Below are 168,246 nucleotides of genomic sequence, written 5' to 3'. Positions count from 1 at the left end.
TTGGCGTTACAGACGACCACTGGGTCACCGTCGGTTTCGCTGGCTGTTTCCCACGTATCGGCGACCGGTTCGTCAGCGGCGGCGTCCCGCGACCGCGGCCCAGCAGCCCGGCTCCCGCTGCAACGTCGGCGGTCCTGTTGGTGAGACGAACGACCAGTCGGCCGGCGAAAGCGGGGCGACCCAGCCACAGGGGCCCAGTACGTTGCGGCGGCCGACTGAGAGCGGGCCACGCTCCGGGGCGGGGAGCGACGCCGTTTCGGGGTCGTGCTCGACGACAGCGTCCGCATCGGCTGTCGGTACTGTCCCCGCTTCCAGTTCGTCGATGAGGTCACGGACGGTCGCCGGTGACGGGTCGCTGTAGAAGGCTGTCCGTCCGCTACGTGTAACCATCACTAGCGGTGTGGCTGCTGTGATGCCCGTTGGCCCTGTCCTGACGACCGGTGTCGAGTCCGCCGTCGTCCGCGCCGCGGCGAGGACCCGGTCCCCGTTCTGTGACCGGCCGTCCGTCGACACCCGGACGGCGGTCGAATGAGCGAGGGCCGTGGTTTCCCGTGTCATACTCTGTGCCTCGTGTTGAACGATTAAAAACCCCAGCCGAGCGGTCCCGGGACCACTGGTTGCAGTGGCGTCATCGACCCACACAACATATCACTTGCTTACACAATAATGGGACAGCGCTGGCCGAGTCGTTCCGCTGAAACAATGAGGCAGCGGGACGTTACCCCCGATTGAAATCATGAACCCACGGTTCGAGGAAGTCAAGACGGAGGCGTCAGCCGCGATAACCGAGGCCGACCTGCGCTCGGTGTACACCGGCATTATCCACGAGGACGGCCGCCACGAGTACTATTTCGGTAACGACACCGAGGAGGCGGCCGAACTCCGCGAGGCAGCGGCCATACAGGTCGGAATGTTGCTTCGCGTCCTTGCGGACCGCTCGGACAGTAGCGTCGACGAACTGACGACGCTCGCCGCAGAGCGAGCAGAACAGATGGAGTTGCGATAAGATACGGAACGGCCGCGCTCGCTACTCGGTGGTCGCGATAGCTTCGATTTCGACCGCTGCACCTTTCGGGACCGCACCAACGCCGACGGCGCTCCGCGCCGGTGGCTCCGATTCGAAAAACTCGCTGTAGGCCTCGTTGAACGAGTCGAAGTCGTCGATGTCGTCGAGATAGACGGTTGTCTTGAGTACGTCGTCCAGCGAGAGGTCTTCTGACTCCAGAATCGCCGCGACATTGTGAAGGCACTGCCGCGTCTGGTCGGCGACTGGCTCGCCGTCGAGGAGTTCGCCGTCTGTCGTTAGCGGGAGCTGTCCGGCGGTGATGAGGAGGTCGCCGTTCGACGTTGCCTGACTGTACGCGCCGACCGCGGCCGGTGCTTCGTCGGTACTGACTACGCGCTTCATATCCGGCCGTACCTGCCCCCATCTCATAAACCCCTGCTGTGACGGGGGACACTCACACAATGTTCTCGAAAGCCAACCAGTTGTGTCCAGTCACTGATTGATGACGACAATCGCTATCAGCGCCAGACCGATGCCGGCGGCTTTCGTCAACGTCATGGACTCCCCGAAGGCGATAACGCCGATGACTGCGGCAGTGATGAAGTACATCCCACCGATGGTGGACACGATCGACGTGGGCCCCACAGTCACGCCGACGAACGTCGAGACCACGCCGACGGCCGCCGCGACGCCCGCCGCGCCGGCAAACATCATCCCCCGGTTCGTGACGACGAACGATGCGTCTGAGACAACGACGTATATCCCGGTGACGACCGTTGCAGCGGCGTAGGACACGAACGCCGCGGTCTCCGGGTCCATTGTACTTGACGCGACGTTGCCAAACGCTATCCAGAACCCCCAGGCTATCATCGTTCCCAGTCCGAACAGGACGGCGGCGTTCATCTGTCCGCCCTCCAGATGAGTCGGCTCCAACTCTCTCTAAGCGTCCTTGGCGAACGGCGACACCCATGCTCGTGCAATCGACGCATTGATTTGGTCGTATGTGGCCCGCTGACTTGAGTTCGGTGCCCGCTCGCCGCGTGTTTTTTATATTGACTCCGACAAAAGTATGCTAATGGCTAACGTCCCAGAAGACTCGTCGGACCGGACGCTGGAGGACGTGTTCTATCCGGCTGACAGAGTCCCGTTCGTCGAGTGGGACGAGCTATCCGGCGCAAAACCGACGGTCGTCCTGACCGGGACGGTCGCGCTGCTGGCGTTCGTGACCGGCCTTTCGAATCTGAGTCAGGCGTCGCTTGCACTTAATGGCCCGCTGACCGCCGTCGTCGACCTTCCGCTACCGTTCGTCAGGTTCGGTGGGGTGTTGTTCGCGTTCGTCCTCGGCATCGTGACGGTCGGGCTCCAGCGGCGCAAACAACTCGCGTGGCGCGTGGCGGCCGTCGTGCTTCTCGGTTTGGTAGTACTGCCGCTTACCACGTTTCAGCCAACTGATATCCCGTTGTTGTTGCTGACGCTGGTCACGTACCCGCTGCTGGTCCGCAACCGTCACCGGTTCGACCAGTCTCTTGACCTCTCGCCGATTCAGATCGCATCGCTGTCGGCGATTTTTGGCGTCGTTCTCTACGGGACCGTGGGTGCCTACGGGCTGCGAGGCCAGTTCCTCGAACTCGACAGTTGGGGCGACGCCGTGTACTACGTCGTCGTCACAATCGCGACGGTTGGTTACGGCGATATCACACCTGTGACAGCGGAAGCACGGTGGTTCTCGCTCTCTATCATCCTGTTCGGAACCGGCGCGTTCACCGTCGCCGTAGGCGCGCTCATTGGCCCCGCTATCGAATCCAGAATGGCGACAGCGTTCGGAGTCATGACAGCATCAGAACTCACACTTCTCGAGGACCACATCGTGGTTCTTGGGTACGGAGACGTTACGGCATCGCTGCTTGAGGAACTGGGAGACGAGACGGAGGTTGTGGTTGTTACCCCCGATGAGGAGACGGTCGCGTCGCTGCAGGGCGAGGGCGTGAATCTGCTCACCGGTGATCCCACCGATGAGGATGTCCTCAGGGACGCACGCGTCGGGACCGCAAGCGGTGTTGTGGTGGGGAGTAACGACGATGCCCGCGACGTGCTTGCGGTCATCGCGACGAAGAACGTCAATCCTGACATCCGCACAGTCGCAGCGGCGACTGCCGAGAAACACGTCGAGAAGTTCCGCGCGGTCGGGGCGGACGAAGTTATCAACCCCCGTTCTATCGGCGGACGGCTTCTGGGAAAGTCGGTGCTGGGCCGTGAGTCGAGCGAACCACTACTGGACGGAATCGTTGCGGATGACGGGGAGAGCGGAGACACCACAGAGTAACGGTCCCGACGCTCGCCAGCGACGGTGTCGACCGGCTTGCATCGCGCTGTGGGATAGTAATATATGTATTCGATACTGAATATCGACGCATGGCCACCTCGGACGCCAGTGGCATTTCGGAGATCGTCGGCCGGCTACTGGTGCCACTGTGTGCCGCATCCGGGGCGCTCGTGCTCGCGGGGTTCTTCTTTCCGACGCTCGTCGGCGAAGCCGTGACCGGCCCGGCGTGGCTGACTATCGCGCTCGTGTTTTTCAGCTCGGGACTCTGTTACATAGCGCTCCTTCCCTACTCCGAAGACGCCACCGCGCCGGCCGCGGCCGATGTCCTGCTCCGTGTCCGCCGGACCAGTATCAGGCGGGCGGTCCGGGAGTTCCTCACACAGCACGAGCCAGCCATCCTCGCGTTCCCGGTGCTCGTGTTCGCTGCGTTCTTCGGGCTCCAGATCGCATTCCCCACACGGACGACGGATGCTGTCGACACCGCTGCTGCCACAGTCCTTCGCGGCGGCGGCCCACTGTTTCTCGCCGCCGTCTTCCTCTCGGTCTGTTACTGCCTGTTTCTGTTGCTTGGGCCCTGGGGTGAGATCAAACTCGGCGGTCCCGAGACGGAGCCCAGCTACACCTATCCGACGTATTTCACGCTCGTGTTCACCGCCGGCATCGCGGCCGGGCTGGTGTTCTGGGGCCCCACTGAGGCCCTGTTTCACTACGACCAGCCACCGCCGTACATCGGGGCAGCAGCCGGGTCGCCGGGCGCCGTCAACGGCGCGCTTGTGTACACCCTCTTTCACTGGGGCGTCTCGGCCTGGAGCGCCTACGCTGTCATCGGCGTCCCGATAGCGTACTTCGCGTTCACGCGGGGCGCTCCGCTCCGGGTCTCGACAGTGCTGGCCCCCTTGCTCGGTGTCGATGAGCTCAATTCGGCCTGGGCCACACTGGTCGATACGCTGGCCGTCTTTGCCACTATCGGGGGCATCGCCACCTCGGTCGCACTCGTGAGCGAGCAGTTCCTCGCCGGGATCAATTACCAGTGGGACGTGGCGGCCGGTGAAGTCGGACCGGTCCTGTTCGTCGGCGGATTGACGCTGATATTCGTGGTCTCCAGCGCGACCGGGATTCACCGCGGCATCCGTCGCATCGCCGGTCTCAACGTCGTCCTGTTCGGACTGTTCGCGCTCCTCATCGTTGCCGTCGGTCCGCGGTCGTTCATCCTCCAGCGCGGGACGCAGGCACTCGGGACCTACGTGGTGGCGTTCGTGCCGTTGAGTCTCCACACGGGCGGGCAGTGGGTCGCGGCGTGGACCGTCTGGAACTGGTCGTGGTGGTTTTCGTGGGCACCCTTCGCAGGGCTGTTCATCGCCGCACTCTCCCGCGGTCGCCGGGTCAGAACCGTCGTGTTCACGAGCGTCGTCGCGACCTCGACAGCGACGATGGTCTGGTTCCTGCTGCTCGGTGGCACGTCGCTGTTCATCCAGCAGACGGGTCGGGCCGATATCCTCGCCGCTATCGCACAACGCGGTGGTTCGGAAGCCATTGCCGGGTTCCCGCTGTTCGCGTCGTTGCCGCTTGGACAGCTCCTGATGTTCCTGTTTCTCGCACTCATCATCGTGTTCATGGCCACATCGGCGGACACCTCGACGCTCGTCGTTTCAGTGCTGGCGACGCGACGGGGGATGGCACCGTCGGCGACGCATATCGTCTTCTGGGGCGTTTTTCAGGGTGCGGTCGCCGTCTCGGTGTTGCTTCTCGGGGGCGCTGAGACGCTACAGGCGCTGGCCGTTCTGACCGGCGGCCCGTTCGCCGTGATATCGCTCGTGGCGGTCGGTGGGCTGACCGTGACATGGTATCGGGACGAACAGGACCACACATCCCTCGTCAGACGTGCGGTCAGGAAACTGCCGGACATTCAGACGCATCACGATGTGGACCCACCAGAAAAGAAATAAACCGCGGGCGCTGCGGTTTCAGGCCTCGGCGATTCCGGTACAGAAGTTCTCGACGATCTGTTTCCCGGCGTCAGTGAGGATGCTCTCCGGATGGAACTGGACGCCGATGTGTGGTTTCTCGGCGTGCTGGACGCCCATCACGACGCCCTGCTCGTCGTTGGTGTAGGCCGTCTCCTCCAGCTCGTCCGGGAGCGCTGCCGCCTCAACGGCCAGCGAGTGATACCGCCCGACCTCGAACGGGTCGTTGATCCCGTCGTATAGCCTCGTTCCATCGTGGCGGACCTCCGAGGGCTTCCCGTGGACCACGCTCGGCGCGTGGCCGACAGGAGTCCCGTGGGCCGCACAGAGCGCCTGGTGGCCCAGACAGACGCCAAGCGCCGGGTACTCTGTCTCGGCGAACACGTCGATGGACACGCCGGCCTCTGCGGGCGTCCCGGGCCCCGGCGAGACGACGATGCCGTCCGGGTCGAGTTCGTGGATGCCCTCAACATCGATAGCGTCGTTCCGGCGGACCGTGACATCGTCGAACTCGCCGACGTACTGGACCAGATTGTAGGCGAAGGAATCGTAGTTGTCGATAATGAGTATCATCGCATCCCCTCCATCGGTTCGGTCTCGGATTCGACGGCGAACGACCCCTGTTCGCCGAGCGCCTCGTCGACGGCAGTAACGAGCGCCCGGGCCTTGTCCAGTGTCTCCCTGTACTCCGCCTCTGGAACGGAGTCGTGTACGATGCCGCTCCCGACGCGGAGGCGGTACTCGCCGTCGTAGTGAACCAGCGTCCTGATCGTGATGTTCAGCGTCGCTCGATCGTCGAAACCAAACATCCCGATACTGCCGGTGTAGGGCCCTCGTCGGGTCCGCTCCACCTCGTCGATAATCTCCATCGTCCGCGGCTTCGGCGCGCCGGTGATGGTTCCGCCGGGGAACACGGCTGCGACCGCGTCGGCAATGCTCACGTCGTCGCGTAATTCCCCTTCGATGAGAGACACGAGGTGCATCACCTCGGAATACCGGTCGACGCGGCGGTACTCGGCGACGTCGACGGACCCATACTCGCTGACCTTGCCGAGGTCATTGCGTTCGAGGTCGACCAGCATGGCGTGTTCAGCCCGCTCCTTCTCGTCGCTACAGAGGTCTGCCTCAAGGTCCTCGTCTTCGGACGGCGTCGCGCCTCGCGGGCGCGTCCCGGCAATCGGCTCCGTGAGCAACTGGTCGCCATCGACGTCCAGCAACAGTTCCGGGCTGGCGCTGACAAGGTCGACGCCGGGGAACTCAAGCAGGGCTGAGTACGGAGCCGGATTCACCCGACGGACGGCGTCGAAGGTGTCGACTGGGTGGACGGCCGCCGGGGCGGTCAGCCGGTGTGAGACGTTTGTCTGGAACGTGTCGCCGTCCCTGACGTACTGTTTTATTTGCCGGACGCGGTCGGCGAAAGCTGCTTCGCCGCACTCGCTCTCGAACGTGGCCTGACTCGCAGCGGTTGGCTGGGACTGGACGTGTTTCTCGCCGTGGATGGCGTCCTGTGCTAGCTCTCGGGCCATCGTCCGGCCACGCTCGAATGCCGATTCAGCCGACCCGTCGACGGTGGGACAGGCCGTTACATGTATCTCGACGTCGCCGTCGTGTGGCTCCTCCCACGCGGCGATGCAGTCGAACACGCCAAACTGAAGCCGTGGGAGGCCATCCGAAACGGTAGTCTCTGGGATGTCTTCCAGTTCCCGTGCCACGTCGTAGGAAAGCCAGCCGAACGCGCCACACGGGTACGGAACCGTACAGTCGCCGCGCTCTAGGTGTTCGCGGTCGAGTAGCTCGTCGATGGTCTCGATACTCGGACTCCCGCCGTCCTGTGCGGGCGTCGCGCTCGCAGAGACTTCGATTTGCTCGACCGGATCGACGCCGAAGTACCCCCAGCCGGATTGCCCGCCGGTCGTCTCGAGGTAGAAGCCGTCTGTGTTCCCGTCCCGGGCGCGGCGATACGCCTCGAACGGGTCAGGGACTGTGACGCACGCTTCGACCGGCACGCGAGCGCCGTCCGCTGCCGTCCTCGCGGTTTCGATGAACGATTCTCTGTCGGTGCTGAACCGAATCTCAGTCATAGTGCAGTTGCTCCCGGATGAGAGGGCGATGCCTCCCGGTATGGTTGTGTAGACCAACCACGGGTTCGGACAAAAACCTTCGGTACCTCGCCCCTTTACCCGAAATACTGTCGAATTGTCGACCGCTTGTGGTTGCACGCTGGACGAATAGCCGATGTCACTTCAAAGGCTGGATTATTCCCCATCGCCGACTATTCCGGCGGGGGTTGAGACGAGTATCGAACGCTTGCCCAGCCCCGACAGCCGACCGTCCAGCAGCGGTTCCCACTCCGGACGCCTGACCGGGGACTCCCGGGCCGATAGCGAACACAGCAATAATGACTACAATAATCGACGGCAACGAAATCGGCGACCAGATCACAGCGGGCGTCGCGGCGTGCACGGACACACTCGTCAGCGAGGGTGTCACACCAGGGCTGGCGACGGTGTTGATGAGCGACGACGGCGCGAGTGAAACGTACGTCTCGATGAAACAACAGGCCTGTGAGGAGATCGGAATCGAGGGATTCCATTACGAAATTAGCGCGGACGAACCGGCTGAGACGCTGTTTTCGGCCATCGACGAACTGAACGCGGACCCGGACGTCCACGGCATCCTCGTCCAGATGCCGGTCCCCGACCACGTTCCCAAGCGCGACGTCTTGGAGCGGATCGATCCAATGAAAGACGTCGACGGGTTCCATCCCGAAAACGTCGGCCGGCTCGTCGCCGGCAATGCTCGATACAAGCCCTGTACGCCCCACGGAATACAGAAGATACTGGCCGAAACTGGTGTGGAGACGGAGGGGAAAGACGCCGTTGTCGTCGGTCGCTCGGACATCGTCGGCAAGCCGATGGCGAACCTGCTCATTCAGTACGGGCCGGGCGGAAACGCGACAACGACCGTGTGCCACTCCCGAACTGACGACCTGGCCGAAAAGACTCGCAACGCCGACATCGTGATCGCCGCCGCCGGGGTTCCGGAAATGATAGACGGATCGATGCTCTCGGCGGGTACGACAGTTATTGATGTGGGCATCAACCGGGTTGATGCTGACACGGAGAAGGGGTACGAACTCGTCGGGGACGTGGACTTCGAGAGCGCCAAAGCGAAGGCAGACGCCATCACGCCGGTCCCGGGCGGCGTCGGCCCGCTCACCATCGCGATGCTGATGTACAACACCGTGAAAGCCGCCAGCCTGCAGTCCGGCGTCGATATTTCACTCCCGTAGGATGGGCGCGCTGGCAGTCCGCCGGGCTACCTGCGTGGATTGCTACACGGTTTCGACTTCGCCACATTCCGGGCACGTAATCAGGAGTTCACCGGCCGGATTCTGTCCCTCTTCGATGACGTTGTGGCCGCTAGCACACTGTTCGTGCATATACACCTCGTGGCTGTCGTGCTCACGCAGCCAGATGTGGCCCTCCTCCGGTGGGGAGACGATGCCGTGACAGAAGTAGCACTCGCCGTTCATACAGACTCGATGACAAGCCAGTATCAAATAGCTACCTCTCAGTGTGGGATGCTGCTCGTTTTCAATTCTACAGCGTCAGCGAGAACACAACATATAGCGGAAAAGACAACTATTGTTTCAAAACTAAGATGGTTCAGCCCAACCATCCGATATGGACTACTGTTACACGGGCGACACACACGAGAAACTCTTCGCGGCGTACCGGGCCGATGAAGAGCCGTTCCCGACCCAGACGCAGATGGAGTTCCCGCGGCGGGAACACCGACGGCCGGAAGTCGACATCCTCAAGCGACTGTTCTTCCCGACCTGCTGGAACGCCGCTGAACTGGTCCGGGACGAACTCGCCGTGCTGGACCGTCTCGACACCCTTGGTGGCCTCTTCTTTGCCGGTATCAGACCGTACGCCGGATCTGACCCCGCCGAGACAGTCGACGCCGTCATCGATCAGCTCCCAGCGGTTCGCGCGCGACTCAAAAAAGACGTCGAGGCCGCGTTCAAAGGCGATCCGGCGGCGAAGACGTACATGGAGATAATCCGGTCCTATCCGGGCTTCATGGCGATACTCGTACAGCGGGTCGCACACACACTCTACGAGGCCGGGGCCTCCGAGTACGCTCGCGAACTCACCGAATACGCCAAGACTGAGACCGGTATCGACATCCACCCCGGCGCTGAAATCGGCGACTACTTCTTCATCGACCATGGAACCGGTGTCGTCATCGGTGAAACCACGACCGTCGGCGAGTGGGTACGCCTCTATCAGGACGTAACGCTCGGCGCGCTCCACTTCGAGGCCGACGAGAGCGACGAACACAGACTGAAAAAGGGGTACAAACGACACCCCGACATCGGCGACCACGTCGTCATCGGCGCGGGCACGAAAGTTCTGGGCGCTATCACCGTCGGCGACCACGTCAGCATCGGGGCGAACTCCTGGGTCACCGACGACGTTCCGGACGAGACGAAAGTGTACGTCACTGACCACCCGACACAGGAACGGAAACGAACCAAATAACACTGCGACGGTACCGCACGGTTTCTGAAACCGCAAAACTACACTACTCGTCGGACAAACGGGCCTGACTGGTGTCACCGGCCCGGAAATCGCTCACACTGCTGTTGTCAGTTCAGCCGCGAGAAGTATTTCGGCTCTTATAGGTTAAGATAACAACTGTACCAGCATTAGTTTCTGTTTCAATCTCTACCGCCGTGGTCCTCTAGTCGTCACCGGGAACGAACTCGGCGACGCCGCTCAGATTTCGTGACCAGACGCCCTCATTTAGGTCGAGTCCGTCGTTCCACTTCCCGACGACGGTCGAAACCGCGAGGTCGCCGGTGACGTTGTTCATCGTTGCAATCCGCCCGAGGATCGGGTCGACGCCAGCGACGAACCCGACGACCTCCAGTGGGAGGCCGACCTGTGTGAGAATCACGGTGAGCATGACGATGCCCGCTCCCGGAACGCCGGCGGTTCCGATGCTGATGAGGACGGCCACTATCAAGACGAAGACCTGTTCAGTGAGCACCAGTGGCTGTCCGACGACGTTCGCGGCGAACATCACGGTGACTGCCTGCCGGATGGCGGCCCCGTCCATGTTCGCCGTCGCACCGACTGGGAGGGTGAACGAATACACCCGCTCGGCGATCTGCAGGTCTTCGTCCGCATTGCGCATCGTGACAGGGAGCGTTCCGCTCGAGGACCGAGTCGCGAACGCGGTCACCATCGCGTCTTTCGCCCCGCTGAGGAACGCAATCGGCGACACGTCGGCAACCACGCCCATCAAGAGAACGAGATAGGTGAAGCCGATGTGAATGACGATTGCGATAGTGACTGCCAACACGAGTTCGCCCAGTGAGGAGAACAGGCCGATCCCTTCAGTGCCGATTCCGGACGCCATCAGCGCGAACACGCCGAGCACACCGAATTCGAGGACTCCCCGAACGATGACAAACATCGCTTCAGCACCAACCTCAAACGCTTCGAACACCGAATCGACGCTATCCGCGAGCGCGTCTTGCTGGGAGCGGACGTACGTCAGCGCGATTCCGAATACGATGACGAAGAAAACCGTCGCCAGCAGATTCCCCTCCGCGAGCGCCGCGACCGGATTGTTCGGCACGATTCCGAGAACGACATCCAGCAACGACGGCGGTGCTTTCGATTGCGCTTCACCGCCGCCGAATTCGAGGCCACGGCCCGGCTGAAGCACGTTCGCAACCGCAAGGCCAATGATGCCTGCGAGGGTCGTCGTCAGGGCGTAGAGCCCGACTGTCGCACCGCCGATCCTCCCAAGCTTCGCGGGGGAGAGCTGTCGAATCCCGGTCAGCAGTGTGAAGACGATGATCGGGATGACCAGCATATTGAGCAGCCGAAGGAAGAGGTCGCCCACTGGTCTGACCACGGCCATCTGCTCCCCGAACGCGATACCGGCACCTGCACCCAGCATGAAGGCGACGAAGATACGCCAGATGAGTGGGATAGATCGATACCGGCTCCATAGCGTGTGAATGGGTTGTATCATAGTATACAGCAACGGGTAGTCTTATAAAAACCCGTCAGCCCCGCCAGTATGTGCACGCGGCTATGATGCGGGCTTCGCTTACAAGATCCCGTTTGCAGACGGATTTGTCGGTACATAACAAGTCCTGTCGCCGATCCACTGAAAAGATAACAAAATAGCGGCTGTAGTCCGCTTGTTTTCAGAAACCCGAGGCCGCTGTCACTCCTGCCTGACGGTCATTATTGCCGTTTCCAGCTTCGCTGTTTATTTTCTCGAACCCATCAGGGTGGCCCACTCAGTGACTGCCTTCGGACTCTTTTCAAGCAGTGACTGCCTGCGACCCCTGATCCTATTCAGTCCGCTGGGGGACTGGTTTTCGGTTCGACGACCCGACGCAGTTCCGCTCGCAACGTCGCCCACTTCGCTGCGATGAATCCCATGAGGATGCACGCGAACCCACCAACGGTCGCGAGTGTGACCTGCTGGTCAAGCACGAGCCAGCCGGCGAGCGCGGCGAACAGCGGAATCACGTACTCGATGAAGCTCATCTCGATAGGACCCAGCTGGTCAAGTAGCCGGAAGTACAGCAGGAAACCGCCGATACCGGCGACGACGGCCAAATACAGTAGCGCCGCAAACGCGGACAGCGTCCACGATGCGTCTGCAAACGACTGTCCGGGGAGCGCGAGCACGGTGACATGGAGGACAACGGCCCCGATAGCCATCAACCACGCCTGTGTGGCCAGAAACGACATCGACGGACTGGTGTCGTGCGTGACGACGGCCGGGATAGCAAACGCCAGCGCCGACGCGAACACGAGCGCGATCCCGATAGTGCTGCTGAGGAGATTCGCCGGGTCGGGGTCAGCGATGACGATGACGCCGACGAACCCGAGTACTACGCCGACACCGGTATTCGCGGTGAACGTGTCATCGCTGGACGCGAGCTTCGTCAGCGCGGGCGTCACGACGGGGACGAGACCGAGCAGGACGGCGGCGACAGCCCCGGTGACGTACTGCTGCCCGGTGAACAAGAATACGTGGTGGACTCCGATCATAAGCGCACCGCCGACGACGACGTACACGTAGTCATCGCGCGTTTGCGGTCGTTCTAGCGACCCTGTAACGGCTAACGCGGCGAACAGGAGGACGGAGGCGATGTCGAAGCGGGCGGCGGCGAACGGTACCGGCGGCAGGTCGGCGAGGCCGACGTCTGTCGCCATGAAGGCAGTACCCCAGATTGCAGCCAGGAGGAGAAAGCAACCGGTCGTTCGATAGCGACTCATTCAGTTGTCGGTCACCTCCCGACGGTAAAAGGGCCGTCGAAGCCCGTTGCAAATTGCTAGATGTTGCCACTGCGCCAGCGAACACTTGACGCAGAGCTGACGGCTACATCGGATCTGCTGGGTAATACCGGCCGGAGTCAGTACGTTACTTCGACAGTGGGCCAACTCTCACACCGAACGCTACGTCTCTTTGAGGACGGGTGTCTGGATATACTCTCTACTATCTGAACGAGGAAAAGATGGTTTTGAAAGCATATATTGTAAAGATACTGGGACAATATACTCACTTGGAAATATACACCCTCATTTGGAGATTACGAGGCTAAATTCTCGGGATGAGGTTTTGAACCTCTCGTATGTCCGCACTCTCTACGATTGTATCCGCTTCGTCGATTGCTGTCTCGGGAATGCGTTCGTCCGGGTCGAACAACACCGCGGTATCTGCCTTGACGAACCCCTCCGTATCAGTGTGTGAATCGCCGATATAGGTGATTGACGAAGGGTTCTGCTTGATTCGGATCTCTCTCAGTAGTTCTCCTTTCTGGTCGGGCCCGACACCGACATCGATACCCGAAATCCGGCCATCTTCGAACCGAAGCCAGTTTCCGCGAACGAACGCTGGCTCGTACTGCTCGAACTGCGTCGCGAGGTTTGCAACGCCGGCGCTGAGAATGCCGAATCGGATATCCGTATGCTGGAGGTGGTCGAGGAGGTCGACGGCACCCGCTTTCGGCTTGACGGCCCGGGTCGCACGGGTGATATCTGCTCTGGTGATATCGTTCGCACGCCACACGTCGACCGCGCCTCGACACCACTCCGCGAACGTAATCTGACCGGCCTCGAACCGCTCCATCAGTGTATCGGCCGCGGGTGTCGTTCCGTAGAGTGTGTGCAACAGCTCGAACCCACCCCGCTGTCGAGTGAGTGTCCCATCGAGGTCGAACACTACTAGATGCGACATACTACCGTTCCGCGATAACTTCTATCTCGACGTCGATGTCCACTGGTAGTTTAACTACCTCCACAGCGCTGCGAGCGGGATAGGGGGGTGACATGAGCTCACCGTACACTTCGTTCACCTCGTCGTAGTACCGCATATCCTTCACGAAAACCGTCGCTTTCACCACATCGTCGAGTGAAGCGTCACCGGCATCCAGAACAGCAGCTACGTTCCGGAGTGTGCGCCGAGTCTGTTCGGCGGGCGTGCCCTGGATTACCTCGCCGGTATCCGGGTCGACCGGTCCCTGACCGGAAACGTAAATGCGGTCACCGCTAGCGATTCCTTGCGAGTACGGGCCGATACTATCGGGGGCGTCGTCAGTTGTTAGTTCTTCCATGGGTCGTGAGTCAATTGGTTGTCGGCTGGTCGTCTGCGTCGTAGACTTCGTTGATGAACGATGTCGGCAGGCTCGTCGTCAATCCGCCGTCGAGCACCAGATTCTCACCGGTAACGAAACTCGACAGGTCGGAGGCAAGGAACAGGGTCGTATCTGCGACTTCCCGCGGTGTGCCGAACCGACCGAGTGGGTACTGGTCGAGCCAGCGCTCCCGTGCGCTCGTCTCACCGGTCCGTTCCTCCGTGTTTTCCATCTCTGCCCGCCTGTTCGCTGTTTCGATGGTCGCCGCCGAAATAACGTTCGAGCGGACCCCGTGTTGCCCGTAGTGGGCGGCGATGTTTCGGGAGAGCGCCAGGAGTCCGCTTTTCGCCTCGGAGTAGCCGGAGAGCCCGATACCGAACAGGCCGTTGACTGAGCCCATATGGATTATCGACCCACCGCCAGCGGCGACCATCGCTGGCAGTACCTCTTTGCTCAGGAGGAACTGGCTTTTCAGGTTCAGGTCGACCATCGATTCGAAGGTCTCCTCGTCACACCGGTGCAACAGATTGGCGGACTCGTCTGCGCCGCCAGCGTTGTTCACGAGCACCCGAATGTCCCCGAACTCCTCGATGGTCGTGTCGACGAGGTCCTGTACCGCCGCCCGGTCTGTGACGTCACATTCGACCGGAACAACGCGGCCATCGTGTGTGTCGGTCAACTCCGTCGCAACCGCTTCGACGTCCTCGTAAGTGCGCGAGCAGACGACGACGTCGCCACCCGCTTCGGCGAACCGGGCCGCGATCTCGCGCCCGATACCTCGCGACGCTCCAGTCACAATGGCTGGCCGGTCCGCTAATGATAACTCTACCATGACACCGACACCCACGTAAGCTGCCCTCTTGAAAGTTGCTCTCCGCCGCTCATGTGATTCGATACTCCTCGACGGTGTCCACGTCGATACTGATGCCCAGGCCGGGTCCCTCCGGGGCGGGGAGGCAGCCGTCGCTGACTTCGAACGGAGCCTCGATGACGTCTGCCTCCCAGCCGTAGTACGTCGAATCCGGGGGCAACGAAAAGCCCGGGATGCCGGTGAACGCGTGGAGGATCGCCGCGGTTCGAATCCCCAGATCGAACGCACAGTGGTGCGTAAAGGGAACACCGGCGTCTTCGAGGATGGCGGCCTGCTGTCGAATACCACTGATGCCGCCGGCCGGAGTCAGGTCGATAACGCCGACGTCCATCGCGCCGGCTTCGACGAGCGATTGCAGATTATGCGAGATGTACGTATCCTCGTTCGGCGCGATAGGCTGGCGGAGTCGTTGCCGGAGTCGGGCAAGCGACCTGTGTGAGTCGACTCGAATCGGCTGCTCCATGTACTGCAGGTAGATTCCAGCGTCTTCGAGCATCGCGCCGACCCGAACTGCCTGGTCGAGCGTCCAGCCCTGGTTCGGGTCGAGCCGGAACTCTAGCTGGCCGTCGACTTCATCGTGCATCGCTTTGATTCGCTCGACGTCCTGTCGCCAGTCCCGACCCGCCTTCGTTTTGAGGACAGTGAAGCCGGCTTCGAGCGCTTCTCGGGCCTTGATACGGGACTCCTCGGGCGAGAGGATACCAAGACAGAACGCAACGGGGACAGCCGTCGGTGCAGTACTGTTGCCATCGACTGTTTGCCGGTGTTGCTGAGTGCCCTGTGTCGGTGCCGTCCACCCGCCGAGAAGTTCGTATACCGGTCTGTCGAGGGCTTTGCCGACGATGTCCCAGCAGGCTGTTTCGACCGCCGCAAAGAACATATCTACGTTCGTGTACTCGACGAACACCTGTCGTCGGAGCCGCTCGATTTCGAACGGCGACTGGCCCTCGATCATCGGGCCAACGCCGTCTTCGATAATGGATTCAGTGGCCGCCGGTGACAGGAAGACGCGCATCTCTCCCCAACCGCTAATCCCCTCATCTGTGTCGACACGGACGAGCACGCGTTCCATCGAGTGTAGTTTCCCGTGATTTGTCACGTACGGCCCGATACCGAGATGTTCATCCAAGTCGGCCAACGGTACATCTACAGTGACCGCTGACACGCCGGTTATCTCCATGCATCCCTGTCGTTCGGGAACCGATATCAAAGTACCGCTTGCCCCTATCCGCGCACCGCGTCGACGGCGGTTCCGACCCACTCCAGTGACTGCTCCGGAAGCAGTCCGTAATTATAGAACGAGAGCCGCGGCACTCCCTTCGAGTTGAGGGTCTGTACGATATCGACAACGGTCGCCTCGTCGTGGATGGCTGGATGGCCCGGCAGGAGCCCGACGTGGAGTGGCACGTCATCGACAACTGTCTCGACGGCGTCGTATGCCTCTATGACCGCTTCGCTCGTCGACTCGTAAGCCGGAAGGCAGTAGTAATCGACATGGTTCGAGAGTGCCTGCAGGTCGGCCCCGACGACCCACTCGCGGCCGGGCTCCGGTGCGCCGACGTAGTAGCCAAGCGGCGTCGTTCCAGCGGCGTCAGCCAGTCTGGCGTACAGTGACGACAGCGTCCGTTCGCGGACATCGACGTATGCGGCGACGGTCTCGTGCTCCGCGAGCCAGCCTTCCGGCGAACGGTCGTGTGCCACGTCCCCGGCGACGATATCGTCCAGCGCGCCGGCTACCGTCTCGCGTGCCCGTTCAGCATCGACGCCCGCGGCCTTCGCATTCTCGCGACAGTGCGGACAGAAGCACAGCCCGAACAGGAACTCTCCGAGTACCCCTAACCGTGCGTGAATCTTCTGATGATGCCATCCAAAGCCCGTTCCGTAGAAGTAATCGAACGTTTCCAGTTCGATACGGGCAAACGTATCGCGGGCCGCCAGATCCGAGACCAGCGCCGAGAGATACGTCTGGACCGCGGGCTGGGAGGGACACAGGCCGAAGATCAGGTCGTCACCGTGTGCCGATTCCAGCGTGTATTCGGGGTTGGCCATCCCGAGCCGGGAGTTGTGGCAGCCGACTGTCCAGGAATTGAGCGTCAGGTCAGACAAACCGGCGGCGGCGTCTGCGACCCAGTCGCTGTCCATCTTCTCGTACGGAACTGGTTCGAGGTCGCCGTACTCCGGACCGGGCTCGAAATACGAACTCGCGCGGGCAAACAGCGTCCGTCGCTCCGGACTGTGCGGCGTGAACGCCTGCACAGTGTGATAGTTCGTCGCGAGGTTCAGCTCGTCGATGCCGATGTCACGCAGTCGCCGTTCCACCTCCGCTGGCCCTTCGTCCAGAAGGTCCCACGGGTACGCCCACATCGCGAATTCCATACGCGACCAACTATCGCGGCGATAATAAAAGTAGAGGCAGCTACTCTTTGACCGCGCCAGCCGTCATCCCTGCGACGATATACTCCTCCAAGAAGGCGAACAAAATCAAGAGTGGGATAATGCCGATAACAGACACAGTGAGCATCATCCGCCAGTCGGTCTGCAGCGCGCCGACCATCGAGAAGACCCCGCGCGGGATGTTGTACTTCGCACTGTCAGTGAGGAAGGTGAGCACGAACAGCAGCCGGTTCCAGGCGTAGAGGAAGGTGTAGGTGACACTGGCGACCAGCGCTGGCTTCGTGAGCGGGAGTACAATCTTCGTGAGGATTTGCAGTTGGCTCGCCCCGTCGATACGCGCAGATTCTTCGAGCGCGACGGGTATCGTCTTGAAATACCCGTACAGCATCCAGACGTTGAACGGGAGCGTGAACGCCGCCGCCGGGACGATCACAGCGAGATAGGTGTTGAACAGCCCCATCTGGGTGATAACGTCGAAGAGGCCGACGATCAACACGACCGGTGCGAACATCTGGACGACCAGCACGGAGAGGAGGAAGGTCCGTTTCCCCACGAAGTCGTTCCGAGCACACGAGTACGCGGCCGGTATCGCTAACAGGAGCGTCAACACGACCGTCCCAACTGAGATGATGAAGCTGTTCCCGACCCAGAGCAACACGTCGGTCTGTGTCCAGACCTGCAGATACGCCTGGATGCTGGGGTCGCTGGGAACCAGCGTTGCCGGCGCAGCGAATATCTCCGACTCTGGCTTGAGAGTGCTTGAGAACATCGCGTAGAACGGCAACATCATGAGCCCGAGCAGTCCGATCAGCACGCCGTAGAGCCGGACTTTGCGGAGATTGCTCCGGTCGTGGCCTGCCATCGTCATAGCTCGTCACCCCCTCGCGTGTAGATGCGCAGGTAGATGATAGCGAAGACAAACAGGAACAGGAACCCGATGACGCTGTAGGCAGCTCCGCGCCCGAGGTTCCCGTTCTGGAGCCCCACCTGATAGATGTGGATGACGAGCGTCGCCGTCGAACTGATCGGGCCGCCGCCGGTCATCGTCCAGATGACGTCGAAACTGACGAACGTCCATATCGTCGACAGTAGCGTGGCAATCAGGACGACGCTCTTCAGCTGTGGGAGCGTGATGTACCGGAACTGATGCCACTTCTCGGCACCGTCGATGGCGGCTGCCTCGTACAGTTCCTGTGGTATCGACTGCAGGCCCGCGAGGAAGATAATCGCCATGAACGGTGTCCCAATCCAGATGTCGGCTACGACGACGCCGAGCCACGCAAGACTCGGGTTTCCGAGGATACCGATACCCTGTTCGATGATGCCGAGTTTCAGCAAAATCGCGTTGAGGTAGCCAAACTGTGGGTGTTCTATCCAGCGGAACACGACCGCTGAGATAGCGTAGGGAATCCCCCAGGGAATGAGAAACGCCGTGCGGAAGAACTTCCGACCGCGAATGTCGCCCTTGAGGTGAACGGCTATCAGCAGTCCCAGCAGTGTCTTGCCTGCGACGCCAACGACGACCCAGCGACCGGTCTGCCAGAGCAGGCGGTAGAAGATGTCGCTGTTGAATATCTCGACGTAGTGCTGGAGTCCGACGAACGTCTCAATGTTCGAGTCGGCCGGTGACTGGTACAGTGACAGCCGAAACGTCTCGATGATAGGGTAGCCAACGACGGCCAGCAGGAACACGGCCGCGGGGGCGATGAGAAGGTACGCCCGGCTGTTGCGCTGGACGTACGCCAACCCTTGTTCAAGACGCGAGTCGTCGGACGCCTCGGTGTATTCCTCTGCCAGACTCATCCCTGTCTGTCACTCCATAGCATCTTCGAGGTCACTCTGGGCATCGTTGAGCGCTTTCTGCGGTGACTTCCGGTCCGCCAGTGCCTCCTGAATGGCCTGGACCATCCGGTCGTTGAACTCGCTGAAGTTACCGAGCTTTGGCCGGGCACGAGCGTATTGCCCCGCCTCGACGAACGGTCCCCAGTTGTCTGAATCCGAGAAGTACGAGCGCTCACCGACGGCTTCGACGACAGGAAGGAACCCTTTCTGCTTCGAGTACTGGAACCGCCGCTCCTCGTCGAAGTAGAACCGGATCAGGTCCCGGGCGAGGTCCTTGTGTTCGCTCTGACTCAAGATAGCGAGCGTGTCGATAGTGAACAGGCTGTACCGGCCCTCAGGGCCACGCGGCACCTGCACGATGCCGTAGTCGAAGTCGACATCACCGTTTTCCTTTGCGGCGGTGATGTTGAGTCCCGTGTAGACGTGCCCGATAACCATCCCGAGGTCACCGTTCTCGAACAGCTGCCGGATGTCCTGCCGAGTCGAGGAGAGCGGCGAGGACTGTGTGACATTGTGTTCGAGGTGGAGGTCAGTGTACAACGAGAGGGCATCGACAGCACCACTTGAGTTTACGACTGGCATCCCTTCGTCGTCGACGAGGTCCGCGCCGTGTGACCAGTGGTAGTGGTAGTACTGCGACCCGGTCTCGATTGCGTCGGCCCCTGCAAGCCCCAGTGCAGGTACGCTCGCATCACTGTCGCGGATTTGCGTAGCGGCATCCAGCATATCCTGCCACGAATCGAGCGACGGGTCTTCGGGGTCGAGCCCCGCCGTCTCGAAGACGTCTTTGTTGTAGTAGAGGCACTTGTTCGAGGCGGCCCACGGCACGCCGTAGTGGGAGCCGTTGTACATCGTTCCCTCGGCCACGCCATCATAGAACTGCTCGCCGAACTCCCCGTCCATCATGTCGTCGAGTGGTTCGAGCGCGTCTTTGCCCACGAGCTGGGGTATCCAGCGCGCCGGCCACCGACTGACGTCGGGCGCTTCGCCGCCGTCGACACGGTTGTTCACGGTTTGTCGCGCGTTGTCCCACGTGACGCTAGTAAACTCCACGTCGACGTCGTGTTCGTCCTCGAAAGCCGCGTTGTTCTCCTCGAAGAACTGCTTGATGTTGTCTCCGACGCCCATCGTGAGGAACTGCACACTTCGCGTGCTGCCGTCGCCGCCGTCACCGCCGCTCTCACTGTCGCCGTCACCACCACTCCCACCGTCGCCGCTACACCCAGCGATGGCGATGGCGCCGCCTGCGCCGAGTGCCTGCAGGAGCCGTCGGCGGTCGATACTGTCCTCGACAGACCTGTCGTTGTTATCGGGCTGCATCATTAATGTCACCTATTTCCATGTACATAATTCTTTGTGTTGCGTGGCTCATTGGTCAGGAATTGTGTTCGTGAATCGCGGTCATGAGGGCAGCGAGTTCGTCACCGATGACCGAGCGGATTCGTTCACCCGTCTCCGCAGTCGCCTGCTTCGGCGTCCCGATGGCACCGGACGTGGAATACTCGTCGAACGAACGATAGACGGCGACGTTGCCACCGTCGAGCAAGTCTTGCCCGCCCCATCTGTAGTGTTCGTCCATCGGTTCGCCGTCGCGGACTGCTGGGTCGCCCACGAGGTCCGGTCGGAGCGCAAGCATGAGTGACGTCTCGAACTCGCCGCCGTGGGCCATCCCCCCCGTCTCCGTCGTTCGGAGTTCCTCGATTCGATCCGACGCCAGGTGGAAGTACGTCGTTCCGAGTACTTCCGCATCGGTGTCGACGCCCACGGTACTCACGACGGCGTCGATGAGCGAACTGTTCCCGCCGTGGCCATTGACGAACAGCACCGCGTCGAATCCGTTCTGGATGCCAGCGTGTGCGATATCCTCAAGCGTTGCTCGTAAGTGTGCGAATTCGAGCGACAGGGTCCCACCGAACGACAGATGGTGTGGCGAGAACCCGCTCCATATCGGCGGCGTCACGACGACAGGCACGTCGTCCAGACGCTCGACAGCAGTGTCGACCATCGCCTCGACCAGGAGTGTGTCGGTGACGACCGGGAGGTGGTTCCCGTGCTGTTCGACGCTTCCGACGGGAATAACGAGAACAGAGCCCGACTGTTCGCCGACACCTCGGATCTGACTCGCCGTCATTCCAGCCCACTCGCTCTCTTTCCGACCGATAGTATCGTACAACATGTTACGCTGATTCTGTCCGCTGTAGCTGGTTCAGTTCCACTCGCTCGCCGTCGGGACCGAACAGATGCATATCTTCCGTATGAAATCCTAACGCGATTTCGTCGCCCCGTTCCGGGCGGTACTCGCTATCGACTCGGGCTACGACTTCTTTCGACCCGTCTGCTGTCTCCAGATAGAGGAAATTGTCCGAACCCATGGGTTCTACGACGTCCACGACCGTATCGATGTACGACCCGGCGTCCTCGGCGACGAAATCCTCCGGACGGACGCCTAGCGTGTACTCCCCATCCGGAATATCGACGTTGAGCGTAAACTCCACACCTGCTGAGTGGACCGCCGTACGTCCACCGCTATTTGTCACGCTCACCTCGAAGAAGTTCATCGATGGTGACCCGATGAACCCCGCGACAAATTTGTTGTTGGGCTCGTCGTAGCAGCGCTCCGGCGGCGCAACCTGTTGGAGCTCACCCTGATTGAGAATCACGATCCGGTCCGCCATCGTCATCGCTTCCGTCTGATCGTGCGTGACGTAAATCGTCGTCACGTCAAGCTCTTCCTGAATCCGCTGGATCTCCGTACGCATCTGGGTCCGAAGCTTCGCATCGAGATTCGACAGCGGCTCGTCCATCAGAAACACCTCTGGGTCGCGGACGATAGCCCGCCCAAGCGCGACGCGCTGTTGCTGGCCACCCGAGAGTTGCTTCGGTAGGTCGTCCATGAGATCCGAAATCTCCAGTAGCTCGGCGGCCTCGGTTACCCGTTGCTCGATCTGATCATCGTACTCGCCTGACAGCCGAAGCCCGAAGGACATGTTATCGCGCACGGTCATGTGTGGGTACAGCGCGTAGCTCTGGAACACCATCGCAATGTTCCGGTCCTGTGGACGAACGTCGTTGACTACGTCCCCGCCGATAGCAATCTCACCGTCGGTGACTGTTTCGAGGCCGGCGATCATCCGAAGTGTGGTTGACTTGCCACACCCGGATGGTCCGACAACGACGACAAACTCTCCATCCTCGACGGCCAGAGATAGGTCCTCAACCGCAAGGACGTTGTCGTCGTATACCTTGCTGACGTTTGATAGTGTAACTTCGCTCATACCGAGTAGAAGAAGCATCGCAATCATCATTAATAAATGTTGGTAGTACCGGCACAGTCAGGCAGACCGATCACATCGAAACCGGCAGCGCCTTGCGGAGCAACGCCCGGTATGACTGCGTAGCCGGCGGTTCTGAACCGAGGCCCAAACGTCACACCCGTACGTACGACCTCATTCCGTGATACAGAAGACGGAGCAGAGAACTACTACTTCGCGGAAAATGGGATCTCAGAGCGGTTCCAATTCCTTTCAACCAGATTGAAAGCCACTTGTTGCGCTCGTGTGGAACAGACGAATGTCACAAAGCGACGTTAGAGTAACTGTAACTGCTGAATTAGGGACTGGATCTTACGTCCCACATGCTCGTGTGGTATGTTGTCACCCTTCGCGAGTGACAAGGCCGAGGAAAATAACATCCGTACTCATGTTAGAATAGACAACATCGGTGGATAGTACCACTTTCCAACGTGATTGGAAACATTTTGGCTCTCGGCGGAATCTATTTCACTCTGCAAAAAAAAAGCGCATCCATGGCCTCGCAAAACAACAAAACGATCAGTGCGGTTGAGACAACGCTGGATATTCTCGCCGCGCTCGAAAAACGTGAACCGGTCGGTCTTTCCGATCTCGCGTCTCATCTGGATATACCCACAAGCACTGTGTTTATTCACCTCAACACACTCGTCCAGCGTGACTACGTCGTCAAGGAATCCGGGCAGTATCGCCGGTCTTTCCGCTTTCTGGAGCTGGGGGGCAGCGTTCGGCAGAGACTAGACATCGGTCGACTGCTTCGCAATAAAGTTGAGGAACTCAGCAGAGAGACCGGTGAGATTGCTGGTGCCGGCATCGAAGAGAACGGCCAGCGGGTCATCCTCTACAGGAGTTCAGGCGGAAAGGCTGCGGGCGACGAAATCCCTATCGGGAATCACACCGAGATGCACTGGACATCGCTGGGCAAAGTTATTCTGGCGCATCTTCCGGTCGAAAAACGAAACGAAATCGTTGCCGACCATGGACTTCCGAAAGGGACTGATAACACGCTGTCATCCCGGTCCGATCTCGAAGCGGCCCTCAAGCGAGTCCGTGACCAGGGCTACGCGATAGACGACGAGGAGCATCTCAGGGGCGTTCGCGGTGTCGCCGTGCCGATATTCAACGACGAACAGGAGGTCATGGTCTCCCTCGGTATCACTGGGCCCAGAGATAGATTCACCTCTAGGTATATGGCAAATCTGTTAGAGATACTTCGATATACGAAAAACGAAATCGAAGTTCGAAGTCAGTACTACGAATACAGTACTATAGACGGATAGACGGGTGGCCGACGTTGAAAGACGTCGACCGCCCGGAGCCGGACCCGGATGGCGTCGTCGCTCAGGTCAATTCCTGCGGAGTCTGCCGGAGCGACTGGCAGGGCTGGGTCGGTAACTGGGACTGGTTCGACTACATATACAGACCACTGCCGCCCGCATCGCTCCCGTTACTCTCGAACTGGGCGGGAAGTCGCCGCTCGTTGTCTTTCCCGATGCGGACGTGGAAACGGCAGTCGACGCGGCCACGGCAGGCGTCTACTACAGCACCGGTGAGACCTGTGACGCATTGTCGCGGGCCATCGTCCACGAAGACATCCACGACGAGTTCGTCGACCGACTGATGACCCGGGCTGAATCGTTCACGCTTGGTGACCCCGCCTTGACTTGCCCGATGAAACACACTGTTCTGATTTGATAGCCAATCCTGGAGGCTCGATACAAATACTGAATTACGTATCACCTCTTGCGAGTATAAACATATCCAGCACAGTTCTTCTGAATATGCCCCGAACGAATACTGGGTTCAGACTGGTAGTTTGTATAACCGAAAAGATAGAACGAAAATTGGGAAATACCAGACCATACCTCTATGCTTGTACCTATACTATGGGTGAGTGTCTATATATCCGATTGCTTTCCTGCTTCTGTTTGGGTGTCGTGCCACGGGTTCCACGCTCGTGCTACGCCGCACTCGGCAACCACTCTGTTGTATCATCCGCTTCAGGCCCCATGGTTTCAATACGCTCTGTTATCTCATTCGGAAACAGTGACTCTCAGTCGCCACCGCACCTCACCAAGCAGTTTTTTCGGTGTTGTTCGGGAACTGCTCGCCAGACGCTCGCCACTCGAACTGACTGAGCTTCTCACTTCTATAGTAACAATTGAAACGATGTACACACTGATCGCACTGCCGCCGTGCGATCAGGTGTGCATTGATTTTCAATGGCTACTATAGCTCCGGCGCCGACTACGACAGTACGATGACCGAACGCTCATCCCCGCCAGAATGACACCACAGGCTACTGATTCCGATATTTCGGACACCGCTGCTGAGACACCTGTTCAAACAGCCGACTCGACGTGGTGGCTTGTAGCGGGTGCAAGCCTCATCTCGTTGGGACTGGCTGCCTACGAGATCGTCCCTGCAAGCGTGACACCACTCATTCAGGAGTCACTACAGGTCGGGCCGACAGCCGCCGGCCTCCTGGTCGGGGTCATGTTCGGCACCGCTGTCGTCGTCAGTCTCCCTGTCGGGGCTGTGCTGGACCGGACCGATTCGAGGACCGCGATGGCACTTGCGGTGGGCACGTTAGTCATCGCCGGGACGTGGGGCTGGCTAGCCGGTCGGCGTGGCCAGTACCAATCAATCCTCGCGTCGCGTGCACTGGGAGGAGCTGCGTATGTCATCGTCTGGAACGCCGGTATCGACATGGTGAGCCGGGCCGTCGACGGCTCCAACCGTGCGACAGCAGTCGGCATCTTCACTGCCAGTGGGCCGGTCGGCTTCGCACTCGGACAGGGAACGGGGCCGCTCATCGCCCAGCGGTTCGGCTGGCCGGCTGTCTTTCTGGCATTCATTGGCCCCGCCCTCGCGGGCTTGGCCGTCTTCTGGCCGGCGAGCCGCGGGCACGGCGGGAGCCGCGGCGATGCCCCGTCCCTGCAGGAATTCGGGGCAGTGCTCCGGAGCCGGAACGTCTGGCTCGTCGGTGTCCTCGGCTTCCTCGGCTACGCGCTGTACCTGTTCGTGAATAGCTGGGGCTCGTCGTACCTCACGCAAGGACTGGACTTCTCCCTGGCCGTAAGCGGACTCGTCGTTGCCGTGTTCCCCGCCGTTGGTGTGGTCTCTCGAATCAGCGGCGGGCTCATCTCGGACCGGGTCTTCAACGGCAGACGGCGACCGGTCGTGTTGTCGTCCTTCGGCCTTGCTGCGCCGCTTCTCCTCGGGTTTACGCAGTTTCGCTCGTTGCCACTGCTTGTTGCCGTCCTCCTGCTGATCGGGTTTGCGGTCCAACTGACGCTTGGCCTCTCGTTTACGTATGTTCGAGAGCTCGTTGATCCGCCCGTCGCTGCGACGGCGGTCGCGTTCCAGACCAGTATCGGCCTGGCAGGGGCATTTGTTGCACCGATCGCTGGTGGAGCCGTAGTAAACAGCGTCGGATTTGAGCCGGCGTTTTTTATTGGCTGGCACGGTTGCTGTCGCCGGTATCATCGTCGCCTGGCAGGCCCCAGAACCGGAACGCCAGTAGGGTAGTACGGACGCAGTTCAGACTATGGCGACGGAATGCTGAGCCCAGATTCGCACCGTCTTCGGACAAACTGATTTGATGATGGTCTGTATATTGCGAACGAATGCCAGCCGAATCGTTCACACTCGCGGCCGCGCAGGTAGAGCCAGTCTACCACGACAAGGAGGGAACGCTGGACAAGACATGCCGGTATATCGAGCAGGCGGGACGGGACGGTGCAGACATCGTGGTCTTCCCGGAGACGTACTTCCCGGGGTACCCATACTGGCGAGGTAGCGTCTCTATCTCCAGATGGACCGACCTGATGGTGGACCTCCAGAAGAACAGTCTCCACGTCGACGACGAGGCTATCGAGGTACTCGGTGAGGCAGTCGCGGAGGCGGACCTCACACTCGTGCTGGGCACGAACGAAGTCAGTGACCGGCAGGGAAGCGAGACGCTCTACAATTCGCTGTTTTACTTCGACAGTACGGGGGAGCTGATGGGTCGACACCGGAAACTGATGCCGACCCACGAGGAGCGAGCCATCTGGGGCCGGGGCGACCCATCCAGCCTGGCCACGTATGAGACGGATGTCGGTTGGCTCGGCGGTCTCATCTGCTACGAGAACCACATGACGCTCTCGAAAGCGGCGCTGACCGCAATGGGCGAGGAGATACACGCCGCCGTCTGGCCCGGCTTCTGGGAACAACACGGTCATCCAGGGGACAAGACTCGAGCGGAGACGAGCGAGGCCGTGGATACCTGTGATATCTATCCCGCCATGCGGGAGTACGCCTTCGAAACCCAGTCGTTCGTCGCTGCGTGCTCGGCGTACATGAGCGACGCTGTTCCAGACGGTTTCTCTGAGGACGAACTCGGGTTCAACGTCGCCGCGGGCGGGAGTATGCTCATCAACCCGGCGGGGATTGTCAAGGCTGGTCCGCTGGTCGGTGAGGAGGGGCTCCTGACTGCCGAGTTCCAGGACGACGAACGGCGGGCGACAAAGGCGTACTTCGATGCGATGGGTCACTACACCCGCTGGGACGCAGTGAGCCTGTCTATCAACGACGAAACGTTGGCGCCCTCACAGCCGCGAGAACCAAGCAAAAATCCGGTCGCCGGAACCAGTTCACTCTCGGCAGCACAGGCACAAGCGGTCGCCGACGAGTACGACGTTCCTGTCGAGGCTGTCGAAGCTGTCGCCGATAAACTGACCGACTGACCACGATTAGTTATAGTAGCCATTGAAAATCAATGCACACCTGATTGCACGGCGGCAGTGCGATCAGTGTGTACATCGTTTCAATTGTTACTATAGGTACCCTCAAATAAACCACACATGCTACGCGGCTGAGTTACTTATTGTAACTGTCCGGAATCAGCACGACGCCGTGGAAGTCGAAGAGGTCGGAAACAGCCGCCTCGATACGACCGAAGTTCGGCGGTAGCGCGACTGCCGGTAGATAGAAATCGACGTTTGAGAACTCGCTATCCGCGGTGGATTGGTTTTGTGGTTCACTCATGTCAATACAATATACTGGGTACAGCCTTCTAAGCTCATTGTAGGATAATTACGGGTATTTATTACGCACAATTATAAACGATTGTTAATACACATTCCGATAGAGACGTGTGCTACTCGCCGAATTGGCTGGTTCAATGACACATGTCTTCTGAGTTGTTTCTCGTTACTTCGTCGCTTAGACTGCGTCCGGAGACTCGTTCTCATTGGTGAAAACACAGTCTCGCTAACACGATCGGGGCCATTTGGGACGGCAGTCAGCTTTTTATTTTTGCCCTCGTGTGTGCACCTGTGCATGTAAACATTGACGTGGAGACCCCGCGTACATACAGCAGTTCACAGATGATGCCACTCCGTTGTCGAACTGGTATTCGTCTTTGACGCTTCGATTGTAATCTCCGTACCTAAAATGTCAATAACGACGAAAATACACATTGAACACGAACGCCTCGCTCTGGTTCCAACGTTACAGAACCTCGAAGACATAGCGATACGTGTCATCACACAGGGGAATACCGATCCGGGCTCCACTGTGTTTCCGTTCCTCATCGAGTATCGTGACAGAGACCGACTCGAAGAGATGCTCGATGCCGATCCGACAGTCCAGAGCTACGAACTCGTCGACTGGACCGACCAGACCGGCATATACTACATCGAACACACCCCCGAAACGAAACTCATCAGCTCAGTCGTCACGGATGTCAACGGATTTCTCGTCCATACCGAAACGAAGGGCAACGGATGGCTCGTCCGACTCCTCCTCCCCGACCGAGAGGCACTCAACACGATCTGGGAGTATGCCAACGAGAACGACATCTCGCTCGATATCATCGAAATCTACGGAAACACGGACACCGGCGGCGAATCGTCGTACGGCTTGACCGATGAGCAGCGGACCGCGCTGACAACCGCCTACGAAAACGGTTATTTCGGAGAACCCAGGGATATCTCCTTGAACGAAGTCGCAGACGAAATCGGATTGTCCTCGACAGCGATGAGCGGCCGTCTCCGGCGGGGTATGCGGAACCTCATTGCAGCAACAATAATCGACAGAAAGGAGTGAGTCCACAGTTCCGCCACTGGGAGCGCTCGGAAGGCGTTCCAATCGTTTTACCGATTTAAACCAACTCTCGTGACATCGAATCGCATTTGAAACTGTATCCTGGTGTATGTGCACACAAATATCGAAAATAGAGTCATTGATGCAGATACTGGACCTATCTAACCGTGGTGTTTACTCGGATCGCCCGCTCGAATCCTTTTGACGGTAGACCGGTCGCAATGCTTTCGCGTCTTTGTTGTATCCCAACCACACGCTCAACGCTGTTGCGGCGAAGACAAGATACACGGGGAACAAGAGAACAAGTGCGTATCCAGCAAACACCGGTGTCAGGACGTCTAGCCAGTACAGTGTCGCAATCCCGGCGAGTCCACCGACCGCGCTCGCGATAATTCCCAGGCGAAACGCCTGAGCAGCGGCGGGACCGGGCGACAGGTGAATCGTATCCATACGGCGTTTTATATGGCTGGTACCTCATAAGTCGCGCGCGAGATACGCTATCAAGGTCCGGGCTAGCATTGGTGTGGCGACATCCCACTGGTTCAGATCCAAACGGCAGGATTCCAGTTCCAGAATACGACTTGCTGTCACTTGAAACAATGTCCGTATAGTAGCCATTGAAAATCAATGCACACCTGATCGCACGGCGGCAGTGCGATCAGTGTGTACATCGTTTCAATTGTTACTATAGCTCGGGCAGCGGATTTGATGCGTCGGTTTCGAGCGGTGGCCTCGCTCGTCGGTGGGACGGACTTATTACCAGCAGCCCGACAAAGAGGTACGTATGAAACTCTCGCTGATCGCCGCTGTTGCGACTAACGGCGTGATCGGTGCCGGCGGCGACATTCCGTGGCAGTATCCCGAGGATCTGATACATTTCAAACAGACGACTATCGGTCATCCGGTGATTATGGGCCGGCGTACCTTTGAGAGCATCCGCCGTGATCTCGACGGCCCACTCCCGGAGCGATTGAACATTGTTCTGACTACGACGCCGCGTCACCTTCCTGACAGTGTCACGGCTGTCACCTCGACGACGGCGGCGTTGACCGAAGCGGCCAACAGCGGCGCATCTACGACGTATGTCATTGGCGGCGCTACTGTGTACGAGCAGTTTCTCCCAAAGGCCGACGAGCTAATCCTCACCGAACTAACGGCAGCGTTCGACGGCGATACGGTCTTCCCGACCGTCGACTGGTCGCGCTGGTCCGAGACGGAACGAACGATACACAGCGACTTCGACATCGTCAAATACACCCGAGTCAGCAGTGACCCGGACTGATATCTGCCGAACAGTCACACCAACCGCTCGGTCGTGTTCCGTGCCGGTCGTTTCGTACTACAGCTACCAGTTTCAGCCGAGTAGCGAGATACCAGATACTGTTGAATATTCATGTTCTGGGGCTGTTAAACAACGGTTTTGAGTGTCGAAATTGCCCGCAAAGTCCCTCCCGCATATAAAACCCAGAAGCAAGTAACAATATCCTTTATTAGTATTTCACATCTTCTTTCATAGGCATGACCGGTAACGAGGAACATCCTAACCATCCCAGTGTCGACCAGTCAGATCGGACTGTCCCCCGTAACCTCCGCCAGACTGGTGACCCCAACATCGAGATGTTGGTGTCAACGCGCGTTCGAAAGTCCCCGTTCTTCCACAAGTCGTTCAACGAGGAGGGTGCCTGGCGGGCAACTGTCTACAACCGCCTCTATCACCCGCGCGGTCTCATCGAGCCCGAGGACGGCGGCGTGATGAAGGAGTACGACGCACTGACTAACACCGTCACCCTCTGGGACGTCGCCGTAGAGCGACAGATTCGGGTCAAAGGGCCCGACGCCGAGGCGCTGACGAACTACGTCGTCACCCGCGACGTGACAGGTATGGACGCCATGGACGGAAAGTACGTCATCCTCTGTAACGAGGACGGCGGCGTCCTGAACGACCCCGTTCTCCTGCGCCCCGAGGAAGACGAGTTCTGGTTCTCTATCTCGGACTCGACGCTGATGCAGTGGCTGCAGGGCGTCAACGTCGACAACGACTTCGACGTCGAAATCGATGAGATCGATGTGGCTCCGATGCAGATCCAGGGCCCGAGGGCGCTCGACGTGATGGTCGACGTCGTCGGCGACAAGGTCAAAGACGTCCCGTACTACGGCCTGATGGACGCCGAAATCAACGGCTGTGATGTGTTGATCAGCCAGACCGGCTTCTCGGGTGAGAAAGGCTTCGAGGTCTACGTCAAAGACGCGATGGAAAACGCCGAACAGGTCTGGGACCCCGTCATGGAGTCCGTCAAAGACCACGACGGTCGCCAGATCGCACCGGGACACCACCGCCGGATCGCCGCCGGTATCATGTCCTGGGGCCAGGACCTCGACCACGAGACCTCGCCGTTCCAGGTCAACCTGGGCTACCACGTTCCCGACGACAAGGAGGCCGACTACATCGGCAAAGAGGTCCTCGAAGAGCAGAAAGACCAGATCGAGAACGGCAACTACCCGTTCGAGCACAAGCTCATCGGCCTGAAGATCGCTGGCGAGCCGATCCGTGACTACGCCCCCGACTTCTGGCTCATCTCCGACCCGGACACGGGCGAAGAGTGTGGCTACCTCACCTCGCCGTGGTGGAACCCGGATCTCGAAACCAACATCGGGATGGGATTCGTCCCGGCCGAGAAGATTCAGGAAGTCACCGACACGCCGCTCAACGACGAGATCTACGACGAGGAACTTGATCTGGAGTTCCAGGTCCATCTCCCCGACGAGTACGCCGACGAGCCCGGTGAGCCGGTGTTCGCGACCGCCGCGAAAGTGCCGTTCAAGGAGTCTGTCAACCCGAGCGCCCGTGAGCAGGCGAAGCTCACGCCCGGAAAGAGGCCGAAAGCGACGACTAATCCCCACTCCGTCTGTCCCAGCAGTCCGCACACCCACCTGTCGTCCGCCGCTATTTTACCTCCCGACTGCCGCGCCCGGTTTTCACTGATACCGTTGTAGCCCTCCGACCTCTCTCCTGCAGTTCCGCGGCCGTATAGATGCTACCCGGAAAATCTCACTTCATGTTTCTTGCTGGACTGCGTCGGGGATACGCTGGCCACGGCATGACACGCTGGCAGTCTCTGCCAGCGAGACGGTCGAAAACAGGTACTTGTAGCTGGGTGGCCCGAGGACGGACAGTAAGTAGATCGGTTTCAGGAGTCGAGACGGTTGTGCCGCCATTTTTCCGTATCAGGCGTCTGATTGAACGTGTAGATGTGGACGCCGCGGATGTTGTACTCGTCGTCTCCGACGTAGGGCGCGAGGCCGTCGATGAGTTCGTCGGGTTCGTAGGTCCCGCGGGAGCCGACCAGTTGCTTGACGAACCCGAGAATGCCCGTCGTCTTCCTGAGGAACTTGATCGAATCACCGACACCGACCTTTTGAGAGATTTGCATCAGGCGCTGGTAGTTCATCACGCCCGGGATACCGACTTCGACCGGGAGTTCGATACCGCGAGCACGGATGCCCTCGACCCACTCTAGCACTGCATCTGGATCGTAACAGAGCTGGGTGACGATGTATGTCGCGTACGGCGCTTTCTGTGCCATCGACTCCGCCAGCGTCTCGTCGTCGATGAAGTCGTGGCCCTCGGGGTAGCCCGTGATTCCGACTTCCTCGAAGGAGTATTCGGTCTCTGCGAGCGCTTCGAGCAGGCCGTGCGCCGACTCGTACTCACCGGCCGGTTCCTCGCGGTCACCTCCTGGGACGAAGATGTCCGTGATGCCTGCCTGCTCAAGTCGCTCTGCAATCGCTTCGAGTTGCTCCTGGTCTTCCACATACCGGGCCGCGATGTGTGGCACGACATCGTACCCCATTTCGGCAGCTTCCTCCGTCTTTTCGACGGTTTTCTCGATGCCGAGTTGTGGTGAGGTCGTGATTGCGATAGTCGCATTGTCGGGGAGGTGGGTAATCTCCTCGTCGAAGCTCTCGAACGGCATCAGTTCGAACCGGGCGCTCGTCAGCAACGTCCGGACACCCTGACTGTCTGAGACAGCGCGTGTTCCGAGGGCCATGAGTTGCCAGAGATAAGGCGCACCCGTACTTTTCTCTGTGGGTGGGGCATCGAACCCATTTATAAGAAATCGCTTCTATCACGCGCTATGAGGCGCACACTGCCGGATCCGACTGGCCACAGTCCCGTAGGAGACAGCGTGGTCCGGTTCGTCCGCGAGCCGGCACAGGACGAGATCTAACAGATTGAGTTCCGCCAGCAGGTCCCGGGTCTGGCCACGGTCGAGACTCAGGCATCGCTGTACCTCGTACACCGTGTCGGAATCGACGACCGCGTCCGCGACGTCTTGCAGCTGGACATCAGCTGGGAGTCCAATCCCGTCGGTGACCAGTTGCTCGTCTGGAAGTTCCCCGACCGAACTCTCGGAACCAACTGACTCGGCCGAAACGGGTTCGGCCACACTGACCTGTCCGCCCCCGGCATCGACTTCACCCTGGCTCGCGCCGTTGTCAGACTGCCCTGATTCGGCCGCTTCTTCTTCCTCGTCGCTGGAGGTGTTGTACGTGTTCGGGACGTGGATGTCCGCTTCTATCATGTACCGGCGGACCGTCTCGGAGGAGACATCCATCTGTATCTGCTCGGCGATCTCCCTGAAGTTGTCACACTCGTCGTACAGTGCTTGCAGGTAGTCGGTGTCCTCGTACGGTGGGACGGAGTCGTCGCGGACGGCGGCGAACGGGCCGTATTCAGAGTTGTTCTCGCGATCAGACTCAGGAGCCGCTGTAGCCGCGCCGTCCGACTGTGGGCTTTCCCGTGAACCGTCACCTCCCTCACTGACAGACTCTGAATCCGAGATATCCGAACCGTCGAGCGCGTCAATGTTACTCTCGACGGCATCGGCCGAACGCGCTACGGTGCCTGTTGCTGAATCGCTATCGACAGCTGGCTCCGGCCCACAGTCGACGCTGGCTGCCTCGTCTGGCGCGCCCATGGCATCAATTGTCAGCTCTACCGTCAGGAGCAAGCCGTCGTCAGTAACCGTCGCCGAGGCATCACCTATCGACAGTGAGGTCCCAGCGGTCGACGGAAGTTCAGTGGCCGACGGTGAGAACGTGACTTCGAGGTCACCACTGTCGGTTAGATTCGCCGTCTCCGGGCTGAGACCTTCGTCAGCGCCGCCGCCGGAACGCAGCGAGACCGGCATCGCCACCGTCACATCGAGGACTGCATCACCGGTGTCGGCCGGCAATGCTTCGACGGTCTCGATGGACCGACCGCGGGATTCGTACGCATCGATGACCTCCGCGAGCGCCGTGAATGCGGTGTGAAGTCCCATGTCATTGAGTGACTATGACACGTTATGCTGTAGAGATAGGTGTGGAATACCGAACCCATTTATAAACTTCCCCAAAACTACGGCTAGCAACACACGTCTGAAACAGTGCCCGCAGGCGGCTCCTCGGATACGTCTCGGTTATCGCGGTGTCGCGATGCCTGCGAGGCGTTCCCCTTTCACGACGACAGACTCCCTGGCAAGCGAGAATATCACTCCTCGTTCTGTCGCTGAGACGACCTGTTGTTGCTCGAACGAGGAGGGTTCGTAGACAGCCCCCAGTCGCTCCCCGGCGTCGACAGTGTCACCGACGGCGATGTCCGGCCGACATTCGAACAATCCCGATTCCGACGCGGTGACCGGCTCCGCGTCGTTTCGAAGCACCGTCTGCCCGGCATGGGGCTCCGGCTCTGCCGGGAGGACTGCCCGCTCGCGCAGGAGATTCTGTATCCCGTCGACACCAGCCGCAACCGCGTCCTGTGCTATCCGGCGACTGTTCGATAGCTCCGCCGTGATAACCGGAATGCCGGCTGCCGCAGCCGCAGCGCGGAACGTCCCGCCAGAGCCGTCGTCGCCGGTGTCCTCGGACTCGTCGGTGATTCTGTAGGAAGTACCGAACGCTTCGGCGAGGCGCTCGGCGGCCGGGTCGCCCGCCCGGCATCTGACGTGTTCCAGCATATCTGCCGTGCCGGTGTGGAGATCGACCGCGGCGTCCGCGTCTTTCACGAGTTCCCACAGCCGAGCGGCAAACTGTTCCTGTAGGCTTCCGGACTCGTCTCCCGGCCACACGCGGTTCAGGTTCGGGTTCATCACGTCGTACTCGCCGGGGGTCATGTACGACCGGTGATCGAACGCGAGCTGGTTCACGACTGGGATGACAAGTACTGTCCCGGCGATAGCCGCGTCGGTCAGGCGGTCGTGCAGTCGCCGTAACGCGGCTGGGCCGTTGAGTTCGATGCCGTGTTGCGCCGCCTGAATATACACTGTCGGCCCGGGGCTGCCGACGTACCGGTGGACAGTCACGGACACGGCTCGTCCTGACGGGAGTCTCCCGAGCCGTCGGTCAGTCGTCGTGTGCGTGACGGCGGTGTAGTCCATATCGATGCCCGGCGGCGCGCAGGCAAAAGCGCTGGGAGTAGGAGCGTCGCTGGGCCACACGGAGCGGTGCTGTGATACTCCTTCGGAACAGAACCACTGACCGGTAGAGCGGCTGTCGCCGGTGTGAAACCCCGTATCATAAAAATCACAGAGGGCTGTTAACATATAACTTGACAGTACAATAGCGTGTTGGACACTGCTCGGAGTTTCTGACCGGAAGCGACAATCACCACAGGGGACCCAAATCTATTAACAATGGTACTCCTGTTATTCTGAAACACTACGTGATAATGCGATGTCAGTTTGCAAAGGAGGTGGACCAGGCGGTAACTATATTGCCACGCCATAGCACGTTCTACCCAGAGTCATGGAGCCTACCGATAGCCTGCCGACCCAGGCCGATACCGTCATCGTCGGTGCCGGAATCGTCGGCTGCAACATCGCCTACCAGCTGACAGCGCTCGGCCGTGAGGACGTGGTCGTAGTCGACCAGGGGCCGATGCCAACCACTGGTGGATCATCCACCCACGCTCCCGGAATCATGTTCCAGACCGCGGAGCCGAAAGTCCTCAGCCAGTTTGCGGACTACAGCCGTCGGCTGTACTCGGACCTCGAGGGCGCGGATGGGCAGCAGGCCTACAACGAAACAGGCGGCATCGAAGTCGCGCGCAGCGAGGAACGCATGGACTTCCTCCAGCGTCGCGTCGAATACGCCAAGGCCTGGGGCATCGAGGACCCGCAGTTGCTCTCGCCCGAAGAAGTCACCGAGCACCTCCCGCTGGTCGACGCCGACCAGATCAAGGGCGGCTACTACTCCCCGACGGACGGGCAGGTCTCGGGCGTCGTCGCGTGTGACGCACTGGCCAGGGAAGCGATGGACGGGGGCGCGAAGTTCGTGCCGCACACGCGCACCGAGGACGTCGAAACAGCGGACGGCGAGGTCCAGGCCGTCGTCACGGAGAACGGTAGTATCGAGTGTAACGAGGTCGTCGTCGCGACGAACATCTGGGCCCGTCAACTCGGCGAGAAACTCGACGTGCACCTGCCGGTGACGCCGGTCGAACACCAGTACACGATGACGGAGTCCCTCGACGAACTGGCCGACAGCGCGGTCGACATCACGGACCACCCGCTGTTCGAGAACTACGAGAACGTCTCCGGGGAGAAGGCAAAACGGCTCCTCGTGGGTCCGGACCGGCCGATTCTCCGCGACCAGGACAACGCGATGTACTACCGGAACCACGGGGACTCCTACGGTATCGGCTCGTACAACCACGAGCCAATCGTGCCCGATCCACAGGACCTCGGCGGCAACGACCCCGACGGCGAGCAGGGCTCGGTCCACGAGTTCACGGACTACCACATGGACAACGCGACACATCCGGACCGGCCGGACAAGGCCCCGCGACAGGCCAGCGACGAGCTGTTGCCCGCGACGGCCGGCAAGGAACTCGAACACAAGTACAACGGCATGTTCGCGGAGTCGCCCAACGGCCTCCCTGTGATGGGGCCCGTCCAGGAGTACGACGGCCTCTGGACGGCGGCGGCCATCTGGGTCACCCACGCCGGCGGTGCCGGCAAAGCGCTCGCCGAGTGGATGGAACACGGCGTCCCGCGCCTCCCTGACGGCCCGATTGACCTCGCCCACTGCGACGTGAACCGCTTCGACGAGCACGAGGGCAGTTGGGACTTCGCTCGGGACATCGGCGGCGAGGAGTACCGCATCGTCTACAACATCATGCACCCCAAGTGGGTCTGGACCGACAAACAGCGGGACATCCGTCGGACCCCGATGTACCACACCCACAAGAAGTACGACGCCGAACTGTGGGCCGAGGCCGGCTGGGAGGAACCCCACTGGTTCGACTCAAATGCCGACCTCCTGGCGGAGTACGGTGACCAGATCCCCGACCGCGAGGGCTGGGAAGCGAAGTACTGGTCACCCATCGAAGGCGCCGAGGCGCTGAACGTCCGGGAGAACGTCGGGCTCCACGACATGACATCGTTCAACAAGATGGAGGTCATCGGGAGCGACGCCGGCGAGTTCGTCCAGTACCTCTGTACGAACGACATGGACATCGACGTGGGCGACGTGAAGTACACGCTGATGTGTAACGAGGGCGGCGGCGTCCGGGCGGACATCACGGTCACGCGAACCGACGAGGACCGCTACCTCCTACTGACGACGGGTCGCGAAGTCGGGAACAACCATGTCGCGTGGGTGCGCGAGCAGTCCCCCGACGACGTGGTCGTCAACGACGTGACCTCCAGCCTGGCGGCGATGGTCTGTACCGGCCCGAACGCCCGGAAGGTCCTCTCGAAGATCACCGACGTCGACCTCTCCGACGACGCCTTCCCGTTCTTCACGAGCCAGCAGTTCTTCATCAAGAACATTCCCGTGACTGCGCTCCGCGTCTCGTACGCGGGCGAGCTCGGCTGGGAGCTCTACACGCCCTCGGAGTACGGCGAACGCCTCTGGGAGCACATCATGGAGGCCGGCGAGGAGTACGGCATCCGCCCGTACGGCAACGGCGCGCTGAATTCGCTGCGAATCGAGAAAGGCTTCCGCCTCTGGGGGAAGGACCTCCACACGGAGCACAACCCGTACGAGGCCGGCCTCGGGTGGGCCGTCGACCTCGAAACCGACTTCATCGGCAAGGAGGCCGTCGCCGCGGCCGCCGACGGCGACAACATCGACCACAAGGTCGCGTGCCTGACGCTCGACGACGAGGATGCCGTCGTGCTGGACAACAAGCCAGTCCTCGACGGCGACGAGACTGTCGGCTATCTCCACAGCGCCGAGTACGGTTACACCGAAGGGGCCTGCGTCGCGTACACGTACCTGCCGCCCGAGTACGCCGAACCCGGGACCAGCGTCGAAATCCTCTACGAGGGAGAGCGGTACGACGCGACTGTGCGTGAGGAACCGCTGGTCTGAGAGCGGTCTGTGACCAGCCGCTGGTTCTATCGGGATTGTAACACGCTGTGGTTCAGTCCCGCACTGCGGTTTCTTCTCGCTACCTACTGATACCCGACGGCTCGACACTGGTCGAAATACCTCTCTGTGACTCCTCTACCCGACGTTCTCTTTTTGCGTGGGTTCCGGCCACCGGTGTATTTAAGAATATGACAGAGACAGTCACAAACGAGATACATGAGCACAGAGACTCCCCCGTCTCGGGCGGATACTGTTGTTATCGGTGCCGGGGCCGTCGGGTGTAGCGTCGCGTATCACCTGACGGAACTCGGCGCGGAGGATGTCACGGTTATCGATCAGGGGCCGCTCCCTGTCACCGGCGGCTCGTCGGTACACGCCCCCGGGATTATGTTCCAGACGTCGCCGTCGAAGATACAGACGAAGACAGCCTACTACACCAGTCGGCTCCTCTCCGATGCTGGCGTCTACGACGAGGTCGGTGGCATCGAAGTGGCCCGGAGCGAGGAGCGCATGGACTTCCTCCGTCGGCGCGTCGAGTGGGCGACTTCCTATGGGCTGCCGGAACCGCAGTTGCTCTCGCCCGAGGAAGTCACCGAGCACCTTCCGATGGTCGACGAGGACGAAATCCTCGGTGGCTACTACTCGCCGACTGATGGACGCGTCGACGGCATCGGCGCGCTCCAGTGGTATATGGAAAACTCTTCGGCGTCGTTCTACGGGAACACGGAGGTCACCGATCTGGATGTTTCGGGGGGCGAAATCAACGCTGTCGAGACCGCACAGGGCCGCATCGACTGCGAGCGAGCCGTTATTGCGACGAACAACTGGGGCTACCAGACCGGCCAGCTGGCTGGGCTCGACCTCCCGATTGCGCCAGTGGAGCACCAGTACGTCGTCACCGAACCGATGGACGAACTCGCCGACGCCGAATCCTCGGTCGGCGACAACACGACCGGGCTGGACGTGCCGGGCGACCGCTCTATCGCTGAGTACATGAGCGAAGGGCCACACCAGCCAGTCGGCCGCGACCAGGACCACTCGCTGTACTTCCGGACCCACGGCGACGCGCTCGGGATGGGCTCGTACAACCACGAGACGCTCTCGGTCGACCCCGAGGCGATGGGGAAGAACTCCGAGGAACACCAAGCGTCAGTTAGAGGGTTCACGAAGGAGCATTGGGAGACACCGACCCACCGCGGCCGAGACAAGTCGGCAAAGCAGGCCTTCGACGAACTGCTGCCGGCGACACAGGACGTGGAATACGAGGCCACCGAGAACGGTATCTTCGTATTCACGCCCGACGGGATGCCGGCCGTCGGCGAGACGGCGCAGGTCGACGGCCTCTGGACCGGACTGGCTATCTGGTGGACCCACTCCGGGGGCTACGGCCGCATCCTTGCCGAGTGGATGGAAAACGGCGTTCCCAGACTGCCGTCCGGCCCGGTCGACACCGGCGGCATCCACGTCCGACGGTTCGAGCCGCACGCGGGCGAGAAAGACTACTTCGTCGACCGCGGGGCCAAGCGCTACGAGCAGGTGTACAGCATCGTCGAGCCGCGGTGGCAGCCCGACGACCACCGGGGACTCCGGACGAGTCCGTTCTACCACCAACAAAAAGAACTCGGCGCGGAGTTCTACCAGAGCGGCGGCTGGGAGACGCCACAGTGGTACGAGTCGAACGCCGACTTGGTCGAAAGATACGAGGACCGGATTCCCGATCAGAACGGCTGGCAGGGCATCAACCGCTCGAAAATCGAGGCTGCGGAGCATCTCCACGCCCGCGACAAGGTGTCGATGTTCGACATGACGACGTTCAGCTCGATTATGGTCGAAGGCGAGGGGAGCCAGGCGTTCCTCCAGCGGGTCTGTAGTAACGATATGGATATCAACACCGGGCAGGTCCGCTACTCGCTGCTGTTGAACGAGGGCGGCGGTATTCTCGCGGATATCACTGTTGTCAGACTCGATGACGAGGCGTTCATGGTGACGACCGGTGGCGGGAACTCGCCCGGCATCCACGGCGGCCATCTGGAAGACGAAGCGCCCGAGACGGTGTCAGTCCACGTCGAGGAAGGCGCGAAATCCACAATCGGTCTCTGGGGGCCGAACGCGCGGCTCCTCCTCCAGCGGTGTACCGACACGGACGTGACCAACGGTGGCTTCCCGTACTTCAGCGCCAAGCAAATGTACGTTGGCGACGTGCCAGTCATCGGGCTGCGAGTCTCGTACGTGGGTGAACTCGGCTGGGAGCTGTGGGCACCGACGGAGTACGGCCAGCGCCTCTGGGAGACGCTGGCAGAGGCCGGACAGGACCTCGGCGTCCGACCGATGGGCGGCGGGGCGCTCAGTTCCATGCGATTAGAGAAAGGCTACCGCCTCTGGGGGACGGACATCGACACGGACTCGAACCCCTTCGAGGCCGGTCTGCCCTTCGCCGTCGATATGGATACAGAGTTCATCGGCAAGGAAGCCTTAGAGGCCGCACGCGACAGGGGCATCGACAGCAAAATCACGCCACTCACGCTCGACGACTCGACAGATATCATGCTGAGTGGGCGGCCAGTGACGAAAGACGGTGACGCAATCGGCTATGTGCAGGCTGGGAACTACGGCTACAGTATCGGTGAATCCATCGCGTACACGTACGTCCCAACTGAATACGCCGAGTCGGGCACGTCGGTCCAGATACAGTGTGAGGGTGAGACCTACGACGCAACGGTGCGTGATGAGCCGCTGTTCGACCCAACCCGAGAGCGCATCATCAAATGACAGGACAGCGCACTGACCCACCAACTTTGACATAAGGCCCGGGACGATACGAACACATGACACAAACCGAATCGGACACCCTGCCCGTCACATACGCGGACATCGAACGAGCCCGCGAACGGCTGGACGACGACACGGTTGTAAAGAAAACGCCGGTTGAACGGAGCACGTCCCTCGGTGGGTTCGTCGACGCGGAGGTACATCTGAAGATGGAGCACCTCCAGTGGACAGGGTCGTTCAAGACCAGAGGCGCGTACAACAAAATCTCTCAGGATGTCGCCGATGGCGTGGAGTCGTTTGTCGCCGCTAGCGCCGGCAACCACGCACAGGGCGTTGCCCTCGCCGCGACGAAATGCGGGGCAGAGTCGACGATTTTTATGCCGGTGAACGCGCCACAGGCCAAGATAGACGCCACCAGAGGCTACGGCGGGAGCGTCGAACTGGTGGGTAACGACTTTCAGGAGACGATGTCTCACGCCAAAGCCGTCGTCGAGGAGACCGACGCCGAGTTCGTTCACGCCTACGACGACCTTGACATAATCGCTGGCCAGGGGACCCTCGGTACCGAAATGTACCATGACTGCCCGGACGTTGACACGGTCGTCGTTCCTATCGGGGGCGGTGGGCTCATCAGCGGCGTCTCGACCGCAATCAAACACCTCTCGCCCGAGACGCGCGTCGTCGGTGTCCAGGCGACCGGCGCGGAGACGGTGCACGAAAGTCTCGACAAGGGGATTCCGGTCGTGCTCGACGAGGTTGACACAATCGCTGACGGCATCGCCACAGGCGGCATCTCGGAGACGACGCTCGACATCATCGAGGCGAACGTCGACGAGGTCGTCACTGTTTCGGACACCGACATCGCACAGGCGATTCTCCTGTTGATGGAACGGGCCAAACAGGTCGTAGAAGGTGCCGGGGCCGCCTCCGTGGCTGCCGTACTGAGTGACAGCCTCGACGTGTCGGGTGAAACGGTGATGCCGCTGCTCTGTGGCGGGAACCTCGACATGACACAAATGCGTGAGGTTCTCATCCATGCGCTCACGGAGCGCCAGCAGCTCCTTCAGCTTCGGGTTCGCATCGACGACCAGCCGGGTGTGATGGAGGAGATCTCGGGGGTCATCGCCCGGCAGGGAGCTAACATCCACGACGTTCGCCACGAGCGGTCCGTCGAGAACCTCGAAATCGGGGAGGCGTACCTCGTCTTCAACGTCGAGACGAGCGGTGCCGAGCATGCACAGACCATCATTACGGCGATACGCGACGCGGGCTACCCCGTCGACAACGTCGCACGGAAGGCCCAAAACGGCGCACTGTGAGCCGGAATCGGCATTCAGATCGACGGATCGACGCCACGAGCGGGGAAACCTATAACAGGTGTGTGGGGGAATTACACATGAGTCAGGCACCATGTACGACCACATACTCGTCCCGTATGACGGCAGTGATGAGGCCCGGAGAGGGGCAGAACACGGCATCGAACTCGCCGCTGCACTCGGCGCGACAGTCCATGCATTGTACGTCATTGACCTGCCGGGCACGCCGCGTGCGCTTGCGCTCAGAGATGACGAAGAGGAGATGCGCGAGGAGTATCGAAACTACGGGGAAGAGGTTCTGGCGAATCTCGGGAACGTCGCCCAAGAGCACGGCGTCGATTACAAGACGCATTTCAAAACCGGCGCACCCAGCGAGGAAATCGTCGAGTTCGCTGAAAACGAAGACATGGACGCGATTGTCCTGGGCTCGGCGTTCCGTGGAAAGCTCGGGAACCTGCTCGGTGGGACAACCGATAAAGTGGTCCGGACGTCGAGCATTCCAGTCATCAGTCAGCGGATGAGTGTCAACGACATTTGACACCAGCTACGCGTCTATCAGTCGCGTCTCACGTATGTAGATCACCAGGCTGGCGCTGAGGAAACTGAATCCTGCGAGTCGGAAGTCGCCGACTGTCATCCCGACGAGGCCGACGCCCATCAGCAGTGCTGCCACCGCGGCTGCCCCTGTTGCCAGAAGTCGTGCCATACTGATGCTAAGTGGGAGTCCGAAATAAATACGCACCCATCAAGCGGTGAGACAATCGAAGACTCGTCGACAGCCAGCAAACCTCAATGTACTAGATAGGAGAAATGTCTGCCGAGTCACAGCCGTACAGTGCTTCAGTCCGTGATATATTGGTGTCTAAGGTGAAGTTTTATTACAGTTGCATCAGTGCATAAGTATGAGACTGTGTAGCACACAAAACACGCCGACAATAGCCCTGCGGGCACGTCGTGTCCGCCCGAGCGAGTACAGTAAGACAAACAGGATGCGACTGCTGTAGGCGCGCTACGCCGGGATGTCGTTACCATGACGGTGGCAACGGACTACGACAGAGGACGACCGCGACTACGACAATGAGACACCACAGACCAGTACCGCGTTCGAGAGGGGTAACGTATGGCAAACAGTGACGACCAAACCGGGGAAATGTCTGACGGGCTTCAGGTCGAGTTGTTCCATCCGGAGTCCGACCGCGAACCCGGTGATACGAACATTCAGGCGGCTGGATTCGACATCCATCCGGTGGTATTCCCGGTGGCGCTGGTGATCATTGCGCTGTTCATCGCAGTGACGATACTGCTCGGTGACACCGCAGCCTCGGCGTACACATGGCTGTTCAATACCATCGGGGACACTTTCGGCTGGTTCTACCTGCTGGCGGTGAACGTGTTCATCATCACACTGCTTTACTTCGCGTTCAGCAAGTACGGCAATATCAGAATCGGCGGCGTCGAGGCCGAAAAGGAGTTCAGCGACTTCTCCTGGATGGCGATGCTGTTCAGCGCCGGCATGGGTATCGGCCTCATGTTCTTCAGCGTCTCGGAACCGCTGTACTACTTCCAGAACCCCCCGAGCTTCTTCGGGGCCGAAGCGGGGACCGGCGCAGCGGCGTCCGCCGCGATGGCGCAGACGTTCTTCCACTGGGGCTTTCACCCGTGGGCGGTGTACGGCCTAGTGGGACTCGGCCTCGCGTTCTTCTCGTTTAACCGGGGACTCCCACTCACCTTCCGGTCGATATTCTGGCCCCTGCTGGGCGAGCGGATTTACGGCTGGCCGGGCCACATCATCGACCTCGTGACGGTGTTCGCGACGCTGTTCGGGCTGTCAACCTCACTGGGACTCGGTGTTGCACAGGTCAACACGGGGCTCTCCTACGTGGGCGGCGACATGCTCGGTGCGGTGAGTGTCCCGACAGGGACCTGGCCGCAAGTCGCGCTCATCGCCGGGATCACGCTCATCGCGACCCTCTCGGTCGCAGCGGGGCTCGACGGCGGTGTCAAGCGGCTGAGTACGCTGAACCTCTACCTGATGTTCGCACTACTCGGGTTCCTCGTCATCGTGGGTCCGACGGTGTACATCTTCGGGACGTGGGCAGAGGGCCTCGGCGCGTACTTCGGAAACATTCTGGCGCTCGGGTTCTTTACCGGGACGCTCAACGAAGCGGCGAACGGGACCCCCACCGCCTGGACCGTGTTCTACTGGGGCTGGTGGATCGCGTGGTCGCCGTTCGTCGGGATGTTCATCGCGCGCATTTCGAAGGGTCGGTCCGTCCGGGAGTTTGTACTGGGCGTGCTGTTCCTTCCATCGATGTTCTCGACGCTCTGGCTCTCGGTGTTCGGCGGCAGCGCGATGTTCAACTCCCTGCTGGGGAACGGACAGGCGCTGGCGACGTACAACGAGGTCGGCCAGACCGTCGCGATGTTCGCCCTGCTGGAGCAGTTCCCGCTTGGCGTGGTCAGTGGACTGATCGCGACGCTGCTGGTCATCACGTTCTTCGTCACGTCGTCTGACTCCGGGTCACTGGTCATCGACCATCTGACTTCGGGCGGAAAGCACGACGTGCCGCGAACACAGCGGATATTCTGGGCCCTTACCGAGGGCCTTGTCGCGTCCATCCTGCTCATCGGTGGCGGTCTGACGGCGCTCCAGACGGCCGCAATCACCACAGGACTCCCGTTCGCGTTCATCCTGTGTCTGATGTGCTATACAGTGTATCTGGGGCTCGACAACGAGTACCAGATACTCGAATCGGAAGAGTTCGCAGAAACGATTCAGGACCTCTCTGAACGGGATGATGTCGACGTCGTGACCGCCGGCGACGAAATGGTGACAGATATCTCCGACCCGGGAGACGACACGGCGACGGGTACCGACTGAAACCTCTCGTTTTGGCGTTTTCCGACGCGACCGGTAGTGTCAGATGCTATAGCCAACAGCGGCCGAAACCGTTCACGCTACCGGCCGCCCAGTTCTGTTTCGACCGTCCGTTCAGAGTGTATCCAAATCCGGGCAGAGCCGCCGATTCCGAACGCGGCGATGGCGAGGCTGGACACGATACTGCCGGCGGGTGAAAGCAGAACCCACGAGACAGCGCTGAGAAACGCTCCGATGAGGAGCCCGTATGTTGGTCGGCGGCTGCCAAAGATATCAGTGAGGAGTGTGCCGACCACGAGAAAGCCGAAGCTTGTGAGTACCAGGACGAACGCACTACTGATGAGAATCGCGACACGGACGAATACCCCGCCAGCGACGCTGAGGCGGGCTAGCGTTGTTGCCCCGTAGAGGCCGACGATACCGACGATCACGTACCCAGCGATGCCGTAGAGGACGGCCGTCGCCGGGCTGTCCGAAATCGCGTCAATCGACTCGTTGACGTAGTTCCGCCGCAGCCGGAGCACCAATGCGCCGGCCACGAGCACGAGAACGAACGAGACGAGCCCGCGGAGCGGTCTGGACAGTTCGGTGCCAACGCCGGGCATCAACTGTCCCACGACGGGATTCACAACAGTTGCCGCCAGTCCCGGGACGGTCGGCGCAACACCGACAGCCGCGTCAACACTCATATGCCACATACCGCGGGTCGCCGTGAAAACCTATCGACCGCTCACCATCGGGTCAGCGTTCGTACTGCCCGGAAATTTAAGCCGTCAGAATACATACCATGTCACAGTGTCTGGATGGCTCGCAGCTCTGCTCTCGAAGCTTGTCTGGGTCGGCAAGCGGGTGGCCGCGCCACTCCAGCAGAGTGACGGGCCGAACAAGTTCAGGCTGTCGAGCATGGACACGGCAACGACGACGTACGACGGTGACATTGGGTGGGCGAGACGGCCGCCAGCGACGGTCGAATGTCCGCGATGCGAGTCGGAAATCTTCCAGCACAACGCGCGTGACAGCATCGACTGTCCGCGGTGTGTCGGCGAATACAGCCACGACGAGTTCGCCGACCTGCAGCTCCTGTATCTCACCTGCCCGGTCTGTCGGAGCCGGATGGAGCACGGGCAACGCCACCCCGAGCGGTTCGACATCCCCGAGTGGGCGACCTGCACGGACTGTCGGTACCACTGGGAGTTCGAACACTCCTACGACCGCAGTACTGATTGAGACGATGGGTACACTGATCACTGCTGCCGTTTGGCCGGTATGCGTTGCTTCGAAACGGCTACGAGATCAAAAGCAGGGTGATGCCCAGTTCCAACACGCGAGTGGGATTCTGCCGTCAGTAATACTTCCAGTCGTCCTCACGGCTCCCTTGCACGACGCCGTCGTCCTCCTCACTGTCCGCCTCTTCTCGCTCATCGGGCCAGCGGATACCGTCTCCGATGAGGCTCTTGTACGCGAAGGCACCCAGACCGACGAGCATCAGCAGAAGGACGACGGTGCCAGCGATTGCTGCCACCTGCCCGACGGATTCGAGCAGGCCCGAACCGAGCTGAACTGGAAACTGTAGCATACATACTGTTCGGGCTGCACAGGTATCACTGTTGTCGCATCTGAGACGGTCGCGACGCCGTCGCTGAGACCGTCTTGAGCACGGCGTTGTTCTCGGAGACGTCGTGGACCCTGACTGCGTCAGCCCCACGTTCGGCGGCCAGCGCTGTCGTGGCCAGAGTCGGTGGCAGCCTGTCCGCACCGGCGTCGCTCATGTCGGCAAACATCGACTTCCGGGAGTGCCCGACCAGCACCGGACAGCCGAGCGCGTGGAACTCGTGGAGTCGGTCGACGAGTTCGAACGATTCGGCGGCGTTCTTCCCGAAACCACAGCCGGGGTCGACGATAATCTGCTCGCGGTCGATGCCGGCTTGCTCGGCGAGCAGGATCTGTTCTGTGAGGTCTCGAAGCACGTCGTCGACGACGTCGTCGTAGGTCACAGTTCGACCTGGGTCCACTGGCGCGGACAGGCTATGCATCAGGATGACGGACGCGTCGTGGTCGGCAACCACGAACCGCATCTCGGGGTCCGACAGTCCCGACACGTCGTTGACGATGTCGGCACCCGCGTCCAACGCCGCGTCAGCGACGGCGGCTTTTCGGGTATCGACGGAGACAGTCGCATCGAGCGAGGACACGGCCTCGATAACGGGCACTACGCGGTCGATTTCCGTTTCGACGGACACCGGATCTGCGCCGGGCCGCGTGCTTTCGCCGCCGATGTCGATGATATCCGCCCCGGACTCGATCATCTGTTCCGCGTGACTGACCGCGAGGTCGCGGCGGTTGTACTCGCCGCCGTCGTAGAAACTGTCCGGCGTGACGTTGAGAATACCCATCACGGCCGCCTCTTCCCTGTCGAACGGCGGCGGGAACGACCTGTCAGACAGCGTGCCTTCGAGTTGCGTGGCGAGCCGACCGAGCCCCAGCCCTGTCGAAGCCAGTCTGTCAGTGAGCTGTTGAAACTGTCGCGGCGTTCCCGACAGCGTCGTGTCGACGAGCTTCTCAGGCATCCCGACAGTCGAACAAGTACAGGTACCGCCACAGTCCTCGAGCTCCTGTTTTAGGACTCCCGCCTGGTCGCGCCGCAACGTGACCGAAAGCATCTGCTGGTGGATTTCTGGTTCACTTCCGGCTTTAGCAGTCTCTCCCGTCGACGCCTGCTGGAGGTTGTCCCCGGGAACGACCAGCCGGCTCCAGCGGTCCCGAGCTTCGGCGACTGCGTAGAGCGATCCTGCGACGAGCACGAAGTCGTCCGCGTCGGCCGCCGCTATCGCCCGTTCGGTGGCTTCCGGAACGGACTCGACTCGCTGGACCTGGGCTGCCTGGCCCTCGAACGCCGCAGCGAGCGACTCCGTACTCGCGGCTCGGTCCACCTTCGGTCGCGCGGCAAACGCTGTCTCGACGGCCGGAAGCGTCGCGATCATCTGCTCGTACTCTTTGTCTTCCATCGCGGCGAAGACCACATGGAGGTCGTCGTAGTCGTATCGCTCGATGAGTGTCGCCAGCGTCGCCATCGCGCCGGGGTTGTGGGAGCCATCGAGGACGACCATCGGGTCGGTCGACCGGACCTCGAACCGCCCCGGCAGCGTCGCGGCCCGCAGCCCCTCGGATATGGTTTCCGTGTCCACGTCGGTGAGTTGTCGGGCCAGCGTCGCGGCGACGCCGGCGTTTTCGGCCTGGTGCTGACCGAGCAGTTTGAGGTTCGATTCGAGCGCCCAGTCCGGCCCCGTGAGGGAGATGCGGTTCTCGACGGCCGAGCGCATCCCGTTCTCCACCGCAGTGACGTCGGCCGCCTCGCCGCCGACGGTGATGGTGTCGGTAATCCCCTCGATTGCATCGAGGGCAGCGCCGGTCGTTCCGGTCACGAGCGGGGCGTCTCCGGGCGCGACCTGTGCTTTGTCCAGAGCGATCTCCTCGATTGTGTCGCCGAGCAGATCGGTGTGTTCTAAACTGATACTGGTGACGGCGCTTGCGACGGGATCGACCGCGCTCGTGGCGTCGTACCGGCCGCCGATACCGACTTCCAGAACTGCCACATCGACGTCTTCGACATCGAAATGATAGAGCGCAAGCGCGGTGAGTACCTCGAAATGCGTCGGCTTGTCGTCCTCGGCGGCCAGGCGGTCGATACATGGCTCGATCTGTTCGACGAACTCCGTCACCCGCTCTTTGGGTATCCGGCCGCCGTTGACCGTGACTTGCTCCCGAAAGCCGTTCAATCCCGGCGAAGTGAACAGGCCGACGTCCAGCCCGGCGGCTCTGAGCACGCTCTCGGTCATCTGGGCGGTGCTTCCCTTTCCGTTCGACCCGGCGATCTGCACGCTGTCGAAACTGTTGTCCGGGTCACCGAGATGTGCGAGCATCCGCGCCGTCGTATCGGTCCCCAACTTGGGCCGACGGCGTTGTAGCGACTGCAGGTAGTCCGCCGACTCGTGGTACTCCATACCATAATTGGGCGGCGGCGGCCTGATTAATTTATCGCCAGAGGGTTCTGCGTCGATAGCACGTAACGAGGTGGAGCACCCTCTTCAGGCCGAAACCCACGAGAAACTCCTCAATGGCGGCCCGGAAACCGTGATCGAGTCATTTCGTAGATCCCGACGTCGCTGCCGCTGCCGTCCGGACTGCTGCTGGGCCACGGAACCAATCTCGTAAGCCGAGATACATGATGTGGCTTACGCGGTCCGTAACGGCGTCTCGAACACATCCTATCCCGATAGTATCAGGTTCACTAACATTATTACGACGGTGTAGGGAAGGGCTAGTCGAGATGTCTTCACAGGATGAGCAATCCGCGACCGAAGAGACACAGGAGCCGATTCCTACGGACTACGATATCGCCCAGTCGACCGAGATGGAACCGATCTGGGAACTGGTAGAGCCGTGGGGACTCGGCCTCGACGACCTCCAGTACTTCGGCGAATACACCGCGAAAGTCAAACAACACGCCATCGAGCGCCTCCGTGAACAGGCCGAGGACAAGGAGCAGAACCTCGTCCTGGTAACCGGGATGACCCCGACGCCGAAAGGCGAGGGGAAGACGGTAACGACCGTCGGCCTCGGACAGACGCTCAACCACGTCGGCGAGGAAGCGATGATCGCCATCCGGGAACCGTCGCTTGGCCCGGTGTTCGGCGTCAAAGGCGGCGCAGCAGGCGGCGGCCGGTCGCAGGTCCTTCCGATGGAGGACATCAACCTCCACTTCACCGGCGACCTCCACGCGCTCACCTCCGCACACAACCTCATCGCCGCGATGCTCGACGCGAAGATCTCGCAGGGTGACGACCTGAACATCGACATCAACAACGTCTCCTGGCCGCGCGCTATCGACATGAACGACCGCGCGCTCCGGGAGACCGTCGTCGGCCTCGGCGGGAAAACCGGTGGGACGCCACGGGAGGACAGCTTCCTCCTTACCGCCGCCTCAGAACTGATGGCTGTGCTGTGCCTGGCGAGTGACCTGGGCGACCTCAAAGAGCGAGTCAGTCGCATCATCGTCGCCTACGACGAGGACGGCGACCCGGTCACGGTCGAAGATATCGAAGCGACCGGCCCAGCAACCATGCTACTCCGGGACGCGATCAAGCCGAACGTCGTCCAGACCATCGAGGGGACGCCGGCGCTGGTCCACGGAGGGCCGTTCGCGAACATCGCCCACGGGACGAACTCGCTCGTCGCCGACAAGACTGCCTTCGGCATGGGCGACTACCTCGTCACCGAGGCTGGTTTCGGCTCCGACCTCGGGGCCGAGAAGTTCATGGACGTGGTCTGTCGCAAGGGCGATATGACGCCGAACGCCGTCGTGCTGGTGGCGTCGGTCCGCGCGCTCAAATACCACGGCCTCGACCAGTGGCCGGTCGACTACGACGAAATCGACGAGGCCGGCGTCGAAGCCGTCGAAGCGGGCTTCTCGAACCTCGACAAGCACGCGACGAACCTCCAGAAGTTCGGCGTCCCGGTCGTCGTCTCCGTCAACCGCTTCCCGGACGACACCGACGAGGAGATTCAGGCCATCTTGGACCACTGCCGTGAGGACCTCGGGGTCAGAGCGGCTGAGTCGAACGTGTTCTCCGACGGCAGCGAGGGCGGCGTCGACCTCGCGGAGAACGTCATCGAGGCAACCGAGGAGAGCAACGAGGAGGACTTCCGGATGCTGTACGACGACGAGGACAGCATCAAGGAGAAGATCCACACCGTCGCGACCGAGATTTACGGCGCTGACGACGTGAAATACACCGGCGGCGCGCTCGACGACATCGAGCAGATGAACGAGCTCGATTTCGACGACTACCCGGTCGTCATGTCCAAGACGTTCCACTCGCTGAGCGACGACGCGAGCCAGAAGGGCGCGCCGGAGGGCTGGGAACTCGAAATCAGCGAAGTGTACCCGTCTGCCGGAGCTGGCTTCCTGGTCGCTCTCACGGCCGACGCGCTCACGATGCCTGGCCTGCCGGCCCGACCGGCTGCCGCCGACATGGACATCGACGAAGACGGTAACATTTCGGGGCTGTTCTGACGAACCGGCCTCGCGTCCCAGCTCCTGTGGCTCGTCCGCTCGATTTTTAACGGATGCCGCTCGGCGTTCGACGAGGTGACGACGCTCACCGCTCCGCGTTTGCGACCGCTTCGTCGAGCGCCGCTTTGCCGGCCGCTTCTGCCTCGTCTGCCCGCTGTTTCATCGCTGCCACGAATGATTCGTCGTCGATCATGTCGAGATTGGCCCGGACAGTCGCGACGGACGCCTGTAGCGCCGCCGCCGCGAGCAGCGCCCCGACGGCCGCGTCCGGGACAGCGACCGGCGTCCCCTTCGCAGTCACCGTGCGGGCGTGCTCAACGACGTCGAGACAGACCTCGGCCGTCTCCAGTGGCACTTCCGTCGAACGTTTCGAAGCCGCCTGCATCCGGGCGTCGTCCCCGGACTCGATTGCGGCCCCGACCGCGTCGACCGTGGCTGCGTCCTCGTCGGCGAGGGCAAGCAGCCGTTCTCGCCGGTCGGCCAGCGTGTCACCAACCTCGCTTAGTTCATCAGCCGCTGCCTCGGACCCGTCTGTGCCGACAGTGTGGATACAGACCATCTCACAGAGCGCCGCGCCCATCGCGCCGCCGACGGCCGCGACCGCACCGCCGCTCGGGGTCACCTGGTCCGACGCGACGTCGTCGAGAAACTCACTGATAGGCTGGTCCGCGAACGTCATCTGTCGGGCTCAACCCCAGTCGGCTCTGGTGATTGACTGTCCATACCACGGCACTCTCGCCCCACTCGCCTAATGATTTCCCTGAAGGTATTCGCCCTCCGCGTGGGCCGTTCCGTCACAAAGGCTATGACCGGACTCTGTCAAGACGCTGTATGGCGTCTTCGTTCGAAATCGTCCAGCCAGCGACGGTACCGACAGAGCAGTTCAACACCTGTGAGACAGAGGTCCGGAAGCTCACGGACCCGCTCGGCTGTACGGAGATGCGGGTGAATCAGGTCATCGTCGAACCGGGATCGGTGACGACACCGCACACGCACGACGGCCAGGAGGAGGTGTTCGTCGCGACGACCGGCGGCCAGATAGTCATCGAGGGTGACGTCCACGATGTCCCCGAGGGCGGGGTCGTCCGCGTCCACCCGGACACGGTCCGGAATCTCTGTAACCATACTGAAGAGACGCACGTCTGGCTCGCTTTCGGCGCGCCGCCCGTGGGAACTGTCGAGAACTTCGGGGACTACGTCGTCAAAGAATGAGCCGAGGCGGCCAGCCCGTCAACCAAGTCCGCACACGGAACGGCTGCCCGTCTCAGCCCCCGTCTCCCAGCGCGTCGTTCAGCTCCGGCACGACCTCGTGGAGGTCGCCGACGACGGCGTAGTCGGCCTTCTGCATGATGGCCGCCTCCGGGTCGGTGTTGATAGCCAGGATGTTGTCCGCACCCTTACAGCCCACCATGTGCTGCACCGCACCGCTGATACCGCAGGCGACGTAGAGGTCCGGGCTGATCTTCGTGCCCGTCTGTCCGATCTGGTCGTCGTGGGGCCGCCAGCCCTCGTTGACGGCGGCCCGCGACGCGCCGACGGTTCCGCCGAGGCTATCCGCCAGCGTCTCCAGTTTGTCGTAGTCCTCCGGACCGCCGACGCCGCGCCCGCCGCCGACGACGACGCGGGCCTCGCCGAGCGACACACCGGTCTCGTCGGACTCCTCGACTCGGTCGACACTGACCCGGAACGCGCTCTCGTCGAGCGACGGCTCGAACGGCTGGACCGTCGACTCAACTGTCTCTGTCGCCGTCTCCGGCGAAAACTCGTGTTCCGCCGCAGTCACCAGTTTCGTGTCACTGTCAAGGCGTGTGTGTTCGACGAGGCTACCACCCCATCGCTGGCGCGACAGTTCGTACACGTCGCCGGCCTCGACGTCGAGACAGTTGGCCGCCATCGGCAGGTCGCGCCTGGCACCGACGTGGGCTAGCACCTCCTGTCCGCGGTCAGTCCCCGGGGCGACGACTGCGTCCGGGTCCGTGGCGTCGAGCAACTGCGCGATACTCTCCGCCCAGGCCTCGGGTGCGTACGTGTCAAGCCGCTCGTCACCGACGTGGTGGAGCGTCTCTACGCCGTAGTCACCGAGTTTCTCCCCGAGCGCCGCCGATTCTGCGCCGAACGCGACGGCTTCGAGCGCCGCGTCGGTCGCCGTCGCCAGTTCACGGGCCAGCGTGAGCGCCTCCAGCGAGGGCTCTTCGGGACTTCCGCCCGCATGTTCGACGAGGCTCAGTATCACAGTCAGATCACCTCCAGGTCGTCGCGGAGCAGGTCGACGACTGCGGGTACGGCGTCCGATCCATCGCCGAGCACCTCGGCCGAGCCCTCCGTGCTCTCCGGCGCTTCCAACCGGACTTTCTCGATACCCCCGTCGAACTCGCTGGCGACTGGGTCCTGCCGCCCGATCGACTGTTTGCGCGCCTGCATCTTGGCGCGCATCGAGGCGTAGCGGGGCGTGTTGAGCCCCTCCCTCACGCCGACGGCCGCTGGCAGGTCGAGTTCGTACACCTCGGTCCCACCAGTCACGTCGCGCTCGGCGACGGCCGTCCCGTCCTCAATCGTCAGGTCTGACACGCCCGCGACGAACGGCACGTCCAGCCGCTCGGCGACGCGAACCCCGACCTGGTGGTTCGCCACGTCGGCCGATTCGTTCCCGAACAGGAGGAGGTCGAACTCCGGATCGGTGCCGGCGTCGCCGCTGAGGGCGTCCGCGAGCGCGGCCGCCGTTTCGCGAGGCCGCCACTCCTCCCCGTCGGTTTCCAGCAGCGTCGCCTCGCCGGCCGTCATCGCGAGCCCGGTCCGGAGCTGTTCGTCGGCGTCCACCGATCCGAGCGACATCACGGTGGCCGTCCCGTCGTGGTCGTCGGCCACCTGAATGGCCTCCTCGACGGCGCACTCCTCGTGGGGCGATATCGTGAACCCCAGATGGCTCGTGTCTATCTCCTGTTCGTCGTCGGTCAGTGTGAGCTTCGCGCCGGTGTCCGGCACGCGTTTGATGCAGGCTACGGTGTCCATGTCGTGTCTCCGTCGTTCGATTGCAGTCGGTTCACTGGCTGTGCTAGCTCCTGATGCGCTCGTTCTCCGGGTTGAACAGGGGCCGGCTCCCGACGACCTCGACGGTCACCGGATACTGCTGGCCCATGTACTCGACCTGGAGGCTCTGCCCTTCCTCGGCGTGGGACTGCGGGAGGTACGCCATGAGGAGGTGCTTGCCAACGCTCGGGCCGGTCCCGGCGCTGGTGACGTACGACCGACGACCCTCGTCGTCGACCAGAACGTCCCCGTTCTCATCGAGGACCGGTTCGTTCCCGAGCATGAAGCGGCGCTCGCCGCCCTCTGGCGCGTGGTCGTCAACGGACAGCGTACATAGCGTGGCCGTATTCTCCTCGTCGATAGCCTCTGCGTAGGCTTCCTTCCCGATGAAATCGGCGTCCTTGACACCGTGGAAGGTCAGCCCCGCTTCCGCCGGGTTGTACTCCAGTTCGAGTTCGTGCCCGAACAGCCGGTACCCCTTCTCCAGGCGGCCGGTCGTCCCGTAGACGCCCATGCCGGCCGGCCGGACATTGTGGTCCTGGCCGGCCTCCCAGAGCACGTCCCAGAGCCGGCGGCCCTGACCCATCGGAGCGTAGATCTCCCAGCCCTGCTCGCCGATGTAGGAGAGCCGCATCGCCCACGCGTCTACCTCGCCGACCGTGATTTCCTGTGCCGTGTACGGCTCGAACGCGTCGTGGGACATGTCTTCTTCGGTGACGCCCTCCACCATATCCCGGGCGTTCGGTCCCCAGACGCCCAGCGTGCACAGCGACTCGGAGCGGTCGATCATCGTCACGTCGGCGTCGTCCGGGATGTGGCCGCCGAACCAGGCCCGGTCGGACCCGCCCGCCGCGCCGCCGGTGACGACTCGGTAGTGCTTGGGGCCGAGTCGGGCGATTGTCAGGTCCGAAACGAAGCCGCCGTTTTCGGCGAGAATCGGCGTGTACACGGTCTTGCCGACGTCGACGTCGATGCGGCCCACGGCCATCTGTTCGAGGTAGTCGACGACGTCCGACCCGCGGAAATCGAAGATGCTGAAGCCCATATCGCCGATCATCGAGACGTGCTCGCGGGTGTGGAGATGTTCCGCGAGGATAATCGGCGACCACCACCGCGAATCCCACTCGTTGGGCCGCTGGAACTCGGCGAGCTCGTCCTCGTACCGGCCCAGTAGATCGCTGTTCGATTCGTACCACTGCGGCCGTTCCCAGCCCGCGGCCTCGAAGAACTCCGCGTCGAGGCCGGCCTGCTTCTCGTAGAACGGGCTCGTCCGGAGTTCCCGCGCCGACTGGTACTGTTCGGCCGGGTGGACGATGTCGTATATCTTCTGGAACCCTTCGCTGGCCCGGTCCTTGACGAACGAGCGGGAGGTCCCGTACTCGTAGAACCGGTTCACGTCGGCCCCGTGGAGGTCGATGTCCGACCAGCCACGCGTCATCCACTGGGCAACCGCCTCGCCGATGGCCGGGGCTTCTTTGATCCAGATTGCGGCACAGACCAGAGCCCGTCGACGTCCTGCAGTGGGCCCAGAAGCGGTGCACCGTCTGGCGTCTGCGAAAGTAGGCCGTCGATTTCGTGGCGGATGCCGGCCTCGGGGTCGTCGAGGAGTTCCGGGACGATCTCCAGCGCGTCGGCCATCGACTGCTCGAAGGCGTCGTCGGTCAGCGGCGGCTGGGTCGGCGAGAGCGGCGCTTCGTCGATGGACGGGATGTCCTCGACGTCCCAGAGTATCGGCCGGTGTTGATACGACCCGACTTCGAGGTCGTTCCCGTGCTGGCGCTCGTACATCTGGGTGTCCATGTCGCGGACGACCGGGAACGAGATTTCGCCCTCGTAATCCTCGAAGAAGGAGATCGGACCGACGCTGACCATCTGGTGCGCCGCCGGTGTCAGCGGAATATCGACGCCGGCCATCTCGGCGAGCTTCGGGCTCCAGAGCCCGGCCGCGATGACCACATCGTCGGCCGTGATGGTCCCGCGGTCGGTCTCGACCGCTTCTATCGACCCGTCTTCGACGTGAAGGTCGAGCACTTCGGTGTTGGGCGAGACGTACAGGCCACCCTCGGTGTACTCGTCCGCCCGCGCTCGCATCACTTCACCGGCCCGGAGCGGGTCACACGTCCCGGCGCCGGTGCTGTAAAACCCTGCCTTGACGAGGTCAGTGTTGACGTAGGGTACGAGCGCTTCGACTTCCTCGGGGGTCAACAGCTCCGCCGGTTCGCCCCACGCCTTCGCTGACTGGATTCGGCGTTTCAGTTCCTCGACCCGTGCCTCGGTGCGTGCCACTTCGATACCGCCGCTGTTGGTGAACGTGTCCATGTCCCGGTACTGCTCGATACTCCGTCGGGTGAGGTGGGTCATCTCCTTCGAGTGTTCCACCGGCATCAGGAAGTTCGAGGCGTGACCCGTCGAGCCACCGGGGTCGGGTAAGGGCCCCTTGTCCAGAATCGCGATGTCTTCTCGCCCCATCCGGGCGAGATGGTACGCGAGACTGTTTCCGACGATACCGCCACCGATGAGTACTGTCTTCGCCGCTGACGGCAGCGAGTTCGAACTCATCGCGGTCTCACCCGTATGCTGGCGGACCGAACTGTACTCTCGCCGCTCGTGGTGATAGCTCTCAACATCATCCGTTTTGAGCGTGGCCCCTTTCCGGAAAGAAGCAAGGACCACAGTTCTGCGGCGATTTATATACCACTGGGACGAAGACCGCCGGAAATCGTTCGTTGTTCAGGGAGTCAGCAGCTACAAACCCCTGTTTCTGTTCGGTAGTCGCGTCGACGGGGCCACGCTGACGTTTCAGAGTCGGAGGGACGGGCAGAATACTCATTCTGTAAAAAAACCAATGGTATGAGTTTTGTGCCGTCCGTTGGAATGGTTCCGACGCGCTCTCTGGTCGTCGTCTCGGTCTCCGGATCGAAGGTACGCATGACCGGTTTCGACCCGGCCTGAGAGTCCTCCGTCAGTTGGGTCGCAGTATCGTATTGATGTGCAGGCTCCTGTTCCCGGGAATCCATTACAGCCAAACGGGATGACGTGACGTACCACGCCGCTGTCCTCACTACCCCGTGCTCGAATGACAACGGTAAAGTCATGATTTCACGCCAAAAGAGATCACCGACTGTTACTGTCGTGTATTATACCCGCTGAGTAATACCAAGAGAGCAGGCCGAAGGCATTGCCTGAACCTTGAGAGTCCGCTCTGTCACCGGTCTCCCGACATCACTCGCGCTGATAGCGGTGGGTGCTGCTTCGGTCCCGATTTCTATAGGGCGGTGCAGTTCAGGAATAGCGACAGCCCATTCGATGTCGGGCTGGCCGTCCACGGGGCCGAGAATAACAATCGTACCAACATTAGCTCACAGAGCCTATCAGTATCAGAGGGATGTTGTGAAGAAGGAACTACATAACAGTGTGGCGGCGCGTGGTCGACGATCGCCGAAGCAGTTGTGGCGCTGTTGTCGTGCCGTTTCAGTCGGCCTGCAGCGCCCGGACTGTTTGGTGCGTCGCTGCCGACACTGAACGGGCGAGTGCCGTCGCGTGCCAGTAGTCCGCAACGCTTCTATCGAGCGTAGTGGCCGATATCTCCCCCTGATGATGTGTTAACTCACGGTCAGCGGCCATGGCCTTGTGGCCGGCGTCAACGAGTACCGTCCGGACCAGTTCCGGCTGTGAACTCGATTCGAGGGCCGCGGTGAGTGCATCGTACGCGGTCTGCCTGATGTCGCGAACCGCTGTCCCATCTGATGGCCGAGCGAGTTCGTCCGCCTCCCGACGTGACTGAATGCGGTCAAGCGCTCGGAACCGGGCGATCTGGCTGTTCGCATCGACAACAGCGCTCGCGGGTCCGACGGCATCAGTGAGGCGGCTGAGACCGCTCTCCACCTCCCAGCGGAGTTCGTCCACAACCATCTGTCCCGGAGATCGCTCGTCAGCGGCCGTTTCCGGCGGCAGGTCCGCCTGCCTGTCGCGGATGTCCACAAGCAGTGTTTCTGCTGCATCTGTCAGCGTCGGCCTGACTGTCCCAGCATCGGATGGAAGCGAAGCAGCGAACCGCGCCCGCAGGTGGCGAGCGTCGTCGAGATACGCCTGTGCCGACTCGGCCGTCTCACCCCATTCGGCGACCGACAGTAACTCCGACTCTTCTCTGGGTAGGACGTCCATGTCACTGGCCCGCTCCAGTCCCGTCTCGATACGGGCGTGGACTAGCGCCGCGCGCACCGGGTCAATCCCGACGTATTCGTGCTCCTGCCGGGTTTCGTGGGCCGCAGACACGGTCCTTTCGTGCTCGTTTCGGAGCGGAGCAGCGGTACGGCCACTCTCGACAACACTCCACCCCGCAGCGGCGTAGCGGGCGTTTTCGCGAGCGCGACGCAACGACCGGAGCGCCATCAACCCGGTTCGGGCCGTCCGCGCATCGTCGAGGCCGTCTGAGGCGTCACTGGCGGCATCTGTCAGGTGCTGTCGGATGTGACCGTTCGGGATTTCTTCGGGGCCCAACGGTGTGGGAAGCGTCGCTAGCAGCGAGCGTATCCGCTCCCTCGCGGCGTCGAAATGCTCCGCTGTGATGTCGACCGGGATCGAAGGAGAGACAGGGGATTCTCGCTCTTCGTCGCGCGGGACATCGGGCAGATTGTAGGCATCGATAGTTGCCTCGCGTTCCCCACCCAGACTGTCGATACTGCTACAACCAGCGATAGCACTGGCCCCAACCAGGGCGAGCACACCACGGCGGGTCATCCGACCGGACTCCCCGCCCGTCGCGGACGTGTCGTCGGTCATGCCTGCTCACCACCAGTCTGGGTTCGGCGGTCGCTATCCGGGGCTGACCCGCCCCCGCCCTCGCCCTCGGCATCGACTCGCTGGCTGTCACAGGCGCTCCCACCGATGGAGGAGGAGTAACTGGAGATGTCGTCGGCGTTGACTGTATCGGGAATCCGGATGAACCACACCGCGTACACCTTGTTGCCTGCTGTGCACGGTTCGTCGTAGGGGCGACTCACTCGGCCGTAGTCGGTCGAGACGCTGTTCGTCGTCCAGCTGACCTGACAGAGCGTTAGTCGAAAGCACTCCTCGACCATCACGTTCTGGACGTAGACGGTTTCCGTGTCGAAGTCAGTCTCGTCGAGGAAGGTTTCGACCAGCGAACTGTCCACGTCTCCGGCGACGGCGAGCCGGTCCGCTTTAGATTCCGTATCGATAATCTTGGACTCCAATCGATGGGAATGCTGGCTTTCGGTTGGCCGACCGTCTCCATCGTCGAGCCAGACAGGCTGCCGGTCGGCGTCAACGCGTGTGACAACTGCCGCCGGGTCGGACTCCATGCCAGCTCTCGGAGCGGTCGAGCCATCGTTTTCGGAAGCGGTGCGTGTTGATTCGTCGCTGCCCTCGAACATTCCACTACAGCCGGCCAGCATCGTCGCTAGCCCGCATGCGCTGTGGAGGAGGGTACGTCGAGTGGAGGGGACCATCGTGTAATTTCCCGCTTGTAATGTCAGATATAAAATTCTCGTGGTAGATGGACGTTACCGAGAGCGTACCAGACATCCCGAAGAATAGATCGAGGAGCGACTTTCTATCGTATTCGGTACTTGTATATCCGCGAATTCAGGCCTTATGTAACTCTATTCGACTCTATTGGCTTATATTATACACATCCGCGGTCAAATACATCCCTGTGAGTGGTGTCCTCTCGAACCAAGAAGTATGGCTGCTAAGTGGTGGAGAGACGCAGATATCGCAACAAAACGGCTAAACCGGATCGACGCGTTCTGGCGATAATGGGGTCAGCGCAGTCGAAAGTCGCACAGTTGATCGAAACGTATGGACTGACGTCGATGGGAACGGAACTGGAGCACGCGTGGCTCGGGAAGAATAGGGAACGGCAGAGTCTCCGTGACCTCGCTGATCGGTTCAATCAAGCGCTGCTTGTGGCTGCAATCCGCAATTCGGGCATGGACGTCATCGACGGCGAACCGGCGAACTTCTATCGACTCTTGACGGACGACGACGTCAGTGCGGGCAAACGGATCGAAGCGCGGAACCGACTCGAACGGGCAGGCATCGACGTCGATACGCTGGAAAGCCAGTTCGTCACGTATCAGGCGATTCGGTACTATCTCACAGAGGTTCGTGATGTGAGCTACGAGCCTGAATCCGAAACTGAACAGGTCGAGCAGGAACGCGGGACAATAGACCGCCTCCGCAGCCGCGTCGAGACAATCGTCCGGGACACGGTCGACCGACTGAACACCGCTGACAAACTCACTGTCGGCGAGTACCGAGTGTTCGTGAGCATCGATATTCGCTGTCAGGACTGCGGGACACGCTACGGCATCAGTGACCTTCTCGACCGCGGCGGCTGTGACTGTGAGTGACCGCTCAATAGATTCGGTCTTTGGGGGGACCACAACAGGATCAGATATCCGTAATCCGGTTGTAACTATCCGGAAGCGCCTGCGCGTCCTCGGGGAGCAACGCGACGACGAGATAGGCGGGGTACTCCGCGAAGTACTCGACTAGGGAGGCGATGCGCTCCGCATCGATGGCTTCCAGTGAGTCAAGCAGCATGAACGGGACGTCCTCGTACACGTCGTGGACGAGGTAGCCGGCGAGTGCGAACACGAGCCCGGTCACTTCCCGCTCACTCTCGCTCAGATGGCCGACAGTGTCTTCGTAGACAGTTCCACCGTCGGTACTCCTGACGACGTGGAGCGTGAACGTCGATCCAGTGACGCTGTCGTCGCTGTTATGGACCGGGTCATCGGGCGTGTCGGTCCGTTCGAGCCAGATCCGTTCGATGTTGCCGTAGCCGAGAATATCGAGCAGGTCGTCCATCTTCTCGTTGAACTGGTCGGTCGCCTCGGCTTCGAGGCGGTCGATACGTGACCGGAGGTCGATCAGCTCGTCAACCACGTCTTCCCGTTGGGCAGCCAGTTCGTCGTTTCGGCGGATGTCCGACTCGATGTCGGCGATCTCCTCGCGTACCTCGTCTCGTTCGGATTCGAGCCGGTCCAGTTCCAGCTCCAGTTCGTTCGCTTTCGTATGGAGTTCGAGCACTTCGTCGAACTCTTCGGTTCGGAGCGAGGTGACCCGCTCCTCGAGTTCCTCGACGCGGGCGGAGAGGTTGTTGCGTCGCTCTCGGAGGTCGACAACAGTCGTCTGCCGGCGCTCGATTTCGGCGTCGACCTCCTCAATCGTGGCGGTGAGTTCTCGCGCTCGCGTGCGCGTCTCCGCAATTTCGTCACGTCGGTCGGTCAGTTCGTCGAGTTCATCGTCGATATCGTCGATCTCCGTGACCGTCTCCTGAAGGTGGTCACGCATACTCTGGAGCGTCGACTCGATACGGTCCGGTTTCACTCGCGAGCCACAGGTCCAGCAGGTCGTCTTTGACCCCTTATACAGCTGGTCCGTGATGTCACCCACACTTTCTGGCTTTGCGTCGATAGCGTCGGTTATCTCCCGGTGCTCGCCGGACAGCAGTTCCTCGTTGAACCCGACGACGTTCTGCAGTCGGGTGGTGTACTCTGAGAGCTCTCGTTTGCGCTCTCGAAGCCGGTCGATGTCCGATTCGAGCGCTTCGAGTCGCTCGTCCGGCGATTCCGGAAGCCCGGATCGTTCGACCGCGAGGCTCCCTCGCTCGTCGCGCAGTGCCGCGATACTCTCCTGTTCTGACTGGATATCGTTTCGCACACGTTTCAGTTCGGATCGAGTCGCCTGGAGTTCATCGAGGGCCGTTTCGAGTTCGTCCCTGTTTTCCTGGGTCGTCTGGAAATCCACGTCCCGCTCGTCGATTCGGTCCTCCACGCGCTGGAGTTTGTCTCTGGTCTCAGTGATCTCGTCGCGCAGAGTTGCCTGTTGCCGTTCGAGATCGGGGAGGTCACGCTTGAGCGACGCGATACGATCGAGTTCCGCATCGATCTCTTCCTTGCGCTGTTCGGCCGCACGTATCTGTCGGTGGATCGACGCCACGTCGACGGGCCGCATAATGATCTCGCGAAGGTCCTCACCCCGCTCGACGGCTCGTCTGGCCTCGTTGTCTTCGAGCAGGAACGCGAACAGATCCGCAACCGTCGGGTCAGTGAGCAGGCCGAGGCCCGACCCGGTAACCCCGTTGTCCGTTCTGGTCAGTGTTTGGGTGTACGTCTCCTCCCCCAGTGAGAGTTCGACGTGCCCCTGGTCGGCGTCACCTTTGATGCTCGCCCACTCGCTCCCGTGAGCGGACATCACCGCCTGTAGAAACGATGTCCGATTAGTCGCGTTCCGGCCTCGGAGCACAGTCACCCCTGGTGGGACCTCGACTGTCGTCTCGTCGATCCCCCCGATTTTTTCGACGGTGAACGTAGCCACCTCCCCAGATACCGAGAGTGAACCCATATTTCGGTGTGTGCGAGTGACGGATATAAGCACTATGGCGCGTGTGGCACCACACATTCCGATTTCTATCCCAGTAGTTGCCTGCGGCTAACAAGCATATGTCTGTTATTCCAACGGATTCGCGGATCTAGTTCCGTGCAGAAACAATCGCCTAAATCCAGATAGCAAACAATTTCGGTAAATAACACTCTCAAACGTGTACCTTTATATTACACAATGGGCGTAGCTGTCGGTGTCGTTGACCATGACAGATCAAGACCGGGCCGAGAGTGCGCTTCGCGCCCACGTAACCTCCGTCAAGGAGGACCTGATGACGGGCGTATCGTTCATGATCCCCTTCGTGACTATCGGGGGTATCTTCCTCGCCGTCGCGTACGCGATAGGGGACACACAGACAGTGTTCGAGAACACCGGCTCGGCAGGCTGGTTCCTAGCACAGGTCGGTACTGCCGGGCTGACGATTATGGTTCCGATTCTCGGCGGATACATCGCGTATGCCATCGCCGACCGTCCGGGACTCGCCCCGGGATTCCTGCTGGCATACATTCTCCAGCAAGGGAACGTCGTCGCCGAAGCGGCGACAGTAATCGGTATCTCCGGCGGCGAAGCCGGTGCCGGCTATCTCGGCGCAATCGTCGCTGGGCTGCTGGCCGGGTACGTCGCGCGTTTCTTCAAGAACCTCGACGTCCCCGAGTTCATCCAGCCGATGATGCCGGTACTGCTGATCCCTGTCGCGACAATGGCGGTTCTAACGCCCATCATGCTGTTCGTGCTGGGCGTCCCTGTCGCACTCGCCAACGAAGCCCTGACCTCTTTCCTGCAGTCGATGCAGGGCGGCCAGGCTATCGTCGTCGGCCTCATCCTCGGCGGGATGATGGCCTTCGACATGGGTGGTCCCGTTAACAAGGTCGCTTACGTGTTCGCGACTGGGCTCATCACGGAGGAGATCTACGCACCGATGGCCGCGGTGATGATCGGCGGGATGGTTCCGCCGATCGGCCTCGCGCTCTCAAACTTTATTGCACCGCACAAGTACGCGGCCGAGATGTACGAGAACGGAAAAAGCGGTGTCGTGCTCGGCCTGTCGTTCATCACCGAGGGCGCGATTCCGTACGCAGCCGCGGACCCGCTGCGCGTCATCCCGGCTATTGTGGCCGGTAGCGCTGTCGGCGGCGCGACCTCGATGGCCCTCGGCGTCACGATGCCCGCACCCCACGGCGGTATCTTCGTGGTCCTGCTTTCGAACCAGCCACTCGCATTCCTGGGCAGCATCCTTCTGGGCTCACTCGTGACGGCCGTCGTCGCGACGGTGATCAAACCGGACTTCGAAGACCGTATCGACGCCGGGGCGGAGACGAGCACCACGCAACCGACGGACGACTAACTACGGAGACTACAATGACAGACGCAATCGCAGCGGACGACATCGAAGAACTGATTCCGGCCAGCCACATTTCGCTGTCCGAGCCACCAGCCGAAAAGGAAGCGTGTATCGAGTTCTTGCTCGACCTACTAGTCGACGGCGGCAAGGTCGAGGACCGCGACCGCGCACTCGACGCGCTGCTGGAACGCGAATCGGAGACCACTACGGGCGTCGGCATGGGGATCGGGATTCCACACGCGAAGACTGACGCTGTGAACCGCCCGTCACTGGCATTTGCTCACTCCGAAGAAGGCGTCGACTTCGGCTCGATGGACGGCGAGCCGGCGACGCTCATCTTCATGATTCTCGTCCCGGAGGCCGGCGGCGAGGAGCACCTCAACATTCTCAGTTCCCTCTCGCGGGCCCTGATGCATGAGGACGTTCGGGACCGACTCCACGAGGCAGAGGACGAGACGACCGTTCAGGACGCACTCCGGGAGGCAATCGCATGACGGTCGTGCGCACTGTGACGATTGTTCCGGAGGCTGGCCTGCACGCTCGGCCGGCGTCGGCGTTCGTCCAGGCGGTCAACGACCACGAGGCCGAGGTCTCGGCCGGTCGTCCGGACGGTGACCTCGTCCAGGCGGCGAGTATGATCGCAGTCACCAGCCTCGGCGTCGGACAGGACGACGACATCAAACTGGTCGCCGACGGGCCGGATGCAGAAGCAGTGCTCAACGAACTGGAGCGGATACTGACAACGCCAGAGGCGGAACTGGACACTGACGATGGCTGAACGCACGCTTCACGGTACCGGTGCGACGCCGCGCTCCGGCGTCGGGTCGGTTGTCTGGTACGGCCGAGACATCTCGCTCCTGGACCCGGACGGCGTGGAAGTCGATCCCGAGACTGAAATCGAGCGGTTCGCCGACGCCGTCGACACCGCCCGCACCGAACTGGAGTCCGAGCGCGAGGCGACTGCCGAACGCGTCGGCGAAGACGAGGCCGCGGTGTTCGACGCGCACATCCAGTTCCTCGAAGACCCGACTATCGAGGACGGCGTCGAGACGATGGTCAGCGAGGGGCTTCCCGCACCGAACGCCGTTGACGCCGCCTTCGGCGAGCACATCGAGCAGTTCGAGGGAATGGACGGGCGGATGGCCGAGCGCGCGGACGACCTCCGAGACGTCCGTGACCGACTCCTTCGTCTGCTGACCGACGGCGAACGGGTCGATCTCGGTGACCTACCAGAGGGAAGCGTCGTCCTCGCCGAGCGGCTGACCCCCAGCGACACGGCGCAACTTGACCCGGAACGTGTCGCTGGGTTTGCCACGGTCACTGGTGGCCGAACGTCCCACGCGGCTATTTTCGCCCGCTCGCTGGCCCTGCCGGCCGTCGTCGGTGTCGGCGACGCTCTCGAATCCGTCGAGGGGGAGGAAGAGGTCGTGATCGACGGCGACAGCGGCAAGGTGGTAGTCAGCCCCGACGACACCGAGCGAGCGGCCGCAGCAAGCGACTCGGGAGCCGCTGTCGTCGATGAGTCCGTCGAGACAACCGACGGGAGACACGTCGAGGTTGCAGCGAACGTTGGCCGACCGGCGGAACTGGACTCCGCAGCAGAACGGGGAGCTGACGGCGTCGGCCTCTACCGGACCGAGTTCCTCTTTCTCGACCGGGAGACGCCGCCGTCGGAGGACGAACAGTACGAGGCCGTCCGCGAGGCGCTCGATACGTTCCCGGACGGGCGCGTTGTCGTCCGCACGCTGGATATCGGGGGCGACAAGCGCATCCCGTACCTGGACCTGCCGGAAGAAGAAAACCCATTCCTGGGAGAGCGAGGAATCCGGCGCTCGCTCAACCCCGATTCGGACCTGTTCGCCACGCAACTCCGTGCGCTCCTGCGCGCTGGGGCGGATGGGGCTGGGGACCTCGCCATCATGTTCCCGCTGGTCGCCACTATCGAGGAACTCGAGGCTGCACTAGACACGCTGGACGCAGCGGCGGCCGAGGTTGGAGGCCACGACGCTGACGCTGTTGCTCCCGAAGTCGGCGTTATGATTGAAACGCCGAGCGCCGCCTTCATGGCGGACGAACTCGCCGCGCGGGTGGATTTCCTCTCTATCGGGACGAACGACCTCACGCAGTACGTGATGGCCGCCGACCGGGAGAACGAGCGCGTCGATGACCTGCACGACCCGACGCATCCGGGCGTCCTGCGCGCGATCCATCGGACAGTTACCGCAGCTCACGCCGAAGACGCCTGGGTCGGGATGTGCGGTGAGATGGCCGGCGACCCCGCTCTGACGGAACTGCTCGTCGGTCTCGGCCTCGACGAACTCAGCATGAGCGCCGTGACGATTCCGGAGGTCAAGACGGCCGTCAGCGAAACCGAGTACAGTGCCGCGAGCGAGCGCGGGGACCGCGCCCGACTCGCCGCAACGCGAAGCGAAGTCCACACCACAGTAGACACATGAAACTCGTCGCAGTCACCTCCTGTCCGACTGGTATCGCACACAGTCAGATGGCAGCCGAGAACCTCGAACAGACAGCGGAAGAGCACGGTCACGATATCAAGGTCGAAGTCCAGGGCGCGATGGGCGCGGAGAACGAACTCTCCGATGCTGACATCGAAGCCGCTGACGCCGCTATCATCGCCGCAGACACGTCGGTCAGTCAGGACCGATTCAGTAGCGTCCCGCTAATCGACGGCACCGTCAAGGACGCCGTCAACGACGCCGAGGGGATGATCGCCGATGCCATCGAGGCCGCCGACGGCGACGCGCCGGCCACTGGGAGCGAAGAAGGGTCCGAGTCCGCAGATACTGGGTCTGATCAGCAGCGCCGCCGTGGCGGTGACCGTTCGAAGAGCCTCGTAGCCCGACTGAAGCGTCTGCTTAGTTGATACGGAGTTAGATCGCTCCGACGTAGGTGACTTCTCGCCCACCCCCTACGATTGAACCATTCGCTTAGCCACGAAACCAAATGGAAAGCGGGCGGTCCAGTTTCGAGTCCAGGATTATATATCCTCTGAAGTCACCGAAACCGACCGTATCAGGAGGCTAGCGGTTGTAGCTCGCTGGCGGTTATTCCTCACCATCGCCCGAGGAGCCAGATATATCGCTACCGCTGGCTCCCGGGGCGAGAAGATACCCCAAAGCTGTTGTCCCCGATTCGGGACCGGACCGTAGTTCCACTGTCTGTCGCTCCTGGGTGACGCCAAACTCGGGGAAGTATTGGGTTGTAGTGGTGCGAACGTCGCTGGTACCCAGCGGGTAGACACTCAGCAAGGGCGGATTATCGTCGGTGGCTGCCCGGTGGGACGCACGTATTGGTCCAGACTCGTCGACTGTGACGGCAATGTCCGGGTGGAAGTGGAGGCGGGAGATGCTCGGCTCTGTCTCAGTGTCGGGTCCACTGAGCATATCGCGAACAAGCCACCAGCCGTCCGCCGCAACGATTGTCCTGTTGTGCCGATACGACGCTGGTGCATCAGACGCTGTTTCATAGCATCCGTCGAAAACCGCCGGTTCTGTCTCCTCGTAGCGTACCGACGGTTCCGTTCGCGCCCCCATCAGATACTTTCCACCGATCTCTATCGGCTCCGTATCGCCGACCTGAACCGTATTGTGTCCAGCGACACTTCTGACGTACTGTCGCCGTTCGTCGCTGGCATAATCATACACACCCGTATCAGTAAGCACACGGTGTCCATCGACCCAGAGCAAGACACTCAACATATCGTTATGTGAGTGGCCGGGTAAATGCGGGGGCCCGACGGGGCCGCCGTCCACTAACAGACGTCCATGGTTCGCATCGAGCCAGTAGTATCCAGATTCCCCACTCGCTGGACTGTTGTGAGCCGGAGCGGAACGGTCATCGGAACTGAATCCGGCGGCAGCAGCGTACTCCAAACAGTCGGCAAGCGGAAGCGCCTGACCGAACACGGCGTCGTTACACAGCGGGATCCGCTCGTCCGGGGGACAGAGATATCGCAGATACGCTACAGCCTGCCTTGTCATCGCTGTCATCCAGTTGGGGACCGTGCAATCACTGGCGGCCAGTACGGAGCACGCTGTCACGTATCGCGTTGTAACGATTGCATGATACATCGGCGACCGCTCGTAGTGCCCTCCGTCGGAAAGAAACTGTTTAGCCCCTGTACGGCCGAGAATAGAAATTCCTTTTGATGCCCATGAATTATCATCCTCAGAGAAGGTGAGTCCGGCCATGAGCAGTGCGAGCCCGTTCTCAACGAGGTGGTTGCCGCCGACATCACCCTCAATGTGGTTTATGAGGAAGAGCGAGTTCCGATATATCTCTCGAGCAAGCACCTCAGTAAGTCTCTCTGGAACGCCTTCCTGGGTGCCCCCAGTTCGCCACGCGAGGTACCGAGTGAGTGTTTGAATACGGAGTGATACTGCCCACGGTGTCCACGCATTTCGAAGGTAGCCCGGCTGACCGATTTCGATACTATCGGCCCAGTCCCACACCCACTGGTCGAACACCTCGACAACCCTGTCGGGAGCCGCCTGTGGGTCTTTGAACCCCAGCGTCGCCCAGCGGAGAGGTTCGAACGCGTATAGTTTCAGCGGCCAGAGAAGCGGATAGTCGTCGAACCGGTCGTCGAACCAGTTAGGTTGGTCTGGCGACCGAAACTGTATTGTCCTATTGAGGAACGTCAGGTTGCCGTCGGCCGCCTGGCGACTCCGTTGCTGGAACATCCGGACGGTCGATTCCGAAAGTTCACCGCAAAGCAGGTCGAGGTCTGTTTCGACTGGACTGGTCGCCACCGAGAGGGCTCGGGGAATCGCCGCGTCGTATCGCCCGTCGAAGTCGAGCGGGAGTCGCGTGAGGACGGAGTTCCGAGTCGTTCGTTCAGCCATTCCGAGTAGCTGAGCAGGCTCCAACTGTGTGAGTGTGTGTCCATACAACCTGACCGCTTTCGGAAGCATCTGCAGGGACTCAGTCATCGTCAGTACTTGGGGCCGTGTACAATTCTTGCTGTTCGCTCGTTGTCACCGTCCGGAACACCTCGCCCAGTCGGCCCGCGATGGCCTGCCTGTCATACTCTTCGGAAACGACTCGGTGTCCGTCTCGACCCATCGCCACCCGCTGATCGGGGTTTTCGAGGAGGGTGTCAATCGCTGCCGCAATACTCTCGGGATCGGGTTCTGTGTGGACACCTGCGTCTGTATCCGTCGCGAACCGCTTGATTTCCCCCCTCCCAGTAACCACGATGGGTAGCGAGCACGCCATATATTCGTAGAGCTTCGTGGGTATCGCGTAGTCCAACTCTGGACTGTCTTTTATCGGGGCCAATCCGACAGTTGCGCTGTCCAGGATCTCCGGGATTCGTTTACGGTCCACCAATCCGACAAACTCCACGCGGTCTTCAAGATCAAGTCTCTCCACTACACCCTTGAGCCGAGATACTTCATCCCCGTCACCGACCAACTGGAGTACGGCATCGTCACTTGAGACGTGTTGCATTGCCCGGATACACGGTTCGAGTGCCTGTGCACTCCCGATATTCCCGGTGTATACGATTCGCGAGTCGTTTTCCTCAGCGGTCGAAACTGACGAGAACCGGTCGGTGTCAACACCGTTTGGGATGACTCGGATCCGATCCCGGAGATCCCTGCCGTACGTGTCAGCGACTGCATCTCCGAGCGTCTCAGTCGTTACCGTGATGCGATCAGCGGAGCGTAACGCAAGACGCTGGAACGTGCGACCGGCTTTTACCAGTGGACTGTCTGCTGTAATGTATCCGAGGGCGATCGAGTTCTCAATCCACAGATCGCGGACATCGATCACCCAGGGGTTCCCGATGGCAGCAGCCACGAGTCCGGGGAACCCAGTGGTGATCGGTGGCGTAGATGTCATGACAACGTCGTACTGCCGGAAATTCATGACTAACCAGAGTGCCGCATGGACTGCGAATATGAGGTAGTAAGGGAGCCGCCGGAGCAGAGAGGGATTCTCCCTCTGTGGCTGCCACGTCCACAGTCGGTGGACGACGACTCCCTTATCGCGTTCTGTCTGCTTACGCTTCCAAGTCCGTTCGAAGTTTCCCGGTGGGTAGCAGAGGGACGGCGTCAGAACGGTCACGTCGAAGCCGTCGTCGAGATTGACGGCTGTGTCGTGGATTCTGGAGGCATTGCCTCCCTTTTCCGGGGGATACCGCTGAGAGACGATGACACAGTCAGTCGTCATCGGAGCGGATTATGTACGGCGACTGTCCCAATCTTAGATGCTTCTCTCCATCTCGACGATGGTACCGTGTCCGTTGGCCTATCGCTGCTCATCGACATCGAATCGTTGCACTGTATCCTTGACGGGAATATTAGTATACATCTGATACTCCCGAGGCGTGCCGAAGCTGAGTCCGTTATGTGTTTTCTTGAAGTTGCTCTATCTCGGTCTGTAACATTGCTTTGTTTCGAGTAAACCGGTCTCCCCACCTGCACATAGCAGATCTCAGCCTCTAAACCACATCAACCCGCTCCGACCCGCCCGGTAACCATATCCTACTGTAAATATAATACAATTACCATATTATATCTAACTGTCTTGCGTATCAAGTCGATGTGTTTTGAGGGCATAATTGGTAACTACTCTATGTACATAGGAAGTAAAGACACACGTAGTACGTTTATACCGTGTGAGAACGGCTAATTAGCATATACCTACTCCACTCATATGTATGTCCGATAAGCACAAACCAACTGCTGACGATAACAAGATTCCGGGACGCTCAACCACTCTAACAGCAAATGAGAGAGGTAAAGTCCATCTTAATCGGAGATCTTTCTTCCAGTTCGGGCTAGCAGCGATAACCGCAGCCATCGGAGTGGGGAGTCTAGGTGCAAGTACCTCGTTCGGTCAAGAGAGCAACACTCACATGACGGATTTTAGTGAGTACGTGTAAGAGAACATACAGTCCTTCGTTTAACGAGTTGCCTCAGAGCGATGCAAAACCTTGTTCTGAACTGAACAGTGAACCCCGGTGCATGGGCCAGAGTCGAGGAGAACTCATAAGAGGATTCCAAGTATGTCTTTCGTCTGATATTATATAACGGACCGATCTCATTTCCACTATACCAAAGATGGAAGCTATTCAGGCTTCAGTACATCTCAGCAACTCTCTCAACCGTGCCATGTGTAGTTAAAACCGGCATTTGAATTGTGAAAGTGAGTTTGGCTCCCGTCGAAGGGAATGCGAAAAATAGGACTGGGGATTTTATTTGGGTTTCTCTGTAGGAAGCCTATACTAATGTCCCGAGCATATTACCTTGAGACGAGAGCAATGATCACGTTCCTCCATCGTTTGTACCACTTCAATCGATCCAATATATCGGGTAGTACAACTTTCGTATATCTGTCATGACAAGTGGCTCTGGGGAGGTCAGTCGTCGCAGGCTTATAGCTTTTATCGGAAGTATCGTGACTATCATCACAGGCCTACTCTACACCTGGCTACCGGGTTTCGATAGGGGTGCTGGTGAACCTCCAGATGGGAACGGGACTGAAAAGTCTGCTAAGGCGCCGGTTCAGCAGACTGCAACGCCTACGCGACCGACTGACGAGCCCGAGGTAGTCCAAGACGCCGAAAATATCAGTGACTACGGTTCGGAGCCGAATCCGAACGATCCCAGTGCGGCAGCAGCGAAGCGAAATCTCAACGCCATTCTCAAGGCTGCAAGGGCTGCCGGCCATGGAGGAACAATATTTGTTCCTGAAGGAGAGTACTATTTTGGCGGTGACGATTCAGGCTATAGCCCGTACGTGGAGTTCGGTGAAACCGTGCCTGCTGGTATTTCTATCATCGGAGAGGGGGCAAACAAATCAGTATTGGCAATTACCAGACACGCTTCCGCTGAAAACCGTCCAAACCAGAGCGGCTTTATCTGGTACGACGGATACGATCACGGGACCGTCGAGATTGCAGATATCAAACTGGACGGGAACTATGAAAACGTCAGCGGACTCGCGGAGAACAACGGGGGCTCCTGGGGCCTCCAAATGTCGAAAAACGGTAATTTCCATCTCAAGCGTGCATGGATTCGAGGGTGGCATTTAGCGGGGGTTCGTGGCCGTGCTGTCCTCAGATCGGTCACAAACTGTACGTTCCAGGATAACGGAATCGGGCGCCACAACGCGACCAACGGAAACTCGAACTCCCACCATATCTCTGTCCGACCGCAGGCAGGCGACGAGTTTACTGTCAAGAACAGTTGTTTTATCGACTGTGCCGGAAACGCGATCAATATTAGGTTTGGCGATGGAGTTACCAAAATTCACAACTGTTATATCAGTGGTACGGGGTCTGGGCTGTGTAAAATGTCCGCGGGCAAGGTCGTAGAACTGAAAAACATCTATCACAGAGCGAACACCCCCTCTTTAGAGCAGAAGGTCGATAAGCGGGACATCGGGCCTGATTTCCACGGCCGATTTTTCATTAATAACCTCGGGAACCGAGGAACCACTCCGACGACCGTCATCATGGACAACGTTCTCTCTAGAGACATGTCTGATTACGCGTTCCAAGCACAGGACGCCATCGGAGATGGCCCGATGAACGTGATATGGAGGGGAGACATGATTGCAATTTATAATACCAACCGTGCTCGGGACGAGGCAGTCATTCGCGACCATGGCGCTGGGAAGTTCTCCAACATCGACATTGATCGGCTATCTATACACAATTCGAAGGCTAAGGCATTCATGTTCACCAGTTCTCAAGGCACGATAGATACATTCAACCACTCCAACACAGATGGAATTGGGAACGCAGGTGACGTTACTATCAACGCAAACAACCAAGGCCAAGGCCGCTTCAGTCCATCGGTTCCCAGTATAAAAGAGGTAGGAGTGAGCCCAGTCGCCTCCGGTGAAGACGTAACCGTAAATTCGGGTAACCGGAAGAGGTGATCCAACTCCTGTTCAGGAGGTGATTGAAGTGGCAATTAAATTGAATGAGAAAATCCAGTCTGGCATACTCAGACAGGAGTCGGTCCTGTAGTGCTTTTGCTACGTCCCCTCCATCTTGGTTCCGTTAGCCAGATAGATCCTGATATCACCGTTGTCGTAGGATCGGTCAACTGTTCTGTCCCGATTAAAACGCTGGAAATCCTGTGACGTGTATTTCCACCGCTGCGGATAATCCGGGTACGTCTCCTGATAGAAGATTCGGCCTTTTCTGTTGATCATCACGTACTTATCGCTACCGTAGTTCTGGCCGAAGTACTGACTGGTTGTGTAATTGAAATGGGGTGGGAGAAACACCTCCCAGAATGATAGCTCTTCGCTCACACCGTGTTCTGCGTGGTGGAACCGTCGGTACTCTATATCGAAATGATAGAGCTCTCTGTTTCCGGTCTCGTGTTCGGTGAGCCACTCGCTGCCCTCGACTTCCATCGCTGTGACCTGGTCGTTAGTCATTCCTGACAGCGGTGATGGAAACAGTGTGAGCGTGGACAGTACGATGAGCACCAATACTGTAAGAGTGATCGCTGGCTTTGTGCTGCGGGCAAGTAACGACCGGCTGGGTTGCCCGAGGCGGATCCGAATTATGTGGAACAAGGGTCCAAGCAAAAGCACCGCGCCAATTTTGGCCACCTGCCAGGGGCGCTCCTGCGTGACGATCAGGTCAAGAAGAAGGAACAAGAGTCCACTAGTGCCGAACACGCCTACAACTGCCCCCATCATAGTGGTCCGAGTGTCCAGCACGTCTCCCTTTTTAAGACCGAACAGAAGAGCGACTCCGAACAGGCCCCCGCCAAGACCAAACAGTACCATTTCGGTCCCAAATCTGAACGTAACGAACTGAACAATATCGATCAGGGATGGTGTGGCCTCCTGTGCAGTTTGGGCGTACGCCTGAACGGGTGCATCGCTGCTATCCGACCCGAAGAGGACACGATAGATAGTATCGAACCGCAGTATAACGCCAGGGAAATTCGAGTACCAACTCATGATAACCGCAAGCGAGAGCCCAAAGGCGCTCGTCGGACTCTGATATATCGTCTGTATTCTTGGAAGATACTGAACAATATAGTACAGCATAAAGATTGCTGTAACGAACACAGCGGTTAGCGGGTGATAGAGGAGAATACTCAGGAGTGTGAGTACCAGAACCGCTCTAATTGCAGGAGTAGGATGCCGCTGGCTTTTGAAAAAGAGATACAAAACAACCGGGATCAACAGGATGCTAAAGTCGAATGGACGAAACAGCGAATGGCTGTATCCAAGTATTGGTAGCAAGACGAAGGGGAGACCCAGAAGGAAACCCCTTCGCGAATCGGCTACCTGAAACAAGAGGTAAACCATTCCTCCAAAATATACCGCGGAAAAAATCACCGGCGTCAGCATCGCTAATGTCATAGCCTCCAGTCCAGTAGCGTCGGCAGTAGCGAGCACAAGCAGGTGAGCGAGAGGGTAGATGTTAGCCCCAGTAGTGCCTGTGTTGACGATGTCCTGTACGTATCCGAGGTGCGTTAGCGGGTCGGCATCTCCGTACATCACATATCCCCGTATGAGAGGCATCAGTAGCAGTAACGCGTCGGTAGCCAACATAAGTGAAGTGCCGAAGACCCACGACCGTTCGTTCGAATTCCCGATGCTTCGAAATATCAACAGTGACCCGGAAAACAGAGACCCGATGATACAACCCCAGAATGAAGTCGGATATGATTCGTAGAGCGATATCTCGTACTCGGTGGCTGGAGGGGAAATTACCGCAATAGCCGTTGATATCGAAAGTAGCAGGACACCGACAACTGCAATGGCTCCCGTAGTTCTCGAGTGAGTGAAAACGGTCTGTTCAGAGTTTTCGCTCATGAATTGTTACCCACAGGCGTTGCTCAGCGAATTGACATTTGTATCGACCGGTCTAGTATTCGTCGAGAACGTATCCACCATTTGTATTGTACGCCCATAGAATAGTCAATATGATTGTTAGTGCGCTCCTAACCTGTTCTGGAGCGCTTATCCTGTACTGTAGCGTTTTAATTGTTCTTCCGAGAAAAATGCAAACAGATTCTACAGCCCACACACATATTACCGCGGAGATACGAGACGAATGACAGTGTGTCCCGCTGTTAGACGCTTACCGATTTGGTTGTAGAGACAGACTTCCCGCTACTATTGACCACTGTGAGTGCGATGCTGTAGTTGCTCTCGGTGACCTGCTCGATGTTGAACATATCGATGTCTGAAGCCGTATTTCCGCTGACTTCCCACTGGACGCTCTCTACCACGGCATCTGAATCAACGACATCGATGTCAACTGACCGGAGTTCGCTATCACTACTATGCACGTCCCACACGACAGTGATATTAGCTTTGCCGTCACCTTTTTGCGATTCAGAGACACTGAACCGTCCGATCTGCGGTTTCAAGCCGTCTCCAGATGCGGACGCTGACGCGGTAGCAGACGTGCCGTTTCCACTATTGTCTGTCGCGGTCAGCACAATGGTGTACTCGTTTCCAGTTCCGTCGTCTCCACTCGCTGTGAGATCCGTTGTTCCTGTAGCTGAGCCACCCGAGACAGCAACACTCTTCGTATCCTCCTGCTCGTTGTTGGTTTCATCGTACAGGCCCAGATCGACGGTTGAGAGATCTCCGTCCGAATCGCTGACCTCCCAGTCAATCGCAAAGGCCGCATCCGTAGTATCTGTCTCGACCTGTGAAACAGATAGACCGTTGACAACAGGACTGGTCCCACTATTGTCAGTGGTAACGGTAATGCTGCTCGAATCGGTGTTCCCGGCTGAGTCGGTCACCGTGGCATCAAGCGTGTGGGTTCCGTCTGATAGCCCTGAGGAGTCCCAGCTGGCCTCATAGTATCCCGTATCCGAGTTGAACGACGCAGTCGACCACGTCTCACCGTCGACGCGATATTCGACGGTGGGGGTGCCAGCAGCGTCTTCGGCATCAGTTACGCTGATTTTCAAGGTGACTGTACCGTCTACTGTTTCTTCAGAAAGGGGCTGTTGCCACGCGATTTCCGGCCTGGCGTCGTCGAGCCTGGCTGGTTCACCGCTGGTACCAACGCTGAAGAAATCAAACATCTGAGTGTCACTCGACCAAGATCCGATCCCAGTCCATCCCGGATCGGTGACGTCCCCATCAGTTACGTCTATATCCCACGAATCAGGCTCTTTCGCGCCATAACTCCAGTTTTTGGCTTGTACAGATGAACCATTGATACGGAGCCGGAGATAGCTCCATTCATCAAGGGGGTTTGAATTGGCTACAGTTTCGCCAAGTGTGGTTTGTGACCCATTGAAGTCCTTCTCAACTCGGAGCTTGATGCTCCCATCGCTTCGAACAAACCAGACAGAATAGCCGACCATGTTTCCACTGGCATCGGTGCCTCCCCGGCCGATCAAACGGCCCCAGCCGTCGCCATCGTTGTTTTCCGAGCTGACATGGACCAGTCCGAGTACCTCGATATCGGTATTTTCGCCGACATCGTCCCAAGACATTGCATGCGAATTAACGGAACTGGCACTGAACTCGACATATGCGTCGCCCGTTGTTGAATCATTCGAGACGACTGACCAATCCGAAGGGTCACCGCCCCACCGGGCTGTCCAGTCTGGGAGGTCGTTCTGTGAGTCGTCTACGGTCTCAGTAGTAGTCGTTTCCTCCTCTGTACTACTCTGGCTCTTCACTCCTACCTCGTCCTCGCTTGGAACATCCACATTCAGCGGGCTCCCTCCAGAGAGGTGACTGCCTACATTGATGTCCCCCATACTTCCGACACTACCGACGTTACCCGTGGAGAGCGTGGCGATAGAGCCGTACGAGTCCTCGGTTTCAAACACCTTCGCATCGGTGTCGTGAACCGATATCTCGCCAACATCAACGTTCTTGAACGCTGCCCCCCTGTCGGTCGCGGATGACCTCATCATCAGTGTACATGTTCGAACCGGCGAACGCGATCCTATCGCCGATCCATGTGATATCAGATGGACCGCCCACCGAATCACGGACTTGGAATGCATACGAAGTGTGGTTCTTCGTCGACACTTGTTCCATATCCAATGTGACGCTGGTGTCCCCACGATCCCCCAGGCTCTGGATGAAGTGTCGACCCAGGAATCCATCGTTCGGCTCGTCCGGGAGCAGCGATTCCAGTTCCGCTGTGTATGCTGTGTGGTTGATGCGGCGCAGTTCGACCCTCTCTCCGGCGGAGAGTTTGAGGAACTGACTACCTGTCCCAGCGGCGTACACGTTCCGGATTCGGTAGGTTCCGTCACCGTATCGAATGTTTATTGCACTGCCCGGACAGTTCTTTATTTTACAGTTTTCGATGACAGTGGTGCTGCCTTTCGGCGTCTGCAGCGAGTCAAACGGATGTGTATTTGATCCGCTGTCTTTGTGATATTCGATCCCGATCCGGTCGAGAGTACAGTATTTCGCGGATGAGAGGTACTGCCTGCATCTAATACCCCGCGTATAGGTGTCCGTAATCCGAACATTGTATAGCGAGAACGATAGTGGATCACCAGCAAGCGAGAACCCATCTGCTCCGCCGCTGTGCGCGTTGAGATCGCCCAGATTGGGAGCGTTTACGTCCAGCGTAAGCCCACGAATCTCGACATCCCCATGGTCTGCGTCCCCGTCGTAGATAAACGCCGTCTGGTTCGAGATAACCGCAGGATCCATGTGTTCAGTCACCGCAAGTGTGGACTTAGCAGGCCCCTCGCCGTAAACTGAGATGCCACGTGGCTGACTTCCACCCAGATTGATGAGAGAGTAGACGTCCTCACTACCGAAGTAGTAGGTCCCTTCCGGAACAAATATCGATCCGTTCGGACCAGCAGCGTCCATAGCACTATGAAGCGCGTTTAAAACTTCTCGTGCGGCAGAGAGGTCTGGATCATTCGGGTTGTGATCGCGACCAACACCGTGATTCGTGATGTCTTCGGCACTATCGGGCACGTAGGCTGGTCTACTCATTGGAAACCTCCCGGTTAGTCTCCTCAGACTTATCTGCCCTGTTGTCAGAACCCATCCACGCCTCGGCGGTGGTGGTTGCGATCTTTCCAAGTGAATTTCTCACGACCGGTTCCACTGTTACCGTTTTTCGTTTGGTAAACAGTCCCTTAATGGCATTTCTCGGGCTGAAACAGCCATATATCCCCGAATTCACTTCACTCGTTTCACACTGATTTCCTGCCCCAGTAATGACTTCTTTCTCAAGGTAGTTCGCTCTTAACATGCTGTACCGAATTCGACCCGACTATGGTATTATAAATTGTTACTTTATATAGGTATCTGGTTATTCGATACAAAATCTTGTGAACTGCATACTTACCATTTCATATTCCCCACTACTGACCTAACGGTCGAAAATCGCCTGAAACGAATAATTCAGTCTTCAACAATCAGCAAGGAGAGGTATTAGATATATCCAAGATGCTTTAGACGATCTTCGACGTCTGACTTCGATGGTTCTTCTTGCTCTGCAACGCTCGCGCACGGATTGCTGGTTTTTTGATCTGTGGCAGATGTAACAGCCCACGGGACCTTTTTGAGATGAGGATGTGGTATCCCCTCCGGATGTCCATACTGTTTCATCTCTCCGAACAATTCACCGTGGTCAGCAGTGATGGCGACCCGCTCCGCATCTATGTTACTGAGCAGGCGACGGATTGAGCCAAGGACTAATCGAAGGTTATCCAGATAATTCTCCCAAGCCTCTTGCTTGGATATCTCCCCACGTTCGATAGCTTCCCATGGGTGATCCTCAGCGTCAGTGATATCCCGTTGTTCCCTGTATGCGGATGCCACATGCGGACGGTGTGGTTGATAATAGTGAAGAATCATCCGCTCGAAGTCGAGCTTTCGTCCCGCAAGAATCGCTTGGTCGGTCACGATATTCGGCGGAATCGTATCGAAGTAGTCCTCGTACCTGTGGTGGCGAGAAAGCTGTTTCAGGAGTTTGAACTGGCTTTCGTCTACTACGTTCCAATCTGCCCAAGTAACTGGCACAACGTACTTGCGCGGTGGCCGTTTCCCGTCTTTAAATGTCGGCTGAGTATGCGGATTCGTAGAGAGATATACTGTGTCGGAGATCTCGTCTGCGTGTTCCTGGGTGAAGGTTTTACACAACCACTCATGAGAAGAGCTTCCTGTGGACCACACGCTATCAACCCTGTCGATAAACTCAAATTCGGGTGCGACTTCCCGCAACGCGTCCACACGACAGGCGTCTAGTACGATCAGTAAATCCCACTTTTTTTCGTAAATGTTCGTGCCGAGAGGGTACTGAGTGGTCAGTGAGAAATATAGGCCATTATAAGCTCCACCTAAAAAATATCGGAGTCCTTCCTCGCCCCCATCTACTTGGTCCCCTGTAAGGGTACGTAGCCACTCGCGTATATTAGTCTGCACAGTGCAGACTTTTTGCAGTGGATGGTATAGTTATAAATATTCTACCCACAGTATCGTGAATGGACCATCCCAGATGTAGTTACGCAGTTCAATATAGATATTATACAAGTAAATATATGTAAATTTTATCTGTTGTTTTCAGATTTCAACAAGGATGGCACAAACAGGACAGCCAGTACCGGATGCATACTTAATGAGACCCACTTCCAGTTAGTATTCATGTACGATGCGGTCGTAAGCGCGATGAACCATCCAGACCCCTTTAATCCCTATATGGGGCTGTTCAATTTCCGATCCATCAGGGCGCTCAGTATGACAGACACTAGTCTAGATGTCGTTACTCCTCGTCCGAGAGCGCCTCCGATAGGTCCTTACTCCGAGTTCGGAGACATACCGAGCCGACATGATTACAGTTCTCACGAGGTCCATTACCCTAGATTCCTCTACTTGTTACCGCAAAAAGTATTCAAATACACGTTATCGTCACGGTCGTTTTCCGAAATGCTCCCAGAGTATCTCTCAGAGAACTTTGAGACGCCAGATATCTGCCATGCTGGCCACATCCATTACGATGGCTACGGGTTAGTGCCGTACTGTAGGAGCAACGATATCCCGCTGACAGTCATGGGGCGTGGGAAAATTTTAAACAGTTTCTATGAACTCTCACAGATCAGTCGGAGAAAAATCAGAGAGACCCTCAATTACGCGGACGGTGTCTTTTGCGTGAGTGAGTCACTCGCACGAACCGCCAACAGTATTACCGAAACACCGAAAGCTACTGTGCTCCCAAACGGGGCGAATCCAGCGCGGTATCCAACGGACAACGAGGCGACGATTCGGCAAGAACTAGGAATTGAGAGAGATACCACACTAATCATGTTCTGTGGCGGGTACACGGAACGGAAAGGGATTAACGAGATTTGTGAAGCCCTGGATGAGATTCATACCGACGACGTAGCCTTCGTTTTCGTCGGTCATTACGGTGATCTCCGCACTGACCTCATCGCTGAACTCAAAGCTAGTCACCACGAGAACTATCGGGTCCTCTGGGAAGTCCCACCGCTGGGTCTCCGGCGGTGGTTCGCTGCCGCAGATATTTTCATGCTCCCAAGCCACGCAGAAGGCCGACCGAACACGATATACGAGTCGATGGCCAGCGAAACTGCGGTTGTCGCCTCAGCCGTATCCGGTATCCCAGAACAGGTGGTGGACGGAGAGACAGGCCTCTTGATCCAAAAGAAAGACTCCAATGCGCTTGCCACCGCCCTGAACAGTCTCATCACCAATCCAAAAGAGCGAGAACGGATGGGAACAAACGGTAAGGAACGGTTGGTATCGAAGGGATGGACGTGGGAAGCACACGGTCAGCGACTTGCGAACCTCCACGAATCGATCATCGCTGATGGACAGCTCCCCACGTCTGAAGTCTTGGACTAATGCCCGCCAGATAGTGTTAGGTTGTGAAGACGTGCTCCTCGAGGAACCGCTCGTACTCGTCAAACACAGGTCGCGGCGAGAAGTCGTCGGCGCGGGACCGCAACCGGTCAGGATCAGGAGGACCAGCAAGCGTGTCACGGACTGCGTTAGCCAATCCATCCACATCATCCATAGGAACAAGTGTCCCATACTCTCCATCGGAGAGAATTTCTCTTGGGCCGCTCGGACAGTCCGTTGAAACGATCGGACATCCAACCGCCAAACACTCGATCAGGACCGTCGGTAGCCCTTCATACCGAGATGAGAGGAGAAAAGCGTCTGACTTTGCCATATATCGATACGGGTTATCGACGAATCCAGGAAGCGACACCACGTCTGACAGGCCCAGTCGTTCGACCGTCGCCTGAACTTTCGCTCGGCACGGTCCTTTTCCTGCTATGATTGCACGTGCATTCGAGTTCCTACTGACTACCTTCTCGAACGCACGGACCCATCCATCCAAGTTCTTTTGACGTGCGTGTCGCCCAACAAATAGGACGACATCCCGATCATCGTTCTCTACCCATTCGTGATCGACTGTTTGGCTGGCCCGTCCACGAATCTGTTCGACATCTACTGGGTTATAAAGTACTGAGATGTCCGAGCGTTCGACTGGAGTACTGTCAGTGAGGCTGTCTGCGACGCCCTCAGAAACACTGATGATTTGATCCGAAGCGGGGTAAAGCCAAGGGACGATTCGTCTGACAATCTGATCCTTTGGTGTCGCCTCGACTTCGTGTCCGAACGCGGAGTGTTGCGTCGGAATGACGGTTGTATCGATGTCGAGGAACCTATTGATAGCGAGCGAGACAATGCTTGGGTGTTCAAGATGGGGAAACAACGCTGCCGGCGTGTGTTTACTTAAATATCTAGCTAGGAACGGCAGATGTGCGGCCACCCCAACCACTGGCGTCGTCGATGGTGGAAGCTCGACGATAGAGACCTGCTCAGACAACTCTGAACGGAGTTCACCGCTCGCCCGTGACAGGAGAAGGTCAATGTCGTACCCCCGGGTGGCCAGCCCGTTCGCGATTGTGATCGCGACCTGCTCTGCACCACCGACAGAGAGATCCGGAATAAAAAAGGCCAGCAGTGGTCGGTCGCCGTCCGTCGCAGCTGAGATATTCTGTTCGGCTACTGTCGAGACAGCAGAACCAGCACCGTCTGAAGGCGTCGGCTCGTCCATTATTGTGTTGGACCCGTCAGATAGACTTTGTTAGTCACTGGATTCGTTCGGTACCAAACTTCACATGGCCGATGGCATCGAAGTAGCACAGACTGTGTATTAGAAATTGGTATCAGGCGGAAGCTATCCGTTCGAGTTGTTCGGTACCGTATTTTAGTCGGTGTTACCTACCAGTTTGTCGATGTAGCGTATTCATACGGATATCTGTAATCGTTTCAAGCGGATAGGCTTTGTTTGAGCGGACAGAAATGTTGTCAACTGAGTCACGGTACGAGTGGGATTCCAAAGCCCAATACCACAATACGTCCTCATTTTGCAGGTATGGTCTCTGTCAGTTTCCGACGCAAGGACGCAACACCCTCGTAGGTCCACTCTCCTCCCAAGGAGGGTAGCAGATGGGGGTGGACAGGACGGTAGAGTGGGTTGGCAAAAAAGGCCAGTAAGAAGTATTTACGGGCCTCGTCGTACCGTCCAGCATGGATTGCTGACCGTGCAAGCGAGCGTCGCATGGACGCGAGAAAGGTCCGCTTGTAGTATTTCCCGTACTCCGCTGCGAGGCTGCCGTGCTTCTCGACAAACAGAGGATAGGCGACGTCGCGCTTCTGTTCGAACTTTGCTGTGATGCTATCCTCTCGGCCAGTTTGGCGATACGTAAGTGTCTCCGTGACCGGTTGGAACTCGCAAGCCTGTGCGAGCCGGAAAAACCACTCACGGTCCTGCCACGCGGGAAATCTCTCGTCGGGCAGCCCGGCATCGGAGATCACCTCAGTGTCGACTAGAACCGAAGAGAACTGTCCGAAGTTTGCGCCGGTCAGCAGATCTGTGACCACCTCGCCCGCCGCAGATGGGGTTGAAACCGTTGTTCCAGTCGCGCTCTCCCGTTTGACCCATGTGTAAACGACTCCTGTTTCGGGTGATGATTCAGTGAACGTATCGACCTGTTTCCTGAGCTTCGTTTCGTCCCACCGGTCATCATCGTCAAGGAACGCGACATAATCACCATTTAAAGTCTGAATACCCGTATTTCGGGCGACGTTTGCACCCCTGTTTTCTTTATGCCGGATAGTTTTCACACGCCCGTCACTCAAAATATCCTCGGGTAATGTCGTCGCTACAGGTGTCGGTGACCCGTCATCAACGACCAGCAGTTCGATCCGGTCGTACTGTTGGTTAAGCACACTTTTAATCGCGGCTGGCAGGCGTCCATCTCTCCCATACGTAGGTATTACTACACTCACAAGCGGATTCTCACCGTTCGTGTGGCATTCCCCCGACATGTTAATCTTGAGTTGTAATTTGTAAACCGGCATACTTAAGTACAACATTGCTACCGACAGACAAGAGTGGTTTCTGGACGAGGTGATAACCCCAAGGTGGCAGATCTGAATTGGTATTATACAGACAATATCGTCTTTTGATTGCGGAGGGACTAACGTGTAATAATAAAACAGCGTATCGTTAGCCGGTGTCTTATCGACCACAACCATAGCTTTTCAGGAGAATTACTATTTGTCAGGTCTCACTATGCTTTAGTACGTAATCCATATGCCGGAGACCAAGTGGGTTTCATCCATGTCGATGTCAAAACCTAGCCAGAGTCGGTTCCAGTGGTTTCTCGTATCGTTTGTGACTCTAGGAACGCTCTCGCTAGTCACCATCTGGGTCGTTGGCATCACTGGTCTTCGAGTTTACCTTGTCGGACTGTTTCTGATCCTACTCGTAACTAGTGAGGTGTTCCCTCCGCTGGCAGACGGGCAGTGGTGGCGTCGGCTACAGGTTGCCAAGCTTGTCGGTTGGCTTATTACTCTCTCCCTCCTGTTTGAGCGGGTCATTGAAGTAGTCTGATCCTTTTCGGTGTTTTTTGAAGGAACGACGTGATAGGGGTGCGAACGGTCTTCGCAATTCATTTTCTCCTGCAGAAATCATGTCCGCGGAACAGTATCAACTTTGAATGAGAATATCATCTGGCTCCAATGCCTGTGGTGTCCCGTGCAAAATAATCGGGATTCCTTCTGGCTTGTGAAATCATCGTTTTGATACTATCTCGTATTAGAAAACAATAAGCGCTTGTCACAGGTGTGCTGTGCCAAGCATAGGTACCACACATAGCAGAAAATAGACCTCTCGAATAGTCGTTACGGGGCTAGCTTGGTCCTTGCGGAGCGCGAGCCTATGCTATCAGCCACTGGTGACGTTAACCCAGATGTGTGTGCGGCGGTACGCGTTCTCGGGACGAGGATTCGCCTCAACTGGTGGTTCATTGCGGTAGAGGAGGTATGAAACTCGAATGTGATCACCGACCAGCGTGGGGGACAGTTCATGTGGCCGCTTGAGAGTGTCACCCGCCCCGACACGGTTTCTGAATCGGTCAATCCGTGCGGTGGCCAGGACACTGCCGTTCTCGATTCTCTGCGCAATGACAACAACAGTATAGTTTAGTTCTTGGCCTTCATGGTTGCCGATGGAGACCTGAACAGTCCGAGAACTGCCGAGCGGGATCTGTGACGGATACTCAGACGCTATGGGTTCTCCGTCGGCGGATTCAGTTACCAGCGCAAACTCGGTAAACTGTTCACCCCGTTCAGTCGATATGGCCGCGTACCCGATTCCGGTACCGGAGAGAAGAAGCCCAAATACAAGCAAAATGCGTATCGTCGGAACACCCCCAGACGGTGTTGAAAACGTTTGGCTCCGTACAGTTGTCATCCACCGCAGGGGACTGAAGCGCACATTTGATGGCACTCGCGCCCGTCGGATCGTTGCAGCAAACGTGAGAAGTACCGTCGTAACACTGATAGCGAATTGGTACGATCCGGTAGTCGCACCAAGCGAGCCCAAGACTAACCCGAGCCCCAATAGTGGAACTATACAGACACTGCTCCCGACTGCAAGGAGAAGTCGTTCACCGGCAGATATTCGTCCTTCCCGGTTGTCAAACAGTCCACCAGACTCAGAAGATCCTCGTGGGAATAGAAGCGCAACTAGAGCGTATCCCGGTGCAACAAGTACCGCCCCCAACCCCAAAAAAATCCCTGCGGGAGACTGTTCGAAATACCCCTGGGCAACACCGAGGTGCCAGAAGCCAAGGAGTCCGACCAACAGAAGATCGATCGGGAGTGTCTCCGTCTCGATGTTCGCATCAGCATCAGTAGCCATTATCGCTTGGTGCGGTCGTAGTAATAAAATTAGACAGTTACTACCAGTTCATGTAACGGATTAGTGCCAAGAGTTCCCGTCCGGAATCTGGCCAAAATAAGGTCATTGGATGGGGAGTAACCTGTTGTCAATCGGTGAATTACCACCGGGAAAGCAACCAGACAGAACACGCCTTTCCAGTTGTACAGATTTGGTCGTTCTTCCCTATCCTTGGTCAAACAAGTCGTTGAAGAGCGGTCAATTCGTACTCGAGAAACTACCCGAAGCAGCACCGGGCGCACAGTGCTTACTGGCCGGTCACTCGGGCGCTGTGACTGCTTCCCTGACGGGGAGTTCCGAAACTGAATCGAGTATCTGAATGGCGGCTGTCCCATCTCCGAAAGGCGTCGTCCAATCCTCAGCCTTTCCGCGCATCTGTGTCGCCGCTGCAGTGATACTACTCGGCTCCCGGCCGGCAACGCAATTCGCACCGACAAACGCCGTCTCAGGGCGTTCAGTTCCATACCTGAGCGTCACACACGGTGTCCCGAGGATGCTCGTCTCCTCTTGGACACCACCTGAATCGGTGAACACCAAGTCCGCTGCACTCTCTAATCTGAGGAAATCGAAGAACCCCAGTGGTTCGATAAGACGAACTTGATCGGGGACTGCGATACCGAACTCTTCGAGGCGATCCTCTGCTCGGGGATGGATCGGGTAGATGACCTCCCGGTCCGCTTGAGCGCTTGCCCGTGCAACGCCGCTGAGAATCCGCTCGAAGGCTTCCCGGTCGTCAACTGTTTCCGCCCGGTGAGCAGTCAATAGGTCGAACTGCCCTTCGGAAAGGCCGAGTTCACTCAGGATCCGACTTTTGTCTGCGGCTTCATCATCAAAGGTTTCGACTGCGTCGACGATCGTATTTCCGGTGACTGTGATGCGGTCCTCGGGGACCCCTTCGTCTCGGAGCAACGCCGCTGTCTCGGCGGTCGGGGGAAAGAGGTAATCGGAGATGTGATCGATGATGACGCGGTTCGTCTCTTCGGGCATGTCGTCATCGAAACTCCGAAGCCCAGCTTCGACGTGGGCTACGTCGACATCCATCTTGCTCCCCGCTAGTGCACCTGCGAGAGTCGAGTTCGTGTCCCCTTGGACAAACACCACCGTTGGCTCGGCATCTTGAAGTTCTTTCTCAATACCAGCGAGCATCGCACCAGTCTGAGCCCCGTGATCGTCAGATCCGATTTCGAGGTTCGTATCTGGCGGTGATAATCCGAGTTGTCGGAAAAAGACGGTATCCAGCGAATCTGAGTAATGCTGCCCAGTGTGGATGATGTGTGTGTCGACGCCACGCCGGTGACACTCCTGAATTACCGGGGCTAACTTGATAATCTCGGGACGCGTTCCAAGGACGAAACCCACAGTGCTGTCAGTCATTGTCGTCCTCGCCTCGTAGGGCGAAATTCTGACAATAGTGCCACCCAATCAGGTTTCATAGCGGTTCCGTGAGTCGTCAACAGGATTTGTTATAGGCCTCCTACGCCGTTGATGATGACCAGCCGTCCGCGAGGGGGTTGTTATAACAGAATGGTATTCGTAGAACAACTCAGATTGTCCGGACATCGAACCCGTGCTCAGTCCAGTGATCCACGTCGATTACATCGACCGGGTCAACCACGGTTCGGCCCGTCATTTTCGACCGAATGTCTTCCGGGTTAAGGTCTGCAAACTCATCGTGTGCTGCCCCGAATATCACTGCATCAGCGCCAGTTACTGCTGTATCGAGCGTAACGAGCTGTAGTCTGGAGTCCGTCGCCCGTGGGTCGTGAATAGTGACTGATCCCTCGTCCCAACCCCCATCCATGGCCGGGCGTGTATCCACTGTGACATTACCGAGCAGCTGGGCTATTTCCAAGCCTGGACTATTTCGGGTATCGCTGACGTTACCCTTGTACGTGATTCCAAGGACAGCTACAGTCTTATTTTCGAGCGAGTCGATAGCGTCCTCGAGTAATCTGATAACGTGCTCAGGCATCCTGCCGTTGACCCGGTTCGCTATATCGATCAGCTCCGTTGCACCAGAGCCATCGCTCAGGAACCGTGGGTCGACAGGAAGGCAGTGTCCACCTACCCCTGGGCCTGGACTCAGAATATCAACCCGCGGATGGTTGTTTGCGAGGGTGATCGCAGACCGCACATCAATGCCGTAGTTCTCTGCAAGGAGAGCGAGCGTGTTAGCATACGCGATACTAACGTTTCGCTCAGCGTTCTGTGCGAGTTTCACGAACTCGGCGGTTGTTGGGTCAGCGGCGACATGTATCTCTCCGCTGGTAAGCGGTTCGTAGAGGGACTTGATAGCGCTAACTGAGGCCTCATCAACACCTCCAACGATTCGATCGTTGGTTCGGAGTTCTGTGAGCGTATTCCCCGGCATCACCGTCTCCGGTGTGTACCCCAAGTGGACATTTTCACCGATATTGAGATCGCTTCGTGATATGATCGGCGCCAGGATTCCGGTAGTTGTTCCCGGCGGCACTGTTGATTCCAGAATGACGGTGTCGCCAGGCCTGAGAACGTTGGCCACGTTTCGCCCAGCGTCCTTCACGTAGGTCAGATCCGCCTCATCGTTCAGTTCGTCGTACGGTGTTGGAACGCAGATGATATGCACATCAGCGGGTTGGGGGCGACGGCTCGGCGTTAGATTACACTCTAACGCATCCTGAATGTACGACTCAAGCTCCGACTCGCTGACTTTGGGCTCGCCTTCGTGGAGGCGATCTATCACATCTTCGTTGACATCGAAACCAATGACATCGGTGCCTTCGTTGGCGAACAGCGATGCGGTTGCAAGCCCGATATAGCCGAGCCCATGGACGCAGATAGTCATATTTCCAGTGCCTCCCGTAGTTTTATCATTGACTCGTAGCGCTGTCCCCGTTCCAGATAGTCTAATATGGGTTCGTGCTCCATTGACGTACGAATCATATAGGTTACCCTTTGTTATGCAGAAGTTGTTCCCAATCAAAAATCAAACACTCTGGTAAACCGACACCTGAGAAAGAAAGATACGAACCCTAATTTGTCCGTTGAATACTTGAACTGCCAGCTATTGGCGGTATAATTCTAAGGAGTGGAGAATGATTCCAGTGAAGGCTGCGAGGATGCCAATAATTGTGAACGTAGTGCTAGCCAGAGCATGTCCAAGTGGAAAAGTTCCGGACTGAAGATAGTTGAACATCGTAAGGTAAGTAAACACAAATCCGATCAGAACGCAGGAGACACCAGGCACGCCGAGCAACATAATCGGATGTTCTCGCTCAACCGTCCGAATAATGTTTCCAACGAGCGTGAGCCCATGCTCAACTGGGCCAAGGTTGTTAGAAGTCTCCACGTCGTAATCTATCGTCGTCGGAACCTCTGTGATCTGGTAGCCATTTGAGTGAGCATGGTACAGAATATTGGTACTTGCATCCATCTGGTCTCCGATTGAGTTGTCCTCAGCGAGCGAGGTTATGGCTTCTGTACTATACGCACGGAATCCGCTCTGTGTATCGCTGATCTGATTTGCCGGCTTGAGGATTCCGAGGCTGAGGTTTGTCATGAGGTTAACCGCAAATAGGCCAAACCGCCTGTACAACGGCATCTCGGTGTCTGCATCCTCATCGAACCGGTTGCCGATGACAACTTCCGCCCCGGATTTCCGCTGTTGTTCGATTAATTCCGGGATGTCACTGGGGTCGTGCTGCCCGTCTGCGTCGAGTATGACCAAGTAGTCGGCGTCACCACGGCTAGCTTGGTCGAAAATACTGTTGAGGGCACCGCCATACCCGATGTTACGGTCGTGCTCATACACTGTTGCACCGGCCGCCGCTGCGACTTCGACGGTGTCGTCAGTACTCCCATCGTCGACCACCAGAACGGTGTCTACATAGTTCTTAGCTGACTCCACTACTGCCCCAATCGTCGCCGCCTCGTTGTACGCGGGAATTCCGACCATGACAGTCGGGTCCGGCTCGGTGACGGGCTCAAGACGGGCTTCGACTGTGAATTCCTCGGTATTCTCCAGGGCTTCGCGGCTTGCCGAGAGATTAACTGACCCCTTCTCTTCACCATGGTACAGGAGTCCCGGATACCCAGCTTGCTTAGCGAACAGACGCAACCGCTCGCGAGGGGTATCGGTCTCAGCCCAGTTTCCAGAAGGGAGAACCACCTCTGCATCAAGCCACCGGGCAAAAGTGAGTGCCTGAAGGTCAGCATCAACAGCAGCTGTAACGATTGCTTGGTGTGCCCGTGAGTGTATGCGAAGGATTTCAGCCGCGATCCACTCAGCGTTCGACTCGGTCGCGACTAGTCCCACCGCGGGCAAGTTCTTGGAAACCTCGCGGATACCGTCATTAGCGGGTGATTGTTGGATTCTATCCGACATCTCAGTCCCACTCCGGAACCGCTCTCGATGGCGGTCGTTCGGTGTGGTCGCCCACACGCTCCAGTACGTATAGTGGTATCATTGTGGCGAGTAGTGGACTCCGTTGTGCTCTGCTGTGAACGAGTTATCACATTGTTATTCCCAGCTTTCCGAGATTGCCCCAATCCTGTATTATCCGCAAAAAGCAGGTAACAAAGTATAGTCTGACGCGGGGATACAACGCATGATCGCTACGGTATCAGATGGGATTATAGTAACAATTGAAACGATTTAACACTGATCGCACTGCCGTCGTGCAATCAGGTGTGCATTGATTTTCAATGGCTACTATAGTTCGGCACAGTCTCTGTGAGATCGAGATGACTCGCTCGGGAAACGAGACGTATGTCTACGAATAACTTAAAACATGAAAACCGCGTCTTCGAATGACATGTCGATGAATGATGTCAGCAATTGTCGGGTGCTAGTTACCGGGGGTGGTGGGTTCGTTGGAAGCCATCTAACATCAGCGTTAGCGGTGGATAACCATGTTCAAGTCCTTGATAACTTCTCGACGGGACGGCGAGCAAACCTCCCGGAGGATGTGACTGTAATTGAGGGTGATATACGAGATACGGAAACAGTCAGCAAAGCGATGGACGACGTCGACATAGTTTTTCATGAGGCCGCGATGGTTAGTGTCCCCGAGTCAATCGAGCAGCCGGTCGACTGTCACGAGCTCAACGGGTCGGCAACCGTCACCGTTCTCGATTGCGCTCGACGGCAGGATGCAAGGGTCGTACTCGCCTCAAGTGCCGCCGTATACGGCAATCCCGATACAGTCCCGATTAGAGAAGCGGAGCCGGCCGACCCACGCACTCCATATGGAATCGAGAAGCATCTCGGTGAACAGTATGCGCAGTTTTACACAGAACGGTACGGCCTGCCGACAGTTCCGTTACGATACTTCAACGTCTACGGGCCGCGTGGGCTTGACGGGGAGTACGCCGGTGTCATCGGCACCTTCATCCGGCAGGCGCAGGCGGGCAACCCGCTCACAATCGAGGGTGACGGGGAACAGACGCGAGATTTCGTCCACGTCGATGATGTCGTACGTGCAAACCTGCTTGCAGCTACAACGGATGCTATCGGCAGGCCGTTCAACGTCGGAACTGGACGAAGTATCTCTATCAACGAACTCGCCGAAACCGTCCGAGATGTCGTTGGAACGGATGTGGGGATAAAACACGTCCCTGAACGCACAGATGACATCAAGGAGAGCGAAGCAGATCTCAGTGACGCACGCACACTGCTGGGATATGAACCAACAGTGTCGCTTGAAAAAGGGCTTGAATCGACGCTCAGTGCTGAAGGGGAATAAACGCCGCCGGTTGCTGATCGAGTTATATGTACAAATATAATAAGAGATCCACATTCAGACCAGTTATTTGATCTCGATATCAAAGATGTAGATACTTGCTTGCTTCATCGATTCAGTGATGTCCGTATGAAGGATATAGATAATCCATACGTAATGATATAAAACAACGTCTACCACTGGTCCTGATCCAAAACATTTGGCTTGCTCAAGCAGCCCAATATAATACACCGAGAACTGGCGACTGGAGTAGCCCGGAGAGTTGAGAAGTGGATACCGGCACGATGAGGACGGAGGTGCATCGGACGCTGACTGTAACAGGAAATGTCAGAATGCTCTATTTCTTGGCCTCTACCCAGTTCTAACTGGGCAATCCACTCGGTTACAAGTACCCTCACTCGGGAATATCTTCGGACGGAGCTTCCAGCAGGGCTGGGGTATATTGGGACGGTTTTAAACAGTAGCTATATAATGATCACATTATCGGTAGGGCTGGTATCTCATGGCGGCAGACAGCGCTCGCTGACCTCTGCTACCGAGGGGACTTTTACCGATTCGGATGGAAACAGTTGTATGATTCAGAACCGGGCCGCACTGGCTGCCAACGCTGCACGCGAGGTGGCACTCGATTGTATCGAGGCCGCCGTGGCCGCGGCTGCGCCAGAAGTGGCCACTAGGTCGGTCGTCAGCCGCGTCGGTGAGACGCTGACAGTCGGTGAGACAACGTACGACCTCGGCAACTACACCGATGTCGTTGTTGTCGGCGGCGGGAAAGCCACGGGTGGCGTGACCCGCGCGCTCGAATCCATTCTCGGCGACTCCCTCAGCGGCGGCCACGTCGTCGTCGAGCAGGCTATCGACACCGAAACCGTCCGGAGTTCCGTCGGAGACCACCCGTTACCGTCGAACCGGAACGTTGAGGTGACCATCGATATTCTCGAAACCGTCGACGACGCCGACGAAGACACGCTCGTGCTGTTTGTCCTGACCGGCGGAGCCAGCGCGCTTCTGTCGGCTCCGGCCGGAGACCTGACGCTGGACGACCTCCAGACGACGACCGACAGACTCCTGAGTGGTGGCGTCCCGATTGAAGAGATCAACGCGGTCCGGAAGCACCTCTCGGACCTGAAAGGCGGGCAGATAGCACGGCGCGCGGCTCCCGCCACTGTCGCCGGGGTACTGATCAGCGACGTTGTCGGGAACGACCTCTCGACCATCGGTAGCGGGCCCTCAGTTCCGGACGAAGCCACCTACGAGGACGCCCTTGACGTGTTTGCTCAGTACGACCTCACTCCACCGCCGGCCGTTCGAGACCACCTCGAAGCCGGACGAGACGGCCGAATATCGGAGACACCGTTTCCCGGCGATTCGGTCTTTGACCGGGTCACGAACCATCTCATTGGGGACAACGCAACCGCACTTGACGCCGCCGCTGCTGTCGCACAGGAAGCCGGGTACGAACCGCTCGTGCTCACGTCTCGCCTGCGCGGCGAAGCCCGCGAGGTGGCGAAACCGCTCGTCGCTATCGCCGAAGAAGCTACGGCGACGGGAACACCCGTCGAGCCGCCGGCCGTCCTCCTCGCCGGCGGCGAAACGACTGTGACCGTGACCGGGGACGGTGGACAAGGCGGCCCCAATCAGGAGTTCGTCCTCTCCGGCGCACTGGTCCACGACGGCGACGCGGTCATCGCCGCCGTCGACACTGACGGCGAAGACGGGAGCTCCGACGTGGCCGGGGCTATCGCTGACGCGACCGTCGTCGCCGACCGCGAACGGGCCCGCGACGCGCTTCTCGCAAACGACGCCGGCTCGTACCTCTCTCAAATCGAGGCGACAGTCGAGACCGGGCCGACCGGGACGAACGTCAACGACGTGGCCGTGCTCGTTATCCCAGACCCGAGCGAGTAATGCCGGCCCCCGAGACACGGTGGCTATTTTCGAGTGGTACTACCGGACTGCCGCATCACGATGGAAGGGCAGTACCGTTCGATCCGTGGCTCACGTTTATCAACAGACAGTCTGATATGCTGCGTATGAACGCATCCGATCAACAGATCGCGGCGGACGCCCTCTCCGTTCCGGAAGAAACAATCGTCGATGCCTGTGGCGACCCGCCGCTCCCCGAACTCGGCGTCATCGAACAGAACTGGGAGACGGACCCGATAGCGCCGGACGACGTCGCAACACACGCGGCCCGGGCGGTCGAGTCCCTGTCCTTTGCCGACGTGCCAGAAGGCGGCGAAGTCGCGCTGGGCGTCGGCAGCCGTGGTATCGCGAACCTGCCCACTATTGTCGCCGGTGTCGCCGACGCAGTTTCCGACGCCGGCTACGAGCCGTTCGTCTTCCCGGCCATGGGGAGCCACGGTGGGGCTACCGGCGAGGGCCAGCGAACGATGCTGAACGAACTCGGCGTGACCGAGTCGGCTATCGGCTGTGAAATCCGGTCGACCATGGACGTGGTCGAGGTCGGGCGAACGCCGGACCGGGACGTGCCCGTCGTCGCAGACGATACGGCTGTGGCGGCTGATGCAATCATTCCCATCAACCGCGTCAAACCGCATACGGACTTCGACGGGCCAGTCGAGAGCGGGCTCTCGAAGATGCTCGTCATCGGCATGGGCAAGCAACGCGGCGCACAGATCGCGCACAAGTGGGCCGTCGACTGGTCGTTCCGGCGGATGATTCCAGAGATCACCGGGCAGTTGCTCGACGAGTTGCCGATTGTCGGCGGCGTCGCAATCGTCGAGGACCAGCACGACGAGACGACGCTGATAGAGGGCGTGCCGCCAAGTGGCTTCCTCGACCGCGAGGCGGAACTGTTAGAGACCGCCTACGAACTGATGCCCAAGCTCCCGTTCGATGAACTCGATCTCGTGGTATTCGACCGCCAGGGGAAGGAAATCAGCGGCCAGGGACTCGATACTAACGTCATCGGCCGCCGACCGTTCTCGATAAACGAGCCGGCTCCGGAGACGCCAGACATCAAGCGCATCTTCACACGCGGGCTGACAGAGAAGACTCACGGGAACGCGATGGGCGTCGGTTCAGCCGATGTCGTCCACGAAGATGTCGTCGCGGAACTCGACGCGCAGACGTCGCTGATCAACGCGCTCACCGCGAGCACGATTCGCGGGGTGAAAGTACCGCCAGTGGTCGAAACCGACCGCGCCGGCATCGTCGCCGCACTGTCGACGATAGGGGTCGTCGACACCGACACCGTTCGCGTGCTCCGTGCGGCCGACACGATGCATCTCCACCAGCTCTACGCGTCACCCGCGCTGGTCGAGGCCGCACGCGACCGTGACGACCTCCGAGTCGTCGAAGCGCCGTCGCCGATCGAGTTCGACAACGGACAGCTCGCCGCGCCGCCACTCCGCGAATAGCTGTCGGTAGCGGACCTGCATACGTGCACTGCAGACCGCAGACAGGACAAGACACGATACGCACGCGTCACACCGGCACGCACGACATCTCGGGTCGTGGTGTCCATTCCAATACGTAGCCCAACACGCGCAAGAGGTATAAATACGGGATAAATAACGGCCGTACACGCGTTAGGGGCTGTGTCCTGTTGCCTGCACGCGGTTCTCAGTTTATGTCGCCAACAGCTCGATAGGATGGCGCGGCTGCCGTTCCAGCAGGGCGTCGATCTGTTCGAGACAGGAAGTCCCGCTTGCGACGACGGGGCGGTCTTGGACACCGTCCTCGCGCAACTGCGTCCGGAGTCGGTCGCCGACGTCCATGCTCAGTTCGTAGTAGTCGGACTTGTACCCGAAGCTCCCGGCCATACCGCAACACTCCACATCGGACGTGACGACGTCGTAGCCACACTCTTCGAGCACAGCGACAGTGTGAGCTTCGAGCCCGAGCGTCCGCTGCTGGCAGTGGCTGTGGTACGCGATTTCAGCGCCGGTGACTGTCGAGAGCGACTCGACGGACGCCCCGTTGTCGAGCAGCCCGAACACGTATTCGAAGACCTCGTAGCTGTTCTCCGCGATGTCGGTGAACGCCGACTCGTCGAGGAGGCGCTCGTACTCCCGTGTGAACATCGCGTGGTCGCTCGGTTCGATAACGACCACATCGCGGCCGTCTTCGATATGAGGTTCGAGGGCCTCTGTGACCCGCTCAGCGTGGTCTGTCGCCGTCGCAACCATACCCTGTGATAGCGGCGCGCGGCCGCTGGATGGTACCGGTGGGACCACCACGTCGACGCCCAGCGATTCGAGCACCTTCACCGCGGCTTTGCCGCGCTCGACCTGTACGTGATTCGTGTACAGGTCCGGGTAGAGCACCGCCCGGCGCTCGGGGTTTGTGACCTGTGAGTCACGGGCAGCGGCCCAGTCGACGAGCGTCTCCCGCTCGAACGTCGGGAGGTCACGTCGCGGGTCGATACCCAGAATTCGGGCCATCGCTTGCTGTGCGACTGTCGTGTCGGCCAGCCAGTTCGACACCGGTGCGGTGGCGCTGCCGAGCTTTGCGACGGTCTCGAAGTTGCCGAAGAAGCGCTTTTGCAGTGGCGCACCGTCGTCCTCCTCGTCGGGCGTGAGTCCGTCGACGAGCCACTCTCCGGGAGCGTCCTTGTCGCGGTTGATCCGGTCCCGGACGACGGTGTTGATCCATGGGATATCGATGCCGACCGGGCAGGCGTTCACGCAGCGGGTACACCCGGTACAGAGGTCGTTGAACTCCTCGGCCACGTCCAGCCCCTCGATGCCGGCTTCCCATCCGGTCGCGATGCCACCTGAATACGTCTCCCCGCCGAAGGCGTGGCCGCCCACGCTCTGGAAGTTCGCACAGGAGTTCGAACAGGCGGAACACCGGATGCAGTACAGCGTCTCCCGGAGGTGCTCGTCGTCCCGCATCTCCAGCCGGCCGTTGTCGATGAGTACAAGGTGGAAATCGCGGTCGGCGTCGAACGCAGACAGCGGCGTTTCGTCGTCGGTGAAATCGACGACCGGCGTGTCGACTGGCGGGGTCAGCAGCGAGACGTACGACGTGATGTCCTGTCCGGTGCCCGACCGACCGATGAGTTCGATGAACGGGTGGAGGTCTCCAACCGTCGGGATGACCTTCTCGACGCCGGCCACTGCGACGTGCGTGTCCGTCGCGGCCACGGTTTTGCGGGCGTTGCCCTCACTGGTGACCAGCGCCATCGTCCCGGTATCGGCCGTGACGAAGTTCGCACCGGTGATGCCGACTTCCGCGTCGATGATCTGCTCGCCCAGCTTTTTCCGGGCGAAGCGGGTCAGTTCCTCGGCCGTCTCCAGCGGCTCGTCGGGCTCGAACCGTTCGTTGAACAGCTCCGCGATGCTCTCGCGGGACTTGTGAATCGCCGGGGCGACGATGTGAGAAGGGGCTTCGTCGGCGACCTGCAACACCCACTCGCCTAGGTCCGTCTCGACCACGTCCACGCCATCTGCTTCGAGCGCTTCGTTGACCTCGATCTCCTCGCTGGTCATCGACTTGCTCTTGACGACCCGGTCAGCCGCTCGTTCGTCGACGACATCGCGAATGTAGTCGTTCGCGTCGGCGGCGTCGTCGGCGATGTACACCGTTCCCCCGTTCGCTTCGACGGCCTCCGTCAGTTGGTCGAGGAGATCTGGAAGTTCCTCGATGGCGTCCTCCTTGATACTCCGGGCCGCTTGCTTGAGTTCCTCGTAGTCTCCCAGGTCCGCGACAGAGTCGTAGCGCCCCGTGTTGAACCCCTGCGTGTTCTCCGCGACTGCCGCGCCCTCGGTCCGCATCAGCTCGCGGAGTTCGTCGGCGGTCGCCATCGTCACGCACCCTCCTCGACGATGATGACGTGGACTTCCTTGGGTCCGTGTGCGCCTTTGACGAGCGCGCCCATGTCGGCTGTCGCGCTCGGTCCTGTTGCGATGATCGCGCTCCCACCGGTTTCGTTGAACCGTTCGTCCAGTTCTGCCACTGCCGCGTCCATATCGGGCTGGATGTCTTCCTCGTGAAGAATGGCGACATGACGCTCGACAAACAGGCTCAGGAGTTCGCTGGCCTCTTCGGTCATCGAGAGGACGAGCGAACCGTAGTCGCCGATGCCGAGTTCAGCACCGGTTACGCCGGTGGTCGCTTCGCGAAGCGCGACCGGAGTGGGGTCGACCGTGACCGGCGTCTCCGTGAGAGAAAACGCCTCGTCCCCGGCCGTTTTGTCGAGCGCGATCCCGACTGCAGGCTCCGTGACTGCCTCCGTAACAGCGGCTTCGAGGTCGGACTCGGCAGTGCTTGAAACTGTCACACCCAATGCTTCGAGAGCGCCCTCGAACGACGCGCGTTTGCTTTTCATCTATGCGCGAACCGAAAACCTACATCATCATTTAGCTTTTGTCTGAAACGGGCGGAAGTCCGACAAATCCAGTGGGCTGCCGCGTATATCCAGCTACGCTGGGCATCGTTTTACTAGATCAGCAGACAGTTACTGTATTTACTTATATTGCCACTCGCCCGATGTAAGCTGATTAATATATTCGCCACACAAATACATCCAAATATCGGTACTCTCTACCGACATCTCTCATAAATAGGTGTATAAACCATAGATGCATTACCATATACGGCATTAATGGCGGTATCACAGTTTCAACGGTGTGCGGTTATTTCGGATCGAGTAATACCCGGGAGGCAAGGGGTTTTGTGGGTTCTCCGAGAAATGCCGACAACGGACCGATGGACGACCAATCCGGTGCACCTCCAGATTCAGAGATTGTGACGTTACTCGAACAAGGAGAGAAAGCTGACGCACTGACAGCACTTGAGCGGCTTTCGATGGCCGGAGCGGCTGACCAGCAGGCGTGCTTGCGGTCACTCAAAGCGGCTGCTGACGACCAGCCGAAACTGTTCGACGGCGTACTGACGTCGCTCACTGTGTTTTTGCAGAATAGCGAGCGGCCAACACGGCTCACGACAGCGAAATTGTTCGTCACGGTCAGCGAGAGCGCGCCGGACAGCGTGGTTCCGGTTGTCCCGACGCTTGCCGAGCGACTGGCGGATGAGTCGGAGTTCTACTACGTTCGCGCCCGGTGTGCAGAGGCGCTGGGCTACGTCGCCGTCGACCATCCCGATGCCGTCGTCTCACCTGAGGTCGTGGCAGACCTGCGCATCGGCCTGGAGTTCGACAAACCAGAAGTTAGGGAGAAATTAGCGAAGGCGCTGGCCCACGTCGCCATGGGCCGTCCCGACAGACTCCGCTATCAGGTCGACTCGCTCGCCGAGCATCTTCGAGCGGACAGCGAACTGGTTCGATATCACCTGAGCACAGCTCTCGTCGTTATCGGCTCTGCGTGTCCCGAACGGCTTACAGACGCCAGGGAAGCACTCGTCTCGTGTCTCGAAGACGAAAGCAGATACGTCCGCGGGCGGGCAGCCGAAGCGCTGGGGTTGCTTGCCGGCACTAAGAGCGTGGAAGCGTTCCCGGAAGCACAACTCGAAGAGTTCACTGTGGACGAGGAGTTTGTTGCCGAGCGAGCCCGGTTCGCTCTCTCCCAGTATCGCGGGGCGGAACCTGCTGATGGCTTTACAGGAATAGCCGCGAGAGATGCAATCCGCACACAGACATCCGACATTGTCTCGGAGATCCGGACGCCGGAAGGCGATGACGGGTGCCCACACTGCGGGCTTTCGCTCCCCGAATCCGGCCCCCCGCTGTGCCCGGGCTGTGGCACCCCATTGTGAGGGCACAGTCGGTTTTCCTGCAGTTCCCACAGAAACCGCATTGTCTCCGTCTCTGACAGGGTCACGGTTGCAGTAGTTATCTGGTGCTGCGTCGTCTCGTAGCGATACCCATCAGAGCTATCTACTTCCGTGGAAGATCAGATGTTGCGTATGGGACATACAGACTTGGATGGAATAGACGTATATCTGGCAATTCCATCTCCAATTTTGAAATATATGACTGGAAATGTGTCAATCATATATTCATATTAGCGGTGGGCGTGAGTTAGAGACCAATAGCCGCTGTTGTAGTCGGTGGGACTGTCCCCACAACACCTCGCTGTTCAATCCTGCGGCCTGTTCTGCTGTAGAGAACAGCACGCGATTGACAGCAGTAGCACTCACACGATGGTGCTTAATCTCACAGTCAGTACAGAGGGGCATAAAGTGATCCGCGATTCCTTCGTGAGATTACTTCTGATGCCGGGGTGACCGGAAACTATCTTTTCGACGCATGAAGATCAGGCGTCGTCGGTAGCGGTGTGTGGCAGTGAGGCCGTTCGTCCATTCCGATGGCGGCCACCAACAGAATAGAATAACAGTAGTACGCCCGTTATTCAAGAACCCATCAATTCGATGTAAGGGCCACCTGAATGGATTTTGTCGTGCTGAGGACTTGCCCGGTGATATCCTCCCTGAGGTATCGGCCGTTCAAACGCTCAACGGGGCCACAGATGCCCAGTGCAGCGATCCGATCACCACTGACGTCAGGGAGCGGGGCGGCAACACCGATAATCCCCTCGTACTGTTCTCCTCTACAGAACGCAATGCCGTCATCACGAACCCGGCGCAGTTCCTCGATGAGTTCATCTGGGTCGACGAGAGTTGCGTCAGTCGGTGCGACAAGCTCTCTTTCATCGAGAACCGATTCGACGCGATCACTCGGGAGCGACGACAGCAGTGCCTTTCCCGGTGCGTTGACATGGAGTGGCAACCGTTCGCCCGCGTGGAACGGGACTGCCCAGCCGTCCTCGGGTTCGGAGATCGACACCGGGACACCGGCCGTTTCTTCGAGGACGAACAGTGTCGCTGTCTCCCCTGTTGCCGTCGCGAGATTGTCCAGTTGTTGTTTCGCCGCCTGATAGAAACTGAGTCCATCACGCGTTCGCTCACCGAGAAACAACGGGCGGAGCGACGCCTCGTACTTCTCTGCGCGCTTGACCACGTATCCGGCCGCACGCAACGTCGAGAGGTGGTTATGGGCGACGCTCTTGGAAACCCCGACGAGATTGGCAAGCTCTGTAACGCCGACAGGCCCCGTCGCGTCGACAAGCGCTTCGAGGATAGCCACCGATGTCTGGGTTGCTTCGACTGCATACTGTGGTTCGTCGGTCATTGACCGTCGTTTCGACCCGCCGCGACAAAAGCCTGTTCACTAGAGCAGAACAGATGGTGGCATGTGCAGTAGGCCCAGAAGACATCCTACATTATTTATCACTATTTTCTGGATCGCTACGAGTTCCGACTGTCGAAATTTATTCGTTCTTCTCTCCAGAACAACTGCGGCCGGTTGCAAGGCACCGCGTCAAGTGTGGACTGTACTGTTCGAGTTCACGAATTGCTTCCATAGCGATACCGTGGTCAAGCGCCACGACGACCGCATTTCCGGACAGTATCGAGGAGGTCGTACTCGCTCACTCGGAATCCCCTGGAACGACTACTTTCTTCAGCCCCTCAGCGTTGCCCATCCGTTCAAACGCTGTCGGGAGATCGTCGAGCCCGATACGTTCGGTGATGAGCGTCTCGGCATCGATGCGTTCGTGTCTGAGCAGTGTTATCGCTCGCTCGAAGTCCTCGGTCGTCAGGGAGAACGAGCCGCGGTAGTCGACCTCGTCGAAGAAGACATCGAACGGGCTGATTTCCATTGTCGCTTCTTGGTCAGGGACGCCGAAGATGAGTGTCGAGCCACCGGACGCCGTCACAGCGTTGGCCTGCTTGATTGTCGGGACGAGCCCAATAGCCTCGGCGCCGACGTCGACCGGTCCGCCGGCCGCCGCACAGATCGCCTCCTCGGGATCTTCTTCGTTGGGGTCGACGACGGCATCTGCGCCGAGGTCGGCAGCCAGCTCTCGTCGTTCGTCATCAAGTTCGGAAACCACGATTGGGGCAGCGCCTGCATTGCGGAACGCCTGCAGGAGCAGCAAGCCAATCGGGCCAGCGCCGATAATACCGACGCTGTCTCCGGGTTTGATGTCTGTCTGCTCGACGCCGTGGACACAGCAGGCGAGCGGTTCGGCGAGTGCGGCCCGTTCGAATGACATCTCGTCGATGTCCTCGACGTTGATCGCCGGGACGCGGACGTATTCAGCGAAGGCACCGTCGAGGATGGTGTCACCGGCACCGCCGATGCTCGTGTTGTTCTCACAGAGGTGCGTCTCCCCCTTCTTGCAGTACGAGCAGGCGTTACAGGGGACGGTGGGGTTGATTGCGACGCGGTCTCCGACCGCGAAGCCCTCAACGTCGGCACCGACTTCCGCAACGGTCCCGGCACCTTCGTGGCCCAGGACCAGCGGTGTCTCTGCGGCGAAGGTGCCGTGGTACATATGATAGTCGGTCATGCAGACGCTACAGGCGCCGACCTGAACGAGAACCTCGTCATCCGCAGGGTCCGGTCGGTCACGCTCTTCGACGGTAATTTCGCCGACATCGGTCAACGTGCTGGCGCGCATCAGTCGTCCTCCGACGGTCGGGTCGCGGTCGTCACTACAGCAGTACCTCGGTCGTGAGTTGGTGTGGGTCGGGTCATGGGTGGTCTGGGCCGTAGCCCGTTGTCACTGGTCCAGCCGAGCTGGACGCACACAGCGGACTCAGCCACGATCCGTACTATCGATGTTTTCGGACCGTGTATTAAAATCTTGCCACGGTCTCCCGTAATCGGGCGACAGAGGAATTCGTAGATAGAGGCGTCCTAGTACTGCAAACCGTCGGATCTCCCCCAGTGGGATGGGTATTCTACCTTACAGATGATTACCTTTATTATGCATCGGTAATTCGGTAGTGACGAGGCAAACTGGCATGACCAACTCCAACAGGCGGACGTTTCTGAAAGCGACAGGTGTCGGACTACTCAGCGGTCTCGCTGGCTGTACACGAGGCGGCGATGGCTCAGATGGGAGCGGAAGTGACGGCTCAAGTGGGGGTAGTGATGGCGGAACCAGCACCGACGGAAGCGATGGCGAGCTCGCGATTCCACTCAGCGAGTACGAGGACGCCGATATCGACTGGCGACAGTTCGAGGGGTCCTCGATCAACATCGGGGCCGTCCAGCACCCCTGGGTTTCGGCCATCAAACCCGCGGTCCCGGTCTTCGAGGAACTGACCGGGATCGACGTCGTCTGGAACGTCCTGCCCGAACAGCAGTTCCGGACCAAGCGCCAGACGGACGTCAGTACCGGCGCTGGGCAGTTCGACGTTTTCTACATGGATCAGGTCGTCAACCAGTTCCGTGAGGAGGGCTGGATACAGCCGCTCGATCCGTTCTTTGACGACGACAGCCTCTTCGACGAGGACTGGTACGACACCGACGACCTCTTCGAGGCGTCGCGCTGGCAGGCCCACGGTGGTGGCTACAGCGACACCTGGACCGGGATGCCGATTACCGTCGAAGTCCAGACGCAGTTCTACCGCAAAGACCTCTACGACAAGCACGACCTGGAGGTCGCGGAGACGCTCGAAGAGTTCCGTCAGAACGCACAGGCCATCCACGAGAACGAGTCCGACGTCGTCGGCACCGTCGGCCGTGGCGACAAGGGGTACGGGATGAACATCTACATCCTGAACACGTTCCTGCGCCAGAACGGCGCGGAGCTCTGGGACAGTTTCCCGGACGATTCCGGCCTCGACTCCGACGGCGTCATCAACGCGGCGGACTGGTACGTCAGCCTGCTGCAGGACTACGGTCCCGAAGGGGCCTCGACCCAGACCTGGTCGGACGTGCTCTCGACGATGCAGGAGGGCCGCGCCGGCCACATCGTCTCCGACGCGAACCTGTTCTGGCCCGGACTCACCGGCTCTGACTCCTCAGTTGCGGATAACGTCGGTATCGCGAAGGTGCCCAGCCCGGCCGACGGCCAGTTCTCGCCCAACGCGTTCAACTGGCAGATCTCCACGTCCAAGAACGCCCAGAACTCCGAACAGGCGTTCCTGTTCATGGTGTGGGCGTCCTCACAGCCGACCAACACCTGGATGCACGTCGAGGGCGACGCCGCCTTCTCCGTCCGACAGTCCGTCTGGGAGAACGACGAGTTCCGCTCTCGCGTCGGCGAGAACTTCGCACAGGTCACCCTCGAATCCCTGCAGGAAGCAGCGCCGGACCCGTTCGACCGGAAGTACCCCGAATGGGGCCAGCGGTACTCGGAGGAACTGCAGCGCGCCATCGCCGGGCAGAAGTCCGCTGAGGAGGCGATGACACAGGCGGCATCCATCGCAGAAGACATCTACAGCAATTAAGTCTCAGCCACACCTGCGCCACAACACATCCCACAAATGAGTACACCAACGCAAACGGAAACGACACCTCAATCGACCTTCGCCAGGCTGCGGGACCTGTGGAACGACTACCTCCCGTACTGGTTCATGGCACCGATGGTGGCGGTGATGGTGATGATCACCTTCTTCCCCGGTGCCTACGACCTGTATCTCAGCCTGATCGCGGAGCCGACACTCGATGTATTCGCAGCTGATTTCGTGGGGCTGCGCAACTTCGAGACGGCGTTTACCCGCGGCGGCGCGATCCACTCGTTCGTCATTACGATTACTGTCGTCGTCAGCGCGCTGCTCCTCGAAACTATCCTCGGGTTCGTCCTGGCCGCGCTCGTCGCCGGCGTCGGCTCCGGCCGGGCGAAGTCGTTCTACCGGGTGTTGTTCATCATTCCGATGGCCGTCGCCCCCGTCTCGCTCGCGACCATCGGCCGGATCATGCTGAACAGCGAAATCGGAATTATTCCGTACGTCATAAACACCGGCACGCCGTTCGCAGCGCCGAATTTCCTCTCGGAAATCCCGCTGCTGACGGTTATTCTCTTAGACGCGTGGAACTGGACGCCGTTCATGTTCATCATCTTCTACGCCGGCCTCTCGTCGGTGCCGAAGACGCTCATCGAAGCGTCGCGCGTCGACGGTGCGCCGATGTGGCGTCGCTACGTCCACGTCATCATCCCCTACATGAAGCCGGTCGTGTTTGTCGCGACGCTCATCCGGTTAATCGACCTGTTCCGAACGTTCGGCGTGGTGTACGGGCTCACGGGCGGCGGTCCCGGGACGGCGACCCAGCTCGTGAGCATCAACATCTACGAACAGATGTTCATCAACAACCAGATCACTGTGGCCGCAGCGATCGCCGTCGTTTACCTCGTCCTCGTCGTTGCACTGTGTAACGTCATCATTGCGAAGGTCGGCTTCGAGGGGGTGTGGGACTGATGGCGACAACGGATAGCGACTCCGCGACCGCATCACAGCGACTCGACAAGGATACGCGTGAGACCATCGTCACGGTGGTTCGACACACCATTCTCCTGACGTGGTCGTTCATCGTGCTGTTCCCGCTGTACTGGCTCGCTTCGATGTCGCTGAAGCCGCCCGGAACAGCGAATTCGCTGCCCCCGGACTGGATCTTCCTGCCGACGGTGTACAACTACATCCAGTTGATCCAGGATTCCGGGTTCGTCGCGGCGTTCGCCAACAGCCTCGTCATGGTGTCGGCGTCGGTCGTCCTCGTGCTGTTGATCGGCGTCCCCGCCGCGTATGTGCTCTCGCGGTACGATATCCCCATGGAGCGGGACGTGCTCGTGTGGATACTTTCCTCACGAATGCTTCCGCCGATTGCCGTCGTGCTCCCCTTCTTCATCATCTTCCGGGAGCTCAATCTGTTCGACACGCGGGTCGGGATGGTGCTGATGTACGTCAGCATCAACCTCTCGCTCGTCGTCTGGGTGATGAAAGCGTTCTTCGACGGCATCCCCGAGACGCTGGAAGAGGCGGCCCGTGTCGATGGCGCGACCCAGTTCCAGGGCTTCAGGAAGGTCGTCCTGCCGGCGGCCAAGCCCGGCATCTTCTCGGTCGCCATCATCAGCTTCATCTTCGCGTGGATCGAGCTGCTGTTCGGGCTCGTGTTGACGAGCTTCGAGGCCGTCCCCGTGACGCTGTTCGTCTACTCGTTCATCGGCTCGCGCTCGATCGAATGGGGGATGCTCGCGGCCGCCTCGACAGCGATGATCGTTCCGGTCGTCATCTTCCTCATTGCGGTCAACAAGTACCTCGCGGCCGGGCTCAGCTTCGGCGTGGTGATCAAAGAATGACGACGCTGTCCACACCACGACAGGTATCGCTCGCAAACGACGCCCCTGCGGCGGCGGTAGCTTCACTTAGCCGCACATCGGAGGCAAGATAATGGCAAAGATCACAATCGACGACGTTACGAAGCGATTCGGTGAAGGAGATGAGTCAATCGTCGCGGTCGACGACGTCTCGCTGGACATCCGCGATGGCGAGTTTATCGTCTTCGTCGGTCCGTCCGGGAGCGGGAAGTCGACGCTCATGCGCATCGTCGCAGGGCTGGAAACGCAATCCGAGGGCGATATCAGAATCGGCGATAAGGTGGTCAATCAACTCGGCCCGCGCGCCCGGGATATTGCGATGGTATTCCAGAACTACGCGCTGTACCCCAACATGACCGTCGAGGAGAACATGTCCTTCGGGCTGAAGATGTCGACGGACATGTCCGCCGACGAGATCGAGGAAGCCGTCACGTCCGCCGCCGAGATGATGGACATCGACATGCTGTTGGACGACAAGCCCGGCGAACTCTCCGGGGGACAACAACAGCGTGTCGCGCTCGGCCGCGCTATCGTCCGTGACCCGAACGTCTTCCTGATGGACGAGCCGCTGTCGAACCTGGACGCGAAGCTCCGGGCGGAGATGCGCACCGAGATCAACCGGCTCCAGAACGACCTCGACGTGACGACGCTGTACGTCACCCACGACCAGACGGAGGCGATGACGATGGGCGACCGGCTCGTCGTCCTCAACTACGGGGAACTCCAGCAGGTCGGCACGCCGCTGGAGTGTTTCTACCGCCCGGCCAACCAGTTCGTGGCCGGCTTCCTCGGCTCGCCGTCGATGAACTTCTTCGAGGGCACCGTCGAGGGCGGAACCCTCCGCGCGGACGGCTTCGACTTCGACCTGACCGAGCGGATGCAGTCCGCTGTTGGGAGTCGAAACGAACTCGTCCTCGGTATTCGGCCGGAGGATATGACGCTTCACGACCGGGCGAACTCGGGCCACGAGTTCGAGGCCGTCGTCGACGTCGTCGAACCGATGGGGAGCATCTCCTACGTCTATCTCCAGGCCCGGTCACAGAGCCACGAGCAGACGTTCATCGTCGAGACGGACGGCCAGCGCCCGATCAGCGAGGGCCAACACGTCTACGTGGAGATCCCGGACCGGGACGTGCACCTGTTCGACCGCGCCAGCGGCGAGACGATCCACCAGCGCCAGCTCGGTGACGACGCGGAGATGGCGCTCGAAGAGCAAATGAAACCCGCCGAGTGACGGCGATACCTGTCGTCGCCTCACTCGCCGTAACCGACAGTTATCGACACACGACACATGACACATGACACATGACACATGACACATGACAGCTCAAGATATTCCACACTACGAGACGCGTAACGCTATCTGCGAGTACGGCCGGAGCCTGCTCGACGACGACCTGACAACCGGGACTGGCGGGAACCTCAGCGCCCGGCTCGACGAGAACCACATCGCGATCAGCCCGTCGGGAATCCCCTATGGAGAGATCGAACCGGAAGACGTTCCGATCGTACACACGGACGGCACTGTCGTCGAGGGCGACGTCGACCCGTCGACAGAACTGCCGATGCACCTGGCCGTCTACCGCGAGCGACCGGCGGTCGGCGGCGTCGTCCACACCCACTCGCCGTACGCGACGACGTTCGCCTCGCTGGGCGAGCCGATACCGGCCTCGCACTACCTCCTCTCGTTCACCGGGACGGAGGTCCCAGTCGCCGAATACGAAACGCACGCGACCGAGAAACTCGGCGAGGCCGCCGTCGACGCGCTGGGCGAGTCGTTCAACGCCACGCTGTTGCGCAACCACGGCGTGCTGACCGCCGACGAGTCGCTGGACGACGCCTACACGGTCGCGTTGATGGTCGAGTACTGCGCCCGCATCCACCATCAGGCCCGGGCCATCGGCGAGCCGGAGATCCTCCCGGACGAGGAGATCGACCGGCTGGCCGATAAGCTCGACAGCTACGGACAGTGACCACTCGTGCGAACCACACCTGAGAGCATCCCATGAACTACGTCGCAATCGACATCGGCGCGAGCGGCGGGACGGTGTTCCTCGGCGAGGTGACCGAGTCCTCGTTCGCGGTACAGGAGGTCCACCGGTTCGACAACCGACCCGTCGAACGGGACGGCCGCTACGTCTGGGACGTCGACGCGCTGGTCGACCACATCGGCGACGGGCTCAGTGCGGCCGACGACCGCGCCGACGGCCTCGACACGGTCGGTATCGACACCTGGGGGCTCGACTTCGGACTCCTAGCCGACGGCGAACTGCTCCGGGACCCGGTCTCCTACCGCGACCCAGATTCGACGGCCACGCGCGAGCAAGTGTTCGAGGCTGTCGGCAAGCGGCGGCTGTTCGACGTGACCGGCATCACGAACTGGAACACCCCGAACACGCTGTGGCAGCTCCATACCATCGCCGAGCGCGAGCCGGAACTCCTCGAAGCGAGCGACGGCCTGCTCATGATGCCACAGCTCCTTTCGGCACGGATAGGGGGCCGGCCGGCGGGCGACGTGACGATCGCCTCGACCACGCAGATGGTCGATCCCGAGGCGCGAACGTGGGCCATCGACCTGCTCGACGAGCTGTCGGTTCCAACGGACCTGCTCCCGCCGCTGTCTGAACCCGGACAATGTCTCGGGGCGGTCGATGACGACGTCGTCTCGGGGTTGTCTTCCACGCCGGAGATCGTGACCCCGGCGAGCCACGACACGGCGGCGGCCGTCGCCGGCCTCCCGCTCGTCGAGGACGCCGCGTTCCTCAACACTGGCTCGTGGTTCATCCTCGGCGTCGAGCGCGATGCACCAGTGCGGACGGACGCCGCCTTCGAACAGGCCGTCTCGAACGAACTCGGCGTCGACGGGTCCGTCCGGCTCCTGAAGAACATCAACGGCTTCTTCATGCTCGAAGAATGCCGCAAAGCGTGGCGCGAAGCGGGCGAACCGCTGGAGTACGAGACGCTGTTGTCGGCCGCCGAGGAGGCCCCGCCACGGGCCGCACTCGTCGATACGGATGCCGAGACGTTCGGCATCGACGAGCCGATGCCCGAGCAGATCCGGGCCTACTGCCGCCGAACGGACCAGCCCGTCCCGACGGGGCAGGGCAGCATCGTCCGCTGTCTCCTCGACAGCCTGGCGGCGAAAACGGCGCTGGAACTCGACGCGCTCGCGGCAGTCGTCGACGACCCGCCATCGCATATCGTGCTCGGTGGCGGCGGTGTTAGAAACGAGCTGTTCTGTCAGCTACTGGCCGACGCCACCAACCGCCCAGTGTCGACTGGCCCAGTCGAGGCGACGGCTGTCGGCAACGTCCTCACACAGGCCGTCGCCGCCGGAACGGTTTCTGACATCGAAACCGGGCGGCAGTTGGTCGAATCGGCGTTCGAGACGACGACATACGAACCGGGTAACGCTGGCGAGTGGGCCGATGCAAAAGATCGGTTGGCTGCACTGACCGACGATTCGCTGTCCGAAGCCTGACGCTTTCACCGCGAGGTGTAGCCGCCGTCCATCACGACGGTCGACCCTGTCATGTACGACGACGCATCCGACGCGAGGTAGACGACAAGTTCTTTCAGTTCCTCAGGCCGGCCGAGTCGGCCCATCGGCGTGTTCTCGAGCCACGTTTCTTCCATCTCGGGGCTCTCTTCGAGCACTTCGTCGACGAGTTCGGTCCGCATGTAGCCGGGCGCAATAGCGTTGACACGGACGCCCTGCTCGCCCCACTCGACCGCCAGTGACTGGGTCAGCATCCTGACGCCGGCTTTCGTCGTGTTGTAGCTGGCCTGTTTCTGCGGGACGTTCACGTCGAAGCCTGACATCGAGGAGACGTTGACGATGCGGCCCTCGCCCCGTTCGAGCATCTGCTGGCCGACGTGTTTGGCACAGAGAAAGACACCGTCGAGGTTGACCGACACGACCCGCCGCCATGACTCGATGCTCGTCTCCTCCGCAGGGGAGTTCTCGACGATCCCGGCATTGTTGACCAGTACGTCAATCGGTCCGAGGCGGTCGGTCACGTCTTCGACCATCGCCTCGACCGAGGCTTCGTCCGTCACGTCGACCTCCGTCGCGACGACGTCCGTTTGACCGTCGAGTTCTGCGGCCGTCCGTTCCGCTTTCTCGATGTTCACGTCCGCGATAGCCACGTCGGCCCCCATCTCGGTGAGCCCGGTCGCCATCTGTTTGCCGAGACCCTGCGCCGCACCGGTGACGATAGCCGTCTCTCCGTCGAGGGAGAAGCTGTCAACTACACTCATGCGTACGCTTGGTGCTCCGGTAGCCTCCAGCATAAATGTACGCCTATTTTTGTTACAGTCTTTGTCGGGCCGATATCGGCAGCCAGTCATTACAAGTACTCCCTCGCAGATAACATAGCTATGCAAATCACCGACTTCGAACTGTTCGCCGTGCCGCCGCGGTGGTTGCTTCTTAAACTGGAGACTGACGAGGGGATCGTCGGCTGGGGCGAGCCCATCGTTCAGGGCCGGTTGGAGACAGTCCGTGCCGCTGTTACCGAGCTTATCGAGGCGTATCTCCTTGGGGCCGACCCACTTCGAACCGAGTATCACTGGCGGAAGCTCTATCAGAGCGGGTACTTCCGCGGCGGGCCGATACTCATGAGCGCGCTCGCGGGCATCGACCACGCGCTCTGGGACATCAAGGGGCGGCACTACGGCGCACCGGTGCACGAACTACTCGGCGGGCACGTCCGCGATAAGCTACTCGTCTACCAGTGGCTCGGTGGCGATGATCCGCAAGACGTGGCCGCGGCCGCGAAAGAGGACCGAGAACGCGGCTACAGAGCGTTCAAGTTCAATTTCGCCCGGGAGTTTCGGCCGATTGAGACGCCGAACGCTGTCGATCATGCGGTTGAGCGTGTGGCTGCAATCCGTGACGCCGTCGGTGACGACGCCCTCGTCGGAGTCGACTTCCACGGCCGCGTCTCGAAACCGATGGCCGCGGATCTCGTCGAGCGACTCGAACAGTTCGATCTGATGTTCATCGACCAGCCGCTGCTCCCCGAACACGACGACTCGTTTGCCAGTATCGCCGAGCGGACGACTGTTCCGATAGCGACTGGCGAACGGTTTTATTCGCGTTATGACTTCAAGCGCCTCCTCGCTGACGACGGGGTGTCGATACTCCAGCCCGACGTGACCCACGTCGGTGGCATCAGCGAGATGCGCAAGGTCGCGTCGATGGCGGAAACGTTCGACGTAGCCGTCGTTCCACACTGTCCGCTCGGCCCCGTCGCGTTCGCGGCGAGCCTGCAGGTCGGGTTCTGCGCCCAGAACGTCGTGCTGCACGAACAGGACCTCGATCTACACGACCCGACGACGAGCCAGCGACTCAAGGTCCTGGAGGACCCGAAGACGTTCCAGTTCGAAGACGGCTACGTCAAACGGCCGACCGGCCCCGGACTCGGTATCGGTCTCGACGAGACTCTCATCCGCGAACTGGCACAGACAGAGGTCAACTGGTACAACCCGGTATGGCACCACGAGGACGGGAGCGTCGCGGAGTGGTAGCTGGACACGGCAACCCAATGGGGCGGCCCACCCTGTGTATTTTTATGGCTCTGTTCCGTGCCAACAGGTATGCGAACTGCTGTACTGGTAGAACCAAATGAGTTCGAGCTGGAGGACCGTCCCAGACCGTCGCCCGGGCCCGACGACGTACTCGTTGCCGTTCGCGACGTTGGGATCTGTGGCTCCGACGTCCACTACTACGAACACGGTCGTATCGGCGACTACGTCGTCGAAGACCCGCTCGTCCTCGGACACGAGAGCGCCGGTGAAGTCGTCGAAGTGGGCGAGAACGTTACGCACCACGAACCGGGCGACCGGGTCGCGCTCGAACCCGGCGTTCCGTGCCGGCGCTGTGCCCACTGCAAGCGCGGCGATTACCACCTCTGTGAGGAAGTGACGTTCATGGCGACGCCGCCACACGACGGCGCGTTCACGGAGTACGTCTCGTGGCCGGCCGACTTCGCCTACACGCTCCCGGAGGCCGTTTCCACTGCTGAAGGGGCACTGTGCGAGCCGCTTTCGGTCGGCATCCACGCCTGCCGCCGCGGCAGCGTCGGAACCGGGGATACAGTGCTGATAACCGGAGCTGGGCCGATTGGGCTGATGGTGCTGGAAGCCGCGCGTGCCGCGGGCGCGACGGACGTAATACTGACCGATGTCGTCGACGAAAAGCTGACCTTCGCCGAAGAACGGGGAGTGGACCTGACCGTCAACGTTACCGAAACGGATCTCGATGCGGCGGTCGCCGAGTACACGGACGGCGTCGGTGCTGATGTGGTCGTCGAAGCCTCCGGCGCGGAGCCGTCGATCAAGTCGACAATCGACGTGGTCCGTCGGGGCGGCACGGTCGTTCTGGTCGGACTCGCCAGCGAAGCGGAGGTCCCAATCGACGTGCTGGAACTCATCGACGACGAGGTCGACGTCCACGGCTCGTTCCGGTACAAGAACACCTACGACGCGGCTGTCGACCTGTTGGCCGACGGCGAAGTCGACGTTGAGGGAATCATCGACTTCGAATCCGGACTTGAGGACATCGACGACGCGTTCCGCCGAGCGATGGAGCCGACTGTGGTCAAGGGCATGATATCACTTGATTCGTAACCGGCACTGCATTGAGAAGACTGTCCCGGAAAAAGCGCGATATGATAGCTATACAGGTATTACTGAGTATTGGTAGTAATTTCAGCAGGCCCGTTGTACGCACGACCCCGTGACGCGATTCTGAAACAATTAATGAGGCGGTATATTATCTGAATGTACGGCCTCATAGCGCTTGAGGCCCATGTATTTGGGATCCGGAGGGTTTCGGTAGGTGCCCGAGAGATATAATTCTCCGACCTTCACACTGCCCAGAGATAGCCAGTATAGCGAAGTGAGACATTCTGATTATTATAGTATTGCATAAAACTATTGCTTTTTCTAGGTATCAGTTATATCCGGGTGGGACGTTCCATCAGAGCGGCGTGCCCGAGTGAGATACCCACGCACTGTGAGTAGCCGAACGGTTAAACCTCGCCACCGTTGTGGGCGGATATGGACCTCTCAATCGTCGATCTCTCTCCGGTCCCGAATGACGGAACTGCGGCTGACGCGTATTCGAACACCGTCGACGCGGCCCAGCAGGCCGAACGCCTCGGCTATTCCCGGTTCTGGGTGGCGGAACACCACGGGATGGGAAACAAGCTCGCCGGAACAACACCCGAGGTACTGCTCGGCAATCTCGCCGCCGAAACCGACTCCATTCGGCTCGGGTCAGGGGCGGTCCTCCTCAACCACTACAGCCCGTTCAAAGTCGCGGAACTGTTCGGCGCTCTCGACGCGCTCGCTCCGGGGCGTATCGACGCGGGGCTTGGACGGGCTAACGGCTCTCCGGCCGTGGACCGCGCGCTCGGGACGGACCGCCGCGTCCGGAACCCCGACGAAGACCACGCCGAAAAAATCGAAGCCGTCGTTTCGCACCTCTACGACAGCTACCCGGACGGACACGCGTACAGTGATCTGGAAATCCCTCGTTCAGATGCGGAGACGCCTGTGCCGTGGGTTCTCGGGTCGAGCCCGTCGAGCGCCGCACTGGCCGGCGAACTTGGCCTGCGCTACTGTTTCGCTGCGTTCATTCGACCGGGGTTGGCCACCCGTTCGTTCGAGGAGTACCGGACTCACTTCGAATCATCGGAGTTGGCCGGCGGCGTCGACGAGCCACAGGGGATGGTCGCAGTGAACGCGGTCTGTGCCGAGACCGACGCGGAAGCGGCGCGGCTCCGCGCCGTGGCCGAAGCGTCGTTCAAGCGGATGGAGCGAGGGGTCGTTGGCACGACTCCATCTGTCGAGGAAGCGATCGACGAACTCGGAGCGGTGCCCGAACCGACGCCCGCCACGCTGGATGCCGGTGAGTGGCCACGAGCGATCTCCGGGAGCCCGGAAACGCTCAATAACCTTCTCGAACAGCTGTCTGATCGTGTCGGAGTCGATGAGGTGATGATCCAGCACGTCGTCGGCGACCACGCTGACGCGCTCCGCTCCCACGAGTTGCTCGCAGACGGTGTCGGGCTCACACCGCGCTGACTCTCTATTGGCGTGGGATGTAAACGGAGTTCTGTGTTATACTATCAAAAGTCCAGTTTATGCCACTAAATATTCGCTTGATAGCCACTATTTGCGTTGTTTACACCACTATTTACCATATATGGAAGTATCTATTTCTGATTGTAGACAAATTGCGTAGATAGGGTTATTTTGGAGTGGTTTTCTATTTTGAGTGTCTTTTATATAAGTTCAAAAAGTTAGTGTGCCAGCAGTTCCAGATACCGGCTGTTCGGGCCAGCTTAGTCGTTTGCGGCCGCGGGTGCGAACGGTTCCGTCGCTTCAGCTTCTGACAGGTCAGACACCGGCGACCACTCTAGATCACGCTCGTACTCGAAGGCACGGTGGTCCTGCGTGGGATCGACGACTGTCAACGAGAGCCAGTTGTTGTCGAGTAGGTCTGCCAGTTCCGGGTGTTCAGCGAGGACGCCGTTGACGCGGTCGACCGGAGCGTGGATGACCGTCGAGAGGCGGAGCGGCTGGTGGTACGGGTCGTCGTCGGCCGCCATCAGCGACTGGAGCGGCAGGCCGGTCATCAGGTCGCCGCCGTTGCCCTGGTAGACGCCGACGTTGCCGACGGGGTTGTGGGTCACCTTCGAGCCGCTCCCGTAGACGGCGTTGTCGACCGTCGAGAAGTAGTACTGGGTGTTGATCCACTGCGTGACGACCATCGGGCCGGTGAGTATCGCTTCCAGCGCCTCGCCGTCAGCGTCAGTCGACCAGTCGTAGGAGTGGAGGAACGCGCGGCCGCCGAGGTCGACATCACTCGTCAGTTCGCGGGGGCCGACGACGAAGCCGGCGTTGCCGGCCAGGCCCCACTCGGGGCGGGTCTCGGCCCAGTCGGCGGCGCGGCGCTCCGTCTCGGTGACCCCTGATGAGGTGTCGGCACCCATGGACTCGGCACGCTCGGCGGCCGCGTTCTCGCGGGCAGTGGCGAGGTCGGCGCGCAACTGGTCGAGATCGGCGGCGTGGGTCTCCGGTACGTCGCTGTCGTACAGTTCCACCTCGTCAGTCGTCGTGTTGTGTTCGCCAGCGAGGAAGACGGTGTCTTCGGGGATTTCGAAACCGCGGTCGCGGAGCGCGGCCCTGACCTCGTCGTCGTTGCAGATTTTCGCCAGCACGCGGGCGTTCGGGCCGCCGGGATTTCCGGCACAGGCCCCACAGTCCAGACTCGAATCGTAGGGATTGTTGGTCGTCTCACTGGCATGCCCGGTGAAGACGACGAGGCGGCTGAACGTCTCCCAGCCCATCAGGTCGAACGCGGTGGCGGCGTACTCGACTTTCTCGTCGGTGGTCAGTCCCACCGGCAGGTCACCGGCGTAGGTGTGCTGGTGGTGGACGAGCGGGTCACAGAACTCGTGTTCATCGGGTACCGAGTCGTCGACCGCATCGAACAGGTCATGCACGCGCCCGGGGACGAGCGTGCGGGCTGCGAGCGCGAGGCCGTACCCGCTCCCGGCAGTCTCGACGTAGCCGTAAGCTGTGGCGGCGTTGGCCTCTACCGTTTCGATGATTTCGTCGGCGGTCTCACGGATGCCCGACAAGCGGTCGTGGCTCGCCTGGGTGTCGTCGTCGGTCGGCACGTCGGTGACGTGGTGCTGCGGGTCGAGAATCGGTGGACAGGCATTGACAGACACGTCGGTGTCGTATCCCTGGTACTCCATCGGGATCCCGAAGAAACCGGCGTACCCATGGGTCTCGTAGTCGCCCGCGGCCTCGATGTGACGGCGGATGATCTCCGAGCGCGTGTCGATACAGAAGACCATCTGTGCGTCCGGGCAGCCCGATTTGTCACTGTCGGCGAGCGACTGGCTCTCCGCGGCGACGGTCTCGACGAGGTCGCCGCGGTAGGTCGCCTCCCAGGCGCGCAGGAACGCCCCGGCGAGTTCGGCGGCCGGGTCCGGGTCGATGCTGTCGTTCGAGGGGGCGATATCAGCACCGACGGCATCTAGCAGGGCCAGACGCGCCGCGAGGTACCCCGCCAGTGAAATCGGGTACGCCGACTGCCACACGCCCTCGTCGTCGGCACGCTGCTTGATGAGTCCTGTCCAGCCCGGGAGGGCGGTCAGTTGCTCCTCGAAAACCGGCACCCACTGACTCACCGGGTACGGTGCGAGCACCGCTTCGATGGCCGCAGTCGGCGTTTCGGGCAGATCAGTAATAATTCCCTCGTCGGGGATTTCGCTGTCGTGCTCAGCCACTCCGCGGAAAGCTGTGTAGAATCCCGCTTCGCGGTTCGGCATCGACCAGTGGGCGCTCCCCTCGTCGAGGAACGTCGACAGCCACTTCGTCAGCACCTGGTCGACGCGGTCGGTGGCGGTGTCGGAATCGCCTTTCGAGGCATCGGTCGCTGTGGCCATCCGGTCGAGCAGTACCTCGGGGTCGTTCTCGTAGCCGGCCTCGGAGAGTTCCGCGTCGAGAATCTCCGGGTCTATCTGGCCGTGTTGTAGCGCCGCACGGAACGTCTCCTCGCTGGGGTAGCCACGGCCGCCCAACAGGTCGGCTGCCTGCGTGACTGCCTCACTGAACGGCTGGTCCTCGAACCCCGTGAGGGGGTTTGCTGTCACGAACGAGTGGATGGGCCAGAGGGAGCCGACGGTGGTCGCTGCGGTGTCGATACTGTCGTGGATGGTGGATTCAGTACTCATTGTAGTCCTCCGTAGCAGTGAGCACAGTGTCAGCTGCCGGTTGACCGGCGTTCAGCAGCGCCACGTAGAGGCGCTGGCTGCGCTCGTGAACCCCGGTCTCGATGCCGGTGTAGATGCCGACGAAGACGACGGCGATAATGCCGTGGAGCAGGGTCAGTTCCGTCGTTGCCGGGCTGACAGGCATGAGCCCCGAGACGCCCGTATAGACCGCGGCGTAGATGACGATAGCCGGGAAGAAGACCACTGGGACGGCCCCGTAGCGGGCCGCCGTTGGAAGCGAGGTATGCTGTACGGCGCTACGGGCCGCGTGGAGCGTCGTGAACACCACAAAGAACGTCAGCAGGAGGCCGCTGTCGACCTTCGTCCCTTTCCCCGTCAGCACCGCGAACACTGCGCCGCCGGCGATGCCGGTCAGCAGTGTGACGATGACACCGATGATGCTCGTCGTCGTTCCTACCGTGTGTGGCGTCCCCTCGCTCGGGCTAGTGTGTTCAATTTGGCCGCCGGCACTGAGGAACTGGTAGGCCTTGTAGAAGCCGTGGAGGATGAGGTGGGTAATAGCAGCCCCGAAGAAGCCGAGGCCGGCCTGCATGATCATGAATCCCATCTGGCCGACCGTCGAACAGCCGAGTTTGCCCTTGATGTCAGTCTGGACCGACTTCAGGAGTTTCCCGCCGATGGCGCTTGCACCGCCGACGGCGACGATTGCGAGCATGAGCGCAGGGTCGACAGTGATGACTGGGGCGAAGCGGGTCAACAGGATGCCGCCGGCGTTGACGAATCCAGCGTGCATCAGCGCCGAGGCGGGCGTCGGTGCGGTCATCGAAGAGAGAAGCCAGCCGTGGAACGGGAGCAGAGCGGACTGAATCATCGCTGCGAGCACGAGCGCGCCGGCGGCGACCAGCCACACCGGGCCACCGAGTGCGTCGGCAGCCGCCGTAATTCCGGTGACTGTGGTCGCATCGGTCGTCCACCACAGCGCCGTTAGCGCGACGGCGAGAAGCGCGCTGCTGGCGATGAAGTACTTGCGGGCGACCGTCGCAGCCGCCTGTGCCTGGTCCCAGCCGCCGACGATTCCGATGAGTTTCGCCATCAGCAGCCCCATCGCGAGCCACAGCGCCCCGAACAGGGCAAGGTGGTCAGCCGCGACCAGTCCCATCACGACCACCGTGAAACCGAATACGGTGGCGAAAAAGCCCGTTTTGAGGCGGCTGCCTGCCAGGTAGCGGCGCGAGTAGCTGTGAACGATACCGCTGAAGAAGGTGGCGACCACCCACATCAGGACGGTCAGCCCATCGACAGCAACAACGCCGGGTATCTCCCACGCGACTCCGGTTCGGACCCGAACGGCAAGCACAGCAATGCTCGCGGCAAACATCGACCACACGAGCCATGTGAGTGCGACGGGTACGAGCGGCGAGTCAGCCGTCGTGTCCGGGAGTGATCCAACCGTCTTCGGTGAGTTGTGTCCTGACATCGTTTTTCGTGACTGATCACGGCAATCACGGAATGTGATTGACCAGTTCCGGTTGTCTTCATCCCTAGTGCGAACGGACTGATTATTAAATCCTTCTATACTACCAATTTGTTCCTAAAATAGTAGATTATAGAACATTATGTTTTTGTGGTTGAAGCTCGGTCGAGAACCACCGCCAGGGGAGTAAGCGGGTACCTCGCGGCCTGTGCTGGCAACACCGTTCGATTACGAGTCCGCTGTACACACGTACACAGATTCGACTATGAGGGACCGAGTGAGTATTGAGATGGAGCGATATTACCAAACTGTTCGGAGAGGCTGCTCAGGAAATCAGATCGTTGCCGGGCATGAGACGGTTACTCTCATACCCTGTCTGACCGCGTCGTCCCGGGCACGCAGGTGTCCAGAGCGTAACCCTGTGGTCGCGGCGGCGTCGTCAGCTAGCTACCGTTTTCGGAATCGAACTTACCGAAAGGCGTCGTCTCATGGCTCCGAACGAGTACTTCGTCGGCCACTGTCAGACCCATATCGAGGAGTGCCTGCGCAACGGGCGTGATATCGCTATCCGATTCGCCGACAGCCGTCACGAGGAGATTCTCCTCGCCGGTGACCAGTTCCTGTACCGATACCACACCGTCTATATCCAGAATTTTCGGGATTAAATCGCCTCGCTCGGGAATCGACGCAGTGCAGTAAAGCAGCATCCGGAGCGGATAGCCCGCCTGCTGATAGTCGACGTCAGCGCTGTAGCCCTTAATCACCTCGCTGGACTCGAGATGGTTAATGCGCTTGCGGACGGTGCTGTCGGACGTATCGGTTCGCTCTGCGATGTCCCCGGACGACATGTTTCGAGCATCCTCCTGTAATGCGTACAGGATTGCCCTGTCCACGTCGTCGATTTCCTCGTCAGCCATACTAGTGTGTCCACAGCAAGGACACTTTACTGTTGTACGTTCCCCCGATCCGCTGTTGTGGCTGTCAGCGGTAGCAGCGAGGTCTCGAACGCGCCAGCCGCAGCTTGTGAATAGATGCAGCATGTCTCAGGGTGGATAACAGCGGGGAAGTTGCGCTCTCGACGAGCATACGTGACACGGACTGCCGGGACAACCGACCGGAGTCCGTGACGGCGGCCAGTTTTCAGGCGCGCCTAAATTCCGAAGCAGTTATATATTTTTAGGTGGGCCTAACAATCATGTCGAGAGATGATACAAACCACAAGTCCCCGACTAGACGTGACTACATGAAGTATGGTGGCGCGGTGATAGGTGGGGGGTTGTTGGCGGGCTGTGTTGGTCAATCCGACTCCAAGTCAACTCCGAGCGAGCGAGGCACAGGCGACGGGTCGACCTCAATGGCCGAACCAACCACGGCTGATGACGGGTACTTGGTTACAATGTCGCCAATGGGAACCGTCGAGTTCGAAACGGTCCCCCAGAGTGTGTTCACGATACTGGGCCACCACGTAGACATGCTGGTCGCGCTTGGGCGAGGCGACGCGATCAACGCGATGCACGCGCCTGAATACCACCAATCGCTGTATCAGAAGTTCCTCCACCGACTGGAGGGAGTCTCAATCGACTGGGATGACCTGTACTCTTCGTGGCCGCCGTCGAAAGAGAAACTGTACGAACTCGATAGCGATGTCCATATAGCGGACCCAGCGAAGGTTGCGACGGCCGAGGGATGGGACGACAGTAGCCTCGAAGAGATAGGCTCGAACGTCGGCCCGTGGTTCGGGAACACGCTCAGCGGCACTCATCAGAAACCGCCATCAGGCTGGGCTGATGCGTACGAATACTATACGCTCTGGGAGATCTTCGGAAAGATCGCGCAGGTGTTCCGAGAGAGCGACCGGTACGAGGCACTCACATCGGTCCGCGAATCGATGCTGCAGACTATCAGAGCGGGCCTGCCCCCGGAACAGGAGCGGCCGAGCGCGGCCATGGTCCTGTTCTCCACATCCGACGAGAAAATATGGGGGTACAAAATGAACCATCCGGGCTACTACGCTGCCCACACCCGCCCGCTGGGTGCTACCGATGCGTTAGCCGACGCCGTTGGTGACGAGTACGGCGACGACGGGCGGAATATCACGCTCGACTCCGAACTGCTTCTCGACGCCGACCCGGACGTGTTACTCGTCCTCGGGCCGATGACGGGGTACCACAATCTCGACGACATTCGGTCACAACTGGCAGACGACGAGGTACTGAGAAAGATAACTGCCGTCCAAGAGGGGCGGATATACGCTCAAGGTGCCCGTCGGCAGGGTCCGATCCTGAACCTGTTTCAGACTGAAATGACCGCGAAACAACTGTACCCCGACCAGTTCGGTGAGTGGCCGGGCTACGTCGACGGCGAGCCATACCCCGAACTCCCCGTCGAGGAACAGCTGTTTGACCGCCAGCGTGTCGCTGACGTAATCACGGGTGAGGGACAGTGACTGACCCCGGTAGACCGGCGCTTGAACAGCCGACACGCAGAGATTATATCAAGGGAGCCGGGCTGATTGCGGGCGGCAGTTTGCTCGCCGGGTGTTCGAGCAACTCCGCCACGGACTCTACCGCGACTGAGCCAACGGAGACAACCGAGACCCCAACAGCGACTGAGACTGAATCATACACTGTCAATATGGAGCCGGTGGGCGACGTTACGTTCCAGACGGTTCCCGAGCGATGGCTCCCCTACGGTGGCACTTACGCCGATATGGGCGTGGCACTCGGGCAGGCCGATGGCCTCACAGGTATCGGCGGGGCGGACCGCTACTACACGTACGTCTACGATGAGCTTCCCGGTGTGTCCGTCGACCAGGAGACGATTGACGCGAATCCGGAGGTCCGAACGAAAGAGGAGTTTTACGAACTCGACAGCGACGTGCACCTCTATGACCCAGGGATGCTCATCAACTGGTTCGACTGGGCGCAGTCGGACGTCGACGAAATCGCCGAAAACGTCGCTCCGTTCATCGGGAATCTGATCTTCCGTCGCTCCGACGAGTGGCACGACTACCGGTACTACACCCTGTATCAAGCCTTCGAGAAGGTTGCTGAGGTCTTCCAAGAACAGGCTCGGTACGAGGCGTTCAAACAGCTACACGACGACTTTATCGCGGACCTGCAGAGTCAGCTCCCGCCAGCTGAGGAGCGTCCGAACGTCCTCCTTACGTTCGAGGGCACCGACGAACCGGAGTCGTTCTCGCCCTATCGGCTGAACGACAACGGCACGAGCAAGAAGCAGTGGCGTGATCTCGGCGTCACCGACGCGCTTGCCGGAACCGATATCGAGAACCTCAGCACAACCAATCGGGGCGAGTACGACTACGAAACGCTTCTCTCAGTCGATCCGGACGTTATCCTCGTCCGCGGCCACGAGCGAAAATCTGCGACCGAGTTCCGGGAGACCGTTCTACAGTTTATGCAGGACCACAGCGTCGGGAGCCAACTGACCGCGGTACAGAACGGACGCGTGTATCGCGGTGGCTACCTCCGACAGGGTCCGATTCACAATTTCTTCCTGACAGAACGGGCGGCCCAACAACTCTATCCCGATATCTTCGGCGACGTGACCTCCGACACCGAACTCTTCGACCGGGAGCGAATCGCCGATATCGTCACGGGTGAGTTCGAATGAGTGGCCCGGACGGAGCAACGTTCGAACGACCGACGCGGAGAGAAGTCGTGAAAGGCGGTGGTACACTCGCCCTCGGTGGACTACTCGCCGGATGTTTGGGCAACAGCAGTCAGGAATCTTCGGAAGCTGGGACCGGTGACTGGGCCACGGATACCGAACCGAGCGCTACCGGGCCAGCGACTTCCGACGGAACGTATTCGGTGACGATGGAGCCAGTCGGAACCGTCGAGTTCGAAACTGTGCCCGAGACAATCGCCCCCTTCACCGCGGACTACATCGATATGCTGGTCGCGCTCGGTCACGGCGACGCAGTACAATCAATCTGGTACCGTGGACGGTACAAGACGCTGCACTACGAGGAACTCGATGGAGTGTCTATAGACCTCAACGCCCTCACACAGCTCTGGAGCGACGGCGTCTCGAAGGAGGCGTTCTACGAGATGGACGCGGATCTGCATCTCATCGATCCGCACGCACTGACACACTGGCTCAAAGCATGGGAACAGTCCGACCTCACGGAAGTCCGGGAGAACGTCGCTCCGTTTATCGGAAACCTCGTTTTCCGACGGACTGACGACTGGCACAACTACCGGTACTACAGCCTGTACGAGGCTTTCGAGAAGGTGGCTGAGATGGTTCAGGAACAGGCGCGCTTCGAGGCGATCCGTTCAATCCATGCCGAGCTAGCCGAAACGGTGCAGGCTCGGCTCCCGGCACCAGAGGAGCGACCGAACGCCGCGCTCATGTTCGCCGGCGAGGAGCCGGAAGCGTTCACGCCGTATCGGATCAGCGGGAACGGGGCCAACAAGGAACACTTCCAAACGCTCGGAATTGCCGACGCGTTCTCCGACACCGGAATCGAGGGGTACTCCGGCTCGGAGTCGCTCGATTACGAAGCGTTGCTGGAGATAGATCCAGACTCACTCCTGCTGCGATACCATCGCGAGGGGAAGACCCGTGAGGAGTTCGAGAACTCAGTGCTCGCCCATATGAAAGAGCACGAAGTGGGCAGCCGGTTGAGGGCCGTCCAGAACGACAGGGTGTTTCGCGGCGGTCCGATCTACACCGGCCCGTTGCACAACCTATTCATGATCGAACGGTACGCGAAGCGCTACTTCCCCGAGACGTTCACAGAGGCGCAGTTGTTCGACCGAGAACGCCTCGCGAGGATTATTACAGAAGGAGTTGCCGAGTGAGAGACAGGTCCGTGCCACCGCGACACCCGCTCTCAGAGGAGTAGGTGGATGTCCCCGTCGCGGTGGAAGCGGGTCGTATAGCTGAATACAAATAATTACTATAATTATAGTAAACTCATAGCAGCTTCTATTTACCCCGGCAGCGAAGCTCAGTGCTGATGACTGAAGTGACAGCAGCGACCGATACGCGCGGCCTCGAAACCGTGCTACTCGCGGTCGGTAGCCGCGACGACGCCCGAGTCGACACGCTCGTCGATGCCGTTACTGAAGTCACGGTGCCGACAGACGCGACAGTAATCATCGCACATGTGTTCGATCCGGACTCGTACCGGGAGGCGGTAGAGCAACTGCTCGAAACGCCAGACGAAAACATCGACCCGGACGAGCTGGCCGCACAGATGTCGGTCACCCAGGAGATCATCGACGAGCTGGAAGCCGAGTCGGTGACGACTGTCCCCCGTGCGACGACTGGGACGAGTGGGGAAGGTATCGTTTCCATCGCGAGAGACGTGTCCGCCGACCGCGTGATTGTCGGCGGGCGGCAGCGCTCTCCGGCGGGGAAGGCTATCTTCGGGAGCACGGCTCAGGAGGTGATGTTGAACGCCCCGTGCCCGGTTACGTTCGTTCGCGACCGATGACCGGGCAGACTGCGTTCCGGGCCTTACCCGACGCCGCCCGCTCCCAGTGGCTTCGCCGTGGTACGAAAAGACATGGAAAGACTTTTACACAGATTCGAGTTCATTTTTACACGGATGTCCACAGCCACCATACGGAACGTCCTCAGCGGTGACGGCGACCGGTTCGTCTACGTCGTCTCCGCGTTAGCCGCGCTGAACGGACTGTTGTTCGGGTTCGACACCGGGATCATCTCGGGCGCGTTCCTGTTCATCCAGGACTCGTTCGTCATGTCGCCGCTCGTCGAGGGAATCATCGTCAGTGGTGCGATGGCCGGGGCCGCGGCCGGTGCGGCCGTCGGCGGCCAGTTAGCCGACCGCCTCGGTCGCCGCCGCCTCATCCTCATCGCGGCCATCGTGTTCTTCGTCGGGTCGTTCACGATGGCTGTCGCGCCGAACGTCCCCGTCCTCGTCGCCGGTCGGCTTATCGACGGCGTCGCTATCGGTTTCGCGTCGATTGTCGGCCCGCTGTACATCTCCGAAATCGCGCCGCCCAGGATTCGCGGCGGGCTCACCTCCCTCAATCAGCTCATGGTGACCACCGGAATCCTCCTCTCGTATTTCGTCAACTACGCGTTCGCCGACGCGGGCGCGTGGCGCTGGATGCTCGGTGCCGGGATGGTCCCAGCCGTCGTCCTCGCTATCGGCATTCTGAAGATGCCCGAAAGCCCACGCTGGCTCTTCGAGCACGGACGGAAAGACGAGGCGAGAGCCGTCCTCAAGCGGACGCGGTCCGGCGGCGTCGAGGAAGAACTCGGTGATATCGAGGAGACCGTCGAGACACAGTCCGAAACCGGCGTCCGGGACCTGCTGGCTCCGTGGCTCCGCCCAGCGCTCGTGGTCGGGCTCGGACTCGCCGTGTTCCAGCAGATCACCGGCATCAACGCGGTCATTTACTACGCCCCGACGATTCTCGAATCCACCGGGCTGGGAAACGTGGCCTCAATCCTTGCGACAGTCGGTATCGGAACGATCAACGTGGTGATGACCATCGTGGCGATCCTGCTCGTCGACCGTGTCGGTCGTCGCCGACTGCTCCTCGTCGGTGTCGGCGGGATGGTCGCGACGCTCGCCGTCCTCGGTACTGTGTTCTACCTTCCCGGTCTCGGCGGGGGCCTCGGCGTCATCGCCACGATCAGTCTGATGCTGTTCGTGTCTTTCTTCGCAATCGGTCTCGGCCCGGTCTTCTGGCTCCTGATCTCTGAGATATACCCGCTTTCCGTTCGCGGGTCGGCGATGGGTGTCGTCACCGTCGCCAACTGGGGTGCGAATCTCCTCGTGTCGCTGACCTTCCCCGTCCTGACTGACGGTGTCGGAACCTCTGCGACGTTCTGGCTGTTCGGCCTCTGCAGCCTCGTAGGGTTGTTGTTCGTTTACCGCTACGTCCCCGAAACCAAGGGCCGGACGCTGGAGGCAATCGAAGACGACCTCCGGCAGAACATCTCGCTGGCTGACTGAGTCGACCATCGGAACGGCGGGCGGGTCCACCGCTCCCGCTTTTTACACCCCGAGGCGGTCTAACGCGCTGTCGAGCCTCGGGAGTCCGTCGTCGCCGAAAAACCGGACGTTCTCCAGGGCGTGGAAGGCGATATACACGTCGCGCCGTTCGTCGAAGTACCGCTCGGAGATATTGCGGTGGCGGCGGTACTCATCGTAGAACGCAGCGCCGATCGAGTCCAGTCGGTCGACGTACGCCAGGTCTACTTCAGCGTGGCCGAAATATATCGCTGGATCGAGGACGGCCCGAACGGTTCCGTCAGCCACGACAACGTTTCCGGGGTGGATGTCGCCGTGCAGCAGCGACGGCGTGGCCGGCTCGACGAGACGAGTATCGAGCGTTTCCGCCAGTCGCTGCACCCGGTCGAACTCGGTGGCTGGCAGAGCCCCAGCGTCCCGCGCAGTCCTTGCGAACGGGAGAAGCCGTCGCTCGCGGAAGAAGTCGATCCACGACTCGGTCCACGGGTTCGACTGGCTGAACGGCCCCGAAAGGGTATCGAACGGAAAGCCGAACGCGTCAGCCGAGACGTCGTGGAGAGACGCGACGTGGCGCGCGAGGTCGCGTTCGGCCCGTTCACCGAATCGGCCGTCTCCGCGGACGAACGACAGCACGAGCAGTTCCGGTTCGACGTGGAGGACGTCCGGAACGGGGAGCGGCGTGTCACGGTCGAGGTACTGAAGCATTGCCGCCTCGATTCCGAGCGGCGAGTCGTCGACTTTCACCGCCACGTCAGGACGGTCGCGAAACGTCACACGGTAGACCGACCCGACTTCCCCGCCGTCGAGTGCCGTCGCGCTTTGAGCGTCGGCGTCCAGTACGCTCGAAACCCGTTGTCGCACTGTCGCCGTCATCTGTTCCGCGCCCGTCTCCTCGTCCATATTCGGCATACGATAAGGCGTCCAATAGGTCTGTTTGTCTTCTGCCTCGGTAGCGAAAACAAAGCCATCCGAACCTCACTGCAGACTCCGATTACAGGCAGCACTCGAAACGAGTGGTGACGCTACACGGATCGGTCGGTGCTGTCACCGAACTGCACGACGAGGCGTTCCGTGGCGAGAGCGTACACTGTCATCTCTGTCCCCTTCTCCGAGTACCACGTTTCGGCGGGTTCGATAAGGTCAGCTTCACAGAGACGGTCGAGGTGATAGGAGACGCTCTGGAGCGAGCGGTCGACTGCATCGGCGATATCCGACGCGGTCCGCGGTTCGTTCCTGACCGCCCCCAGTATCTCCTGAGCAGCCTCAGACGAGAGAATCTGAAGGACGTCAGTCGGTTCGGTACCGTTGACTACGACGTTCGTCTGCTCTCGGGGTGCATAGTCAACTGGCGGGTGATGGGGGAAGACGCTTGCCATGGATTGTAGGGAGGGTATTGACGTTCGCTTCTGTTTGTTCGGCTCAATCCGAACAAACCAATCAAACAATTTAATACTTACGGAATAAATAGCCTGAGGTATGACGCAGCAGGACACGCGGCAAACAGGGCAGCCAGTTCGGATGCATGAGTGATGACGACAGCGCGGTCGCACGCGAACGCGTCATCGAATCGATGGAGCAATCGGCCGAGGTGTACGGCCTCAGCCGAAGCGCCGGGCGCATCTACGGCGTGCTGTACTTCGCATCGGACCCCCTCTCCATCCCAGAACTCGTCGAAGAAACCGGCTACGCGAAATCGACGGTGAGTAACGTCACACGGACGCTGTCGCGTATCGGGCTCATCCACCGCAGGCGTCTGCAGGGGGCGGCAGACGAGTCCGGTTCGAGGCCGAACGTGAGGTCTGGTTCATCCTGCAGGACGTGTTCCAGCAGTACATCCAACGGGAAGTCCAGACGACGCTCAGGACCATCCGCCGGGCGGAAGAGCAGGTATCAGCAGAGACTCGCGAGCAAGAGCGCGTTCGAAATCTCCGTGAAACGTACGAAGACCTGGAGGAGATCGTACAGCTCGCGTCGGAGTACTCCGCCGCAGAACTCCGCGAGGCGCTCGAGTCCTACGAGCGGTAGTCACCGCGTTACCAGTAGACGGTGTACGTACACGTATCGTCACCGTTCCGACGACACGTCTGACCCGTTTCTTCGATGAACACGAACGCGCCGACCGGCGCGTATTGCTGGGCGACACCCCGGATGAGGCCACGGTCGAACGGGCACGGATACGGGTTCTCACACGTCACCTCGCCGGTCCGCTCGCCCACGGATTCGAAGCGATAGTGCCCGATATCCCCGCCACGGTGATTGCGCTGGTAGGCCTCGTCTATCGACTGGAGCCCCTCCGGAACAGAATCGAAATCGTTCGGCCAGTCAGCGACACGCGGGATCTGTTCGCCGAGTCGGTCGAGGACGTGCGGTTGCAGGTCGTCGGCAATCGTCTCGAACGCGTTCAGCCAGGCCTGTTGTGGGTACCACTCGTCGGCCGCCGGGTCGGTGATTCCCTCCGCATCGAGCGCCGTTAGCGCTCGTTCCCGGTACTCGTCTGAGAACTTCCCCATCGCCTCCTCGACTATCGTGAGTACCGTTTGCCCGTTGATTTCGACGGCTGGGTCAAACGCCTCGTAGGATGCCATTCTGTCCGGTAGTTCGCGGGGAAGGAAATAAAAACCGGCCATACACGCGGCGAATGTGGCACTTTCAGCCCGTCGAGGGGAAGACAACCGCAGTTTTCTGCTCTACTGCCTGCAGTCCCAGTCTCTACAGCGCTTAGTCTTCACTCTTAGACGGGTCGCCGAGGGCTGGCGGCTCCATACAGACCGTACACGACAGCCCTGCCGTTACGACGCGTCCTGTGACTGTCCGCTACGTTCAGTACGGGCGTCGGTGACCCACGCCGGTCGATTCACTGTCGTCTCGCCCGAATCGAACTCGAAGGAGAGGTCGTATGTTTCCGGTGCCTTCCCTGCCAGTCTGCCCAAGGCGAGTTCTGCATACGTCCCCGCGGACTTCGTCAGGTCCCACGTAACTGTCGCGGAGCGAACGTCAGTCGTGTCACCGACTGTTCGCACTGTCCCCGTAGCCCCGGTGACGTGGTACGTTTCCCGCCCCTCGTACCAGCCGTTTTTCGGCTTGTAGACGGTCGCTGCCTGAGCGGCGTCGGCTTCCCGTTCGTATTCGACGAGGTACAGGCTCCTGACGACTACCGACGCCGCGCCCGAGACATCGTCCGCCACATCCTCTGACTCCTGCTTGAGGATGAACGTGACGGCCCCGTCAGTCCGGGTCTCCTGAAGGAGTTCCCGATCGGTATCGCTCTGGATCTGCTCTCGCCGGCGGTCGGTACTGCCGTCGTCGTCGACGACGATACGACTGTAGACCGGGTCGCCCGGCGACGCCTGATACTGTTCGGTTCGGACATCACCCTCGTCAATGAACAGGTAGCGGCCGCCGTCAGCGGTCACAGCGCCCTCGAATTCGAGCGCTGTTTCACTATCCGCGACAATCGCTCCCGACGCCCGGTATTCATCGGACTCGGGAACGGTAAACCGTTCGTCGACCGGGTTTTCCGCGTGTGGGCTCGCAGTACTGAACGGATACACGGCAGCGAAGACAAGCGCGAGACAGCATAGCGCTAGCACACCGTTCAGTAGTCTCGCGGTACGGCGGTCCATATCCGAGTACCAATACTGACCAACAAAAGCGATTCGGAAACCGGGACTTGGACTCCGAGTTTGTCGCTACTTCTTCGGGAGGGTCGCGATGAACTCGTTCGGCCCGATGCGGTCGACAGTGTAGCCCTCGGCGTCGAACGATTGTCGCTCCGCGGCCATCTGGTGATAGAGCGGCGTCGGCTTGTGGTCGTTGACAATCGTCAGTGCCTCTCCGCTGTCCAGTTCCTCGAACGCGTCGAAGATCTTCGGGTGTCGCTTCGGCGGTGGAATCTCTCGGAGATCGAGTTGCTGTTCTGCCATACGATCTATCGGTCGCTAGCTGCCGTAGAGAGCCTTTGTGCGAATATATTCAGCGCGGGAATCCGGCAGTGACGACACAGAGCCCGCATTCGGTTACGTCGACCGCGTTACCGATACATTTCGGTGGCTTGTGTCCGATTCGTCGTCACGGACAGCTGTTTTGCAGTTCACGCCTGTTGATACCGCGTCGCCCACTTCGGTAACGACCGACGGTAAAGGCCGACGCCGACAGCGCCCAGGACGCCACCAGACCCACCGAGCGCGGCAAGCAGGGGCCCGGACAGCGGTGAGATGGCGAACCCGGCGATGAGGATTGGGACCAGCGGGAGGACCATTGCCGCGCCGAAAACAGCGAACAGGGCCGTGTCGAAGAGGAACTCGTTCGGAGAGAGGCCGGTGAGGTACACGGTGGTGCCGAAGATGTAGCAGGCGACACCGACGAGCAGGACGGCCCCGACGACCGCCTCGGCGACCGGCCCGCCACGCCAGGCCAGTGCGAGTCCGTAGAACGCGAGTCCGACCAGCGGGCCGAGCAGGAGGAACGCCCGGAACTTCCCCGCGAAAACGGCGTTCACAGAGAGGGGATGGGCGAAGTACAGGGTAACGTCGTCGGATTGCGTGAGCCAGTTATACGTCGTAAATCCCGAGAGCCCGAGAATCGCACCGAACGAGATTCCGGTCGACGGTGGCACGCCCGTTATCTGGCCGGCGAAATCGACCAGCGCGGCGGTGACACCGAACAGCACCGCCGCCGAGAAAAGGACCTTCCCGAACCCGCCTGCGCTCCGGTGGATGTCGAGCAGGCTCTTGGTCGCAACTGGGTCACCGATCCGTCGCCACCACCGGCGGAAGGCCGGTTCGACTGTTCGAGCGGAGCGAGGCGCGGTCGCGTCAAAGGTGAGCGCCCCGAGCAGAAAGACGCCGAGGATGACGGTCGCTGTCGCGCCGACCCGCAGGGGAGTCTGAGCGAGAAACAGGCCGTAGGGGGTGTAGGAGACGACATCGACACTGCCGGCCAGCGCTGCACCGACTGCGACGAGTGGGGCCGCGAGTAGTGCCAGACCGGGAACGCCGCGGCCGGTGAGACCGAGGGCCGCAATCGTCGTTCCCATCCCGAGGACGAACGTCAGTGCCAGGGTCATCCACAGAAGGGAGACAGTCGTAGCGACGAGGAGAGGCCCGGCGACGCCATGGACTGCAAGCACCGTTCCCAGAGAGATCGGCAGCAGAAACAGCACTGCGTAGTAGACACTGTCCTTGACGACGAACAGCCCCAGCAACGTGTTCTGCGACAGCGGGAGCGTGCGGGCAGAGAACACCAGCAGCGTCACGTCACCGAGGAGGTTCCGGAGGGCATCCCGTCCCACAAATCCGAGAGACCCCGTGTGGAGACCGAAGACGAACACCAGTGCGTGGAGCCCGGCGAACACGGTTTTCGGTTCGGTCCCGGTAACAGCGAGAAGCTTGGCTGCGCCGCCAACGAGCAGGCAGATGAACACCGGAAACAGGGAGAAGTGACTGCCGCGGAAGAGCCGGCTGTGGAGTCGCCACTCCTCGCGGAGCATCTCGACGAACACCCTGCGCGCCCGACCGTCACTCATGTGTCAGCGGGTTGGCTCCCCGGTCCACTGTTGCGTCGACGTTGTCCAGAAACACGTCGAGGAGCGTTACATCGGCGTCGAGTTCCGCCGGACGGACGTCGGCGACGAGGTCGCCGCCGTACATGATGCCGACCCGCGAACAGAGTTCGGCGGCGACGTCTACGTCGTGTGTGGTGACGACGATTGTGTTGCCGTCGTCCCGGTAGGAGCGCAGGAAGCGCTTGACCCGCTCCTGAACGATCGGGTCGAGGTTCGCCAGCGGTTCGTCGATGAACACGACGGCTGGCTCGTGGAAGAACGCGCCGGCGATCATCACTTTCTGCTGTTGGCCCCGCGAAAGGTCCGATGACAGTGTATCGAGTTTCTCGGTAAAGCCGAGACGGTCGGCCCACGACTCGGTCTGCTCGGTCACCGCGTCGTCGGGCATATCCCGGATAGCACCGACGAAGTCGAAGTACTCGCGCGGCGTCATGAAACTCGGTGGTGACTCCTTCTCCGGGAGGATTCCCGCTCGTTCGCGGACCGCTGTTGGCTGCGTCGCCGGGTCGACACCGAGTACCGACACCTGTCCACCGTCCGGACTGAGCTGTCCGGTGAGTATCTCCATCGTCGTGGTCTTGCCAGCGCCGTTCGGCCCGAGCAACCCGAAAAACTCGCCGTCGTCGATGCTGAGCGAGAGGTCCGGTATCGCAGTCACGTCGCCGTACGACTTCCTGAGCGACTCGATCTCGATTGCTGTCACGGCGTTCTGCCTACCATCGTGGTTCTGTCGATATAAGTTGTTATACTGAATAAGAACATCCCAGATAATCAGACACCGGTTTCGTGGATACGCACATCTAAACTCGGACAACAGGCCGAAGGAGAAACTGTTTTAGGCAGTCCTAAACTATCGCTGGATACCCAAATGACGACCGCAAACCTGCAGAACGGAACAGCGGCCCGGTCCGCCGAGGGGCTGTCGAGCGATGCCATCGAAGCGGTGGCGTTCCTCGCCCGCTCGGAACACCGCCTTCGCGTCCTCGAACTCTTGTCTGACGGTCCCTGCAGTCGTGACGAACTGAGCGACCGGACGGGGGTGACGCGCGTGACGCTCAGTCGAATCCTCGGTGACTTAGAGGACCGTGACTGGATCACGCGACGGAACGGGGAGAAGGTGTACGCGCTAACCGGCCTGGGAAAGCTTGTTTACGACGATTTCACGCAGTTACTCGGGACGGTTTCCATCGGACAGGAGTATCCCGACGTCGTCCAGCGACTGCCGACAGACTGGTTCGACTTCGATCTGCGGTGTCTCGCCGAGGGACAACTCGTGGCCGACCAGAGTGCCGACCCACTCGCCGCGGCCCGCATCGTCGCTAACGCTATCCAGAACGCGTCGTCGTTCCGCTCGCTCCTAGGAACGTTCATCGCGCTCCCGATGTACACGTACGAGGAGGCGGTACGGGCAGGCAACGAAGCGGATGGGACCGTCGTGTTCGACACCGACCTGACCGAGACGATGCTTTCAGACGCTGACCTCCGTGGCCGCTGGCAGACTATCGAGGCCGCGACGGCGTCCGTGACGTACTACAGTCTCGACGAATCTGTTCCCTGCAGTATCGACCTCATCGACGGCGAAACGGTGTTTCTGACCATCGACCGGGAGCGCGACATCGGATTCGATATCATCCGCTGTACGCACCCCGATGTGATCGGGTGGGCAGCAGGAGTAATCGACGAGGCCCAAACGGCGGCCGCTCCGCTCAGCCACCACACTGACACCGCCGATACTTGAATACGGCCTGAATCGCCCACGCGATATGTATTAGACGGTACAATTGTCAGAGATGTTTTGGCCGAAGTGTCACTCGCCGTCCGTGTTGGTATAACTGTTGTTTGAGTAATCGATAGCTCTTAACACATGACAAGGTAGATATGTTATATGGCCCCGCATCGACTCCACCACCTCGCCCTCCTCTGTCTGGTCTGTGCGTCGCTCCTCGTCACTGCCATGCCCGCTGGTGCAGCGCCGCCGCCGCGGCCGCTGTGTGACGCCTGCGGTGACACGTTCGAATCGACGGCCGAGTCCCACGGCGTCTCGGTCACTGTCACCCACAGCAACGCTACCGTCGCCGTCAACGCCAACGGAAGCGCAACGTGGGTCGTCCACAACCGCCTGTCCGACTCAGATGGGGTTGCACGTCTCCGGGCGAACGAGAGCCTCCGAACCGCTATCGCCGACAGAGCGATGTGGGACACCGAGCTTCTGAGCGCGAACGTCTCCGGCGACGGCGTCATAACGCTGCGCTACCGCGAGGCCGATTTCGCCGAGCAGTCTGTCGGCGGGGCGGTCCGCACTGGCGAGTTTACCGAACTACGGCTATCGAAACCTCGACGGCCTCGGCGCTGACCGCCTCGTCATCGTTGCCCCCGATGGGATGCGAGTCGGGCGGACCATTGACGGCGCGACCGTCTCAGACGACGGCCAGCGGATGACGCTGACCGAACTGAATGACGGGCGTGTCGTGACGTTCGTCCCCCGTGATACGGCCGTTGGGCCGGTGTTGAGTCTCCTCGCGGTCGGAACACTTCTCGGTCCCGTGATGGCGGTGAAGGCGCTCGCATACATCACGCTCCCCGCAGCGGTGTTTACCCTCTTGATCGGCGCGGCCGCTGGAGGGCTCTCTTGGCTCGATTGGGACCTCAAACGAGTCCGGGACTCCGCAGGCGTCGCATTCGCCGGGTTCGGCGCGTTAGCGACTGCCCTGTCGCTGCTTGGAGCGACGGGCGTTTTGCGGTTGGGTGGGATAGCGGCACCGCTGTTCGGTGGTGGCACTGCGCTGTTCGTGTGTGGAATAGCACTTTCACAGCGGCGTGTCCGTGAGCGCGCGAGCTATCGTGCGGTCGTTGGCGGTGCAGTAGTCGGAGCGAGCATCGCGCTGGGAGCGACGATAGTGGCGGCTCCGATGGTCGTCACGGACGGATTCACGCCCCCGGTGTCGGCGCTGTTAGTTCTTGGACCCGCGTTCGTGCTTCTCCCGGCCGGGTACGCAGTCGGCCACGGGAACCGTCGGTTAGCGATGAAAACGGCCGCTATCGGGTTCGTACTGTCGATGCTACCGGTACTCCCGGTACTGCCTGCGCCGTTCGGACTGGGCGTGCTTTTTGTCCCTATTGCCACAGCCAGCGCCGCCGTCGTTGCTATCGCCGGCCTCCCGATATTCCTCACCGGCGTCTCGCTCGGCGTTCCATCATCGGCCCACTGACCGATCCGCAGGCTACAGTCGCAGTGAGTTGCTCAGCCGTGTGTGGCTGTGACACTTCGTATCTTATTACTCGACAGGTACTGACTGATAGCGTCGGTGTCACCTGATTGTGGCTGTGTTGCCATCAATACATAAGCGGGCGTACCGAACGACCGTACACGATGTCACAGACGTATCACAGCCGTAGCCTCGACGACGAGATTTCGGAACACCGGGACCCTGCTCACGACGTCGACCCGCTCTTCGTTAATCGCTGGTCGCCGCGTGCGATGGCTGGTGATTCGCTTGCTGAAGATGACCTGCTGCCGCTGTTTGAAGCCGCGCGCTGGGCACCGTCCGCATTCAACAATCAGCATTGGCGATTCGTCTACGCCACCCGTGAGGACGACGAATGGGAGTCGTTCCTCGGCCTGCTGAACGAAGCCAACCGCTCATGGGCACGCAATGCTGGCGCGCTCATCGCCGTTTTCTCGAAGGTCACCCTCGAGCACAACGGCGAGTCCGCTGGGACGCGTTCGTTCGATACCGGTGCTGCGTGGCAGAATCTCGCTCTGGAGGGCGCCCGGCGCGACTTGGCTGTTCACCCGATGGCGGGCTTCGACTGGGATCGGATCCACGAAGCTCTGGGCGTCCCAGAAGACGAATTCGACGCCGAAGCAATGATCGCCGTCGGTGAACGGGCTGATCCCGAGACGTTACCTGAGGACCTCAAAGAGCACGAAAAGCCGAGCGGTCGGAAACCACTTGACGAAATAGTCTTCAGCGGCCAGTTCGAATGAGCGATGGACTGAGATCTAAACACTAGCCTGAACGTTCACACTGGCCGTGGCGAGATCAGGACTCCCGACGATGATATCGAATTAACCGGTAGTCCTGAGAAGTGGATTAGCGGACCGGAACGCGATTACGAACCGATTGGGACGGTCTCGTGTTCCGTGCAGACCTGTTCCATTGAGTGACTGGACGATATTTCGACGGCTCCCGTCTCCAAGTAGCTACTCTTATACCTGTGGCCGTCAGAGGTATCGTATAGGCGGCCACAGCGGTGGGGTTGCCTCCCGTACCCATCCCGAACACGGAAGATAAGCCCACCAGCGTTCCGGGGAGTACTGGAGTGCGCGAGCCTCTGGGAAATCCGGTTCGCCGCCACCATTCATATCTGTTCATACGAACTGGCGAGCGACGCGGCCTCGCTGTAGGACAGTCGCGCCGCGGAGACCAGCATCACAGCAAGGTCAAGTTCCGGAGCACTCAGCCTGAATCGGTCAGTTTCGCTCGAAGCCGAATCCCTCATCACCGCCATCTCGCTGGACGGTCAGTACTGCGTTTTCGGATTCGTCCGTGACGGCCGCAGTCACCGAGCCCGTGACGAACTCCCGGAGGCGGCTCTGGGTCGGTTTGCCCATCACTGTGACATTGTAGTGAGCGGACTCGTTGATAATTGCCTCCGCGACATCGGGTGCTTCGAGATGCCACGTATCTACTGTGACTGCCTCGGGGAGGCGGCTTCGTGCTGTTTCGAACAGCGTCGATGCTCGTGCCACCGCAGTCTCGTCTTTCGTTTCGGACACATGGAAGAGGTCGACAGGTGCATCTGCACCCATCGCTAACGCGCCGCCGACGACAACGCCGAGGGCGGAATGCGTGCCCTCTGCAATCGGGACAAGTACCGACGAAATTCCCGAGTCAGCCCGTGAGTACGTGACTGAGACGACATCACACGATGCTTTCTTTCGCATCCGGTCGGCTGCGTCACCTCGGAGCCCCTCGCCGAATAATTCGGGCGTGTGCTCGTCCAGTACAGCCAACTGGACGTGGCGCTGCTGTGCGACGTTGATTGCTGTCTTGAGTGGCGTGTCGGTCTCTTCGACGATCAAATGCGCGTCAGCGGTGTGCGTCTCGTCCAGTCGCGCCTGCAGTAGCTTTCGACCGACGGACGTGGTCTCCGAACTCCGGGTAGCATCACCCGTGAACAGATCGAGAACGAGCAGTTCCCCGCCGACACCGTCTGCAATGTTCAGTGCCGTCTCGAACGTGAAGTCGTCGTGTGTCCCGAAAATCGGATAGAGGATTCGTTGTGGTGGCGCGGTATCGGACCGCTCCAGAAACTCCTGCAGACTAGTTTCAGCGTGAGCCATGCTACGTACTGATTGTTTATCCGCAATAAATACGCCGGTAGATTGTGCATACCGTAGTATGTATCGAATGAAATCCATATTCGCCAAAGAGCGGCGGCAGCGACACCCGAGCACAAGCGAGCGTAGTGAATGGTGACCCGTAGACCGGAACTCGGGGCCAGTTCGGTTGCAAAAGCTGTCCCGATGAATAGTCCAGCGGAAATGTAGTTTGCCGCTTCCAGAGTTCCGGACGCCGACCCGGCCTGGATACCAGTATTTGAGAACCGCACGACCGCTGTGCACCGCCACAAACGTTATCACGCTGTCAGCGTCAGCATCCGCTCGTCGTGATTTCGAACCACAGGCCGGCGTCCGTCGCGCTCAGGGGAAAAAGGGATTGGCACGCACCCTGTAGTCCCCGTATGAGTCGGCGTCTCGACGAAATCGACAGGCGCATCATCCACGCGCTGCAGCAGGACGCTCGGAACATCTCGGCCCCGATGGTCGCGGAGGAGATGGACGTCTCTCCGGGGACGATTCGCAACCGCATCAATCAGCTCGAAGATGCGGGCATTATCAAGGGGTATCACGCCGATATCGACTACGAGCGGTGTGAGAGTCGCTTGACCAATCTGTTCGTCTGTAACACCTCTGCGAGCGAGCGGGAGAACCTGGCCAGAAAGGCGCTCACGGTCCCCGGTGTGGTGAACGTTCGGGAACTCCGGACCGGCCGCGGCAACCTCCAGATCAAGGCCGTCGGCGAGGAAATGAGTGACCTCACTCGGATCGCCCACCAGCTCAGCAAGCTCGGCCTGGAGATCGAGGACGAGGACCTGATTCAGGAGGAGTATTTCACGCCCTACGAACCGTTCGGGCCGGACGGCGCGAGCAAGCAGGGGGCGATGACCGACATGGTGTCACTCTCCGGCGGCGCGGAAGTGGTCGACGTGACCGTCAGTCCGGAAGCCCCGATTGTGGACACGACACTTCGTGATGCGAACGAACAGTCACTACTCGACGAAGAGGTCCTTATCATCGCTATCGAACGAGGTGACGAGATGATTACGCCGAAAGGCGATACAGAAATCCGTGCCGGCGACCTTATCTCCGTGTTTGCTCGGGACGGGGTACCCGAGTCGACGCTGGACGCGTTCGGTGAGACGAACGAACCGATTACGCCGTCGTAAACCCTGTCTGGTGACCGTTCTCCCGACGCAGGGTTTTGTACTGAATTGCACATCGCGCTTTTTTTGACCGCGTTCGAGCAGGCAGCCACTACAAGCGCTGATACCATATTCCAATTGACAGTATTTCGGAGTGCTGAATTTAGTAGGCATAAAATACGTATTCAGTAGTTAATCGGCAACACTTATTATGAGTCAGTATTCTAGCAGTGACTACGATCTCAGCAACAGCAGGGATAGGAGGCCGGAAGATGCGCCGACTGTCCGTACGAGGTACGCAACGAATATATGACTGTACTCGATACCCAACCGCCTGAAAGCGTCCCCGAGGAAGCGATCACTGCACTGCAGGACAGTAGTGACAGCCAACTCAGCGATATTGTCCATTACGCACAGCAGTTGCTCCGCGAACACCCGCCGCTCACTGAGGCTATCGAAGCCCGGGAGGGCGAGACACTCGTTCGGACGGAGGGCCACGGGGCATACACGATTGTCGTCGTCGAACGGCCTGACGAGACCGGAGAGGGGCGTGGCCCCTTCGCCTACCGTGTCCAGTGGGAACCCGATATCGAGGGTGAGGGCGGCAAGTACCGGTGGCACTATCTCGGGGAAGTCTTCGATTCGGAGCGGACGGTGAGTGAGGCGTGATCCCTGGTGTCTGCGGATTTTACAGCACCTAGCACACAGAACATATGTACATAATCACTGTCGGAGCAGGCGATATCGGAACGCCGCTCATCGAGATTGCAACGGGAACCGGAAACGAAGTCGTCGTCATCGAGCGGGACGCGGCGAGGGCGGACGAAGTCGCCAGCGAGTTCGACTGTATGGTCCTCAACGCGGATGCGACCGTCAAAGAGACGCTTGAGGATGCCGGTGCCGACCGCGCGGATGCCATCATCACGACGACGGACCAGGATGCGACCAACGTCATGGTGTCCCTCCTGGCACAGGAGCTGGAAATCCCCGCAATCGTCTCGGTCGTCCACAATCCGGAGCACATGAACCTCTTTAAGCAGATCGGCGTCAATACGATAGAGAACCCACAGCGCCTCATTGCGGAGTCACTCTTCCGGTCCGTCGACCGGCCATCGATTGTTGACTACATGCGGGTCGGCGACGTTGCCGAAGTGTTCGAGATCACAGTCACCGAGGCGGCACCGATTGCCGGGCTGACACTCATTGAAGCCGACGAGAAGGGATTGTTGGATGCCGATACGCTCGTTGTCGCGATTGAACGGAAAGACGCCGACGCACCCATCACGCCCCGAGGGCAGACCCGTATCGAAGCAGGCGACCTGTTGACGGTGTACTCCGGATCAGGGGCGACGCCCGAGGTGACGGACATCTTCGGCCATTACGAAGACCACGCAACGAACGATTCGAACGGGTTCGGCCTATGAGCAGTCCGTTGCCCACCACTCTGAGAATCCGGTGACCGATATGCCGATGATGAGACTTCGATTACGCCGCTGTTTCCGCCTCGGTTGTCGGCCTAGTCGTTATTGCTAACATGATTGTAAACGGACGAACCGTCGGACGTGACGTCGGTCGCATCGTGCAAGCCATATCGTTGATGATGGTGATCTCGGTTCTCGTCGCAGCGGTAAACGGCGAGTTCTTCGCGGTTCCGGCCTTCATCATCTCGGCGCTCGTCATGGCCGCTCTCGGGAGCGGACTCGTCTGGCGCTATCAGGACGCCGAGCCGCCGGAGAAACGCGAGGCGATGGTCACCGCAGCCACAGCATGGGGACTTATCGGTATCCTCGGCGGCCTCCCGTTCCTCCTCATCGCATGGACCATCCAGCTCGACCCGCTCCCCGTCTGGATGAACACGCCAGCGATGGATGAGACCACAGCTGTGTTTCTCAACCCGCTGGATGCCGTGTTCGAAAGCATGAGCGGTTTCACCGGAACCGGGCTTACGGTGGCCGAAACCGAAGAGCAACTGCCGCGGTCGCTGCACTGGTGGCGGTCGTTCATCGAGTGGGTCGGTGGCGTCGGCGTGATTGTCCTGACCGTCGCTATTCTTCAACGCGGCGGCGGGAGCAGTGGCTCGTATACGCTCTACGAGAGTGAGGCCCGCTCCGAGAAGATTCATCCGAGCATCGTCACCACCGTCCGGGAGATCTGGAAGATCTTCGTCGGACTGACACTCGGCTCGATTGCCCTGTTCCTGCTGGCTGGCATGCCGTTATGGGACGCTATCAACCACGGGATGACCGGTATTGCGACGGGCGGCTTCTCCGTTCACTCGGCGTCGATTGGCTTCTACGACAGCCCGTTGATCGAGTACGCGACGGTGCCCGTCATGGTCGCGGGTAGTATCGCCTTCCCCATCCACTATCTGATCTTCAAAGGCGAAATACGGAACCTGTACGCCGACTTACAGACCCGGTGGGTGTTTATCTGGTTTACCGCTGGCTCCCTCGTCCTGACGGGGATTCTATACGCGAACGGTCAGTACGCGACACTCGAAGAGACGTTCAGGGTTGCGCTGTTCCAGTTCGTCTCCGCGACCTCAAACACCGGCTTCGGAAGCGCGTCAATCGGCGGCGGGACCGAGCAGGTATGGAGTGCGGGCGCGACACTGTGGGCCTGTCTCGGGATGCTCACTGGCGGTGCAGCAGGGTCGACAGTCAGCGGCCTCAAACTCATCCGAGTGGTAACATTAGTCAAGGGGACCGTCTGGCAGATACAGGACGTGTTCCGCCCGCAAACCGCTATCAAGTACTTGCAGATCGGCGAACGCCGTCTCAGCGAAGAACAGGCACAGCGCGAGTACACCGAAGCGACGGTCGTGTTCATCCTCTGGATTACGTTCCTCGTCATCGGTGTCGCGGTCCTGCTCCGCGTTCTCTCACCGGCTCACCCGCTCGAATACGTCATTTTCGACGTGATGAGCGCACAGAGCAACGTCGGCCTCAGCAGTGGCATCACTGGGCCAGATATGCCCGACACTGCGAAGGCTATGCTGATACTCAATATGTGGGTCGGCCGGCTCGAAATCATTCCCATCGCCGTACTGATCGGGTCGGTCCTGCAGCGACTCGATTTGTACCGACGCGGGTGACCAGTGCATCCACGCGAACGTAGCGCGGACTACAAGACACCGAGTTCGAACACTGCGAGATAAATCTGTCCGCCGCCGGCTACTATCATCACGACGGCTGCAAGCTGGTGCATTCGTTGCAGGTGCGTACCAACGGTGCGCCAGAGTTCAATGCCAGCGCCCGCAAGGAGTGTCACACCGACAAGCGGAATTGCTACCCCGAGCGCGTACACCGCCAGTACGAGAACGCTTGTGCGGAGTGGCAACGCGAGGGCCTGAGAGACCACACCGAAGAACAACGGGACGACACAGCCCGCTGCAGCGACCGCGTACACAGCACCGAACACACCGAACCCGGTTACCGACGCCGGTCGTGCTGGTAACGGGACGCGGAGTTCTGGCTCACTGTTCAGGAGCATCACGACGCCGAACGCGATCAGACCGAGTCCGATTACCGGTTCGAGCATCGGGAGTGCGTTTTTCAGTGGCTGCCCGAGTGCGAGGACGAGCAGCGCGACGAGGGTAAGCGCAAGGAGTGCCCCACCAGCAGCGGCGGTGGCAGGTGGTAGCATACCGACATCTCGGTCGCTCTCGTTCATGTAGTACCCGATATACCCCGGGAGCAGCGGGAACGCACACGGCGCGAAAAACGTCGTGATGCCTGCGCCCGCGGCGAACGCGAGTGTCCCGAGTACGGCAGCTCCGGCCATCTCACACCAGTGCGTCGAGTTCGTCTCGAAGCGTCCCTTCCCCGGCGAGTCCGCTGTGGCCGAACTGGACGGTCCCGCTCTCGTCAGTAATCGCAATGTACGGGAGTCCGTCCGCCCCGAGTGCCGCCAGCAACTCGCTTCCGGGGTCGAGGCCGACAGTCCAGACACCGCCGTTCCGGTTCCACCACGCGCTGATGTCAGCCCTCGTCAGTGTCTCGCTGGGCCGCTCGTTCGTCACTGAGACGAACGACACGTCAGTGTACTCGGGCTGCATCGCGTTTAGTATCCGGAGTTGGTCGTCACAGGGCGCACACCACGTAGCGAAGAGGTCGATCACCGTGACAGTTCCCGGGGTCGGCACGGCTGTCTCGCCTGCCGACGAGCCGTGTGCATCTAGCGTCTCCACGCGGATCGGAAGCTGTTCTGTGTTCCCGGTCTGGCTACCCGACAGCCCGTTCTGGGCAACCCATAGACTCCCACCGGTGAGACCGAGCCCTGCCATCGCTGCCACGACCTGTCGGCGGTTCACGCGTTTCTCACCGTGTTCAGGTCGGAAATGATGGTTTCTTCGTCCGGCGACTTCGAGCGGTAGGCACGCTCGACGAACCCATCAGCGTTGACCAGGAGCGTCAGTGCTGTGTGCGTGAACATGTACATATCCATGTCCTCGGGTTCGGTGCGCTGGAACACGACCCCGAACTGTTCCTGTATGACATCCTTGGCTCGCTGCTTCGACGCTGGCCGAAGGAACTGCCAGTTCTCGCTATCGACATCGACGTTCATCTCGTCCGCGTACGCCCCGAGTCGTTCTGCAGTGTCACGAGCGGGGTCGAAGGTCATCGGGAGGAACCGGACCGCATCAGCGTAGCCGTTGTTCTGTGCGTGGCTCTGAATGTTCCGCTGGGTCGAGATGAGAACGGGGCACACGGTCTGGCAGTGGCTGTAAAAAAACGTGAGGAGGGCTGGGGTTTCAACGTCGCGCAGTCGAATCTCTGTGGATTCGGCCGGCGCAGGGACACTCACGTCCGGAATCTGCTCGCCCCACGCAGGATACGGAACGTCGCTGCTCTCGAACTCGCGGTCGGGCTCTTCGAGGACGACATCGGGGTTCGAATCCCCGAAGCGACCACCACCGAGACACCCGGCGACTCCAACAATCGTTCCAACCGCACCGGTCGATTTGAGAACCGTCCGTCGGCGCATATGCGGTACTTGCGCCCTCTAATATTTGGCTAATCTGGTGTGACTGTCGTAAACCGTCTCGCGCCTGCTTTCGCGTGGTTTCGGACTCTGGGAACGGTAAAAGTACAGCGAAGCAAAGGAAATGGATTCCGGCCCGGTGTGACTCCGGTGCCTTGGAGTGACTCCTGTATTGGGAGTACGTATCACAGCTTACCGAGAAGCCGTGTACCTCGAACTATCTGGCGATCACAGCCGTGTATTACAGTTCCTCCCGAAGGATACTGGCCGTTCGCAGTGTGGCACCGTCGGCGTCTCCGGACGCCCACTGAACCGATATGTCGTCCTCACTGTACCGTGAGATAACATGGACGTGAGCGTGGCAGGCGTCTATCCGTGGTCGGTGGTGAACTGAACCCGGGAGGGCTATCATGCACCACCGACCACTTAGCCGACTGGGTGAGTTACTCGTCCTCGTCCTCCGGAGCGGGTTCGCGCTGGACCACGAACACTGGCCCGAGAAATCGCTCGGCGATCTGGTCGGCAGGCATCCCGAACACGAACGTCGCCAGGGACGGGTCGGTTTCACCCATGACAACCGTATCGAACGAGTCAGCTATGTCTGCAATCGCGTCGAGGGGATCCTGATCGCGGTCGATACGGGTCTCGACCCTCAAGGGGTCCATCCCGAACTCCGCCAACCGATCCGCCATCCCCCCGAGGAGTGTCTGGATATCGTCGTCCGTCGTGTCTTCATCCGCAACGTGATACAACGTTACGTCGGCGTCCATCTCTCCGAACACACTCGCGACGACACGGGCGAGGCGATCAACCCCGATGGCCCCGCGGACTGGGACTAGCACGTCTTCGACCGGCCCCGTCGCGTTCGGAACGAGGACAGCCATGCAGTCGTGCTCAGCAATCATACGGTCGATGGTCTTCTGGCCGTCGTGGGTGAACACGAGCCGCCGCTCGACAGTGGCTCCGGCTCCCTCGAACATGGCTTCGTAGTCATCGAGCCGTTCCAGGGCCCGGTCCTCGAACTGCATCCGCGCCTGTCCGGGAGCAGTCTGTTCCGGGATGACGTGATACCCCAGCAGGACAACGTGAGCGTGTGCGAGAAGTTCGGGGACACCCTCGGGGACCGATTCCCCTTCGAGCACGCGGAGCGGAACGAGTATTGATGGTCGGTCCGTCATAATCAGATGTCTCCTTTGAGTGTCACGTCCCCAGCGTAATAACGGTACCAGAGATACGAGGCGAGCATGACCACGATGCCGATACCGATTGACGCGGGCTGCATGAAGACGATTAGTCCGAAACTCGCGAGCGCGCCCACGACCGGGACCACCGGATAGCCCGGCACCTGATAGCTTGGCGAGTACCATTCCGGGTTCCGACGGCGCAACACGATCAGGGCGATACACATCAGCCCGTACATAATCAGGTGGAGGAACGAAGCGACTTCGGCGAGGAGTTCGACCCGCCCAGTCGCGACGAGGACGAGGATCGGGCCGCCAGCGGAGAGCAGTGCGACGTGTGGTGTGCCGTAGCGGAGGTTGACCTCGCTCGCCTTTCTGGGGAGCAACGCATCGCGGCTCAGAGCGTACACTGCCCGCGAGGCACTGAGAATCGACGCGTTCGCGCTCGAAAACGTCGCCAACAGCCCGGCACCCAGGATCGCGACCGCACCGGGTAGCCCGAGGAAGTCACGGGCGACTTCGACCATCGCAGTCTCCCCGAATTCCCCCAGCCGATCAGCACCGAACGCGCTGGTCGCGACGAAAATCGTGACAACATAAAAGACGGTAACGATCAGGACCGAGCCGACCATCGCCAGCGGGAGGTTCCGACCCGGTTGCTTGATTTCACCCGCGACAGTTGCGACCTGAGCGAACCCCAGATACGACGTGAACACGAGCGCAGCGGTCGTCAATACTGGGAGGTACCCTTTCGAGAAGAACTGCTCCGGCACGGTGCCGCCACCGAATACGCCAACAGCGTCGAGGACACCGTAGGAAAGGAAGCCCGTGAGTACGACGAGGAGAACCCCGACCACCACGTTCTGAATCTTCGCGGTATTTTCCGTGCCGCCGATACTCAATGCAGTCAGTGCGGCCCCGAACAACAGTCCGATGCCGATGACCGGACTGAACGGGAGCGCGACGTTGAGCTCGGCGAACACAGCGCTCGCGTAGTGACCGAGCCCGACCAGATAGAACGCCGAAGCGAACATCAGGCCCAGCCACAGCCCGAGGCCGACGATTGCGCCGTAGGCCGTCCCCATCCCCCGCGAGATGAAGTAGTAGCCGCCACCACTTCGGGGCATCGCCGTGGCGAGTTCGGAGGTCGGCAGCGCCACAAGCAACGCGATCAGGCCGCCGATCGCAAAGGAGAGCGTGGCTGCGAGCCCAGCGTTGGCGGCCGCCAGCCCTGGAAACACGAAGATTCCGGCCCCGATCATCGTCCCGATTCCGATTGCCAGCCCGCCAACGAGCCCGATAGTCCGTTCGAGTTCGACGTCGTCGTGGACGACCGCGTCGTCGGTGACGGATTCCGGCTCCTCGGCGGGTGCCTCACCGGCGACGTTCTCGCCTCCCGGTTCGACGTCGACAGGCTGGTCAGTCATATGACAGGGATAGTTTCACCTGTCGGATAAAACCGCCGACGGAATGTGTGACCGACGCCGCGGGTAGCACTGGTCGGCGGCCTCGTACAGGATGAAACCTCTCAGCACCGAAGACAGATGAACAGGCCATTATGCCTGTATCCGAAATGGTCCGTAGAGGATCATATTCATGGTCTCGCTGCTTCTCGTCCTCGGCTTACTCGTCGCCGGGTTTGTGGGATTTAACATCGGCGGTTCGTCAACAGGCGTCGCGTTCGGGCCGGCTGTCGGGAGCAAGCTGGTCAGAAAGGTAACAGCGGCGGCACTGTTCAGCGTGTTCGCGTTCATCGGAGCGTGGACAGTCGGCCGCAACGTCATCGTCACGATGAGCGAGGGGATCGTACCGGCCGCACAGTTCACCCCGGTAGCCGGTGTCGGCGTCCTGTTTTTCACTGGCCTCTCGCTGCTGGTTTCAAACATCTATGGCGTCCCCGCCTCGACCTCGATGACGGCTGTGGGGGCGATTGTGGGGCTCGGACTCGCGACGGGATCGCTCAACGAGGCGTTGATGTTTACAATCGTCTCCGCGTGGATCGTCGCCCCGCTCATCGGCCTCGTCATCGGGGCGGCCATCGGTCGGTACGCCTATCCGCAACTCGAAGCTCGACTGTCGTTTACGCGCCTCGAACGGCAGTTGGTACAGATCGACCGGTCGGGCCGGTTCCCCCGCCTCCGCCTCAACAAAAACGCGTCCCCCCGTGACCTCATCGGGTCGCGCTGGTGTTGGCCATCGCCTGTTACATGGGTTTCAGCGCGGGGGCCTCGAACGCTGCGAACGCAGTCGCCCCGCTGGTCGGCAACGGGGCCGTCAGTATCGATCAGGGCGTGCTCCTCGCGGTCGCAGCCATCAGCCTCGGTGGGTTCACCATCGCCAGACGCACTCTCGCAACCGTCGGCGACGGCATTACTGACCTACCGATTCTGGCAGCCCTCATCGTCTCCTCCGTCGGTGCGACGATCATCACCGTCCTCTCGTACTACGGCATTCCGGCGAGCCTCGCGGTGAGCACGACCTGCTGTATCATCGGTCTAGGGTGGGGCCGAGCGAGTCGCGCTGTCACGCTTACGGAACTCGCGACGCCACCATCCGAGTCCAAGCCGGGGCCGAATCTCAGTACTGGCGCTCTCGCCGCCCCATCAACCGAGGAAGAGAAGCCAGCGGGTCCAACTGTGGGCGAACTCGCAGCCGGAGAGTCCCCTACCCCCGAGACGTCTCCATCAGTCCCAGCCATTGGCGAGGAGGACATCGAGGAACTGACCGCCGAGAACCTGTTCGATCCGGCAGCGACGAGCCGGATCGTCATTCTCTGGGTCCTCACGCCGTCGCTGTCTGTCGTCGGGTCGTACCTCCTCTTCGCTCTCCTGCTGTGAGCCGGTCATCCGACCGGCCCCGTCGGTGATTTGGGAAGTACTTGGACCCAGGGGCCGCCCTCGGTCCGCAGGAGAGCCCGTCAGACGAATGTCGACTGGAACCGACTGATGTTCTCGTCGATTCCGGCGACGATGAGTTCGTCCCCGGATTCGATCACGAACGACGCGGCAGGGTTCGTGATGACACGCCCCTCCCGTTCGGCGGCGACGACGGTACAGCCGGTCCGGTTACGGATGTCGGCATCAGCGAGCGATTTGCCGACAGCGTCCGTGACTGTCGTTCGAATGAGTTTCAGTTGCGTTCCCGGGGAGAGGATTTCCTCATCGAGTACGATTGACGCGAGCATCCGCCCGCTGACGGCGGCGAGCGAGAGCACGTAGTCGGCACCGGCGCGGTACAGTTTCGACACGTTTTCGTGCTCGTTCGCTCGGGCGATGATTTCTATCCGGGGGTTCAGTTCACGAATCGCGAACGTCGCGAAGATAGCAGCCGTGTCGTCGGGCAACGCGAGGACGACAGTGCCGGCGTCCATAATGTCCGCCTTACGGAGGACATCGCGGTCCGTCGCATCGCCGACCACGTCGACCGTTGGGTGGTCCTCGGGGTCAATGGTCGTGTATTCGAACCCGGCATCTGTGAGCGAGCTCGTGACGGACCGTCCAACGACACCCATCCCCGCGATGACGACGTCTCCCCGACGGTGCCGGCCCTCGAACAGCGTCATCTCCTTCAACTGGTCGAGTTCCGTCTCTCGCCCGGTCGCAACGAGCACACTTCGGGCGTCAAATCGGACATCCGGCGGGGGTGGACTGTGGAAATTCCCCCGAACCCACACCCCGATGATGGCGGCACCTGTCCGCTCGAAGATACCGCTCTCGGCGATGGTCTGGCCGATCAGTTCGCTGCCGCTCTGGAGCGGGAACTCCGCGATGTCGAAGTCTTCGTCGATTTCGACGCCTTCGATAGCTTCGGGGTCGAACGTGCCGATGGCTTTGCCCGCGAGCTGTTCGCCCAGTATTCGCTTGGGCGAGAGGACATGATCGGCCCCGGCGAACCGATGGTAGTCCGCGGTGGTCGGATCTTCAGTCAGGCTGACCGTCCGTACCTCGGAATCGACCTCCCGAGCCGAGAGGAGGACGCTCGGATTGGTTTCGTCGTCGACGTTTGCGATCAGGGCGTCGGCGTGCTCGAGTCGGGCACGCTTGAGGGCCGCGTCCGACTCCGGATCTCCGGACATAACCGTATACCCTGCCGCGTGGAGTTCGTCCGCGGCTTCCCGATCCTGCTTGATGATGACGTACTGGACGCCGCGTGCGGTGAGTTCGTCGATGAGAACTTCTTCACGGGGCCCGTAGTTACAGAGGACGACGTGGTTATCGAGCCCACGAACCGAGGCGGGGGCACTGGAGGTGAACGCGTCCTCGAAGAGCGGGACCACGAGCACCGGGAGGGCCGCGAAAATAAGCACGAGTCCCGAGAGTGCCATGAGTGAGACGAGGTAGTTCATCTGCGGGCTCGTCCACGGGGCGTCCCCGCCGTAGCCGACGGTGGTGACCGTTTGAACGACGACCTCTACCGAGCGGTACAACGGCTGGGGCCGCCCCTCCCATGTAGCCATCCCGTAGTTGTAGAGAACCACGAACCCAGAGAGCACGCTGACGACGATGGCGAGATAATAGACGATGAGCCGCGTTCGCCGGTCCATGCTTCGGCATCAGGTGTCAGACCCATAATAGCCACTCCCGAGAGGGAGCGGTTCAATCACCGGTGAGCTGCCAACCGACTCATCATCGAGGTCATGGGGAGTGTGGCACTCGCCGAAAAGGGACTCGAATCGGGCGACCCGATCAAGCCCAAGGAACCGCTCGGTTCCACCGAGGAAGCCGAGACGCCCGCCGACGACTACCCTCACAGGCGTTCATATCGGTAGAGCAGTACAGCCCCGCAAACCGCTCTACCTCATCCTGATACCGGACCCCATGTCGCGTTTCCGATATCAGACGCTATCGGCGGTTTCCGATCCGTCGCTATCCCGCCGTGCGAGTAGGATGCCGGCAATGAAACAGGCAGCCCCCAGCCCGTAGAGGCCATAGCTCAGAGGTGCCGAGACGAGGAACCCTGCGACGATCAGTACTCCGAACGCGGCGTGCAGAATCGCAGTCTGGTTCACAGCCAGTGTAGCGGGTTCAGAAGCAAAAATGGCGCGGTACCGGCCTCGCTGGTCGAGTCTGATCGATAGGGATCTGTGGGAGTATGGGACCAGAACGGCCCCGATCACCGTTGGTGCATCGCTCCAACACTAATTCAGATTACGGACACAGGTCGCCAGCCCACACGGTTGTCGCCGAATCACTCGATTCAGGCGGGGCGGAGTCGCACGATAGGTGCGTCAGACGAGTCGATTGCAGCGAGGACGTGTCCGGTTTCGGGCTCGACCACCACGTCGCGGATGCGCCACCCGCGGTCGGCGAGGAGGGGCGTCGCTTCTTCGACTGTTCGCCCATCGACGGTGAACCGGGCGAGATGCTGTGAGGCCAGCCCGCCGACGAGCAAGTCGCCGGTCCACTCCGTGAAGGCGTCACCGGTGTAGAACGTCGTGCCGCTGGGCGGGAAGCCACCCGATCCGCAGTCCCACGAATACACTGGTGCAACAACGTCGTCGCGCTCCGCGTGGCTGACGCCGATCGGATCGCCGCTGCCGTAGGTACAGCCCTCGTCGGCGACCGGCCAGCCGTAGTTGGCGCCCCGTTCGACGATGTTGATTTCGTCGCCGTCCTGCTCGCCGAACTCGGTCTGCCAGATGTCGCCGGTGTCGGGGTGGACGGTCATCCCCTGGGCGTTGCGGTGGCCGTAGCTGAATATCGAATCGACCGCGTCCGGGTCGTCGGTGAACGGGTTCGCGTCGGGAATCCCACCCGAGGGCGTCAGCCGAAGCGTGGTCCCGAGTTCGTTCGTCCTGTCCTGCGCGACGTGGTCGGGCCCGAAGTCCTTGAACTGTCTGTCGCCGACAGTCACGTACACCAACCCGTCCGGGCCGAACACGACGCGAGACCCGAAGTGCCCGTCAGAGTCGATAAAGGGCTCCGCGACGTGCAGTTGTTCAAACGTCTCGAACTGCGCGTCAGCGGCGTTCAGGCGACCACGTCCCAGATGTGTCGCCGACGCACCGCTGTCGTTGGCTTTCGAATATGTCAGATACACCCAGGCCGGGTCCGGAAAGTCGGGGTGGAGCGCCGCATCGAGCATCCCGCCCTGACCGCTCGCGTACACCGACGGTGCGCCAGTGACAGGCGTAATTGTTCCGTCGGCCGAATCGACCACCACCACGCGGCCGACGCGCTCTGTGACTAGCAACTGTGAGCCGTCGGGCAGCGGCGTGACGCTCCAGGGCGATTCGAGTCCGTCGGCGACGGTCTCGACAGCCGTCTCTGAACCGTCGGCCTGTCCGGAAGCCGTCGCTGTCGCGCCGTCCCCTTGCTGGTCGTCACTGGGGGCACTACAGCCTGCGAGTGTTCCAGCGGCCGTGAGCCCGCTCACAGCGAGGAACGTCCGTCGGTCCATTGTAGCTACAGCTACGGTCGCGGGGCTGTTAACTGCGGTCCTGATTGGTTTATCAGAAACCCGACTCGTCAGTAGCCGGTACTCACGGGACGCATCCTGCCATCCCTCGCCTATCGCGGCGAAGTGTCTTTTAGCCACCCGCAGCTACGCATTATTGATGGACCGTCACAATCAGCCAGCAGGTGAGAGAGAGCGTCTGCCAGCGGAGACGCTCTCGCCGCTGGCGACGCGGGTCGACGAGCTGCTGGCCCTGTATCGATACGAACTCACCCCCGCTATCGATGCGATCAATGCTGCCGTCGCTGGCTACGGTGGCCTGTTCGACCCGGAGACATCCGCCGATGAAATACGGACCGCAATCGACGAGCTTGTTGTATCTGGCCCGCCCCCGTCACAGCAGGGCGCGGCTACCTCCGACGGGGCACAGGTAGTGCTCTATGTGGACGGCAGCGCACACAGTAACGGGCCGGCCGGTGCCGGTGCTGTGATTCAGGCCGATGAGACACCGATTGCCCGACTCGGGCGTCCGGTCGGCTCTCGGACGAACAACAACGTCGCCGAATACGCCGCCCTCCATCTCGGACTGCGGGCACTGGCGACACGGTGTGACCCAGAGTCGGTCGAGATACGCATCGATTCGATGACCGTCATCAACCACATCTGGGGTAACAAAGAGAGCACCGTGAAAGCGACGCCGTACAGCACGGCGATCACTGACCACCTGTCGGCGCTGCCCGCCCACGAATGGACGCATCTGGCCGACAGTGATCCGAACCCGGCTGATGCACAGGCGACGGTCGGGGCCGACATCGCAGCCCTCGGCCCTGGGTGAGACAGGGGTGCCAGCGAGCCTGTCGTTCGCGTCGCTCGCGGAGCGTAACACCAGCGTCGAATTGCTGTGTAGATGGCCGCTGTTCTGCTGTTTTTATTCCTCGAGCACGTATTCTGTGTTAATGTACACCGATGGGCGGTACGACTATGACGTGGCCGTGGTCGGCGGCGGGCCGGCCGGGCTGACGAGCGCACTGTACACCACCCGACTGGGGATGGACACGATCGTTATCAACCGCGGTGGCGGCCGCGCCGCGATGATGACCGACACGCACAACGTCATCGGCGTCACCGAGGACGTTTCGGGGAACGAATTCTTAGAAACTGCACGCGAGCAGGTGCAGGATTACGGCGGGACCTACGAGCGGGGCTTCGTCGAATCGGTCGAACCACTCGCCGACGGGAACGAGGACGGGTTCACCGTGACGACGAGCGACGATGAGTTGGCAGTAAAGCGAGTCGTCCTTGCGACCGGGTTCGCCGACGAGCGTCCGGATCCGCCGCTGCCGCGGACCGGGAAAGGGCTGCACTGGTGTCTCCACTGTGACGCGTTCATGTTCGTCGGCGAGCCCGTCTTCGTCATGGGCACCGGCGAAGCCGCGGCCCACGTCGCGATGATTATGCTGAATTACACCGACGACGTGGACATACTGACTCGCGGCGACGAGCCGGAGTGGAGCGACGAGACGCAGACGATGCTCGACAATCACCCGGTCGATATCGTCGATACAGAGCTGTCGGGCAAGCGGACTGACGACGACGGCTGGCTATCGGCCTACGAGTTCGAGGACGGGAGCGTTCGGGAGTACAAAGGCGGCTTCCCGATGCTCGGGTCAGACTATCACGCGGAGCTAGCCGACGAACTGGGACTCGATAGAAACGACGACGGGACTGTGGCCGTCGACGACCACGGCGAGACCAGTATCTCCGGCGTCTACGCCGTCGGAGATCTGACGCCGGGCCACAATCAGATCCCAATCGCCATGGGTGAGGGCGCGGACGCGGGCATCGCGATCCACAAAGACCTCAGGAAGTACCCCCGTTCAGTCGACGACATCAAGTCCGAGGGTGCGGTCGAGGACGTGGACGTTCCCGCGGTCTCCGAAGAACTGTTCGCGACAGCGCTGACGCACGAAGGACACGCCGCCGGGCCACGTTCGGAGGCGACGCCAGAAGCCCGCGCTGACGACGACTGACGCGCCGTAGAATAGTTCAACCGGAGAGGCGACGAGGGAGCCGGGTACCGGCTCCGGGAAACGACCTATTCGTCTTCGGTTTCGCGCTGTCGGTAGGGTTCGAGCAAGTCGTCAAGGAGCAAACAGCGGGGGTCGGTGACGGGGTACGCAGTGTCGATATACTCCTCTGCCGTCTCGATGTCACCGCGGATCGCGAACTGCCGGACGCGCGCCGCGTTTTCGTAGAAGTTCTCGTTGATCTCCGGCGACATCTCGGCCCCGCTGGAAGCCGGCTGGTGCTGGAAGACCTCTTTCTGTAGCTCGTCGAAATCAACCATCTCGGGCTCGTAGTCCTCGATCTCCGAAAGGACGTACTCGACAGCGAAGCGTTGAAACTCGGACTTGTTCGAGAAGACACCCTCCGCTACCATCTCCTCGACGCAGTCCATCACCGTTTCGGGAAACCGGACCGTCGATTTGACCACGTTGTTGGTATCAGACTGTCGACCCATATAAAATATACTCACGCGAGGCCCGACCCAGTGCGTCTTGAGAGCATAGCGTAGCTCCAGCAGCGACGAACTACCTCGAAGTGGTGAGAATATCGCGAGCGTCTTGTATCGCAGCGAGAGACAAATCAGACGCGTACTGGTAGAAGATCTCGGTGCTGGTCACTGGTGCTGTCGTGAAAGATAGCGGTTACAGAACATACTTTTGCCGTGGATACCTTCTAAAGCCTGACAATGGGTCGCCCGAACGTGTTACTCGTCGTTCTTGATTGTGTCCGTGCGGCGAACACCTCGCTGTTGGGTCATCGACGCAGGACCACCCCCTTTCTCGAAGCGTTCGGTCGTGAGGCGACGGTGTACACGCAGGCACGGACAACCGCGAGCTGGTCGTTGCCGGCCCATACGAGCCTGTTCACCGGAGTTCCGGCGGAGGGCCACACGCTCAAGATTACCGAACGGCTGCAGCCCGGCCAGACGATCTTTGATTTCCTCCACAAGGAAGGATACGAAACTGGCGTATTCACCGAGAACCCGTATCTCACCGTTCATCCATCCGGGCTCAGCGACAGCTTCGAGACCGTCGTCACGGAACGGCCCGATTCAACAGACGTTGACGACCCGTCCGAAACCCGCAACGGTGTCGACGGCTTCTGGTACGCCGACGAGCTGACTGAGTGGGTCGACGAGCAAACTGAGTCCTGGGCCGCGTGCCTCAATCTGATGGACGCGCACATGCCGTACGCGACGCGGGACGCCTACGACGAGTGGGGCGCGGACCTGTACTGGGGAATGCACGACGAACTCCCGATCAAGTGGGAGTGGAGCGTCTACGGAGAGCAACTCCCGCCGGGCGTCGGACAGCTGCTCGAACCGCTGTACGACGGCGCGATTCGACAGACTGACGCGATTCTGGAGCAGGTGATTGGTGACCTGGAAGCACGCGGCGTTTTAGACGACACGCTGGTCGTCATCACGGCGGACCACGGTGACGGATTCGGAGAACCCCCACAGGCCGCCACAGAGCCACCCGCGGTCATGCACGGGATGGGCACGCAGGAGGAACTGTTTCACGTCCCACTCGTCGTCCGAGGTCCGGGGCAGACCGAGGGGCGGCGAATCGAGTCCCTGGCGACGCTGTCGCGGTTTCCTGACGCCGTGTTGGCTGCCTTCGACGGGGAAGTGGACGACTCCGGGTGGTTCGTCGCACCAGACGGGCAGACGACTGCGTACCAGGCACCACCGACCGGGCAGACGGCAGAGTACGCCGAGCAGTACACTGACGAGCCGGACCGGTTCCAACAGCCGGCGTCGCTCGTGTACCAGAACGGACCCGGTGACACCGTATACAAGCGCGCAGCGTGGGGAGCGGATGAGTACGAAGCGGTCGTGCGGGGCCGGCGGTCCGAGCCCAGCGACGGCACCCCCATCGACCGCCCGCCGTCGGACGTTGTCGCTGACTCCGCAGAGCAAAGTGAGACGCTCGAAATCACCCAACTCGCTGCAGGCGAAGACGAAATGGCAGAATACGATATCGATGGCTTCGACGACGTAGACCTCAAGTCGCGGTTGGAGCGGCTCGGCTATCTCTAAGTCGGTGCTACGCAGGCCTGCACCGAGTATCGTCCGCCACAATCGTGGTACGGCTGCCGTGTTTGCGATGCCTGAACAGAATCGAAAGGGATGTTTGTGACAACTTGATTTGTACGAACGATGTATAGCGATATTCTCGTTCCAACGGATGGGAGTGCGTCAATGAAGCAGGTACTGGAACACACAATCGACATTGCCGACGGGCGGGACGTCACCGTCCACGCGCTGTATGTCGTCGACGACCGAGCGTTCCTGTCGATGGATGACGAGATGCAGGACGAGGTGCTGGAGAACCTGCGAACGGAGGGCGAAGAGGCCACGTCGGTCGTCCGAGACACGCTGGAACAGGAAGGAATCGAAGTCTCGACGGCTATCCAGCGGGGCAAACCAGCAGACCGCATCGTATCGTACGTTGCTGACGCCGACATCGACCTGATTACGATGGGAACGCAGGCAGACAAGTACGAAAAGAACATGCTCGGGAGCACAGCGCAGAAGGTCGTCACGAAGTCGTCCGTTCCGGTACTCACTGTTGACGTTTCCGAGTCGGACTAGGTGTGTAGTCACACACTGGCCGCAAGCAGTTCTCCGGCGGTAGCGATTGTTACGGGCTCGACGGACCGTGGTGCGACTTGAGCAGGCCAGAACAATCCCATCACCCGTCGCTTAAAAGTTCCAGCAGCCGCGTCGCTCTTGGACTAGACCCGCTGCCAATCGGCTGTGAGAGCTATGGACACGCCTCGGCGGTGCTTATTGTCGGTCAGAACCGGATACTGAGATGAGTTCCGCTATCGGCGAGACTGGCCGAGCGCTACTGGGCGTAAATCTGGAACGGTTCGATACTTCTCTGTGTTGAGTATAGATCCAAGTATTGATAATAATCTCATATAGAAGCACTATGTATTGAATTGTTGAAACTAACTATACTTATCCAGATGTCACTATTAGGTGCTGTTCTGGCGGGTAAGTCGTAACCCAGAAGTTCTGCGCATCCTTCGTCAAAACTGCTATGTCTACGACGTTGACCGTCGAAGGGATGAGTTGTGGTCACTGCGAGCAAACCGTCGAGGAGGCCATCGAGGCGCTCGCTGGTGTCCAAGGCGCTGAAGCCGACAAAGACGCCGAGCAGGTGTCTGTCGACGGCGACGTCAGCACAGAACAACTCATCGCCGCTGTGGAGGACGCGGGGTATGACGCAAAGGCCTGAGGCAGTCCCACCGCGAATACTGTTGTAGCTGTTGTCGACACGACTTCGTTAGCTACTGCTGAGTAGCGACTACCCATCACGCAGTCAGGCGGTGTGAGGAAAGTCCCGCTCAGTCAAACAGCCCCTCTTCCCGAAAGCCAACCATCAGATCGTCGATAAGGGCTGCAGCTGTCTCGTAGGGATAGTCCTGATACTCAGCGTATTCTGTGCCAAAATCCATCACCCCCACGCTGACGTCCCCTGCTTCGAACGTCGTACTTGGGCCGTCCGGCAGAACTGGCACCAGCTCCATCGGTTCCTCGACGGGGTATTCGGCGCTGGTGAAAACTGCCTCTAATTCCGCTCTAAGCTGTTCGGCAGTGTCTTCTGTCATAGTGGAGACTTGGTTGAGAAAGACAAAAGGCTTGTTCTGTGACAACGGTAGGAGTAGCGGATCACTCGGTATAGCCGAGGTCGCGGAGGTTTTTCAGGATCTCTTCGTCTTCAACGGCAGTATCGATGGCTTCGTCCACGATATCCTGTCGCTGTTGCACTACTTGGAGAAGCTGTCGCGCACTTCTGAGTTTGTATCGGACATCGGGGTCGTCCACGTCGTCGAAAGCGCCCTCCAGCAGTTCGTCAATTGTGGCGAGTGTCGTTTCAGCCATAGAACCGCTATTGGGAGTGATTTACTAAGTTTTGCTGGATTTGCCCGTGAAGTGAGCCTTGATTAATAGGAGAGAGTCTCCCACACTGTTGCTCAGAGTGTGTGTGAGTCTTCTGGAAAACCGGAAGCTGAAATTCTTGCATATTGAGATATCATATTAACATTTTTTATTGAGCTATCGAAATGAGCAGTCGATGCCCTCCACGTTGCGGCGGACATTCCTCGGAATGGTCGCCACTGGATCAGTCGCCAGCATCGCTGGCTGTTCGTCGTCGTGCCCTGACGACGGCGCACCAGACCCATCGCATACAGTTGACCCGGGAGTCAACAGCGCCGGCTTCGAGACAGTGCCCGACGGCTCGTGGCCGTTGCCGCGGTTTGACACGACGAACACAGGCTATGCGCCGGTCGGGATGGAAACCACGACGCCGTCGGTCAGATGGCACGCAGATATTTCAACATCGTCTGGTGGCGGTGAAACCGCCGGTGCAAGCGCGGGGGTTGTCGCCGACGGAACTGTCGTGCTAACGACAGCGACCGGTGTCGTCGCCCTATCGCTCCGTGACGGCACAGAACAGTGGCGGCGCGATCTCACACCGGCGACAGTTCCGTCAGTGGTCGACATTGGAGACGAACCAGCGCCGCCGGTAATATCCAACAGTCGCGTCTTTCTCGCGACAGCGGACAGTGTCACTGCACTTGAAATTGGAGATGGATCTGTTGCGTGGCGAAACACCGACACGGCCGGGGCAGGCGTTCCGACAGTGACTGATGACGCCCTGTTCGTTCCCACGACTGACGGGGTAGCGAGATTTGCGACCGACGACGGACGCCGGCAGTGGACGGCGACCGCCGACGGGACGAGGCTGGCCGCAGCCGACAGTACCGTCGTCATCGCCGGTGAGAAGATAACGGCAGTGGATGCCGCAGCCGGCGAGGTCCAGTGGGAACACTCGGACCGACCTTCGGGATACCCCGTCGTCTCTGACGGGACCGTTTATGTGAGCGGTACGTACGGCGACCTGATAGGTCGGTCACTCACCGACGGGACCGAGCAGTGGCGTCTCGACGACAGACGGTCACTCGAATTTCCGGTCGTGACGCCCGATAGCGTGTACGCAATCGAGCGCCCCGGTGAGTCATCCAGCGCGACGTTCGCCTTCGACCGCGTCGATAACGGGCCACCGAAGCCCCGGTGGTGCTCCGAAATCAATATCGGTGGCGCGGTGACTGCCGCGGCTGACGACGCTGTGTTCACATTCCAGAGTGACGATGGCCTCACCGCGTTCACCACGCGCCTCGGCGAGGCAGTATGGCAGTATCCGGCCGAGTATCAGGCTGTCTCACTGGCGGTACTCGATGGCGGAATCGTGAGCGTGTCGCCGGACGGAACCGTCGTGGCTCTCGGAGGTGAGTGATCCGCTATGTGGCGTCGCTCATATCGGCTCGCCGGTCCGATCCTCGGTTTGAGTGCAGTCTGTCTGCTCATCACCGCGGTGCCGCTCGAACTCTGGCCGACACCGCGGCCGGGTGATTCGTATGTGTTCAACCCACCGGCGTTTAGCGCAATTTGGGTACAACGGACGCTCAGGCCGGGACTCATCATAAGCGCGAATGCGCTGCTGTTAGTCGGGCTGAGCACAGTACTCAGGCGTGACAGCGCGTCGATGTCTCGCTTGCAGCGCGCGTTCGCATTCGGCGCTCTCTTTGGGACTGGCGGCTGTGTGCTTGGAACGCTGTTGTTCACCACAGCCGGCACAAACGATATCGGGAGAGAAATAACCGCCTTCCTCATCTGGGCTCTTGCGATCCCGTTCGTAATCCTGGGACTCGTCGGCTGGGGCATCGGCTACCTGCGGGCAGACAGTACTCGACTCGGTGCCGCCCTCACTGTCCCACCAGTACTCGCTGTTGCGTACATCGGTCTCTCGATGGCAGGTGTCGACTTCTCACCCGTTGGCAGGCTGCTGTTGATTATCCCGACGAGTGGCATGGCGCTTGTCGTCGGCTACGACCTGTGGACCGACAACACCGTCTCCGAGGAAAGATAACGGGGCCAACGGCGACCTGTTCCAGACAACGAACAGCCGACTCACCCAAGTAACCCAGCCCGACCAGGGATTACCTGTTCTGAACGCTCGGGTTGTCGGTCAAACACCGCGACGACCGAGGCGGCATCGGGTAGATGTGGTAGTATATACTCCCCCTCAGCGTGTTCGATAGTAACCGTCTCTGTTCCGAGCAGCGAATCGAGCGGCGTCTGCTCGACGCGGAGGCCACTTTCCTCCCACGACTCGATGCGCCAGAGTGCCGTGCCGAACAGACAGTCATATGCGACGAGCGCACCAGCGTCAGGGTCAATCCGGTATTCGATTGTCCCGTATCGCAATAGCTGATCGAGACACAGCAGGAGAGCCGGGATGCTAACGCTTGCGAGAACGATCACGGCGACGATGTCCCACGCACTGCCAATTGCAAACAGGACCGCAACGAGCAGCCCCATGCCACCGAGAAACAGGCTTCCTGGGTGATACGGAAACCGGAGGAGGCCGCCGATGACCCGTCCCCAGCAAACTGGACGCACCCGCTCAGGTGCATCAGTGAGCGTCCCGTCGACGGAGCGAGCCTTCGGCGGGGCCGTTTGCCAGCCGTATTCCTCATCGTATGTCTTGAAATAGACGACAAGACGGTCGCTGTAGACGCCCAGGAGGTCGGACGTGAATTTGAAACAGACGACCATGAGTAGCAGTGGCAGTCCGACGACAGTCGGATCAAGACTGCCGAGTTCTGCTTCAGGCCCCTCCGTAGCTGCTGTTATCAGTGCCAGCGTGAGTATGCCGCCGAAAAAGACGGTTACGATCCGAGGTAACAGTCCTCGAAACGCCGTCGTCGAGTTGTGTTTCCGATACTCCCCGTTGTAAAAGTAATTCCGTACCGTTGTGATTCCCGTCAGAACGAAAATCCCGATAGTCGCCAGCAGCACACCAGTTACCGTCTCTGTACTGGGTTCCGGCAGTGGACCGATGAGCAGGCCCCCAGTAAACAACCAAACGACTGCCAGAATTAGAACGGTAATTGGGAGCGCGAGTAGCGTCGTGAGATAGACTCGTAAACCGGTTCGCGGGACGGAGAGGGCGAACTGTCGTTCCGCCAGCGGGCCCATAAGCAAGGTGCTGGTCTCAATATCCGGCGGGCGACCAGCGAACACTGCCCGAACGAGTGCCCAGACCGAGTCGACGCCGAGCTCGAACCAGTACAGAAACAGCAATGCAGCCGCACTCCAGTCAAACAACCCGACGCCAACGACGGGGAGAGAATTCGAGACGATGGTGCTGAGGAGTTCTGTCCGACGGCTATTCTCCGCGTAGAGAACCCGTCTGGTGAAGGGCATTATCCGTGGTGACGGCTAATGGCATATGAACGAAACGATTGCACGGCCAGCAGTGTGCTACGCTACAAGCGGAGTTTCAGTACGCTGGCGACCTCCTGAATCGCGGATAAGACTGGCTACGCACTGCCATCGAATGGATTATAGAACGCTTCGTATGCACTGTTGGTCTCATCAGGGCTTGCGTGTCAGAGACAGCAGATACGCTCGCATTCCAATTACCGGTCAGAACAGGTCGGTAGCGGTCAGTACAGGCCGTACGCTTGCCAAAGTCTGGGTCCCATCCTGAGCTAACCGCCGGTCTAGTTACACGGAAACTGACTCACCGGCTTTGTTCAGTGTTCAGTTCTGCTGTGGATGGAGAATCAGCGCTGGCCGCGCTATCTACTAAATTGTCAAGCGGTGTCGGTTCTGACTGGTCACGCTGATCAGTGTCTTCGGATTGGAGCAGCGTATTCAACCGATGTTCGAATTCCTCGTCAGTGATTGCCCCCGTTGCGTACTGCTTGCGAAGTATGTCGATCGCTGAAGCGGTATCTTCGTCTTCTGTGCCTCGGTCAGTAGTGTTCGATTGCTCACTAAGCGTGTAGAACAGATATATCGAACTCAGAATGAATCCGGACCCAAGGAGGAACGAGATAAACGCACTCGCTGACACATAACTAGGATGGAGGACATAGTTTCCGACTCTGATAAGCCAGCTACTCAGGAATATCACACCGATCACGAAGCCAGATACAGCCAGATTAGCCCGCTTCCGTGGATGTTCGGGAATTAGCCGAGCTATCCGATTATACATGACTTCGTTCTGTCCGGGATATCTTTGGAGGACATTCATATCAAAGAACACGTTGTTGATACAAAATGTTTTCTCATACCACCTGATCGACCGGATTGGTGGCGTGACGATAACGGAGACACGCAGCACAGCCAATGTGACAGTGTAACATCTGGACCGTTGCTGGGCGGCGTAACAGTCACTTCGAACGTGCTCTGAACGGTTGACTCGACCGAGTGTGGTCTCCAATCCAACGATATATTCGGCGAGAACCCCTAATATGTGTATGGCCAGATATGGTTCGGTTCTCATTTACGACGGGAAGTGTCCGTACTGCTCGGTGGCTGCGAAAGCCCTCGAACAGGTCGAGGATATCGGTGCCATCTCGTGGTATGAAGAGTCGGCCCAGTCGTTTCTGACGGCCCAGTTCGACGACCCACCGTTCGCGATGGTACTGATCGATCAGCCGGCAAAGCAGGTGTTCACAGGCCGCGCAGCCGCCGAGGAACTCGCTGGCCGTGCCGGACTCCCCGACCTCGTCGGCTCACTCGTCAGAGAGAACTACGAGAAGATCGCTCAAATCATTGGTCTGGCGAGCGGGCGGGGCAGAAAACCGGCTGACGTTCACGAGCGATACGCACTGACGGACGATGCCCGAGACCACTTTGATGCGCTTGCGATGAACGCCATTGATCGCGATATTCGGGCCGACACATAGCTGTGCGTTCATAGCCCACCGTTTCGTGAAAGACCACTGTTCGGAAGCGGGCGAACAAGATCACATCTCTTACTCGCTTGCTGCCCTCGCTGCGGTTGTGAGCCGCCAGCGCCGGACCTCTCGGTGTGTGTTGAACCCGACCAAGCCTTTCAGGGTGAGTTGCTGGAGATGTGTCGTGACATACGGTTTCGGGGCCGCAAGGCGTGCAGAGATTGGGCTGTCGGGACCGCCGTCGCCTCGCTGTCTTCGAGTCCTGCCAGAACCTCGTCGTTTGTTAGTGGGTCAATCGCCATACTACCCATTCGGGCTGGCAAGTAACAAGTTCTGGCACTCCGCTTCTGGTATCCTTCTGGAAGGAATGCAGCGTCGGTATGATGGGGACATACCCTTATTTGATTGAATATATAGAAATTCCCGCTATAATTTTTAATCCTGCTCACCATATAGCAGTTAATACACTAGTTACTCATCCCATCCGAATTACTTCCCCAAATATTAAGATAGTCCAACACAATACCGAACTACATGAAGAGGCGGTTGCGAAAAGCGCTGGAAACGATACCTCTCTCACGGGATGATAGCACCACAAACCTTGATGCTTGCACAGAATGTGGTGGGCCCTCACTACCCGGTGCTGGCCGCTGCACTGACTGTTTAGAAGCGTAAAGTCATTCATTGTCCTGACGAGACGAAAGCCGGTTCTTCTACAGTAACAATTGAAACGATTTCCACACCGATCGCACTGCCGTCGTGCGATCAGGTGTACATTGATCTTCAACGGCTACTATAGTTACTACCCTCAGCGAAGCGGTTCGTGGACAGTATCATCGCGGTCAATATCGAGCAATGACGGCAATATCCGTGACCGTTCGGTTGCAGATGAAAATAATCAGTACAGAAAGCCGAGCCAGCAACAGATCCGCTGCCGACTGATAGGGAATAGTATCCAGATTTCGACATATATTTATCCGATAGCTATCATCTCTCAGTGATGGCTTCTCGCAGATCAGTGTGTCTTGAGGAGATGGTATGGCCGGAGATAGAATCTGCCCTCGACAACGGAACACGGACGGTTATCATCGCTGTCGGCTCGATCGAACAACACGGCCGACACCTGCCACTGAACATGGATACGCTGGACGGGGACGAACTCTCGCGCCGAATGGCGGCCGAAATGGGTGATGCTCTTGCCGCCCCCACAATTCGCCCCGGATGTTCGGGACATCATATGGAATTCCCCGGCACAATAACCGTGCCACCCGAGACATTGATGGATGTCATCCGGTCGTACTGCAGATCCCTCGACACCCATGGCTTCGAACACATCGTTCTCGTCCCGACTCACGGTGGAAACTTCGGGCCGGTCAAAACCGTGGCTCCTGACATTGCACGTGAACTCGAAGCCTCGGTGATCCCGCTCGCTGATCTCGACGAACACATGCAGTTGCTGAATGAGGGTCTCAGCAAGGCCGGTATCGAGTACAAACAGGATGTAATCCACGCCGGGGCCGCCGAAACAGCGATTGTGCTGGCCATCGATGAGGGTCTTGTCAGGACGGAGAATATCGAACCCGGGCCTGAAGGTGACATTTCGCCGGCTCGGCTGCTAAGTGAAGGGTTCAAATCAATCACCGAAAACGGTGTCCTCGGTGATCCGACAGCGGCGACCACCGAGGCCGGAGAAGCGATTATCGAGAACGTCGTCGAGGCGTACGTCGAGGCAGTCGAGACCGAACGCAACGCAGTGTAGTCGAAGGCGTGAGAGTGTGTGTCCACTTTGGCGCTGGCTGAGAGAAGACGGATACCAGCAGGCCTCGCCGATGCATACTAGTTTGTGACTACGACTCGAATACACGTCAACACCTGAGTGCGTACGTGGCAATCTCGCAGGCTGTCTCAGATTGTTCCGGTGGGAGCGATGCCGTCTCAGCTATGGGCCAGAACACGGCTAAAAACGAGCGGTCTCCACGTTACTGGCACGTATCCCACAGCTTGGCTGTGTCGTCACTCGTCGGTCTCGCGGCGGATCATGGCTGTCGCCTCGTATGAAATAACCAGTTCGTCGTCCTGATTCAGTCCTTCGTGCCGGGTGGTGATGTACCCACGACTCGGGTCGCTGTCGGAGGGTCGCTTGTCGATGATTTCGGTTCGTAGTCGTAGCGTGTCACCGGGTTGGAGCGGTTGATGCCAGCGGAGATCGTCGACACCGACGCCAGCCTGTGTTGCCATATCCTCGCTGTTCTGGACGTTGAGACGCATACAGATCGCGGCGGTCTGCCACCCGGAAGCGACTAGCCCGCCGAAGACGGAGTCCTTCGCTGCGTCCGCATCGGTGTGGAACGGTTGCGGGTCGTACTTCTCGCCGAATTCTACGATCTCGGATTTCGACACAGTGTATCCATCGGATTGTCGTACGTCGCCAACCGAAACATCCTCGTAAAGTTTCATACGATCATGCACAGGGTGCACAAACAAAAAACCGGCGCGATCACCGACAGAATGCAGTTCCGTGGGTATGGCAGCAATACCGGATTCAGGAATTATTGCGATGCGTTCGAGAGTCGCTGGCGAACAATATGCAGTAAGCCAAAGCGGCGAACAAACCCTCTCGGTGGTGCCGTGCTCAGAATAGCAGCGGATTCAAGCGCGGCGTACTTAGCTCGAACTCAGTCGGTCGCTCCAGTTTCCGCTCGTAACTGCGACGGCGAGGGCAACAGTGCCGACCACAGCGATAAGCGCTCGGCCGCCGAGTCCCAGCGACATCCCAGCGAGCGACGCGAGCGTGTTCGTCAGCAGGAACAGCACGACGACGGGGAGAACCCAACTGACCGTCAGGAGCCACGGCCTGGCCAACCACCCGAAGCTTTCGGTTCCGGCGCGGAACTCCGTCAGCGCTTCCCCGCGCAGTAGCCAGCCGACGATGACGGTGAACGCGAACAGTCCGACGGTCAACATTAAGTCTGCGAGCGTGCCGGAGACGAACTGGAACACCGGGCTCGTGAGTGCCAGCCCGCTCCCGGTGGCCGCAAGCAGGACCGAGACCAGGACCGTTGCCCGGCGTCGCGGAACGCCGAAGCTATCGACGAGCGTGGCGACCGGCGTTTCAAGCAGGCTGATACCGCTGGTCACCGCGGCCATCAACACCGTCGCGAAAAACGCCGTCGCGACGAGTTCCCCGCCCGGAAGCGTCGCAAAAGCCGTCGCGAGCGCGACGAACAACGCGCCAGGGCCGCCCTGTCCGGGGTCGACACCCTGGGAAAACAGCAGCGGAATGACGACCAAGCCGGCGAGGACACCGATGAACGTGTTCGAGACAGCGATGACCAGCGTATCTCGCGGAAGGGATGCGTTGTCGTCGAGATACGAGGCGTACGTCAGCATTACCCCAGCGCCGAGCGAGAGCGTGAACAGCGCCTGGCCCGCCGCTGGCCCGATAACGCTCAGGAAGTTGGCGGCGAGATACTCGGCGTCGAAGCTGAGATAGAACGCGTAGCCGGCGGCCGTACCCGGCTGGGTGGCCGTCCATACCGCGAGGCCGAGCAGGATTAGCACGACGCCGGGCAGCATCACCTTCGAGACGCGTTCGATACCGTGGCTCACGCCGAAGAAGACGATCCCGGCGACGCTCCCGAGAAACAGCAGGTGAAAGGCGACCGCTTCGAGGCCGAAGCTCATTGCCCCGAAGTACTGCTGGGGCTGCCCGAAGTACGCCCCGACCGGCGAGACCAGCGTGTAGCGAAGGATCCACCCACCCACGACAGAGTAGAACGAAAGGATGACGAGCGTCGTGAGGACGTTGAACGCGCCCAGCCACGACCCCCAGCGGGAGCCGGTGAGCGAGCGAAGCGCCGCGGTCGGCGTCTGTCGGCCACAGCGTCCGAGGACGAACTCAGCGAGCAGTCCCGGGACGCCGATGCCGACGACGACGAGCAGGTAGACGATGAGGAACGCGCTGCCACCGTTCCCGGCGGTCAGCCACGGGAACCGCCAGATGTTCCCGAGGCCCGCGGCACCGCCGACGGCGGCCAGCACGAAGCCGAGGTTCGATATCCATGAATCACGATCGGACATTCGTGTACACGTCTGTACAGTGGGTACTCAAATCCCTGTTGATTCGGTTGCTTGCCCGTGATTATGAAGTTATCAGATAGACAACAGCCGGGCCCGTATGCCGACTATGCCACAGCAGTCCGTATCGACTGCCAGCACACCAGCCACCTGGCGCGAAAATCCCGTAATCCGCCTCAGACCGCGAGGTACTCCGCAATCGCGTCCTCGTCGGCGATTGTCGACGGACCGAGTTCATCGACGACCGTCCCGCGCTCCATCGCGTAACAGCGGTCGGCCATCTCGCGGATGACCCCGAGGTTCTGCTCGACGAACAGAATCGTCGTCCCGAGGTCCTCGTTAATCGTCTGCATGTCCTGGCTGATTTGGTCAACGATAGATGGCTGGATGCCCTCGCTCGGTTCGTCAAGCAGGAGCAGGTCGGGGTTCGAGACCAGTGCCCGGCCGATGGCAAGCATCTGCTGTTGTCCGCCCGAGAGCGTTCCGGCTTCCTGGCCCGCCCGCTCTTCGAGGACTGGGAAGTAGTCGTATATCTGGTCGTACAGCGTTTCGTCGCTGTCAGACCGGATGGTCTCACCCATTTTGATGTTCTGTTCGACGGTCAGCTTGGGGAACACGTCCCGGCCCTGCGGGATGTAGCCGATACCCGCCCGTGCACGCTCATCGGCGCTCGCGTGGGTCACGTCGGTGCCGTCGTAGCTGATGGTCCCTTCGCTGGGCTCCAGCAAGCCCATCACCGTCTTCAGGAGCGTCGTCTTGCCGACGCCGTTTTTCCCCATCACCCCGACGATTTCTCCCTCCTCGACGGAGAGGTCCACATCCCGCAGTATCGGCGTTGTGTCGTAGGCTGCAGAAACCTCGTCGAGTTCGAGCATCACGACTCACCCCCCAGATATATCCGCTGGACCTCGGGGTCCGACTCTATCTCCTCGATTGGCCCTTCACGGAACACCTCGCCGTTGTGCAGCACAGTCACTTCTTCGGCGATGTTCGCGACGAAGTCGGTGTCGTGTTCGATGACGACGAAGGCGATGCCTTGCTCCTCGTTGAGCCGGGTGATCCGCTCAGCGATGGCTTCGCGCTCGGCCACGTCGAGGCCGGCGACCGGCTCGTCCAACAGGAGGAGGTCGGGTTCGAGCGCGGCGGCCATCCCGATTTCCAGTTGTTGTTGCTGCCCGTGTGAGAGCTGGCCGGCATCGACGTTCTCGTAACCGGTGAGCCCCGCGGCCTCGATGGCTTCGGCGACCAGCCGCCGTCGCTCCTCCCCGTCGGCGAATTGCTGAACGGGAAGCCTGACGTTCTCTCTGACACTCAGGTCACCGTAGACGGACGGGACCTGGAATTTCATACTGATCCCGCGTGAGACCCGCTCGTGTGGGTCGAGATCGGTGATGTCGTGACCGTTGTAGTAGATACTGCCGTCAGTGGCCTCGTACGAGCCGGTAATCAGGTTCAGCAACGTCGACTTACCGGCGCCGTTGGGACCGATGAGACAGCGTAGCTCCTCCTCGGCGACCGAGAAGTCAACGTCGTCCGTGGCGGTGAACCCGCCGAACTGCTTCACGAGCCCGTCGGTCTGCAGCAGCGTCTCCGTTCTGTCACCCGTTGCCAGTTCCGCGGCGGTCTGTCGGACGTTCGGTCCGAGCGAATCGATGTCGGATTCGGTTTCAGTATCACTCATTAGTCACTCACCTCACTCGACGCGTCGGGTGCGTCAGCCCCGCCGGCCTCGCCCGGACCGAGCCGGGCGTCGACAATCTGCTGGTGGACCCACGGAACGAACCCGCTCGGGAGCACCAGAATCGTCACCAGCAACAGGGTCCCCAGCAGGACCAGCGCCAGTTCTCCGGCCATCGAGATGCGGAGGTATTCGACGGCGAGCGTGGCGACGACGGCCCCGAGCAGGCTCTTTCGGCCGCCGAGGCTCACCCAGATGACCGGCAGCGTCGCGAACAGCAGCGAGAACACGGTCGGATCGATGTAGACGTTCCGTGCGGCGTACAGCACGCCGGAAAGGCCCGCCAGCGCGCCCCCGAGCGTGAACACGACGAACTTGACGCGGGTCACGTTGTAGCCGAACATCTCGGTCCGGTCCTCGTCCTCGCGGACGGCGACCATCACGCGGCCGTAGTCCGAGTTGACCAGGGCGCGCAGCCCGAGGTACGCCCCGACCAGCAACGTCAGCACGAGGTAGTAGAACGGGCTGATCTCGACCGCCCCGATGCCGATTATCCGCATCGGGAACGGGTTGTAGATGAACTGGTAGGACGCCCCGCCGACGCCGAGGGTCAACAGGGGGATGTCCGGCATCCCGTTGAAGCCGCCCAGCGCCGCCTCGCCGATGGCCCACTCGGACCCGGCGGTCTGGGCCATGAACGTGTGCAGCACGATTGTCGAGACGAGCGTGATGATGGTCACGTAGACGTCGCGCACCCCGCCGTAGAACATGAAGTAGCCCAGTATCGCCGCGCTGACGCCACCGCCGACGATGCCGGCGATGACAGCAGCCGTGATACCGCCCGGGGTCGCATAGTTGATCGAGACGACGCCGAACGTGTAGGCCCCGATGCCGAAGAAGACGACCTGGCCGAAGCTCAGCACGCCCGAGTAGCCCCAGACGACCGACAGCGAGAGCCCCAGCAGGGCCAGTACCATGAACAGCGACAGCTGGGACCCGTCGCCGAACAGCGGGTAGACCGCAAGCGCCGCGACGGCGACGAGGAAGCCGACCCAGAACCCCCGCGAGTCGCCGATGGTGTTCGGCCCCTCGAACCGACTGCGGAGCCGACTCGGGAGCGAACTGTTCGCCTCGCCGTGTGCAGTGTCTGTCGACATTTATTCGCTCTCCTGTCTCCGTTTCCGTAGTTGTTCGATGAACCCGGTGATGCCGTCGGGGAGGAACCGCAGCGCGACGAGCGCGGCCACGAGCAACGCGATGCGGCCGATGAACGTCCCGTAGAGGTTCGAGAACACGGCCAGTATCGCCCCGAGGACGCCCCCCGACAGCGCGGTCCCGAGGACGACGCTCGGGCCCCCGACCACGACGGCGACGAACGACTCGACGAGGAACTGGTCCCCGAGCGTCGGCCGCATCGTGACGACCGGCGCGAAGAGCGCGCCCGTCAGTCCCGCCAGTGCCGACCCGATGCCGAACGTCAGCATGTACATGCGCTCGGTGTTGACGCCCATCGCCTGTGCGGTCTCCTTGTCCTGTATCGTCGCCCGGGCGCGCATCCCGAAGTCGGTCCGGGTGAACAGGTAGTAGGTGGCGACGAGCAGCCCGATGCTGACGCCGGCGAGGACGATTCGGTACGTCGAGTAGGAGAACGCACCGTACTCGATGGGGCCAAAGGGCGTCGAGAGGCCGTCGATGGAGTTGCCGTAGGCGATTCGGGTCCCCTGGGTCAGTATCAGGCTGAGCCCGAACGTGGCGACCATCGAGTCGGCCAGCCGGTCGTACAGCGGCTCGATGATGTCACGGCCGAGGGTCCGCTGGCTGACCCAGTTGGGCCACGCCCCGGAGATGATGACCCGCTCGGTCAGAATCCCGAACAGGCCGGTGACCAGGCCGCCGGCGACCATCGCCACGACGAGCGGGAGGCCGAGTTGCGTCACTGCCAGCGTCGCGGTGTAGGCACCGATGAGGATGAACTCCCCGTGTGCCAGGTTGATGACGCCCATGATCCCGAAGATGATGGCCAACCCCGCCGCGGCGAGCACGATGAACGCGAAGCTATCGAGGAACTGTAACGCGAGGTTGATGCCGTTTACCATCCCTATTCGGCCTCCTCGTAGTAGTCGACCGGGGTGTACTGGGTCTGTTCCGGGTTCTCGGGGAGGTTACAGCCGGCCGTCTCCGAGAGGAACGTTTCGGGTATCTGGCGGTTCTCGACGGCTTCGACGTTGTGTTCCTCGTCTGCGCGCATGATCCACATGTGGTGGTCGACGTGGTGGGTCGCACCATCGAGACGAATCGTCTCACCCTCGGGCGCTTCGGGTGCCTCTTCCGTGCCGAGTTCGATCCCCGACTCCAGGGCGTCGATGACTTCCGGCTGTTCGGTGGTGCCGGCCTGCTCGACGGCCTTCTTGTACATGTACGTCGAGAAGTAGTTGGTCTCGGCCTCCTCGTTGAGGTACGGCGCGTCGGGATACATTTCGAAGTACCGGTCGACGAAGCCGCCGTCGCCCGTGTTGCTCTCGGTCGGTACCTCCTCCATGTAGTTGACGCCGGCGTAGATATTGGCCATCGCCGGGGCGTCGAGCCGTCGGTGCTCGTATCCCTGTGCCATCGCCGTTGACGTGCCGATAGGAATGTCGAGGCCGGCCGAGGCCTTCTGTTCGTAGAACGACGTGTGGTTCGCGCCAACGAGCATCGACATCACGAAGTCCGGGTCGGCCTCCTGAATCCGGTTGATGGTCGACCCGAAGGAGGACTCGCTCAGCGGGATGAACTCCTCGCCGAGGACGTTCGCGTCGTTTTCGTTGGCCAGCACCTTCACCCAGTCCGCGGAGAGCTGGCCGAAGTTGTAGTCAGCCGCGATAGTGTAGATGTCCGGGCCGAACTCCTCGACCAGGTACGGGAGGACGATGCCGAGTTGCTGGCGCGCGGTCGGGCCGACCGCGAAGGTGAACTCGTCGCAGACGCCGCCCTCGTACTGGGTGGTGTAGAAGTACAGCTGTTCGTTGCGGTCGATTATCGGCCGGATGGCCTCCCGGGTCGCCGAGGAGTAGCCGGCCCACAGCGCGTCGACGTTCTCCTCGTTGATGGCCGTTCGGGTGAGTTCCTGATAGCGCTGATTGTCCGACTGGGGGTCGCGCTGGAACGTCTCGATTTGCTTCCCGTCGATACCGCC

General features: G+C 60.1%; 142 protein-coding genes, 1 rRNA gene and 7 pseudogenes (1 of these 150 only partly in view). 66 read left to right on the top strand and 84 right to left on the bottom strand.

The window, feature by feature from the left end; translation table 11 throughout:
- Positions 1-558 (bottom strand): annotated as a pseudogene (locus GJ630_RS01000) (NADH dehydrogenase FAD-containing subunit); the annotation flags it as partial.
- Positions 559-736: 178 nt separating this feature from the next.
- On the opposite strand from GJ630_RS01000, the gene GJ630_RS00995 reads away from it, so the two are divergent.
- Positions 737-1,006 (top strand): hypothetical protein, encoded by a 270-nt coding sequence (locus tag GJ630_RS00995; protein ID WP_191449247.1) that lies wholly within the window; start codon positions 737-739, stop codon positions 1,004-1,006.
- A 21-nt stretch (positions 1,007-1,027) separates the two neighbouring features.
- Here the strand turns inward: GJ630_RS00995 and GJ630_RS00990 are convergent, their stop codons facing one another.
- Together GJ630_RS00990 and GJ630_RS00985 are read right to left on the bottom strand one after the other, a co-directional pair.
- Positions 1,028-1,408, bottom strand: a complete 381-nt coding sequence (locus GJ630_RS00990; protein WP_127014637.1) for a Rid family detoxifying hydrolase — start codon at positions 1,406-1,408, stop codon at positions 1,028-1,030.
- Positions 1,409-1,498: 90 nt separating this feature from the next.
- Positions 1,499-1,909 (bottom strand): EamA family transporter, encoded by a 411-nt coding sequence (locus tag GJ630_RS00985; protein WP_004966000.1) that lies wholly within the window; start codon positions 1,907-1,909, stop codon positions 1,499-1,501.
- A 172-nt stretch (positions 1,910-2,081) separates the two neighbouring features.
- Between GJ630_RS00985 and GJ630_RS00980 the strand changes: the two genes are divergently transcribed.
- Both GJ630_RS00980 and GJ630_RS00975 read left to right on the top strand, forming a co-directional pair.
- Positions 2,082-3,329 carry an NAD-binding protein gene (locus GJ630_RS00980; RefSeq protein WP_191449246.1) on the top strand — a complete coding sequence of 416 codons (1,248 nt, stop codon included), beginning with the start codon at positions 2,082-2,084 and terminating at the stop codon, positions 3,327-3,329.
- An 89-nt stretch (positions 3,330-3,418) separates the two neighbouring features.
- Positions 3,419-5,275: a BCCT family transporter gene (locus GJ630_RS00975; protein ID WP_191449245.1), complete on the top strand. Its 1,857-nt coding sequence runs from the start codon at positions 3,419-3,421 to the stop codon at positions 5,273-5,275.
- 18 nt (positions 5,276-5,293) lie between these two features.
- Here GJ630_RS00975 and GJ630_RS00970 read toward each other — a convergent pair whose 3' ends face one another.
- Both GJ630_RS00970 and pabB read right to left on the bottom strand, forming a co-directional pair.
- The gene (locus tag GJ630_RS00970) at positions 5,294-5,866 is read right to left on the bottom strand and encodes an aminodeoxychorismate/anthranilate synthase component II (protein ID WP_014031214.1); all 573 of its coding nucleotides are present in this window, start codon (positions 5,864-5,866) and stop codon (positions 5,294-5,296) included.
- Positions 5,863-7,374 carry an aminodeoxychorismate synthase, component I gene (gene pabB, locus GJ630_RS00965; protein WP_146417894.1) on the bottom strand — a complete coding sequence of 504 codons (1,512 nt, stop codon included), beginning with the start codon at positions 7,372-7,374 and terminating at the stop codon, positions 5,863-5,865. The genes GJ630_RS00970 and pabB overlap by 4 nt, the downstream gene beginning before the upstream one ends.
- 317 nt (positions 7,375-7,691) lie before the next feature.
- Between pabB and GJ630_RS00960 the strand changes: the two genes are divergently transcribed.
- The gene (locus GJ630_RS00960; protein WP_050038444.1) at positions 7,692-8,585 is read left to right on the top strand and encodes a bifunctional methylenetetrahydrofolate dehydrogenase/methenyltetrahydrofolate cyclohydrolase; all 894 of its coding nucleotides are present in this window, start codon (positions 7,692-7,694) and stop codon (positions 8,583-8,585) included.
- A gap of 42 nt (positions 8,586-8,627) precedes the next feature.
- Here GJ630_RS00960 and GJ630_RS00955 read toward each other — a convergent pair whose 3' ends face one another.
- Positions 8,628-8,828 (bottom strand): hypothetical protein, encoded by a 201-nt coding sequence (locus tag GJ630_RS00955; RefSeq protein ID WP_050006944.1) that lies wholly within the window; start codon positions 8,826-8,828, stop codon positions 8,628-8,630.
- Positions 8,829-8,979: 151 nt separating this feature from the next.
- Here GJ630_RS00955 and epsC point away from each other — a divergent pair, with 151 nt between their 5' ends.
- Positions 8,980-9,843 carry a serine O-acetyltransferase EpsC gene (gene epsC, locus GJ630_RS00950; RefSeq protein WP_064288994.1) on the top strand — a complete coding sequence of 288 codons (864 nt, stop codon included), beginning with the start codon at positions 8,980-8,982 and terminating at the stop codon, positions 9,841-9,843.
- Between the two features lie 202 nt (positions 9,844-10,045).
- Here the strand turns inward: epsC and GJ630_RS00945 are convergent, their stop codons facing one another.
- The 12 genes from GJ630_RS00945 to GJ630_RS00890 all read right to left on the bottom strand — a co-directional run bounded on the left by GJ630_RS00945 (position 10,046) and on the right by GJ630_RS00890 (position 22,355).
- Complete coding sequence (locus tag GJ630_RS00945; RefSeq protein WP_191449145.1) at positions 10,046-11,350, bottom strand: dicarboxylate/amino acid:cation symporter; 1,305 nt, start codon at positions 11,348-11,350, stop codon at positions 10,046-10,048.
- 332 nt (positions 11,351-11,682) lie between these two features.
- A complete protein-coding gene (locus tag GJ630_RS00940; protein WP_014031209.1) occupies positions 11,683-12,615 on the bottom strand; it encodes a DMT family transporter in 933 nt (310 codons plus the stop codon).
- A gap of 322 nt (positions 12,616-12,937) precedes the next feature.
- Positions 12,938-13,576: an HAD family phosphatase gene (locus GJ630_RS00935; RefSeq protein ID WP_191449144.1), complete on the bottom strand. Its 639-nt coding sequence runs from the start codon at positions 13,574-13,576 to the stop codon at positions 12,938-12,940.
- Between the two features lies 1 nt (position 13,577).
- Positions 13,578-13,952, bottom strand: coding sequence for a Rid family detoxifying hydrolase (locus GJ630_RS00930; protein ID WP_014031207.1), 375 nt, complete (start codon positions 13,950-13,952; stop codon positions 13,578-13,580).
- Positions 13,953-13,962: 10 nt separating this feature from the next.
- On the bottom strand, positions 13,963-14,805 hold the full coding sequence (locus GJ630_RS00925; protein ID WP_191449143.1) for an SDR family NAD(P)-dependent oxidoreductase: 843 nt from the start codon (positions 14,803-14,805) through the stop codon (positions 13,963-13,965).
- A gap of 49 nt (positions 14,806-14,854) precedes the next feature.
- Positions 14,855-16,024: a mandelate racemase/muconate lactonizing enzyme family protein gene (locus GJ630_RS00920; protein ID WP_014031205.1), complete on the bottom strand. Its 1,170-nt coding sequence runs from the start codon at positions 16,022-16,024 to the stop codon at positions 14,855-14,857.
- Positions 16,025-16,068: 44 nt separating this feature from the next.
- Positions 16,069-17,220: a hypothetical protein gene (locus GJ630_RS00915; protein WP_191449142.1), complete on the bottom strand. Its 1,152-nt coding sequence runs from the start codon at positions 17,218-17,220 to the stop codon at positions 16,069-16,071.
- Between the two features lie 40 nt (positions 17,221-17,260).
- Positions 17,261-18,106 (bottom strand): carbohydrate ABC transporter permease, encoded by an 846-nt coding sequence (locus GJ630_RS00910; protein ID WP_008312256.1) that lies wholly within the window; start codon positions 18,104-18,106, stop codon positions 17,261-17,263.
- A complete protein-coding gene (locus GJ630_RS00905; protein ID WP_191449141.1) occupies positions 18,103-19,041 on the bottom strand; it encodes a carbohydrate ABC transporter permease in 939 nt (312 codons plus the stop codon). Before GJ630_RS00905 ends, GJ630_RS00910 begins: the two co-directional genes overlap by 4 nt.
- 9 nt (positions 19,042-19,050) lie before the next feature.
- On the bottom strand, positions 19,051-20,400 hold the full coding sequence (locus GJ630_RS00900) for a sugar ABC transporter substrate-binding protein (protein WP_191449140.1): 1,350 nt from the start codon (positions 20,398-20,400) through the stop codon (positions 19,051-19,053).
- Positions 20,401-20,455: 55 nt separating this feature from the next.
- The gene (locus GJ630_RS00895) at positions 20,456-21,256 is read right to left on the bottom strand and encodes a creatininase family protein (protein WP_191449139.1); all 801 of its coding nucleotides are present in this window, start codon (positions 21,254-21,256) and stop codon (positions 20,456-20,458) included.
- Position 21,257: 1 nt separating this feature from the next.
- Positions 21,258-22,355: an ABC transporter ATP-binding protein gene (locus tag GJ630_RS00890; protein ID WP_044952877.1), complete on the bottom strand. Its 1,098-nt coding sequence runs from the start codon at positions 22,353-22,355 to the stop codon at positions 21,258-21,260.
- 530 nt (positions 22,356-22,885) lie between these two features.
- Between GJ630_RS00890 and GJ630_RS00885 the strand changes: the two genes are divergently transcribed.
- The 4 genes and pseudogenes from GJ630_RS00885 (at position 22,886) to GJ630_RS00870 (ending at position 27,118) form a co-directional block, all read left to right on the top strand.
- Positions 22,886-23,668: an IclR family transcriptional regulator gene (locus GJ630_RS00885; RefSeq protein WP_014031198.1), complete on the top strand. Its 783-nt coding sequence runs from the start codon at positions 22,886-22,888 to the stop codon at positions 23,666-23,668.
- A 136-nt stretch (positions 23,669-23,804) separates the two neighbouring features.
- A pseudogene (locus GJ630_RS00880) lies at positions 23,805-24,044 on the top strand (aldehyde dehydrogenase family protein); the annotation flags it as partial.
- A 630-nt stretch (positions 24,045-24,674) separates the two neighbouring features.
- Positions 24,675-25,914 (top strand): annotated as a pseudogene (locus tag GJ630_RS00875) (MFS transporter).
- A gap of 103 nt (positions 25,915-26,017) precedes the next feature.
- Positions 26,018-27,118 (top strand): carbon-nitrogen hydrolase family protein, encoded by a 1,101-nt coding sequence (locus GJ630_RS00870; protein ID WP_146417900.1) that lies wholly within the window; start codon positions 26,018-26,020, stop codon positions 27,116-27,118.
- A 133-nt stretch (positions 27,119-27,251) separates the two neighbouring features.
- On the opposite strand, the gene GJ630_RS19395 is transcribed toward GJ630_RS00870, so the two are convergent.
- Positions 27,252-27,419, bottom strand: coding sequence for a hypothetical protein (locus GJ630_RS19395; RefSeq protein ID WP_175055176.1), 168 nt, complete (start codon positions 27,417-27,419; stop codon positions 27,252-27,254).
- Positions 27,420-27,827: 408 nt separating this feature from the next.
- Between GJ630_RS19395 and GJ630_RS00865 the strand changes: the two genes are divergently transcribed.
- The gene (locus GJ630_RS00865; protein WP_014031192.1) at positions 27,828-28,481 is read left to right on the top strand and encodes a helix-turn-helix domain-containing protein; all 654 of its coding nucleotides are present in this window, start codon (positions 27,828-27,830) and stop codon (positions 28,479-28,481) included.
- 171 nt (positions 28,482-28,652) lie between these two features.
- Here GJ630_RS00865 and GJ630_RS00860 read toward each other — a convergent pair whose 3' ends face one another.
- Positions 28,653-28,928 carry a hypothetical protein gene (locus GJ630_RS00860; RefSeq protein WP_014031191.1) on the bottom strand — a complete coding sequence of 92 codons (276 nt, stop codon included), beginning with the start codon at positions 28,926-28,928 and terminating at the stop codon, positions 28,653-28,655.
- A gap of 334 nt (positions 28,929-29,262) precedes the next feature.
- On the opposite strand from GJ630_RS00860, the gene GJ630_RS00855 reads away from it, so the two are divergent.
- Both GJ630_RS00855 and GJ630_RS00850 read left to right on the top strand, forming a co-directional pair.
- A complete protein-coding gene (locus GJ630_RS00855) occupies positions 29,263-29,760 on the top strand; it encodes a dihydrofolate reductase (protein WP_050006942.1) in 498 nt (165 codons plus the stop codon).
- Positions 29,761-29,996: 236 nt separating this feature from the next.
- Positions 29,997-31,372, top strand: a pseudogene (locus GJ630_RS00850) (aminomethyl transferase family protein).
- Between the two features lie 294 nt (positions 31,373-31,666).
- On the opposite strand, the gene GJ630_RS00845 reads toward GJ630_RS00850, so the two are convergent.
- The 3 genes from GJ630_RS00845 to GJ630_RS00835 form a co-directional block, all read right to left on the bottom strand.
- On the bottom strand, positions 31,667-32,527 hold the full coding sequence (locus tag GJ630_RS00845; protein ID WP_146417902.1) for a methylenetetrahydrofolate reductase: 861 nt from the start codon (positions 32,525-32,527) through the stop codon (positions 31,667-31,669).
- A 78-nt stretch (positions 32,528-32,605) separates the two neighbouring features.
- Complete coding sequence (locus tag GJ630_RS00840; protein WP_146417903.1) at positions 32,606-33,802, bottom strand: hypothetical protein; 1,197 nt, start codon at positions 33,800-33,802, stop codon at positions 32,606-32,608.
- A 138-nt stretch (positions 33,803-33,940) separates the two neighbouring features.
- Positions 33,941-34,897, bottom strand: a complete 957-nt coding sequence (locus GJ630_RS00835; RefSeq protein ID WP_044952818.1) for a succinylglutamate desuccinylase/aspartoacylase family protein — start codon at positions 34,895-34,897, stop codon at positions 33,941-33,943.
- 367 nt (positions 34,898-35,264) lie between these two features.
- Here GJ630_RS00835 and GJ630_RS00830 point away from each other — a divergent pair, with 367 nt between their 5' ends.
- From GJ630_RS00830 to GJ630_RS00815, 4 genes are all read left to right on the top strand, one after another.
- Entirely contained in the window at positions 35,265-37,835 is a 2,571-nt protein-coding gene (locus GJ630_RS00830) for an FAD-dependent oxidoreductase (RefSeq protein WP_191449137.1), read from the top strand.
- Positions 37,836-38,051: 216 nt separating this feature from the next.
- Positions 38,052-40,604 carry an FAD-dependent oxidoreductase gene (locus GJ630_RS00825; protein ID WP_191449136.1) on the top strand — a complete coding sequence of 851 codons (2,553 nt, stop codon included), beginning with the start codon at positions 38,052-38,054 and terminating at the stop codon, positions 40,602-40,604.
- Between the two features lie 56 nt (positions 40,605-40,660).
- Entirely contained in the window at positions 40,661-41,923 is a 1,263-nt protein-coding gene (gene ilvA, locus GJ630_RS00820) for a threonine ammonia-lyase (RefSeq protein ID WP_064288982.1), read from the top strand.
- A 91-nt stretch (positions 41,924-42,014) separates the two neighbouring features.
- Positions 42,015-42,458 carry a universal stress protein gene (locus GJ630_RS00815; protein WP_014031182.1) on the top strand — a complete coding sequence of 148 codons (444 nt, stop codon included), beginning with the start codon at positions 42,015-42,017 and terminating at the stop codon, positions 42,456-42,458.
- Positions 42,459-42,464: 6 nt separating this feature from the next.
- Here the strand turns inward: GJ630_RS00815 and GJ630_RS19390 are convergent, their stop codons facing one another.
- On the bottom strand, positions 42,465-42,626 hold the full coding sequence (locus GJ630_RS19390; protein ID WP_005533017.1) for a hypothetical protein: 162 nt from the start codon (positions 42,624-42,626) through the stop codon (positions 42,465-42,467).
- Between the two features lie 414 nt (positions 42,627-43,040).
- Here GJ630_RS19390 and GJ630_RS00810 point away from each other — a divergent pair, with 414 nt between their 5' ends.
- Entirely contained in the window at positions 43,041-44,801 is a 1,761-nt protein-coding gene (locus tag GJ630_RS00810) for a BCCT family transporter (protein ID WP_050038312.1), read from the top strand.
- A 77-nt stretch (positions 44,802-44,878) separates the two neighbouring features.
- Here the strand turns inward: GJ630_RS00810 and GJ630_RS00805 are convergent, their stop codons facing one another.
- A complete protein-coding gene (locus GJ630_RS00805) occupies positions 44,879-45,487 on the bottom strand; it encodes a hypothetical protein (protein ID WP_050006941.1) in 609 nt (202 codons plus the stop codon).
- A 106-nt stretch (positions 45,488-45,593) separates the two neighbouring features.
- Between GJ630_RS00805 and GJ630_RS00800 the strand changes: the two genes are divergently transcribed.
- Complete coding sequence (locus GJ630_RS00800; protein WP_225308138.1) at positions 45,594-46,025, top strand: hypothetical protein; 432 nt, start codon at positions 45,594-45,596, stop codon at positions 46,023-46,025.
- A gap of 115 nt (positions 46,026-46,140) precedes the next feature.
- Here the strand turns inward: GJ630_RS00800 and GJ630_RS00795 are convergent, their stop codons facing one another.
- Both GJ630_RS00795 and folP read right to left on the bottom strand, forming a co-directional pair.
- Positions 46,141-46,374 carry a hypothetical protein gene (locus tag GJ630_RS00795; RefSeq protein WP_191449135.1) on the bottom strand — a complete coding sequence of 78 codons (234 nt, stop codon included), beginning with the start codon at positions 46,372-46,374 and terminating at the stop codon, positions 46,141-46,143.
- Between the two features lie 25 nt (positions 46,375-46,399).
- Positions 46,400-48,799 (bottom strand): dihydropteroate synthase, encoded by a 2,400-nt coding sequence (gene folP, locus GJ630_RS00790; RefSeq protein ID WP_050038313.1) that lies wholly within the window; start codon positions 48,797-48,799, stop codon positions 46,400-46,402.
- Between the two features lie 326 nt (positions 48,800-49,125).
- Here folP and GJ630_RS00785 point away from each other — a divergent pair, with 326 nt between their 5' ends.
- The gene (locus GJ630_RS00785) at positions 49,126-50,871 is read left to right on the top strand and encodes a formate--tetrahydrofolate ligase (RefSeq protein WP_014031176.1); all 1,746 of its coding nucleotides are present in this window, start codon (positions 49,126-49,128) and stop codon (positions 50,869-50,871) included.
- A gap of 85 nt (positions 50,872-50,956) precedes the next feature.
- Here GJ630_RS00785 and GJ630_RS00780 read toward each other — a convergent pair whose 3' ends face one another.
- Positions 50,957-51,550, bottom strand: coding sequence for a cyclodeaminase/cyclohydrolase family protein (locus tag GJ630_RS00780; protein ID WP_050038314.1), 594 nt, complete (start codon positions 51,548-51,550; stop codon positions 50,957-50,959).
- 152 nt (positions 51,551-51,702) lie between these two features.
- Between GJ630_RS00780 and GJ630_RS00775 the strand changes: the two genes are divergently transcribed.
- Positions 51,703-52,083, top strand: coding sequence for a hypothetical protein (locus GJ630_RS00775; RefSeq protein WP_050038315.1), 381 nt, complete (start codon positions 51,703-51,705; stop codon positions 52,081-52,083).
- Positions 52,084-52,135: 52 nt separating this feature from the next.
- On the opposite strand, the gene GJ630_RS00770 is transcribed toward GJ630_RS00775, so the two are convergent.
- From GJ630_RS00770 to GJ630_RS00750, 6 genes are all read right to left on the bottom strand, one after another.
- Positions 52,136-53,104 carry an electron transfer flavoprotein subunit alpha/FixB family protein gene (locus GJ630_RS00770; protein WP_371726692.1) on the bottom strand — a complete coding sequence of 323 codons (969 nt, stop codon included), beginning with the start codon at positions 53,102-53,104 and terminating at the stop codon, positions 52,136-52,138.
- Between the two features lie 2 nt (positions 53,105-53,106).
- A complete protein-coding gene (locus tag GJ630_RS00765) occupies positions 53,107-53,880 on the bottom strand; it encodes an electron transfer flavoprotein subunit beta/FixA family protein (RefSeq protein WP_064288977.1) in 774 nt (257 codons plus the stop codon).
- 43 nt (positions 53,881-53,923) lie between these two features.
- Positions 53,924-55,336: a glycine cleavage T C-terminal barrel domain-containing protein gene (locus tag GJ630_RS19820; RefSeq protein WP_252718677.1), complete on the bottom strand. Its 1,413-nt coding sequence runs from the start codon at positions 55,334-55,336 to the stop codon at positions 53,924-53,926.
- Positions 55,333-56,457, bottom strand: coding sequence for an FAD-binding oxidoreductase (locus GJ630_RS19815; protein ID WP_252718676.1), 1,125 nt, complete (start codon positions 56,455-56,457; stop codon positions 55,333-55,335). The genes GJ630_RS19820 and GJ630_RS19815 overlap by 4 nt, the downstream gene beginning before the upstream one ends.
- 912 nt (positions 56,458-57,369) lie before the next feature.
- Positions 57,370-58,680 (bottom strand): hypothetical protein, encoded by a 1,311-nt coding sequence (locus GJ630_RS00755; RefSeq protein WP_191449133.1) that lies wholly within the window; start codon positions 58,678-58,680, stop codon positions 57,370-57,372.
- Complete coding sequence (locus GJ630_RS00750) at positions 58,677-59,369, bottom strand: hypothetical protein (protein ID WP_252718675.1); 693 nt, start codon at positions 59,367-59,369, stop codon at positions 58,677-58,679. The genes GJ630_RS00755 and GJ630_RS00750 overlap by 4 nt, the downstream gene beginning before the upstream one ends.
- Positions 59,370-59,678: 309 nt before the next feature.
- On the opposite strand from GJ630_RS00750, the gene rdfA reads away from it, so the two are divergent.
- Positions 59,679-60,275, top strand: a complete 597-nt coding sequence (rdfA, locus tag GJ630_RS00745) for a rod-determining factor RdfA (RefSeq protein ID WP_014031168.1) — start codon at positions 59,679-59,681, stop codon at positions 60,273-60,275.
- Between the two features lie 40 nt (positions 60,276-60,315).
- Here the strand turns inward: rdfA and GJ630_RS00740 are convergent, their stop codons facing one another.
- Positions 60,316-62,274: an archaea-specific SMC-related protein gene (locus GJ630_RS00740; RefSeq protein WP_191449132.1), complete on the bottom strand. Its 1,959-nt coding sequence runs from the start codon at positions 62,272-62,274 to the stop codon at positions 60,316-60,318.
- A gap of 244 nt (positions 62,275-62,518) precedes the next feature.
- On the opposite strand from GJ630_RS00740, the gene GJ630_RS00735 reads away from it, so the two are divergent.
- Genes GJ630_RS00735 through GJ630_RS00715 form a run of 5 tightly spaced genes read left to right on the top strand, consistent with a single transcriptional unit; the run spans position 62,519 to position 66,539 of the window.
- Positions 62,519-63,658: a PTS fructose transporter subunit IIC gene (locus GJ630_RS00735; RefSeq protein WP_014031166.1), complete on the top strand. Its 1,140-nt coding sequence runs from the start codon at positions 62,519-62,521 to the stop codon at positions 63,656-63,658.
- Positions 63,659-63,672: 14 nt separating this feature from the next.
- Positions 63,673-64,149 carry a PTS sugar transporter subunit IIA gene (locus GJ630_RS00730; protein WP_191449131.1) on the top strand — a complete coding sequence of 159 codons (477 nt, stop codon included), beginning with the start codon at positions 63,673-63,675 and terminating at the stop codon, positions 64,147-64,149.
- Entirely contained in the window at positions 64,146-64,433 is a 288-nt protein-coding gene (locus tag GJ630_RS00725) for an HPr family phosphocarrier protein (RefSeq protein ID WP_129756317.1), read from the top strand. Before GJ630_RS00730 ends, GJ630_RS00725 begins: the two co-directional genes overlap by 4 nt.
- On the top strand, positions 64,426-66,111 hold the full coding sequence (ptsP, locus tag GJ630_RS00720) for a phosphoenolpyruvate--protein phosphotransferase (RefSeq protein WP_191449130.1): 1,686 nt from the start codon (positions 64,426-64,428) through the stop codon (positions 66,109-66,111). The genes GJ630_RS00725 and ptsP overlap by 8 nt, the downstream gene beginning before the upstream one ends.
- Positions 66,108-66,539 (top strand): PTS fructose transporter subunit IIB, encoded by a 432-nt coding sequence (locus tag GJ630_RS00715; protein ID WP_191449129.1) that lies wholly within the window; start codon positions 66,108-66,110, stop codon positions 66,537-66,539. Before ptsP ends, GJ630_RS00715 begins: the two co-directional genes overlap by 4 nt.
- A 181-nt stretch (positions 66,540-66,720) precedes the next feature.
- Here GJ630_RS00715 and GJ630_RS00710 read toward each other — a convergent pair whose 3' ends face one another.
- Both GJ630_RS00710 and GJ630_RS00705 read right to left on the bottom strand, forming a co-directional pair.
- Positions 66,721-68,520, bottom strand: coding sequence for a heparinase II/III family protein (locus GJ630_RS00710; RefSeq protein ID WP_252718674.1), 1,800 nt, complete (start codon positions 68,518-68,520; stop codon positions 66,721-66,723).
- A gap of 79 nt (positions 68,521-68,599) precedes the next feature.
- The gene (locus GJ630_RS00705) at positions 68,600-69,850 is read right to left on the bottom strand and encodes a glycosyltransferase family 4 protein (protein ID WP_191449127.1); all 1,251 of its coding nucleotides are present in this window, start codon (positions 69,848-69,850) and stop codon (positions 68,600-68,602) included.
- Positions 69,851-71,080: 1,230 nt separating this feature from the next.
- Between GJ630_RS00705 and GJ630_RS00700 the strand changes: the two genes are divergently transcribed.
- Complete coding sequence (locus tag GJ630_RS00700) at positions 71,081-72,568, top strand: chitin-binding protein (RefSeq protein WP_371726685.1); 1,488 nt, start codon at positions 71,081-71,083, stop codon at positions 72,566-72,568.
- 99 nt (positions 72,569-72,667) lie between these two features.
- Here the strand turns inward: GJ630_RS00700 and GJ630_RS00695 are convergent, their stop codons facing one another.
- From GJ630_RS00695 to GJ630_RS00680, 5 genes are all read right to left on the bottom strand, one after another.
- Positions 72,668-74,476: a hypothetical protein gene (locus tag GJ630_RS00695; protein WP_191449125.1), complete on the bottom strand. Its 1,809-nt coding sequence runs from the start codon at positions 74,474-74,476 to the stop codon at positions 72,668-72,670.
- A 260-nt stretch (positions 74,477-74,736) separates the two neighbouring features.
- Complete coding sequence (locus GJ630_RS19810; protein ID WP_252718673.1) at positions 74,737-76,554, bottom strand: Ig-like domain-containing protein; 1,818 nt, start codon at positions 76,552-76,554, stop codon at positions 74,737-74,739.
- The gene (locus tag GJ630_RS19805; RefSeq protein ID WP_252718672.1) at positions 76,505-77,605 is read right to left on the bottom strand and encodes a glycosyl hydrolase family 28-related protein; all 1,101 of its coding nucleotides are present in this window, start codon (positions 77,603-77,605) and stop codon (positions 76,505-76,507) included. Before GJ630_RS19805 ends, GJ630_RS19810 begins: the two co-directional genes overlap by 50 nt.
- The gene (locus GJ630_RS00685) at positions 77,598-77,867 is read right to left on the bottom strand and encodes a hypothetical protein (protein ID WP_191449124.1); all 270 of its coding nucleotides are present in this window, start codon (positions 77,865-77,867) and stop codon (positions 77,598-77,600) included. Before GJ630_RS00685 ends, GJ630_RS19805 begins: the two co-directional genes overlap by 8 nt.
- A 182-nt stretch (positions 77,868-78,049) precedes the next feature.
- Positions 78,050-78,850, bottom strand: a complete 801-nt coding sequence (locus GJ630_RS00680; protein ID WP_371726682.1) for a hypothetical protein — start codon at positions 78,848-78,850, stop codon at positions 78,050-78,052.
- A 411-nt stretch (positions 78,851-79,261) separates the two neighbouring features.
- Here GJ630_RS00680 and GJ630_RS00675 point away from each other — a divergent pair, with 411 nt between their 5' ends.
- The gene (locus GJ630_RS00675; protein WP_129756231.1) at positions 79,262-80,479 is read left to right on the top strand and encodes a glycosyltransferase family 4 protein; all 1,218 of its coding nucleotides are present in this window, start codon (positions 79,262-79,264) and stop codon (positions 80,477-80,479) included.
- A gap of 16 nt (positions 80,480-80,495) precedes the next feature.
- On the opposite strand, the gene GJ630_RS00670 is transcribed toward GJ630_RS00675, so the two are convergent.
- The 6 genes from GJ630_RS00670 to GJ630_RS00645 form a co-directional block, all read right to left on the bottom strand.
- Positions 80,496-81,704, bottom strand: coding sequence for a glycosyltransferase (locus GJ630_RS00670; protein WP_129756232.1), 1,209 nt, complete (start codon positions 81,702-81,704; stop codon positions 80,496-80,498).
- Positions 81,705-82,012: 308 nt separating this feature from the next.
- On the bottom strand, positions 82,013-83,014 hold the full coding sequence (locus GJ630_RS00665) for a glycosyltransferase family A protein (protein ID WP_252718671.1): 1,002 nt from the start codon (positions 83,012-83,014) through the stop codon (positions 82,013-82,015).
- An 868-nt stretch (positions 83,015-83,882) separates the two neighbouring features.
- Positions 83,883-84,860: a DUF1616 domain-containing protein gene (locus GJ630_RS00660; protein ID WP_191449122.1), complete on the bottom strand. Its 978-nt coding sequence runs from the start codon at positions 84,858-84,860 to the stop codon at positions 83,883-83,885.
- A gap of 297 nt (positions 84,861-85,157) precedes the next feature.
- On the bottom strand, positions 85,158-86,273 hold the full coding sequence (wecB, locus tag GJ630_RS00655; protein WP_129756234.1) for a non-hydrolyzing UDP-N-acetylglucosamine 2-epimerase: 1,116 nt from the start codon (positions 86,271-86,273) through the stop codon (positions 85,158-85,160).
- Positions 86,274-86,442: 169 nt separating this feature from the next.
- Positions 86,443-87,723, bottom strand: a complete 1,281-nt coding sequence (locus tag GJ630_RS00650) for a nucleotide sugar dehydrogenase (RefSeq protein ID WP_191449121.1) — start codon at positions 87,721-87,723, stop codon at positions 86,443-86,445.
- A gap of 219 nt (positions 87,724-87,942) precedes the next feature.
- Positions 87,943-89,262: a glycosyltransferase family 2 protein gene (locus tag GJ630_RS00645; protein ID WP_129756236.1), complete on the bottom strand. Its 1,320-nt coding sequence runs from the start codon at positions 89,260-89,262 to the stop codon at positions 87,943-87,945.
- Between the two features lie 436 nt (positions 89,263-89,698).
- Here GJ630_RS00645 and GJ630_RS00640 point away from each other — a divergent pair, with 436 nt between their 5' ends.
- The 3 genes from GJ630_RS00640 to GJ630_RS00630 all read left to right on the top strand — a co-directional run bounded on the left by GJ630_RS00640 (position 89,699) and on the right by GJ630_RS00630 (position 94,002).
- Complete coding sequence (locus GJ630_RS00640) at positions 89,699-90,622, top strand: NAD-dependent epimerase/dehydratase family protein (RefSeq protein ID WP_371726677.1); 924 nt, start codon at positions 89,699-89,701, stop codon at positions 90,620-90,622.
- 570 nt (positions 90,623-91,192) lie between these two features.
- Positions 91,193-92,527, top strand: a complete 1,335-nt coding sequence (locus GJ630_RS00635) for a glycerate kinase (protein WP_064289113.1) — start codon at positions 91,193-91,195, stop codon at positions 92,525-92,527.
- A 125-nt stretch (positions 92,528-92,652) separates the two neighbouring features.
- On the top strand, positions 92,653-94,002 hold the full coding sequence (locus GJ630_RS00630) for a hypothetical protein (protein ID WP_064289112.1): 1,350 nt from the start codon (positions 92,653-92,655) through the stop codon (positions 94,000-94,002).
- Between the two features lie 210 nt (positions 94,003-94,212).
- Here GJ630_RS00630 and GJ630_RS00625 read toward each other — a convergent pair whose 3' ends face one another.
- Both GJ630_RS00625 and GJ630_RS00620 read right to left on the bottom strand, forming a co-directional pair.
- Positions 94,213-96,393 carry an LUD domain-containing protein gene (locus tag GJ630_RS00625; RefSeq protein ID WP_064289111.1) on the bottom strand — a complete coding sequence of 727 codons (2,181 nt, stop codon included), beginning with the start codon at positions 96,391-96,393 and terminating at the stop codon, positions 94,213-94,215.
- 2 nt (positions 96,394-96,395) lie between these two features.
- Positions 96,396-96,917, bottom strand: a complete 522-nt coding sequence (locus tag GJ630_RS00620) for an LUD domain-containing protein (RefSeq protein WP_064289110.1) — start codon at positions 96,915-96,917, stop codon at positions 96,396-96,398.
- Between the two features lie 380 nt (positions 96,918-97,297).
- Between GJ630_RS00620 and GJ630_RS00615 the strand changes: the two genes are divergently transcribed.
- Positions 97,298-98,302 carry a HEAT repeat domain-containing protein gene (locus GJ630_RS00615; protein WP_014031139.1) on the top strand — a complete coding sequence of 335 codons (1,005 nt, stop codon included), beginning with the start codon at positions 97,298-97,300 and terminating at the stop codon, positions 98,300-98,302.
- 607 nt (positions 98,303-98,909) lie between these two features.
- Here the strand turns inward: GJ630_RS00615 and GJ630_RS00610 are convergent.
- Both GJ630_RS00610 and GJ630_RS00605 read right to left on the bottom strand, forming a co-directional pair.
- Positions 98,910-99,677: an IclR family transcriptional regulator gene (locus tag GJ630_RS00610; RefSeq protein WP_050006930.1), complete on the bottom strand. Its 768-nt coding sequence runs from the start codon at positions 99,675-99,677 to the stop codon at positions 98,910-98,912.
- 298 nt (positions 99,678-99,975) lie between these two features.
- A complete protein-coding gene (locus GJ630_RS00605) occupies positions 99,976-101,010 on the bottom strand; it encodes a galactitol-1-phosphate 5-dehydrogenase (protein WP_191449119.1) in 1,035 nt (344 codons plus the stop codon).
- Positions 101,011-101,356: 346 nt separating this feature from the next.
- Here GJ630_RS00605 and GJ630_RS00600 point away from each other — a divergent pair, with 346 nt between their 5' ends.
- From GJ630_RS00600 to GJ630_RS00575, 6 genes are all read left to right on the top strand, one after another.
- Positions 101,357-102,790: a sugar ABC transporter substrate-binding protein gene (locus tag GJ630_RS00600; RefSeq protein ID WP_191449118.1), complete on the top strand. Its 1,434-nt coding sequence runs from the start codon at positions 101,357-101,359 to the stop codon at positions 102,788-102,790.
- Between the two features lie 36 nt (positions 102,791-102,826).
- A complete protein-coding gene (locus GJ630_RS00595) occupies positions 102,827-103,759 on the top strand; it encodes a carbohydrate ABC transporter permease (RefSeq protein ID WP_014031135.1) in 933 nt (310 codons plus the stop codon).
- Entirely contained in the window at positions 103,759-104,637 is an 879-nt protein-coding gene (locus GJ630_RS00590; protein WP_044952797.1) for a carbohydrate ABC transporter permease, read from the top strand. The genes GJ630_RS00595 and GJ630_RS00590 overlap by 1 nt, the downstream gene beginning before the upstream one ends.
- 91 nt (positions 104,638-104,728) lie before the next feature.
- Entirely contained in the window at positions 104,729-105,889 is a 1,161-nt protein-coding gene (locus GJ630_RS00585; RefSeq protein WP_064289109.1) for an ABC transporter ATP-binding protein, read from the top strand.
- A gap of 85 nt (positions 105,890-105,974) precedes the next feature.
- On the top strand, positions 105,975-106,628 hold the full coding sequence (locus tag GJ630_RS00580) for a class II aldolase/adducin family protein (RefSeq protein ID WP_191449117.1): 654 nt from the start codon (positions 105,975-105,977) through the stop codon (positions 106,626-106,628).
- 32 nt (positions 106,629-106,660) lie between these two features.
- Complete coding sequence (locus GJ630_RS00575) at positions 106,661-108,136, top strand: rhamnulokinase family protein (RefSeq protein ID WP_191449116.1); 1,476 nt, start codon at positions 106,661-106,663, stop codon at positions 108,134-108,136.
- A 5-nt stretch (positions 108,137-108,141) separates the two neighbouring features.
- On the opposite strand, the gene GJ630_RS00570 is transcribed toward GJ630_RS00575, so the two are convergent.
- On the bottom strand, positions 108,142-108,915 hold the full coding sequence (locus GJ630_RS00570; protein ID WP_014031130.1) for an SDR family NAD(P)-dependent oxidoreductase: 774 nt from the start codon (positions 108,913-108,915) through the stop codon (positions 108,142-108,144).
- Positions 108,916-109,035: 120 nt separating this feature from the next.
- On the opposite strand from GJ630_RS00570, the gene dgoD reads away from it, so the two are divergent.
- The 3 genes from dgoD (at position 109,036) to GJ630_RS00555 (ending at position 112,749) form a co-directional block, all read left to right on the top strand.
- Positions 109,036-110,187, top strand: coding sequence for a galactonate dehydratase (gene dgoD, locus GJ630_RS00565; RefSeq protein ID WP_191449115.1), 1,152 nt, complete (start codon positions 109,036-109,038; stop codon positions 110,185-110,187).
- A gap of 69 nt (positions 110,188-110,256) precedes the next feature.
- On the top strand, positions 110,257-111,288 hold the full coding sequence (locus GJ630_RS00560; protein ID WP_191449114.1) for an NAD(P)-dependent alcohol dehydrogenase: 1,032 nt from the start codon (positions 110,257-110,259) through the stop codon (positions 111,286-111,288).
- 432 nt (positions 111,289-111,720) lie between these two features.
- Positions 111,721-112,749, top strand: a complete 1,029-nt coding sequence (locus tag GJ630_RS00555) for an LLM class flavin-dependent oxidoreductase (protein WP_191449113.1) — start codon at positions 111,721-111,723, stop codon at positions 112,747-112,749.
- 260 nt (positions 112,750-113,009) lie between these two features.
- Here the strand turns inward: GJ630_RS00555 and GJ630_RS00550 are convergent, their stop codons facing one another.
- The 3 genes from GJ630_RS00550 to GJ630_RS00540 all read right to left on the bottom strand — a co-directional run bounded on the left by GJ630_RS00550 (position 113,010) and on the right by GJ630_RS00540 (position 117,806).
- On the bottom strand, positions 113,010-115,415 hold the full coding sequence (locus tag GJ630_RS00550) for a DUF2309 domain-containing protein (protein ID WP_191449112.1): 2,406 nt from the start codon (positions 115,413-115,415) through the stop codon (positions 113,010-113,012).
- A complete protein-coding gene (locus GJ630_RS00545) occupies positions 115,405-116,892 on the bottom strand; it encodes a proton-conducting transporter membrane subunit (RefSeq protein ID WP_146417798.1) in 1,488 nt (495 codons plus the stop codon). Before GJ630_RS00545 ends, GJ630_RS00550 begins: the two co-directional genes overlap by 11 nt.
- A 440-nt stretch (positions 116,893-117,332) precedes the next feature.
- Complete coding sequence (locus tag GJ630_RS00540) at positions 117,333-117,806, bottom strand: Lrp/AsnC family transcriptional regulator (protein ID WP_014031125.1); 474 nt, start codon at positions 117,804-117,806, stop codon at positions 117,333-117,335.
- 278 nt (positions 117,807-118,084) lie between these two features.
- On the opposite strand from GJ630_RS00540, the gene GJ630_RS00535 reads away from it, so the two are divergent.
- The 5 genes from GJ630_RS00535 to GJ630_RS00515 all read left to right on the top strand — a co-directional run bounded on the left by GJ630_RS00535 (position 118,085) and on the right by GJ630_RS00515 (position 123,850).
- Complete coding sequence (locus tag GJ630_RS00535) at positions 118,085-119,335, top strand: ABC transporter substrate-binding protein (RefSeq protein WP_369802699.1); 1,251 nt, start codon at positions 118,085-118,087, stop codon at positions 119,333-119,335.
- Positions 119,332-120,522 carry an ABC transporter substrate-binding protein gene (locus GJ630_RS00530; RefSeq protein WP_151147592.1) on the top strand — a complete coding sequence of 397 codons (1,191 nt, stop codon included), beginning with the start codon at positions 119,332-119,334 and terminating at the stop codon, positions 120,520-120,522. Before GJ630_RS00535 ends, GJ630_RS00530 begins: the two co-directional genes overlap by 4 nt.
- Positions 120,519-121,718: an ABC transporter substrate-binding protein gene (locus GJ630_RS00525; protein ID WP_151147589.1), complete on the top strand. Its 1,200-nt coding sequence runs from the start codon at positions 120,519-120,521 to the stop codon at positions 121,716-121,718. Before GJ630_RS00530 ends, GJ630_RS00525 begins: the two co-directional genes overlap by 4 nt.
- A 158-nt stretch (positions 121,719-121,876) precedes the next feature.
- A complete protein-coding gene (locus GJ630_RS00520) occupies positions 121,877-122,356 on the top strand; it encodes a universal stress protein (RefSeq protein WP_050038338.1) in 480 nt (159 codons plus the stop codon).
- 114 nt (positions 122,357-122,470) lie between these two features.
- Positions 122,471-123,850, top strand: coding sequence for a sugar porter family MFS transporter (locus tag GJ630_RS00515; protein WP_191449111.1), 1,380 nt, complete (start codon positions 122,471-122,473; stop codon positions 123,848-123,850).
- 42 nt (positions 123,851-123,892) lie between these two features.
- On the opposite strand, the gene GJ630_RS00510 is transcribed toward GJ630_RS00515, so the two are convergent.
- Both GJ630_RS00510 and GJ630_RS00505 read right to left on the bottom strand, forming a co-directional pair.
- Positions 123,893-124,768: a fructosamine kinase family protein gene (locus tag GJ630_RS00510; protein WP_044952795.1), complete on the bottom strand. Its 876-nt coding sequence runs from the start codon at positions 124,766-124,768 to the stop codon at positions 123,893-123,895.
- Positions 124,769-124,890: 122 nt separating this feature from the next.
- Positions 124,891-125,244 (bottom strand): transcriptional regulator, encoded by a 354-nt coding sequence (locus GJ630_RS00505; RefSeq protein WP_014031118.1) that lies wholly within the window; start codon positions 125,242-125,244, stop codon positions 124,891-124,893.
- Between the two features lie 146 nt (positions 125,245-125,390).
- Here GJ630_RS00505 and GJ630_RS00500 point away from each other — a divergent pair.
- Positions 125,391-125,893 (top strand): annotated as a pseudogene (locus GJ630_RS00500) (GbsR/MarR family transcriptional regulator).
- Positions 125,894-125,901: 8 nt separating this feature from the next.
- Here the strand turns inward: GJ630_RS00500 and GJ630_RS00495 are convergent.
- The 5 genes from GJ630_RS00495 to GJ630_RS00475 all read right to left on the bottom strand — a co-directional run bounded on the left by GJ630_RS00495 (position 125,902) and on the right by GJ630_RS00475 (position 130,134).
- Positions 125,902-126,453, bottom strand: a complete 552-nt coding sequence (locus GJ630_RS00495) for a hypothetical protein (protein WP_014031116.1) — start codon at positions 126,451-126,453, stop codon at positions 125,902-125,904.
- A 204-nt stretch (positions 126,454-126,657) separates the two neighbouring features.
- A complete protein-coding gene (locus GJ630_RS00490) occupies positions 126,658-127,491 on the bottom strand; it encodes a hypothetical protein (protein ID WP_014031115.1) in 834 nt (277 codons plus the stop codon).
- Positions 127,492-127,557: 66 nt separating this feature from the next.
- The gene (locus tag GJ630_RS00485) at positions 127,558-127,791 is read right to left on the bottom strand and encodes a DUF2249 domain-containing protein (RefSeq protein ID WP_014031114.1); all 234 of its coding nucleotides are present in this window, start codon (positions 127,789-127,791) and stop codon (positions 127,558-127,560) included.
- Positions 127,792-127,958: 167 nt separating this feature from the next.
- On the bottom strand, positions 127,959-129,392 hold the full coding sequence (locus GJ630_RS00480) for a hypothetical protein (RefSeq protein WP_050006924.1): 1,434 nt from the start codon (positions 129,390-129,392) through the stop codon (positions 127,959-127,961).
- On the bottom strand, positions 129,385-130,134 hold the full coding sequence (locus GJ630_RS00475; RefSeq protein WP_014031112.1) for an ABC transporter ATP-binding protein: 750 nt from the start codon (positions 130,132-130,134) through the stop codon (positions 129,385-129,387). Before GJ630_RS00475 ends, GJ630_RS00480 begins: the two co-directional genes overlap by 8 nt.
- A gap of 165 nt (positions 130,135-130,299) precedes the next feature.
- Between GJ630_RS00475 and GJ630_RS00470 the strand changes: the two genes are divergently transcribed.
- The 4 genes and pseudogenes from GJ630_RS00470 (at position 130,300) to rrf (ending at position 133,792) form a co-directional block, all read left to right on the top strand.
- The gene (locus GJ630_RS00470) at positions 130,300-131,169 is read left to right on the top strand and encodes a winged helix-turn-helix domain-containing protein (RefSeq protein ID WP_014031111.1); all 870 of its coding nucleotides are present in this window, start codon (positions 130,300-130,302) and stop codon (positions 131,167-131,169) included.
- Positions 131,170-131,316: 147 nt separating this feature from the next.
- Positions 131,317-132,640: pseudogene (locus GJ630_RS20440) on the top strand (hypothetical protein).
- A 161-nt stretch (positions 132,641-132,801) separates the two neighbouring features.
- Positions 132,802-133,419, top strand: a complete 618-nt coding sequence (locus tag GJ630_RS00460; protein WP_151147587.1) for a nitroreductase family protein — start codon at positions 132,802-132,804, stop codon at positions 133,417-133,419.
- Between the two features lie 250 nt (positions 133,420-133,669).
- Positions 133,670-133,792, top strand: a 5S ribosomal RNA gene (gene rrf, locus GJ630_RS00455).
- 113 nt (positions 133,793-133,905) lie between these two features.
- On the opposite strand, the gene GJ630_RS00450 is transcribed toward rrf, so the two are convergent.
- Positions 133,906-134,778, bottom strand: coding sequence for a universal stress protein (locus GJ630_RS00450; RefSeq protein WP_014031108.1), 873 nt, complete (start codon positions 134,776-134,778; stop codon positions 133,906-133,908).
- 401 nt (positions 134,779-135,179) lie between these two features.
- On the opposite strand from GJ630_RS00450, the gene GJ630_RS00445 reads away from it, so the two are divergent.
- The 4 genes from GJ630_RS00445 (at position 135,180) to GJ630_RS00430 (ending at position 139,014) form a co-directional block, all read left to right on the top strand.
- Entirely contained in the window at positions 135,180-135,944 is a 765-nt protein-coding gene (locus GJ630_RS00445) for an Lrp/AsnC family transcriptional regulator (RefSeq protein WP_014031107.1), read from the top strand.
- Positions 135,945-136,229: 285 nt separating this feature from the next.
- The gene (locus GJ630_RS00440; RefSeq protein ID WP_191449110.1) at positions 136,230-136,589 is read left to right on the top strand and encodes a hypothetical protein; all 360 of its coding nucleotides are present in this window, start codon (positions 136,230-136,232) and stop codon (positions 136,587-136,589) included.
- A 44-nt stretch (positions 136,590-136,633) separates the two neighbouring features.
- Positions 136,634-137,344 (top strand): TrkA family potassium uptake protein, encoded by a 711-nt coding sequence (locus GJ630_RS00435; RefSeq protein ID WP_191449109.1) that lies wholly within the window; start codon positions 136,634-136,636, stop codon positions 137,342-137,344.
- A 110-nt stretch (positions 137,345-137,454) separates the two neighbouring features.
- The gene (locus GJ630_RS00430; protein ID WP_014031104.1) at positions 137,455-139,014 is read left to right on the top strand and encodes a TrkH family potassium uptake protein; all 1,560 of its coding nucleotides are present in this window, start codon (positions 137,455-137,457) and stop codon (positions 139,012-139,014) included.
- 29 nt (positions 139,015-139,043) lie between these two features.
- Here the strand turns inward: GJ630_RS00430 and GJ630_RS00425 are convergent, their stop codons facing one another.
- The 5 genes from GJ630_RS00425 to GJ630_RS00405 all read right to left on the bottom strand — a co-directional run bounded on the left by GJ630_RS00425 (position 139,044) and on the right by GJ630_RS00405 (position 143,511).
- Positions 139,044-139,703, bottom strand: coding sequence for a cytochrome c biogenesis protein CcdA (locus GJ630_RS00425; RefSeq protein WP_014031103.1), 660 nt, complete (start codon positions 139,701-139,703; stop codon positions 139,044-139,046).
- 1 nt (position 139,704) lies between these two features.
- Positions 139,705-140,232, bottom strand: coding sequence for a TlpA disulfide reductase family protein (locus GJ630_RS00420; RefSeq protein WP_050007886.1), 528 nt, complete (start codon positions 140,230-140,232; stop codon positions 139,705-139,707).
- Positions 140,229-140,906 (bottom strand): SCO family protein, encoded by a 678-nt coding sequence (locus tag GJ630_RS00415; protein ID WP_014031101.1) that lies wholly within the window; start codon positions 140,904-140,906, stop codon positions 140,229-140,231. Before GJ630_RS00415 ends, GJ630_RS00420 begins: the two co-directional genes overlap by 4 nt.
- A 440-nt stretch (positions 140,907-141,346) precedes the next feature.
- Positions 141,347-142,081, bottom strand: a complete 735-nt coding sequence (locus GJ630_RS00410) for a universal stress protein (RefSeq protein ID WP_146417805.1) — start codon at positions 142,079-142,081, stop codon at positions 141,347-141,349.
- 2 nt (positions 142,082-142,083) lie between these two features.
- Positions 142,084-143,511 carry an APC family permease gene (locus GJ630_RS00405; protein ID WP_008311883.1) on the bottom strand — a complete coding sequence of 476 codons (1,428 nt, stop codon included), beginning with the start codon at positions 143,509-143,511 and terminating at the stop codon, positions 142,084-142,086.
- 169 nt (positions 143,512-143,680) lie between these two features.
- Between GJ630_RS00405 and GJ630_RS00400 the strand changes: the two are divergent.
- Positions 143,681-144,921: pseudogene (locus GJ630_RS00400) on the top strand (inorganic phosphate transporter).
- A gap of 80 nt (positions 144,922-145,001) precedes the next feature.
- On the opposite strand, the gene GJ630_RS00395 reads toward GJ630_RS00400, so the two are convergent.
- A complete protein-coding gene (locus GJ630_RS00395; protein ID WP_191449108.1) occupies positions 145,002-146,627 on the bottom strand; it encodes a TrkA family potassium uptake protein in 1,626 nt (541 codons plus the stop codon).
- A 102-nt stretch (positions 146,628-146,729) separates the two neighbouring features.
- On the opposite strand from GJ630_RS00395, the gene GJ630_RS20250 reads away from it, so the two are divergent.
- Positions 146,730-146,852: a hypothetical protein gene (locus tag GJ630_RS20250; protein ID WP_255355560.1), complete on the top strand. Its 123-nt coding sequence runs from the start codon at positions 146,730-146,732 to the stop codon at positions 146,850-146,852.
- A 66-nt stretch (positions 146,853-146,918) separates the two neighbouring features.
- Here GJ630_RS20250 and GJ630_RS00390 read toward each other — a convergent pair whose 3' ends face one another.
- Together GJ630_RS00390 and GJ630_RS00385 are read right to left on the bottom strand one after the other, a co-directional pair.
- Complete coding sequence (locus GJ630_RS00390) at positions 146,919-147,092, bottom strand: hypothetical protein (protein WP_014031096.1); 174 nt, start codon at positions 147,090-147,092, stop codon at positions 146,919-146,921.
- Between the two features lie 188 nt (positions 147,093-147,280).
- Positions 147,281-148,483, bottom strand: coding sequence for a PQQ-dependent sugar dehydrogenase (locus tag GJ630_RS00385; protein ID WP_191449107.1), 1,203 nt, complete (start codon positions 148,481-148,483; stop codon positions 147,281-147,283).
- Positions 148,484-148,640: 157 nt separating this feature from the next.
- Between GJ630_RS00385 and GJ630_RS00380 the strand changes: the two genes are divergently transcribed.
- Positions 148,641-149,315 carry a ribonuclease HI family protein gene (locus GJ630_RS00380; protein WP_191449106.1) on the top strand — a complete coding sequence of 225 codons (675 nt, stop codon included), beginning with the start codon at positions 148,641-148,643 and terminating at the stop codon, positions 149,313-149,315.
- Positions 149,316-149,436: 121 nt separating this feature from the next.
- Complete coding sequence (locus GJ630_RS00375; RefSeq protein ID WP_191449105.1) at positions 149,437-150,510, top strand: NAD(P)/FAD-dependent oxidoreductase; 1,074 nt, start codon at positions 149,437-149,439, stop codon at positions 150,508-150,510.
- Positions 150,511-150,575: 65 nt separating this feature from the next.
- Here GJ630_RS00375 and GJ630_RS00370 read toward each other — a convergent pair whose 3' ends face one another.
- Positions 150,576-151,001 carry a ribbon-helix-helix domain-containing protein gene (locus GJ630_RS00370; RefSeq protein WP_014031092.1) on the bottom strand — a complete coding sequence of 142 codons (426 nt, stop codon included), beginning with the start codon at positions 150,999-151,001 and terminating at the stop codon, positions 150,576-150,578.
- Positions 151,002-151,232: 231 nt separating this feature from the next.
- Between GJ630_RS00370 and GJ630_RS00365 the strand changes: the two genes are divergently transcribed.
- From GJ630_RS00365 to GJ630_RS00355, 3 genes are all read left to right on the top strand, one after another.
- Entirely contained in the window at positions 151,233-152,588 is a 1,356-nt protein-coding gene (locus GJ630_RS00365; protein ID WP_146417810.1) for a sulfatase, read from the top strand.
- Between the two features lie 120 nt (positions 152,589-152,708).
- Complete coding sequence (locus GJ630_RS00360; RefSeq protein WP_050038346.1) at positions 152,709-153,143, top strand: universal stress protein; 435 nt, start codon at positions 152,709-152,711, stop codon at positions 153,141-153,143.
- Between the two features lie 454 nt (positions 153,144-153,597).
- Complete coding sequence (locus GJ630_RS00355; protein WP_014031089.1) at positions 153,598-153,795, top strand: heavy-metal-associated domain-containing protein; 198 nt, start codon at positions 153,598-153,600, stop codon at positions 153,793-153,795.
- Positions 153,796-153,904: 109 nt separating this feature from the next.
- Here GJ630_RS00355 and GJ630_RS00350 read toward each other — a convergent pair whose 3' ends face one another.
- Both GJ630_RS00350 and GJ630_RS00345 read right to left on the bottom strand, forming a co-directional pair.
- A complete protein-coding gene (locus GJ630_RS00350; protein ID WP_014031088.1) occupies positions 153,905-154,168 on the bottom strand; it encodes an MTH865 family protein in 264 nt (87 codons plus the stop codon).
- 61 nt (positions 154,169-154,229) lie between these two features.
- Positions 154,230-154,442: a hypothetical protein gene (locus GJ630_RS00345; protein ID WP_014031087.1), complete on the bottom strand. Its 213-nt coding sequence runs from the start codon at positions 154,440-154,442 to the stop codon at positions 154,230-154,232.
- 226 nt (positions 154,443-154,668) lie between these two features.
- Between GJ630_RS00345 and GJ630_RS00340 the strand changes: the two genes are divergently transcribed.
- Both GJ630_RS00340 and GJ630_RS00335 read left to right on the top strand, forming a co-directional pair.
- Positions 154,669-155,859 (top strand): PQQ-binding-like beta-propeller repeat protein, encoded by a 1,191-nt coding sequence (locus GJ630_RS00340; RefSeq protein ID WP_014031086.1) that lies wholly within the window; start codon positions 154,669-154,671, stop codon positions 155,857-155,859.
- Positions 155,860-156,108: 249 nt separating this feature from the next.
- Positions 156,109-156,492 (top strand): hypothetical protein, encoded by a 384-nt coding sequence (locus GJ630_RS00335; RefSeq protein WP_044952865.1) that lies wholly within the window; start codon positions 156,109-156,111, stop codon positions 156,490-156,492.
- A gap of 41 nt (positions 156,493-156,533) precedes the next feature.
- Here GJ630_RS00335 and GJ630_RS00330 read toward each other — a convergent pair whose 3' ends face one another.
- Both GJ630_RS00330 and GJ630_RS00325 read right to left on the bottom strand, forming a co-directional pair.
- Positions 156,534-157,832 carry a DUF6498-containing protein gene (locus GJ630_RS00330; RefSeq protein WP_064289089.1) on the bottom strand — a complete coding sequence of 433 codons (1,299 nt, stop codon included), beginning with the start codon at positions 157,830-157,832 and terminating at the stop codon, positions 156,534-156,536.
- Between the two features lie 319 nt (positions 157,833-158,151).
- Positions 158,152-158,628, bottom strand: coding sequence for an SHOCT domain-containing protein (locus GJ630_RS00325; RefSeq protein WP_129756327.1), 477 nt, complete (start codon positions 158,626-158,628; stop codon positions 158,152-158,154).
- A gap of 265 nt (positions 158,629-158,893) precedes the next feature.
- On the opposite strand from GJ630_RS00325, the gene GJ630_RS00320 reads away from it, so the two are divergent.
- The gene (locus tag GJ630_RS00320; protein ID WP_191449104.1) at positions 158,894-159,325 is read left to right on the top strand and encodes a DUF393 domain-containing protein; all 432 of its coding nucleotides are present in this window, start codon (positions 158,894-158,896) and stop codon (positions 159,323-159,325) included.
- A gap of 991 nt (positions 159,326-160,316) precedes the next feature.
- Positions 160,317-161,075 (top strand): creatininase family protein, encoded by a 759-nt coding sequence (locus GJ630_RS00310; protein WP_044952791.1) that lies wholly within the window; start codon positions 160,317-160,319, stop codon positions 161,073-161,075.
- Positions 161,076-161,329: 254 nt separating this feature from the next.
- Here the strand turns inward: GJ630_RS00310 and GJ630_RS00305 are convergent, their stop codons facing one another.
- From GJ630_RS00305 to GJ630_RS00275, 7 genes are all read right to left on the bottom strand, one after another.
- Positions 161,330-161,773, bottom strand: a complete 444-nt coding sequence (locus GJ630_RS00305; protein ID WP_129756328.1) for a MaoC family dehydratase — start codon at positions 161,771-161,773, stop codon at positions 161,330-161,332.
- Positions 161,774-161,980: 207 nt separating this feature from the next.
- Positions 161,981-163,396 carry a sodium-dependent transporter gene (locus GJ630_RS00300; protein ID WP_064289087.1) on the bottom strand — a complete coding sequence of 472 codons (1,416 nt, stop codon included), beginning with the start codon at positions 163,394-163,396 and terminating at the stop codon, positions 161,981-161,983.
- A 173-nt stretch (positions 163,397-163,569) separates the two neighbouring features.
- Positions 163,570-164,268, bottom strand: a complete 699-nt coding sequence (locus tag GJ630_RS00295) for an ABC transporter ATP-binding protein (RefSeq protein WP_151147564.1) — start codon at positions 164,266-164,268, stop codon at positions 163,570-163,572.
- A complete protein-coding gene (locus GJ630_RS00290; protein ID WP_191449103.1) occupies positions 164,268-165,074 on the bottom strand; it encodes an ABC transporter ATP-binding protein in 807 nt (268 codons plus the stop codon). Before GJ630_RS00290 ends, GJ630_RS00295 begins: the two co-directional genes overlap by 1 nt.
- Complete coding sequence (gene urtC, locus GJ630_RS00285) at positions 165,074-166,228, bottom strand: urea ABC transporter, permease protein UrtC (protein ID WP_191449102.1); 1,155 nt, start codon at positions 166,226-166,228, stop codon at positions 165,074-165,076. Before urtC ends, GJ630_RS00290 begins: the two co-directional genes overlap by 1 nt.
- A complete protein-coding gene (urtB, locus tag GJ630_RS00280; protein WP_014031074.1) occupies positions 166,229-167,167 on the bottom strand; it encodes an urea ABC transporter, permease protein UrtB in 939 nt (312 codons plus the stop codon).
- Between the two features lie 2 nt (positions 167,168-167,169).
- A protein-coding gene (locus GJ630_RS00275) for an urea ABC transporter substrate-binding protein (protein ID WP_014031073.1) crosses the window boundary here: on the bottom strand, positions 167,170-168,246 show its 3' portion. Its footprint extends 231 nt past the window's final position; only the last 1,077 of its 1,308 coding nucleotides appear in the window; its start codon lies off the right edge, out of view; the stop codon is at positions 167,170-167,172.

Origin of the sequence: Haloarcula sp. CBA1122 (assembly GCF_009741785.1) — an archaeon.
In the GTDB taxonomy this organism is placed as follows: domain Archaea; phylum Halobacteriota; class Halobacteria; order Halobacteriales; family Haloarculaceae; genus Haloarcula; species Haloarcula hispanica.
This window is presented reverse-complemented; position numbering and strand designations above follow the sequence as displayed.

Coding starts and splice junctions, on each gene's coding strand:
- wecB (WP_129756234.1), bottom strand. CDS start 86,273: ATGACTGACAGCACTGTGGGTTTCGTCCTTGGAACGCGTCCCGAGATT.
- GJ630_RS00785 (WP_014031176.1), top strand. CDS start 49,126: ATGTCTTCACAGGATGAGCAATCCGCGACCGAAGAGACACAGGAGCCG.
- GJ630_RS00660 (WP_191449122.1), bottom strand. CDS start 84,860: ATGGCTACTGATGCTGATGCGAACATCGAGACGGAGACACTCCCGATC.
- GJ630_RS19390 (WP_005533017.1), bottom strand. CDS start 42,626: ATGGCACGACTTCTGGCAACAGGGGCAGCCGCGGTGGCAGCACTGCTG.
- GJ630_RS00910 (WP_008312256.1), bottom strand. CDS start 18,106: ATGACGATGGCAGGCCACGACCGGAGCAATCTCCGCAAAGTCCGGCTC.
- GJ630_RS00550 (WP_191449112.1), bottom strand. CDS start 115,415: ATGAGTACTGAATCCACCATCCACGACAGTATCGACACCGCAGCGACC.
- GJ630_RS00610 (WP_050006930.1), bottom strand. CDS start 99,677: ATGACCGACGAACCACAGTATGCAGTCGAAGCAACCCAGACATCGGTG.
- GJ630_RS19805 (WP_252718672.1), bottom strand. CDS start 77,605: ATGAGTAGACCAGCCTACGTGCCCGATAGTGCCGAAGACATCACGAAT.
- GJ630_RS00330 (WP_064289089.1), bottom strand. CDS start 157,832: ATGCCCTTCACCAGACGGGTTCTCTACGCGGAGAATAGCCGTCGGACA.
- GJ630_RS00505 (WP_014031118.1), bottom strand. CDS start 125,244: ATGGCAAGCGTCTTCCCCCATCACCCGCCAGTTGACTATGCACCCCGA.
- GJ630_RS00830 (WP_191449137.1), top strand. CDS start 35,265: ATGGAGCCTACCGATAGCCTGCCGACCCAGGCCGATACCGTCATCGTC.
- GJ630_RS00525 (WP_151147589.1), top strand. CDS start 120,519: ATGAGTGGCCCGGACGGAGCAACGTTCGAACGACCGACGCGGAGAGAA.
- GJ630_RS00295 (WP_151147564.1), bottom strand. CDS start 164,268: ATGCTCGAACTCGACGAGGTTTCTGCAGCCTACGACACAACGCCGATA.
- GJ630_RS00650 (WP_191449121.1), bottom strand. CDS start 87,723: ATGACTATCTGCGTCCATGGGCTCGGCTATATCGGGCTTGCAACCGCA.
- GJ630_RS00425 (WP_014031103.1), bottom strand. CDS start 139,703: ATGGCCGGAGCTGCCGTACTCGGGACACTCGCGTTCGCCGCGGGCGCA.
- GJ630_RS00310 (WP_044952791.1), top strand. CDS start 160,317: ATGGCTTCTCGCAGATCAGTGTGTCTTGAGGAGATGGTATGGCCGGAG.
- GJ630_RS00635 (WP_064289113.1), top strand. CDS start 91,193: ATGATTCAGAACCGGGCCGCACTGGCTGCCAACGCTGCACGCGAGGTG.
- GJ630_RS00665 (WP_252718671.1), bottom strand. CDS start 83,014: ATGCCGGTTTACAAATTACAACTCAAGATTAACATGTCGGGGGAATGC.
- GJ630_RS00440 (WP_191449110.1), top strand. CDS start 136,230: ATGACTGTACTCGATACCCAACCGCCTGAAAGCGTCCCCGAGGAAGCG.
- GJ630_RS00320 (WP_191449104.1), top strand. CDS start 158,894: ATGGCCAGATATGGTTCGGTTCTCATTTACGACGGGAAGTGTCCGTAC.
- GJ630_RS00535 (WP_369802699.1), top strand. CDS start 118,085: ATGTCGAGAGATGATACAAACCACAAGTCCCCGACTAGACGTGACTAC.
- GJ630_RS00480 (WP_050006924.1), bottom strand. CDS start 129,392: ATGAGTGACGGTCGGGCGCGCAGGGTGTTCGTCGAGATGCTCCGCGAG.
- GJ630_RS00765 (WP_064288977.1), bottom strand. CDS start 53,880: ATGGACACCGTAGCCTGCATCAAACGCGTGCCGGACACCGGCGCGAAG.
- GJ630_RS00980 (WP_191449246.1), top strand. CDS start 2,082: ATGGCTAACGTCCCAGAAGACTCGTCGGACCGGACGCTGGAGGACGTG.
- GJ630_RS00370 (WP_014031092.1), bottom strand. CDS start 151,001: ATGGGTCGACAGTCTGATACCAACAACGTGGTCAAATCGACGGTCCGG.
- GJ630_RS00695 (WP_191449125.1), bottom strand. CDS start 74,476: ATGAGCGAAAACTCTGAACAGACCGTTTTCACTCACTCGAGAACTACG.
- GJ630_RS00290 (WP_191449103.1), bottom strand. CDS start 165,074: ATGAGTGATACTGAAACCGAATCCGACATCGATTCGCTCGGACCGAAC.
- GJ630_RS00430 (WP_014031104.1), top strand. CDS start 137,455: ATGATTGTAAACGGACGAACCGTCGGACGTGACGTCGGTCGCATCGTG.
- GJ630_RS00630 (WP_064289112.1), top strand. CDS start 92,653: ATGAACGCATCCGATCAACAGATCGCGGCGGACGCCCTCTCCGTTCCG.
- GJ630_RS00570 (WP_014031130.1), bottom strand. CDS start 108,915: ATGAGTGTAGTTGACAGCTTCTCCCTCGACGGAGAGACGGCTATCGTC.
- GJ630_RS00485 (WP_014031114.1), bottom strand. CDS start 127,791: ATGGCAGAACAGCAACTCGATCTCCGAGAGATTCCACCGCCGAAGCGA.
- GJ630_RS00405 (WP_008311883.1), bottom strand. CDS start 143,511: ATGACTGACCAGCCTGTCGACGTCGAACCGGGAGGCGAGAACGTCGCC.
- GJ630_RS00815 (WP_014031182.1), top strand. CDS start 42,015: ATGTACGACCACATACTCGTCCCGTATGACGGCAGTGATGAGGCCCGG.
- GJ630_RS00810 (WP_050038312.1), top strand. CDS start 43,041: ATGGCAAACAGTGACGACCAAACCGGGGAAATGTCTGACGGGCTTCAG.
- GJ630_RS00975 (WP_191449245.1), top strand. CDS start 3,419: ATGGCCACCTCGGACGCCAGTGGCATTTCGGAGATCGTCGGCCGGCTA.
- GJ630_RS00945 (WP_191449145.1), bottom strand. CDS start 11,350: ATGATACAACCCATTCACACGCTATGGAGCCGGTATCGATCTATCCCA.
- GJ630_RS00560 (WP_191449114.1), top strand. CDS start 110,257: ATGCGAACTGCTGTACTGGTAGAACCAAATGAGTTCGAGCTGGAGGAC.
- GJ630_RS00685 (WP_191449124.1), bottom strand. CDS start 77,867: ATGTTAAGAGCGAACTACCTTGAGAAAGAAGTCATTACTGGGGCAGGA.
- GJ630_RS00955 (WP_050006944.1), bottom strand. CDS start 8,828: ATGAACGGCGAGTGCTACTTCTGTCACGGCATCGTCTCCCCACCGGAG.
- GJ630_RS00450 (WP_014031108.1), bottom strand. CDS start 134,778: ATGGCTCACGCTGAAACTAGTCTGCAGGAGTTTCTGGAGCGGTCCGAT.
- rdfA (WP_014031168.1), top strand. CDS start 59,679: ATGGGGTCAGCGCAGTCGAAAGTCGCACAGTTGATCGAAACGTATGGA.
- GJ630_RS00870 (WP_146417900.1), top strand. CDS start 26,018: ATGCCAGCCGAATCGTTCACACTCGCGGCCGCGCAGGTAGAGCCAGTC.
- GJ630_RS00930 (WP_014031207.1), bottom strand. CDS start 13,952: ATGGAAGAACTAACAACTGACGACGCCCCCGATAGTATCGGCCCGTAC.
- GJ630_RS19820 (WP_252718677.1), bottom strand. CDS start 55,336: ATGACGCGTGGCTGGTCGGACATCGACCTCCACGGGGCCGACGTGAAC.
- GJ630_RS00865 (WP_014031192.1), top strand. CDS start 27,828: ATGTCAATAACGACGAAAATACACATTGAACACGAACGCCTCGCTCTG.
- GJ630_RS00825 (WP_191449136.1), top strand. CDS start 38,052: ATGAGCACAGAGACTCCCCCGTCTCGGGCGGATACTGTTGTTATCGGT.
- GJ630_RS00885 (WP_014031198.1), top strand. CDS start 22,886: ATGGCCTCGCAAAACAACAAAACGATCAGTGCGGTTGAGACAACGCTG.
- GJ630_RS00460 (WP_151147587.1), top strand. CDS start 132,802: ATGTCACAGACGTATCACAGCCGTAGCCTCGACGACGAGATTTCGGAA.
- GJ630_RS00995 (WP_191449247.1), top strand. CDS start 737: ATGAACCCACGGTTCGAGGAAGTCAAGACGGAGGCGTCAGCCGCGATA.
- GJ630_RS00385 (WP_191449107.1), bottom strand. CDS start 148,483: ATGGACCGACGGACGTTCCTCGCTGTGAGCGGGCTCACGGCCGCTGGA.
- GJ630_RS00515 (WP_191449111.1), top strand. CDS start 122,471: ATGTCCACAGCCACCATACGGAACGTCCTCAGCGGTGACGGCGACCGG.
- GJ630_RS00645 (WP_129756236.1), bottom strand. CDS start 89,262: ATGTCGGATAGAATCCAACAATCACCCGCTAATGACGGTATCCGCGAG.
- GJ630_RS00900 (WP_191449140.1), bottom strand. CDS start 20,400: ATGCAGCCCGATAACAACGACAGGTCTGTCGAGGACAGTATCGACCGC.
- GJ630_RS00590 (WP_044952797.1), top strand. CDS start 103,759: ATGGCGACAACGGATAGCGACTCCGCGACCGCATCACAGCGACTCGAC.
- GJ630_RS00840 (WP_146417903.1), bottom strand. CDS start 33,802: ATGGGACTTCACACCGCATTCACGGCGCTCGCGGAGGTCATCGATGCG.
- GJ630_RS00855 (WP_050006942.1), top strand. CDS start 29,263: ATGAAACTCTCGCTGATCGCCGCTGTTGCGACTAACGGCGTGATCGGT.
- pabB (WP_146417894.1), bottom strand. CDS start 7,374: ATGACTGAGATTCGGTTCAGCACCGACAGAGAATCGTTCATCGAAACC.
- GJ630_RS19810 (WP_252718673.1), bottom strand. CDS start 76,554: ATGATGAGGTCATCCGCGACCGACAGGGGGGCAGCGTTCAAGAACGTT.
- GJ630_RS00355 (WP_014031089.1), top strand. CDS start 153,598: ATGTCTACGACGTTGACCGTCGAAGGGATGAGTTGTGGTCACTGCGAG.
- GJ630_RS00715 (WP_191449129.1), top strand. CDS start 66,108: ATGAAACTCGTCGCAGTCACCTCCTGTCCGACTGGTATCGCACACAGT.
- GJ630_RS00805 (WP_050006941.1), bottom strand. CDS start 45,487: ATGAGTGTTGACGCGGCTGTCGGTGTTGCGCCGACCGTCCCGGGACTG.
- GJ630_RS00345 (WP_014031087.1), bottom strand. CDS start 154,442: ATGGCTGAAACGACACTCGCCACAATTGACGAACTGCTGGAGGGCGCT.
- GJ630_RS00925 (WP_191449143.1), bottom strand. CDS start 14,805: ATGGTAGAGTTATCATTAGCGGACCGGCCAGCCATTGTGACTGGAGCG.
- GJ630_RS00750 (WP_252718675.1), bottom strand. CDS start 59,369: ATGGTCCCCTCCACTCGACGTACCCTCCTCCACAGCGCATGCGGGCTA.
- GJ630_RS00845 (WP_146417902.1), bottom strand. CDS start 32,527: ATGGCCCTCGGAACACGCGCTGTCTCAGACAGTCAGGGTGTCCGGACG.
- GJ630_RS00555 (WP_191449113.1), top strand. CDS start 111,721: ATGGACCTCTCAATCGTCGATCTCTCTCCGGTCCCGAATGACGGAACT.
- GJ630_RS00990 (WP_127014637.1), bottom strand. CDS start 1,408: ATGAAGCGCGTAGTCAGTACCGACGAAGCACCGGCCGCGGTCGGCGCG.
- GJ630_RS00795 (WP_191449135.1), bottom strand. CDS start 46,374: ATGCTACAGTTTCCAGTTCAGCTCGGTTCGGGCCTGCTCGAATCCGTC.
- GJ630_RS00380 (WP_191449106.1), top strand. CDS start 148,641: ATGGACCGTCACAATCAGCCAGCAGGTGAGAGAGAGCGTCTGCCAGCG.
- GJ630_RS00775 (WP_050038315.1), top strand. CDS start 51,703: ATGGCGTCTTCGTTCGAAATCGTCCAGCCAGCGACGGTACCGACAGAG.
- GJ630_RS00360 (WP_050038346.1), top strand. CDS start 152,709: ATGTATAGCGATATTCTCGTTCCAACGGATGGGAGTGCGTCAATGAAG.
- GJ630_RS00675 (WP_129756231.1), top strand. CDS start 79,262: ATGTACGATGCGGTCGTAAGCGCGATGAACCATCCAGACCCCTTTAAT.
- GJ630_RS00375 (WP_191449105.1), top strand. CDS start 149,437: ATGTACACCGATGGGCGGTACGACTATGACGTGGCCGTGGTCGGCGGC.
- GJ630_RS00940 (WP_014031209.1), bottom strand. CDS start 12,615: ATGAGTCGCTATCGAACGACCGGTTGCTTTCTCCTCCTGGCTGCAATC.
- GJ630_RS00625 (WP_064289111.1), bottom strand. CDS start 96,393: ATGGCGACCGCCGACGAACTCCGCGAGCTGATGCGGACCGAGGGCGCG.
- GJ630_RS00410 (WP_146417805.1), bottom strand. CDS start 142,081: ATGACGGACCGACCATCAATACTCGTTCCGCTCCGCGTGCTCGAAGGG.
- GJ630_RS00710 (WP_252718674.1), bottom strand. CDS start 68,520: ATGGCTGAACGAACGACTCGGAACTCCGTCCTCACGCGACTCCCGCTC.
- GJ630_RS00970 (WP_014031214.1), bottom strand. CDS start 5,866: ATGATACTCATTATCGACAACTACGATTCCTTCGCCTACAATCTGGTC.
- dgoD (WP_191449115.1), top strand. CDS start 109,036: ATGCAAATCACCGACTTCGAACTGTTCGCCGTGCCGCCGCGGTGGTTG.
- GJ630_RS00935 (WP_191449144.1), bottom strand. CDS start 13,576: ATGTCGCATCTAGTAGTGTTCGACCTCGATGGGACACTCACTCGACAG.
- GJ630_RS00510 (WP_044952795.1), bottom strand. CDS start 124,768: ATGGACGAGGAGACGGGCGCGGAACAGATGACGGCGACAGTGCGACAA.
- GJ630_RS00640 (WP_371726677.1), top strand. CDS start 89,699: ATGAATGATGTCAGCAATTGTCGGGTGCTAGTTACCGGGGGTGGTGGG.
- GJ630_RS00445 (WP_014031107.1), top strand. CDS start 135,180: ATGAGTCGGCGTCTCGACGAAATCGACAGGCGCATCATCCACGCGCTG.
- GJ630_RS00915 (WP_191449142.1), bottom strand. CDS start 17,220: ATGGAATTCGCGATGTGGGCGTACCCGTGGGACCTTCTGGACGAAGGG.
- folP (WP_050038313.1), bottom strand. CDS start 48,799: ATGGAGTACCACGAGTCGGCGGACTACCTGCAGTCGCTACAACGCCGT.
- GJ630_RS00305 (WP_129756328.1), bottom strand. CDS start 161,773: ATGAAACTTTACGAGGATGTTTCGGTTGGCGACGTACGACAATCCGAT.
- GJ630_RS00895 (WP_191449139.1), bottom strand. CDS start 21,256: ATGTTGTACGATACTATCGGTCGGAAAGAGAGCGAGTGGGCTGGAATG.
- GJ630_RS00600 (WP_191449118.1), top strand. CDS start 101,357: ATGACCAACTCCAACAGGCGGACGTTTCTGAAAGCGACAGGTGTCGGA.
- GJ630_RS00740 (WP_191449132.1), bottom strand. CDS start 62,274: ATGGGTTCACTCTCGGTATCTGGGGAGGTGGCTACGTTCACCGTCGAA.
- GJ630_RS00300 (WP_064289087.1), bottom strand. CDS start 163,396: ATGTCCGATCGTGATTCATGGATATCGAACCTCGGCTTCGTGCTGGCC.
- GJ630_RS00905 (WP_191449141.1), bottom strand. CDS start 19,041: ATGAGTCTGGCAGAGGAATACACCGAGGCGTCCGACGACTCGCGTCTT.
- GJ630_RS00325 (WP_129756327.1), bottom strand. CDS start 158,628: ATGTATAATCGGATAGCTCGGCTAATTCCCGAACATCCACGGAAGCGG.
- GJ630_RS19395 (WP_175055176.1), bottom strand. CDS start 27,419: ATGAGTGAACCACAAAACCAATCCACCGCGGATAGCGAGTTCTCAAAC.
- GJ630_RS00755 (WP_191449133.1), bottom strand. CDS start 58,680: ATGACCGACGACACGTCCGCGACGGGCGGGGAGTCCGGTCGGATGACC.
- GJ630_RS00520 (WP_050038338.1), top strand. CDS start 121,877: ATGACTGAAGTGACAGCAGCGACCGATACGCGCGGCCTCGAAACCGTG.
- epsC (WP_064288994.1), top strand. CDS start 8,980: ATGGACTACTGTTACACGGGCGACACACACGAGAAACTCTTCGCGGCG.
- GJ630_RS00580 (WP_191449117.1), top strand. CDS start 105,975: ATGACAGCTCAAGATATTCCACACTACGAGACGCGTAACGCTATCTGC.
- GJ630_RS00435 (WP_191449109.1), top strand. CDS start 136,634: ATGTACATAATCACTGTCGGAGCAGGCGATATCGGAACGCCGCTCATC.
- GJ630_RS00540 (WP_014031125.1), bottom strand. CDS start 117,806: ATGGCTGACGAGGAAATCGACGACGTGGACAGGGCAATCCTGTACGCA.
- GJ630_RS00920 (WP_014031205.1), bottom strand. CDS start 16,024: ATGGAGATAACCGGCGTGTCAGCGGTCACTGTAGATGTACCGTTGGCC.
- GJ630_RS00860 (WP_014031191.1), bottom strand. CDS start 28,928: ATGGATACGATTCACCTGTCGCCCGGTCCCGCCGCTGCTCAGGCGTTT.
- urtC (WP_191449102.1), bottom strand. CDS start 166,228: ATGTCGACAGACACTGCACACGGCGAGGCGAACAGTTCGCTCCCGAGT.
- GJ630_RS00595 (WP_014031135.1), top strand. CDS start 102,827: ATGAGTACACCAACGCAAACGGAAACGACACCTCAATCGACCTTCGCC.
- GJ630_RS00495 (WP_014031116.1), bottom strand. CDS start 126,453: ATGGCATCCTACGAGGCGTTTGACCCAGCCGTCGAAATCAACGGGCAA.
- GJ630_RS00585 (WP_064289109.1), top strand. CDS start 104,729: ATGGCAAAGATCACAATCGACGACGTTACGAAGCGATTCGGTGAAGGA.
- GJ630_RS00335 (WP_044952865.1), top strand. CDS start 156,109: ATGTCTCGCTTGCAGCGCGCGTTCGCATTCGGCGCTCTCTTTGGGACT.
- GJ630_RS00960 (WP_050038444.1), top strand. CDS start 7,692: ATGACTACAATAATCGACGGCAACGAAATCGGCGACCAGATCACAGCG.
- GJ630_RS00985 (WP_004966000.1), bottom strand. CDS start 1,909: ATGAACGCCGCCGTCCTGTTCGGACTGGGAACGATGATAGCCTGGGGG.
- GJ630_RS00835 (WP_044952818.1), bottom strand. CDS start 34,897: ATGGACTACACCGCCGTCACGCACACGACGACTGACCGACGGCTCGGG.
- GJ630_RS00575 (WP_191449116.1), top strand. CDS start 106,661: ATGAACTACGTCGCAATCGACATCGGCGCGAGCGGCGGGACGGTGTTC.
- GJ630_RS00470 (WP_014031111.1), top strand. CDS start 130,300: ATGACGACCGCAAACCTGCAGAACGGAACAGCGGCCCGGTCCGCCGAG.
- urtB (WP_014031074.1), bottom strand. CDS start 167,167: ATGGTAAACGGCATCAACCTCGCGTTACAGTTCCTCGATAGCTTCGCG.
- GJ630_RS00545 (WP_146417798.1), bottom strand. CDS start 116,892: ATGTCAGGACACAACTCACCGAAGACGGTTGGATCACTCCCGGACACG.
- GJ630_RS00395 (WP_191449108.1), bottom strand. CDS start 146,627: ATGGACCGGCGAACGCGGCTCATCGTCTATTATCTCGCCATCGTCGTC.
- GJ630_RS00490 (WP_014031115.1), bottom strand. CDS start 127,491: ATGGACCGCCGTACCGCGAGACTACTGAACGGTGTGCTAGCGCTATGC.
- GJ630_RS00780 (WP_050038314.1), bottom strand. CDS start 51,550: ATGACGTTCGCGGACCAGCCTATCAGTGAGTTTCTCGACGACGTCGCG.
- GJ630_RS00670 (WP_129756232.1), bottom strand. CDS start 81,704: ATGGACGAGCCGACGCCTTCAGACGGTGCTGGTTCTGCTGTCTCGACA.
- GJ630_RS00730 (WP_191449131.1), top strand. CDS start 63,673: ATGACAGACGCAATCGCAGCGGACGACATCGAAGAACTGATTCCGGCC.
- GJ630_RS00735 (WP_014031166.1), top strand. CDS start 62,519: ATGACAGATCAAGACCGGGCCGAGAGTGCGCTTCGCGCCCACGTAACC.
- GJ630_RS00725 (WP_129756317.1), top strand. CDS start 64,146: ATGACGGTCGTGCGCACTGTGACGATTGTTCCGGAGGCTGGCCTGCAC.
- GJ630_RS00605 (WP_191449119.1), bottom strand. CDS start 101,010: ATGCGCGCCAGCACGTTGACCGATGTCGGCGAAATTACCGTCGAAGAG.
- GJ630_RS00890 (WP_044952877.1), bottom strand. CDS start 22,355: ATGAGCGAAGTTACACTATCAAACGTCAGCAAGGTATACGACGACAAC.
- GJ630_RS00415 (WP_014031101.1), bottom strand. CDS start 140,906: ATGCGCCGACGGACGGTTCTCAAATCGACCGGTGCGGTTGGAACGATT.
- GJ630_RS00705 (WP_191449127.1), bottom strand. CDS start 69,850: ATGACGACTGACTGTGTCATCGTCTCTCAGCGGTATCCCCCGGAAAAG.
- GJ630_RS00620 (WP_064289110.1), bottom strand. CDS start 96,917: ATGAAAAGCAAACGCGCGTCGTTCGAGGGCGCTCTCGAAGCATTGGGT.
- GJ630_RS19815 (WP_252718676.1), bottom strand. CDS start 56,457: ATGAGTTCGAACTCGCTGCCGTCAGCGGCGAAGACAGTACTCATCGGT.
- GJ630_RS00340 (WP_014031086.1), top strand. CDS start 154,669: ATGGTCGCCACTGGATCAGTCGCCAGCATCGCTGGCTGTTCGTCGTCG.
- ilvA (WP_064288982.1), top strand. CDS start 40,661: ATGACACAAACCGAATCGGACACCCTGCCCGTCACATACGCGGACATC.
- GJ630_RS00365 (WP_146417810.1), top strand. CDS start 151,233: ATGGGTCGCCCGAACGTGTTACTCGTCGTTCTTGATTGTGTCCGTGCG.
- ptsP (WP_191449130.1), top strand. CDS start 64,426: ATGGCTGAACGCACGCTTCACGGTACCGGTGCGACGCCGCGCTCCGGC.
- GJ630_RS00615 (WP_014031139.1), top strand. CDS start 97,298: ATGGACGACCAATCCGGTGCACCTCCAGATTCAGAGATTGTGACGTTA.
- GJ630_RS00350 (WP_014031088.1), bottom strand. CDS start 154,168: ATGACAGAAGACACTGCCGAACAGCTTAGAGCGGAATTAGAGGCAGTT.